This is a genomic window from Aridibaculum aurantiacum (assembly GCF_017355875.1).
GTDB lineage: Bacteria > Bacteroidota > Bacteroidia > Chitinophagales > Chitinophagaceae > Segetibacter > Segetibacter aurantiacus.
This window is the reverse complement of sequence record NZ_JAFEWC010000001.1, coordinates 2,133,227-2,363,912: the sequence shown is the minus strand read 5'-3', so window position 1 is coordinate 2,363,912 and position 230,686 is coordinate 2,133,227. Positions and strand designations below refer to the sequence as shown.

The window sequence follows — 230,686 nt, the reverse complement described above, 5'->3', positions numbered from 1 at the left end:
GTTTACCGGGTACCATTGATAAAGATATTGCCGGAAGTGATTTTACCATAGGCTTTGATACAGCGGTGAATACAGCTGTAGATGCCATTGATAAAATACGTGATACAGCCGATGCGCACGACCGACTTTTTATAGTAGAAGTAATGGGACGCGATGCAGGTTATATTGCCTTGCATAGTGGTATTGCCACCGGTGCTGAAAACATCTTGATTCCTGAGACCAAGACCGATATTGAAGAATTGATCGACTCGCTGGGCGAAAAGGAAAAGCGGAAAAAGTTGGTGAACCTGGTGGTAGTGGCCGAAGGGGATGATTTTGGCGGAGGGAATGAAGTAGCTAAGATTATCAAAGAAAGGATGCCTACTACTGATACCAGGTTGTGTATACTTGGTCATATTCAGCGTGGGGGCTCTCCTACCTGTCTAGACCGCTTGATAGCAAGCCGTATGGGCTATCACGCAGTAGAGTCACTGATAGAAGGACGTCATAATGTGATGGTAGGAATTTTGAATAACAGGATGAATTATATTCCGCTCGATTTTGCTGTAAAAGCGAAGCAACGTATCAGCAAAGAGTGGATGAAGATTGTAAAGATACTGGCCAGTTAGGCTAAAATATAGATGTATAACATCGATAAATACAAATCATGGAAAACAGTAACCATGGGGAAGCATTGGTTGAAGTAGATAACAATACTAATCAAATAATAAAACCCCTTAAGAACGAAAAAACAATGTCAAAAAATCTTTCGAAGTACTTGCACAAGCACATGGATCGCCAGGCAGGACTTGATCACATAATACATAGAACTAAGATAGTAGCTACAGTAGGTCCGGCATGCGATACGTACGATAAACTACTGGAACTGGTAAAAGCAGGCGTAAACGTTTTCAGGCTGAATTTTTCTCACGGCAGCCACGAAGACAAAGCCAAGATCATTGAACACATCCGTAACATCAATTCCACTCAACCATACAACATTGCCATCCTGGGTGACCTTCAAGGGCCAAAGCTTCGTGTGGGTGAAATAGAGAACAATGCGCTTACCGTTGTTCCGGGTGACATCCTGACCTTCACCAACGAAAAATGCGTTGGTACTTTGGAAAGGATCTATGTGTCTTATCCAAACCTTGCCGGTGACGTGAAAGTGGGCAACACCATCTTGATTGATGATGGTAAGCTGGAGGTTGTTGTTGTAGACATTCTTCGTAATGGAGATGTGAAGGTTGAAGTAACTATGGGTGGTGTTTTATCTTCAAAGAAAGGTATCAACCTGCCTGATACAAAGATCTCTCTTCCTGCACTTACCGAAAAAGACCTGGTAGACCTTGAGTTTATCATTGAGCAAAAAATTGACTGGGTAGCGCTATCATTTGTGCGCAATGTAAAAGACATTGTTATCCTGCGCAGTAAGCTAGACGAGAAAAAGAGTAAGACAAAGATCATTGCTAAAATAGAAAAGCCTGAGGCAGTTGCAAATATCCGTGACATCGTAATTGAGAGTGACGGTATCATGATAGCACGTGGCGATCTTGGTGTAGAGATCCCGGTTGAAAAAGTACCGATGATCCAGAAAGATATCATCAGGAAATGTCTTCACAGGGCGAAGCCAGTGATTGTAGCTACACAGATGATGGAGAGTATGATAGAGCGTACCAAACCAAATCGTAGTGAAATAACTGACGTAGCAAACGCGGTTTTAGAAGGTGCCGATGCAGTGATGCTAAGCGGTGAAACGGCTACTGGTAATCACCCTGCACTGGTGGTACAAACCATGTGCAAGATCATTATGGAAGTAGAGAAGGAATACCGCTATGATCGTGAAGAAGATCTCAAACCACAAGCACACTCTCCTTCTTTCTTGAGCGATGCCATTTGCTACAACGCTTGTAAAATAGCACGCGATGTGAATGCTGATGCCGTGATTGGTATGACCCAAAGTGGTTACACTGGCTTTATGCTTAGCAGCTACAGGCCTAAAGCTCCTTTGTATATATTCTCTAAAGAAAGAACTTTGATCAACCAGTTGAGCTTGAGCTGGGGCGTAAGAGCTTTCTATTATGCTGAAGAAGAAAGTCTTGATGAAATCATTGAAGACCAGATTGAGATACTTAGAGAACGTGGTTTCCTGAAGAAAGGTGATGTAGTAATCAATACAGGTAGTACTCCAGTACAACTACACTTACCAACCAACGTTTTGAAGATCACAAAAGTTGATTAGTAGATTTTTTCAAATATGCTGAGCCCAATCGAATGATTGGGCTTTTTTATTGCACGTCAATTAACAACACCTGCAGCTGCATCATTTATATTTACTAAAACATCGACCTTGTACATCATTAGATATTTCTTCTTCCTATTCCTTGTATTGATCTACGGTAGTGCCAGTAGCCAGGCTATCATCCCTGCTCCTGTTGAGCAAACGATACAGCAAGGAAAGTTCTTGATGACTGAAAGAACACAGATTGTTGTAACAAGCGATCAGCTACAAGTCACCGCAGCTTTTTTAAATCAGCATTTGAAAAAATATCATGGACTGCAACTGCCGGTTGTAAAGAAGAAATCTTTTCCTTCGGCGGGTAATATCACGCTCTCTGTTTCAGATTCCATAACACCAAATAAAGAAGCTTACCAGTTATTGGTAAACCAGAACCAGATTACAATAACAGGCAATTCAGCAGCAGGAGTTTTTTATGGAATGCAATCGCTGCTACAGTTGTTGCCTGCAAGCAGATCATCTTCTATTGCAGTTCCTGCAGTGTCGATCAATGATCATCCACGTTTCAGCTACCGCGGTATGCACCTCGATGTTGCCCGTCATTTCTTTCCTGTGGATTACATCAAGCGCTATATTGACTTCCTGGCTTTGCATAAGCTAAACACATTTCATTGGCACCTTACTGATGACCAGGGCTGGCGGATAGAAATAAAGAAATACCCAAAGCTTACAAGCATTGGTGGCTATAGAAATGGAACCATCATTGGCCGTTATCCTGGTAAGGGAAACGATAGCATACGCTATGGAGGCTTCTATACGCAACAGGAAATAAAGGAAGTGGTGAAATATGCTGCAGATCGATTTATAACAGTTATACCTGAAATAGAAATGCCCGGTCATGCATCGGCTGCAATAGCAGCGTATCCTCATCTAAGCTGCTTTCCAAATGAGCCTACTACCCCACCCTTTCAAACTGCATGGAACGGATCATTTAAAGGAAAGCAGGTACCACAGGCGTGGGGCATTTTCCCAGATGTTTTTTGCGCCGGTAAGGAAAGCACATTTAGTTTCTTGCAAGATGTAGTAGACGAGGTGATGGTGCTGTTCCCGTCTGCATATATACATATAGGTGGCGATGAAAATGATAAGAATCAATGGAAACGTTGTCCTGCATGCCAGGCACGTATAAAGCGCTTGAAGCTGAAAGATGAGAAACAACTGCAAGCATATTTTGTACAGCGGATGGAGCGCTACATCAATAGCAAAGGGCGAAAAATAATTGGCTGGAATGAAATACTGGAAGGTGGACTGGCTCCCAATGCTACCGTAATGAGCTGGCAGGGCGAACGTGGAGGTATAGAGGCAGCCAAACAACAGCACGATGTGATCATGGTGCCTGAAAATTACTTGTACTTCAATTGGTCGCAGACAAGGAATGAGGATTTTGTGTCCTTTGGCCGGTATACACCTCTAGAAAAAGTATATGCTTATGACCCAGTACCCAAAGCATTGAACAGTGCTCAAGCTAAATATATCTGGGGTGGCCAAGGTGCTTTATGGACTGAATACATAAAGAACACGTCGATTCTTGAGTACAATCTGTTTCCTCGATTAGCAGCACTAAGTGAAATATTATGGAGTTCTACCAATAACTGGAAAGACTTCCAGGACCGTTTGCCGCATCAATTGAAACGGTATGATCACTGGGGCATTAACTATAGCCGTGCTTATTATGAAATACAAGACTCCGTATTACCAGGTAATGATCATGCTGTTTTGCGATGGAAACTTTCAGCATCGCAGCCAGGAAGTTTTTCCATTGATGTTTTTGATAATAAAAAGCAGCGTGTGAATGCTATGAATACTGCCGGTGCAACAGAAGTGCTAATTGCAAAACCTGGTGAATACACAGCAGTGCTGAAACCTGATGTGGGCGCTTCTCTTACCCGCAGCTTCAGTATCAATAAAGCTACAGGCAAACGTATCCAGTTAAAAGAAGCTGCTTCCTCTACTTATCCTGGTAATGGCGGTGCCTTTGGTTTGATCAATGGAATTAAGGCGAAAATGTTCAACTCGCTGGAGTGGCAAGGCTGGAGCGGAAAAGATATGGAAGCAACCATTGACTTATTGCAGGCCGAAACGCTAAGCAAAGTGGTGGTAAACGTTTGGCGACAGGAACCAAGTTGGTTTTATTTACCTGTAGCTATACAAGTGTCCACTTCGCCAAATGGAAACACCTGGACGACAATAACCATCACTAACAAGGATAAACAGTGGAATGTGCAGGATGACAGAACCATAACAATAGAACTGCCTGCTTCCACTACTGCCCGCTTTGTAAAAGTGATAGCAAGGAACTATGGTAAAATTCCTGCAGGAAGACCTGGAGCTGGCAGAAATGCATGGCTTTTTGTAGACGAGATCGAGATACATTGATCGCGTACAACTACCTTACATCTATCAGGTTTATCTCGTAGTACAAAATGGAATTAGGAGGAATATTTCCATACATGGTGCAGCCATAAGCATAAGCTGAAGGAATGATCAACCGTATGGTGCCGCCTTTTTGAATGAGCTGTAAACCCACCTGCCAACCTTCTATGAACTTATGCAGGTAGTTTCTTATCCTGGTATTTTGATCGAAAACAGTTCCATCCAAAAATTTTCCTACATAACCTACAGTAATCTCGGAGTTAATAGTGGGTGTAGCTCCCGATCCGTAAGACATTATCTGGTAATGAATACCGCTGCTGTGTTTTATTGGCACGATGCCATTGCTTGTAGCAAATGCATTGATCCGTGTTTCTTCGGCAGTAGGTGCAACAGGCGTACAGGCTTTATCTTCTTTTATACAGCCTGAGAGGAACAATAGTAAAAAACTAAAAGCTAGTGTTTTAAACATCTATCTAAAATGTTTTTAAGCTTGACTATCAGACGCTTCATGTTGCTGCATAGCCTTCGTAAATTTATTTTGCTTATGTGTCAGTTCATTGTATCGCTGCTCGTTCAAATCCCATTTATGCCGCTTATAAAACACGCTGCAAAATAAAGCAATGATGATGACAGCAACCAACAGGACAATAGGAGTAGATTGGCTGTTTGCTACCATATTTGCCCTTGTATACCAGCCTGTAGCAAAATTTAAGATGATGCCAACTCCCATTAGCAAACCAATAGGAAGACCGAAACTTAGCTGTTTAAAAAGGCTCTTTTCCTTTACCCGGTTAGCCTCCCAATATGCCATGAACTTTTCCTCTTCTGCACTTAACATTGTGCAAAGGTAACAACAAAAAAGCCCTACATTGCAATGCTTCATATTGATGAAGTAGTATATAAACTGCAGCAGTGGTGCTCAGTTTTTTTGCATTAATTTGCCACCATAACAAACCATACGCTTGTGAAATTTGATGACCTGCTGGCCCAGTATCTGTACGACACGAAAACCCTTAACCTGCAAGGCATTGGCACCTTTACATTAGAAGGAAAAGTAAGTATCCCTTACGAACAGGATAAAGACATCTACTACCCTATTGAAGGTTTACATTTTACACACAATACCAAAGTTCCGTTGGATGATGAGCTGGTAGCATTCCTGGTAAAAAAGCTGGGAAAGATACAGCCACTTGTACGTAGCGATCTTGAATCGTATTTGAGCAATGTCAAGCAGTTCATCAACCTTGGAAAACCATATACTATTGAAGGTGTAGGAACTTTGCACATCAACAATAGCGGCACGTACGAATTTACACCCGGTAATTTTCTTCCTGTAAAAGAAGAATTGAACCCATGGCGTGAGAACCCGGATCATAACTACCCGCAAAAGGATAAGAATTCTTCTGCGGGCAAAGTATTCCTGATGGTATTGATCGTACTGGCTTCACTTGCTGCACTTGCCGGAATGGGATGGGGCGTATATACATTGGTAGTAAATAATAAACCTACTGAACAGCGTATGCCGCCACCGGTTGATTCGCTTGTTACTGAAAGTCCGGTAGTGGATACTAATAGTGCTGCTGCTGTAGCAGAAACACCTACGTCTGACACAACGGCTTATAAAATGATATTCGAGGTTACGAGGCTCCGTTCAAGAGCAGTGAACAGGACAGCACAGCTTCAAACTTTGAACATAAAAGCTCAATACGATAGCCTTGGTTCAGCCGATGCTAAGCAATATCGTATTTATGTTACCAAACGTTTAATGCCTTCCGATACAACGAGAGTGAGGGATTCGATATCGAGGTTTTTCCTGAGGAAGGTTTTTGTAGAGAAACAATAACCTACATATACCCTACACCATGAAGTTCTTTACCAGGTATGGCTCAGCAATATTCTGGATGCTAGCTCTTGCTGATATTGCGCTTATCATAGCCGAATTAGAAACTTACCGCGTATTTACGAAGCCTTTGCTGGTACCCATACTTATGGTTACCATTTTTGCAAGGACTGGTTTTGACAAGCACAAAACGAGTAAGATCATATTAGCTGCTGCACTTGCGCTTGCTACAGCTGGTGATATATTGCTGTTAGGTTCTGCCAATCAAAATCTTTTCCTGGCTGGATTGGTAAGCTTTCTTCTAATGCAGTTGTTGTACTCGGTTTACTTCCTGCGGATAAAGCCATTCAGGTGGAGACATCTTGTATCAATAAGCGCTAGCTTCTTACTGATTGCATTTGTAGCCGCCACTCTTACCTACCTGTTATGGAATGCATTGGGAGATTACAGGGTTCCTTTGATAATCTATTCCTTTTTCCTTGCCCTGATGTTTACAACTGCTGTAAACGTATATCACTACAGGATATCCAAAAGCCTGGCGCTAAAGGCATTTATACCTGGTGCTGCTTTATTCGTTCTATCAGATCTTATACTGGCAGCCAATATGTTTTATTTCAAAGAGGCATTTGTAGGAATAGCAATTATGGCAACCTATTGTGGTGCACAATTCTATTTAGCTCGCGGATTTGTAAAACATTTGAGGTAGAGCTGTAACTGGCTTGCTCAAGTTGTCATCTTCATTTGATCTCATTGTTAAATAGAAAAACCCGTTAGAAGTTCTAACGGGTTTTCTTTTATCATTAGGTGTAAAGGTATTATCTACCTCTACGTGTGTTGGATTAATAATCCATTCCACCCATACCGCCTGGCATTCCACCTGGCATACCTGCACCGGCAGACTTAGGCTCTGGTTTGTCAGCAACTACACATTCAGTAGTCAACAACATACCAGCGATAGAAGCAGCATTTTCAAGAGCAACGCGGCTTACTTTAGTTGGGTCGATAACACCTGCAGCAAGCAAGTTTTCGTAAACTTCAGTACGAGCATTGAAACCAAAATCAGCTTTACCTTCTTTGATCTTCTGTACCACGATAGAACCTTCGATACCGCTGTTTACAACGATCTGGCGAATTGGCTCTTCAATAGCACGCTTAACGATCTGGATACCTGTGGTCTCATCTTCGTTTGCACCTTTCAGGTTCTCTAAAGATTCAATAGCACGTACATAAGCAACACCACCACCAGGTACGATACCTTCTTCAACAGCAGCACGTGTAGCGTGTAATGCGTCGTCTACGCGATCTTTCTTTTCCTTCATTTCTACTTCGGTAGCAGCACCTACATAAAGAACTGCAACACCACCGCTCAACTTAGCAAGACGCTCTTGTAGTTTTTCGCGATCGTAGTCAGAAGTTGTATTTTCGATCTGAGATTTGATCTGGTTAACACGAGCAGTAATGGCTTCTTTCTCACCTTTACCACCTACGATGGTTGTGTTATCCTTATTGATAGTGATGCTGTCAGCTTGACCAAGATAAGTCAGGTCAGCATTATCTAATTTGTAACCTTGCTCTTCGCTGATAACGATACCTTTTGTAAGAATAGCGATATCCTGTAGCATTTCTTTACGACGGTCACCAAAGCCTGGCGCTTTTACAGCAGCAACTTTTAGTGTACCACGCAGTTTGTTTACCACCAGTGTAGCCAGTGCTTCACCTTCCAGGTCTTCAGAAATGATAACCAATGGACGACCACTTTGAGCTACTTTCTCCAAAATGTGAAGGATGTCCTTCATTGCAGAGATCTTCTTATCGTAGATAAGGATGAATGGGTTCTGCAATTCAGCTTCCATTTTTTCGCTGTTAGTAACGAAATATGGGCTAATGTAACCACGATCGAATTGCATACCTTCTACTACATCTACAGTAGTATCAGTTCCTTTTGCTTCTTCTACAGTGATAACACCTTCTTTACCTACTTTCTGCATTGCTTCAGCTATCAGCTTACCGATAGTCTCGTCGCTGTTAGCAGAGATAGTAGCAACTTGCTCAATCTTGTTGCTATCGCTACCAACTTGCTGGCTTTGAGAACGCAGGTTTTCAACTACAGCTGCAACAGCTTTGTCAATACCACGCTTCAGGTCCATTGGGTTAGCACCAGCAGCTACGTTTTTCAAACCTTCGCCAATGATAGCTTGTGCCAATACAGTAGCAGTAGTAGTACCATCACCTGCAATGTCAGCAGTCTTAGATGCTACTTCTTTCACCATTTGTGCACCCATGTTCTCGATAGCATCTTCCAGTTCAATTTCTTTAGCAACGGTAACACCGTCTTTAGTAACTGAAGGAGCACCGAATTTCTTCTCGATAACCACGTTACGACCTTTAGGTCCAAGGGTCACCTTCACAGCGTTGGCAAGAGTGTCAACACCTTTTTTCATTTTATTTCTTGCTTCAATGTCGAAGAAGATTTGCTTAGCCATAGTATTTTTCAATTAAAAATTAAAAATGTAAAATTAAAAAGTAAGAAATGTTGAGGCTTTTACATTTTGCCTTTTACATTTTGCATTAAACGATCGCGAGGATATCGCTCTCTCTCATGATCAGGTAATCACCACCTTCTACCTGGATCTCTGTACCGGCGTATTTACCGTACAATACTGTGTCACCTGCTTTTACTGTCACTGGCTCGTCCTTTTTACCTGGACCGGCAGCAACTACCACACCTCTTTGAGGTTTTTCCTTAGCAGTGTCTGGGATGATGATACCACCAGCAGTTTTTTCTTCAGCCGCAGCGGGCTTCACTATCACCCTGTCGTGCAGAGGGGTAACTTTTAAATTCTCAGCCATACTTCTTTATTTTTTGTTTTAGTAAAAGAATTGGTTTTGTCACCCTATAGAACGATTTCTGTGCCACTTGTTAAAAAAAGTCAATTTTTCAGAAACTGGCAGGTAATTGCCGCATCCTGTTGAATGTTTGTCAGCAGTGTCATCTTTTCAAGTTTTTTAAAACAAGAGCAGGTGACAAAGTTTCAGCGGCTTCAAATGATGCATCCATCTCTTTATTAGCTCAGAAAAAGAACGTACAAGTATAGTTAAAGCCCTCTCCCACCCTTTGCAATCCGTTAAAACACTAAAGTGGTCGCCCCATTATTCCCTATCTTCGCCGCCAAATAAAAAAAAGCTCTTTAGGAACATGATCAGTAGAAGAAATATCAGGGTAAAGGTGATGCAAACACTATATACCCTGAATACAGTGGATGGGGAAATAAAAAATATGGATCCGGTGAAACTATTACAAAAACAACTGGATTCATCAAGACAACTTTTCATTTACTTACTATATACGCTTACTGAAGTGGCTCGCTATGCCGAGACTGATTCATTGAAACGCGCTTCTAAAAACCTGCCTTCTGCCCAGGATCTGAATGTGAACACCAAGTTGTCAGGCAACGAATACCTGTGGAAGATATTGGAAAGTGCTTCATTTCAAAAGGCTGTAGAGAGCGAGAAGCCACACCTGGTGGAGGATAGCAAAACGCAGGTTAAGAACATCTACAATCAACTGGTTGAGACACCGGAATATAAAGAATACATCAGCACACAGTCAAGGGAGAAGAAATCTGAGAAGGACATCTTCGTTTTTATATTTACCAATATGATGCTGCCAAACGAGGATTATATCAGCCACGTTGAAGAGCATTTTACAAATTGGGACGACGATGCAGAAATGATGGAGCAGCTTATGCTGAATTACCTGCAAAAGCCCGGCAGCTATAACCTGCAGGAAATGGTTGGCGAGGAAAAGTGGTTGTTTGCCAAGAACCTGCTTGCCACCAGCCGCGAAAAAAGAGAATATGCTTTAGAACTCATCAAGCCTAAGCTCAAAAATTGGGACGCAGAGCGTATCGCCGTACTGGATATGATCTTGATGGAGATGGGCGTATGCGAGTTGTTGTATTTTGAAACCATTCCAACCAAGGTGACAATCAATGAATACATAGACCTGGCAAAAGCTTATAGCACACCGCAGAGCGGCCAATTTATAAATGGTATTCTTGATAACATCCACAAAGACCTGATGTCTCAGAATAAGATCCACAAGGTGAATTTCAAGAACAAATAGTAGTAGCTATTTTTGCCACCAAAATATTTTACATGAAATATATCATAGGATTGTACCTGCTATTTTGTGTTGCTTCGTGCCAGCAAAATGAACAAGCAACAAATACGAGTAACGATGAGAATTTAGTGGAGAACCCACAGAAAAAGATGAATGATACCACGAACTACACGTTCATTCAATGGATCGATTCAGTGCATAACCTGGGGGTGCTGACAAAAGGAGAAAAGGCTGACATCAATTACCGCTTCAGGAATGCAGGTGATAAACCTTTATTCATCATTTCAGCAACGCCTGGTTGTGGATGTACTGTGGCTGATTATCCTAAAGAGGCCATAGCGCCTGGTGAAGAGGCTGTTATAAAAGCAGGTTATGATACAGAAAACCAACATGTAGGTGCGTTTCATAAAAGCATTTCTGTGGTTACCAATACAAAAGGTAATATGAACCATACGCTGGTGTTTTCTGGTGAAATAATCACCAAAGAGAACGAACAGCAGAAACATTAGTAAGATCACTATCCTGATAAAAGTTTTTATTTTTTAAATCAAGTTTCAATGAACCAACTATCTATTTTTTTAGCTGCCGGTGGAGGAAAAGGTGGCGAGATGCAATTGTTGATGATGGGTGCCATCATTCTTGTTTTCTGGTTATTCATGATCCGTCCTCAAGCTAAGAAAGCTAAGCAACAAAAGCAGTTTATCAACGATATGAAGAAAGGCGACCGTGTAGTTACCATTGCTGGTATACATGGCACCATCAACAAAATAAATGATGATGGTACACTTGAGCTTCAAACAAGCCCAGGTAGCTACCTGAAGATTGAAAGATCTGCCATTAGCCTTGAATGGAGCCAGCAGATCAATAAAGCAGCAGCTACTACTGTTACTCCTACTAAATAGTCAACCATCTCTTTACTTATTTCCGAAACTTGAATAAGAAGTATCTTGTTCGGGTTTCGGATTTTTTTATTTCTAATAATCATTATGCTAAAGATTGGCCTTACCGGTGGAATTGGAAGTGGTAAAACTGCCGTAGCTAAAATTTTTGAAGTCCTGGGCATACCAGTATTTTATGCTGATGCACAGGCAAAAGAAATAATGACAAAGGATAAAGCACTGGTAGCTGCTATAACAGGAGAATTTGGTGCAGAGGTGTATACCGATGGAGTGCTAAACCGCCCATACCTAGCGAATGTAGTTTTCAATGATCCATTTAAACTGGAGAAGTTAAATGCCATAGTTCATCCTGCTACTATACGTGCTGCAGATGCATGGATGGCTGAGCAAAAGGCTCCCTATGTTATAAAAGAAGCCGCTTTACTTTTTGAAGCAGGTTCGGCGGGACATTTAGATTTGATAATCGGGGTGTATGCTCCCCAACACCTGCGGATGAAACGGGTTATGGATCGTGATGGTGTGACACGCGATGAAGTGATAGCCCGTATGAACAGGCAAATACAGGAAACGGTAAAAATGAGGCTATGCGATCATGTAGTAGTAAACGATGAACAGCAACTGGTGATACCACAGGTACTGGCACTACACAAGCAGTTCTTACAACTAGCAATAGAAAGAAAAGGTGATGGTTAGCTAAACCAATTTCTATAAAAGAAAACGAGAATGGGCATTTACCCATTCTCGTTTTTTGTAATTAGCTATTGCGGTTGATGCAGTTCAAGTCTTCAAAAGCAACTTCCAAACGTTTGATGAAGTTCTCTTCGCCTTTGCGCAACCAAACACGCGGATCGTAATATTTCTTGTTTGGCTTGTCGTCTCCTTCAGGGTTACCTAATTGAGCTTGCAGGTAAGCTTCGCTCTTTTTGTAATTGTTCAGCACACCTTCCCAGAACGACCACTGCAGATCCGTATCAATATTCATCTTAATAGCACCATATCCTATTGCTTCGCGTATCTGGTGCTGTGGCGAGCCACTTCCACCATGGAATACAAAGAACACAGGCTTATCGCCGGTTGCATATTTTTCTTTTATGAAGTCCTGGCTATTCTTTAAGATCTCAGGGCGCAGCTCCACATTACCCGGGCTGTATACACCATGCACATTACCAAAAGCAGCTGCTACGGTAAACAGGTCACCCACCTGGCGCAGGTGCTCAAATGCATAAGCCACATCTTCAGGCTGTGTATACAATTTCGAATTTTCAACATCACTGTTGTCTACACCGTCTTCTTCACCACCTGTTACGCCAAGTTCTATTTCTATACCCATGCCCAATGGCTGCATGCGCTTGTAAAACTGAACGGATGTTTCAATGTTCTCTTCTACTGTTTCTTCGGACAGGTCGAGCATGTGCGAGCTAAACAAAGGCTGACCTTTTTCTTTATAGAATTGTTCGCCAGCATCTATTAATCCGCTAACCCATGGAAGCCACTTTTTAGCAGCATGGTCAGTATGCAATACAACAGGCACGCCGTAGTATTTTGCTACATTATGTACATGCAAAGCACCTGATATGGCACCAGAGATATTTCCTTGTAACTGGTCGTTCGGCATTCCTTTACCGGCTATAAACTGGGCTCCACTATTGGAAAACTGAATGATGACAGGTGAATTGACTTTTGCAGCCGCTTCTAATGTTGCATTGATCGTGTTGGTACCAATGGTATTAACTGCAGGCAAGGCAAATTCATTTTGTTTTGCCGATTGCAGCAGGTCTGCTAATTCTTCTCCGAATAGAACTCCTGGTTTGTACTTAGCCATAAAAGGTTTGTTTTTTATTGAACTGTTCGAACACATTTGCCCGCATTAATAAACTGCGGCGCCATGTGTAAATAATCGTTTGATAGAAAAACCACGGTTATATCATTATCCTCTAATATAGAACCAACATTGGTTACTACTTCAGTCTGTATTTCTTTGTGTTTAATAGGTGCAGAATCTCCGCAATTAAAAACTTTCTTCCAATGGTAATTCTCAACAATATTAGTTGAAAGTAAATGAAAAAAATCTTCAGACATATTGCAACCTATTACTCCGGCATATGTAGTTCTCATCTTGATATATTTTTTAAAATAAAGGGTTATAAAATTTAGAATAGCCAACATCTATCAGCTTCATCCTGTGAGGGAAATAATCTTCATCATGTTGCTGCCTGGCTGTATTATTTTTTTATTAGCAGCCTTTTACATGCACAGTTTCTGCTGATTGAGTAAGCCTTTTTACAATGTGTATGTTTTACACATCGGCGTGCAAAGTATATATTTCTATGGAAACAAAAACTTTTTTTGGAAGGGTTACCTGTAACCAATAGTGAACGAATCAAAGCCTGTACAAATATTTTCTACAGGCTTAAATTCTGCTGAAACGCTGCATCCATAAAGGTTTCAGCTAATTGTATATTCTAAATGGTTTTTAAAGCAATGTTGATATTATTAAATAGTGTTATCTAATTATGAAGGAGAAATGCAGGTAGTTATAGGTAATTGTATTAAAACGTTTTTAAAAGAAGCTTTTGAGCAGGTATCTCACAATTTTTTGCTGGTATGGCAAGAAAATTTTGTCTTAAACGATTTAGTCCATTCCTTTATCAAAATTTTCAAACAAGGAGAACAAAATCAATTATTTATGAACACGACAGTGACACTCATTGCCGGAGATGGTATAGGCCCAGAGATTGTAGATGCCGTAAAGGAAATTTTTTCAGCTGCTGGTGCTCCAGTGGAGTGGGAAGAAGAGAACGCAGGACAAACCACCCTTGATTCGCAGGGAGAGCTAATTCCGAAAACGCTATTGCAATCTCTTGAACGCACCAAGATTGGCCTGAAAGGTCCTATAACTACACCAGTTGGCAGAGGTTTTAAAAGTGTGAACATCCAGCTGAGGCAATACTTCGACTTGTATGCTAATGTTCGCCCGGCTAAGAATATACCAGGCGTAGCAACCAGGTTTGAGAATGTAGACATTGTTCTCTTCAGGGAAAATACTGAAGGGCTGTATGCAGGACTGGAGTTTTATGATGACAGGCTAAAGATCACCGATACCATTGCACGCATAACAGACGAAGGATGCGAAAGAATAGTACGCGCTGCATTTGAGTATGCTGTGAAAAATGATCGTAAAAAAGTTACTGTGGTTCACAAAGCGAATGTGTTGAAAATGGCTGGTGCTGCTTTGCTTCGTGCGGCTAAGTCTGTTGCTGCTGATTACCCACAGATACAAATGGATGACATCATCATCGACAATATGTGTATGCAATTGGTGGTTAGGCCAGAGCGTTTTGACATACTAGTTACAACCAATCTTTTTGGCGATATCATATCTGATCTTTGTGCAGGTCTTGTAGGCGGTTTGGGTGTGGTGCCAGGTGCAAACATTGGAAAAGATGTAGCCATATTTGAAGCCGTTCATGGAACAGCGCCAGATATTGCAGGTAAAGGAATAGCCAACCCAACTGCATTGTTGAAGTCGGCTATCATGATGCTGGAGTACATGGGTGAAAAAGCTATTGCAGCTAAAATTGAAAATGCACTTCATACTACTTTAACGCAGCCTGAGCTAAGAACAGGTGACCTTGGTGGCAAAGCTTCTACAGCACAGTTTACCGAAAGCGTGATCAGCAATTTGTAAGCATTAAGAGACTAACACATGTAGGTATCTACATTGCAGAGAAAATAAATGAATGGAAAGGTGCAGTGAAAGCTGCACCTTTTTATTGCAGTTTTCAAGTTGAAAACTTTCCCTGGCTGATTATCGTACTAGATAAATTAGTTAATGCACCAGCATTCTCATTTTACCTTCTCCTCCAAATCGGGTAGAGACTTCCATTTCCATATCAGCCATTTCAACTTTTCCGGTGGATTTATTGAGCTGGTAGTAGCCATATACTTCTGAGTCTTTACCATAACCAGGAACTCCTTTAACAATGCCGTTATAGCTAATGCGTACAACTTCGTTCTTGATATTAGTAATTGAATAGGTAGAATGAACCTTCCCTCCTGTCACTTCATTTGTTCTTTCGCTCTGCCATTCTTCCCCAACAGCTACAGGTTTTCCTGCAAGTGGAAGAAAACATACCTGTATATCCACCGGGTCGGTGCCTTTGGGTAAACGGATATTGCTTTTATAAGCATAGGGTTTTACAAGACGACCATATTTATCAATGGATATTTGTAAGGAAGAATCCAGTACAGGCTTGAACGCCTGGTGCATGAGTTGTTGTTGTTCGTTCATGCTTGAGCTAGATCGGTTAGAATGGTATTTTACCTTGTCTCCAAACATCCCTTTGCTCTCCAATTGTATGTAGTCCACCTTCAAGGTTAGAAGGTATTTACTTTTGTCTGCACTAACAGAATCCACAGTGAATAACAACCGGGATTCATAATCTACGGACTCATCTTCTGTCTTTACTGTATTAGAAACAGTAAGATCGAATTGTTCGCCTTTCTTCAGCAGCAATTGTAGATCGTAAGCCTCGCCTGCAGGTTGACTACACGAGAACACAAAAAGAATACATAACAGGTAAACGAAACGTCTCATTGAAGGTTAGCTATGGGTTGAAAATATACAAGTCTTTATCAGGGTTTCCTACAGTATCTATTCTTCGTATTTTATGAGTTTCTTTTCTCTATTCTTCATTTCTACAATTATCGTCCCTGCATCTATAGATACTTTTTTTACAGGCACCAGTTCATCTTTCCTCCACTTTTCACCTGCTTTTTTCCAAAGCAGTAAAGTGATGTAAACCTTTTCCTGTTCGCCAGGTAATTTGGTATCACTACTATTGATAACCGTACTCCATTCACTCTGCGGATGCACTCCTTTTGTTGCTATAGATCTTGTTTCCTTCCATCCCATTAGTGGAACCATGGCTAGTTGATATTGTCCATTATCAATAGTGTTCAGCTGATAACCATCAACTTTTCTCTGCGTGTTTTTAATAGGCTTATTCAACTGGGGCAAGGCGTAATGTCCCAATCTTATTTCGGTAGTATCACTGGATCTTACCTTGTCTACTCGCAATATTCCATTGGGTAAAGGAATATCTGCAAGATGTAATTTGATAGCAGGATTGGTTTCTAAAACAGCATTGCGATAGTAGGTTTCGTTCTCAAATTTTTTGAACGTGTATAAGCGCAAAGGCTCCCACTCCTGCTTCTTGTTTTTGATGATATAGTTCATGGCTACTACGCCAGGCACACTATCAGCCTGCCATGGAAATGCGCTATTATATGAGAGGCGATTATAATTTTCACTTGCGCGAAAAGGTTCCCTGGCATCTATAGCCTTTACGTGACACCACGCTCTTACCTCTGCTGCACCTATGTTTGGATAATCCGTAATAAGAATGGAAGAGCTGTCCTGGAACTTGTTGTAAACTTTACCTTTTGCCAATTCTGTTTTCCATGCACCTTCATTTTCTTTTGCTGTCCAGAACGGATTATTCTCATCCAGCATCAAAGCGAAGAAGGCTTTGCCCATCCAAAAAACACTTCCCCTGCAACTATAGGGTTGCACTGCGGGTTCAAATGAGCCGTAGAAGCCAAGCGTGGGAATATTGTCTTCCAGGAAATTCGGATCAGTTAAAAACTGTAATAAGCTTCCAGAGGCGATCCTGCGCATCCAACCATAATTTGCAGAGGCGTCATTGATAAGTCCTACCAGTGCATGTGGAATAACCGAAGCAAAACGGTACGGCATACTTCGTCCCCACATGATCATTTCGCCAATGCGCCCAAACATATAAGGATAATTATCCTTTACCGGCTGGTAATTAGCCATGAACTTAGCAGCATGCTCAGGGTAATACTTCTCTCCTATCAATTTAGCCCACAATGGCCCGTACATCTGGAAGGCCCACATACTGTAATAGTCATATGCAGGCGCATCATTGTACCAGCCACTGCCTCGGTAGTGCTCCAGCGATTTATCAAGGTATTCAACCAGTAGCTTTTCATTTATAGGATAGCCTTGTGTTTTGAAAAAGCTAAGGACAAAAATGTTGAAGAACTTCCAGTTAGAAGGAACAGTAGGTCCATCTCCGTAACTGATCATAGTAGCCGCAAGCGCATCTTTTTGTGTTTGCGGAAGCGGCTGCCAAAGAACATCCGGAGCTGCGAAGAACGATAACGCAAGAGCACCGAATTCTACCAGCACCTGGTTAGCACCACCATTTTTTGCACGAGGTTTTATAAAAGAAGGACTTGAAGGATCAATCAATTTTGAAAGTTGGTAACGATAATAATCCGCTACTTTGATATTGTTGATGGTCAACTCGGGATCTTCTTTCAGAAGTGGCGCTGCAATAAATAACGTGCGGCACAAACCTTCCAATTTTTCAGTTGGCACCTGCTCCTTCCTGTGCGGGTAACTTTTTCCAACCTGCTTTGGAAATTGCATCGGGTCATCTAAGGTATTGATGTAGCTGAAAGCGCCATTCAGTAGATATAGAGCAGCCTGCTTCCAGTGCTTTCTTGTCATACCTGTTTGAGGGCTCAACTTGTAATCAGGATCAGCTATACGAAACAGGGGTTGGTTGGGTACGCGCTTTTGCTGCAACCATGCAGGTTGGTTTGTTTGACTGATACCAACAGCCGAGTTAAATAAAGCGACAACGATAAGGACTGTAACCAGGTAATTCTTCATATAGAACGGAAGATAAAAAGGAAATTGTACCGCCGCTCATTTTCTGAAGAATTGCCTGTCGATCCTCTATCTATGATCATGGATCCTTTTGATATAGATCACAAACCTGGTTCCTTTATCCACCTCGCTATCTATTTCCATTTTACCACCTAAAGAAGTTACCTGTGATTTCATGATAAATAATCCTAAACCTTTGCCTTCTATACCATCATGGAAACGCTGGTACATTCCGCATACCCTATCCTTGTACTTGTCAAGGTTGAAGCCGGTACCATTATCCTCCCATGTAATCGTGGTGAAATCTGCGGAGTTATGTGTGGATACATTGATGGTTAATGGTCTCTTTGTAGAACGGTATTTAATTGAATTGGAGAATAAATTGAGAAATATACTTTCCAAATAAGCTGAATTAAACATTATTTCTTCAACTAAAAAATCATCATTAATGGATGCTCCAATTTCTTTTAACGAGATGAAGAAAACCTTTTTGACATCCGAAAAAACTTTCGGTACCGACAGTTTAGCTATTTCAACATTTGAATTATTCCTGATCAACAAAATCCTTCCCAGGTCATCCAAAGTTTGATTAAGCTGAGCCGCAGCTTGTTCAAGCAAGTTGATGAGGTTGAAATTCTCATCATCCAGTTTGGTTTTATCTAAAATGGAAAGTATACCAATGATATTAGAAAGTGGTGCACGTAGGTTATGCGAAGTTATGAATGAGAATTGCTTCAGGTCGCTGTTGCTTTTGGTCAATTCCTTAATGATCAATTCCCTTTCTTGCTGCTTAGTTATTTGTTCTGTTATATCCCGTATGGCACCCACAAATCGAATAGGCTCTTTATTTTCATCTACCTGCAAATAGCCATGTTCAAATACATGCGCAATGGATCCATCTTGCCGTATCATCCGGTATTCTTCCTGCCACCTGTTCTTGTGCTTGCTCGATAATATCTTGTATAAGCTGTCAAATACCCGTGGCTGATCCTCAGGATGAACACAGGACTTTCTAAATTCAAAGTCGGTGATATGGCTTTGTGTATAGCCAAATACCTGCGGAAAATTGCTATTCCAGTAAATTTCGCCTGAAGCAAGGTTCCAGTCATAGATCACTTCGTTGGTAGCTTCAAGAACCAGTTCAAAGCGCTCATTGGCTGACCGCAACTCCCTGTCTTTATTTATTCTATCTGTAATATCCCTGCTATTTAAAACAATACCTTTTATAGCCGGATCATCTAATAGGTTTCTACCAATTATTTCTATCCATCTGTATTTATTATTTGCATCAAGAAAACGAACAACGGTTGACCGGGTGTTACTGAAATTCAGGAGCTGGTAAAGTTCCTCTTTTACAATTTCAACGTCATCCTTATGAAGCCTTTCAAACGAATTATTTCCAAGAAGTTCTTCCGGTTTCATCCCAAATATTCTCTCCAAGTTGGAGGACACAAAAATGAAATTGGCATTTCTATCTATAATACTAACTACATCAGATCCTTTTTGAAGCAGGGTGCTGTATTTCTTTTCTGTTTCGTATTTAATATTTTCAGATTCTAAAATTGCAGTAGCGTCTTTTGCAATACAATACATCAAATTCTCCTCAGGATCCCATGTTGCAGACCAGATAACCGGAACCCGGGAACCATCCTTATGAATGTAAACATTCTGAAAATTTGTAACATCTGAGCCTGAAATGATTTCCTTTGCTGCTGCAATAGTTATTTCTTTAAAATCATCAGCTACATAATCCATATAGGCGGTACCTATCAACTCTTCTGGTGGATAGCCCCACATTTCTAAGGCTGCTTCACTAACCTGAACAAACTTTTGGTCTTTATCAATTGTACAAATAGTATCCACCGAAAAGTCCATTATCCTCTTTAGCTTTTTAGCCAGCTGGTTAAGTTGATATGCCTGGTCTTTTAGATATCGGTTCTGCTTTTCTATTACAATTTCATACTCCCGCCGTTGTGTTGTATCTCGTTTATTTACTACATAACCTTTGATGGAAGGATTATCAAGGTGCCTGGCTATATATGCTTCAAACCATTTCCAGTCACCTGTTACAGTTTTTAGCCTATAGGTAAGAAATACGGTTTCGCCATCTGCTTTCAATGACCTGATTTGGTTGATCGCCTCATTTACATCATCAGGATGTACATGCGCAACAGCACTGGTTGATATCAATTCTTCAGGTTTATAACCTGTGATCTGGTATATAGAAGGACTTTCATACTTGTATATGAAGTTCTCATCCATGATGGTAATGACATCAATGCTATTTTCTACAAGCGCACTGAACCTGTTTTCGCTCTCTGCTTTCACTCTTTTTGCTTCTACCATCGAAGTAGCATCTTTCGCTACCGAGAACATGGTCATCTGTTTTTCATCCCATCTTGCAGACCATACCAGGTTCACAATAGATCCATCCTTTCTTATAAACCTGTTCTCAAAGTCAAATACGCTTTCTCCTCCCAATATTCTTTCAGCCATCATATTGGTCTTTTCTATATCATCAGGATGTACAAGATCCAGATATGGAAGTCCTAATAATTCTGCCGGTTCATACCCCCACAATTTTTTGCATGCTGCACTTTTTTGTAAAAATCTTCCTTTACTATCTGTAGAACATATTACATCTAAAGAAGAATCCATGATATTCTTGAGTTCCCTGAATACCCGCTCAACATACCTCCCACTTTCTTCCAGTTTCCTGGTTTGTATCTGAATCAATTTTTCATTGTTCTTTCTCGCAGTAATATCTCTTGATGTACATGCAATTCCCGTTATTTCTTTGCCATCCGGTGCAATAATTGGATGCAGGCTTAGTTCTACGTATTCTTCTTTATTTGTTACAGGATTTAAAAATTCTTCTTCAAATTGAAGTGTATTACCTGCCAATACAGTTAAATATCTTGTTCTCCATTTATTTACCTGCTCCTCACCAAATTCCACTAGCAGCACATTATCACCAACATTGGGAGCTACTCCCGTTATGGAATGTATGTATTCCTTATAAGCATTATTAGCAAGTATGAGTTTAAGATCTTTACTTACTGACCAAACTCTTTCGTACGAGGAATTAATTAAAGTAGCATAATTTGTTTTTGTTTCTAATAATTCTAATTGACTCGTTTTGCAATTTGTGATGTCTTTAAAATATATTGATAATCCTTCTGGTGATGGATAAACTGAAATTGCTCCCCATAATTCTAAAGTTGGATAGTAGTCCTCAAAATGCAGCGTTACCTGTTCATGCATAGCCTTATAGTATTGCTTATACAAGTACAGGTTAGTAGCATCTTGATATACATCCCATATCACTTTCCCCAGCACCTCTTCACGCTTCTTTCCTAATAACTGTTCAGTTGCTTTGTTCCAATAAGTGACTACCCAATTTTTATCAACCGAAAAAAAACAATCTGTAATTCTTTCTAAAATCGCTTCTACCTTTTTGCCTTTTTCTTCAGCCTCACGTTTTACTTGTTCCCTGGCTGTTATGTCAGTTAGAATGGAAACATGCGCACCAGGAAGAATATTAGCAGATGCGTTATAATGGCAAATAGCAATACCACCATTTTTCTTTTTTAGCTCCACTACTCCGCTCTGTTGTCCTTTATGTAAAAAGCTACTCCAGCTTTCTACCACTACCACGTCAGGATGAACGTCTAGTATCAGATCAGATGTAGATTTACTAAGAAATTCTTCTTTGGTGTAGCCGAGAATTTTTGTAGCTGCAGGATTTACATGCACATAACGCCCTTTGTCATCTGCTACTAAGATGGCATCATTTGTCTGATTATAGATTGCTTCAAACAGGCCCACCGGGTTGAAGGCGGGGCTTGTGTAACTGATTTCATGAGATATCATATAATCATTATGAATTTATAAATATTAAAACCAGCATATTTATTGAATGAACCCACATCTATTGGTGAAAAAGACTATGGAGAACCGGGGCAAAGTCTGCTTAATATTTTCCTTAAAAACTGACAACCATCATGTATTTGAATAGTGTCTTTGTTGTACACAACTATGTCTGATACAGGTACAGCAGATTCTTTGTAAATGGCTGAAAGTGTGACGGGTTCTATGCTGTGAAATAATTCTTGAATGTATTTTTCAGTCAGCAACGAGAGATAAAATACTTAATAAAGCTTAATGTATCGATATGTCACTATGAGTTGGTGTGAGTGCTTTTCCTTTATTTGAAAGTGATGACACTATAGGATGTATAAATGGAGTTCATTTATCATATAATCATTCCTGCAGCATCAGCGATTTGTGCATAAATAATAATTTTAAACAGAAGAAAAAACTAGATTTTCTTTCGCAGTAAATTTTACCCACCCTGCCCGGTCCTCTTGAGCTCATCTTGTGATGCATTGGTTCGTTGCCGCTGCGGCACATTATTTTGGTTTTTGCCAAAGCGGTAGGTAAATGCAATGGCTATTGTACGGCTATCAGCTCTAAAGCTTGATCTCATATCAAGATTATCAAACTTGGTGGTACTCCTATAGATTTGGGTGTATAGAACATCTCTGACGTTCAGCCTGATCGTCCCTTTGTTTTTTAGAATTTGTTTGGCTCCTCCAAATGCGAGCATCCCATTTGGTTCTGCTAAAGACGATCCTTCTATATTCCGATGATTATACAAAGCACTTATTTCTGCACTCCATCCTTTTTTAAATTTAAACTGGCTACTGGTGTTTATCTGAAAGCTGTTATAGGTTACATCCAGTAGCGCATTATTGATCATTCCGCTGAAGTGATTGTTGAATACATTGGCGAAAAAACTGAGTGTCCAGGTTTTGCTGATCGCTTTGTTGTAATTGACAGCTAAGCCAATATTTCTGCGGGTGGCTATATTTTGTTTGCTATAAGCAAGAGAACTGTCTGAGTTATTTTGAATAAAGATATCGCTGATCACATCCGTGGTTCGTGTATAGTTGATAGATGAATTAAGCTGCCCCTTGTAATTGTGGCTCAGCTCTATATTGTGTGTAAACTGGGGGTCGAGATTTGGATTCCCTTCGCGGTAGCTGAATTTATCCAGGAAGTATACAAAAGGGTTCATATCCTGGTAGTTCGGCCGGTCAATTCTTCTACCAAACGACAGAGCAAAGGTATTGAGGCGGTTTGCTGCATAAGTAATATAGCTGGTTGGGAACACCTGCGTGTAGTTCTTTAGAAAGCTCTTGTTATTCGTGATCTGTGTTCCTTTCGCTATCGTGTTCTCTACCCTCAGCCCCGCTTGTATTCCCCATTTCTTTAGTTGCTTGCTTGCATTCAGGTATGCGGCGTTTATGTTTTCATCGTACAAAAAATGATTGGTCCTGCTGTCAGTTTTCCATCTTGCTGCTCCATGATCAAAATATTTGTAATCTGCAAGGTTATCTGTTTGTACATAACTGCTTTTTACCCCGGCCTCAAGTTTTAAAACCTTCTTTATAGGATGAACATAATCTACTTTAGCTGTATAAATATTGATTGTACTTGGAGTGGACATCTGTAGCAGGAAAGGCAGATCCGATAGTTGCTGGTTAGCATCGTACGTAAAATTATCTGTTGTGCCAGGATTGGTTTTACGGTAACTAATAACATCAACATCAGCTGTTAATTCTTTTCCACTGGTGTCTAGCAAATGCCTGAAATTGACATTCCCCGTATAGTTATTCCAGCCAAAATCAAAATCAGTAACCGCCTTGTTGACTGCTTTTAATTGATTTGATCCATTGAAGATATCTGTGCTGCTGGTACCACTGCCGCCGGCATTGATAAAGGTGAAACTTGCAGCAGCCCCCAATGTTGTTTTGCGGTTAGCAAAAAAATCAATACCGACTTTCAATGAATTAGCCTGGTTGTGGCGTTCGTTGTAGCTATGTTGATCAAATACTGATGTAATAGGAGTATTGGGTCCACTGCTAATATTCCGTAACAGATCAACATTGAAGAAGTTGCGATTATATGAAACGGCGCCTGTAGCAAATAAATTCACACGCCCTTCCCTCCTGTTAAATGCAAAACTGTTGTTTGTTTTTGGTAACCTGCCTTGCGTATAACTCAAAGAAAGATTCCCGTTGTAGCCAAGCACCTGGTTTTTCTTTGTCTTAATATTGATGATACCGCTGTTGCCTGCAGCATCATATTTAGCCGAAGGCTGCGACATGATCTCTACCTGGTCCAGTTGGTTTGCCGGCATGTTCTTCAGTAAATTACCAAGATCAGCGGCAGATAAATAAGTTTGTTTGCCATCAATCAAAATGATCACTCCCTGCTTCCCTTTCAATGAAATATTTCCATCCCTGTCTACTGTTACTCCGGGTGATCTTTCTAAAACATCTAAGGCCGTGCTGCCTGCATTAGAAATAGCAGCCTCTACATTTACAACCAGCTTATCGATCTTATTTTCTACCAATGGCCGGGTAGCTGTAACTCTTACACCTTCTAATCCAGAAGCAACTTTTGCTAGTTCTATAGGGGCAATAACCAGCTTTTGGTTTGGCTGCAACACAATAGCCTCAGATAGATAATTTGCATAACTGATGGCTGAAGCCCGCAACAGGTATTCTCCTGGTGCCAGTTTCTCTAATTCAAAGGCTCCGGTTTTGTCGCCGACAGCCATTTTTACAACACTACTATCCTTAAGTTTTAAAACAGCTATAGTAGCACCATTCACACCTTCATTTCCAGAGACTATTTTGCCGGAAATGCTAGCTGTACCTACTTGTGCAAAAGATGCCTGGAATGAAAAGCTGGAAAACAAGAGTATTATTAAGATTAACCGGTGCATTATGCGATTTTGACAAATGAGGGAAAAGTAGCAGAGAAAAGTACATCATGATGAATTTGATTGAAAGTCCTTTTTGATGATCGGCAACCTGTATTTGTGAGGCTATGGGTACTGTTGATGAGGCTTTATCATTTCAACTATTATGGTCACCGGTTTTCATTCTTTTCCATCTTTCGTGTGTCATCTCAAACCTTATTTCGTCTTTTCCATGTGTTCCTTTTTCCTGCCACCCGGCCTTCCGGTAAAAAGCTTCAGCCCTGGTTTTTGGAGTAGTGCCCAGCCATACAATATGTTGCTCCTGGCTGAAATACCAGTCTAGCATGGTGTCGTGGAGGCGCCGTCCAATGCCGTGCTTTTCAAAGGCCGGGTCAATAAAAAGCGCCCAAATATTTTGTTCCCGTAGATCCGCAATGGCAAATCCTACAATCTTTTCATCAATCTCGCACACCCACCCCTTGCCCCTGTTGTTCATGAATTCTTCATAGTCTTTTTCTGTAACCAGGCTTGGATCGGAAAGAATATTTTCCTTTACCGAATTCCTGATTACCTGCATTTGCGGAATGTCTGCCGAAACGGCTTCTCTTATATTCATTGAATGGTAGAAATTGAATTTAATATTGATTTACTAAGACTGGCAACAAAAACATTAACGTCAACAATGGATCAGGGACGAATTTATACACAAGCTTGTTTATTTGCACCACTCGCTTAACTTGCTTTCGCCTGGTATAGATTTTCCAGTACATACTTACAGTAATAACAACATTAGCAATGGCTTCAGGTTTTTTTGCTCTATTAGATGATATATCAGCATTGGTGAAAGCAAGCGCCGCTAGTATAGATGATGTGCCTGCACAGGTGGCAAAAACTACAGGGAAAGTGTCGGGGATAGTGATAGATGACACCGCTGTTACACCTAAGTATGTTGTAGGCCTCGATCCATCAAGGGAGCTTTCTATCATTTTTCGCATAGCCAAAAAGTCGTTGTTCAATAAACTGCTTATCCTAAGTCCTGCTGCATTGTTACTTGGTTATTTTGCGCCGTGGGTTATCACTCCTGTGCTGATGTTGGGTGGTGCCTACTTATGTTTTGAAGGCTACGAAAAGGTGCATTCAATGTTTAGCAAGCACCATGCTGCGGATGTGGAAGTAGAAAACGTGAAAGTGATAACGCCGGAAGAATTGGAGAAAGAACGTGTGACGGGTGCTGTACGCACTGATATCATTTTATCAGCAGAAATAATGGCAATTGCTTATAGCCAGGTTACTGACCAGCCGTTTGTAAACCAAGTAGTGGTGATGCTGGCGGTAGCAATTTTTATAACTGTCGCGGTGTATGGGTTTGTAGGACTAATTGTAAAAGCGGATGATATAGGTGTACACCTGGCGCAGGAAAGATTCAACCCTACTACGCGTAAGTTCGGGCGTGGTATCGTTACGTTCATGCCGCATTTTCTAAGGTTCTTGAGTTATGTGGGTACAGCAGCAATGTTATGGGTAGGCGCCGAAATCATTGCGCATGGCATACCTTTTACCAGTCACCTGCTACACGTTATAGAAGAATCCTTAGCGCACCTGCCTGTAGTTGCATGGGCTGTAAAAGCCTTGTCCTGTGCTATTGCAGGTTTGCTGGTTGGTTTTCTGGTAGAGAAGTTAGTGATCCTGCTAAAGCCCTTATTCAAAAAGAAAAAACCTGGTGCAGTTGCCGAGTGAGTGCATAGCCCATGCTATTCCTCCTCCAGGATCTCCTGCACCCTTCCTATTTGTCCATCTTCTAAACGCACTTTTATGCCGCGGTGGTGCTTGGGAGCACTGGTGAGCAGATCCTTTACAATACCTTCTGTAAGTGTGCCTGTACGCTGATCTTTCTTTAGTACAATATTTACCAACATTCCTGGTTTTATATTCGCTCTTATTGTTCCGTCCATTTTGTATGTTGTTATTGATGTAACCAATATGGTTTCACAAGTATCATTCCCTTATTCGCCAAGCTGCAATTTCGAGATATCAATTTGTTCTAAGTAAGGATGCAGGAAAACCGGGTGATCAAACGGCCCAATCCGCCATAGCTCCTTATCTTCTTTGTTGTAGGTTAGTTCCACATAAAAACTATGCAATTGGTACAAGTGCATATAATGAATGGAATCGTCCCTGGTGCCAACCATTGCACCCTCCTCTTTTATAACCTGCAGTTGCTCTTCCCAACCTAGTTCATCGAATGATTGTAAAGTCATAAGTGCCGCAAAATAAGGTAGTGCTGCTAACATCCATCATCATCTTTACAACCATTTTCAGCTAATGTTTCCAATCCACATTCCACTAGCCTTCGTAAAACTGCTTCTTGCTATCAACTTCTATATGAATGCAATCCTTTGTACATTCCAATAAAATTACCTGCATGAAAACTATCACTGCCATAGCCGTATTATTACTAATCCACTTGAGCACCTTTAGCCAGGATCTTACTGGAACATGGAAAGGTGGAGGTGGCAGCACTGAAGTAAAAATTGTATTGGTAAAACACGGCGATCAATATATAGGATACACCTACGACCGCGACGGCATGGGTTTCTGCAAGACCAACTTCACAGCAAATTTTGATACAGCCAGCAAACGGTTCAGGGGAAAGAGTGTAGGTTTTATTGATCATTCTTTCATGCATGCACAAACCAATTACAACCTGAGGTATTCAGTTGATGGTGACGAGGAAATACTGAAGGGCCATGCAGTACCAAAATCGGCTGCCGTAAAGATCATGAGCTTCGGCATCGCCATGCCTGTCATGCTCACCAAACTCTCCAGCGATACAGATACTACTTCTTTTATGCTCTCAGCACTTACCAAACAAGCCAACAGTGGCAGCAGGTTTGCACATGCTCATAATGATTATTCTACCACAGCAGGTACAATGGAAATAACAGGGGCCAGTGAAACTGATACGCTGGCACTGATTGCTGCCAGGCATGAGAGAACCAATAATATTGTTGAAACCATAACGACTTCGGCAAGTATGCTGGTGGTGAAAATGTATGATAATGGTGTAGAAGATGGAGACAGCATCAGTATCCTGCACAACGATAAAATTGTTCAACATCACGTGGCAGTCCGGGTAAAACCAATCGTATTTCAATTGTTGCTGAACAATGAGCCAGGAGAGCATGTAATAACACTGGTGGCACACAACCTGGGTTCTATTCCACCAAACACAGCCATGATAGAAATCAATGCTGACGGTAAAACACATGTGATCAGTGCATCAGCTGACATGCATAAAAATGCTGTTATTAAAATTCAAAAAACTGAATAACACAGCCTGGTTTGAATGCTCCATGCAAGGCAATGAATGTTTGAACATATTATCTATGGTTATGTTCCAAGCGACACAACTACTATGATGCTGTTGTTGCGTCGCACACTTGTACGTTTGCACATTATGCAGCTATTGCTCATTCTTTGAAAGATTCCCTTTAAGAAGCCTGTTACGATTTCAAATAACAACCGCCTTCTTATCCTCCTCCCACTTTTTGTTGTTCGGGCGTTTCATTATAACCTGTCACAGGAGGCTTGCCAACTTCATGTTGTTCCCCATCACCGCTTCCACCTTCACTTTGTTGTTGTACAAACGCTGCCAGTTGATCAAGGCCTTCCTCCCAACCTTTTGTATGAGGCTTTACATGTTCTTCCGTTTCAAATCCTTCCTGTTCTATTTTTATTATACTTCCTGTTCCTTCCTGGCTGAAATGAATATGCAATTTATAGTTAGAATCATCAACGGCAGCCTCTTGTAAGCTCCACTTCCAGGTGTATACAAGTATTTCGGTGGGCTTCACTGTTTCATATTTCCCTTTTATTACCAGCCCGTCCTGAAATTCATATCGAACTGTTCCTGACTCGTTCAGGTCATTCACCACGTCTTTTAGTTGATTACCCAATGGTTTCCACCATTGTTTTAATAATGCCGGTTCGGTCCAGGCAGCAAACAGTTTCTCAACAGGCACCTCAAATGATCTACTTATGTTTATGGATGACATATTAATAGTTTTTTATACTAGTTCAAATATCATGCGTGATAGTTGTTAAACCGGCTCTTCCGCAAGCTGCTTTGGCTAATAAACAATTGGGGAAACTAAGCGTACTTCGTGTGGATTAAACTGTGGTAAAGGATGATATTTTTCTACCTTCTCTACAATATGAAAAGAGCTATAGTATACTTCACCATAGCCTTTTTGATATAAATGTTGGATTTTTTTTTATTGTTCTATTCTTCCCTCCTCTTCATTGGCACTGCCTGCAGTTCGTTTAACGGGTGCAACTTTTTTTCCTTTGCTAAAGCGATAAGTAAAGCCGAGCATCACCATCCTTGTATCGTTCACTTCCTGCATGAACACGTCAACATTGCTATACCTGGCTGTTCCTTTAAATACTTGTGAATGGAAGATATCACGAACAGTCAGGCGAACGGTTCCCTGGTTTTTCATCACCTGCTTGCTTACTCCTGCCCATACTATACCTAGCGGTTGTGCTTCAAATATTCCTTCCAGCCAGCCAGTGCGATACCTGCCACTTAGTTCTGCCGAAACCGTTTTGCTAAGCTTGAACTGTTGCATGGCCATCAAAATGCAACTAGTTGCCGATAGGTCAACAGCATTATTATTCACCACACCCTTATAACGGTTATAAAAAGCATTGACCATGATATTGCTGCTCCACCATTTTGTGATATTGTTGTTCGCATTTACTGCAATGCCTACCTGCCTTAGCGATGCGATATTAGTAGGCCGGTGGTAAACTTCCCTGCCCTGTTGTTCTAATACCGAGTTAATGATATCATTGGTTGCGGTATAGTTAAGGGTGGTGGTAAACATATTCTTAAACATATGGGTGAACTCCACATTATTACTTACGGATGGTCTTAGATTGGGATTGCCTTCACTATATGTGTAACGATCTATGAAGCGGATAAACGGGTTCAGGCTTTGATAGTTCGGACGCTGCACTCTCCTGCCAAGGTTTGCTGCCAGTGTGTGTTTGTCGTTTAGCTTGTACTGCAGGTAAGCGGTTGGAAACAGTTGCGTATAATGCCTGTCAAAATCTTTACCGGTAGTTAATTGCCTGCCGGTGGCATTGGTGTTCTCCAGGCGCAAACCTAGCTGCGCATTTAGTTTTTTGCTGATTGGCTGTACCACATTTACATAAGCAGCATTGATGTTCTCCTGGTAAATGAAATGATTACTGCGGTTGATATCACGCAACAATGCTCCATTCTGCAGGCTATCATACTGCGCATTATTATCTGTACGAACTATACTGCTCTTTGCGCCAGCCTCCAATTTTGAATTTTTACCAAAAGGCAATGAGTAGTCAATCCTTCCACTATACACTTGTACATTTTGTGGTAGGTTACCCAACAGTGTGTCGGCCGTTGTCTGTCCACTGCCATTGTTATACGGGTAGTTGTTCACCATGTCCATACTAAACTTTGAGCGGTGATCAATAAAATCAACATCGCCGCTTATTTCGCTGCCTTTCTTATTCAGCACTCTTCTGAAAAAAAGGTTGGTGCTGATCCTGTTCCAGTTGTTGGTATTAGCTCCACTTGCAGTGGTAATACTTTCCAGTTCCTTCGAGGCTGTATATATGTTTGTGTTGTTGAAGTTGCTTAACGTGTTATGATTGGTCGCACCGTTAACAGCCAATCCTACGGTTGTTTTTTTATCCACGAAAAAGTCAATACCAACCTTGCTGCTAAAGCCATTGGCTTCCGTTATTTTGTTAGCCTCCAGGTCGAAGAAATTTATAATGTTGTTACTGCTGTTGCGAATATTGCGGCGTATGGTATTATCCTCGTAGCTCTTGCGATAGTTATGGCCAAAGTTGGCAAACACATTTACCTTTTGCTCCCTGTAATTAAAATTGAAACCTGTATTTGCTTTAGGATACCTGCCCTGCATATAGTTTACTGAACCGGTTCCATTATAACCAGCAGTAACAATCTTCTTTGTCTTGATATTGATGATACCTGCATTACCGGCAGCATCATAGCGTGCCGGCGGATTGGTCATAATTTCTATTTGATCTAACTGCGATGCATTCATATTGCGAAGCATATTGGCAAGGTCTGCAGCAGCCATTTCAGTTGGCCTGCCATCTACCATCACCAGTACACCTTCTTTACCTTTCAGGCTAATGTTCCCTTCCCGGTCTATACTTACACCTGGCGCCTTTTCCAATACTTCAAAAGCTGATGAGCCGGCATTGGTAATAGCAGCTTCTACATTTATAATCGTCCTGTCAATGCGTTGCTCTATCATTGGCCGATTGGTTGTAACCTTCACATCATTCAGCTTTGAAGCAGCAGGTGTTAAGGTGATAGCAGGAACGGCAATCGTTTTCTGCTGGGAAGTTATCTCAATCATTGGTGACATCACTTTTTGAAAACCTACTGCAGTAGCACCTACCCTGTATTTTCCTTCGGCTACCTGTTCAAAAACAAACTCGCCAAGATTGTTTGTAGCCGTTCGCTTTACTAATGAAGAATCTTTTACATTGAGCAAAGCCACTGTAGCACCAATGGCTTTCTCACCATTGGCCAATATGGTTCCAGAAATTTTTCCTGCGCTTTGTGCGAAACTTGAATGCCCCATACTTATACAAGCGAGTAAAAGAATAGTAGCGTGTTTAATTAATTGCATAGCTGGTAATTTTTGATTGTTGATGAGCAAGATTAGCCAACCTTGTAGCGCATTGAATCTGCATGTGACGGGCAGTTGGATATATGTGACGGAACAGGAAAAACCGGCTGCTCACTAGGATTCAGTTTAGTGATTTGCCTAAGAGACAAAGCAGGTTTGATGAAAGCAGGAAGTCGTCACATAAAATGGCCAATTCATCACTTCCTCGTATGCTTTACTTGCTTATCAAGTAGCATTGCAGTTCAAACACAGGCTATGACCGATATAAATAAAAGAAGAGAGAATATTATCCGTTTTGAATTTTGGGCAATCACCACGCTATATGTTTTTTTCCTGTTTTTCTGGATAATGGAAAACGCTACGGGCAATGAAGAATATTATACCAAGTACAAAGACTTGTTCAGCAAAGCAGGTCTTCCGTTCAATTATCATCTTCAACTGTTCTTACCTACACTTGTAGATTACCTTTCGTGGTATGCGGCTTTCTGGGTCATCAACTTTTTCCTGGTTCCTAAAATAGTAGCGAAGGACAAAACTCTTAAGCACCTGTTCTTTGTCGGGCTTCTTTTTCTCGGTGTTGCAGCTATTGATTTTGGCTCAGATTGCTTACGGTTGGCTTACTTATATCCACAGAGCAAAGACAGTGCAGCAACTACTTTGACTATCCTGGAAAATGTGGCCATGGAGACTTTCCAGTTTGTCGTACTGGTAGTGATCTATACGATGCTGAAATACACAGCGCTTTATTTTATTACTCAACGAAAAGCTACTGAAGGTAAATACAGGTCAATACAGCGCAACGGAACAGATGCACTTGTGCTCTGGCTGATGAGCATGTTTATTTTAGCTATTGCCGAAGCTGGCCATGGATTTCTTGTGGGTTGGGGGCTGGTGGCTCCACTTGGTATTTTGCTTTACATGTATTCCTCTTATACACTGATACCTGCTGCATTAAAAAAACGCAGGCCTTCGGTTTATTACATGGTGAGGGTTGTGTTGCTGATGATTATCTTATTCTTTCCATTGTTCCTTTTTGCTGTTCTTACCACAAGAAGCGAAGACCTGGCAACCTCCATTGCATCTCTGAATGTTACTATACAAATATTGATCACTGCGCCACTTTCGTGGGTGCTGTACAAACGACAACAAAAAGGTCGCGAAGAGATTCATGTATTGGAAAAAGAACTGACACAGTCAACCGCTAGCCTTGATTTTCTTCGTTCGCAGATCAACCCGCATTTCTTATTCAATGCACTAAATAATATTTATGGAATGGCCATCATGGAAAATGCAGAACGAACCAGTGAAGCTGTTCAAAAGCTATCGGACATGATGCGTTTTATGCTGCAGGAAAATATGCAGGAACGCATACCGCTTTCAAGCGAAATCAATTACCTGAACAATTACATCGGCCTTCAAAACCTGCGGACGGATGCTAATCCTAGGGTGCAGGTAGAAACACAGATACAAGAAACCGAAGCCGTTTACCATGTAGCACCTATGCTGCTCATACCTTTTGTAGAAAATGCATTCAAGCACGGCATCAGTTTTCGCGAAGCATCGCGCATTAGCATAAGCCTGGAAGTGAAAAATGATACACTTTACTTTGATGTGTATAATACCATTCATCCAAAGTCGGCAAACGACCCGGAAAAATTCAAGAGCGGCATTGGTTTAGAAAACGTGCGCCAGCGGTTACAACTATTGTATCCAAACAAGCACGAATTGACTATAAGAGAGACCAGCAAAGAATACTTTGTTCATCTTATCTTACAGCTTGCATAATTAACAGCCATTGATGAAAGCTATAGCCATAGATGACGAACCAATAGCACTTACTATCATACAATCGCATGCTTCCAAGGTGCCTTTTATCAACCTGGTGGCCACCTTCACCGATGCGTTTGAAGCGATGGAATACCTGCAAAAGGAGAATGTTGACCTGCTTTTTCTTGATATAAAAATGCCTGATATATCCGGTATTGAATTCTTAAACAGCCTGCGTAAAAAGCCACTCGTTATATTCACTACAGCGTATACCGAGCATGCAGTTACAAGCTTTGAATTGGATGCTGTTGATTACCTGCTAAAGCCATTTTCATTAGCGCGTTTTCTGAAAGGATGTAACAAAGCATTTGAATTGTACAACTATAGAAACGGCCCGGAAACAGAAGATTTCATTTACCTGAAAACGGGATACGAACAGGTGAAAGTGATGTATGATGACATCTTGTATTTAGAGGCAACAGGCAACTATGTCACCTTTGTTACCAAAGAAAAAAACGTTCTGTCACGCATAACATTTGCTGAAGCAGCCAACCTGCTACCACACGATAAGTTCACCAGGATCCATAGATCTTTTATAGTGAGCACCAATAAAATAGATAAGCTGGAACGAAACCAGGTGACAATTGGCAAAGCGCTGTTACCAGTAAGCGAGGCTTACTATGATCAGCTGTCGGCTGCGCTGAAGAAATAGAAATGGATGATACCGATAAGCAGTGAATAATTTGATGCTGTTACAGGAAAAGCAACCTGGTAATAGAAAAGCTGCAATGTTCAACAATATGAACAGTACTTTGTTACTTTAGCAACTGTTCAACCATGAAACTAACAACGCAGCTTTTTTACTTCTTCCTGTTCTTACTACCTACACTGGTTTCCGCTCAAAATGCCGGGAGCATTACAGGCTCCGTTACCAATGGCACGACGCTTAAATCTATAGGTGCAGCAACAGTTTTGGTTAAAGAAGTTGGTAATGCTACCACTACAGACTCTCTTGGTAGGTACCGGGTGCAGGGCATAGCACCAGGAGCATATACCATTACAGTTTCTGCTATAGGATACGATAGCCTCAGCAAATTCAATATTGTAGTAACAAGTGGTAATGAGAACGAAGTATCATTTGAACTGCTGCCTGTATCAGCACAACTACAAGGTGTGGTGGTGAGTACACGGAGACAGGTAGCCAAAGTGGCTACGCTGGAAACTCCTTTGAGTGTACAGCGCCTGACCACTGAAGAGATCAAAGCTTTCCCTGGAGGGAACTTTGACATTAGCAAAGTAGTGCAATCACTGCCAGGTGTAGGCGGAGGTGCCAGTACCGGCGGCGGACCCAGGAATGATATCATAATCAGGGGCGGTGCACCCAATGAGAATGTTTATTACCTGGATGGAATAGAGATACCGGTGATCAATCACTTTAGCACGCAGGGAAGCGCAGGTGGACCGCAAGGCATTTTAAATGTTTCTTTTATAGAAGATGTAAAGCTTAGCAGCAGTGCATTTGATGCCCGGTTCGATAATGCGCTGAGTGGTGTATTTGAATTCAAACAAAAACAAGGCAATCCAAACCGTGTTCAGGGTAACGTAAGATTGAGTGCATCTGAACTGGCTGCCACACTGGAAGGTCCGCTGAACAATAAGAAGAACCTGACCTTTCTTGCTTCTGCCCGCAGGAGTTATTTGCAGGTACTGTTCAAGCTGATCGACCTGCCTATCCGACCCAACTATTGGGACTTTCAGTACAAAATAACGTACAAGCCTGATGCGAAAAGTACCCTTACATTTTTAGGTATAGGTGCTATAGATGAATTTTCGTTCGTAGCGCCTAAAGAACCGACACCCGAGAAACTATACACATTAGAAAGCGTTCCTAATGTGAACCAGTGGAATTACACCGGTGGTGTTTCTTACAAAAGATCTCTGAACAATGGCATATTGAATATAGCTATAAGCAGGAATGCCTTCGACAATGCTTTGGTGAAATATGATAACAACGATGAGTCATCATCTTCTAACCTTAGGCTAAACACTGCCTTTCGTGAAACGGAGAATAAAGTACGCGCCGACATCAGCACAACAGTGAGTGGATGGAAAACAACTTACGGAATAATGACGCAGCTGGTGCAATATCAAACTTCCTCCTTCATCAGGCGGAGAGCTGCTCTTGTTGACAACAATGGAAGCATTGTACAACCTGCCGATATTATCAATTTCGCATCTGGTCTTGACTTTTGGAAGTATGGTGCATTTGTCCAGGTGGGTAAACGTTTTTTTGAAGAACGACTGGGTATTAGTGCAGGACTGCGTACTGACATGAATTCATTTACTACCAACGGAACTAATGCATTGGCTACTCTATCGCCACGTATAGCATTTAGCTATTTACTATCAGATAAGGTTACATTGAATGCAAGTGCAGGCAGCTATACCAAGATACCACCGTACACAATTTTAGGTTTTCAAAGTAACAACGGCGCTTTCGCTAACAGAAATAGTGACTACCTCGTTAGCACCCATTATGTAACAGGTGTAGAATATTTACCTGTACCAACTACGCGCTTTACTGTGGAAGCTTTTTATAAGCATTACAATAATGCACCCATTTCTGTAAAAGATGGCATTAGCCTCAGCAACCAGGGAGCAGGATTTGGCTTTATAGGAAATGAAGCGGTGGTAACCAATGGAAAGGGCAACAGCTATGGCGTGGAGCTGTTTGCACAGCAAAAACTTACGCAGCGTTTCTTTGGCACCGCTAGTTATACCTTTTTTTATAGCCGCTATACCAATGCTGATGGTAAATATGCACCGAGTGCCTGGGACAGCCGGCATTTGCTGAGCCTGGTTGGAGGCTATAAGTTCAACCGCAACTGGGAATTGGGATTGAAGTACCGCTTCCAGGGAGGAAATCCGTATACACCATATGATGAAGTGGCCAGCCGCGCCAACTACCTTTCCCTTGGGCGAGGTATAGAAGATAACGCACGCTTCAATACACTGCGGTTAGGCAACTTTAGCGCAAGCGATATTCGCATTGACAAAAAGTGGAATTTCAGGAAGTTGACACTTGATGTATACCTTGACATTACCAACTGGTGGGCAGCAAAGGCACCTGCGGTTGATTCATACACCTTTAAACGCAACGCGAACAATACTGCTTTTGAAACCACCGATGGTCAGCCAGTACAGTTGAATGGCAGCAATGCAATACCTGTAAGGATTGATAATGCAAGTGCCTTCACCTTGCCTACCATTGGATTTATTGTAGAGTTTTAGTGGAGTGTTGGAGACTCGCTAGTTGTTTCAACCAGGTTGAAGCTGATTAAATGAATCTACGTATTGGGTGCTGTTGAACCACAGGAATATCTTGAATGGCTAATGCTGGTAAATAAGCAATAGTTGATGCGATTAAAGGTTAGGCAGCATATATTTTTCTATTATCGTTAGGACAATCCAATCTTTCTTCCCATTGTTGGGTTCTTCACCATCCACTAAACTGGTGAAGATACATGTAGACTGTTTATTATTTTGGATCATGACCACCAGCGACTTCTAGTGGTGCACATTAATTGAATATATGGAAAGATCAAGGGAATGTTACTCCCCTTATGTTTGTAGCAAATATGTAGCAATGCAATCAGCAATGAAACTCCCTACCCTTCTTATGATTGTGCTGGCAATCCTCACTGGCAGCAACACTAACTTGAAAGCCCAGCCGCACAACATAAAGAATGATCAATTTTGGAACACCAAAGATGGTCGCCCGATCTACAGCCAGGGTGGTGGCATATTCAGGTTTCCTGACCCTGCCACAGGAGAAATTAAGTATTACTGGTATGGCGTGCAATACAAAGAAGCTGACACTTATCGTAATGATCCGTCGGTAACACTTCCCACAGCTACCTTTGAAACAGTAACCTGTTATAGTTCTACTGATGCTGTTAACTGGAAGTTTGAAGGTGATGTACTAACCCGTGAAGAACTGAAGAAACATGATGGTGAACGCAGGACATGGGTTGGTCGGTTAGGTGTTGCTTTTATCAAAGAGACCAATCAATATGCCATGATTGTGCAGCATGGAAGCCAGGTGCTGATACTTACTTCGCCTACTCCTAACGGGTCATTTTCATGGCACCAAAGAATAAGCATGAAGGAGATGATAGGCACTACCAACACCGGCGACCAGACAGTATTTACTGATGAAGATAATGGTAAGTCTTACCTGGTGTACTCGTATGGCCAGGGAAGAAACAAGATCTATATCTCTGAAATTGGAATGAAAGATGGCAAGGTGAACCTGCTGGATTGCACTAAGATATTTGAAGGTGCAGGCCGTGAGGGTAATTGCATGTTTAAATACAAGGGCAAGTATTATATGTTTGCTTCCAACTTATATGGCTGGGATGCCTCGCTGGCATATTATCTTGTAGCTGATGATATTAGAGGTCCATACTTGCCTAAAAACAATATGGAGGTGATAAAAGGAAGTGAAGAAGACTATGCCCATATTACGCAAACCGGGTTCTTCTTTAACGTAAAGGGCAGCAAAAAAGAAACAGTGGTTTACTGCGGCGATCGCTGGGCCAACTTTGCTGGAAATGGATTGGGTTATAACCAATGGACGCCCCTTTCTTTTGATGGTCAAACGCCTTATTTCAACTCACTTCATTCATGGAATTTGAATGCAAGAACGGGTGAATGGAATGTGGCAAAAGATAACAACTGGGTAAATAATGGAAGCTTTGAAGCTGACCGCAAAAAGATACCAAGTACCGTAAAACCAGTGCAGCTACAACTCACCGGCTGGACCAGCCAGGTGCTGGAAGGAAATGAGATAAGCCTTGACAGTGCGCTTTCTCCAACCCTGAACTACATGAATACACAGGAGGATAGAAAAGTTGTTGTAGGTGAAAAAACCCTTGCAATCAGTGACCGCATTAACTTTAAAAGGAAGGTATTCCAGGTGATTGAATCTTCACCTTATGCGAAACTGGAAAGTGGTAAATATACCTTAACCGCCAGGGTAAAGAACAGCATCAACTTTACTGACCTCCACATGTATGCGCTTTCCAATGGTAAGATGCATCGCTATAATATTAATACTGAAAATGCAGGCTGGAATACCATCACCATCAAGAATGTAAACATCAGGAATGGTAAAGTGGAAATAGGTTTTATGGCCAATGGTGCAGCCAATGCCTTTTGTTATGTAGACGATGTATCGCTGGTAAGGCAGAAGTAAATAATTTATGGCTAGCTAAGCAATGAAGGTTTTGCGAGAATATAAAAATGTTCCCGTGTGTTGACCTCACATATATCTTATTCAAGCCACTGCAATATTTGGAAGGAAGACTTTAACTAAAACTGCAGCTGCTATGGAAAACTACCTTTTCAACCGAGCGTGGCAACGATGCTGCTAGTAGATTCTCTGCTGGTAACATAATGCATTACTTGAACAAAAAGGTGTTATAAAAAAGCCTTCACTATTAAAAGTGAAGGCTTGATAATATTGGGAATAGAAACCTATTTACCTATTCTTGGCGTCTCCAATTTTGATTTTCCAATAACGGAAGTGATGCTTGAAATAACGCCTGCTATGTCAGATAGATCAGCAGGAACGATCATGCTGTTATTCACTTTTGCAAGCTTGCCAAACTCTGTAAGATACTGCTCGGCAATGCGCAGGTTTACAGCATTCATTCCACCTTCTGCATTTATAGATTGTGCAATTTCGCGGATACCTTTAGCGGTAGCCACGGCCACCAATTCTATCTCGGAAGCAGTACCGGCAGCTTCATTCATACGGCGCTGCTTTTCACCTTCGGAGCGTGCAATGGCTTCTTGTTTATCACCTTCCGCGCGGTTGATCTTTGCTTGTTTATCACCTTCGGACTCTGCAATCAATGCACGCTTCTCACGTTCTGCACGCATCTGCTTTTCCATGGCGTCTTTTATACTCTGGGGCGGCGAAATGTTCTTCACTTCATAACGTGAAACTTTAATACCCCACGGTCCGCTTGCTTTATCCACTGCCTCTACTATACTGGCATTTACTGTTTCGCGTTCTTCAAAAGTTTTGTCCAGTTCCATTTTGCCAATGATGCTACGCATGGTTGTCTGCGATATCTGCACTACGGCAAACTTGTAGTTGTCGATACCGTACGATGCTTTTTGCGGATCTACCACCTGCAGGTAAAGAATACCATCAACCTCTACGGCTATATTGTCTTTGGTGATACATGTTTGCGAAGCCACATCTATAGCTTGCTCTTTTTGATTTTGGCGATAAGCGATCTTGTCGATAAAAGGAATAAGAATATGGAAGCCAGCTTCTAATGTGCGGCTGTATTTTCCAAGTCGCTCTACTATATACACCGACCGCTGCGGCACCACTTTGAAAGTGGATAGAAATGCAACCAAAAGAAAGAGAATAAAAACAATAAGAATTATAGTGCCTGCTGTCATAGTGCTTGTTTAGTTGATTTTACAATTAATAATATGCTTTCGTTGCCAGTTATAACTACTGTTTCGCCTTTGGCAATGGTATCGTGTGATCTTGCATCCCATACAGTTCCTCTAAATGCTACTTTACCATCGCTGCCAGGACCAATATTGGTTTCTGCTTTGCCCGTCTTACCTATGAATTCGTCTTCTAACTCGCTGGTATGTTTGCGTGTAAAAACCATTTGCTTTACCCACTTGCGAAAAAGTAGCGTGGTAATAACTGAGCTGATTAAAAAGATGAGCAATTGCGTATTGATAGAAACATCTACAAAAAGTAAGATGATGGCAACAACCCAGGCTCCAACGCCAAAAAAGAAAAGGATGAAACCGGGGATAGCAAATTCTAACAGGAAAAAGAGGAAGCCCAACACAAACCAAATGACTTGTGGGTTTTTAAAACTTTCCATGATGTTTCTTAAGCGTTTTGGTGGTAGGCATCAAATGTAGTCTTATTTGGCCGTGGTTGGTGTAGTTAGGCTACATGCCAGAGGTTTTAACACATGCAGGAATTTGATATAAAATAATTGAGCTCCTCCCTGTGCTACACTGCGTTTTATTTTATTGACGATACCTTGTTTTTGAACGTGCACTTTGTTGGGTGCATTAAGAATGTATTACAGGGAAGTAGTTACTTCAATTCTTTGCTCTTCTTTAATTACGGTAAAATGAACAATCTGATGTTTTAGGAGGAAGAAAAAAGGCAGCAGAGAATGAGTACATCTCATTCTCTGCTGCCTTATCAAAATCTCGTTGCGCGAAGTGTTAGTTCGAGAGAACTCCGGATTTATAGAAATACTTACATCTTAAACAAAACATAACCTTATGCTCCCTTTGCTTATTCTTCTTTGGTTTTTGATGTTAACAGACAGATCAACACTGCAAATGAGTAACAAGGTTTTTTAAATTTTGCTGTGGCTCAGAAGGCTTAAAAAAGAACTGTAAGTAAATCGGTTAACTGATAGTGTCAATGTTGTTTCCAAGATTGCGGTAATTGATCTTTTCCTGTGGATTGGTGCCATTCAAGAATTCTTCCACATTGGTATAACCATCGCCGTCAGTGTCCATAGCACCGTCGTTCGGGTTCTTAGGGTCGAGCTTGTGTTTGATCTCCCATGCATCAGGCATACCATCGCCGTCGCTGTCCACAGGTACTTGTGCAGGATTGAACGTAAGGTTAGGATACCCCCCCACTTCAGCAATATCTTTAATGATACCGGTTTGTGTCATTGTCTTTCCTGTGCGGACCATTTCTGTAACACGAGCATCAACAGCATCACGTTTAGGCAAGGTAGCGCCTGCTTTGGCCAATACTGACTCGAAAGCAACTTCAGCTTTATGGTGAGGAGCTACCGGCCAGCCTACAAATGGTGTGTTCACCCGTGCAAGGTTTTCAGGACCGCGCATACCCGCCCAGTTATTGTTGTTAAGTGTTTGGTTGTCGTGCATGATATTTCCGGCAACATACCATTTACCCGGACGATTGGCGGCTTTAAGATACCAATCTCCTTCTCTCCATGCACTACCTGGAGAGTACATACTACGTTCTTCAATACGTGCAAATACGGCGCGCATGTTCTCATTGGTAGCAGGTCCTGGTTTGTAATAGTTGTTGATCACATTGATCATTGAAGTTTCGTCGCCGCCATCCATGGTACGATGACGCCAGTTGAAAATAACATTGTACCGGAAGTCAAATGGACCAGACATACCAATCGAAGGATTACGGGCAGTGTTGCTGGCAAATAGGTTGTGATGAAAGGTAGATGGATTCCCTCCCCATGTACCGCCAAAAGCATGACCCCTTGCATCGAGCGCCTCGCTCGAAATTGTCCATTGTACGGTGATATGTTCTGCAGCATCTTTTATCTGCGTCGTCTTATCTAAAGATGGCCGCATGTGGCGGTAAAGCGAAATGTTCTCATCCATTCCCCAGCTGGTAGAACAATGGTCGATGATGATGTGGTGGTCAGGATTACCACCTATGTTATCATCACCTTGACCGCCCGTAGGAACACCACGACGAACACGCAGGTGGCGGATGATCACATTGTGTGTATTGATGTTGAGTGTACCGGCAATACAGATACCATCGCCGGGAGCAGATTGACCTGCAATGGTGATGTCAGGATGATTGATATTAAGATCCTTATTCACCTTTATTGTTCCTGCCACACGAAACACGATGATACGTGGGCCTTCTGTTTCAAGTGCGGCACGCAGGCTACCGGCACCATCATCATTCAGGTTGGTAACGGCAATCACTTTACCTCCCCGTCCGCCTGTGGTAAACATACCAGCTCCCCATGCGCCTGGAAAAGCAGGAATAGCTCCTTCTGGTAATCGTACTGGATGTGGAGGTATTTGTCCGACTTCAGGTTGCCCGGCAGCACCATTTGTGTTTTGTGCATCTGCAACCTGGTTGGTTCCTAAGAATGCGAATAAAAGCAAGCTAGTGGCAACATTTTGAAAAGATCTTTTCATATTTCGTTAGTATTTCTGCCCAGTATCATTATATAGGGCTGGTAATGGAGATAGTCGGCTACAAAAAAGCCTGAGCAGTTGTTTTCGCATTGGCAAGTGTGACAACCGTCATCAGTAACAGACAATTACATGCCGAAAGTAGCGAGAGAAGTGCCCCAGAACAATGTCATCTTTTACTATGTCAATGGACCATTCTACTACTAATAGCCGGTGTTGGTGTTCTTTCTCATTATAAAGCATGCTAATTGGATAACGATAATAGAAATGGTATGATTGTAAAATACTCACAATTTGGTGCTGTCACCTAAGCTTGTTATTCTGCCCTGTAAGACCTGCTATGGGCAGCAAATACTCGCATATCCAAGGTTGTTGTTATGAACTCCTGCATATGCAAAATTTTAAGCTTTTACCTCCGTTTCACATCGCTACAATCACCTACTTTAGCGCCCATCCTTTCTTATTCAACTAAAAATTTTTATGAAAAACATTTTTCTTTTTTGCTTCCTCTTAGTGGGAAGTGTAGCCATGGCACAGGATAGTAAGTGCAACCTTTGGCTTGGTGAAGTATCAGAATCTACCAGCAGCATAAAACAGCTTGCTGAAAAACACCTGCAGTTACAGACAAAGCTTGTCCCTTCAGAAACTGCTAACATCCAGGAAATGCGTGATGATAATGAGCTGGGGCAGATAAAAGTTTGGCTAAAGCCTAAGAAAATGCTGGTGAACGGTGCAATGGCTACGGTGTATACCATTAGTTCATTCAAAGTTGTTTCCCTGTCAGATAATATTGATGCGCTTTACGCCGAACTGGTTGACAAAGTAAAATCATGTACTTCCGAAACATCAGCTACGAATACAGTGTTTGGCAATAACAAGATGTACATAGAAAGAAATGGTGGTGGCTTTGGCAAAAAGAACCTGCCTATGGCTACGCTTACTGTTACTGTGAAATAAAAACTTCGTTACACTTTGCTGTAAAGGCAATAAGAGCTGCAGTTGATGCTTCATCAACTGCAGCTTTTTTAATGGACGCGGGTAAAAGGAGATTAGTCATAACCCAACATCTGCCAGCATATGTCTTTCCTAATCCAGCACTACGCCTGGCATTTTAAGCACCATCTTCTTTGCACGGTTGTGATGATTAGCACCAATTAAAACCACTATCCTTTTGCCGGGATTTTCTTTAATGAGTTTTTCAATATTGGCCGTGATCTTTATGTCCCTGTCCTTATTGAACTGGTGGTAAAACGCATACGGTGAGCTTGCTAACACCCGTTGCAGCTTTTGATCAAGACTATCCGTTAGTTCGTCGTACCTCCCGTCCACCAGCTCTTCTGCACTTGATGTTTTTAGCAGTTCTACATGTTGAGAAATGATAGCAGGGATACCTTCTTTAGTTCTTAACTGCTGGATGAATGAGTCTGCATTCATTTTCCGTTCTTCCAGTTTGTACCTTCCTAGTTCAAGGCTTGTGTCTTTGAACACATCTGCATGCAGCAGCTTCCCTCGCATCTCGGGGCCATAGTCATCAATCCCTGCTTTCCTGGTACCAGGAAACAAGTCTCTCACCATTATTATTTCAGGTGGGTAAAACTTCTTCAGGTAGTTGGTGTCTTTATCCATATCCTCCGGGCGTATTTCCAGCGCTATGATACCAGGATTATAATTGGCAATAAGCGTTTGCAAGTGTTCGTAGGAATATCTTGGGTTGGATTGGTGAAACCTATGTATTGTAGGCAGTAGGTAAACATGTGTTTCCTGGGCTGCCGCAACATTGGGTGTTAAAGGTCCGATCAACAATAACCATAGTGAAAGAAAAACTGCTCTCATTATACACATTGATTTTACATGGGGTTGCAATGTAAAACATTGCTTTGCACAATATGCTAACTATAAGCAGTTGTTTTGGGTGTAATTGCTTCTCTAAACAGGGAACATTTTCCTATAACCGCCTGTGGCACATCTTTTTTGATTCGTACTTGTTACCTGTCTGTTACTGCTATACATCGCTTAAGTCAATAAAGTACATTACAATCAACCAAACGAGCTATATGAGAACATTAGTCACTTCGCTACGTGTGCAAGTTGTCTGCCTTTCACTGTTTTTCTTTTCCATTCTTTCTGGCTGTGCAGTCAAAAAAACAAGTTTCCCGACTGGAATTTATCCTAAAGAAATGACCAAAGTGCCTGAGCCAAATGCAGCGGCAGCATGGGTGCCGGCAGGTTACAAAGTAGAGGTTTTCATGAAAGACCTGATCTGGCCATCCAGTATCGAATTTGATGAAAATGAAAATGTATACGTAGCTGAAGCGGGCTATGTATATGGAGATCCTTTTGCGCCAGCGCAAGTACTACGCATCAATCCTAATGGCCAGATCACGCGCTTTGCTGAAGGTTTTAATGGACCCATCACTGATCTGCTGTGGCATAAGGGGCGGCTATATGTTTCGCATAAGGGAAAGATATCAGCAGTAGGTAATGATGGTGCTGTTGTAGACCTGGTAACAGGACTGCCAAGCCATGGTGATCATTTTAATAATGAAATGAGTGTGGGACCTGACGGCAAGATATACTTCGGACAAGGCACGGCAACTAACTCAGGTGTTGTTGGTCTTGACAATGCATATCCTTATGTATGGTTGCTTCTACACCCGGATGTGCATGATGTACCGGCGCGTGATATGAGGTTGAGCAGGGAAAGCTTTCTAACGCCTCAGCCAAATAATGTTTTGGCGCGGCAAGGGCGGCTAATAAGTTTCGGCAGAGATGTTTCGTACGCTGTCAGCAGTGTCTTCAACCGAAGTAAAAATACTTCGATGCTGGTACGTACACGGGCATATCAACCTTTTGGAGAAAAGAGCCGTGATGTGAAGGGACAGGTAAAAGCCAGCGGCACCATCCTGAGAATGAACCCGGATGGATCTGGGCTGGAGGTGTATGCATGGGGGCTGCGTAATCCTTATGGTGTGCAGTGGGGACCTGATGGGCAACTATACGTAACAGATAATGCATACGATGAAAGAGGAAGCCGCCCGATAGCAAATGCTAAGGATAATATTTTCCAGGTAAAGCAAGGTGGTTTCTATGGCTTTCCTGACTTCTCCAGCGGAATACCCGTTACAGCACCACAATTCAGATCTGCACGTGGACCTAAAATAAAATTCCTGATGGCTGATCATCCACCTGTAGAACAGCCGTGGCTTATTCGTCCTGAGAATGCAGCGGCCACGCAATTTGATTTCAGCACTAACTCTTCATTCGGATTTAAAGGACATATGTTCCTAGCAGAATTCGGATCAGGAACACCCCTAACGGGTGAAGATAAAAACCTGAATGGCTATACCGTTTCGCGCATTGATCCTGCAACCAAAGAAACCTTTCCCTTCCTAAGCAATAAGATAAAAGGTCCGACAGGAAAAGAATACGTATCCACAGAAGGACCAAGACATCCTGTTGAGGCAAAGTTCTCAACTGATGGAACAGCATTATATGTAGTGGATATAGGTGTTATTGGATTTGCCCTGGCTGGTGCTGGCCCGTTTCCTGTGCCTTCGCCGGGTACAGGTGTTATATGGCGCATTACAAAAGAAGGAAGTACAAGTTCTCGGCCGCCTGCCAATCTTTCTCCGCTGCCTCCACAATACAAGAAATAGCTATGCGACTATTCAATATTGTCTTTTTAATACTGTTTGTATTGTCGGCTGCCTTACAGTACAACGATCCTGATCCTTTTTTGTGGATGCCGCTTTACTTGTATGGAGCGTTTCTTTGCTTTAGGGCACTGCAGAACAGGTACAACAGAACACTCTTTATTATTGGCCTGGCAGTTTACATTCCGTTTGCCATCTATTTATTTTTTGAAAAAGACGGCGTACTCAGCTGGATGAATGATCATGCTGCTGAAAACATAGTTCAATCTATGAAAGCAACAAAACCATGGATTGAAGAAACGAGAGAATTCTTTGGTCTCCTGCTGCTGATTATTGCGTTAACAGCAAATATGATTTGGCTTTCACGGAAAAGTCAAAAGCTCCATTTAGCTATTGGTACAGAATAGGCAAGGTATCGGTTATAACTCCTGCTCTACTCATTTAAATTTTGTTTTTACTCCTGGCTTTAAGTGTACAGCTTCTTTCTTAAAACAAAACAAAGATGGAAACTGCCGTGCACTTTAGGTTCATGTATTGTTTTTTCTTTTTTCCAAATGCAACTGATGTTTTTACGCATTTCATGTAATAAAGAACGTGGTTTTACGTTGAGGTTCTGTAGAAAGTACACCGTGCTTTTTCAAGAGAAGAATTGAACATTTTGAACAGGTAAACGTATTTCTTCGAATTCAGGAATTGTAGCAGTTTGCCTCCTTCAAAAGGTATACTTCTTGGTCTAGCATCGTGAACAAAGTCTTCAAAAAAACAAACAACCATTTTATGAAAAAAACATCTATTCTCTTTTTCTTACTATTGATCAGCATTATCCATTTCGGGCAGGAAAAACGGATGACTTCACTACTTCCTGATGCTTCAAAGCAAGCCACTAAAAACGGGGTTGCTTCCTCTAAGTCTGCTTTGCAGCGGGTAACGTGCGGTACAGACACTTTGCTTTACCCATATTATAAAGAGCTTTCATTTTCAGCAACAAATGACAGCTTTTTTTTAGATGCAATGGTAGGCAATGTACGCACAGCTTCGCAAGCTTATATTACTTCCGAAAATGTCAATATCGTAGGTGTACAATTTTGGGCAGCCACGTACACTAATGGTGTGGCCAACAAAAGTATTCCTGTAGTTGTATCAGTTTGGTCAGTGGATGCGCAATATCGTCCTACTACAGAAATTGCATCTACCACTGTGAACATTAGCTCCAATTATGAGTTTTATAAAGCAATTTTTCCTTCACCGGTTCAAGTGTCGAATAATTATGCTGTATCTGTACGGGCATCTAACAATTCTGACACGTTAGCTGTGGTAACGAACAATGCAGGTGCTGGCTGGCAAATGACCGATTATGGTGAAGGCCTTGCCTGGAGAAGGTTTGGCAGCGGTACCTGGAACTCCTCTGAGGCATTTTTTGGACAAGATCTTGAGTACATGATCTTTCCAATAGTGAACTATAGCGTGTCTACCACCTTTACTGCGCCAACAACAGGCAATGTGGATAATACGATACAGTTCAATAACACATCATCCAATTTGTTTAGCAACAGGATGTATAATCTACACGTGTTCAACGACTATTTTGACATTACACCTGCAGACTCAACCTTTAGGTGGAACTATGGAGATAACTCGGCATTGTCGTATACTCGCAACGGCTCTCACAGCTACACCTCACCTGGAACATATACGGTGAACCTGGCGGGTCAGATAGCTGGTTATTATACTACATGCAATAGCGACTCTTCCAGTACGATAGCTATTCAAAACTCCCTGCCTGTAAAACTTACAAGTTTTGATGTTATAAAAGCAAATGGTGCCGCACGGGTAGTATGGACTACTGCAAGTGAAGTGGGTTTCTCACATTTTGAAATTGAAAGGTCACTGGACGGAAGAAACTTTGCAGTAATTGGTAATGTGCAGGCGAGAGGTTCAAGCAGTAACGGCAGTGGTTATGAGTTTGGAGACAACAACATCAAGGCCAGCACGCTGTTTTATAGGCTAAAGATGATAGACAAAGACGTAACATTTAGCTATAGCGACATTGTTGTAGTAAGATTTTCCGGCAAGGGTGGTTTGAACATCGAAACTTCGTTTGTAAGAGGTGATAACCTAAATGTAGTATATCACAATCCTGTTGCAGGTAAAGTGACCTTGGAAGTATTTGATATGAGTGGTAAGAGGCTTTCTACTAATACGCAACAAGCAGCTGTTGGAACCAACAACTTTATGGTGCCTACCACCAAACTAAACACAGGTGTACTTGTCGTAATGATCAGTAATGGTACTGAGCGAGTACAAACACGGGTAGTGAAATAGAATTATTATTTAGACTTTGTTCAATAAAAATAAAAGAGGCTGCTATAGCCTCTTTTATTTTTTTATAGCTGACACACTTCTAGTGTATCCATTTTTCCCTGTTAGTTCTTATTTATTGACACCCTGGTTGAACTATCAGAGGTTGAATAAGTGATCGTATTTCCATCCTCTACAAACTTTTTCAACTTATTGTGCAATGCCGCGCTTTGTTTAACGCCGTTCACTTCAAGCGAAGAATTGCTGAGTGTAAAGCGAAGATTGTTTTTGTCCGTGATCACCTTTTCTTTTACAAGTTCATCTACAATATCTTCAATCATTTTCCTGCTTTCTTCACCTCTTATTCTTGCTTCCTCTCCCCTTTTCCTGGCTTCTTCACCTCTAGCTCTTGCTTCTTCTCTTTTCCTAGCCTCTTCACCTCGCTTCATCGCTTCCTCGCCTCTTTTACGTGCTTCCTCTCCGCGTATTCTTGCTTCTTCGCCCAACTTTCGTGCTTCTTCACCTCTTACCCTGGCCTCTTCACCACGCTTCCTTGCTTCCTCACCTCGTGCTCTTGCTTCTTCACCTCTTAGCCAGGCCTCTTCGCCTCTTTTGCGGGCTTCTTCACCTTTTTGTATAGCGTCTTCTATTTCCTGTATTACATCTTTATAAGCACCCATCTCAGCGTCAGCAATACGCACTCCATTTACATGCAAGTCAGTTATCTTATTTCCAACTTTCTTTGCTTTATACGTCTTCTCACCATTTTCATCTTTTATCAATATCTCTATGGCTTCACCATTGCTGGAATTTCCATCAGTAGACACTTTAGTAGATACATGCTCATAAGTAGTCTTCCTGGTTTTACGGGTTGTATCCTGGTACACAACTTCAGCACCTGCTATAACCGGCACCTCTCCCTGCTGAGCTACCACAGCCGCTGGCAAAACAATTTGCTGTTCATCCTCCTCATCAACTTGCATTGGCTGCGCTGGTGAATGTAAAATAGCAGGTGCTGTTAGCTCCCTGGTTTCTTTGGCGTTAACCATACCAAATGCGGTAAATACTACGAGGCCGGAAACGAGAATTAATTTTTCCATGATATTCAGTTTTTTGTTTTCATAATTCAGCATTCGCTTTACACGATTAAGCAAAGAATTTTGCTTGCCGGCCAATGCCATTGCATAACCATTTTTATTGATTGCAGGGTCATTGAAATTTACAAGAGCCTGCAGGTAGGTGGTTTTATTAGTGGTACTGGCTACAACAATATCATCACAACATGCTTCTCTTTCTTCCCTGATAAGTGCTGACATCCACCTGGTAGCTGGATTGAAAAAGAAAATCGTTTCAGCACAAGTTTGCAGGAGGTTTACCAGGTAATCTTTCCTGCGTATATGTGCCAGCTCGTGCAACAGGATGGTTTCTACCTGCTCCACCGGCAGGTTGTTCAGCATACCAACCGGCACCAATATAATAGGCTTAAGATACCCCACTACTAAGGGCATGCTTACCAAATGTGACTGCATGAACTGTACGCTTTGCCTGATGCCTAGTTTGCTGCAGAGTAATTGCAGTCTCTCTTTCCACGCATCGCCTGGTGCAGCCAATCCTTTCCTCCGCATCCGTTGTATATAGTAGAAGCCGCTAAAAATTTTAAGGCATTGAAAAACAAAAACCATGAACCAGGTCAAAACAACAAGCGGCGCATTCTGATCGAACCAGGAACTGATACTATCTGTAAAGCTTCCATAGTATAGATGAACATTGTATTTTGATGCTGAAATATTTTCTTTTGATCCTTCTAATTGCACAATTGCTTGTGGCGTACCAGCAGCAATTTCATTGTATGAATTGTATTTTATAAAAAATGTAATAAAAGCAGTTGCCATGAATAATATGAACACTGCCGAAAGCAAGTTGTATCGCAAAGCAGCTGTAGAACGTTTGGTGCAGAGAATGATTATCCCTGTAATGATAGCAGCTGCAAGACCCTGCCATAATGAATGAATGAGCGTCCAGGCTAATGCACGAGTAAATTCATTTGCTAACCATTCGTTGATCCATGTTACCTGCATAGGATTTTATTTATTTTTCTTTTCTGCCTCTTTAAGTAGCTCTCTTATCGCATCCAGTTCTTCCTTCGATGTTTTTTTATTACCCAGTAATTGCTGCATAAGCTTAGTCGCCGATCCATTGTACATTGATGAAATAAACCGATCCAATAAAAATCCTTTGGTCTTATTCTCTTCTATAGCCGCGCTGTACACATGTTTCATCTGGGAATCGTCCCTTTGGAGCAAACCTTTATCAAACATTATTTGCATCAGCTTAAGTGTAGATGTGTATTGAACTTCTCTTAACTGTTCGTTCAATGCATCGTTCACAAAACGCACGGTTGAGGGCCCATGCAGCCAAAGCACCTGTAGTATCTCAAGTTCAGATTTTGTTGGTTCGACGTGTGTGTGTTTATCACCCTTTTTCTTCATGTATTAAAGGTAGGAAAGTTTTCGTACGAACAAGTTCTTACTGCTGATTATTCCTTAAAATTTGATGAGTGGTAGTTGTGCTGGATAAAAGTGTTTTGGTCCAGCCTGTAAAGCTGCAGCATGCATTCATGGTGCATTTTCCCATCGATCACTCACGCTCCAAATACCATTACTGTATCTTAGGCGCCTTAGCATTGTTTTTTTACCAATTGCAGTTGCCGGTATTACAACAAATTTTACTTATAGAAGGAAAGCATGAGCATTAACATTGACAATCTTTTATTAACGGGTTCTATCCTATTGTTACTAAGTATTCTGACCGGTACTACCAGCAGCAGGTTCGGCATTCCTACGCTAATATTTTTCTTGTTTGTTGGCATATTAGCAGGATCCGAAGGCTTGGGAGGTATTCATTTTGAAGATCCCAAAATTGCACAGTTCGTAGGTATCTCTGCCTTAAACTTCATTCTCTTTTCTGGTGGGCTTGATACTAATTTCAAAAGCATCAGGCCCATACTTCGAAGTGGCATCCTTCTATCTACTTTAGGTGTATGCATTACTGCAGTCTCACTAGGCCTTTTTGTACATCTTGTACTTGACTTCACCATTGCCGAAGGTTTGCTGCTTGGAGCCATTGTTTCTTCCACTGATGCCGCGGCTGTGTTTTCAATATTAAGAAGTAAAGGCGTTGCACTTAAGGGATTCAACAGACCATTGCTTGAATTGGAAAGCGGCAGTAACGACCCTATGGCTTATTTCCTCACTATTTCTCTTACCACTTTTGTTGCCCATCCTGAAATGGGCTTTTGGAATTTGGTACCGCTGTTTTTCAAGGGAATTATCATTGGTACTTTACTGGGGTATGTAATGGGAAAATTGATGAAGCTGATGATCAACACCATCGTTTTAAATAGTGAAGGCCTTTACCCGGTCCTTGTGCTTGCGCTAGCAATATTCACGTATTCCGGTACCGAATTTTTAGGTGGAAACGGTTTCCTTGCTGTATATCTTGCTGCTGTTATACTAGGTAATAGCAACATCATACATAAGCGCACGCTGATAAAGTTTTTCGATGGACAGGCTTGGCTCATGCAGATCATACTTTTTCTTACGCTGGGGTTGCTGGTATTTCCTTCGCAGATATTGCCAGTAGCAGGCATTGGGTTGATTGTCGCACTTTTCCTTATCCTGGTAGCAAGGCCTTTAGGTGTTTTCATAAGCCTGGCATTCTCCGGTTTTAACAGGCGTTCTAAACTATTTATATCATGGGTGGGACTGCGTGGTGCTGTGCCTATTGTTTTTGCCACTTATCCAATGATAGCCGGAATTGAAAAATCTCAAATGATCTTCAACATTGTCTTCTTTATTGCAGTAACGTCTATTCTCATCCAGGGAACCACCATTACCTATATGGCAAAGCTGCTGCACCTTATAGCTCCTGCCAAAGCAAAGCGTAGAATAGGAACAGACTTTGAATTTTCAGAAAAAGTAAAATCCCGGATGGAGCAGGTGACGCTACCAGCTGACTCAGGTGTGGCTTTGCAAAAAATTGTACAAATAGATTTTCCTAAAACAGCCAACATCATGGCAATAAAAAGAAACAATGTTTTCATCACACCTGTTGGCTCTACGGTGCTTCAGCCGGGTGATACTTTGTACATACTAGCCGAAGATGATGATGCTTTGAAAGCTGCTTATAGCACACTAAAAATGCCAATGCCTCAATGAGGTAATGACAGCTTGATTGAATTTACTGCATCTAAATCTTGAATCCTGCTAATAATTTTCAAAGCCAGCAACAGTAAACCACTGGATGTTGTTCAAATAAAAAAAAGCTGCCTTTAGGCAGCTTTTAGTTACTTGAGGAATGAACTAGTTATTTGGCCTTGGTGGCATATTCTTTCCAAGGTCTTCGTAAAAAGTTTTTACAGCTTTAATTTGATCTGCAGTTAAAGGAATTTCACTGTATCTCTTATCCCTGGCTGCTTTGAATTCTTCCATCTTTTTAGCACGATCAGCTTCACTGAGTTCACGGAAGCCACGCATTGACTGGCGCATTTCAAAATTGATTTCAATCACCTTATCAGCCTGCGCTTCGGTTAATCCGGTTTTTTCCACCATCATTGGCTTAATTCGCTCTTTAGCCTGCTGTAGCATAGCCTGGTCGTTACCACCTTGCGCATACATGGTAGTTGAAATTATTGCACTGAAAATTAGAGTCAGAAACAAAAACTTTTTCATAATTGTTGATTTTTATGATGAAGCTTAAAGTTATTCTAATTGCAATCTTCAATGATGATAACTGGACAGACGGGCGTTTGAGCAATACAGTCTTGTCACATTTTTACATAAAGAAACACTGCTACCATCAAAGCTTTTTAACTTCATTGATGTTGTCCCGTGGAAAATAAGCACCCTGAATAATAAGGATGCTTAAGACCAAACTCTTGCAAAAAGTTTTTTCATATCATACCTGCTGACTTGCGGTATACACATTACCAAACCTGTCGGTTGCTCTCACTGTTATTTCCTTCGCATTGGCCGATGGTTTAGCATAAAACATGTGATCGTTTAGTGTAGGCTCTACGAACTTGTGCTTTTTAGGAAGTGTTGGGCCGGCATATAGTTCCACTGCCTGCGGATCGTAAGAAGTGCGTTGTTCCATGGCGCCCTTGGCAACACCATCTTCCAACCATTCTACTTTCCATTGGCTATCCCAGTTCCATACATTCGCTACTACTTCATCAGGGTAATCTTTTGATGCACCCCTTGCATGAACGGTTAACTGGTGCTCCTTTGGCTTGCCCGTTGATTTGTAATACCATTTCAGATCACTGCCATCTACTTCGTATACACCATAACCATTTGGTGTACCATCACCACATATAGGTCCTGTCCACCATGCACCGCAAACAGTACCATGGTTGTGTTCCATCATATTGCCGTCCTCCCACTTCTCGTTAAAGTGAGTATGACCTGACATAAAATGCACCTTGTAAGGCGACAATATCTTATATAGTTGTTTACGATTAGAAACCGAACCACCCAGTTCTTCATCTTTTTTCAAGCGACGTGCGTGACCGGTGGTAGTTGGGATATGCAGGCTTACCACTACGGTGCTCCCTGGCTTTACCAATGCAAGGTCTTGCTGCAACCATTGCAACTGGTTCTCGGTTATATACCCGATGTATTTCTTTGCTGTACCAATGAAGAATACATCGTCCAATACTACATAATGGATATCGCCCCTGTTGTACGAGTAGTAGGTAGGACCAAATTGCTGCTTAAATGTCTGGGCAGAAAAATCATCGGTACGAGAATCAAGATCCATATCATGGTTACCGATCACGTTGAAGAAAGTAACACCTGTCATGTCAATTGCCTCTTTGTAATCTTCAAACAGTTCAAACTTATCCCATACCAGGTCGCCACAACCGATGCCATGAAACAAGGAACCTGCAGGATATGATTGCACCAAAGCTTTCAGGTCAGGTGCGCTTTGGGTTTTTAGCAGCTCTGCATCTTTCTTAGAGATCATCTGCGTATCGGCCCAAACAACGAAGTTGTGCTTCTTATCATCCGTGGTCAATTTCTCTAAATTGAAATCCGCTTTAAATGTTCCCTTAGCAGTGATAGGCTGGTAATATTTAGCAATATTCTTTTCGTTGGTGAATGCATAACCAGAAGGTATGCTGATGTATACAAACTCAGCGGTGTTGTTGCTCTGCAATTCGTAGTTGCCCTTTTTATCAGTAGTGGTTACGTTGATGCCATCAGTAACAGCAACGCCAGCTATTGCAATTCCATTGCTGTGCACCCTGCCGCGTAATGTTAGCGCTCCTACATCTTTCTTTGCAACGGTTGTATCTGCAGCATGTGTTACTGCTGCCGGCACTGCCAGCACTGCGCCTGCTAAACTAAAATTCTTTAAAAAGTTTCTCCTGTTGATCATTGTGTTTGTGTTCGTTCGATTAGCTTAAAGTCAATGGATAAGTGGATTAAGATGTTTATCTAACAGTATTACTACTGAAGAAGAACAGTTGATCCTTCGCCTTCTATCTCAGCCAGTGTAGATGTTTTTTCCAGCAGTACGTTTGTCTGCGTTCTTGCCTGCATCCACCTGCCGAGTGTTACATTGTATGCACCACCCATCTTGTAGAAGTAGCCCATGTCGGCTGTTGTATACACCATGTTCAGTGTGTTTGAACCTTGCCTGTAGAAAGGCTGGTCTTGCAGCGTGATAGGGTTTTTAATATCATAGAAATCCGTATTGGCAATGCGGTAGCCACGCTCAGGAGGACCTGGTGTATAGAGACTTCCGCCTGTTGCTACAAACAATACATCTATTGGTGTAGTAGAAGCATTAACGGTTGTTCCTTCAAACACTGCTAGGCCAGATGCATTGCCACTGTTGGCAAACAAACCAGAAGTAGCATTACCAAAACCATCGCCACCTGTATTTACATAATTGAATGAACGTATCCAGTTGGCATTGGCAATGCTGGTAGAGTTTGCACCATTGATCATTTTAGCGGCGCCACCTACATAAAAGAATGTTCCTTTAGCGGCAGTACCTGATGTAAGGTTGAATTTGAAAGTACGTGCACCACCGGTACCCCAACCATTGACAGGAAAGCCTGTTGGTACAGAAGCGTTGGCATTGTTGGTAACAACAACAGAGAAAGGTGTAGCCGAAAAATCAATTTCGCGTGTAGCCATAAATTGCGCATACTCGTAATTGCCATCACCACCTTTTACATCACTTATAAAACCTGTGATGATAATTGGCGACACATTTACTGTAGAGCTGAGCAGTACGATGTCGTCAGCTGTACGTACCCTGAACTGTGGCTTTAGTTGTTTATCTGCACCCATTACACTGAAAACAATTCCATAGTAATTGGCCAGAAAGAACGGTTTGTTGTTGGCGAAGGTGGCTGTAGCTTCTGTATGAAAGGGAAGATCGCCAAAGCCATCGTTCAATAATTTATTGCCTGCCAGTACTTCGTTAGGACCAGGCACAGGATTAAATCCTCCTTTTACAATCACAGATAATACGCTTTCGTATTTGTCCGGATTGGCCAGTATATGATGCGCAGGTACACGGTTTACCGGTATCTCATTACCAGATGAAACCTTATTTACAGCAGCTGCATTTAGTCCTGTGATCTGCAGGATATCGTTTACTCTTTTTAGGGTACCGCCTTCTATGTTCACAATAACAGAATCACCGGGCACATAATCCGCTGCCCTGGCACCCAGTGCTATGGATATACCTCTTAACTCATTTAGACGACGCCTGTCTTGTATCACTAATAAACCTTCAGGCAAATTCTTACCTGAATGATCCGACACCACCACACCCGTGATACTGGAAGAGCCATATAATCTTTCTTTTGTAAGAGCAATGTCTTCTCCATGGTACAGGTCGCGTACATCATAGATGGCGATGAAAGGACCGATCCTTCCACCCGGGTAATTGCCATATTTGTCCTTCTTGCATCCGGCGATGAAAGACAAACACAGCAGTATTATGAAGTAGGTTTCTAATTTTTTCATTGTAATGTTTTTATTGACGAACCGCTTTACAGCGTGGATAGGATTAAGGTTTTTGCCACCAAACTTGTGTAGAGATAAGATCAGGTCCCTGCGCTTCTATTGCCTTTTTATAATTGGTAGGATTGGTAGATTGAACATATACAGGATAGGTCATACGGGCAGGCATCACACCATTGTTGCGCAAGCCTGGTCCTTTAGGTAAATTCGGATGGCCTGTTCTCCTGTACTCAAACCATTGCTGCATATCATTAATAAAGAGCGCGTAATATTTCTGCAAGTGAATGCGCTCCATCTTTTCTTCCAATGTTGCTGAAGGAATCCACTGTATATCAGCATTGGCAAGATGTGTAGCTATAGGCACATTCCATGTAGGAAGCCAAAGTGTAATGCTACTTAAAGCACCTTCGTTATAATAGGTTTCTGCTGATCCGCTGATCCAGCCTTTCAATGCTGCCTCTGCAAGAATGAATTTCACTTCAGCATTGTTCATCATCATACCAGTCAGTGGTTCTGTTTGCAGCGATGAAGCAGAAGTATTAGAATAGAAGTATGATCTTTTAGCAACACTGCTTCCCGGGGCATATCCACTAGGCACACCTACATAAGCTCCGCTTGATGGAGCAATAGCCCAGCGGTTGATACCATTAGCGCCATAGGTTGGAATGTCTATACGCGGATCGTTCCAGTTCACCAGGTTATCGATGAAAAAACTGGCTATACCCGGCGCCCTGAAATCCTGCTCTCTTACACCAGCTACATATGGTGAGATATAAGGTGCTACACCAGTCCATTTTAGAATAGCCGATTCATCATTGTTAGCAATGATTGGGTAGTTGCCAGGATTGATCTCTACGATGTCTTTGATTTTTGCTATAGCGCTGTCTGCCACGTCTGCTTTACCTGATACACGAAGCAGTAACCGCAGGTAAAGGGAATTGCCAAACTTTCTCCACCTCAGTACGTTGTTGTTGAAGACAGGATCAGGACCGGCAAAAGCAGTATTGGTGCTAAGCAGTGTATTCGCTTCTTCCAGCTTCTTAAATATGTCGAGGTAGATATCTTTTTGCCTGTCGAACTTAGGTTCAAAAATGAGCTTGTCTTTTCCAAGATTACTTTCAAAATATGGTATGTCGCCATAAGTATCAGTAAGTATAGAATAGATCCACGATTGGCAGATGAGCGATATGCCCATGTACGACCTGTTGTAGTTTACGCCACTATCGCTGGTAAGCTTGTAGATGTCTTTGAAATCGGTAAGCTGCGAATACAATCCATTGTACAGGTAGTCGCTCCAGTTAGACCTGAAGTCAAATCTTGATACCTGCCCTTCCGCATCGCTGATGTTTACAGTCACCTGCATCAACTCGTTGTTGAAGTTGCGGTTCCTGATCATGTTGTAAGTAAGGGTGCGGATAAGCGCAGGAGCAAACAACTGTGATGGCGCTGCTACTGGAATATTATTTGGATCAGTATTGATCTGCTCGAAGTTCTTGGTGCATGAGCTAAGCAATGTGCTGCAAAGCATAACCACCGAACTGATGATGAGTATTGTCTTCTTCATGATGTTTAGTATTATAGTCCGATAACCAGGTTACACCCGATTGTACGTGTAGAAGGGAATTGTGCTGTTTCAAATCCGCGAACGATATCGCTACCGCTGAGGGTTCCAAATTCAGGATCGAACATTGGCCATGGAGACCAGATGAACAGGTCGCGACCATAGATACCAAAGGTGGCACGTTGCAATCCCAGCTTCTTTGTTAGTCGCGGGTTCAATGTATAATCCAGCCTTGCTTCCCTGAATTTTATAAAGTCGGTGCTGAACGTGCTTCCTTCTGCATTATCAATACCAAAGTGCGAACGGTAGTATTCATCTATATCGGTAGCTATTACAGTGTTAGGAACGTATTTACCATCCGTACCCATTACTACTCCATTACCAATAATGCCGTTATACCTGCCGGGTAATGTATTGGTTGTTTTTCCTTGCTCAGAAAGTTTGTAGTGCATGAGCGAGTGTGCCACAGCACCATATTGTGCATCGAATAACAGGTTGAGACGAAACTGCTTGTAGGTAAACTGGTTGGTGAATCCGATCTTTCCTTTAGGAATGGTATTACCCAGGTAAACTACATCTTGTGTAAGTTGTGCAAAGCCGGTAGTGCCATCATAGACTACTTGGCCGTCAGGAGCACGCAGGTAACCTCTTCCGTACAAGTCGCCCATGCTGCCACCAACCTGCGCTACCAGCTGACCTCCACCTACAGGACCTGTTTGCAATACCACTGAACTATCAGCCAATTCTTTTATCCTGTTCCTGTTTGCTGAGAATACAACGCTACTTGTCCACTTGAAGTTCTTGGTAGAAACAGGTGTGCCATTCAGTGCTACTTCTATACCCTTGTTGCCAACTTTACCAGCGTTGATCAATACTCGTGTATAACCAGATGCACGATCAAGTACGCGTTGTAAATGTTGATCAATGGTATTACCAACATACACCGCTACATCTACTCCTAAACGGCTCTTAAACATCTTCACATTTGCACCCGCTTCATAGGTGATCGTTCTTAGTGGAAGCAGGTTAGGATTGGTTAACAGTGAAGGATTTTGTAACCCACCAGGAAATGTTTCAACCCTGGAATAGTTATAAGAAGTGAGATAAGGAATAGTAGAACCACTACCTACACCAGAAGCAGATAAACGAAGCTTCGCAAAGTTGATGTCTTGTGGAAGCCTTACCGCATCAGATAAGATGAAACTCATACTTGCTGATGGAAAAAAGAAACCTGTATTCTCCGTACGCTCAGGCGTTGCCAGTACACTGTTCCAGTCTTTACGTGCAGTAAGATCCAGGTAAAGTAAATTCTTGTACGTGGTCGTCATTACGCCATACAAACTATTAATGGCCATCCTGCTGCTATAAGGCAATGTGATCACACTTCCCAACGAGTTAGCCATTGAATACAATCCAGGTATGGTAAGCGAGTCAGCGCGAAGTTCATCCCTGTTGTAACGGTTTCTTACCTGGCTACCACCTGCTGTAATGGTAACACCAAGATCCTTATTAATCTTCTTTGAATACCTTAATAAGAAGTCTGTGCTTACTTCCTGTGCGAAGATGTTCTGCGTACGGTAGCTTCCTTTCTGGTAGCGGGAACCTGCATCGTAAGGACGCTTCTGCGCTCTCTGCTCGTATGTCATATCCATAGAGCTACGTACCTGCAGGCTCAGGTCTTTATTGAAGTTGTAAGTTGCCTGTACATTACCAGTGATACCATTCCTGTTACTGCTATTGATGAACTCGTAAGCAATAGCATATGGGTTTTCAGGAAAGCTACTGAATGGATATCTTATTCTTCTTCCCTCCTGTCCCAGCTGCCAGTAGTTCTTTAGCCAATTTACATCTGCATTGGGCATCCAGAAGATATACCAGTACATGATAGATTGGTTACCATAACCTGCACCTGGTAAGTTATCACTCCACTTGTTGGTGTAGTTAACCTTAGCTGAAACCTGCAAAAGATCATTGATCTTCGAATTAACTGACAGGGCAACAGTGTTACGCTTATAGCCGGTGTTTGGTGTGATCCATGTATTGTTTACATTAGTCACCGATAAACGTGCAGTAGTTCTGTCTGTACCACCATCTACACTTACTGTATTGGTAAATGTTTTACCTGTTTCAAAATAATCACGTGTTGTATTCTTGTAAGGTACCCATGGTGTACCCTCTTTGCCTTGCGCCTGTGTTACAGGATCGTATTGATAGAACATTTGCCCGTTGAACCTTGGTCCATAAGCAGAGCTTGTACCGCTGGTGCTTGGGCCATCAGCACTGGCACCATAAGAGTAATGTGCCGCACCACCCAGTCCTTGTCCATACTCGTACTGCAGGTCGGGCCAGCGGTTTATTTGTTCTACAGAAAAATTAGAGTTCACTGTTACACCCCAGCCTTTTCTCTTAGCACTACCAGATTTAGTGGTTATGATGATGGCACCATTCGCTGCATCTTGTCCGTACAATGCCGCAGCGCCTGGACCTTTCAAAACAGTAACCGATTCTATATCATCAGCATTAATATCATTCAGGCTGCTACCATAATCAGCAGGCATGTTATCGCTACCAGTACCATACACAGACTCGCCTTGTATAGCGGTACGACGGGCACTACTACGTTTCATCACCACGCCATCCAATACTATCAATGCTTCATTATCACCGGTAAGATTATTCTCTCCACGCAGTATGATCTTATTAGAACCTGTAGGTCCACTGTTAGAACGAATAAGGTTCAATCCTGCTACCTTACCTGATAAGGCATCTGTCCAGTTGGCAGCAGGTGCAGATGTAAGTTGTTCATTGGTAATAACGGTAGTTGCATTACCTAAACCTCTTTCTTCACGCGTTATTCCCAAGGCAGTTACTACTACCTCTTGCAGTGCAGCACCTGATCTTTTAAGAGTTACACGCAGGTTGCTGTTTGCTGTAGGATTTACCTGGTGAAACTGGTAGCCAACATAGGAGAATGAGATCTTGCCAGATGGAGATGCTTGAACCGTAAACTTTCCATTATCATCTGTAAGGCCTAAAATTCTTTTTCCTTGCGTGATGGAAACATCCCTTAATGGTGTTTTTAAAGAGTCGGTAACTCTACCAGAAATGGTAATGGTTGCTGCGCCTTGCTTTGCTTGCGCATTCAATTGGTGAAACAAGAGCAATAGCATTACTGCCATGATTGCCTGTCGGGCAAATGGTAAAATTTTTTGCATAGTAAGTACTGTTTTTAAGCTATTCCAGTGATGATTGGAGAAGGATAAGTAGTGAGCAAATGGTTTTGGTTCGTGCAGCAAAATTGCCCAAGGTGTATTAAGGAAAAGTTAATGGGCAATGAAGGAATTGTAAACGTTTGTTAAGCGGGTATAGAGAGAAGTTAGACGAAAGAAGGAATTAGTAGTTGGTGATGTGTGAGCGTATAGACTATATAAAAAAGGTAATGGTATGGATGTCGCCTTATCTGTAAGTAGAAGAACGAAGATGAGTGAAGTGTATAACAACGCTGGTATAAATAAATGCATAGCAGCATTACTACTTACTGCTTTACAGCAAGTGCAGATATGTAGCACTCGATTATTTAGAAAAGAGAATTTTTACTTCTTTAACTCTGGTGTAGAATTATCGACGGGGATATCAACCATGTTGTTGAAACGAAATTTAGTGATCTCGGTGATAGTACCACAACACTTCGTTGTCCTTGTATTGTACGATATATGTAAAGTATCAATGTCGCCATTACTTAGTCGCATATAAGCAACATCTGTTGGTGGAAAGAAGTGAACATACAAAACACTGTCATACCCTGTACCTGCATACCTTATAGGCTGGTAGTCCAAAAAAGTGGTATCAGTACCTTTTAGCGAATAGAACCTGATTTGATCTTTATCGTAAACCCGGTTGGAGCCGAACACCAGGTCATTTCCAGTACTTGCACTGGTTATCCTGAACTGCCCGAAAAAATTATCAGAAATGCAGTCAAGATTTTTACAAGGGTCGCAGGAGGAAAAGAAGGTGGCAAGGATAACGCTAATAGTGAGCAGCAGTCGCATCAAAAGGTTTTTTTCAAGACACCTTAAGTTGTTTGAGTGCTGCTTCGATTAGCTGATGAACGGTGCAATAAATGATCACTTACAAGGAATTGAATTGCTGCTATTTCAATTTTTATATCGGCTGATTTAAAAAAAATAAATAAGACCGGCTATAATTTAATGTTACAGCCGGGCTTCTATTTTCTAATACGTTGTTTGAATTTGTTAGTTACAATAAGAACACTATGATGATTTACTAGAAAATTTCCTCCAACCTTTCCTGGCCGGAAACATCTATTGTATACCAGCGGCAGTTGCGCATCACACGTGCAACTCCATCTTTAAAATTATCAGCATAATTGTAGATGAAGTCTATAACTATTTTACCTTCCTCGTCTATAAATCCCCATTTGGCTTCTTCATTGGTTACGGGTGCAAGACCATTTACAAACTTGCCTATGTAATTGAAATAGGTGTCTACTACTACATCCCCGTTTGTGTTCACTACTCCATATTTATCTCCTATCATTACTTTAGCCAGACCTCCTTCAAAAGCAAATACTTTGTCATATTTTGGTTTTACTACCACCCTTCCATTCTTGTTCACAAAACCCCATTTGTCCCGTAGTCTTACAGCAGCCAGGTTTTCGCTAAAAGGCTGAGCATCCTGGAAACGCATTCTTATCACTACGTCGCCTTCCTGGTTTATGAAGCCAGCTTTGTTGTTTTTTTCTACCCTCGCCAGTCCCTCGTTATATCCTTGTACATGGTCATAAAGGTTTGGGGTTTGGCCATAGGAAGTGGTTACGGCTAGTACCGCTGCCACCAATAAATACTTTTTCATATTGCGAATTTTTTATCGTTAGAATTCTGGTGCAAGCTATGTACACATATGCTGCTGTAAAATGACAATCGACACTGCCGCCACTGATTATTGGCAGTTTTAATATTTGAATAATATTCAACAAAAGCTACAGTGGCTGGCTATTTATTGCGAATTCATCATTAAAGCATCCACTTGTTTTGATAGAACACCGCAATAATGACATTTTATAAATGAAGCATACAATGCCTGACACACGAAAGGATCCGCTTGTTTCAATGCTGACAGAACAACAATCTGAAACAGAATACTAACTGCAAGGCCGATCATTTTTGTTATGAAGCAAGTGATAGGTTGACTGCAATCATAAGAAGTCGTAAGTGATGACTTGGTGTGTGATATGGTCGTATAAACATCATCTAAACTCAAACTGATTCAAGTGTTCCTGTATGGCTATTCCTGATACTTCTCCAGGGCGTGCATGGCGCGTTAGGATTAAGAAATAAAATATCTGAAAGATTTTTTGGTAGATATATCTCAGAATGTACTTTTGCGCCGGAGAGATGGCAGAGCGGTCGATTGCGGCGGTCTTGAAAACCGTTGACTGTTAAAGGTCCGGGGGTTCGAATCCCTCTCTCTCCGCCAGATAGTATATCAAATGGTACTAAATCCCGTCAAACTCAATGTTTACGGGGTTTTTTGTTTTTAGCCCCTCACCAAATCATTCAATTTTTCGCATAAAAAATGGTCTAAATCGAGACCTCGTGTTATTCACTTTTTCAGGTCTCGGTAACTAACTTAATCCACTGTTTTTCAATTAATTGTGGATAATTGCACCTTGCTTTTTTGCCCTTTTTTTCTTAAATTTAAAGAACAAAATCACCAGCAAATGAGCACTCCAATGCACCTCTCATTTCAGCTTAAAAAGTCTAAAGCTGATGAAACTGGCAAAGCTCCCATCTACGCCAGAATTACAATCAATGAAATTCGCACAGAGTTTTCCATCAAACGCAGCGTTGACCCTGAAAAGTGGGTATCAAATGCAGGTGTTGTAAAAGGCACTACCGAAGAAAGCAAAAGCATCAATGCTTACTTGGCTGCTGTTCGTTTGAAACTCAATGAGCACTACCGGCTGCTGATGGAAGCCAACAAACCAATCACCGCCGAAACGGTGAAAAATGCTTACCTCGGCATTACCGAAAAAGGCAAAACCATCATTGAAGTTTTCCAGTACCACAACAACCAGGTAAAAGAACTGCTGAACAAAGATTTCTCTTTCGGCACTTACGAACGGTATTGCACCGCACTAAGCCACACACAGGAGTTCATTCAGTGGAAGTACAATGTTTCGGACCTGGAGATTAAGCAAATCAATTACGAGTTCATTACAGAATTTGAATACTACCTAAAGACTGTCCGGAAGTGCAGCCATAATACCGCCATTAAGTACATTACCAACTTCAAGAAGATTATCCGCATCTGCATTGGTAATGGTTGGTTAGAAAGAGACCCGTTCACCAATTACAAAATCACGTTGCGTGAAGTAGAAAGAGAGTGCCTGTCAGAAGCTGAACTGGATGCAGTTGCAGCAAAGCAGTTTCCGACCCAGCGGCTGGAACAGGTGAGAGATATTTTCCTTTTTTGCTGTTTCACTGGCTTGGCTTATTCCGATGTAAAGAAGCTATCAAAAGACCACATCATCATGGGTATTGATGGCGAGAAGTGGATTAAGATAAACCGAACCAAAACAGACACCCGTTCCAGCATTCCTTTGTTACCTATTCCGGCTGGCATTATTGAGAAGTATGCAAACAATCCAAAGTGCCAGGCAGATAACAGGCTGTTACCTGTACTGACAAATCAGAAGATGAACGGTTACCTGAAGGAGATTGCCGACCTATGCGGCATCACTAAAAACATCACATCACATTTAGCCCGCCACACATTTGCCACCACCGTTACACTAACCAATGGGGTGCCATTAGAAAGTGTCAGCAAGATGCTTGGTCACAAGTCTGTTCGTACCACGCAGCACTATGCAAAAATTGTAGATAGAAAGGTTAGTGATGATATGCAATTATTGAAGGCAAAGTTTGCGAGCAAATCGGAAGGTAAAACACTCAAAAAAGTGTCTTGATATTATAATAGTTTACAATGCTAAAAAACGTTAGCAAAAAGCGGTTTCTGGCAAGTTTTACGTTGAAAACTATGCACATATTGTGCATAAAATCCGTAATTATTTAGCAGCATAAATCGGTAAATTTGGGTAGTATAAATTAATTAAATTAAAGCACGAAAATTTGAATTAAATGAACTTAGAAATTCTGACCCGGGAAGACATGAAAAACTTTAAAACGGAACTGCTGGAAGAGATAAGAAGAATAATCCAACCGGCATCCGACCAGAAAGAGTGGCTAAAGAGTTCTGATGTGATGAAGCTCCTCAATTGCTCTCCAGGCACATTGCAAAACCTGCGCATCAATGGTACACTGCCATTTACAAAAATGGGCGGCACTATCTATTATTCCTACAATGATGTTATGCAGGTGCTGAACGGCAATAAACGCAACGCTGCCTAATTCGCCTGTGCTTAATTATCGAAACCATAACCATTTTCCAAAACCAGCTATATGAAAAGACGAGCAATTATGAATAATCATCATCACCAGATTTATGAAGCAGTACATTCCAGAGAACTTGGATATAGACGAGTTGCTGATAGAAAACCCGCCATCCAATATTCCTAAATTTGACAGAGACAAGTTAGTCCACATCCTTCACCTGGTATCCTATATACCAGCCATCAACAAAGACCTTGAAATTGTTGACGGTTTTGTCCCCATCTATTCCCGCATTCTTAAAAAGCGGGTGCCTGATTATCCCGGCTACTTTAAATACCTTCTACAAAACGGCATTCTGCAAACTGACGGCAGTTATATTCCAGCCGGAGTTAATGAAAAACATATTGGTGGTAAATCGAAAGGGTATCGGTTTACAACAAAATACAGAACCGGTTTACAGGCGGTGACTATAACAAACAGGACGCTGATAAAACATCAGAGAGCCGACAGCAAATACACGAAGGAAATGAAGAAAAGTGTTGCACACCTGCTGCGGTGGCTGGATGACGGGCTGCAAATTGATTATGAGCAGGCAATGAAGTTCATCACCGCCGACCGTGACCGTAAGTTGGCAAATCCGGAGCTCCAGGATATTGATTTAAAAACCGGCAAAGCCAAAGACCCGGTTACACAGTATATGGCTGCCCAGTTGAGCATAAACAATATTGCCGACGGCGAGCTGCCAGCTAAACTGGATAATAATGTTTACCGTTTACATACACCGCTAACCAATATGCGTTCGGAGCTTAGGCACTTTCTTAATTATAATGGTTTGCCGCTTTGCTCTATTGATGTCAAAAATTGCCAGCCATATCTAAGTACTGTTTTACTATTAACAGGCTTTTGGTTATGTAACAACAGTGAAACAATCAATATCAAATCCATTAAGAACACATCAATCATCAAGAACCTACAACCACAGGATTATATTTCTTACATTATGTGTCTAAAATCAGATGTAATCCAAGCTGGTATTGACTTTGAGCGATATACAGATATTGCAACACAAGGCATGTTTTATGAAGAACTTGAGAAGATGATGAGCAGTGAGTTGGGTATTGACTATGCAACCCGTAAAGCTGTAAAGACTGCAATGTTTATGGTGCTCTATAGTGACAACAGATTTATAGCAAAACCAGAAGCTGCACCCAAGAAATTCTTTAAAGATATATTCCCGGCTGTCTATCACCTTTTCTCTTTAATTAAGAAGGGAGATAAGACTAAGCTGCCCAGGCTATTGCAGCAGATAGAAAGCCACCTGATGCTGAAGGTTATTACCCGCCGTATTGCAGCAGAGCGTCCCGACGTGCCTCTGTTTACTATTCACGATAGTATAGCTACTACAGTAGGCAATGAGAAGTATGTACAGAAGGTAATGGCAGAAGAACTATATAAAGCCATAGGTCATAAGCCAAAGTTTTCAGTAGAGTATTGGAAGCCGGAGAATGTACGCTTCAATGATAAGAAGCTGTTTGTAGGAGAAGAACTGCTGGCTGCGTAATTAAGCCCCTTCCAAGCCCCACACAAGCCCTTACGTGGATTGCATAACCAGCTACCATGAAATATGCCCATTTTTCCCAATACGCCTTCTAAATCGTATTTTGCCGCAATACAACCCACAGGACAGCCAGATAATGAAACTCAAACAACTGACCGTAAAACAATCCCTGAATAAAGCCTACAGGCTCATTAAGCCTGAACGGGCAGATATTGAGAAGTTCAAAGCGAACTTCAAGACCCTTTTAGGGCATATCAACCCTGCCGAGAGTGAAGAGAATATGAAGGGGCATGTGATGGATTTCCTGAAAAACACCTGGTACAGCCCCAGCTACCATATAGCCACTAAAGGTCGTACTGACTTTGTTATTCATACGGGCAAAGATGCTACGCATCCTGCCGGTGTATTGTTCGAGACCAAAAAGCCTTCCAATCATGAAATGGTGACCACCACTGACCTGAACCGCAAGGCAATGCATGAAATCATTCTGTACTACCTGCGTGAACGTATTGAGCACCACAACAACGATATAAAGTACCTGGTCATTACCAACATTTACGAGTGGTTTGTTTTTGATGCCCCGGAGTTTGAGCGGTTGTTTTTCAAGAACAGCAGTTTGGTGAAGGAATATAAGGCATGGATGGCAAAGCAAAAGGTGAGCACCAATAACGACCTATTCTACAATGAGATTGCAAAGCCATTCCTTGCCGGTTTAGCCGACGAGATAGAATATACTTACTTCGACATAAGGGAGTACGAGAAGCCGCTAAAAGACAGCGATAAGAACAACGACAACAAGCTCATTCCTTTATTCAAAGTGTTGTCACCCACACACCTGCTAAAGCTGTCATTTGCCAACGACAGCAACACCTTAGACAAAGGTTTTTACAACGAGCTTTTGTACATCATTGGTCTGGAAGAAGTAAAGGAAGGAAACAAGAAGCTCATTCGCCGCAGGCAGGAAGGCAAACGCCTTGATGGCTCATTGCTGGAAAACACCATTGTACAACTGGAAACAGAAAACTGCCTGCACAAGGTATCAGACCGGCAGTCGTATGGAGAGACCACAGAAGACCAGCTTTTCAGTGTAGCCCTCGAGTTGTGTATTACATGGGTGAACCGTGTGCTGTTCCTGAAGTTATTGGAAGCGCAGTTACTCAAATACCACAAAGGCAACGAAAATTACCGTTTCCTGAACTACAAGACCTTACCACAGTACGATGAATTGTACAAACTCTTCTTCCAGGTACTGGCACGTAAGCAACAGGAACGTATAGAACGTGTAAGAGCCAAATACAAGCACATTCCTTACCTGAATAGTTCTTTGTTTGATATAACGCCACTGGAAGACCAGACCATCCGCATTAACATGCTGGATGATGCAGCAGAAATGCCATTACTGGCTAACACAGTGCTGAAGGATGATAAAAACAAGCCGGTAACACAAAAGCTCAACACACTACAATACCTGTTTGATTTCCTGAATGCCTACGACTTTGCCAGCGAAGGCAGCGAAGAGATACAGGAAGAGCGGAAGACACTTATCAATGCATCGGTGCTGGGGCTCATCTTTGAAAAGATAAACGGCTACAAAGACGGCTCCATCTTTACACCTGGCTTCATCACCATGTATATGTGCCGGCAGGCTATCAGGCAGGCAGTGGTAAATAAGTTTAAGGAAAAGTACAACTGGAAGGCAGACAGCTTTGAAGACCTGCACAACTATATTTCAGACGACCGTTCCGCCAAAGCCATCAAAGAATACAATGCACTGATTAATTCGCTCACCATTTGCGACCCGGCAGTTGGTTCCGGTCACTTTTTGGTTTCTGCATTGAATGAACTCATAGCCATTAAAAGTGAGTTAGGCATTTTGGCTGATGCGGCTGGCAAACGATTAACCGACCACATTGCAACGGTAGAAAATGATGAACTGCTTGTAACAGATAAGGAGCGCAACTTCTTTACGTACTATGTGCAGGATGCAGGTGATAATATAACCATACCCAATGCTGAAATACAAAGGGTGCAGGAAACGCTTTTTCACGAAAAGCAAAGCCTGATAGAAAACAGCTTATTTGGTGTGGACATCAACCCAAAATCCGTACAGATATGCCGTTTACGCTTATGGATAGAACTGCTGAAGAATGCCTACTACATTGCCGATGGCAGCAACAGCAATGGTGAGTTGCAAACCCTGCCAAACATTGATATAAACATTAAGACAGGTAATTCTTTAGTTAGCAGGTTTGGGCTGGATGAAGACCTGAAAGCCGCCACACCTTACTTTGAAAAGAAGATACTGGAATACAAAAAGTGGGTATCTGATTATAAGCATGAAGCTGACAAGGATAAGAAGCGTGGCATACAGCAGTTGATGACCGATTTGAAGAAAGGATTTCTTTCTAAAATCACCGACCAGAACCCGGTAAAGAAAAAGCTGAATAAAATAACCAATGAGTTTCTGAACAAGTATGTTAACAACAAGTTGTTTGAGCAAAACCTAACCGCAGCACAAAAGAAAGACAAGCAAAGACTGGAAGCTGATATAGAAAAGCTGAATAAGGATTTGGAAGCCTATGTGAAAAGCCCCATTTACAACAATGCATTTGAATGGCGGTTTGAATTTCCTGAAGTGCTGAATGATGAAGGTGATTTCATTGGATTTGATGTGATTATTGGCAATCCACCTTATGGAACAAGTTTAAACACCTTTGAAAAAAAGTACATTACTGAACACTATAAGTCATACCAATACAAGTTTGACGCTTACTTATACTTTGTTGAACTTTCAATCAACATTTGTAAGGAGAATGGCGTTATTGAATTGATAACACCAATACTATGGCTAACACTTGAAAATTGTGTCAAAATCAGAAAAATAGTAGCAAATGATTATGACTTAGCAAGAGTTATGATACACGGCGAAAATGTATTTGACGAAGCTGTTGTAAATACATGTTCATTCCAGGTAAGAAAAAGGAAGAAACATCATCTTATTCAAATTATTAACGGTCAAATGGATTTCGTCGTTAGTAAAGATGAGTGGATACCAGCTAAGACGTATGTCATTGAATATCGCTCAAGTACAGCTACCAATAACCTAATAAAAAAGATTAAGAAAGTTTCTGAACCCTTGTCAAAGTTTGGCGATGTTATTCAAGGAATTACTCCATACGACAGCTATCGTGGGCAAAGTCAAGAAATAATAAAATCAAGAGCATATCATTTTGACTTTAAAAAAGATGAAAGCTGCGGAAAGTGGTTAGAAGGAAAAAACTTAAATCGGTACTCTGTTACATGGAATGACAAATGGTTAAGTTATGGTGATTGGTTAGCTGCTCCTAGGTTGCCTAAGTTCTTTGAAGGAAACAGAATTTTATTTCGGGAAGTCCCAGGGAAGAACAGGGCTATCCAAGCAAGCATTGTTGATGAAGTTTATTACTATGGTCATAGTATATCGCCATTCAAACCCCATTTTGATGATATGCAGCAATTAAGAATACTGCTTGGTATTGTAAATTCCAAACTTATTTCGTGGTATGCTGTCAACTCTTTCTCAAATTTTGGTAAAGAAATATTTCCGAAACTCAATCCAAATGATATTAAGGAAATGCCTATTGCAAAGAAATTTACAACCTGTTCAGAAATTGCGCAGCTGGTGGAAGAAATCTTGTTGTTAAAAAGTAGTAATCCAAAAGCAGATACTACGGATTTGGAAATACAAATTGACCAACTCGTTTATCAACTCTACAACCTTACCCCTGAAGAAATAGCCATCGTAGAAGGCGCAACAAAAAAGGAAGCACCAAAAGCAGTAACCGAAGCAATTGATTGAGCCACTTCCATATCGTAGAGTAATTTCAATACAAAGGAAATTAGACACTATAGGTAGTGAGCCTTTGCACCTGATTTGTGATGATTACGAGAGTTATTATGTGAAGAACGACCGGCAGAACAGCCCTGCCATTTCTATAATCAATGAAGTGCTTTGTCATTACTTTTTGCGATTATGGAACATCAATACCCCTGATATATGCCTGATAAACCTGGAAGAAGAAACGATAAGGCAGGACTACGGAGCACGGCACAAACCAGCTTTTTACAGCCGCCCTGCTTTTGGCTCAAAGGAACAAGAAGGAGCTTTTGACTTTACAGAGTTTCTACAGGTAAAAGGCAAGGTGGATTTTCGGAATTACTACAGACCTGAAATGTTTGCACACATTGGTCTATTTGATTTATGGGTAGAAAACGAAGACAGACCGCCAGACCTGAAGAACCTGATGCTGTATGAAGAAGATGAACGATACCATTTCCTTGCCATTGACCATGCAATGGCTTTTCGCACAGGCGCATACAATACTTTGGCTGATAGAACGTTTTGGGCTACAGAAGACCAGTATATGCTTCAGTCATTGTTTTTCAAGCAGTTACGACGCTTTTTGAAATTAGACAAGGAGTGGTGCAGAAAGGAACAGGAAAACTTCTACCTTTGCATTGAAAAATGTCAGCGCCACTTTAGCGACATTGTACAGCTAATACCCCCGGAATGGGGTTTTTTTGACGAAACAATAACGGTATTATACAACTACTTATTTGACGAAAAAAGGAACGAAACCGTCTATAATGAGTATGTAAGAATGTGGAAATAATGGAAACCTTTTATACCATAATCAAAATAGCACCAAACTCCATTGCAGGCGATAGCTTGTCAATAGGGTTGTTATTGCGTGATGGTAACCGTTTTTGGCTGCATTTTTCAAACGAGAAGAAATCAGTTGCTAAGCAGCTTTTAGGGAGTAAAAATGACATTGTTGACTTTACAGTAAAGCAAATTCAGCAAAAAGTTAACGAAGCAAATGAAGCCCTTAGAAGCGAACAAAACAGCTTGTTTGGCATTACACAATTGCTCACTTCAGATAGGTTCAACCATTTAAGCACCTATTCAAATGGCATTGTAAGATTTACAGAACCAGCCTTTTTAAATGATACAATAACAGAAGAGAAGTTTGTAAAGCTGTTTCAGTTGTTGATTGATAAAACATTCCAGAAAGAAAAGCCTGAAGTTGACACAAAGGAAACAAAGTTCAAGGCTACTGTTGAAAAGAAATTGATTAAGAGAGTTCAGAATAAAGTGCATACAAATCTGGAATTAACACCTGAAAAACTACCTGGTCTCTATTTCAATTTCAATATAGAATGTTTAGGAAAGAACGGTGCTTTTGTAGGTGCGAAAGTCATACCATTCAACAAAAAGAACGAGACGATTGATAAAGAACTAAGCCATTATTTAGGTCTTATTACTACACTTGGACTAATGTATCAAAACAGAAAAGGAAGTGATAAATTCTATATCATTGGTGACGAACCTTCAGACATTAATTCAAGAGAACATCGTACTTGGGAGAATATCAAAAACAATCCTGCCGTCACACTCCTTTATGCCGAGCAATCTGATGTAGTTGCTGAAGACATAGAAAGGACTAATGCAAGTCAATTTTTAGAAGTATAATTCTTCTATCTTCCCGCATGTATATTTCAAATATTTTGCTTCCAAAAAAGGAAGCAACACCGGCAGCGGTGAGTGCATAATGTAGTCAATATTCTAAAGCAAAAGGAACAACTCATGGACATCAACCACATAAAGAAACTCTTTCCCGGTCTGGAAGATGAACTGTACAACGAAATACAGCAACATACTTCTATCAAAGAAGTGAAGGCAGGTGATACCATGCTGCGTGTAGGGCAAACCATTCGTTCTACCATGCTCATATTGGACGGTATTGTTAAGCTATACCGTGAAGATGAAGAAGGCAAGGAGTTTTTCATTTACCACCTGAATGCAGGGCAGGCTTGCTCGCTGTCAATGGTATGTGCAGCCAAATACGAAAGCAGTGAAGTACTGGCAAAAGCATTAACTGATGCCACTGTATTAAGTATTCCGTTTGAATACATGGACAGGTGGATGAGCAAATACAAAAGCTGGTATCAGTTTGTTATTACCCAATACCGCAGTCGCTTTGAAGAACTGCTCAGAACCATTGATGCCATTGCCTTTACCAACATGGATGAAAGGCTGGAAAACTATCTTCAGAAGCAGTCAGAAACGTTAGGCTCCACACTCAAGATGACCCACCAGGACATTGCCAATGACCTGAACTCTTCCAGGGAAGTCGTCAGCCGCTTACTGAAAAAGATGGAAGCAAAAGGCTGGCTAATCATTCACCGCAACGCTATTGAGTGGATTAAAAAGTAATTGCTCCTGTGTGACTATTATCACTGTACTCCAGAACCTTTGAGTTCAATTTTGCTGCATGTTAATAGAAGTCATTGGTTACATAGCAGCGTTGCTGATAGGAATTTCATTAGGCTTGATAGGTGGTGGCGGTTCTGTACTCACCGTGCCGGTGTTGGTTTATTTGTTCGGCATTCAGCCTGTTTTAGCTACAGCCTATTCTCTGTTCATTGTAGGAAGTGCAAGTTTAGTAGGTGTATTGCCAAAGCACAGGCAAGGGCTGGTCAATATCAAAACAGCAATTGTTTTTGGTATACCATCCATTGTTGCCGTATTTCTTACCCGCAAATTCCTTGTTCCGGCTATACCCGATGTGCTGATAACCATCGATGGTTTTGAGCTTACAAAAAGCATTGCATTGATGGTACTGTTTGCAGTGCTGATGGTGTTTGCATCTATTTCCATGATTAGAAATAAGACCGTCAAACAAGCAGAAGAACCTGCCATCCAACAATTCAACTACCCGTTAATCTTGATTGAAGGCGCAGTTGTCGGCGTGCTTACAGGATTGGTAGGTGCAGGTGGTGGCTTCCTTATCATTCCTGCTTTGGTGTTGTTTAGTAAGCTACCCATGAAGCAGGCAGTGGGCACTTCATTGCTGATTATTGCCGCTAAGTCATTAATTGGATTTACAGGAGATGTAGCCAATTATACTATCAACTGGCAAATGCTTCTCATCATAACTGCCATTTCTATTGTCGGCATCTTCATTGGTGGATGGCTCAATAACAAGATTGCTTCAGATAAGTTGAAGAAAGGCTTTGGCTGGTTCATATTGCTCATGGGCATTTACATCATTATTCGTGAACTAAGTAATGGTTAATCAAACAATGAAGCCACTACTTTTCTTTATACTCCTATTGGTATCTCATGCTGTATTAGCACAAGCTGACAATGAACTTTGGACAAGATTGCAGGTAAATAAAACCATCAGTAAACATCTGCTCTTTGCCTTTGACTACCAGCACCGCCGCAGTAATGGTACAGGAGAAGGTAAGGCATTGTGTAGTGAACAATTGCTTAACAGTTATAGGTTGTGGCTACATTACAAACCTGATAGCAGCACCACTATCATTGTGTCACCTGTTGCATATTTTCAAAATCATAGTTTCTCAATAAATGCAGAAACAGCTACAAAGGTTGATGATGTAAGAAGTATGGCAGGCATTGCTAAGAATTGGAGAATAGGAAATGCTGCTACTACACATCGGGTGCTTTATGAAATTACAGTCACAGGGGCTAACGTATCAGCTCCATCTGTAAGGCATAGATACAGGTTGCAAAACAGTTTTGTACTGCCACTGGTAAAAAAGGGTACAGGTACTGTAACAAGCTACCAGGTCTCAAACGAAGTGCTCTTCCGAACATTAAACGGTTCATCCGGCTTTGACCAAAACCGGCTGTACAATGGCATTCGGCTAAAGAACAAACACCATGAACTGAATGCAGGCTACCAGCTAAGCATTCAAAAAGGTTTACAGGTACGAAATCAATTCTTAATCTATTTAACCATCAATATATAATGCTAACATTCATTAACAAACACCGGTATGTAACTTTTGTCACCATACTGCTCCTTGTTTCTTTTCAATTTTGCTCCATCAATAAAAAAGTAGTTATGAAAGACACATATAAAAACGCAACGATAGTTGACGTAAGAACACCTGAAGAATATGCTGCCGGACATTATCCAAATGCAGTGAATATTCCTTTAGATGAAGTGGCAGCAAGGGTAGAAGAATTTAAGAAAATGCCGAAACCAGTTGTTGCATACTGCCGTAGTGGTAACAGAAGCGGGATGGCTGTTGCCATATTGAAACAACATGGCATTACAGAAGCTGTGAATGCCGGCGGTTTAGATGAAGTAGCCCAAACATTAAAAAAGTAGCAGATGTTAGATTTTATAAAGTCTCTGTTTAAGAGCAAGACAGACATGGCACAACTGGTAAAGAATGGTGCTGTAATAGTAGATGTAAGAACCCCGTCAGAATATAAGGCTGGTCATATATCCGGTTCTAAAAACATTCCGCTTGACAGCATCCGGCAGGAAATCAAACGGCTGCAAAGCCTGAATGCACCTATCATTACAGTTTGCCGCAGCGGCAACAGGAGCGGCATGGCAAAATCAATATTAGCTGCCGCTAACATTGAAGTGTATAATGGTGGTGCATGGAGTAACCTAAAAAAACAAATTAAATAGTTATGAAAGCAATATGGCAACAGTGGAACTTTATGCGGATACTAAGAATGGTCTTAGCTATTGGCATTATAGTGCAAGGCATTTACACAAAAGATACCCTCACGATAGTATTAGGGTTGGCTTTAGGTGGTCTTGCACTGGCAAATGTTGGTTGTTGTGGTACTGCCGGTTGCGCAGTTGACATACGTTCATCCAATACAAAAACAACAATTGAATATGAAGAACTGGATATTAAAAAATAAGCTGTACTGGATAGGTGCCATCGTTGGTGCCGTAGCAGGGTATCTGTATTGGAAATATGTGGGTTGTCTTACCGGTACTTGTTCCATTACATCCAGCCCGGTTAACAGCACCATCTATTTTGCATTGATGGGCGCTTTGCTTTTTGGATTATTTAAAAAAGAACAAAAACAAGACAAAGCAATACAGCCTGATGAAACAATCTAAATACACCATATCACCCGTTTGGGCACATCGATTAGTACGATGGGTATTTGGTGCAATTTTCATAACAGTAGCCATATTGTATGAAGATGCATAGATTGCCTATGCCTTTGGCGGGCTTTTCATAATTACTTCATTCTTCAAACCTGTTGGTTGTGTAGGTGGTAAATGTTCGTTAGATGATAAACGTTAGAACAAATTCAATTTAAATGGATTTGCATCGTGTGACTAATGTCACTGAAGGTGTAGGTACAATACACGAGTTTTGCATCAAAATCAGCAATAAAATATGTTAGAGTTTTTACAGCAGCCCTGGTCGTGGTATGTAGCAGGCGCTATCATTGGCTTAATAGTACCAGCATTATTAATTTTAGGAAACAAGCACTTTGGTATTTCAGCCAATCTGCGTCATGCCTGTGCAGCGTGTTTTCCTGCTAACATCAAGTTCTTCCAGTACGACTGGAAGAAAGAAGTATGGAACCTGTTTTTTGTAGCCGGTATTCTTATTGGTGGCTTTCTGGCTGCACAATACCTATCTAACCCCGCAGGTTTAGAAGTAGCCCCAGCTTTGGTAGAAGAAGTGAAAGGTTATGGTATCAATGATACTACTTCGCTATTGCCATCAGAGTTGTTCAGTTGGGAAAGCCTGTTCACGCTAAGGGGTTTTATCATGCTAATTGGCGGTGGCTTTTTAGTAGGCTTTGGAGCACGGTATGCAGGTGGTTGCACCAGCGGTCATGCCATAATGGGTTTAAGTGACTTACAGGTTCCTTCACTCATAGCAACAATAAGTTTTATGGTAGGTGGCTTCATTATGGCGAACCTGCTGCTTCCTTTCATTCTAAATCTGTAATAAAGAAGTTTTATGTCATTCAATAATAAAGTACAACAACCCCCAAGTACCATCACCGGTAGCGATACTGTAAAAGATTTTTCAGTTACTGATTATGAAGTGCGTTCATTGGATACAATGTGCATCAACGATACCGTACTGAAACATCCGTGGTGGTACAATTTTAAATACCTGGCAGTCGGTCTTGTATTTGGGGTCGTGTTTGTAAAAGCAGAAGTGATTTCGTGGTTCAGGATACAGGAGATGTTCAGGTTGCAGAGCTTTCACATGTATGGTGTTATCGGCACTGCTGTAGTGGTAGGTATGATTTCAGTTTGGCTGATTAAGAAGTTTAAGATAAAAACAATACATGGTGAACCTATAAAGTTTCATCCTAAGAAATTCAACAAAGGGCAGATAATTGGTGGATTGATATTTGGTTTAGGCTGGGCAATGACAGGTGCTTGTCCAGGTCCTTTGTTTGCACAGATAGGTACAGGGTTTTTAGTAGTAAGCGTGGTGTTGTTAAGTGCAGTAGCAGGTACGTGGGTGTATGGTTATTTCAGAGAGAAGCTACCGCATTGATATGGTTGGTTATGTTGTAAGAGCTGCCTTCGGGCAGCTTTTTTTATAACCTTAATATTACTTCTATTCATCAATACGGGTTTATGTGTATAGCTAATTTTCATTTGCTACTTAACCTTAATGTGATAAAAGTCACTGACTACAAAAAGCGTTGTATTTACGTTTGTTGTCATAAATAAAAACTAAATGCAAACCACAGAAAAAAGAGAACTATCAATTAACAAACTACAAATCAAAAAAGGAGCCCTTGTAATAAGAGCAATCAATCACTCTTTAAGGCAAGAGATGCTTACTTTGATGCACCGGAATGGAAACATTAATGTGACGGAATTATATAGACTGCTCAAATTAGAACAATCAGTTGCATCGCAACATTTAGCCATACTTAGAAGAGCCGGATTGGTAACAACTGCAAGAGACGGTAAGACGATATTTTACAGTGTAAACTATAATAAATTGGATGAATTAAATCACATTTTAGATAGGCTTGTGAGTTAGCTTTTATCCGATGACGTGTCTAATGTAATCAAAATAAGTTCCAGTAGTGAGACGATTGTTTGTTATAAGAGCTGCCTTCGAGCAGCTTATTTGTTATGTGATAACAGTCACTGATAACATGAATGAGACAATCGAAATTTGCATTATTAAATCAAAGAACAATGAAAATAAAACAATGGGAAGATAAGAACCTTGCACAGTTCAGTTATGCAGTATTGAGCGATTGCGAAAAGAAGATAATACTGATTGACCCTTCACGCAACCCACAGCCTTACCTGGATTATGCAAAGGAGCACGATGCAACCATAGTTGGCATCATCGAAACACATCCACATGCTGATTTTGTGAGTAGTCATGCAGAGCTAAGGCAGCTTACAGGTGCCACTATTTATACGCATAGCCTTGTTGGCGCTTCCTATGAGCACCAGGATTTTGACGAAGGTGCTACCATTGAATTGGGTAAGATAAAACTCACATCTATACATGCACCCGGTCACTCACCTGATGGTATCAGCATCTTATTAGAGCATGATGGTAAGCAAAAGGCAGTATTCACCGGCGATACACTTTTCATTGGCGATTGCGGCAGACCTGATTTAAGAGAAGGTGCAGGTAACCTACAATCCAAAAGAGAAGACCTTGCAAAGCAGATGTATCATTCATTGAGAGAGAAACTGGCGACCTTGAAAGATGATGTTCTGGTATACCCGGCACATGGAGCAGGCACATTATGTGGTAAGAATTTAAGCAAAGAAAGCAGCAGCACCATTGGTCAGGAAAAGCAAACCAACTGGAGCTTACAGGAAGCTACAGAAGAAGAGTTTGTACAGAACCTGTTAGCCGACCAGCCTTTCATTCCTGCTTATTTCCCATTCAACGTAGAAGTAAACAGGAAAGGTGCAGCTCCTTTGCAGGAAAGCATTTCAAAAATAACAGTCAATGAAAACCCATCAGAAGAGTTACTCAACAATCTTGAAAGTTCATTGTGGATAGTAGATATAAGGAAAGAAGCAGATTTTAAAGAAGGGCATTTGCCACACTCAATAAACCTGATGATTGATGGTAAATTTGAAACGTGGCTCGGTAGCATCATCAACCCTGAAGAAAAGTTTTACCTGGCAGGCGAAAGCAAAGAGCAGTTGCAAAAGGCAATAGAAAGGGCAGCAGCTATAGGGTATGAAGCAGCTGTTGAAGGTGCATTTGTTATCAATGGTGGTCCTGTAAAAGAAGCAGAGATAGATGTGAACATGTTCAGGAATAACCTTGATGCCTACACAGTAGTTGACGTAAGGAACACATCTGAAGTGAAAGAGAAAAAGATATTCAGCAACAGCATATCCATACCGTTGGCAGAGATAAGAGAAAGAGTGAATGAAATACCAACAGATAAGCCGGTGGTGATACACTGTGCAGGTGGTTACAGAAGTGCAGCCGCAAGCTCATTGGTACATTCAAAGCTGGATGGTAAGATTAGTGTGTTTGACTTGAGTGAAGAAGTAAAGAAGTTTTAAAAATCAAGAAAAGAAACTATGATGGATATAAAGAACCATTGGGATAAGGTATATGAAACAAAAGCAGAACATGAAGTAAGCTGGTTTCAGCCATATCCAAAAACATCAATGGATTTTATACAATTATATGACTTGCCGCTATCTGCCAATATCATTGATATTGGCGGTGGCGACAGTCACTTTGTTGATGCATTATTAGACAAGGGTTATCGCAACATTTATGTATTGGATATTTCTGCTGCCGCAATTGAAAAGTCTAAGAAGCGATTAGGTGCAAGAGCTTCACAGGTACACTGGATTGTTTCTGACATCACAGCCTTTGTACCACCGGTACAATTTGATTTGTGGCATGACCGTGCTGCTTTCCATTTTCTGTCCAGCGAAGAAAAGATTTACAAGTATGTATCCATTGCGGAAGATGCAATTAAAAAAGATGGTTACTTAGTTCTTGGCACATTCTCTGAACAGGGTCCGACCAAATGCAGTGGGTTAGACATAAAGCAATACTCCGAAGCATCCATGTCAGCAAGATTTGAAGTGGCATTTGACAGGATTAAATGCATTACTGAAGACCATACTACCCCTTTTAATACTGTTCAGAATTTCTTGTTTTGTAGTTTCAAAAAGAAATAGATAATACCATCGTTATGGTTCTTTTACTTCCGGACCAAATCAATCACAACCGAAGCAGTAACAAAATGGTTAGTGGAAGCAAAACCACCACTTTGCTCAAAGTAGGGTGAGCTGTTATGCATCATTCTCCATTCCATTCTCCATAAAGCATTGCCGCCAATCTTTCTGTCAACATTTATAGAGTAGCCCTGCATTTGAAAAGGCTTTGTATTGACCAACGGCACAATCACACCTGCTTTATCACTGTAGTATTCGGCTCTTGCCGCTACAGCCCAATGGTTGCTTTCATACCGCAGGATAGCAACTGGCGAATACCACTTGTTGAAACTGGAAGAGACACGCTGTTTTTGTTCCAGTCCATAGTCAAAGCCCAATGTCAAGCCCCAGTTTTTATTTAGTTGCCATACGGCATACAGGTTATTGAAATACCGCCATTGCCTTGCAGTATCCGGCTTATCATTGCCGATGAAGGTGCTCCAGTTAAGGCTTAGTTTATCTGTTGGTGAGTAAGTCAACTGTGTACCAAATGTAGGTGTGTTGTTACCCGGTACACGAGTTATTCTTTGCCATCCGTTTAGCAGTAAAGCAGCAGCATACCACTTCTCATTTTTAGTAGTATAAGAAAGCCTTGCACCGGTTTCATAGTATGGAGAGTTTTCAGCCAAAACGCTTCTGGTCAGTGTCCAACAATCTTTGCTGATAGCACTTTCAAAACCGATATGGGAAGGCATGATGCCAATGTCCATCCAAAGGTTTTTATCTGACGATAACTTGACGCCTGCATTCGCTTCAAATACATATTGCAATACCTGTGGTTCAGCTGCCAGGTTATATTGTGCATACGTTCCGGTCATTAGCCCCAGCGCAGCCCTTGTTGTTTTTCCTTTGTAAGTGAGACTTGCTAAAGCAAGATTTACATTCACTTCATTGTGCCGGTTGTGGTTGTACAGGAAAGGAGCTTTCAGGTGTGAAGCAGGTTTAGCGAAGTCATACGAATAATAGGCATCGAGATACACCCTGCTTTCAAGTGTTGACGTTTGCGTAGCAGTATCTTGTGAAGTACCTATCAATGAAAGTAATAAACAACCCAAAGCAGCCAATATCTTAAATGAAGTCTTTTTCATCAATCATCAATTCTTTTAAGCCGCAGATTAGTAACCGGTGCTACTATTAGCGGAAACTTCTCAACCACCACGTTAGCAGGGTCTAAGCCAAACCCCCTTTCTTCCGATAAGGAAATTTCCTTCAGCCAGAAGTGAAACTTCATAATCAGTTTTTCATAAAATGGCAATTCGTTATCCTGGCTTAGGTACTTCTCCATCACCACAAACTGAAAATCACCCACAACATTCGCTTTTTCAAGACTGGTGTACCGGCTGGTAATGTTTACTTCTTTGTTGCGTACCAAATCTTCTACTACCTTACGAAACATATAATCAATTCTCGGCTGCACCCTGAAACCCAGTCGGAACTCCACCCGGATAATGTCATTAGGAATGATATGCGAAACCGTGTACTCCATTGTATAAGGTTCATCCACTGTATCTACATGGATAAACCAGAAAATATCAGCTCGTTTCGGTTTGCGGTTCAGAATGGAGTAAATGATTTTATGTTCTATCTCCTTTGGATTATCAGCACTCGTCAGGTACACAAGATGCGTAGCATATTTCGGAATAGTTTTGTCATTGCTCAACTCTTGTATTTTGGGAATGTAATGTTCCAGCCGTACAAACTCCACATAGCGGTTCTTGATTTTCCGTGCCCGGAACCAATCATACATTACGAAGAACAACAAGCCACCTACAATTAAAGTAACATAACCACCATGCGGAAACTTCTCCAGATTGGCATAGAAGAAGCTCAACTCGATAGTCAGGTAAACAGCCAGATACAGGTAAATCAGGGCAGGCTTCGTCCGTCGCAATACAAGATAGTTGGCAAACAATATGGACGTTGCTATCATCGTAATGGTGATAGCTAACCCATACGCTGCTTCCATGTTCGATGCTTTTTTGAAATAAAGGACAATACCGATGCAACCGAGATAAAGCAGCAGGTTCACTGCCGGTACAAATAGTTGTCCTTTGGCTTCAGTAGGATAATTGATTTTGAGCTTGGGGGCTAAATTCAATCGCATGGCTTCACTCACCAATGTAAACGAACCGGAAATAAGTGCCTGGCTGGCGATGATGGTAGCAGCGGTGGCAATGGTAATTCCAAAATAGATGAACCACTTTGGCATTACACCATAGAAAGGATTGAACCCGCCTTCTATCATTTCCGGGCTTATGAGTTCACCATTATGATGCATCAACAACCATGCACCTTGCCCAAGATAATTAATGATAAGGCAGGTCTTTACCATAACCCACGAGTACCGGATATTCCACTTGCCACAGTGTCCTAAATCAGAATACAAGGCTTCTGCACCAGTAGTACAGAGAAACACACCTGCCAGTATGTAAAAACCATTTGGGTAAGTAATCAACAGCTTAATGCCATAGTACGGATTGAAAGCCCGTAATATGGATAAGTCCTGCACCAGGTGTACAAAGCCAAGTGTGGCAAGCATGGTAAACCACACCGTCATGACAGGTCCGAACGACCGACCAATGAAGGCAGTTCCGAATTGCTGAAAAAAGAAGATGACAGTCAGGATGCCAATCACAATCCAAATCACCGTCCATTGGCTAATATCATGAAGTGCCGGTACTTGCTTCAATCCTTCAATGGCTGATGTAACAGAGATAGGCGGTGTAATCATTCCATCTGCCAACAGCGCAGCACCGCCAATCATTGCCGGTATCACCAGCCACTTTCTCCTTCTTCTTACGAGTGCATACAGGGAGAAAACACCACCTTCACCTTTGTTATCTGCCTGTAGCGTAAGTATTACATACTTAATAGTTGTTTGCAACGTCAGCGTCCAGATAACCAGCGACAGTGCCCCTATTATCAATTCTTCAGTGATAACCTTACCGCTGGTAATAGCATTGAGTACGTACAACGGCGACGTCCCAATGTCACCGAAGATGATACCGAGTGCAATCAAAAGACCTGCACCACTTACCCGGTTATGTGCTGACATTATAATCTGAAATTTGGGTGTCAAAAGTAGAAGCGGGGAAAGGCAATGTGCTCTGTGCAGGCAAAATCCTTATAAAATCTTTATGCGTATTGCAGCCGGACCTTAGCCAGCGGTGAGCACTGTAGACTAATTTTGTCCCATCGTCAAAAGCATGAATAAGTTTTTGTTCAATACACTCGATAAGTCGAAGCAGTACCTGATAAGTATCGCCGTCATTATGGCTGTTGCAGCAGTTTGCTTCGTCTTTTCAGGTTACATGGGCTACAGGGTAGCCGCATTGGTTTTATTAGTAACGGTATCGTTACTGGCTATCACGTTTGACATACTGCCGGTACTCCTTTCAGCAGCGCTTAGTGCTTTTATCTGGAACTTCTTTTTTATACCGCCACGCTTCACCATTCATGTTGATGCCACAGAAGACCTGATACTATTTATCATGTACTTCATCATTGCCATGATTAGTGGTGTGCTTACCTACAAAATCAGGCAAATAGAAAAGGAAGCAAGGCTGAAGGAAGAAAGGGCAAACAGTGTAAAATTGTACAACACCATCCTGAACTCACTATCACACGAACTACGAACACCGATTGCAGCAATCATAGGAGCAACTGATAATTTGCAAACAAATCCATACCTGACCAAAGAAAACCAGGAACAGTTGATTGCTGAAATTTCAAAAGCGTCACTACGGCTAAACCAACAGGTAGAAAACCTGCTGAACATTTCCCGTTTGCAGTCGGGGCACATACAACCAAAATATGATTGGGTGGACATTGGTGAATTAATTTACCATACAGTGAAAGCAGTTGAAGAAAACAATGCAGGCAGAAAGATACACATCAGCATTAAACCAGGCTTACCACTCTGCAGCTTGGATAAAGGCATGTTAGAACAGATTATCTACAACTTGCTGAATAATGCAGCCATACATACACCATCAGATTGCAGGATAGATATAGCTGCCACCTGTCATGCAGATGTATTGGAAATAACCATTGAAGACAGCGGAAAAGGTTTTACCGACATCAATCCTGTTGACGTATTCAATAAATTTTTAAGAACAAACAAGAGTAAAACAGCCGGTTCAGGTTTAGGACTTTCCATAGTCAAAGGATTTACAGAAGCGTTGAACGGAAGTGTGGAACTAAGCAGGTCACAATATGGCGGAGCAAAGTTCATTGTTTCACTACCGGTTAAAACAACACAATTTCAGTCAGTAGAAGCATGAGCAAAGCAGAGATATTGATAATAGATGATGAGCCACAAATACGGAAGCTGCTGGACATAACCTTGCAAAGCAATGGTTATCTACCAAAGGCTGCAACATCTGCAAAAGAAGGCTTGATAATGGCTGAAAACCATCCACCCGAGCTGATATTATTAGACCTGGGCTTACCGGATGATAGTGGTCATAATGTATTGAAGAAACTTAGACAATGGTTCACCAACCCAATCATTATCCTTTCCGTTCAAAAGAGCGAAGAAGACATCATCAAAGCATTGGACAACGGAGCAAACGATTATCTCTCGAAACCTTTTCGTACAGGTGAACTGTTGGCACGTATTCGTTCTGCATTACGTACCATCAACACCGATGAAGGAGACACTGTTTTCAATGCAAAAGGTTTAAAAGTTGATTTAAGTACAAGGTCAGTTTGGAAGAAAGAGCAATTAGTAAAGCTCACAGCAACAGAATACAACCTTTTAGCACTACTTATCCGAAACGAAGGCAAAGTGTTGACACATCAATATTTACTAAGAGCAATTTGGGGTCCTGGCTACATCAGTCAGTCACAATACCTAAGAGTGTTCATAGCACAGATACGAAAGAAAATTGAAGACGACCCAAACCGACCAGAATACCTGTTAACCGAAGCCGGAGTGGGTTACCGTTTTGTAAGTAATGCAATTTGAAAGTACAAGGTAAATATCAAAACACGTACAGCGTAGCCAGGGTAGTGCTTGCCATATTTTCTGTAAATGCCATTATACTTTCTTTCAATGTAGAACGACACCGTTTACGGGTTCAGGCTTTACTTATCGGTATAATATTGTGTATGCTTTTCATGGTATATCTGAAATACCGAATGTGGTACTCAAAAGACCAGTGATGTAGCCAGCTTCTGTACCTTGATTAATCTTTCGTTGTGTCACTCACTTGTACATTCTGTAATTCTATTGAGCAATTTGGCTTCAGCCTACGGTAGCTAAGCCAGCACACGCAAGGCAAAACATTAGCCACCTTCGGCTTCCCACAGCAAGAGCCATTCGTTCCTCATGGCACTTGCTTTTCGCCAACACTTCTATCCATTTAAATCTCCCTCATATCGGTTTGCCAGTTTGGAAAACAGTTTACTTCTACAAACCAGCCCTACTTTTCATGTCAGCAGCAACCCTAACATAATCATCATAGCTGGTAGGTTTGATTAAGTAATCAAGTGCTCCCATTTCTCTGTACTTTTCTATTTCCTTTTCGGACTTGGTAGTAGATAGTACGACCACATGAATATGTTTATACTTTTCCATCCCTTTCAAATCTTTCAGGAACTCTGCCCCGGTCATTCCAGGCAAAAAGTGGTCTGTAATAATAAGTTTAGGCAAACAATCAGGCTCTACCCCTTGCAGGTACATAAAAGCCTTCATGCCCGAAAAAACATAATGAACCCCATCAACACCACATTGTGTAAAGGCTTCTGACAAAATTGCAACATCATCTTCATCATCGTCGATAATCAAAATTGTACAAGGAACCACAGTGGTGATTGGTTGCTCACTGTTGAGCAGATTAACTTCAGCCTTTATGTTGGGAAGTATAGATGAACCTTCATGTTCACTGATTTTCTGACCAATCTTCAAACCAATTGCCTTCATGGGGCAATCAGATGTCCATCCCTCATTTGACCTAATCAGGATAATCTTTTTCGGAAAGTGAAGGGATATTAGAAAGGCATTACTTAGAAGTGTTGCCTTGTAGACGCCGTCTATTTCATGCTTTACTTCATAGGTCGCAGAAGAACCGTCTAACTGCACAGAAACTGTCATTGCCATAAATAGCCTGCTTAAAAAGTGAACCCCAATTTGTACAGGCTGCAATAGGTGTCAGATACGACAGAGTGTAGAAACGTGAATATCGGTGAAGGTACATTTAAAGTACCACCTGGAAAGTTAAACCAGATGCAAACGTTGAGCTTACAAGCAAATTGATTAAAGAAAAGAAGAAGAATAGCCCTTGAACAAAGCATATAGCTGCGCTTGCTCACAACGCCAATGCTTCGCAGCCAAATGCTTTTACCCACCAGTTAGACCCACTGCACAAGCTCACAACTCTTCACTCACTCATTCCGTTTCACTACATTCATTCGTTCATCGTCGTCAGCTTTCTGCCAACGCTTCTTTTCAGCTTCAGAATATATCCCAACAATAGTAATTCTCACATCAACTATGCCCACGCTGCAAGGTAAAGCGGTGTTCCTCATGCCTATTCGGCAAGCAGATGCGCCAAACCAGTGCAGCAGCAGCAACACATCTGTTTAAAGCACTTTTATGGTATTGCTGCACCTGCACTGCCCTTCGGGTGCTTCGCTACGCTTCGCAGTTTGTCACACTGCTTGCAGCTCATACGGCATTCGTCACGGCAGCTCCTGTGTCCTTCATGCCACCTCATTCATTTCGTCCTTCGTTCCGCTACATTACACTCGTTCGTAGCCCGCCCATTTGCTGCAAGGCATGGCACACTATCCAAAGCACAAAGCAAAGCACAAGTGATGCACATACCATTCCGCAAACCCACGCTACAATACTCACTGGGTTCCATTCCGCTCCACTACGTCCTACATTCACTTCGGTCGCATTCAGTCCACCCGCTGCCAATAATTTTGCTCGCCTTGCGTACCACCGTCTGCGTTACGGGGCTGCACTGACACAGAGACCCTTGCTCATGCACTGACCTTGACACAAAGCCTTGTAGTGCATGGCACGTTCCGCCCCTTCACTGTGCGTCCATCGTTCCCTACGGTCACTTTACTGTCCGCCCCAGCCGGTGGTGCTCGCAGCCGCCTTCGTTCTGCCCTGACCCTGACACAAAGCCTGACGCTTCACAGGGCTTCTCTTTGGCGTCTTTGACGGCTCGCTACGCTGCCACGCTACAGCCGCTGTTACTCCCAGCGGCGGCTAACGCTTCTTTTTGCCGCAGGCGCTTTTACCTTTTTTGCCAACGCACAGGTGGTATACAATTCAACATTTATTTTCGTTCTTTATAACTCTACACATTGAGCAAGTATGGAACACATTGAAGTAAGGAAAATAGCATTAAGCGATATTGACCAGTTGCAAGAAATTGGCAGGCAAACTTTCTATGAGACTTTTTCTTCTGGAAATACGGAAGAGAATATGACCAAATATTTAGAAGAAGGGTTTTCAAGAGAAAAGTTGACTGCTGAACTTACTGACCCTAACTCGGAATTTTATTTTGCTACACTTGACAATAAGATTATTGGTTACCTAAAGTTGAACTTTGGTCAGTCGCAAACGGAGTTGCAAGATGATAAATCTCTTGAAATAGAAAGGATATATGTACTGAAGAAATTTCATGGCAAGAAAGTGGGGCAAGTACTTTACGAGAAAGCAATGGAGATTGCAAGTCAGAAGAATGCAGACTATGTTTGGTTAGGAGTATGGGAAAAAAACCCAAGAGCAATCAACTTTTACAAGAAGAATGGCTTTGTTGAATTTGACAAGCATGTATTCAAATTAGGCGATGACGAGCAGACGGACATAATGATGAAACTACAGTTGAACGCCAAATAATAAAAAAGTGCAGCAAGTTAGGCGGCTTCCACAGCCCCTAACTTACGGCTGCAAAGAAATTCCGCCATAAACACAATACCACCGCACAAAGCCTGCATTTATTGCGTTGCTTCTTTGCAGCCGGCTACGCCGCCTGATGTAGTGACTTTCTTTTTTTTCCTTTTTTCTTTTAAAAGTATTTATATAGAAAAGCTGGATAGAATGACCTGTTGCAATAATACAAAAGGACTACAGGCTGACAAGTACACCTGACCAACTACAGCAATGACACATAGCTTTTGCCTGAATGTTTTTTATAAGCCAAGTTAGCTACGGCAGGCAACCGCACAGACCCTACAAAAAGAACCAAAAGACTACGGCATAAACACAAGACCTTTCGCACAAAGCCATCTTTTATTCCGTTTCCTTTTGGTTTTTTATCTGCCTTCGCTGGTGTGAAGCTCATAAAAATCATCAGTTATGCAAAAGCAGCTTCGTATCATCAGCAGTCGTCGTTTGGCAGTTTGCCCTCTTAGCAGCTCCATCTTTTCAGTGCCTTTCATTCCTTCTTCCGTTTTCAGCAGCCGGCATCTTCGCAGGCTTCGGGTTCATTACCATCCGGTAGCAGGCGTTAGTGTTTATCTGCTTCCTGGTGGCTGGTTCATCTGGTGCTATCCTTCCGGTCGTCGTCAGCTCTGCGCATTGCCCTTTTAGGGGCTTTGCTGCTTTCGTTTGACCATACGCATTAATACATGACTGCTATTTATTTGCACCTTGATTGCACCATATTCCGACTTTATAGAGAAACATAACATAAACGAAAAAGCCCTGGAGAAACAGGGCTCGTAAAAATCACCAGATATTAATTCTTAGAATATTTCAACCATCTTCAAACTGTTACCAGATGAAAACGGATAGTAGTTAGGACCAACTTTTTGAGAAAACTCAATTCCGATAACCTGCATTACACTTACATCAGTTCCTAATGTGGGTGAACCAGCAAGAGTGGCAACCAGACTTTGTGCTGAAGCAGCACTATCAATAGGTAAATAAGAAGAGTAAGCAACAATGCCCTTTTCATTATTTGTTGCATCAATGGGTTCATAAGAATTTGTGTTTGCATTGTAAGCGAAATCAGAAATAACGCCAATGGCGTTAATCAAACGAAAGTGAGTAGCACCAGCTGGCGCCACAAGTGATGCTGCCGGATTAAAAGACGGTACATCTAATGTTGCTTCATTTCGTGCTGCAACATGAGAAACAATATAAGGTGCAGTTACAACACTATCAAAGTTGACAGATTGGTCAAACACCACTTGTTGCAAATACTGTGGTTGAGCAGTAATCAGGATAGCACGGTAACCCCTGGCTTCTGTTTGGTCTTCCAGGTTAATCTTCTTCATAATAGAAGTAAGTCTTCCGGTTAACCGACTGTCAGCCATTGTAGTGAGTAAAGAAGAAAAGGCAGTCCTTACAGATTTACCAGCCTTTGCACAACCTGCAAACTCATTCATGTTCTCACGGGTTCTCTCAAATACAGGGTCATTCTTCACCTGTTCTTCAGTAGGACCACCTTTTAAGCCTGCGAAATAATCAGGCAAGCCTTTTATTTTAAAGTGGCGGATTTCTCCTAAAGTTCCAACATACTTAACGTGACCTTTTTGAATTGCCATTTTTGTAAAATTTAATGGGTAGAATAAAAGATTTTACACGAGATAAAGATACACTAAAAAACGTAATTTTATGCACCTAAACAGCTGAAAATCAAACATTTATATTGATATAGAATGATACACTTTGATGGACTTTATAAGGTTTTGCGTGTCGTTGATGGAGATGGCTTCATTGGTGCTCATTTTATTTCAAATGAAGTAGTTGAATTTAGGTTGTTGGGTATAGATGCACCCGAGATAAAAGTTTGTAAAAAGTTGAAGCAGGATGAAAAAGAACTGCATTTGCCTGGCAGTTTACTGATTGAATTAGGCAGCATTGCAGCCGCTTATTTTCGTTCCGCTGTTCCAGTTGATACTTTGGTTCATATAAAACAAGAAAGCCGAAATATGGCAGATAAATACGGTAGAAAACTATGTTATGCCTACCGACAGGATGGAAGCTGCATAAACGAATTATTAGTTGCTGAAGGATACGCAAAACCGTACTGCAATGTCTATTGCAACCAGTTGCCCACGTACCAATTATTGAATACATTTGCAAAGCAACAGAGCAAAGGTCTTTACAGCATTGTCGAAAAGTTCTAATGATGGTCGAGACTAAAACGAGACCTAAGATTTAGTATTTGCTGAAATGCTTATCTGATAAGGGTTTCAGAGAAAGGTTCAAGAGCCTCTCTCTCCGCCAGATAATAAATCAAAATCGCTGAAGCCTGTAAACCTAAAATTTACAGGCTTCTTTGCTTCCTTTCCTATCCTCTCACGGGAAATGCACATAACACAGTTCGCCATATTCTTGTCACCTAACTGGCGCAGTTAAACAAGCTTGAACAATGACTTGCATGGTTATGTTTTAGAACCACGAATTACATAATGAAGAGATTTTTAAAAATATTCACCCGGATCATGATCGTATTTTTTTCTATAGCATTGGTACTGGTAGTAGTTGCCGTTATCTATATGCAGCAGCCAATGTTTGGTGCAAAGCCTGCAGGTAAAAGGCTTGAAAAGATGATGGCCTCTCCTAACTACAAAAATGGGTCTTTCGTAAATCGTTCCCATACACCATCACTTACCGAAGGCCATTCCATGATCAAGGTGATGTTCAACTTTCTTTTTGGTAAAGGACCAGGCACCACGCCTAAAGTTCCTATACCTTCTATCCATACTGATCTGAAAAATCTTCCTCCAGGCGATTGGCTGGTATGGTTTGGTCATTCATCTTATTTTATACAGGCTGATGGAATGAAGGTTTTAGTTGACCCTGTTTTTAGTGGCAATGCTTCGCCTGTTTCATTTACAACAAAAGCTTTTGAGGGAACAGATGTTTATGGAGCGGACGATCTACCGGCTATAGACTACCTGTTCATTACCCATGATCATTATGACCATCTCGATTATGAGACCATAAAAAAGTTGAAGGGTAAAGTACAGAAAGTGATCTGTGGTCTTGGTGTAGGCGCTCACTTGGAAAAATGGGGTTTTAAGCCGGCGGATATAATTGAAATGGATTGGGACACTGCAATTGAATTGCAGCATGGCGTACAAGTTCACGGATTGACAGCACGGCATTTTTCAGGAAGAACATTTAAACGGGATCAAACGCTATGGATGTCATTTTTGCTACAAACGCCTAACAGGAAAATCTATATTGGTGGAGACAGTGGCTTTGATAAACACTTTAAGGAGATTGGAGCCCTGCATGGTCCAATTGATTTTGCCATATTGGAGAATGGACAATACAACGAAGCATGGAAAGCAATACATTTTCTGCCAGGCGAGAACCTGCAGGCAGCAATAGACCTGCAAGCGAAACGACTGATGCCGGTGCATTCAGCCAAATTTGCTTTGGCATTGCATGATTGGGATGAACCACTAAAAGAAATAATTGAGCGAAACAAAAAGGTTGGCTTGCCTTTGGTTACACCTAAAATAGGCGAACTGGTTAACTTAAATGATAGTGCACAGGTTTTCACCGAATGGTGGAAAAGCGTAGGTGCAAAATAATAGAACTTTATGCAGTCATATGTGATCATCATCTGTATAGAGCATGTTGCCAGCAGCTCATTTAATAAACCTATAAACAAGTAGTAATATGGAAGCAGTGAGACCAACAGCAGAAGGCGCAAGAGTGATCAATGCCAAATAAGTAAAAGCATTTGGAACAGAAGCGGCGGATGCTACCTTGAATGAACTGAACATTAGCAGGCGTAATCCTACTCCACATGATGTGGAGATAGAGATATTGTTCTGTGGTGTATGTCACTCAGACCTGCACACAGCAAGAAATGAATGGCATAGCACCATCTATCCTTGTGTGCCCGGTCATGAGATTGTAGGTAGAGTTGTAAGTGTAGGCAATCATGTAAAGAAGTTTAAGGTTGGCGATCATGCAGCGGTTGGATGTATGGTAGATAGCTGCAGGCAATGTGATTATTGCGAAGAAGGATTAGAACAATATTGTGAAGTAGGAAATACCGGGACTTATAATTCGCTTGATAAATTCCTCGGCACGCAAACCTATGGTGGTTATTCAGAGAGCATTGTAGTGGATGAAGCGTTTGTATTGCGTGTACCGGAGAATCTTGACCTGGCAGCCACTGCGCCTTTATTATGTGCAGGCATTACAACATATTCACCATTGAAGCATTGGAATGTGGGTCCTGGAAAAAAAGTAGGTGTAGTTGGACTGGGAGGATTAGGACATATGGGAGTAAAGATTGCTAAGGCAATGGGTGCAGAAGTGATTGTTTACACCACTTCTCCTTCAAAGGTAGAAGATGCAAAACGCCTAGGAGCTGATGATGTCATTCTTTCAAAAGATGAGGAACAAATGAAACGTTATGCTGGTAAACTTCATTTTGTTTTAGATGCGGTATCTGCACAGCATGATATAAATGCTTACCTGAACTTATTGCGCGTAGATGGCTCATTAGCTTTAGTAGGTGCGCCAGAACAACCGCTACCTGTAGCAGCATTTAGCCTCATCCCATATCGCAGAAGCTTTGCAGGATCTATGATCGGTGGCATTGCTGAAACAAAGGAGATGCTTGACTTCTGCGGCAAACACAATATCATTTCCGACATAGAAATGATCAACATCCAGCAGGTAAATGAAGCCTATGAACGTTTGCTGAAGGGTGATGTGAAATATCGCTTTGTGATTGATATGGCATCTTTGAAAAGGTAGTACTGTTTTGTTCTTAGTGCAGCGATCAAGGTATTTATGTTTCGTTCATCAAGACGGTTTTACCAAAATTAAAGCTCCCAGCCTGGGAGCTGTTTTTTTTACAAGTAAACCACCTGTTTAGTAACCTAACTTTGCACTATGCACCTTTATATCAAGAACATGGTATGCAATCGCTGTATAAATGTAGTAGAACAGGAACTACAAAAGCTACAGATAGGTAGCTGCAAAGTGACATTGGGTGAGGTAGAAACAAGTGAAGTACTGCCAAAAGAAAAGATAGAGCAGCTTGAAAAGAACCTCCAGGTTTATGGGTTCGAGTTGTTGGACAACAGCAAACAGCAGCTGATAGAAAAGATAAAAAACATCATAATCCAGCAAGTACACTATAAACAGGATGGAAACAACCTGAACTTTTCAGATATACTTTCTAAATCGCTACATAAAGACTACTCCTACCTGAGCAGCCTGTTTTCAGAAGTTGAAGGCATAACCATTGAGAAATACCTGATCAATCAAAAGATCGAGAAAGTGAAAGAGCTCATCATCTATGATGAATTGAGCCTTTCAGAAATAGCTTACCAATTAGGCTATAGCAGCATTGCGCATCTTTCATCGCAGTTCAAAAAAGTTACAGGTTTAACCCCAACCCATTTCAAAAAAGTAGGGCAAAATAAACGGAAGCCTTTAGATGGGATTTAGCTGAACCAATAATCTTGTAAACCTTATCCATAATTCTGTAACAGTCACCGGTAGCACCGGCGGTAGTTTTGTGTTATAAATTTTTTATTATGACACACACCTATAACATAGCCGGAATGACCTGTGGCAAATGTGTAGCAAAAGCAAAAAGCCAGTTGCTAATGTTAGGAGACGTAACATCAGCAGACGTTCAGCTAACAGCACCACAGGCTACTATTACTATGCAGAAACATATCCCTGTTGCGAAACTACAGGATGCATTGACCAAGGCAGGGAATTATACCATTACAGAAGCGGACGGAGGCATGCACCACGCAGCACCTGCCGAAGAAACAGGATCATGGTTGGAAACATATAAGCCCATCCTTTTAATTGGTGCATATATCACTGGAGCTACATTATTGATAGAAGCAATCAATGACAGGTTCAACTGGCACTCGTGGATGGAGAATTTCATGGCTGTTTTCTTTTTGGTTTTCTCATTCTTCAAGCTATCGAACCTGCGAGGTTTTGCTGAGAGCTATTCATCTTATGACATCATTGCTAAAAGATGGTTTGGGTGGGGTTATGTTTATCCTTTTATCGAGCTTAGCCTCGGCATTGCCTACCTGATCAACTTCAATCCAGTACTTACCAATGCAGTCACTTTTGTAGTAATGGGTATCAGCATCATTGGAGTGCTGCAAAGTGTTTTGAACAAAAGAAAAATTCAATGTGCCTGTTTAGGTGCAGTTTTCAATCTTCCTATGAGCACCATTACCATTATTGAAGATGCTTTGATGATAGCCATGAGCGGTGTGATGCTATTGATGATGTTATAAATTAAATAACGGGTAACAAAACATCTACTTTTGCATCTACACAAATGCCTGTTGACACCGGGCATTTAAATGGAAAATAAAAAGACACTTACCGATGATAGTGAAAAAGATCCTGAAGCTGCTAAAGTGGCTGTTTATACCTAAGAAGGAATGTTGTAAATAGACATTCAAGAGCGTAAGAGGCCAAGGTTAAAAAATCGCTTACATCTCTACTAGAACAACCAGTTCAAGTCTTGTTTATGCATAATACGTTTCGAAAATTTCATTGCTGGTTTGAAAGAAGGAAGGACCTTTGTGTGATCTTGATAACTAAACAAAAAAAATAAAAAATGAAAATAGCCATCACAGGAGCATCAGGACAACTGGGTCGCATAGTAGTAAGTAAGCTAAAGGAAAAATTAGCTGCCGATAATATTGTGGCCATGGCACGCACTACATCTAAAGCGGAAGATCTTGGTGTAGAACTAAGACATGCTGACTACTCTATTCCCGGCACGCTGGATACAGCGCTTGCGGGTGTAGATACGCTTTTGCTTATTTCTTCCAGCGAAATTGGACAAAGAGCAGCACAGCACCGCAACACAATAGAAGCTGCCAAAAACGCCGGCGTGAAATGGATCGTCTACACCAGTTTGTTACATGCTGACACTTCCACGCTTAGTCTTGCAGGAGAGCACCTTGAAACTGAAGCTACATTGAAACAAGCAGGCATACCTTATACCATCCTGCGCAATGGCTGGTATACCGAAAACTATACAGGATCTATTGGAGGTGCTTTGGCAGGCGGTGCATTTATAGGCAGCGCTGGCGAAGGAAAAATATCAGGCGCTGCCAGGGCTGATTATGCAGAAGCTGCAGTTGCTGTGTTAACAGGAGAAGGTCACCAGGGCAAAGTCTATGAGCTTGCTGGTGACGAGTCATTTACCTTAACTGATCTTGCCGCCGAAATTTCAAAGCAAACTGGTAAGGATATTCCGTATAAGAATCTTCCAGAGGAAGAGTATGCAAGTATACTTTCAAGCTTTGGAATTCCTGAAGGATTTGCAAAAGCCATAGCCGGGTGGGATACTAGTGCTGCTAACGGTGACTTGTATGATAACAGCCGTCAACTATCTTCTTTGATAGGAAGACCTACTACTTCATTGTCGGCAACCGTAGCCGAAGCATTGAAAACTAGTTAAGACTTCTTCATTTGTTTCAGAAAGTATGAAAGCTACTTCGGTAGCTTTTTTTTATCTCTTACCTACCAGGTGTAGATACTGGCGTATCCAATAAAACCTATCAGTTACTTTTGCGCCGGTGTCTCACATCCTCAATCTTTTCTAATGAAGAAAAATTTTCTGCTATTCATACTAATGCTTTGTGCATTTACTACATATGCGCAACACACCATCAGGTTATCAGTAAAAACAAGTGAAGAAAAGACACCTCTTGCAGGTGCTACCGTTTCTATTTCATCTATCAAACAAACTGCAATAGCAGATAGTATGGGTATAGCAACTTTCTCTGGTGTCGCTGCAGGAACCTATAAAGTGAAAGTGTCTTTTGTAGGGATGGAAGAGAATGAGATAACCATCCAGGTACCTCAGCCGGATGATACAATAGTGGAAGTGCTGTTAGAAGAAGGCGAAGAACACGAAGAAGAAGAGGTCATTGTAACAGCTACTCGTATCAGCCGTACCATTGCCAATATACCAACACGTGTCGAAGTCATATCGGGTGAAGAGTTAACTGAAAAAGGAAATATGAAACCTGGCGACATAAGGATGTTGCTTAACGAAAGCACCGGCATTCAAACACAACAAACTTCTGCAACATCTTTCAATGCAGGTATTCGTATACAAGGTTTGGAAGGAAGATATACCCAGCTGTTGAGAGATGGCTATCCCATGTATTCTGGTTTCTCTGGAGGTCTATCCATATTACAGATCGCACCACTCGACCTGCGACAGGTGGAGGTGATCAAAGGAGCTGCTTCTACATTGTACGGAGGCGGAGCTATAGCAGGTTTAGTAAATCTTGTAAGCAAGACGCCCGGCAATGAAAGAGAGTTGAACTTCCTGGCTAATGGTACATCTGCCGGAGGATTAGACCTAAGTGGGTTTTATAGTGAACGTTATGGAAAAGCAGGGCTGACAGTTTTTGCATCACGCAACAGCAATGCCCCTTTTGATCCTGCGGCAATTGGATTTACAGCTATACCAAAATTTGAACGATACACCATCAACCCACGGCTGTTCCTGTACGGCAACAAGACAACAGCAGATGTAGGTGTCACCTACATAACTGAAGACCGCACCGGTGGTAGTATCACTTATATCAAGAACGGCGGCAATGGCTTCTTTGAGAAGAACAATACAGACCGCATCACCACGCAGTTCGGCATTGCACACAAATTGAATGAGCAATTCACGCTGCAGTTCAAGAACAGCTATAGCAGGTTCAACAGGGTGATCAATATTCCTGCATATACTTTCGATGCTTTACAGCAATCTTCTTTTTCAGAACTTACCTGGAACAGGCAGGGAGAAAATGCCGACTGGATCATTGGTACAAACGTGATAACGGATAATTTGAAGGAGCAGGCGCAAACAACAGATCCTAAAAGAGACTATAGCTTCAACACCTATGGCATCTTTGTACAAAACGCCTGGAATATTTCTGAGAAGGTAGTTTTAGAAACAGGTTTAAGAGGCGATTATGTTAACGAATTTGGCTTTGAACTGTTGCCGCGTGTATCTGCCATGTTTAGAGTAAATCCAAAACTCACCACCCGCATTGGCGGTGGCTATGGTTATAAAACACCTACTATTTTTACAGAAGAAGCAGAACGTCGCCAGTTCCAGAACCTCCTGCCTATCGATCTGAACAACTCAAAAAATGAACGTTCTATCGGAGGTAACTGGGACATCAATTATCGCACTACAATTGGTGAACTCGGTGTAAGCTTCAATCATTTGTTTTTTTACACCAGGCTAAACAACCCGCTGGTGATGGTTGGCGCTCCTGGTGGCAAGGTGCAGTTTCAAAATTCTACAGGCTACCTTGACACTAAAGGAACAGAAACCAACCTGCGCCTGACCTACGACCACTTCAAACTGTTCATAGGTTATACGTTTACCGATGCCAATACCTACTTCAACAACCAGCAGGAATGGCTGCCGCTAACTGCACGCCACCGCCTCAACAATGTGCTGATGTACGAAATAGAAGATAAACTAAAGCTTGGCCTGGAAGCATACCACTTTAGCAGGCAAAGATTGAATGATGGCACATTCGGCAAGTCGTACTGGATCATGGGTTTCATGGCCGAAAAACTGTGGGATAACTTTTCCATCTTCCTCAACTTCGAAAACTTCACCAACACCCGCCAAACCAGGTTCGATACCATCTACACCGGCTCTGTCAGCAATCCTAACTTCAGGGACATCTATGCACCGGTAGAAGGTTTTGTTGTAAATGGTGGCGTGAAGATCAGGTTGTAGCCTATTTATTGAAAGAGAACTTTGTTTTGCCAGCAGTTGTACAGCCAGCATCTTTGGTTGTGTCACTCACTTGTGCTTTCAGTAATTCTACGCAGCAGCTATGGCAGCTTCTCTCCTATTTGCTATACCTTTAAAACCTGCCAAAACTCATTGGCATAACTACAAAAAATATGGAAGTGTATATTCTAATAGCAGCTATGGCTATTGCAGTTACTGCGGTTGTTGCCTACCTGTTGCACAATGCATCTGTATCAAAAACTGTAGCTGCGGCTAACGAGCATATTCGTCAGCAAGAGTTAGCATTGCAACAGGCGAAACAGGAAAAGCAACAAGCTTTAGCTAATGTAAATGAGCTGCTGCAAAGGGCTAATAAAGCCGAAAGCCAGAATGAATTGTTGAAGCAACAATATGTGGCGTATACGCAATTGCAGGAGCAGCATCAACAAGCTTTGTCGCAGGTAGCAGACCTGACTGCAAACCTTAAGTATATGCGCGAAAAGCTTGACCTGCAGCAAAATGAAATGTTGCGACTGAGAGAACAATTCAAACTTGAATTTGGTGAGATCTCAAACAGGATACTGAACGAGCAATCGCTGCGATTTACTCAAGCCAACGAAGAGAAATTGAAACTCTTGCTTGACCCGCTGAAAGAGAACCTGGTAGCGTTTAAGCAAAAGGTAGAAGAGACGTATGATAAGGAATCCAAAGAAAGATTTTCGTTGGAAAAGGAGGTGCACAGGCTGGTAGAGATGAGCAAGCAGGTAAGCCAGGAAGCAAACAATCTTACCACTGCACTAAAAGGCAATAACAAGCTACAAGGCAACTGGGGCGAAATGATCCTGGAAGGATTGCTGGAGAACAGCGGCCTTACCAAAGGCAGGGAGTTCGCTGTGCAGGAATATATACGTGATGCAGCAGGCAATGTTATAAAAGATGAACAGGGAAAGGGTCTGCAACCTGACATCATCATTTACTACCCTGACCAGCGCAGGGTAATCATTGATTCTAAAGTGTCGCTGGTGGCGTGGGAGCAATGCATAGGTTGCGATGATAAGGAACAGCAGGTGGCGTTTCTTAAAGAACATATACGTTCTGTTAAGCAGCATATAGATGGCCTTAGCAGGAAGAACTATCCAAAGTATGCTGGCGCGTTAGATTACGTCTTGCTATTTATACCTATAGAGCCAGCATTTTTAGAAGCCATAAAAGCTGATGTACAACTTTGGAAATATGCTTACGATAAAAAGATTTTACTAGTTAGTCCTACCAACCTCTTCAGTGTGCTAAAGATAATTGCCGACCTGTGGAAGGTAGAGCAACAACAAAAGCATGCTGTAGACATTGCAGAAAAAGCGGGTGCATTGTACGAGAAGTTCTGCGGTTTTATAGACAATATGGAATTAGTGGGTAAGAGACTGGCTGAAGCTAACAATAGCTATAATGAAGCTTTCAAACAATTAGCAACGGGAAGAGGAAACCTGGTAAATCGTGTAGAAGAATTGAAGAAAATGGGTGCTAAAACTGCAAAGCAATTACCTGAAAAATACCTGGCGCTTGAATAAATAAAAGAGGATTTAGGTCCTCTTTTATTTTATATCATCTAAAAATTCTTTGCTCAGTGGCTTCGAGATAAAATTATCTACAGCTGTAAATGATTTGGCTCTTTTGTAATCTTCCGGGTCTACAGTAGAAGAAAGAATGAAGATGCGAGGCATAGGGCTTATCATATCTTTCAATGCCTCAAACTCTTCCAGGAAATCCCAGCCGTTCATAACCGGCATGTTTATATCAAGGAAAATGATTTCTGGAAATTGTTTGCCTTCGTCTATTATACGTTTGATATGGTCTATGGCATATTTACCGTTTTCGCACGAAACAACATTTTGAGCAAAATCGCTCATTTTAATGATCCTGTCGCAAACCATTATTGTTATCGGATCATCTTCTACTAGTAATACGTTAGAATATCTGGACATTCGATTATAGTGATTTGAAAAAAACTTTGAAAGTACTACCTACGCCGGGCTCACTTTCTACTTCTATTTTTCCACCCATCGCCATTACCTGCGAACGGGTCATATATAAACCTAAACCCTTGCCTTCCCTGTTATCGTGAAACCTCTGGTACAATCCAAACAGTCTGTCACCATAACGTTTTAAATCCATCCCCATCCCGTTATCATTAAAGTCAACAACAATATACCCTGGAACTACATACGAACGTATATTGATAACTGGCTTACGATCTGCTGAACGATAACGGATCGCGTTGGAGATCATGTTCAAAAATATGCTTTCAACATGTATCCTGTTATAGCGTATTTCATCAACGGCAGAAAAATCAGTATTTATAACTCCATGTTGCTGCTCCAGTAAGCTTTCTACATTCTTCAGTACATCAGCAAATACAGCAGAAAGAAACACGGTATCGCTGCTGATATTGTTATTTGACTTTATCACCAGTACGTTCACCAAATCATTTAATGTTTGGTTCAACTGCTGAGTGGCCTCAGCAAATTTATCAACCAATACCAGGTTAAAATCATCACCAGGATTGCTCTTATTGTACAAGCTGAGTAAGCTCATAAGGTTAGCCACCGGAGCCCGCAGGTTATGCGATGTGATGAAAGAAAACTGCTGCAGGTCCTGGTTGTTTTTCAGCAATTCTTCTGTAAGTGCTTTTTGTTCCTTTTCTATTTTTTTCTTCTCAGTTATATCTCTTATGATGGATGAAATATAATTATGACCTTCTCCATCCTTCATCATCATGGAAGTAACTTCCGCAGGTATATAATAACCGTCCTTATGACGGATCATCAACTCACCCATGTAAGAACCAGTTTTCTCACGCTGGTCCATCATTTCCTGCACAAGCGGAGACTCCAGTTGCAACAGGTCGTGACGGGTAAGGCTTAACAATTCATCAGAAGTATAACCAAGCATTTTGCAGATAGAAGGATTACCCGAAGTGATGGCTCCCTCCCATTTAGATAAAATGACACCATCAATGCTGTTTTCAAACAAAGAGCGGAACCGGGATTCCAACGTTTGAATAGCCAGTATGGCCATCTTACTATCTGTAATATCCTGTATGGTTACACGGAATTTGGTTGGCAATCCATCCGCATCTTTCTCTACAACGCCAATAGCCAGTATCACTTTTTCCTTCTCGCCTGTCACCCTGAATTCTATATTAAAACTTTCGCCGGTACTAAATGAATTTTCAAGTGCATTCCTCAGGAGTTCCTTATCCTCTGGATGAACAACTTGGTGAAGGAAATTGAAATCTTTAAAAGTGGCTTCTGCTTCTTGTATCCCAAGAATCTCGTAAAACTGCGGCGAGCAGAATATCTCTTTATTGGTAAAGTTGTTTTCGAAATACCCCAGCCTTGCTATTTGTTGAGCTGTCTCCAGCCGGTTGCTGTTAGCTGCTAACTCTTCAGTTAATTTTTTACGCTCGGTAATATTGGTGGAAGTAATGAAAACGCCGAAGATCTCCCCGTTCTGGTCGAACAGTGGGCGGTACGTGTGGTTGTAAATATGAACATGATGGTTCTCATCAGTGAAGACGGTTTCCTTCACCACTTCTTCACCAGTAAAAACAATTTCGAAAACTTCTATCAGTTCATTGATCTCTTCCTTTTTTATCAGCTCAAGCACAGAAAGACCTGACTGCAGTTCACGCTGAAAAAAGAAAGGTGAGTGAACCTGTGCAGCCTTATTGTAAGTAATGATACGCAGCCTGCTGTTGACTATGATGAACGATTCTTCAGTATTGTTCAGCAGCATTGATAACCTTTGTTCTGCCTGCACCAGCGCATGGTCTGCTATCTTCTTGGATTGAATATTCCTGAAGTTCATAACAATGCTGCCCACATGTGGGTGATCCAGCATGTTTCTTCCATTGTTCTCAATCCAAACCCAGTCGCCTTCTTTATTCTTTACACGGTATTCAAGTGTTACCAGCCTTTCTTTTATTGCTCGTAAGCTTATCAGCCACTCTTTCACATTATCCCTGTCATCAGGGTGAATGGCCTCCAATACAGATTTACCAATAAAATGATGAGGAGCATAACCCAGTACATTCTCTACGGCATTGCTGGTGTAGTTGATGATAAAACCTGCATCGGCAAGTTGGTACACATCAGTTGATTGTTGTACAAGCACCTCAAACAGTTCGATTGAGGCAGGTTGGTTAGCAGAAATTGTTAGTCTCATTGGTTGAACAAATATCCCTACAGAAGACTTACCAGGAATAGCACCTGAAAGGTTTTGCAACTGTACCTGGTAAGAAATATGTTTTTGATTTGGATCTTGAACCTGAAATATAAAGCTTTCTGCTTCTCCGGAAATTAAAGAGGATAAATTGGTGTAGAAATTTGCAGGAAAATTTTCAAATGTGGATTTTTCCAAAATAGAGAAGCGCTCCGGTAAATGGGTATTAAAGCAGGAATGAAATAAATGGTAATGAGTATTTACGTCTTCTACTCTCTTTTTTCTGTCGACCAAAAGATAACCAACATGCCTTTCCATGAATGTATGAAGCGTCCCGTGATCGGGGCGATCAATATTGGATTGTGAAAGGTGTAGCGGTTGGTACATTGGGGACTGCAATATTAACCTGTAATAGTCATGGTAAGTCTATAACGAATAAATATTGTATTTATTTAATCACTTTATAATTAGGCTAAAAACTTACCTGCTATTCCGCGGCTTTTTCTTCCACCAGCACTAGATCATTCATCTCTACACTCATAGGTAACATGCCCACCTGCACAACAGCCCGCTTGCCGCGTATTTCCTTCACCTCTCCTACCTGGTAGTTTTTCTTCAACTTTACTTTAGCACCTACCACTATTTCGCCTTTCACTTCCTTATACTTCCCTTCAACTTTTTTAGCAAGTTTATTCACCACTACCTGCTCTTTCTTTTTAAACAACAAGTTGTGCATCTGCTTGATGATTTCTGCCTTGTCTTCGGCTTTACGCCAGTCAATCAGTATTTGCCTGATCTTTCTTTCCAGGTCTTTCAGGTTTGCCAGCTTTTCATCTGTCAGCTGGTTTTGTTGTTTTAAAATTTCTACCTGCTGGCGATGACGCTCTTTATCCATTACCTGCGTCATCTCTTTTTTCAGCTTTTCATTTTCGCGAATAAGTTTATGAAGCTCCTTCTCTTTCTGCTCCAGTTCACGAAGGTCCTGCTCAGTGCGGTTCAGTAATTTATCTAAAGTAAAATGCTCTTCATCTACCAGTTTACGTGCTTTGTTTATCAGGTGCTTTGGTAAGCCTATTCTTTCCGCTATCGAAAATGTATAGGAACTACCTGGTTTACCTACGATGAGCCGGTACATCGGCAGCAGGTTGATCTCGTCAAAGGCCATAGCTCCATTGATGATACCGGGAACTTTATTGGCCATCACCTTCAGGTTGAGGTAGTGTGTAGTAACAATTCCAAAAGAATGTTTGTGCGCCAGTTCTTCCATGATAACTTCAGCAAAAGCACCACCTAAATTAGGGTCACTACCGCTACCCAATTCGTCTATAAAAAATAGTGTTTTACCATTTGCCACTTCCATAAAGTGACGCATGTTTTTCAGGTGACTGCTATAGGTACTCAGTTCAAACTCCAGGCTTTGGGTATCGCCAATATGTATCATCAGCTGTTTGAAAATCCCCATCTGCGACAGACCACCAACAGGAACCAGCAAGCCGCTTTGCATCATGATCTGCAACAGCCCAACAGTTTTTAAAGTAACAGTTTTACCCCCGGCATTCGGCCCGCTTATTACCAGTATCCTGTTCTTGTCATTCAATGTAATGGTAACTGGAATGGTAGGTTTATTAGCAGCTTTGTTGTACAGGTACAACAGCGGGTGGTAGGCATTGATGAGTTCAATATGAGCCTTATCCATAAGCGTTGGCATTGCGGCGTTCATATCCAGCGCCAGCAGAGCTTTTGCTCTTATAAAATCATATTCTCCAATGATGGTGTGATAACCCTGTAGCAAGTGTGCATAAACAGAAAGGTCGGCGGTAAGTTTTCTAAAGATCCTTTGCACCTCTTTCCGCTCTTCGTTCTCCAGGCTAAAGATGTCGTTGTTTAATTCAGTGGTTTCTTCCGGTTCTATATATGCCGTTTTGCGCGTATCACTTTCTCCGTGAAGGATACCTTTTACCTGGCGCTTGTATTCAGAAAAAACGGCAACCACTCGCCTGCCGTTGCTAAAGCTTTCATCTATATCAGCAGTATAACCTTGCTTAGCCAGTCGTGCGATCACTTTTTCAAACACCCGTCTCAGTTCATTTCTTTTGCGGAAAAGAGCCATCCGGATGCGCTGCAATTCTTCACTTGCATTATCCTTTACATTGCCCAGTTCATCCAGTACCAGGTCTATCCACTCAAGAATATTCTTTTCGTAATAGGTGTCTTCTATCACATGAGTAAGTGCAGGATAAGCTAAACGCCGTTCGTTATCAAACCATCGGAAAATAGATTGCAGGCTAAGTGCCAGTTTCCTGATGCTCATGAACTGATCGCCTACCAGTACGGCGCCTGGTATACCAAGAAGCTTCAGGTCTTTCTGGATGTTTAGTACATAATCATTGGGAAAATGCTGGCCGGCTCCAGCTATTAACATGTATTCGTTTGACTGGTTAAGTTCTCTTTCTAAAAAATCTTTGCGTGTATGGATGCGTAATGATGCTGCCTTACTCTTACCATATTCACTTTTACAATGCTCTACCAGCAGGTCTTTTACCTTGTCAAACTCTAACTGTACTGCTGCCGATTCCGGGAATAATTTCATATGCTCCTCTACACGCTACTAGCGCAAACTTTTGGCTGCAAAAATAGCACGTTGCACCCACAGTTCAGGAAGCGGTAATGAAACATTTATCTAAAGAAATCAATAAGTTGAACCAAGCTTCAATGCCAGCTACAGCGGCTATTATCTACCAGAAGCTTTAGAACTTACAGCATAGGTTCTATTGCTTTTACTTCTCCGGCTGAAAATTGCAATTGCACCATGAGCAAAACACGCAGCTGTTTATACCCTGCTTTGCCGGGATGGTAGGCATGCAGTACCAGCAGTGGCTTACCCGCAGGCGAGGTAGTAACCGAAGGATGCCCCGGTGCCCACCAATCCTTTGTTGATTGTAAGAAAGGTGCTTGCATCTTTTGGTATGGCCCTAGCGGGTGATCGGCTACAGCAACGCCAATTCCATATTTATCAGTTGAAAAGTCGTTACCAGCATAAAAGAAATAGTATTTATTATCCTGTTCTGTCACCCACATTCCTTCTATCAGGTGAGCCTCCCAATCCAGGTCATTTTCCAACACCTTTACCTTTTCGCCCACCAGTTGTTGCCCATCAGGTGATAGTTGTTGTGCATACATCGGAGTCTTCATGAAGTGAACTACAGGTGCTATCAGTTCATTTAAACCTGGCTGCTGCTTTTGCATTTGCAACAGTTGCTGGTAGTAAGAGGTATAATCTGCTATGATGATCTCTATGAAGATTTGAATGGCCTGGAACCGCTCCATTGGTGGTAGCTTCTTTGCCCAAAGCCATAAGGTAATGATCAATGAAGCAGTTCGTTTGTCTTCTTCAACAGCTATTAATTCGCTTACCAGTTGTGGATGTTGGTAAAGAAGATCCAGCATTTTTGCAGGCCATACATCGTTGTTGTCCTCCTTCCAGTACAGGTAAGCATCATTACCAGCAGTTACAAAAACATGCGGATCTATTACATTATTGGTAAGCATAGGTTTGTCTGCCGGCACAAAAGGCCCTGCTGGCGAAGGAGCGCTTGCCATTCCAATGCACAACTCGCTTGTGTGTTTTTCGCGTGCTACAAAATATATCCTGTACTCATCTCCTATCTTGTGTATCTCAGGCGCCCAATAGTCGCTATTGTTTTCACCGGTGCTGGCCCATTCAGGCGTTCTGCCTTTTGGAAAAACATAATCTACAAATGACCAGTTTACCAGGTCGGCAGAACGAAGAATTGGGAAGGCATTGGGTGCATCATTGGAAGTAACTGCCAGGTAGTAATAAGTTTCTCCATGTTCATCTACTTTCAAAATTGCCGGATCACCATAGCCATACAACATGCCTGGATGCAGGTTATCTGTTAGCACCACCCGGTAAGGCGCTGTAGAAGTGGGTTGTATTACCGGCCGCCGGTTTTGCGGCATTCGCAGCCCAAAAAGCTTCGATAGTTTTTCGAAAAGATCGAGATAAGACTGGTGATCTGTAGATGTAAGATTGTATGAAAAAGTTGAGATCGCTGCATCGCTGTCTTTAGCTGTTATTGTGAAATGATAGCCTTGTGGCGACAACGTCTTTATTAAAACATCAAAGCCTGCAGGTAGTCCTGCAGGCGATGAAAGATTATGTTCTCCTTCCTTAATATCCATCGATGCTGGTTTAGGATGAGGATGTAAAAATACCTCGCCAGTACCAGTAGCAATTTCTAAACATCAAGCTATTCCTATTCAAGTTCTATCACCACATCATCCTGCTCTACCAGCACACCTTCCTGCAGCACTACATTTTTCACCTTACCTGTTTTAGAGGCTACTATGGTAGACTCCATCTTCATTGCTTCAATGGTGAATAGCGCGAGGTTTTTCTCCACCTGGTCGCCCGGCTTTATCATAATTCCTGAAAGTCGACCTTGTAAAGGCGCACCGATCTCTTTCTCTGAACTAACTTTTTTATTTGTCTGCTTCGTTACAGTGAAGCTATTATCACGCACTTCAATTGAACGCGTTTGCCCATTTAGTTTAAAGAAAACCTGCTTCACACCGTTTTCGTCTGTTGCACTTGTATATAGCATTCGCACCAGTATGCTTTTACCCGGAGAAAGCTCAATAAGCGTTTCCTGGTTTGGCTTCAGTCCAAAGAAGAAAACATCTGTAGGCAGGTAATCAAGATCTCCAAACTTGTTTAAATGGTCATGATATTCTCTGAAGACCTTTGGATAGAACAGGTATGACAACAGGTCTAAGAAGGTGTACTGCTGCCCAAACTGCTGTTGAAATTGTTGCATTGCTGCCTCAAAATCTATAGGCTTTAAATGCGCGTTTGGCCTGTCAGTATAAGGCTTTTCATTTTTTAAAATGATCTGCGAAAGCTTGGTCGGGAAGCCCCCTTCTGTTTGTCCAAGGTCACCTTTGATTAAACCTATGACAGAGTCGGGGAAAGACATCCCTTCTCCTTTTTCATATACATCTTCTTCTGTATAACCATTGGCTGTCATGAATAAAGCCATGTCACCCACTACTTTAGATGATGGTGTTACCTTAACAATATCACCGAACATCCTATTCACTACTTCATAGTTCTTCTTCACCAGTTCAAACTTGTCTTCCAGCCCAAGACTACGCGCCTGCGGCCGAAGGTTACTGTATTGTCCTCCCGGGATCTCATGATCAAATACCTCGGCAGTACCGGCTTTGAGTTCTGATTCAAATGGGTAATATATCTCTCTCACATCTTCCCAATATGTCGACAGCTTATTCAGCTTTTGAAGATCCATCGGTTGCTCCCTTTCATGCCCTTTCATCATCGCGACGATGGAATTGAAATTAGGTTGTGACGTAAGTCCTGACATAGAAGCCAATGCAACATCTATCACATCTACACCAGCTTCAATGGCTTTTAAATAGGTAGCAGGCTGTATTGAAGATGTATCGTGCGTATGAAGATGGATAGGGATGTCTACTACTTTTTTCAGCTCTTGTACCAGTACCTGCGCCTGCATAGGCTTCAGCAAGCCAGCCATATCTTTGATTCCTAAAATATGTGTACCTGCATCTTCCAGTTGCCGTGCAAGATCAAGATAGTATTGCAGGTTGAACTTGTGGTTTCGTTCTTTATCAAGGAAGTCGCCGGTATAGCAGATGCAAGCTACTGCAAGTCCACCTGTTCTTTCTTTCACTGCATTGATGCTCACCTTCATTCCTTCCAGCCAGTTGAGCGAATCGAATATCCTGAAGATGTCAATACCCTCCTCCCATGATTTCTCGATAAAGGTTTCAACAAGATTATCAGGATAGGCTGTATAACCAACCGCGTTGGAACCGCGAATCAACATCTGGAAAAGGATGTTGGGTATGCGTTCCCTTAACATGCGCAGGCGCTGCCATGGGTTTTCGTGTAAAAAGCGCAATGCTACATCAAACGTTGCCCCACCCCACATCTCCAGCGAGAACAGTTCAGGATGATTTTTAGAAACGGCTTCTGCTACTTTGAGCATGTCGATGCTTCTCACCCTCGTAGCCAGCAACGATTGGTGTGCATCTCTGAAAGTGGTATCAGTATATTGAATTGCCTTCTCGTTTTTTAGCCATTCAACAAAACCTTCTCTGCCAAGTCTTATTAGCCGTTCCTTACTTCCTTCTATATTTTTAGAATGATCAATATCAGGCACAACAGGTGTTCTGAAAGTAACTGAGGGGTCTACTTTGTTTACATCAGGATTGCCATTTACAATCACTTCTGCTATGTATTTTAAAGCCTTGGTACCCCGGTCCTGGCGAGGCACCAGGTGAAATAGTTCAGGATGTGCATCAATGAAACCTACTGTAGCGGCTCCATTTTGAAATATCTGGTTCTGCAATACATTCTCAAGAAATGCAATATTGGTATTGACGCCGCGAATCCTGAACTCGCGTAAAGTCCTCACCAGTCTTTCGCAACTCTCTGCAAGGTTGCGTCCCGATGCTGTTACTTTCACCAATAAAGAATCAAAGAAAGGTGAAATGCTTACACCGGGGTAAGAACTTCCTTCATCCAATCGTATCCCGGGTCCGCCGGCATTGCGGTACGCGATGATGGTACCGTAGTCAGGTTTGAAACCATTGGAAGGATCTTCTGTTGTAACTCTACATTGTATGGCCACACCAGAGTAAGTGATCTGCGCCTGCGACTGTATATTGATTTCCGGATCAGTAAGCTTGTGTCCTTGCGCTATTAGCAGTTGGTTCTTTACAATATCAATTCCAGTTATTTCTTCCGTTACCGTATGCTCCACTTGTATGCGCGGATTCACTTCTATAAAGAAGATATTCTCTTCCCTGTCAACCAGGAATTCAACCGTACCAACATTATTATAATTTACCTGCTTGCAAATGCGGATAGCATAATCATACAGCTTCTGTTTCGTTATCTCTTTCAATGAAGTAGCTGGTGCCACTTCCACAACTTTTTGGAAGCGCCGCTGTACAGAACAATCCCGTTCAAATATGTGAACAAGATTGCCATGGTTGTCGCCCATTACCTGCACTTCTATATGCTTGGGCTCTTCGATAAACTTTTCAAGAAATACTGTAGCATTGCCAAAAGCAACACGTGCTTCATTGCCTGCTTCTGTTATGTTCTTCACCAGCTCTTCTGCAGAACGAACTACACGCATACCCCTTCCACCGCCACCCGCAGCTGCTTTGATAATCACAGGAAAACCAATTTTTTCTGCTTCGGTTATTGCCTCGCCAGGCGTTGATGAATCTACTTCGCAATCTTCTATAAGGGGCACATTTGCAGCCTTAGCTACTTTTTTAGCGGCAATTTTATCACCGAGCTGTTCCATTACCTCAGGTGTAGGGCCAACAAAAATTATCCCTTCTTCCCTGCACCGGCGGGCGAAAACTGCATTTTCACTAAGAAATCCATACCCAGGATGAATGGCATCTACCTGCTCTCGCTTGGCCACACGAATGATCTCTTCAATGTCAAGATAAGGCTTCAGTGGATCATCGTTTTTACCTACCTGGTACGATTCATCAGCTTTGTACCTATGCAATGAGTAGCGGTCTTCGTAGGTGTAAATAGCAACTGTTTTGATAAGTAGTTCCGTGGCGGCGCGAAGTACACGTATAGCAATTTCACCACGGTTTGCGACAAGCAATTTCCGAATTGGCATATAAAGGAGTATAGTTTACAATCGTTAGAGCGGCATGCCGGTTGATCAACCTACTGCTGCTACAGCAATATAAAGATTAATCGATAGCACAACCATAATTAGTTGAAGATGCTTAATCATTTCATTCAGTTGCGCTGTGGAGTGAATGAACCTGACTTGAAGGCCACTAATTTCTCCTTTCTTTGATATCCTGTTCATTTCCAATGATGGCGCCAAAGGGTTTTAGCGACTCTACATTATCGAATAAAACCTTTAGCACACCCAGGTACGGAATGAACAATATCATCCCGGCAACACCCCAAACCAAAGCACCAAGCATAAGCGCCATAATGGTAGCCATGGGATTTAGTTTTACTTTATTACCTGTTATATTGGGTGTAAGAAAATAACTTTCCACCAACTGGATTCCGAGGAAATATATAGCCGCAGTAAGCGCTGCTGAATAAGAATCTCGGGTTAACAACAGTACCAAAACAGGAATAGCGCTGCCTACCAACGAACCAATGAATGGGATAATATTCAGCAACCCTGCAAGCACGCCAAAGAATAAAGCCTGCCTGATGCCAATAAGTGATAGTGCGATAGTATTACAAGCAGCAAGTATGAGCACCACCAGCGATACACCAACAATATAAGAGTTAGCAACGTTCGCTACTTTTTCAAAAATCTCATCAGCCTTTCCTTCCTGCTTCTTTGATATAAGTTTCAGAATAAAGTTCTTGAAGCGTCTCCTATAGCTTATAAAGAAGAAGGCATACAAGGCAATGATGAAGAAATCCATTAACAGCGTGCCTGTGCTGTACAACATGGTGGTAAGCATATTTCCCATTCGTTGAAAAAGGTTAGATACTTGTACATCCATCTTTCTAGCCTGCTCTTCCCGTGGCATGTCCAGCTTATCATCTATATAATCCTGTATACTATCAAGCTTATTTTCGAGGTTGCCTTTTATAGCAGGCAGATCATTAATGAAACCTATTACCTGATTGGTGAGAAAGAATGATAAAGCAAAAATAATAATCACCAAACCTATGATACATGTACCTGCTGCGGCAGTCCTGCTAAAAGCTTTTTCTTCTAGTTTAGAAGCAACAGGCAATAGTAGAATGGAGAATAGTAGACCAATAGAAACAGGAATCAAAAAAGGCCTTCCAAGATAAAGCAAGCTAAAGAAAAGCAAGATGCCTAACAGTAAACGGTTGATTTGTTGCAGCAGACTTGTTTGCATGCATCAAATGCTAAAATTCTATGCCTGCAGAAGATGCAATAGAATTGAAAATTATATAGAGCAATATTGCATGAAGAAATGTGAAGCTTTGAGAAGATGTAGCAGTGGATTAAAGAAGTAACCATAACCGCTATAAAACAGAAAAGCCACAGTATTAAAACTGCGGCTTTATTTATAGATCCATTTTGGTTTTACCATTTGTCTACTTCCTCGCTGCTCAGGTTTACTGGCTCCGATACCGGAACTTCAGCAACTGCAGCAGAATGAGATGAAACAGCAATTGTTTCTACAACCTCTTCTACCTCTGCAGCCACTTCAGCTACACTTTCATGATAACCGTTTGTTCCTTCTGCATAACCATTTCCGTTCTCATCGTAGTCGTGGTTAAATGCATCAAAATCAAAATCCGGCATCAGGTCTGTCTTCACATAATCAACGGCTTCGTTCAAAGCTTTTATAAACTTGTTGAAGTCTTCTTTATACAAAAAAATCTTATGCCTGTCGTAACCATTATCGTTGAAACGCTTCCTGCTTTCTGTTATGGTTAAAAAGTAGTCATTGCTTCGGGTTGCTCTAACATCAAAAAAATAAGTTCTTCTTTTTCCCGCCCTGATTCTCTTACTGTAAACACTCTCAATTTTTTGTTCGTTGTTGTCGTACGCCACAGTGGTTAGTTTTGTTGTTAAGGATTGTATAAAAACAATGAGGCACAAATATAGGGCTCATTTTGAAATGCCAAAATTTAAATGGAATGCTGTCAATTAAAATCTGATGAAAGATTTTAATGTTGCTCATGCTGCCTTCCCTGCATGGCATACAGTTGTGCATAATAGCCGTTTTTGCCTATCAAATCATCATGATTTCCCTGCTCTGTTATCACTCCATCTTCCATTACTACTATTTTATCAAAACGTATTTGCCTGAAGATCCGATGCGTAATGATGAGTGCAGTTTTATCCTTCAGTCTTGTATTTAGGTTGTTTAAAATAGTGTTTTCTGTAGCTGTGTCTACAGCACTTAAACTATCATCCAACACTACCAACGCAGGTTGTTTTACCAAAGCACGGGCAATAGATATACGTTGCTTTTGACCGCCGCTAAGTGTTACACCTCTTTCGCCTACCATTGTATCAAACTTCTTTGCAAACAAGCTTATCTCTTTTAAAATGTTTGCATTGTTGGCTGCATCAATCACTTCTTCGTGCGTGGCTGGTTTATGCAAGCCAAAGCCAATATTGTCGTGAATGGTATCGCTAAAAAGGAATACATCCTGAGGTACATAACTTACCTGTTCGCGCAGGTAATGAAGAGGGTAATCTTTCAACGGTTTTCCATCTAAAGTAATGGTGCCTGACGCAGGATCATAAAAGCGTAGCAGCAGTTGAGCAATGGTTGATTTGCCACTTCCTGTTTTACCTAATATTAATACCTTTTCGCCTGGCGAAACAAAAAGGCTAATATTCTTCAAGGCTTTGATGCCTGTATGAGGATAAGTAAAACTAACATCTTTAAACTCAAGATGGCCTTGAATAGCCGGAGGCTGTGTGGTAGCCTCGTTTTTTATAGCAGGTGTTGTTTCTAAAAATTCATTGATGCGCTTTTGAGATGCCGATGCGCGTTGTATCATACTTGCTACCCATCCGATAGAACTTACGGGAAAGGTCAACATGTTGATGTAGATCACAAACTCCACTATCACACCCACTTTCATTGGATTGTTCAGCGCCTGGATGCCACCCACCATGATGGTGATGAGCGTACTTAAACCAATCATCAAAGCCATGCTTGGGAAGTAAAGTGCTTCTACTTTAGCCAGTTGCACTGCATTCTGCTTATAGTTCTCACTATTGTTGTTGAAGAACCTGAACATTGCCTTTTCCTGCACAAAAGATTTTATTACTCTTATCCCTGAAAAGCTTTCCTGCGCATTGGTGGTAAGATCAGACAACAGCGATTGTATCTTTTCGCTGCGCTTATGAATGATCTGATTTACTACATAAATAGTAATGGCAAGAACTGGTAGTGGCGCAAGTACATATAGTGTCAGCAATGGATCCTTGCGCAACATGTTTACAACGCTAAACCAGATCAATGCCACAAGGTTTATGAGGTACATGATGGCGGGGCCTGTGTACATACGCACACGGCTTACATCTTCCGTTATCCTGTTCATCATGTCGCCGGTGCTATGCGTTTTAAAGAAGTTGATGTCAAGCTCCTGGTAATGCTTGTATACCTGGTTCTTCTGGTCATATTCTATGTGGCGGCTCATCACAATGATGGTTTGCCGCATAAAGAACATAAAGACACCACGAATAATGGCTAATACAAGGATGGTGATACTTGATAAAGCAACAATGGTGAAAAAATCATTTTGATAAGGAGCAAGCGCATCAATGAACCACTCAACCAGTATATCGTGTCTTTCGCGCTCCACTACAGGGCGGGCATTTGGTAGGCGCATCTGTACCTGGTTGACAACAAAACCAGTTACCTGCGGAGCCAGAACAGCAAAATAGTTGGAGGCGATCACAAACAACATCCCAATACTAAACCTGAACCTATACTTCCAGAAATATTTATTAAGCGCCTTTAGATGTTTCAAACCTGTTATTTGGATGCAAAGGTAATGAGATGACAGCTGGCAGTTTTAAGCCTTCATTTAAAAATACTGAGGTGTTTGTGTTTCTGCTACAATTTATAGCCACATGTTTTACAAAACCTGGCATCTACATCGTGGCCTTCTTTACCACAGTTCCTGCAAACATCCGGGCTGTTTCCTTTTCCTTTTGCCATCATAGCCATTTCTGAAGAAACAATGCCCGTGGGTACAGCTATTATCCCATAACCTAAGAGCATGATAATACACGAGATAAATTTCCCCAGTGGCGTCACGGGAGAAATATCGCCATAACCTACAGTAGTAATGGTAACGATGGCCCAATAGATACATTGCGGAATACTGGTGAAACCATCTTCGGCATCCTCTACCAGGTAAATCACAGAGCCCATGATGATAACAGCTGTCAACACAAAGAATAAGAATATGCTGATCTTCCTAAAGCTGTTGGATAACGCTGTGGTGAGATAGCGCATTTCAGATACATAATGATTAAGCTTGAATATCCGGAAGACGCGTAAGAGCCTTAAGCCTCTTACTACCAGTAAGGATTGTGTACCAACAAAAAATAGGCTGAGGTAAGTGGGCACAATTGCCAGCAGGTCTATTATGCCAAGCACGCTGACCATATATGCCACCGGCCGTTGTATAGATAAAATCCGAAGGATGTACTCAAGCGTAAAGAAGATCGTAAGCCCCCACTCTATCTTGTAAAAGAGATCACCATACAATTCATGGTATAGAGGAACACTATCCAGCATTACAATGGAGATGCTAAAAAAGATGAGTACCAGCAAAATCACATCAAAGAGTTTACCTTCCTTCGTGTGGGACTCGTATATGATCTCATGCAGTTTAGCCCGCCAACCATTATGAGGAGCAGTTGATGATGGTTCTGTTGACATACCTGGATTTAGCTAGTAAAGAATTATAGTCAAAAGATACGCCAGCAAAGGGCATGGTTTATTCGTAACTAAAGTTTGTTCATGTAAATTAGCTAAGAAAAAATTTTATTATGAAAGAAGATCAAAGCTGGTGGTGGTTATTGGGAGTAGCATTAATATTGGCAATAGGTATGGCTGCTTATGTGATACTTAAGAAAAACCCACGGAAAGACACCAACGACTAAAGGCGTGCACCAAACAGCAGGCTGCCAATGCGTACCATATTGCTACCTTCTTCAATTGCTAACTGGTAATCGCCACTCATACCCATAGATAAAGTAGTGAACTCCAGGCATGGTGCACTTACTTGTGCATACAGATCATACAACTGCTTCAGGTATCGCATTTCATTTCTCACTTTTTGCTCATCATCAGAAAAGCTGGCCATTCCCATCAGTCCTTCTATACGTACATTCCTGATGGTATCATCTACTGATAATGCATGCACTACCTCTTTTAGTTCATCTTCGTCCATCCCAAACTTGGTTTCTTCCTGCGCAATGAATACCTGTAACAAACATGATATAGTACGATTTTCCTTTTTCGCCTGCTTGTTTATTTCTTTAAGCAACTTAAGGCTATCTACACCATGAATAAGATGAACAAAGCCTGCTATATATTTTACTTTATTGGTTTGCAGGTGCCCGATGAAGTGCCATCTTATATCTTTCGGAAGAACGTCTTGCTTTTCTATAAGTTCCTGCACATAGTTCTCGCCAAAGTCGCGTTGACCCAGGTCGTATAGCTTTTTTATATCCTGTACAGACTGCACTTTACTTACAGCCACCATTCGTACATTTTTAGCAGATATTAAACTTCTTATCTCTTGATATTTGGCTTCGTTTACAGGCATAACTAATAATTGCCTGCAATTTATAACCAAACTATATAATGCACTTAAAGATGATGAATTTGAGATTGATGCCTGTTCTTGCCAGCTTATCACTTCTTACCTATGGCTGTGGATCTGTAGTGGTTTTTGATTCACCTAATTCTATGCGGAATATTGCAGGCACCATTTACCTGACAAATGGCAGATCGTATGATGGCAGGCTGAACATAAACACCGAAGGCGGTTTGAATAGCACCGTAAAGCTGATACCTAACGGAGAAAGCGAAGCCATGCGTTTTCCTGTCTCTGAAGTGGAAGGATATAAAGTAAGAGGCGACTATTATGCCATGCGTGATATTCGCAGTGGTGTTATCCTTGGCCGCAATACCCGTTTCATGAAAAGGATCACACCGGCAGATAGCCGTATTCACGTGTACGAATATGTAGAACGGAAAACAGAAAAAGATCGCAGGAATAATGATGTTGTTACTTACGAAACCAACTACCTCCTGGAATTACCTAATGAAAAGAACCGAGAGGTATGGGCACTAAACAGCAATAAGTTTACGCCCAACTTTGATGAGAAGATGAGCAAGATTGTAGCCGACTGTCCTTCACTCGCACAAAAAATAGCTAACCAGGAAGAAGGATACTTCTACAGGCAGGTAACTGTTTTTAAAGACAAGCGGGTAGACGTAGTAATGAATATTATTGATGAATACAATAAATGCGGTAAATAATTCTTGGGCGCATTTAATTCTTGGATGAAGGAAAAGAAAGAGCCACTGTGGTTGCAGTGGCTCTTTCTATAAGAGCATATTATGTTATTGTAAAATAGCTCGTCCAATCACTATACGTTGCACTTCGCTGGTGCCTTCATATATCTGCGTGATCTTCGCATCGCGCATCAATCGTTCTACGTGGTATTCTTTTACAAAACCATAACCACCGTGCACCTGTACCGCTTCTATAGCTGTCCACATAGCAGTTTCACTACTGAATACTTTAGCCATTGATGAGCTAAGCGTATAATCTTTCCCCTGGTCTTTTTCCCATGCAGCTTTCAAACAAAGTAAACGAGCCGCTTCAACCTTGGTAGCCATATCAGCCAGTTTGAACTGGATAGCCTGGTGATGCATGATTTCTTTACCAAAAGCCTTACGCTCCTTAGAATATTTTACTGCCAATTCAAAAGCGCCACTGGCTATACCCAATGCCTGCGAAGCAATTCCGATACGACCGCCGGCAAGCGTTTTCATAGCGAATTTGAAACCGAAGCCATCCTCACCTATCCTGTTCTCTTTTGGAACCACCACATCGGTAAACATGATTGTATGTGTATCGCTGCCACGTATACCTAATTTATTTTCTTTAGCAGATACAGTTACACCAGGCCAGTTTTTTTCAACAATAAAAGCATTGATGCCTTTACTTCCTTTTCCTTCATCTGTTTGTGCCATTACCAGGTATACTGAAGCAGAAGAACCATTTGTGATCCAGTTCTTTGTTCCGTTAAGCAGGTAATGATCACCTTTATCTTCAGCTGTTGTTCTTTGAGAAGTAGCATCACTTCCTGCTTCTGGCTCGCTTAGCAGAAAAGCACCTATGTATAAATCTCCATCTTTAGTTCCTTGCGCTAAAGGCGTCAGGTATTTTTGTTTTTGCTCTTCATTTCCGTATGCTTCCAATCCCCAGCAAACAAGACTATTGTTTACGCTCATACATACACTTACACTTGCATCTATCTTGCTTATCTCTTCCATTGCCAATACATAGCTAACAGTGTCCATGCCACTGCCACCATATTGTGGGTCTACCATCATACCCATGAAACCCAGTTCAGCGAGCTTCATTATTTGTTCTTTAGGAAATCGTTGTAATTCGTCGCGTTCTATAACACCTGGCAAACATTCGTTTCGTGCAAAGTCCCTGGCGGCACTCTGTATCATCAGGTGTTCTTCGCTTAGTTGAAAATTCATATAGCTTAAAAATTTTGACAAATTAAAGGAAAATACTTCCAACTAAGGTGGCTACAGCCAGTGACGCATGTTTTAGGGAAAGAAAGGACGATCCTTAATCTGGGAACAAAGAGAAAATGTACATGCAGAAGGTTATTTAGCCGGCAATAGTATAACAAAGGTGGCACCCTTTCCAGGTTCTCCAAATGCTTCTATGTAACCGCGGTGGTGTGCTACTACTTTTTGTACAATGGCTAATCCAACGCCGGTTCCGGGATATTCTGCACGTCCGTGTAAACGTTGAAATATCTGGAATATCCGTTCAGCATGTTGTTGATCAAAACCAACTCCATTGTCTGATATAGAGATCACATGAAAAATTCGTTGCATATCATCAGAGCGTACTTTAAGTCGAGTTTCAGCCGCTATGGTCTTTTTGTAATTGATATTGATGACAGGTGCAACTCCCGGCCTCTGGTATTTAAGTGAATTACTCAGCAGGTTCTGGAATAACTGGCTCATCATTACAGCATCGGCTTTAGTTTCCGGCAAAGGATCTACGTGTATGGTAGCTTGTTTTTGCTGAACGGTAGCTTCAAAATCAGACAATACATCGTCGAATATTTCCTGTAGCGAAACCTGCTCAAGAGCAGATAATGATGAACTAACCTTCGAAAATTCAAGCAGGTCATTTATTAATGTACCCATTCTTGCACTGGCAGATTCTATTCTTTCTACCATTGCCTCTCCTTCCGGGCCTATTTCAGATCTATAACGTTGCTTCACCTTATCAGCAAAGAAGGTGATCTTACGCAGTGGCTCCTGCAGGTCGTGCGAAGCGATATAAGCAAAGTCTTGTAAGTTGGCATTGCTTCGTTTCAGTTCATGTACCGTTTCTTCCAGCTGCAGTTGCAGCCTTTTCATCGGTGTATGATCAGTAAAGGTCACCAGCACTTCACCACCTACACGCGTTGCTAAAATGTCCAGCCACACATCTATCCCATCGTCATTATAATGAAACTCAAATCGCTCAGTATTACCTGTTTCCAATGTTCGTTTATAACTTTCAAATAATCCATTGGTTTTATAAGCAGGAAACCACGTGCTGCCCAAGTCTCCCAGTAACCTTCCTGGATCTTCACCTACATAGGAAGCAAGTGAAGGATTTACATTAGTGAAAACAAAATCTACTATTTCACCTTTTTCATCTCTTTTAGGAGCAAACATGAAAATCCCGGATTGGGCTGTATTGATAATTGTATTAAGATGACTTGTTTGCTTTTCCAGGTCTTTTTGAAAAGTTACCAGCTCGGTTATATTAGCAAAAGTCACTACCAGTCCTTCCTCATGTGGAGCCACACCAACATCAAACCATCCTTCCAGTTTCGCATCTTTATAATACAGCTGTTTCCTTTCCATTTTACTGGTAGAAATAACCTGCAGGTACAGGTCGTAAAACTCATATTCTTTATAATGAGGAAAAATGGAACTTAAAGTTGAACCTACTACATCAGCAGGTTGTAGCCCTGCATGTGCCGTTAATGCACGATTGGCTGCTTTTATACAAAAATCTCTGATTGTTTCCTGTTCGTACAAAGGCTCAAGTAAAAGAATAGCATGGATAGATGCATCTAGCATGGTTTTTACAAACCCCTGTTCATTTTTCGCCCATTCATTCCTATTCTGGTGCATGTTTCTCTTTTGGATATCTTACTTCTAAAAATGCCCTACCTGATGATCTTAAATTCTTCGCCTGCTTCATCTTCTGTCTCTTTGGTTTCTACAGCTGCAACGCTAGCCCTAGATGGTCCTTCCCAGCACCAGCTTACAAATTGATCTACCTTTTCTTCATTCCCGGATACCAATGCTTCTACATTTCCATCAGCCGTGTTCTTAACCCATCCTTTCAGCCCTAGTTCTACAGCTTTATCCCTGGCGCTTACTCTATAAAATACGCCCTGTACTTTGCCTTTTATCAACAAGTGCAGTGTCTTCAAACCGGAACTTTACAGGGATTTATACTATGTTCGTGCCACACCGACACTAGTATGAAAGCACTCATTCTTGTAGATATACAGAACGACTTTTTACCCGGCGGCAAACTGGCCGTTCCACACGGAAATGAAATAGTAGCCACCTGTAACCAGTTACAGCAATATTTTGATGTAGTAGTAGCTACACAAGATTGGCACCCGGCAGATCATAAGAGTTTTGCCTCACAACATGAAGGACGTGCACCATTTGATGTGATAGACCTGGATGGACTTCAGCAAACGCTGTGGCCGGATCATTGTGTGCAGGCCTCAGAAGGTGCGGAATTCAGTAAAGAACTGGAAATGGAAAAGGTGGAGGCCATCTTTCGCAAAGGCATGGAAAGCACTATAGATAGCTACAGTGGCTTTTACGACAATGGCCACAGAAAAACAACTGCTCTTGCTGATTACCTGCGGGGAAAGAAGGTAACAGATGTGTATGTGGTTGGTTTGGCTGCTGATTTCTGTGTTTACTTCACAGCTAAAGATGCACTTGCAGAAGGCTTCGCAACCTTTATAGTAGAAGATGGAACACGCCCTATAGACATGGCAGGATTTGAAGCTGCCAAAGATGATATACGATCTAAAGGCGGTTCAATCATTTCTTCAGCAGATGTTTTAAAAAAGTAGCATATGAGTTTGGTTATTCAACAAGCAACCGTTGATGACGTGCCGGCACTGGTAAAGCTGGTAAATAGCGCCTACCGCGGAAATGATGCGCGCCAGGGATGGACACATGAAGCTGACCTGATAGATGGAACTGCAAGGATAACCGAAGAGCAATTGGTACAGATGCTGGCATCGCCAGACAACACAATGCTACTGCTTAAAAAAGAAGAAGAGCTGGCTGGCTGTGTAATGCTGGAAAGGACTGCAGATGAGATGATGTTGGGTATGCTGTCTGTTTCGCCACCCTTGCAGGATGAAGGAATAGGTAAACAGCTCATAACACTGGCTGAGACTTTTGCCATGCAACAAGGTGTTACTAAAATGATAATGACAGTTATTTCAGTAAGACATGAACTGCTGGCGTGGTATAAAAGACGGGGCTACCATGAAACAGGAGAAACCAAACCTTTTCCTGAAGATGCAGGTGTAGGTAAGCCAAAGCAGCCGCTTCATTTTGTAGTTCTTGAAAAACAACTGCGGGAATCGGTGTAGGAGGATGTAAAACTCTGGAGCTGTTTCTTGTTCCTGGTTCCTTGTTGGGACCCTTGTTTATATTATGAATTTTTCAGCAGCTTTTGAGGTAACTTCAGCCTTAAAACTATTTCATGAAAAAGGTATTTGTATTGGCACTTGCTGCCGCTTTACCTGCTGTTTTTCTTTCTGCCAACGCACAAGATGATAAATCAAAACGTGCCTCGCCTCCTGCAGTTGCCTCTGCTACTTTGCCTGGTGGTGCAGTGGTAACTATTAACTACAGCCAGCCTTCAGTGAAAGGCAGAACCATTGGTAAAGACATAGCTGCATACGGAAAAGTATGGCGTACCGGTGCCAACGAAGCCACCACATTTGAAACTACTAAGGATCTGAAAGTAAGTGGACAAACATTGCCTGCAGGTAAATACAGCATTTATACCATTCCTGGTGAAGACGAATGGACGGTGATCTTTAACAAGATCTGGAACCAGTGGGGCACACGCTACAACGAGCAGGAAGATGCGCTTCGACTAAAAGTAAAACCTGCAAGCGCTGATCATGTAGAACAACTCACTTTTGATGTAGATAAAGAAGGTGTTGTAAAACTAAGGTGGGCAAACACATTGGTGAACTTCAACCTCGAGTAAGGTTATACTATTAAAAAGAAAAAGGCGCTCAAACAACTGGGCGCCTTTTTTTATTGTACCAATATCTTTTCTACCACCCTTCCTTTATTGCCGCTTACTTGTACAAGGTAAAGGCCCGGCGACGCATTCAAATTTACTTTATACAATAAGCTTCCACTTGGAATAGTATGCACACCCACTACTCTACCTGAAAGATCAGTGATACGGATAGCTTTAAAACCTGTTGGAGGAAGAGAGATATTCAATTCACCTTTGGTTGGATTAGGAGATATTTTTACACCAGCCTGTGCTGCTGTTATATTGTCTATTGATGTAACTACGCTTCCTACTTTATTAATGATCCAGTTGTTTGGATCAACATCAATACCTGAAGGGTTTTTACTGTAAGGGATGTTGAACACCTGGTTGTTGCTGGTGTTATTGACCGTGATGATCGTATCGCCCTGCAACGACTTAATTCTTAGTTGCAGCAAACCCTTAAAGAATGGAGTAATAGCAGGAGCCGATGTGGTCTGGCTGACAGTTACCCGCAGTACATCAGTAGATTCCTTTCCATAGTTTACGCTATACGTAGGATAACCTTGCCCATAATACCATTGATTGAAAAAGTCGGCGAAACTTCTACCTGTTACTTCTTCTGCAAGAGCTCTAAAATCTTCACCTGTAGCAACGGAGTCTTTAAACCGCTGCTGGAACAAACGCAGCGTTCTGAAAAAGAGCGAATCGCTCTGCATTTCGAAACGCAGGTTATGTACAATGGCTGATCCCTTATCATACGTAAGCCTTCCACTGAAGATCCTGTTTTCATTATATGAATCAGCAATCGGAACATACACACTACCTGCTGTTGCACTCATTACATTATTATGAACATTTAGCATGTTAGCTGCCGCAGTAGTTGTAGGATATAATGCCGGCAGGTATTCCATCATCAGGTATTCACTATATGATGCAAACCCTTCATTGATCCAGATGTCATTCCATGTAGCACAGGTTACATTGTTTCCAAACCATTGATGACCTAGTTCATGAGCTATAAGACTGGTACCAAAGTTATCCATGGTGCTCATGGTCTGGTGTTCCATTCCCCCACCAATGCTTGCTTGTTTGTGCCCATATTTTTCAAGATGAAAAGGATATAAGCCAAACAACTCGCTCATCTTTTCTAAGAAAGGTGGTGTCTTATCAAGGTTCGTCTTTACGTTGCCGAAGTAGCTCGGGCTATTCACGATATAATGTAAAACAGGAATAGAATCAGGAGTGATATGAGCAGGCTTTGCATAGTTGGTGTACTGCATATAATTTCCTACAGCAAAACTTGGCAGGTAATAAGCTATTGGATAACGCGTAGCCCAACGATACTGTTTCCTGTTGGCGGGAAGATCTACTACTTCTTTCAGCAAACCATTCGAACCAACCAGGTACTGTGCATCGGTACTGAACCACAAATCAGCGGAGTCAATTTTATCAGCTAATAATTGCTTTGCAGGATACCATTCACGAGCCTGGAATGATTCGGATAAGGATGCAGCAAAACGCAACCCTGTGCTGGTAGAAGAGCCTGCGTAGATAGCCGCCCCTGATGCTGTACCTCTATAATAAAACTGCAGTTGTAGTTGCGTACCTGCAGCTACTGGTGAAGAAAAAGGAATATAGATATGATCGTTGGCGCGGGTAAACGTTCTTTTTATGTTGTTTACATAAACAGAATCTACCACCATGTTTTGCCTGAACTCAATAGCAAAAGTATCGAGGGCTGCAATGGTAGTGGCATGATAAGTACAGCTTCCACTAATGTTACGTGATTGTGGCATTACGTCTAACTCCAGTTTCATGTACTTCAGGTCATACCGGTTCATTATCGTATTCTGAAAATAATTGGTAGCAGTAGCGCCAAATACTGAACGATGACTACACCTGCGATCGCAGTTATCATTATCGTGAGCCAAAACCAGGGTTGCCATAAAAGCTAGGAATACAACAGGAAATATGCGCATCATAAGTTTGCAATTTAATTGATAATGAACCAATGTGGTGGTGGACACATCCTATTAACTTTGGCTTATGAAAATTCAGTTGTGGTCAGTTGGCAAAGCACATGAAGATTATATACGCGAAGGCATAACAGAATTTACAAAACGCATTGGTAGGTACTATCCTGTCGACTGGAGACTATTTTCACCTGCGCGTCAAACGGCTTCTTCACTGGAGGCTGATATAAAAAGAAATGAAGCATCCACCATACTTCAGGCATTGCACAAAGATGATTTTCTTGTGCTGCTTGATGAGAGAGGAAAGCTGATCAGTTCACCGAAACTGGCTTCCTTGATTGAGCAAAAAGCAAATACAAGTGTAAGACAAATGGTATTTCTTATTGGTGGCGCTTTTGGCGTAGATGAGACTGTGAAAGAAAGAGCTAATTATACATGGGCCTTGTCACCGTTGGTTTTCCCGCACCAGCTGGTACGCCTTATTCTTGCAGAACAGGTTTATCGTGCATGTACCATTATCCGCAACGAAAAGTATCACCATGAATAATTAACTTGCCCGCATGCTCAGTGTCACTCTAATCATTCTCATACTTACAGCCATTATATCTTTTACTGCATTTAGTAATCGTAAAGTAATTGATGACTTGATCTTCTATCCTCCGGCAATAACGCGCCGCAACCAGTGGTATCGCTTTTTGTCTTGTGCACTTATTCATGCTGATCCCATGCACCTCATATTTAATATGTGGGCGTTCTATATGTTTGGCAGTATGTTGGAGAATAACTTCAACTATATTTTCGAAGAAAAAGGACCCATACTTTATGTAGCACTTTATTTGATATCGCAGATCATTTGCCTTATTCCTTCTTATGTTCAGAATAAGGATAATTACTACTATAAAAGTCTGGGAGCATCAGGTGCTGTATCAGCAGTAGTGTTTGCCACCATCTTCTTATTTCCTTTAACAGGGGTAGGTATCATACTAATTCCAATAAGGATCCCTGGTTTCATCTTTGGTTTTATTTACCTCGGCATCACGATGTATATGGCAAGACGTGGTGGAGATAATATCAACCACTCTGCTCACTTCTTTGGTGCTGCTTCAGGAATAGTTCTGTTGCTTATTTTCTGCTATGCATTCTCCAGCTTCGATCCTGTGCAGAATTTTATTTCCCAGATAAGGATGTATACGGGGTTGTAGGAAGAGGTGTGAGGTTTGAAGTTCCTGATTCCTGGTGTGGCTTTTCCAAGTAATCTTAATCAATGACTTCCTTCCTGGCACTAATCTCTAGTCTCTAATCACTATTTACTAATCAACTTAACTCTTACAACAGACCCTGTGGAAGGTTGTAGTTTGAAGCGGTTGTCTAGCCGTTGCCCTATCACCCAAACAATTCTTTTGTTGCTTTCCAATACCCAGGTATTTTCCTTTTGAATAAGCGATAGCTTATTATCAATAAAGAACTTGCTTAGCTTTTTCTTTTTCTGCATACCCAGCGGGTAAAAGTAATCACCCTTCTTCCACTTGCGAAGCAGCAATGGAAAATGAAGTTCATGGGCATCAATAAATGCAACAGATGCATCGGCAGATATGGTAACATGACTGGCAGGGATATCATATTCAAATTGTAAACTTCCTCCTGGAAAATCCACTTTCTTCTGTTGTGCCTCAACTACTATGAAGTTGGAAATTTCTTCAGCTTTCTTTGCCGCAATGATCAGCCAGTTCCTATTCTTGATAATGCGATGTGACGGAGATTCTACATAGCTGCCATTATCCGCCTGCATAAGTTTAAGTATCTCATCCACCTGTGCTGCCGTGAAGTTGTATTCACTCAAAATCTCCCACAAGATCGTACGCACAGGTTCTGCTTTCAGCAGCTTAAGAATAGGAATATGCGCCTCTTTTCCTTTGATCTCAACCAGTTGCTTTTTGTAATTAGCTATAGCCTGTTTGTACACCAGTTCCACCTCCGTAAGACGCGCTATATTTTTAAGCAGGTTTTCTACTACCTGGGGAAACACCTGCGCAATAGCAGGGAGCATTTCATTACGAAAATAATTACGGGTATAGTTGCTGGAGGCATTGGATGAATCTTCTACATGTTGCAACTCATGTTGAGCAGCGTAGTCTAATATTTCTTTTCTTCTAATGCCTAACAAGGGTCTCCACACTTGCTGAAAGTGTTCATCCATACCTATCAATCCTTTCAGCCCCGTGCCGCGGAAGAAGTTCATTACAACCGTTTCTATGTTATCATCCGCATGATGTGCAGTAACTATATAAGAGGCTTTGCCTTCAGCTATCAATTGTCTGAACCAATCATAACGAAGATCACGAGCAGCAACCTGCGTTGATAGTTTATTGTTTTCAGCATATGCTTTGGTATCAAAATGCTGTACAAATATATCTACCTCGTACTTCTTTGCAAGCTCCTTTACAAACAGTTCATCTCTTTCACTTTCAGCACCGCGCAATTGGAAGTTGCAATGCGCAATTGAAAACTGAAGTTTTGCCTTATGAAACAGGTCGCATAGAACAACGCTATCTATACCTCCACTTACAGCCAATAAAAATTGGTGCTGGTTGGTGAACCCATTCTTTAGCTTGATGTGATCGGTGAACTTTGTAAGTAGGTTCATATAATAAGTAATGGTAGCGTGCTTTTAAAAGCATTGAACTAGGAACTGCGGAAAAATAAGATGAAGGTGATTAGCCAGATCACCTTCATCTAAATATTTAAATCAAATTATCACGCCTGTGAAAGCCTTAATTCTTCTTCGCTTCTTTTGCCCAAGTATCTTTTAAAGAAACCGTGCGATTGAATACGAGCCTGTCTTCACTGCTGTCTTCATCCAGGCAGAAGTAGCCCTTGCGCAAGAACTGGTAACGTTCACCAAAACTAACATGACGCAAAGCTGGTTCTATGTATACTTTAGGCAGTACCTGCAAACTATCAGGATTTATATAATCTTTAAAATCACCTTCTTCATTGCCCGGCTCTTCTACTTTGAAAAGGCGGTCGTACAACCTTACTTCGGCAGTCAGCGCATGAATAACGCTCACCCAATGAATGGTTCCTTTTACATTGATACCGCTGGTATCGCTGCCACTGCGGCTTTCAGGAATATATTCAGCATGCACTTCTACCACATTGCCTGCATCATCTTTTTTGAAGCCTGTGCATTTAACGATGTAAGCATGTTTTAAACGCACCATTAAGCCTGGTCCAAGCCTGAAGAATTTCTTCGGAGGCTCTTCCATAAAATCTTCCCGCTCTATCCAAACCTCTCGTGCAAAAGGTAATTCACGTGTACCACCACCATCTTCTGCTTCAGGATTATTTTCAGCAACCAACTGCTCCACCTGTCCTTCAGGATAATTGGTAATAACCAGTTTTACCGGGTCGAGTACAGCCATGCGGCGCAGCGCTATTTTATTCAGGTGTTCGCGTACAAAGAATTCCAACAATCCTACATCAATGATGTTCTCACGTTTGGCCACTCCTATCCTGTCGCAAAAGTTGCGAACGCTCTCCGGCGTATAACCACGGCGGCGAAGCGCAGCAATGGTAGGCATGCGTGGATCGTCCCATCCTTCCACATGCTTGTCATTTACCAACTGCAGTAAGCGGCGCTTACTCATCACGGTGTAGTTCAGGTTTAAGCGCGCAAATTCAAATTGATGACTTGGAAATATCTCCAGTTTCTCAATGAACCAATCATACAGTTCGCGGTGCGGAATAAACTCCAGCGTACATAGCGAGTGCGTGATATTCTCAATGCTATCACTTTGGCCATGCGCAAAATCATACATAGGATAAATGCACCACTCATTGCCGGTGCGGTGATGATGTGCATGCTTGATGCGGTACATCAGCGGGTCGCGCATGTGCATGTTAGGACTAGCAAGGTCTATCTTAGCACGTAATACTCTTTCGCCGTCTTTGAATTCACCATTCTTCATTCGCTCAAAAAGGTCAAGGTTTTCATCTACTGAACGGTTGCGGAATTCATTACCGGTTCCTGGTTCTGTTGGTGTACCTTTTTGTTTGGCTATTTCTTCCGGTGTACTATCATCCACGTATGCCAGCCCTATCTTTATAAGCTTTACAGCATAGTCGTATAGTGTTTGAAAATAGTCAGATGCATATAGTTCCTGCGCCCATTCAAAGCCCAGCCATTTTACATCTTCCTTTATACTATCTACATATTCCTGGTCTTCTTTCACAGGATTGGTATCATCGAAACGAAGGTTGGTTTTTCCGCCATACTTGATAGCAAGGCCAAAATTCAGGCAGATGCTTTTAGCATGACCAATATGTAAATAACCATTAGGTTCTGGAGGAAAACGGGTGACAATGTTTTTGTATTTGCCAGCAGCAAGATCCTGCTCAATGATCTCCTCTATAAAATTTAAACTTTTTTCTTCCGACATATTATCTTCTTGGGTGGCAAAAATAACGTTTACAGCCGATTAGTTTTTGTGAATAATATAGCTGCGAAAATCGCCTTCATCGATACTTAATACAACAGATCATCTTGTGATTGTCCTGGGGAATACTCATATGAATAATCTACTGGAGAAGTCATTTTACAAGCTATCGATCTACTAATAAGCTTCTAAATCAGATCTTCACATTCCACGTGACTGATGGGATGATGGGAAACAGTGACACCTGGGTAGCATCTATTTTTAAATTACCTGTAGCCGGGCTGCCAGATTGGTTGAAGTAAATGAAATATGGATTTTGCCTGCTATATACATTGTAAATGCTAAACACCCAATTAGACTGGAACTTTCTATTCTTCTTAGGTGTAGGCGCATAAGTAGCTGAAAAATCTAACCTGTGATAAGGCGCAAGCCTGTAAGAATTAATGCGCCCATTCTCTTGGGTTAAAATGCCATTGATAAAGTAAAATCTTTCCGGCACTGTAACAGCATTGCCTGTACCGTAAATGAAAACCGAAGACAACTTCCACTTTTTATTGATCTCGTAAGTGCCCACCACACTCATGTCGTGCCTGCGGTCAAACTTGCTGGGAAACTTCTCGTTGTTGTTTAAGAAAGGGAAACGCCGCCAAGTCCAGCTAAGGGTATACCCTACCCAACCGGTGAACCTTCCCTTCACTTTATTTACAAAAAACTCTGCACCATAACTCCACCCGCGGCCAAAAGTAAAATCCTGTTCAGGATCGGATAATGATGGCGTATAACCTTCACGATATTCAATCTGGTTCTGCATGTTCTTGTAATACAACTCCACTGAAGTTTCAAACATGCTGTTTGCAAAATTGCGGAAGTAGCCGGCTGCATACTGCCAGCTGATCTGCGGCTTCACATTCTCCGTGCTTGGAACCCAAAGATCCGTAGGAAGCGTAGTGCCGGAATTACTTACCAGGTGTATATACTGCAGGTTTCTGCTAACAGCAAATTTCAAAGAAGAATAATCATTCAGAGAATACCGCAGCGTAGCACGTGGTTCCAAACCACCATAAAGTTTCACCGTCTCTCCACTTCCGAAAAATGTGCTGTCAGTCTTATTGCCATTCACATCTTTCTTATAACTCATATAGCGTCCTACCTGCTGAAAGGCTCCATACCGCAAACCATAGTTCAATTTCACTTTATCCGAAACATCCCAATCATCTTGTATATATAAGGCATATTCATTAGCGTATTTTTTGTTGGCATTGTTGGGCGTAAATGTAGTAGCGCCTTGCTCTGCTGTCAATATATTTGGGAAGAAAGTATGATGCGTATACAGGCCGCCAAACTTTACCTTATGTTTTGGAGAAGCGAAGTAGTCAAAGTCAAACTTTGCATTCAGGTCGCGGATGCCTGATGACAACTTGATGCGGAAATCATTTTGTGTAGCCGCAAAAGCAAAATTATAATCGTTGTATACGAGCGATACATTACTAAACAACTTGCGGTTGAAAACATGGTTCCATCGAAAAGTAGCTGTAGAATTTCCCCATGGAATATTGGTATTGAAGCCGCGGCGGTTGTTATTATAGTTAAAAACATCGCGGCCGAAATAGCCACTCAGGTACACCCTGTCCTTTTCTGAAACAATGTAGTTCATCTTTAGGTTCAGGTCGTAGAAGTAATAACCGGAGCCCCTGAAATCGCTGTCTTTACTAAGGAAAGGTTTTGTAAGCACATCGATATATGTACGGCGTGCAGAAACTATGTACGATGCTTTGTCTTTCACTATTGGCCCCTGAATTGAAAAGCGCGAAGCGATAGCGCCAATGCCGGCATCTATCTGCGTCTTGTTCATGTTGCCTTCTTTCAGTGTTACATCCACAACCGATGATAGCCTGCCACCATATTGCGATGGCATCCCTCCTTTTATCAGCGAAACATTTTTGATAGCATCGGAATTGAAAACAGAAAAGAACCCAAACAGGTGGCCGGAATTATACACCACCGCATCATCGAGTAAAATAAGATTTTGATCTGGCCCACCACCGCGTACATAAAAACCAGCATTGCCTTCGCCGGCATTGCGTACACCCGGCAGTAACTGTAGCACCTTCAATACATCTACTTCACCCAGTAGTGCCGGCACCGATTTTACCGTTTCCATACTCAGGTCAATCTTACCCATCTGCGCTGTCTTCACATTGTTGTCGCGGCGGCGGCCGGTTACCGTCACTGTTTCAAAAATTACATTGTTGGGAAACAGGTTGAAAGTAAGATTGGTATTACCTGAAAGTTCTATGGTAGTATCCACAGGCAGGTAACCAACGAAAGTGCAGGTAAAGGTGTATTTGCCTTTTGGTAAAGTGAGCGAGTAAAATCCGTATTGGTTACTGGTTACACCACGTGTAACACCATTTACATTCAGGCTGGCACCTATCAGCGTTTCACCAGATAGCGTGTCTTTGATGTAACCATTGATGGTCACCTTTTCTTGTCCATATACCAGTTGTGAAATCACAACCAGCATCATTGCTACCCAATAACGCATGCTTAATGTATTTATAGCTTTCGTCAACAACTTCTTTCAACAAGCAATTGCGTTAGAAGGTTTATTTGCCCCTGAAGTCAAGAGAGTCTCTTACCTCTCCGCAAGTCAGCATTTTCTTACCGTAATATGGATTTTTTATATCAGAGGTTTTACTTAACCAGGCAGCTCCTGCATCATCAAATGCCATAGGACAATATTGCTGGTACACTATTTCATTATCGTAGCGAACCGTACGCAGCAAGGTGTACATATTATCGCTTATAGATTGGAAGGTTTTTCTTTTAGCTTCCAGGTCAGCTTCTGTTGCTAATTTTTGTGCATCGCCAGTTATGGTATTAGTAAAATCTTTTGCGGTAAGTACAATGTTGCTATCAGCCTTCATTTCATCGTAAGCGATGTTATTAGCAGAACTCACCATATTATTCGCTGCTGTGGTAGCCTGTTCAGGGTTGCTGGCTACCAACGCATCTTTCAGTGAATAGTAGTTATTTAGAAAGTCACCAAAGGTCTGGTTGAAACGGGAGCTGTTCTTGCTTTGTGCCAGCGGCTCATCTTTTTTCACTTCCTCTGCAGGCTGATCACTTCCGCCACAAGCGGCTAAAACTGCAAGCAAAACAATAAATAGGTAGTTTTTCATATGAAAAAATTTGTTGGCAAAAGTAAATGAAAATGCTGTGTTAGCCTTAGCCACACAGCATTCACTATTACCAGGTATAACAAATACTATTAAGAGGCAGCAGGCAAATGTTCATCAGCGGGTAAAGTAATTTCAAATAAAGCTCCTTCACCCTCTACACCTGAGGCAATGATTTCGCCATTGTGTAGCGAAATGATCTTCTTTACAATGGCCAATCCTACACCGGTTCCTTCGTATTGATCCTTGGTATGAAGCCGCTGAAATACTCCAAAGATCTTCTCGTTGTACTCAGGCTTAAAGCCGATACCATTGTCGCGGTAGAAGATTTTGTACACCTGCTTATTGCCTTCTGATAAAGCCTTAGCTGTTATATTGATGACAGGCCTGCGATCAGGATGAGCAAATTTCAACGAGTTCGACAATAGGTTTTGGAATAGTTGTGCAAGCTGGAATTCTATCCCCATCACTACCGGCAATTCATGAAAATTGATGGTAGCGCCTTTTTCTGTTATCTGTATCTCAAGGTCTTCCAATACCTGCGTTACCAGTTTATTTAAATTCACTTCTGAAAACGCTAACTCAGATTGAGATAAGCGGGAAAAGTTCAGCAGGTCATCAATCAGCCTTGCCATACGAGTAGATGACTGGGCTATATTATCTAAATACCGGAGCGACCGATCGTCAAGGCTTGCCTCGTTCAGTTCCTTCAGCAGGTTGCTGAATATTGAGATCTTGCGTACAGGCTCTTTCAGATCATGGCTGGCCACACTGGTAAATTGCAATAATTCATAATTGCTCTTTTCCAGTTCGCGTGTACGTTCCTTTACTTTTTGCTCCAGCATCGCCATCGCCTTCTTCTCTTTATCGCGCAGCTCCGATTTTATTCTTTTCTCTTCTGTAGTATCCCTTACTTCTATTACTGTCCCTACCGGTTTGCCATTTTGAATAATGGGACTTGCAATGAAGGAAACAGGGAAAAAAGAACCGTCTTTTTTAATGAAAACCTCATCTCCCTGCGTTTGCGCCAGTTTCGGCAATGCCCTGTCAATCTCACATTCCTCTATTGGAAAATGCCGGCCATCAGGGTGTGTATGATGAATATAATAATGCAGTGGCTTTTCCTGGATTTCCTCAAGCTTATAGCCGATCATCTTTTCAGCTGCAGGGTTCATATAGGTGCAGTGTTGCCTGTCGTCCATGAAGAACAAGGCCTGCAGTGTGTTGTTAGTGATCGTATTTATCAGGATGTTCTGGCTGGTCAGTTGCTCTTCAATAATCTTCCTTTCTGTGATATCCATTACCGAACCGGCAAAACCGGCAAAACGTCCATCTTTACCATGATAGGGACTTCCATGTGTAGAGCACCATCTTATTTCTCCATCCACACGCTGCACACGAAAGTCAATGGTAAGTGCTTCACGTCTCGCAAAGGCATCATTGAATTTTTCTTCCACTTGTTTATGATCACCAGGATATACTACCGACAACCAACCACTTTGTAGCAGGTCCTGCATCCGCCGTCCGACCCATTCAGGTAGGGTTTTGTTGATGTAAATAGTTTGACCTTCGGTATCAGTCATCCACAAAGCAACAGGAGATACATCGGTTATAGCTTCTGCAAATTCCTGTGACTTCTGTAAAGCTTCCTCTGTTTTCTTGCTAGCTGTTACATCTTTTACGGCAGAAAGCACATGTGGTTTTCCTTTGTATAGAAATTGAGAACCCACAAACTTCACTTCTATTAGTGAGCCGTCTTTTGTAATTCTTGTATTGGAACCTGAATATTTTCTGCCGGTGAAGGCAATTGTCTTTAGTGTTTCAAAATCCTTTGGTTCATAAAATAATCTACTTGCATGCAAGCCTATTAATTCTTTGTACTCATAGCCAAAGATGTCGCATGCCGATGGGTTGGCTTCTACTATATAACCGTTCTCATCGTATATAATCAGTGAATCGGATGTGGCATTAAAGATGCTCTCGTATTGTTCCTTTTGTTCAAGTAGAATCCTTTCAGCATGTTTCTTTTCTTCAAACAACTTGGCATTGCCCATAGCAATAGCCGCCTGTATAGCTAAGCCTTCTACCAGTTGTTCTGCTTCTTTTGTAAAAACGCCAGCATCAGGATGACCAAAGAACAAACCTCCTATAGGTTCATTATTGATTGGCGAAACCACCGGAACAGCAAGATAACTTTTTACCGGAAGGTGACCTTTAGGCATACCGTGGTAAGGTGGGTTTTGAGCATAATGCGGCTGTGCCGTAACATCATCGTATCGCACAGTTCCCGAAGCCATAAAAGTTGGCTCGAAGATCTTGGTGTTCCTCGGCATCGGGAACTTTGAAAAAGCTTCTTTATCTACTCCTGAAATAGTATATAGAATAAGTGACTCATTATTAGCATTTACCTTACTATAAAAGAATGCTCCGAACGCCGCACCTATAGATTGTGTTCCTATATCTGTTACCCGTTGTACAAGTTTCTCAAGTTCCAGTTCCGATGCAATAGCTTTCCCAGATTCATTCAGTATTTCAAAGATGGTTTTGTCTAGCACAGCTATTAAAAAATTTCCTCGAAATTAGACATACCCTCGTTAGCAAACTTCACTTACTTAAAAAATAATTAAACAAGTAATTTGCACCACAGCCAAAAGCGTAAGCGTGAAAAATTTTGAAGTATTACTGGTAGACGATGATGCAATAGACAGGGAGCTCTTTATAGAAGCTATAGAAACTTTAGGTGGTTATACAATAGCAGAGGCCACCAATGGTAATGAGGCATTGCTTTACTTACAACAGGCTGCTAGCTTGCCGCAACTTATTATTCTTGATCTTAATATGCCGGTAAAAGACGGCAGGGAAACACTGATAGAACTTAAGAAAGATCCCATTTTCAAAACAATACCGGTTTGTATCATGTCTACTTCCAGTGCACACTTTGATGTGCAGCATGCATATAATGAAGGCGCATCACTCTTCCTGGTAAAGCCTCTGGAGTATAAGCAGCTAATAGAAATGCTGACCTCGCTATTGACACTGTTTGGCAAACATGTAGTATATGCACATTTGATCCAGGCCAAACAATAAAGATCATTGTTACCCTTCTCGCATTGCTTCTTTGGGAAATTTATCTGCGACCAGGTTCAGGTTAATGCCATGTTCCAGGTAAGCTTTCAAGCCGTCCAATACTGTTGTAAAACCACCTGTAAGATCTTTCACCAATTCCAATATTTCACCGGCTGGCTTAGCAAAGCCATAGTTGCGTACCTGCACATAGGTTTTATCTTCAGCCAGTTTTTGAAAAACAAAATCAACGGTAGTAGGTGGCTCATCCCATTCTATGGATATAAGCTCATTTGGAACAAGCTGTTTTACATACACGTTGGTTGTTACCTGGTACATCTCCCACTCCCACTCTACTGTTTGCCCAGTCTCCAGTTTACCACTACTCTTCGTAAACCAAAAATGCTTTGTAATAGCAGGATCAATGAATGCATTATAAACCTCCTCAACAGGTTTCCTGATCATCATCTGTGCTTCTACAGTTATGGTACCAGCCATAGATCTAATGTTTTGGTAGAGCAAGTTTAAAAAAAATGCTTCTATGTTCTACTTCTTCATGTAAACATAAATAGTACTGATTGTCAATCAATGCTGTTGTTATATTTGTTATCATATGAATCATATCCTTCTATTTGGTGCAGGCAAGTCAGCAACTGTTTTAATAAACTACCTGAAAGACCTGGCGACAGAAAAGAAATATTCAGTAACGATAGCTGATGGCAACCTGGAAGCAGTGCAATCTAAAGTGGGTACACATCCCCTCGTTAAAGGCGTAAAGGCTGACGTGGAAAATGAATTTGAAAGACATGCACTCATCAAACAAGCCGATGTAGTTATCTCTTTGCTGCCACCATCACTCCACTACCTCGTAGCACTCGATTGCCTTGAATACGAAAAGCATTTACTTACAGCATCCTACGTTGATGATAAAATAAAAGCACTGGAAGAAGAAGTAAAACAGAAAGGATTGCTGTTTCTATGCGAGATGGGATTAGACCCAGGGATCGATCATATGTCTGCAATGGAACTGGTGCACCGCATTAAAGCAATGGGCGGAACAATCACTTCCTTCAAATCGCACTGTGGTGGTTTGGTAGCACCTGAAAGCGATAACAACCCATGGCATTACAAGATCAGTTGGAACCCGCGCAACATTATACTGGCAGGCAAGAGTGGTGCTGTATACAAAGTACGCGGTCAACAGGTATCGCTGTCATATGAAGAGCTTTTTAATATTGAGAACCTGGTAGATGTGCCTGGGCATTCGCTGCTGGCATTTTACCCTAACCGCGATTCGCTTAACTACCTTCCGCTTTACCAACTGCACGAAGCAGAAACATTCATCAGGACTACGCTCCGTCATCCTGATTTCACGTTTGGATGGAAGAACATTATAGACCTGAAGCTTACAGATGAAGAATACATTTACGACACAACCAATATGACCGTAGCTGATTTTTTCAAGATTCATTTTGAGAAATATGGCTTTTCTGAATGGCTGAACGAGATGCTTAGCACAAGGCTTACCTACGCCAAAGACCTGATGGAAAATCTTATTCAACTCATAGAAACGGAGGAAGAGCAAAGAGCTGAAGGTGGAGAAGTAGACGATACCATCATGATGGTAAATGAAAAAGGCGAACTTGACACCGTGGAAGTAGAAGAAGTGAAAGACAAAGCCGCTGCAGCCCTTGCCATCAAAATGCACGAGGCTAACCTAAGCCTGAAGCAGCTATTTTACCTGGGCCTGGATAGCGAAGAAGTTTTGAATATTGGGCATTGCACTGCTGCGCAAATTCTTCAGCATATACTGGAAGAAAAACTGAAACTGGAGCCGGAGGACAAGGACATGGTGGTAATGATGCACGAGATACAATACGAACTGGAAGGTTATATGCAGGAGATAAAAAGCACCATGATCGTGAAAGGCGAGAACAGCACGCATACGGCAATGGCTAAGACGGTCGGTCTTCCGCTGGGCATTGCAGCACGTCTCATTCTTGAAGGCAAGCTAACGCAGCGCGGCTTGCAAATTCCTATTTCTTCCTCTATTTATATTCCTGTGTTGGCCGAGCTGGAAAAGCATGATATCTATTTCGTGGAGAGCATCATTTCCTGAAGCTGAAACTGCTTTAATCAAGATGGCGCAGGTGAGTGTACTAAAGAGATTTAGGATACCAGCTAAGGTACCTGTGGCATCATCGTTGCGTCGCAATCACTTCATCCGCATAGCTATGAGTAGCAAAGCCAGCGGCCGGTAATACATCACCTTCATAAAGTACAGCAACAGATGAACCTTGATAAACTAAAGACACATGCTTATGTGAATGGCCAATGGACAAGCGCAGCCAGTGGCAAAACTTTCCAGGTGTTCAATCCCGCCACATCCGAAGTCATTGCATCTGTTCCAGATATGGATCGCGAAGACGTACGCAAAGCCATTGATGCTGCCGATGCTGCCTGGCACCATTACCGCGACCTTACAGCCAAAGAACGTGCAGCCATCATGCGCCGCTGGTTCAACCTGATGATAGAGCATAAAGAACAACTGGCTTACATCATGACCATTGAAAGTGGCAAAGTAATGAGTGAGAGCCAAGGTGAAGTTGTTTATGGTGCTTCATTCATTGAATGGTTTGCCGAAGAAGCAAAACGCACCTATGGTGATGTCATTCCTCCACATGCCAACGACAAACGGCTGGTGGTTATTAAACAATCAATTGGTGTGGTGGCAGCCATTACGCCATGGAACTTTCCACTGGCCATGATCACACGTAAAGTGGGTCCTGCCTTGGCTGCAGGTTGTCCTGTTGTTATTAAACCACCTTCCGAAACACCACTTACTGCACTATACATTTCTCAACTAGCCGAAGAAGCTGGTTTTCCTGCAGGCGTGTACAATACTATTACCTCATCGCAAAGCAGCGAAACAGGAAAGGAACTTTGTGAAAATCCTAAGGTGAGAAAATTATCCTTCACCGGCTCTACATCTGTAGGTAAAATACTCATGAGCCAATGTTCCTCAACACTCAAGAAACTGTCGCTTGAGCTGGGAGGCAATGCACCCTTTATTGTGTTTGACGATGCAGATTTAGATGAGGCTGTTAAGGGTGCACTCGTGTCGAAGTACAGGCACAACGGCCAAACCTGCGTATGCGTAAACCGCCTGCTGGTGCAGGATAAGGTTTATGATGAATTTGTAGAAAAATTCACCAGCGCAGTGCAGGCACTTAAGACAGGCAATGTGCTGGCTACCGATGTACAGGTAGGTCCGCTGATCAACGAAAAGGGATTGAAGAAAGTACAAGAACACATTGATGATGCAGTAGCTAAAGGTGCCCACATAACTACCGGTGGAAAAAAATTGGAAGGTTTGTTCTTTCAACCCACTGTCTTATCAAATGCTACAACAGAAATGATCATAGCACATGAAGAAGTGTTTGGTCCTGTTGCACCCATTTTCCGCTTCCATACTGAACAGGATGCGATACAGATGGCTAACAATACAGAATATGGACTGGCTGCATATTTCTACAGCAAAGACGTGAGCCGTTGCTGGCGTGTAGCCGAAGCTTTGGAATATGGCATGGTCGGCATCAACGAAGGATTGATATCAACAGAGGTTGCTCCATTCGGTGGCATCAAAGAAAGCGGCTTTGGCCGTGAAGGCTCGAAATATGGAATGGATTATTTTATGGAGATGAAATACATGTGCTTTGGCGGCATCAGGTAACAATCATAAGAGAATAAATGCGTACAATCAAACATACTGTTGCAACACTTGCTGCAATTCCTTTACACCTTCTGTAGCGGGTTTTTCTATAGCAGTAAGATTGTATAGCGACTGCGTGTACGGAATGCTCTTATCGACGATGAACTTTGGAATTTCATAAGGAGCATAATTCACCAACCCCGCTGCGGGATATACCACCAGTGAAGTGCCAATGACAGCAAACAGATCAGCTTTACGAACTACTTCTACTGCTACTTCTATCATGGGTACAGGTTCTTCAAACCAAACAATATTGGGACGAAGCTGGCCACCATCTTCCGCAAGATCTCCCAGGTTAATGTCCTCCTTTATCTCGTAGATCTTTGTTTCATCATTCACGCTCCGCATTTCAAATATGGATCCATGCAGGTGCAGCACATTCGTACTTCCACCGCGTTCGTGCAGGTCATCTATATTTTGTGTGATAATGGTAACATCAAAATCCTTTTCCAATTCAGCCAGACCAATATGCGCACCATTGGGATTGGCCGCAGCTACATCTTTTCGGCGCATGTTATAGAAGTCGAGCACCAACTGCGGGTTCTTGGCAAAACCGCGTGGGGTAGCTACCTCGTACACATCATATCCTTCCCAAAGCCCGTCCGTATCTCTAAATGTCTTTAATCCACTTTCGGCGCTTATGCCTGCACCTGTAAGTATTACCAGTTTCTTTTTCGCCATCTGGTAAATTTAGCACAGCAGGTGCATATATTTATTCATCATCAATCGTTAAAAGAAAAGCCTCGCATAGATGTTGCTGGCTGAGGTATGACTTTTTTATTTTCCTTTATTATCATAAACCAGTTTCCCTTCATGATATTAAGAATTTTCCTGCTATTGGTTTCAATGGCAGCTCTGCAATCTGCCCATTCTCAACAGCCCAAAGCACCGCAATTTGTTACCGATAGTCTCCAAAAATATATTGAGCAGGGAATGGCAGATTGGGACATTCCTGGCCTGGCCATAGTGATTGTAAAAGACGGCAAAATAGCCTGGATGAAAGGCTACGGAGTAAAAGACATTGAAACAAAAGAACCTGTTGATGAGAATACAGTCTTCATGATCGCCAGCAATTCGAAGTTGTTTACAGGAACTGCTTTGGCACATCTTGAATACAACGAGCAAGTACAGTTGAACGATAAGATCACCAACTTTATCAAAGACTTTAGCCTGTACGATACCAACGTTACTAAACTGGTGACCATCAGGGATATGCTTTCGCATCGCGTTGGTACAAAAACATTCCAGGGAGATTTTACTTTCTGGAATGCAGATCTAAGCCGCCAGTCCATCATGTACCGCATGCGCACAATGCAGCCCAAAGGCAACTTCAGGCAAGACTATGGCTACTGCAATAGCTGCTACCTTACAGCCAGTGAGATTGTTCCTATTGTGTCAGGTAAGCCGTGGGAGGTATATGTTTACGATAGCATCCTTTTGCCATTGAATATGAAGAACAGCTTCACGCTCAGCAACGGCATAGAGCGGCATACCAATGTTGCAAAACCATATACTTCCCGGTACACATTCAGCAACACTTTACTTCCCTACGACCGTATCGACAACCTGGGTCCTGCAACCAGTATGGCAAGCAATGTAAATGACCTGAGCCGCTGGCTGATGATGCAGCTGGACAGCGGCAGGCTTGATGGCAAGCAAATACTTCCATGGCCTGTGCTGCAAAGGACGCGTGATGTACAGATAATAACGAACAGCAGGAAATCTGTAAACTTCCCTACCTATTTCAGAGGCTATGGACTGGGCGTTTACGTGCAGGATTACAACTGCCGGCAGGTGTATTACCACACCGGCGGAGCATTTGGTTTCTTCACCAATCTATCATTTGTTCCGGAAGAAAAGCTTGGCATTGCCATCCTTACCAACAAAGACAACCAGGATTTTTTTGAAGCACTCAGGTTACAGTTGCTGGATGCTTATTTAGGTGTTCCTTATGTAAATCATAGTAAGCAGTTTCTACAGCAGCACCTCGCATACCAAAAGCGGGAACAAGGCGAAATTTTGGCGTGGCAGGCAAGAGCCAAAGCAGCAAGCGCTCCTGCAAGTACAAGCATGTATACAGGCACATATAGCCATCCTACATATGGAAAGCTTGTTATAACCAAACAAAATGAGCGATCCTTGCAACTGGATTTTAAGAGCCACAACAATTTGAAGGCGACACTCGAGTTCATGGGAAACAATGAATGGCTACTAACCTATTCGCACAAAGGCTATGGCATCTTTGCCACCGGTTTTAAAACAGAAAAAGGAAAAGTGCAGTCGCTGGTAGTAAAGGTGACAGACTTTATTGAGCTGGATGATTATGTATTTGTAAAGGAGAAATGAGAGAATTGATTGAAGATTGATGATTGCAGATTTAAGATTACCAGAAGGATATTTTCAAATTTTTGAATTTTGAATTTTGATTTAGCACAATGATTTACAGGTCGAAAATAAGTTGGGGCATTTGGCTGCCGGCAATGCTACTACTGGGTGTGCTGTTATGGCTGATGATAACAGATGGTGTATGGCTTGGATTGATAATTATACTTCTTACTATAGGCTTCATTTTACAGATGATCTTTACCACCACTTATATTATAGAAAATGAAACATTGGTGGTCAAGTGCGGGTTCCTCTACAACAAGTCAATACCTATTGCATCCATACGTAAGATCAGGAGAACCAACAACCCGATCAGCTCACCTGCAGCATCATTTGACAGGATTGATATAACCTACAATAAGTATGATCACATTATAATTTCGCCAAAAAACAAAGCTGGATTTATTGCTGCTTTACAGCAAATAAATCCAGCTATTGATGTAGATATATGATGAAATGAATGCTACTGTTTACTTCTCATTTACCCATTTCACGTCAAAAGCCTCACCTTTTGCAGGAATAATGCGAACATTATTAAACTTCAGATCGCGTGCAAATTTTGTATCCAGGCCTTTTTCTGCAGCAATGGTCATATTGGTAAAATGCAGATCGTGCACCGGCATATAAGACAGGCCATTGATGTAAATAGCCGTTTTAGCTCCGTTCACAAAAACATTGCTGATATGGAAATCTTTGAATTCAGGCACTTTGTCCTGGGCAGTTGTTTTCACGCTATCAGATGATTTACCAGCAGGAACATCTTCATAATAGGTATCAAACGAAATAGCTTCATGCTTGATGTTTGCCATGTAGATACCATCAATGAAAATATCTTTTACTATACCTCCCCTACCTGCATTGCTCTTAACACGGATACCTATATCGGTACCAATGAAGTTGCAATTACGAACAGAAATGTTACGCATATTTCCATCGGTGTTGCTACCAATCACAAATCCACCATGACCGGTGTACACTGTACAATCTTCAATCACTACGTTCTCCAGTTGAAAATCATTCTCGCTATCGCTTTTACCACGGCTCGACTTCATACAAATTGCATCATCGCCGCAGCTTACAGTGGTATTGTAGATAAGCACATTCTTACTTGCACTGATGTCTATTCCATCACCATTCTGTGCGTTCCAGTCGTTATAGATGGTTGCATTGCTGATGATCAGGTTTTCGCAACGGCTTGGGTAAAACACGAACTTTGGCGCATTGCGCAGCGTGACCTGGTCCACGAGGACATTTTTACAATTAACCAAATAAACCATGTGAGGACGCAGGAAAGTTCGTGCAGGAATATAATCCTCAGCTGTTGCTTTAGGCTTTTCAGCTTTCAATTTTTTTAGGTAAGCCTCGCCATTCATAGCTTCCTGGCTTGGCCACCAAATATCTCCTTTAGGACTTAAAACACCACCCGTTGCAACCAGTGCTTTCCATTCAGAAGCGGTCAACTTGCTTTTCTTCACAGGTCTCCAAGCCTCGCCAGATCCATCAATGATACCCTGTCCGGTAATGGCAACGTTGGTAAGATCGTATCCATAAATAGGTGACGCAGGTGTAAAAGTGCTGCTAGAGGAAGATGCTTTGATGATCGGGTATTGTGTAAGGTCTTTTGTGAACAGGATGATACCTCCCCGCTCTACGTTCAGATCGATATTGCTTTTCAACTCAATAGGGCCAGTGAGCCAAAGACCTGCAGGAACGACCACACGACCACCGCCGGCTTTGCTTGCTGCCGCAATGGCATTGGCAAAAGCTTGGGTGTTCAGAAACTGGCCGTCACCTTTAGCTCCATGAGCTGTGATCGAAACAGAACGATTAGGAAAAACAGGCGGTGTAACCGCAGGCATTTTAAAAGGTGCCGCTTTGATGTAATCGGCTGGAGTTTTAATCTTTTTCTCCTGTGCAATGGCTCCTAAAGCCATGAACATCAAGACAAACAAGAACGTTTTTTTCATAAGAAATATTTACTGCTGCTAATGGTATTTTCTAGAGCAGCAGTAAAGGTATCTTAAGCCTAAAATCTAAATAGTTAAGACTGCGGAAACGTTTGCGTCACTCCCACACACGTGTTGTTTTGCGGGCAAAAACGAAAGTCATTTCGCTTGTTTGGCTACTTGTATAGAAATGAATTTCGGCAGGTAAGAAGGCGTACATCCTTTTGGAACAATCTCATCTTTATATAATCCTGTTTTCTCGCCAAGAGCGATACACCTGTCTCTAAATTCAGGTTGAAATATACCAATCTGTGCCGCAATGAAATTCATCGCCCACTGCACTTCCGGCTGTTCGGTTTCTATTCGTTCTTCAATGGCTGATAGCAGGTATTCAGTATTTGGTGGAGGGGTTTGACCAACCCATCTTAAGCGTGCCTGGTAGTACCAGTATGTTCTTCTTTGTAATGGAGAAGGACTGTGTTCCCACGACAGCATTAGTTCGATGGTCTTTTTGTCTTTAGAAAGCTGGTTCGCGAACAACCAATCCATCAGCTGGTTTCTTTCTTCGTCTACATGATACTGCATGTCCTTATCCAGTTTATCGATCACATCCTGTGTAAGCAGTTTTTTGTCCATGACCAAGATAGCCAATTGGCGAGGAAAAAACTCGCCGGTAGACCAGAGTTCCATAGCCAGTTGATGATCCTTCTTGATGTCTAGCGCTATCTTGCGTAATTCACCAAGCTTGGTGGATTCTGTAGATATAGAAGTATATATACTTTCTGCCCTGGGAGATAAATTCATTTACTGGATGGACTTTTTATATGCGTTCTGAAGGAATGGGACAGCAAAAATAGCTGATACAGTTGCCAACGGAAAGCAAGCTTAGGATAAACTATTGAACTTAGTTAGATTAATAACAAGCCTTCTGCATGTTGGAGATTCGGCATCACTTGCTCGATTATTCTGAATCTTCGGCGTCAAGCCGGTTCTTCGTTCTTTTGCCTTTGATCGTACCACGCAAACAATATTCGCAGTTGCATGGCTTTTTGCCCTTGCTGTTGGGCATGTAGCGCCAGCCAATCGTTTGAGGCAGGTGTTTTATTCTCGTTATCTCGTTCGGTTCTATCTTTCTTTCAACTATCAATTCATAACCTAATGGATCTTCCAGTTGCATGATTTCTCTGATAGCATCTCCTAAAGTGATGCGCTTGTGCTTATTGCTATACTTTCCAGCATAAACCAATTCACTGGAAGGAACGCGAAAATAAATACCAACAAAAGTTTTGGCTCCATTTCGCTTTAGCTCTCGTAACCACTGATGTGTTATGTAAAAGTTTGGAAGAACAGGCATGCAGTATACGCCGTAATCATATCTACCTGGCTTGATGCCACCATTTAAAATTTTAGCGGCATCTCTTTCATCGGCTAAATGTACTAGTATAGGCATGTCATTGTGGTAGTGTGATTAGCGGCTTCAATTGAGGTGCATGCGTAATTCTAAGGTTTACCTCAAGTTGAGAAGAGCAACAAGTGCAACTTAAGTAAACCACAAGTTTATTGATATCAATTCCAGATTCCGTTCATTTCAGTAAGAATTATTGGCTTGCCATCTGTAACTACAATTCTGTGTTCATGTTGCGCCATAAAGCCGCCTTTGTTGCCCACCATGGTCCAACCATCACTAAGTGTTTCAGCAATAGTTGATGCAGTGGTGATAAAAGTTTCTATGGCTACAACAGAATTCTTTTTAAATCTTGTAAGGTTAAACCGGTCTCTATAATTGGCTATCTCGCCAGGTTCTTCATGTAAGGATCTGCCCACTCCATGCCCTGTCAGGTTCTTGATCACTTTGTATCCGCGTCTCCTGGCTTCTGTTTCTATCAAGTGTCCTATATCCGATATGCGAACACCTCCTTTGATGTTATAGATAGCCTTATGAAGAATATGCTTTGAGGCATCAATAAGCATTTGGTGATGGTTAACATCTTCACCAAGTACAAATGATCCTCCATTGTCAGAATAAAATCCGTTGAGTTCTGCAGAAACATCAATGTTGATAAGGTCGCCCTCTTGTAGTATAATTTTGTTTGATGGAATGCCGTGACAAAATTCATTGTTCACACTAATGCAGGTCCAGCCGGGAAAGCCATAAGCTACAAGTGGTGCAGATCTTGCTCCAAAGCCTCGCAGGATTTCAGCCCCGTAATCATCCAATTGTTTGGTAGTCATCCCAGGTTGAGCATAGTTCCTCATCTCTCTTAAAGTGCATGCAACAGCATCACTCGCCTTCTGCATTCCCACAAGATCCGTTTCCGTCGATATTGACATAACTGATATATTTTTCTTCGTTACAAGTATTCCTGTCCTTGTTGTAGGAGCAGAATGGAACAAATGTAGAGGTAATCTGTTGCTCAATAGCATTGGTTCCCTTGCCAACACCACTACAAGTTAAAAGCTACAGAAGAATGCATTTATCAATGAATCATAATGAACACCCTGAACTACATACGCAACACAACTTTGTGTAAGATGAAAATATTTGTGGAGTTGAACTATAGAACTAAAAAGAAAATCGACTACTTTCAACCCTTCAAATGCAGGCCTGGCAAGGCTTTCATCTTCTAAACGCTTCTCTTCCAATCTTCTACGCAATATACTGGTACAATTTTTTTAATTGAATCTTATCCAATTATTCCATCGAATTGCCGTGCTTAAATTTTTTAGCATATCAATTCCCTATGACGCAACATCTCGTATCCCAAACGATTTTCTTTTTATTGCTTTCCTTTTCTGCTGTCGCACAAACCAAAGCTGACTTCAGATCACTCGCCAAGGCAGAAACCTTTGCTTCCCCTCTTCTATCAAATAATATCAATACTATTTCACTGGTGGATGTACCAAAACATATGGGTGAAACAGTAACCGTATGTGGTAAAGTTTACCAGGCGAAACTCTTAAACCATGTAAAGGGTAAACCAACCTTAATGAACCTTGGTGGCGCATATGCCAATGAGCGGGTAGAGATACGTATCAATTTCAACCAGCTTGCTCATTTCAATTATGATGTTGAAAACCTCTTTTTACAAAAGAATGTATGTATCACTGGCACACTTAGTAACAAACATGGATTTAACGAGATCTCAGTAGACACCTTCAGCTTGCATAAGATGATAAATGAAGCACTGGCTGAGCAGGTAACTATTGCTAAAACACCTGCTATTATGCGACTGCGTCTTCTTGATAAAGCATACCTGCTAGCGGGTCCAGGATGGGACGAACCAATTGTGACACATTTAAAGGCCGGCAGTGTAGTGATACCTGAATATACCATCAACGGATGGAGTTATGTAAAAGTTGCCGAGAAAGCCGATACAGGCGAAAAGCCGTTATGGATGTATGGCTTTATCAAAAGCTCAGTTGCAGGCCTTTCTAAAAAAGGAAAGCTGGCTGCTGATCAAAAACGTTTTTTAGGTCTACGGCTATAAATCGTTAAGTAATTATCACCTCTATTTATGAAAACCTTCCCCAACTCTAGTATCACCTTCTCTCTTTATTCGCGAAAAGGGCAAAAGCGATTATACGACTTACTGAGTCCTGCTTTATATAGTTACTGTTTAAAGTGTAGTCATAATGAATTAGCAGCTCAACAGCTACTGGTTAAAGGATTTATTGAATTATTGAACCAGCTACAACGTCCAGCCAATGTCGTTACCTCTTCCCACTGCATGCAGCGGTTTAAACTAATTGTAAATGCTATGAACACTCAACACTACAATATTGAATATTAGCAGGATAATATTTGGCATGGTATTTTTTACTCTTTATAAAAAATATCTTATGAAACAAACTTCTTTATTGTTGTTAGCAGCATTAGTTAATGTTGCTGCAATTGCTCAAAATGGTGGTGGTAGTGTAGATGTAAATTTAGGTACAGATGGTGGCGGCGGAGGCGGTGCAACCTGGATGTGGATCGTTGGTGCCGTAGTACTTGTTTTACTAATCGTTTTGCTGATGGGCCGTGGTGGCACTACACACAGAACTACTGTTATCAAGAAGTAATGAAAGTCAGTTTAAGAATAAAAAAAGGAGGATTTGTTTCCTCCTTTTTTGTTTATCCATTGCAGTTGGTCTCTTATGATGGAGCAATGAAAAGGAAACTGAACAGAAAACCCTTACTTCTGTACTATATCAACAGTTGGTTATGGTGCTAAACTCCAAACCAACTATCCTTTAAAGTAAACACTGTCAAAAGGAAGTAGTTTACAGCTCGACTAGATTAAAAGTAAGGTGCTGGATACATTGGTAGTACACGTTCTTACCATTTTGAAATGCTGGTACCCAATCAGGCATCTCACTCAACACACGTATGGCTTCTGCATCTGCACTTAACTGCAACGATTGTAACACCAACAGGTTCTGAACCTTCCCGCTTTTATTGATGATCATCTGCATTTTTACGGTACCACTCCTTGCCAGGTTTTGAGGCGATTTCAGGTTCTTCTCCAGGTATTTCCTGTAGTGTTGGGAGCCACCTTTAAAAACAGCTTCCTTTTCATCTGGGTAGCCTTTAATGCTCTGAATTGTATCGGTTTCAACTTTCGCCTGCTCAAATGTTTTTATTCCAGTCGCGTTGGTGATTGTTTTGTTTCTATAATCCTTGCGTTGTAGTTCCTTTCCCTTCTCATATTTTATGCTCAGGTAAATGCCCAAGGTGTCATCATAATAGTTCCAATCGCCATGCTTTAGCCGGTTGTGTACCATACCAGAAGAGTCAATCCTGCCCTTATCATCATACCAGGCAAACTCGCCTTCTGCTATTGTTTGATCCGCATCTTTATACGACTCTTGTCTCCACAAATATCCAGCACCTTTAAATATCCGGCTTACATACAACGAATCACCTATTGACGAAACTTGCATAATATAATCTGCAGTAGCAATATTCTTAACTGCTTCCCATTCTTTATCGTACAGGTAATATTCAAACTTTTGCTTTTGTGCAATTACACTTGCGGGAATGAGCAGGCACAATAAAATCAGGTATCTCATTAACTCAGCTAGTTTCGTTTATGTAAATGTTGGCTCCTGCAAGCTTAGGTAAAAAATCTTTATTAAATATGATAATACGATAATGGATCAATAAAGGCGGCAATTAATCATCATCATATTTGATATTCAAAAGTTGATCAATCTAAATGCATTGAACGAGAGATTTATTTTGATGTAACATGATCCTAGTACCATGAAAGGTGAAGTGCGAATTCGGCAAAATCCAACCAACGGGTGAAGTAGGCATTAGTACTTATCTTCACAAACAACACATACAGAATACATCCTTCCACCATCCATGAGAAAATTCCTTTTAGCGATCTCTTTTCTTTGGCTACTTCTTACACTACTGCCGCTTATACCCTTACAATACGGCTGGATAAGGATCTGGAGTTATCCAAGGTTGCAGCTTGCTGTGTTGATGATTATTACGTTGATCGGTTGGGCATTCATTCGATCATATGCAAAGAAACAACTTGTACTCATCGGGCTGTTATTGGTTGCCGCGTGCTACCAGTTATCAAAGTTTATTCCTTATACTCCTATCTGGAAGCCACAAGTTGTAGCTACAGAAAAGCATGATGAACAACAGCGACTCTCCATCCTTTTTTACAATGTACTTCAGTTCAACAAAAACACGCAAGCACTAATTGACCTGGCTAGATCAAATAATCCCGATATTTTACTTCTTGCTGAAACGGATGAATATTGGAGAAGTAATATGCATCCGTTCTATGCATTGTATCCATATAAAGTAGAAGTGCCACAAAGCAATACGTATGGCATGTGCCTGTACAGCAAACTTCCTTTAAGTGGTGCTGAAATAAAATATTTGGTAGAACCTGATATTCCTTCCATTCATACTTATGTGCAACTAAGATCGGGTCAGCGGGTGAAGATGTATTGCATTCATCCTGAACCACCCGATCTTAAAAAATCTACCAGCGATCGCGATGCAGAACTGGTACTGGTAGCAAAAGAGATTGGTAAGAAGAAAGAACCCGTAATTGTAGCAGGAGATCTGAATGATGTAGCATGGTCATCAACCACTACCTTATTCACCAAGTTAAGCAAGTGCAATGACCCAAGAGTAGGCAGGGGACTGTATAATACATTCAATGCAAAGTACCCGCTCTTTCGCTGGCCGCTTGATCACTTCTTTCTTTCCACGCATTTTAAACTAAACCAAATTGACCGGCTACCCAAGATCGGCTCAGATCATTTCCCAATGTTTATCAGCGTCACTTTCAACCCTGCATCAATGGATGAAAACAAACAACAGCAAGCCGATGAAGAGGATATGGAGGCTGCTTCTAAAAAGTTGAAAAACGAAAAAGCAGAGGATAAAGAATAATGATTTTCTTATCCACCCAGCCCCACTACAAACTAGTTGTAGCAGCAGCCAGTTTATCTTTAGAATTTGTGATCTCCTGGAAATACTCCATTACCTTTTGTTCAGTCTCCAGCTGTTTGGTGACTGAAGAAGGAAAAAGCTCTTCCCTCAACTGACAGTACAAGTTTACTGAATGCTGCAAACTTTCCAGCAGAGATTCCCTGGAATAAGCAGGCAATGTTCCACTTAATTTATCAAAGTCTTCTGAAGGTAATTGTGTCTCCACTTTACGCACACCTCTTGGCAAGTTCCCGTTTTTAATATGCAGCAAGGGGCCACATACAACCATGCGGAGAAAGCCAAAGAAATCAAACGCCTCCATGTATTCGCCACGCCCGATCTTCAGCAGCGTGTAATGAATCCAAATCCAAAAGCGATCTTCAATCCATTGGTAGTCGGGGTAAGGAAACTTTGCCTGAGTTTGTTCCAAAACACGCTGTAGTTGCTCTCCTTTATCCAGCAGGATAACAGGCGTTTCTATTCTTTCCCTAAACTCCTGGAGCGTTACAAACTTTATGTCAACATGCAAAAGGGGGTTGTCGTAAAGGCAAATGAACACCCGCGGTTCACCTACATGCTCACCTGTGAAACCAGAAAGGAAATGTCCAAACCGCTTTGCATACTCAAGCATTTTCAATTTGTCTGCGCCTACCTTTTCTTTCGTTACCAGAATAAGGTCAAGGTCAGAGAATTCATCGATTTCGTTTGTAAGCCAAGAGCCAGCAACAGCTAAACCTATAATGGTTTCATCATCTTTTACAACCTCTACAACATTCTCTGCAAACTTCATTTGTATGGTCATTATATAATCCTGTTGACTTTTTTGTATGAGTTCGCAAATTAGAAGTATTTGATATGTAGTGTTAGCCTTTCATCATGAAAATGAAGTAAAGAATGCATTGACAAGTATCTACATAATACAAGAGAGGCTAACTGTAACGTTAGCCTCTCTTGTATTATGTACTCTTATTCTATTTCAAACCAGCAGTAGTAATATAGCTCCGTCTCTAACCTCACTACTCAAACCTCATTCCTCATACCTGATACCTTGCAGCCTACAGCTCCACTTTCTTACCATTGATAATTACATTGGTAGCTGTAACATTGGTAGCGTTAGAAAATTTATACGGCTGCTTTACATTGTCTATTTTGATATCAATCAAGCGTATATTGGTAACCGGTGATTCTTTGTAACCTTCCAATAAAATACCTGTCTTTCCACCATTCTGAACCGTTACATTTTTCATTTCAATATTTCGTACAACAGGCATAAAGTTTCCGGTGTCTTCGTAAAACATAGTAGCTATAAACACCTGTTCTGCTACTTGCCCTACTGTTACGTTTCGCATGTATATATTTTCAATTACTCCACCCCTGGCAGTATTCGTTTTAATGCGCAATGCACGATCCAATTCAGGACTACTCATGTTGCAATCCTCTGCAAACACATTACGTACACCTCCACTTATTTCACTACCTATAACTACACCGCCATGACCATTAGCCATCTTACAGCCCTGGACAATGATGTTTTCGCTAGGCACATTGATGCGCCTTCCGTCTGCATTACGACCGCTTTTAATAGCTATACAATCATCACCCGTATTAAAGTAGCAGTCTTTGATCAACACATTTTTACAAGACTCAGGATCACAACCATCGTTGTTAGGTCCATTGCTGGTAACAGTTACTCCCTGTATGGTTACATTGTTGCAAAGCACCGGGTTCAGTATCCACATAGGTGAGTTGATAATGGTGACACCTTCAATCAGTACATTATTGCAGCGGTAAGGCTGTACAAACTGTGGACGCAGGTACGACCCGGTTCCAAATTTTCGCTCACTTACAGGTACACCATCTTCAGCCATTTTGAAAAGCGCAGCACGTTTATCCTTATCTACCTGGCTTGGTTGCCCTTTAACAAAACCATATTGCGTTTGACCTTTCCACGGCCACCAGTTGGTAGCATTGGCCATTCCATCCAAAGTTCCTTGGCCGGTAATGGCAATGTTGTTTTGTTCAAATGCATAGATCAGCGGAGAATAGCCCATAAGTTCTACACCTTCCCAACGGGTGAACACCAGCGGCAGGTAATCCTCTGGCTTAGTAGAAAAGGAAATGGTAGCTCCTTTACTTACATGAAGGTTCACATTACTTTTCAGGTGAATAGGCCCTGTAAGGAAATTTCCAACCGGCACCACTACCCTTCCGCCACCTTCTTTGTTACACACTTCAATAGCCTTTCTGAATGCTTCAGTATTTATTGTTTTGCCATCACCTACTGCACCATATTGGGTAATCACGTAGTCTTTATTCTTAAACGTCGGCGCCTTTATCTGTTTCAAGATAGATGGAAGTTGCTTCCATGGATCATTTTCAAAATTGTTACGAGAGGCAGATGGGCCAGAACAACTGGTTACACACACCAACGCACAAAGAGAAAGACAGAGGTTAATAATGTTTTTCATTGCGTGAAATTAATTCATTAGCGGTTAAACAACATGATGAAAGAAGGAGGACTGTATGAATTGTATCATTCACTATGAACTAATCAACGATTTCAGCATTCATATGCAGAATTAAAATCAGTTGAACATTGGTAACAGAAACTCTTCTAATCTTATATATACCTTCTAAGAAACTGTTTCTAAAACAGCCAAATAGTGAAAGATGCTGGCAACCAGTACAAAGAAGTGCCAGACGGCGTGGTGGTAGCGGTATTTTTTCCAAACATAAAAGATGACACCGATACTATACAAACCCACACCAGTCAAGATAAAAGTGATAACGGAGGAAGGCATACTATCGAACCACTTATTGAGCACAAACACAAACATCCAACCCATAGCCAGGTAAATAAACAGGGATATAATGAAGTACTTCTTGGCAAGAAATATCTCGAAGAAGATCCCAAACAATACAAGCGCCCACATAATCCCCAGCATTATAAAACCGGTACGATCGTACATGTAGTAGAGGATGAAAGGCGTATAGGTTCCGGCAATAAAGAAGTAGATACTGATCCTGTCGCACATTTCTAGCTTACATTTCACCTTCTCTTCTTTGAACCAGTGGAATAAGGTGGAGAAGACAAAAGTGGCCATGAAACAAGCGCCATAGATACCAACGCGCATCAGGTTGCTGATGTCGCTGTTCTTTGCTGCCAGCATAATAAGAAAAGGAATAGCTACGAGACCAAACAGTACACCAATAGCATGTATAATGGTATTCGCCAATTCTTCTTCCGGGGTAAAACAATCACTTGCAATGGGTAAATGCTTTGCCATCTTGATGTATTTATATTACATCGTGAAAAAATCATTCCAATACCAACCCAAAAAGCAGTTACGAGTGCTGGAGGAAACCACCTTTTTTGCGCGACGATTCTGGACATAATTAGTTGCACAGCAGGCGACACATTATATTCTTTAGCCAGCAATTGAGCTACCTCAATAGCCTTCTTTAATGACTCATTTAAGTTGTACATAAGGCAGTAGTTAGTAGCAGGTACTATAGAATGCTAAAACCTAAGTATAAATTTAGGTGTTGAGGCTATACCTTTTAGAAATGTATTATTCGTTGTTTTTGTAACAGCAATACAAATGTTCTCCAGGAACAAAATCATGAGTAGAAGCAAGAAGATAGGAAAAAAGATGGTATCAAATTACCATTCAGCTCTTGCGGAAGGAGTAGTTTGTAAGTCTTCAAAATCGTTTTGAAGAAACTTGTAATAGGCAGAAATGGCAATCATTCCAGCATTATCTGTGCAATATTGAAAAGCAGGTATGTAACTTTTCCAACCATACTTAGCAGCATATTCCTGTAGGGTATTACGCAAGCCACTATTGGCACTTACACCACCAGCTATACATACTTCACGAATGCCTGTTTCATCAACTGCTTTTTTAAGTTTACGCAGTAAAATAGAAACTATCCTATGCTGGATAGAAGCGCATACATCAGGAAGATTTTCTGCAACAAAATTTTCATTAGCCTGCTTTTGCTGCTGCAGAAAATATAATATTGAAGTTTTCAATCCACTAAAACTAAAGTTAAGGCCTGGGATGTTTGGCTCGGGGAATTTGAACTTATGAGGATCTCCAGCCTGTGCGTACTTATCAACCAGTGGCCCACCAGGATAAGGTATGCCAAGAAGCTTTGCAGACTTATCAAATGCTTCTCCTGCGGCGTCGTCTATTGTCTCACCCAGCACCTCCATTTCGTAGGGGCTATTGCAGCGGACAATTTGCGTATGACCACCACTTACAGTTAAACATAGAAATGGGAATGAAGGTGCAGGATCATCAATCAAATTAGCCAGCACGTGGGCCTGCATATGATGTACAGCAATCAGAGGTTTGTCTAATGAAGTAGCCAACGATTTAGCAAACTGCGCGCCCACAAGCAGACTCCCTATCAAGCCAGGTGCCTGTGTAAATGCGATAGCATCTACTTCTGTCAATTGAATACCTGCTTGTTTGATAGCCGTATCAACAACAGGAACTATTTTTTGAATATGTGCACGACTTGCAAGCTCAGGAACTACACCGCCAAATTCTTCATGCACTTTTTGAGTTGCAATAAGGTTTGAAAGAATCTTACCATCCTTGCATATAGCTGCACTTGTATCGTCGCATGAAGATTCTATAGCTAGGATGATTGGCATAAGATAGATATATAGGGCTTTATTTTGTTCTGATAGCTACTACCGGGTTCATTTTAGCTGCAATGCTTGCTGGAATTATACCTGCCAATACACCAACTACAAGACAAATAGAAATAGCCAATGTGAGCGTACCCAATGAAATGGTTATTGGAAATGGCAGTACAAACGTAAGCAACTTGGTCAGCAGGAATACGAGTATCAACCCGATGAAGCCGCCAAGAAGGCAAAGAAAAGCACTTTCTAAAAGAAACTCTGTAAGGATAGTAGAACTTTTGGCACCGATGGCTTTTTTCAAACCAATCTGGCTAGTTCTTTCACGAACTGTTACAAACATAATATTAGCCACTCCAAATGCACCTACAATCAATGATAAACCAGCAATAGCCCATCCGCCCAGGTTTATGGATCCAAAAATGGCACTGGTTTGTTCGCTAAAGGTGTTGATGTCGTTTAAGGAAAAATCATCTTCCTGTGTGGGGCTAAGGCGATGGATTGAACGCATGATACCACGCAGTTCATCTACCAATGCAGCTGATGAAGTTGCTTCACCTCCTTTTACCATAATGACTGGACTACTATTTTCAATATTGAAATGTGCAGCCATTGTTCTGAAAGGAAGAACGATTGCTTCGTCAAACTGCCAGCCGCCGCCCAGGAAGTTTGTTCCTTCTTTTTTTACCACTCCGACAACCCTGCATTTAATGCCATTGAAGCTTACATCTTTGCCTATGGCACGTTCTGCACTCACAAAAAGATTGGTAGCATTCTGATATCCCATAACAATTACTGGCGATGCTTGCTTGAATTCTGATTCTGAAATATATCGTCCGTGTTCTATGTTGATGGTGATAACATTGTTGAACTCATCGCTTACACCATAAGCATTTACTCCTGATAATGTTATATCATCATGCTCTACACTAACCATATTCCTGATAGAATAACTAACAGCAGATGCCAGTTGAGATCGTTCTTTTATTTCTTGCATTTCGCGGTACTTAGGATAAGGCCGCTTTATGAAACGCCACCATGGATAATCAGGGCCTCCACCATAGTCCCACTTGTCTACATAGATCGTATTGCTTCCTAACGTGTTTATATCATTCTGCACCTTGGCCTCCAGGCTTTCTACAGTTGCCAGTACACCTATAATACAAAAGATACCAATGGTGATACCAAACAAAGACAGGAATGTACGAAGCTTATTACTCCGCAATTCCTGTAATGCCATCTTGAAACTGTTCCAAGCAATAGTGATGACTGTGACCATGTTTCAAAAATACAATGTGAATCAACAGCTCACTATAAATATTACTTTGTGTAGAACAACTTATTGATCAGCGGGTTGACCTTCAGGTTCAGTGGGATCGGCGTCTACCTTTTTACCTGCCAGGTCTGCTTTATCAACCTGTTCTTGATTATCCTGGTTATTATTTGGATCACCATCAACCTGTGAACCTACTTCACCTACTGTCTCTTTATCGTTAGGATTATTGCTTGTACTCATAACATGATTTTCATGAACGAGTAATAAGACTATGCCACAACATTTGCAGGATAGATGTATAAAAGAAGATTCTAGAGGGTGTTGAATCTACTTGCTACTGGTACTTAAATAAAGAATGAAAGCAGAAATGGCTAGTGAGTATTCAGTTGATCTTCGTCAACATAGATTACGAACTCCTCGCGAGGTAGTGGTTGAAACTGTGTCCAATCAATGGTACAGATCTTCTTTACTACTTCTACCAGGCCATCAAAATCATTAGGTTTAACAACAAACAGGTTAGCTCCGCGTATATAGCACTTGTCAATGTAGTTGTTGTTGCGTGTGGTGGAGTAAATAACCAGCGGAAGATGCTCATAACCGGCGGTACTGCGAATCTCTGACAGCGCTTCAATGCCATCTTTATAAGGCATGTTTAGGTCTATCAATACCAGGTCAGGCAACGGGTTTGTTTTCAGAAAATGGATGAGACCATTCCCGTCTTTTGCCTTTGAGAGTTTTATGTGTAAGCCTGCATGCTCCAATGCTTCATTGAACAGGTATGATTCATCAGAGTCATCATCAACGAACAATACATGCAAAGGCTTTGCAAAATCATTTTTCATAGGTCTCCTGGTAATGGGGGTTTAATTACGTAGGATTAGTACAGCTGACAAATATAGGGTATTAACCTGCAACTACTGCAGATTACAAGGTTAGTTGAAGAGATGAGGTTTCTAGCTTGCTATAAAGTGTAACACAAGGAAATTGGTTATTAATATATTACTTATCATGTTCTGCTGTGCATACAGAAAATTATCATGTGTTAAAGTTATCTAAAGAGGGTGCACTGTCCTTTCACTTCAAGAGCAATAGGCGGCAGATGCATTGGTGGTGAATGCATGTGGAATAAGTAAATCATAGTTAGTTCGATAGCTTATGCATTGCAACTCGGGTTCGTGTCAATTTTATCACCACCACCAATTGTTTGTGGTCAATACGCTATTTTCGCGGTCGAAAAACTATATACATGGATGTGAAGACCCTGTTTGAGCAAGCTGTAGAAGATAGCGAAAATCTAAAAGATAGACCTAGCAACGACACACTGCTTCAACTGTATTCTTTTTATAAGCAAGCCACTACAGGCGATGTAAATGTAGATCCTCCTGCTAATCCTTTTGATTTTGTAGCCAAAGCTAAATATGAAGCCTGGGCTGCGCTTAGAGGAAAATCAAAAGAGGAAGCGCAACAAGATTATATCAACCTTGTAAACAAGTTGAAAAACTAGTCTGCAATTCTTTTATAAATCTCGTTCATCTGCAGGCCAACTGCTTCATAGCTGAAACTTCTACAAGCAGTTTCAGCTATTTTTTTTCTGTCATAAGTTTTATTGAACGAGAACATATAGTTGAAAGCCTCGGTAAGTGAATCTTCATTTTCGCTATCCAGCAAAATTCCATTTGTTTCATCTATCACTTCAGCTATACCTCCTACTCTTGTACTTATAACAGGCTTACCACAACAAAGCGCTTCCAGGATTACGCAAGGAAGATTTTCGTAACGGCTAAACAGTACCAATGCATCCGCGTTCTTCAATTGCGCTGAAACTTCTTCATAGGTGATGTTTCCTGTAAACTTTACAGAGCTCTCCGCCAATCCTAACGAACGTGCATACTTCATCACGTCATCAGAAGCTGGCCCCACCATAGTCAGGACGGTACCTTTATGTATTGCATCAAAAGCTTCAAAAGCACGCAGCAAGCCTTCAGGATTTTTCTGATAATTCATCGTGGAAATATGTATCCACTGGAATGGTGCTTGCACCTCTTGCCGCTCTTCGTAAAAGAATACACCTGTATCGACCACATTTGGAATTACAGAAGATCTCACCTCTCCTACCAGCTTTTTTACCTGCTGTTCAAGGTTGTGGGTAACAGGTAAAAAATGGTGAAGGTTCTTGAATATTTTTCGAACAAGCGTGCGGAAAACAATGTTTCGTTTGAGCAAAAAACCTGGATCTGCAGCATAATAGATGGTCCAGTTTTCTGTGAGGATATACGGCCTTTTCCAAGGCCTGCTTAACAACCAGCCACCAAGGCCACCTCTTATTACTATATAACAATGCAATAGCTTCGGCAGTCCCCATTGTTGCTTTATTTTATCAGCAAAATGATAAAGTAGTTTTACATAGGTAGAATGAGACTGTATGATATCCCATGCCTTCCACTTTTCACATGGATATACAACCGTTATTTCTACAACCTTATCCGTTAGCTGGGTATATCTTACTTCAGTTTTGGTAAGTGTGTTAGTAAGATCCTTTCCAACATATAGTACCACCTGTGGTGTATAAAGACCAGCCGCTTTCACATGCCGCTGGTTAAAATCTCCAGGCATAGGATCAAGCCATGTAGGATACCACCCGGGCAACACCAACACATAGTCCTCACCAGGTAGTTTCAGTTCACTTATGGAAGAAACGTTTTTACCCATTTGATATCGGCTTTAGTAATGCGCCAGTACTCGCTGATGTGTACCGGGTGTTCTTTTTTTAGAAAATAAAATGAATACAGGAAGTTGACGATATAACCAGCGCTGCTAACAACTGCAGCAGCTTCCATACCATACCTTGGGATGAAAATAAAATCGCCTACCAGTATAACAACAAGCGCCACTGCAGCTCCTTGCACATTCACTTTTACTTTGTTGATGCCTCCAAAGTAGGCGCTTAAAATAAACAGATTGCTTAATGCCCAAATCCCAGGTGTAAGCAGTAGAAACGGCCAATACATTTTTTGAAAAGTATAACCAAACACCTGCGTGAATACCCACTGGCCAGTGAAAGCAACAATGATGAACATAAGTATAAAGAGAAGCGTGATCAGGCGGCCTATACGCATGATGTTCTCTTTCATGACAGTGCGCTCCATGCCGCCAGCTATATTTGGGAATACCACACTTGAAATAATGGTTGGTATGATCAACAGCATTTGCCCCAGCTTTGACACCTGTATATAGTTTCCAAGGTCATCAAGCGAACAATACTTTTTCACAAACCAGTAATCAACCCTGTACACCAGGAAGAATATAACATTAGCAGCCAGTGCTACAAGAGCATAATTCACCAGCAACTTTGATTCGCTCAGCTTCGGAAGATGGATATAGTTCCAGCTTTTCTTCTTAATGATGAATGCTACGGCTAGTACCAAACCAGTAAGAAGAATATACCCAAAGTACAGTTGAACAATGAGTGCAGAATTAGTATCACCTACGCCTATCTGTTTTGGAATGATGATAATGATGATCGTGTTCAACAACACCATGAGAAAGTTAGGCAGGAAGAAGTTCTTATTGGCGTAGAACAGGATAGTAAAGAAGTTGGTGAGCTGTATACCTACTATATAAGTAACACCATAAAACAGGTACTGTGCACGGGTTATGGCAGTAGAGTCTTTATACCGGCCAAAGTAGAACCACAAACCTGCAAACACGATGACACCAACAACAGCTGTCCATGCAAGGGAGAACCACGCAAGGGCACTATGGTTTACGGCATTGTTCGACCCATAGTAGTTCACCCCATTTTCCATGGTAAGACCAACCAGTATAACAAGAAAGGAAAAGTTATTAGTGAGATAGAAAACCCAACCTGCATTGCCAGCTTCAAGATACCGCGAAAGGAATATCTGCATGACCAGGATCGTAAAAAAATATAAGCCCCTCCAGATAAGACTCTGCGTAACCTGTTTCTGAAAACTCATCAGCTGATAACCAAGATTAGCGGCTAAAGTACAATAGTTTCAACAAGTGCAACGGGTGATGATAGTCCCACTCACAACAACAACCTGTTGCGGAATAATTTTTTAAGAGTCTGAACTACAATCGAAATATACTAACTCTTAAACATTGAGTACCTTACTAATCAATTGAACATTTTGATCATAAATCAATCTTTAGCTATGACAAATATGCCTAATGAAACCATTGACCAACAAGCTTCTCTTGAAGCGCTTGTAGCAGGTCCTGTAGAAACTCCAGGGATTGATCCTAAAGAGAAACCCGAAGTAGAACCCGACCAGCTGCCTGAAGAGGATCCGGGTATCCAGCCAGGTAAAACACCGGGCAAAGAAGATGATGAGGACGACGACGAGGATGATCCATTTTCTGAAAATGAAATAGGTGACGATCCTGATGAAATAAAAAAGAAGACTACCATCATGTAGCTGTGTTAAAATTGAAGGCAGGTGTATAACTAATTTACCCTGCCTTCAATATTCCACAGCGGCAGTGCCTACAGATATGTTGGCTACTTTAGAGCATCAATAAATCCAATAATATGATGAGGCAACTGCTGGTTTCATTTTGCTTGTTACTGTTTGTTCAACAAGGTCAGTCGCAGTTTTACAAATCCATTCTTCCTTCTCCGGAATTTAATAATGCACTTGAAAAGATAGTGCTCGACTTCAGGTTGGATTATAAAAATATTCAAGGCGAACTTGTAGATAAACGTGGTGAAGTAGACGTGTATGCCTCCTCTATTACCATACCTGGCGCACAGGATTGTAAGATCTTACGCTTCCATTCTGCAAAAGATACTACTGCAAGCTGGCAGGCAATTGTGTACAATGGCGAGGAATATAAAGATGCAGTTAGAGCTTACGAGAACACATGCAGGTTGATAAAGAAAAGCCGCATCAAGTGGATAGACAGAAGCATAGTAACTTTTACAGGAAGTATACAAGCACCGCGTGAAGAAATTAGATTTACCAGCACTACTCTACAGATTGATTTGGAAGATGATCGCTACAGAGGTTTCGAAGCACAGGTAGACCTGATCTCAACTTATACCGGCTTCGAAGTACAACTGAACCTGCATAAGAAAGTGAAGGAATATTAGCAGGCGTTATCATGATCCTTGTACAGCTTACTAGAATTAAATCTTGCTAAAAAAGGTTGACAGATTTTGCTACCTGTTGCACCTGCATCATATCTGCTATTATCTTTATAGAAATACGATTCGATGCCTCCAGCCGTCTTACTATATGCCATACCCGCATTTGTCATTCTTGTGGTGGCCGAATGGGTCTATAGTCACAAAGAACAAAAGCAACTTTACGAGATAAAAGATGCTTTTAGCAGCATGGCTTTAGGTATTGGAAATGTATTATCTGGCTTCGTTTCTAAAGCTTTGGTTTTTGGATGTGCTACGCTCATTTACCAATACAGGTTGTTTACTTTAGAAAGTTCTCTGTGGTGGGTTTGGGTACTGGCTTTCTTTGCAGATGATATTAGCTACTACTGGTTTCACCGCTCCAGTCATCATGTTCGTTTTTTCTGGGCATCACATGTAGTACATCATTCTTCGCAGCATTATAATTTGGCTGCAGCGTTACGTCAAACATGGACTGGAAATTTTACCGGCAGTTTTATCTTTTGGATGTGGATGCCTCTTGTAGGATTTCATCCTCTTATGGTCATGCTTATGCAACAGTTTAGCTTGATCTACCAGTTCTGGATACACACGGAGACAATCAATAAAATGCCTCACTGGTTCGAATTCATTCTCAATACACCTTCTCATCACCGGGTTCATCATGCAACGGATCTCAAATACCTGGATAAAAATCATGGCGGCATTCTCATCATTTGGGACAGGTTGTTTGGCAGTTTTCAGCCTGAGGAAGAAAAGCCAACTTATGGCCTGACGAAAAATGTGAACAGCTTCCACCCGGTAAAGGTTGCATTTCATGAATGGGAAAACCTGGCTAAAGACATTGCTCGTGGCAGATCGCTGAGCAATGCCTTTAAGTACCTGGTAAATCCACCTGGCTGGAGCCATGATGGTTCATCTAAAACAACCAACCAGATACGAAATGAACTTCCTGCTGTTTCAATTTTCAATAAAAAAGAAACTAGGAAAATGCATCACGAAAAGAATGAAGTTGTTTAGTTCAACCGCTTCAATAGAATTCTTTTAAATGATCTTCTCCAAAAGAATATAACTGCCAGTAGCAGAACGATTGGCCAAATAGTGATCATAAGTAAAACAAAACCTGAAACTATTGCTGCACCATTTTCAAACGCCTGTACTAGCTTACTGAAAAAACTGTTAGGCTCATCTTGGGGCAGTTGCTCAGATAACGTTTGAAAATAGGTAAGATGAATAGTGCTATAAGCAGCTTGTTTACCAAGGAAAGCTACCCTGCCTGTTGCTGACTCTATTGATTCCTGCAGCTCATTTATTTCGTTTTGAACCTCCAGTATTTCCTTCATATTCTTTGCTTGCTTTAGCAGGTCATAATATTTATCTCTTACTTGCTGCTTAGCTACAATACGAGCCTTGGTATCAACTATTTCACCAGTTACATCTTCAGTATTTATTCTTCTCTCCCACACTTTTATACCATCTCCACCCAGCGTATTCATTATCGTTTCAAAATGTTCAACCGGAACCTTTATCGTTAATATATTTTCAATCTTATAGCTATTGTCATTTTGTTGTTCCTGCGATATGTAAGCACCATACCGCCGTATATTGTTGTGTATAGCCGTATTGAATTGATTATAATCTTTTAGCTCTAATCTTACATGTGCCGTCTTGATGATCTTCTTATCCCAATCCTGGTTTCCTGCAGGTTGCCCTGCATGATATACAGTTGTATCACTTGCGTTAGAATGATTAAAAGGCGCATCAGCAACTGGTGTAGGACTCTTTTGTTCCATTAATGTAACGTCACTCGTAGTTATTTCGGACGTACCTTCTGGTCTGTTACATGAGGAGGCTAGCACAGCCATTACTATGGCTATGAATAAGTAAGTTAGTTTCATAAAAATGTTTTGTTTTAGATGCTGGAAAAAGAGCTTTACATAAATGAAGTATTATTTATTCCGGCTAAGATGCAGAATGGTAGAGTCAGAATAAATGATCTGCATAATGCTGCTGCTAATGGGCCTATAGTAAAATATTTCAGCTGGTTCATCCCTAACAGCTATTGATTTATTGGTAGTATCATTTTTTATCAAAATAGTGTCAGAATGTTCGCCAGGCATGATGGCTACAATAGTATCGTCCTTAAAGTGAAGCTGCATATTTAGCTTGTTCATACTATCGGTGGCTGCAAAGAGCATCAGCGCCGGAAACAGGCTACTGGTATCTTTCCCGGGAGTGATGGAATCTAAATTCCAGTGACCATTCAAAGTAAAATTTGCTTTCTCTGTTTTTGAGGCTACCATAAATTCACAAGAGGGCATAGCAATAGCAGTTGCCAATAAGGCAATGAAAATTTTGGTACACATGATGGTGTGTTTTGTGGTGGGAAAATATTTTGAAGTGTAGGCGCTTACAACCCTTTATATCATGAGTGCATAGAATGTAACCCACCGAAATCTGTTAAAAAAGTTATTACATTACATCCTTCTTTAAGCACCTAAACCATGAATAAAACGCTCCATCAAAATACTACTTCTCTTAAGGAAGCATCAAAGAAAAAGCGTTTGATCAACTTCATTATTGATACAACAATATGGTTCCTTCTTTTGAATTTTCTAGGCTATTTAGCAAGGGAATATTCATCTTTGGAATACGTATTTATGGCGTTGATGTGGGCCTTGATGTTTGGTGCTTATTCCATCACTACAGAATATTTTTTGGGCAAAACGCCTGGTAAATATTTCACCCGCACAAGAGTTGTATTTAAACAAAATGTAGAACCTGAATTCAGGCTAATCCTCATCCGAACATGGTCACGTGCATTACCATTCGAGTTTCTTTCGCTGGCTTTAGGTGCAGATGCAAAAGCATGGCACGACACGCTTTCTAAAACAATGGTGGTCGATGATCATTAACACAAGTTGGTGTTAGATATTTCTTGGATTCTTCCAGCGCTTCAGCAATCTTTCTACCGTGCCTTCTATGCGTTGTTTTCTTGTCTCTTCCCGCTTTGCTGATACCACCCACTCTACGTATTCTTTTTTATTGCTAAAAGATAAACTGGCAAAGAAATTAGTTGCCTCTGTATTGGCAGCAATAGCTTCATCAAGATCTGGCGGCAGTGTTACCTGCTTGGTAGTAGCATCTATAAATTTGGTTATCTCCCGTTCTTTAGGTTTAGCTGATTTACTTCCTGTACTGCTTTTCAATCGCATACCAAATGCTGACCAGGTCTCATTGAAAGATATGAGGGTGAGAAATTGGAACTGGCTATACTGCTGGAAAATCTGCCAGCAACTATCCCTGTTCAAGTCAGTTTGAATTTTAGATGAACCCTTTGGAAAGTATATCCAGCAGACTATGTTTCCTACCACCAGTTCCAGCACCTTTGGCAGGTCTTCATGTAGTGCTGCTTTGTCTTTTACAAACCAATGTAGTTGATCAAAGTGCGCCGCATCTTCAGTTACCACTACTTCGGCAGGGAGTGGCGCTAAGAGTTCAGCAAAATCTTCCGGCGCATGCAGAACTCTTATTACAGATGCAGGTTGTATTTTCAATTTTTGTACAAGCGATTGGGGCATGCGAGTTTTTTTAAAAGGCAAAGTAAGTTTGAAGCTGCCAAACTTAGCATGTTTATACATAGGTTTCACCTGCAGAAGAAGATGATTTACAACGAGGTATGGCACAGTTTTACTGGCTACAAAACAAAAAATTACTGATGGCAGAACTGGAAGGAGAAGGCATTAAAGAGATGATCATAAACCGGTTGAAGCTTCTTAAAGAATGGGTAAAGCCAAATCCAAATGATACGCTGCTGGTTCAATCTCTTAAAATGATCTACAAAGCAATTGCTGTGTTGATCCTAATTGCTTTCTCGCCTGTCATTCTGGTAATACTGGTGTTTGTATTTTTTGCAGCATTATAAATTGTTGATATGGCCATCTTGCGTTCACCTGTTTTCATCATCTGCCTGGTGCTGTTCATCATTCACCAGGTAATGCAGAAAGGAATGAATATGCACCATCCTTTTATGGATAGCTACCTCGATAACCTGGTGGCGATGCCAGTTATCCTAACGCTATTACTTGCAGAACGACAATGGCTGTTTAAGAAAGGAAATACCTATAGGTTGCCTGCGTTAGATATTGCGTTGGCCACTTTATACATCATACTGATAACGGAGATACTCTTTCCACTGTTCTCAGAAAAATTCACTGGCGACTGGGTGGATGCGATCTGCTATGCATTGGGTAGCCTGCTGTTTTATTTCACCATCAATAAAATTTCCTCAACTACAAGAACTACCAGCAGTGAACACACATAAAAAAGCCGGTACAAAGAATTGAACCGGCTATCTTCTTAAATGGCAAAACAAATTAACTGACTAAACCATAGAAAAAGTACGACATCCTGACGGAACTTACAACCCTAATTATGTTATAGCCTCATATTTTCATCCTCACATTGATGCTACTTTACTTGCTGTTCGTGCGGTAAAATCCTATTACTTTGCTATTAATTCTTATACAAATATTAGCTGATTACCATATCTAGGCTTCTTTAGTAAAATAATTATTGGCAGGAAGTTTATGTTGTTTAAAAGGATGGCTTCAATACCATTAGAAACCGGCAAATGAGGAAAGATTATTATAAGATATTGGAGGTGTCGCCAAATGCGTCTGCTGCCGATATCAAGAAATCATACAGGCGATTGGCTTTGAAACACCACCCTGACAAGAACAACGGTAACAAACTTTCCGAAGCGCAATTCAAAGAAATACAGGAAGCGTACAGGATACTGGGAGATGAAAAGAAAAGAACAGAGTACAACAACAGGAATAACCATTTCGCTTATTCATCTACCAGTAAGCAGAAGAAAAATCAACCTCCGGTAACGCCTCATTCTATCATGTTGCAGGCAACCGACCTTAAACGGAAAGTTACCATGCTGGATCCCTACCGGATGAACAAACTTGCCGTTTACCAACAGATAGAGCACCTGCTGTCTGATCACAACATCAACATTTTGCAAAGCTTCAGCGATGCGCGTATCAACAAAAGGATCATTGATGACATTTTGGTAAGCGCACGTTTTCTACCTTATGTGCATGTAGAAAGAATATGCTTTCAACTGGCAGCTATTGCCGGTACAGACAATGCATTGTACCGACATATTTACAACTTCTCCAAACAGGCACGGCTACATACTTATTGGAACAAGTATAAGATACTGGCAGCCATCATTGCTGCCATCATACTCACCTTCGCCATCTTCAGGCTTAGCCTACTCGATGTTTAATTGCCGAACCTTTTGCTGACAGCCTTGTTTTCACATCTGTATTTCTTCATCAGTACTTCCACTTATCTTGGCACTATGTATACTGTTCTCACAGTTGTTCGTTATCCTAAACTATTGAGCTGGGCGGGCTTCTTCTCAATGGCTTTTTTTAGGCTTCCGCTTATGTTCAATAAGCGGCTAACTTTTTACAAGCTAATGGGCTGTGGCAAGAACGGCAGCTTTAGTGTAGTGCCAGATGTAAGGCAATGGGCAATATTGGTTTCAACAGATAAGAAGGATTTGCGCGACTTAATCAATAACCCCAACACCGTGTATGGCAAGTTTATCAATGGTTGGTGGAGGTTATTCAAAACTGAACAATGGACATTGGTACTTGACCCAATAGAAGGACATGGTAAATGGGATGGCAAAGAAGCATTTGGAAGCTTACCACGAAACACCAGTTATGAAGGAACGATAGCTGTACTTACCAGGGCAACCATCAGGCTTTCAAGATTAAAAAACTTCTGGCAAAACGTAGATAAAGCTGCAGCTCCTTTACAAGGTTCGGAGGGTTTCATACAATCTATTGGTATAGGCGAAGTGCCATGGAAAAAGCAGGCAACTTTCAGCATGTGGCAAAGCAAACAAGCCATGAAAAATTATGCTTATCGGGCGCACCAGCATAATGATGTTATTCATAAAACCAGGAAAGAAAACTGGTACAGTGAAGAGATGTTTGTTAGGTTCAGGGTATTGTCCTCTCATGGCACCTTACCTGCTCATGCTACAATCCTACCTCATCTAAAACAGGTTGGCACAACCGAACAATAAATCTTATTCGTTTTTCTATCGGAATACAGCATTTGAAGCAGAGATATTTGCTTTTTTGTAATGAAATAGCTGAATCGCAAAATGCTTTACATTTGCCCTCAACGAAACGCTATGCTTGCTAAAGGCAAAACATATTTCTTTCCTGGTTACAGCCGCTTCTTGCCGGCTAACTATTACATTCCCGAGTAGATATATTGCACATTTTTTTTCGTTATTAGTGTAAAGCAGCGTTTGCAATAACTAAAGATTTGTATGAAGAATATTAAATTAATTGAAGTTCCATCGGAGATAGGTGCGGGTACACGCGGAGCAAGTATGGGTATTGATGCAATAAAAATTGCAGCACTGGATTTTATGAGCAACTTCTTTGTTCACTTCCCTTCTGAGAAGATTCCTACGGAAAACAATATACTTTTTGAACCCATAGCATCACCTTATGCAAAACGCATAAAAGGCATTGCGGCTATGTATGAGAAAGTGAGTAAGGCTGTAATGGAATCCATAAAAAGTAATTTCTTTCCGGTGGTGCTGAGTGGCGATCACAGCATAGCAGGCGCTACCATAGCAGGTATAAAAATGGCCAAGCCAAATTCTAAACTTGGTGTTATCTGGATAGACGCTCATGCTGACCTTCATACGCCGTATACCACACCTTCTGGCAATATGCACGGCATGCCGCTGGCTTCGGCTCTGGCAGAAGATAATACAGAAAATGCTGTTCACGAACTGGATGATGAAACCCGCAAACAGTGGAATGCTTTAAAGAACTTAGGCAAGATCAGTCCTAAGATCTTAGGTGAAGACATCGTTTTTATTTCGCTGCGCGATTTTGAAAAAGAAGAAAAAGCGCTGATAGAAAAGTATGGCATGAAGGTGATCACCAGCAACGAGGTGCGCCGCAAAGGCCCAGAAAATATTGTTCGTTCTGCCATTCGTTACTTAAGCGATTGTACTGATATATATGTCAGCTTTGATGTGGACTGTCTAGACTCTTCTATCTCGAAAGGTACAGGAACACCTGTAAGCAATGGACTAAGAGAACGTGAAGCAGAAGACCTTGTAAGCAAGTTTATGCAGAACCGCAAGATCTGTTGTTTTGAAATAACAGAAGTTAATCCTACGCTGGATAAAGAGAACCTGATGGCTGAGATAGCTTTTAATATTCTGCAGCGTAGCGTGAATGTGTTGATGATGAACTGAAGCAGCTAAGGACTCGCTGCTTTAAAATTTCAACACCAATCCTATTGCATTTCCTTTTGCTACCAGGTTTAAAGCAGGCCTTAGCCGCGATGGATGGAAAGTAACTTTTGAGTTATACAATTCGAGTGCTTCGGATGCTTGTCTTCTTGATTTATTACTGATGGGAATGGAAATACCAGCAAGAGCAGCACCTACTGCTGCAAAGGCCCACTGTGGTTTTTCGCCTACTACAAACCTCCCTAGGGGATAACCAATCAGTAAACCTCCTACACCACCCAGGATGGTAGATATGTTGTTATTAGCAGATGACAATTTCATGCGCCTATAGGCCGCTGTGTCTATAGGTTTCATCATTTCCAGTACCTGCTTTGTACTTACCTTCTTCTCATCCACAGTGAATTTATGGCCGCCCCAATAGAGCTTCATATCTATTTTTTCGGTTGAGTATTGTGCCTGCAATGCAGTAACAAAAGCAAGAACCAACAAGAGCAAAAGCATTTTCTTTTTCATACTACTTATGGTGTGTTATTCCTGTTTTTCTTTTCCTGTATTCCATCACATTCTTACACATATAGTAGGTTGTTAGAAGCGTTAGTAATACCTGCAACAATAGCTGGCTTTGCTGATCGCCTGGCTCAGGTATCCAAATTACCAATAGCAGTAAAATGCCACTTGCTATTTTGCAATAGAACTCGTACGGAGAAGGCAGGTACTTGAAAAATAGTTTTGGAAGTAAGAGGAAAGAGATAGCCGTTACAACCAGTAAAATCTCATGCAGCGTTATGAGCACCATACAAAGGATATATGCTAACGAATATAGCACCCATTGAAATACAGAAATAATCTTTTTCTGCACCAGTGAGGAAAGCCAAAAACTATATATCTGCGTGAGATAGATGTACATTAAATTCTCAATCCTATGCCTCTCCCATCATCAATCCTTCAATGGTGTGTGCCTGAACAATTGGCTCCAGTTTATCCACTACCCTGCAGGTAAGATGCTGCTTTAGGGTCTCCGGCAATTGTTCATAATATTCCCTTGTAAATTGAAGATCATGACGTTCAGCATTGTTGGCACCAGGAGCATCAACACCAAGTACCAAAGCAGGCCGTGAAATGTTGGATTGATTAGCAGTACCACGATGAATGGTTAGTGCCGAACGTGCAGAAATATCTCCCATTTGAGGCATTTTCTTCTGAGCACGTTGCTGGTACCGCGGGTAATTTTCTTTAGGAGGAAACATCTCGTGCTGGAAACCTGTAGGCAGATCCCACTGCGTACCGGGTGCTATTTCAAAAGGCCCCATATCTGGTGTTACATCAACCGTTGTTAAATTGAAGGCGAGTGAGTTTAAGCGCCTGCCGAATATGGTATCATCGGGAGCAGGAAAATCACGGTGCCACGGCTGATCCATTGAACCGGGATTGGGAACATCAAAACCTATTTCAACAATCTTATATTCCGGCCCAAGTACTGCTTCGCAAACAGCGACTACCCATGAGTGCATAGCAAGATCAACGAAGCCACGCAGGCTTTCAGGATGTATTTCTACATAATGCCTTTTAGGACCTCTGCCAACAGCTCCTCCCGGGCGTTGTAAAGCATCTTCGTATAGGGCTAAAACATCTTCATGAAGCTGCGATACCCACTCCCGGCTGAATGCACCTTTTAATGCTATAAATCCATCACCATAGATCCCACCCATTATCTGCGCTATATCGTATTGAGAAGTAGCACTAGCCGTTCCATTTGCTGATAAACCCTCTACTGCTTGCATGATCATCTTTTAGTATAACAATGCTACAACGATAGTGCCACCAGCACTTTTGCTTGTACTAAAATCATTGCTTTAAGAAAAGGAGAAAACTTCTATTGCGGCAGGTAAAATAGCAGCTGCCTTCTGTAGTGTAACGGGTCGTATTATAATTAAAAAGCCGAAGCTAATCCTGCTCCGGCTTATAATTTAGCCAATTCGCTCTTTCAGATCGAGCCCATGCTCTTTAGCAACCTCCGCGGCGGTTTCGTACCCTGCATCGGCATGTCTTATCACACCCATACCCGGGTCGTTCCTTAACACACGCTTTAGTCGTTCTTCTGCATCGGCGGTGCCATCAGCAACTATTACCATTCCTGCATGAATGCTATAGCCCATACCTACGCCACCACCATGATGCAGGCTTACCCAGCTAGCTCCACCAGCAGTATTTATCAACGCGTTCAGAATTGGCCAGTCAGCCACAGCATCACTCCCATCCTTCATGGCTTCTGTTTCGCGATTGGGTGAGGCTACAGAACCTGTATCCAAATGATCTCTTCCAATGACAATAGGTGCTTTCACTTTACCTGTTCTTACCAATTCGTTGAAAGCAAGACCTGCCCTTTCTCTTTCACCCTGGCCAAGCCAGCAAATGCGTGCCGGCAGCCCCTGGAATGCAATACGTTCTTTCGCCATATTCATCCACCGGATCATGCTTTTGTTCTCCGGGAGAAGGTTCATGATCAACTCATCTGTAACAGCAATATCAGCAGGATCGCCACTAAGTGCAGCCCACCTGAAAGGTCCTTTGCCTTCGCAGAACAACGGACGGATGTACGCAGGTACAAATCCAGGGAAATCAAAAGCTTCTTCCAGCCCACGCTCCTTTGCCCTTGCGCGTATATTATTACCATAATCAAAAGTAACAGCACCGGCAGCCTGTAGTTGCAGCATCAGCTCTACGTGAAGCCGCATACTGTCGTACGCCAGCTCCATGTATTGTTCAGGATTTTCGGTCCGCAGCACATTGGCTTGTTCATTGGAAAGTGTATGAGGAATGTACCCAATCAATGGATCATGCGCACTGGTTTGGTCTGTTAGAACATCCACATTTATGTTTCTTTCCAGCAGACGCTGCAGCAGTTGCACGGCATTGCACAATACACCAATGCTTACCGCTTGTTCCTCTTTTTTGGCTTGTAATGCACGATCAATTGCATCATCAATATCAAGGTATTTTTCGTCCAGGTAGCGCGTCTCTAATCTTTTGTCAATACGCCACTCCTCTACTTCGGCTACAAGACATACACCACTATTCATGGTAACAGCTAATGGCTGTGCTCCACCCATACCACCAAGACCGGCCGTTACACTTAATGTACCTGCAAGCGTGCCTCCAAAATGTTTATCCGCTACTGCAGCAAAAGTTTCATATGTACCCTGCACTATACCCTGCGAACCAATATAGATCCAGCTGCCAGCTGTCATCTGGCCATACATCATTAGTCCCTTTTGCTCCAGTTCGGTAAAATGTTTCCAGTTGGCCCAGTTAGGCACCAGTTGAGAATTAGATAATAGTACACGTGGCGCATCTTTATGCGTTTTCAAAATACCAACGGGTTTGCCACTTTGTATCAGCAGTGTTTCATCATTTTCTACATCTTTTAAAGAACGAATAATGCGATCAAGACTTTCAAAATCACGGGCAGCTTTTCCGCGGCCGCCATATACTATCAGGTCATCCGGCCGTTCCGCTACAGCAGGATCAAGATTGTTTAAGAGCATGCGTAAAGCTGCTTCCTGTATCCAACCCTTACAATTCAGTTGTGAACCTGTCGGCGTTTTATATTTTACAGGATCGTAATTTCTTGTTGTAGTAGTCATAAGCAAGCAAGTATGTTAAGAGGTTTATGTTACAAATACTAAGGTAAAGGGTTTTATAAAAGTTCAACATCCTTGTTCCTATAATAGATAAAAACATCGGTTGAATTTGACAATTTGATAATGCATGCCTCACTGAATGTTGATGAAACTTTACAACTTTTGATTAAATCTCTAGCATTGATCAAGCTCGATCCAGTTTCATTCGTCTCTCGTTTATTCCTCGGTGGCAGGCTTTGCAGCATATCTATATTTCTAATCATCACCTGCATTATTTGCATAGCATGTGTACCTTCCAATAATATGGAAGCCAAAAATGCTTTATCTACACCTGCAAGACATCCGAGTTTCGACTTGCAGGGACATCGTGGTTGCCGCGGCATCATGCCTGAAAATACATGGGCAGCTATGAAAACGGCTTTGGACATGGGTGTGACTACTTTGGAAATGGACGTAGTTATCACCAAAGACAAACAAGTTGTACTATCACACGAACCATGGTTCAGTCACCAGGTAACTACTAAGCCTGGTGGTGGCTATATACTGCCTGCGGAAGAAAAAGATTTTAATATTTACAACTTTACCTACGAGCAGGTAAAACAATTTGATGTAGGGCTTAAGCCACATCCCCGGTTTCCACAACAACAAAAAATAGCAGCAGTTAAACCTCTGCTTTCCGAGATTTTTCAGGAGGTGCAGCAGTATATGCTGGTGGCAAAACGGCCTTATCCTTTCTTCAACATAGAGATCAAATCATTGCCTGAACATGATGGCGTTTTCCATCCCGAACCAGCTGCTTTCGTAGAACTGGTGATGCAGGTGATAAAAGATAACCAACAGGAAAAAATGGTCAACCTGCAATCATTCGATATGCGACCACTGCAGTTCATCAACAAGCATTACCCAGCTATTTCTACTGCCTTGCTGGTGGAAGACGATGACACCAAACCTGTAGAACAACAACTAAAAGAACTAGGCTTTACGCCTAAAATTTATAGCCCGCATTTTTCATTGGTTACTATCGAACTGGTAAAGAAGTGTCATGATCTAAACATGAAGATCATTCCCTGGACAGTGAACGACAAAAGCACTTTTATCCAACTGAAGGAGATGAAGGTGGATGGTATCATCACAGACTATCCCGCACTTGGTTTGGAATAGCAGGGATATGCGATGGTGCGCTTCCTCATGCTTTCTTCATATATTGCTGCTGAACCAAATGACTAACACATGCGCCATGAACCAGCTGTAGTTTTGGATGAAGATCTCGCAGCAAAAAGAAAAGCCAGCCTCGGCATTCGCTTCTTTTTTATCTACCTATTTTTTTACGCCGGCTTTGTTATCATCGGCGTATTTAATTATGAATTGCTGGCAACCGAAGTGGCAGGTGGAATTAACCTGGCCCTGGTGTATGGCATTGGGCTTATCCTATTTGCAGTAATACTCGGCATCATCTATAACTTTCTTTGTTCACGCTACGAAGACGAAATGAATAAGGAGGGTGAAGCATGATCTATGAAGTTTCTTATATAGCACTGGCTTTCTTCTTAACCTTTGTTGGCCTCGTTCTGGGCCTATCCTTTTATTTTGCCCGTAAGACACGCTCTGCCTCTTCATACTTTGCTGCTGGAGGCCAGATACATTGGGCAGTAAATGGAATTGCCTTTGCTGGCGATTATCTTTCTGCTGCGTCTTTCTTAGGAATCTGTGGTATGATAGCCACCTTCGGCTTCGATGGTTTCCTGTATTCCATAGGTTTCCTTGCCGGCTGGATAGTAGCACTGTTCCTGATAGCAGAGCCACTAAAGCGATTAGGCAAGTACACGTTTACAGATGCATTGAATTCAAAATTCAAATCACGTGCTATCACACTAACTGCTGCTATCAGCACCCTTATCGTTTCTATATTTTACCTGATACCGCAAATGGTGGGCGCCGGTGATCTTATAACACCTTTGCTAGGTTTCCCGCATTGGGTAGGCGTGGTAATGGTTGGGCTGGTAGTGATCATCATCGTGGCCAGCGCAGGTATGACATCCACTACTTATGTGCAGTTTCTTAAGGGGGGCTTGCTGCTATTATTATCTACCATTCTTACTATTTACATACTTCGGAATGGCTTGTCGCTTAACCCTGCACAGCACAATCAAGCTTATCATTCATTTGTAAAAATAGATCCTGTAGTAAGTGAGGATAAAGTGGTAAGCGCAGGTGATTGGAATATTATTTCGCAGCATGATGTAAGGGGAAAGCAGTTTGTAAAACTGGAAAAAGATGGAACTACAAAGTGGTTCAGCCTGGCAGGTAAAGAAGGCAGTTTTCAACTACAGGAAGCGCTGTCTATTTCGCAAGATGCCAGCGGTGTTACATTGTATAATGGTCTTCCACGTGCACAGGCTAAGTTTTTCCAGGTGGGTCATATAAGTAAAATAATAGTAGATGGAAAGGAAGTGGAGCAAACTGGTCCGGTTGGTCCATTTGAATTCTTATCAACTATTCAGAACAGCGAAGTAATCCGCTTCAACGAGGTGAAGCTAACAGATGAAGGGCAGCGCGTATCCCTTTTTGTTCAAACACCTACTCCAGGAAACCTCTTCTTGCTTCCCGGCCTGAAGTATAAGATTGGCAAAGGTGCAAGTATGTGGAGCAGGATGGATTTCATATCGTTGATGCTTGCTCTCTTCCTTGGAACGGCTGCACTTCCACACATACTTATCAGGTACTATACTGTTAAATCGCAACGTGATGCACGTAAGTCTACCATACTTGCCATTGCAGCTATTGGTATCTTCTACGTGTTCACGCTTTATATGGGCCTGGGTGCAGCAGTAAATGGTGTACTGGATGTGGAGTCAAGCAATATGGCAGCGCCGCTACTGGCTCGCTCGTTTGGTGTTGTGCTGTTTGCTATTATATCTGCTGTGGCTTTTGCAACCATTTTAGGTACAGTAGCAGGATTGATTATAGCCTCCAGTGGAGCTATAGCACACGATCTTTATTCCAATTATTTCAATAAGAAAATGGATGATAAGAGCCAGGTAAAAGTTGGTAAAATAGCTGCATTTGGTGTTGGTGTTTTTGCCATCGCACTTGGAATAGCGTTCAAGGGAATGAATGTTTCCTTCCTGGTGGGATGGGCTTTTTCTATTGCAGCTTCGGCTAACCTGCCAGCTATCCTATTCCTCCTTTTCTGGAAGAGAACAACAGCCAAAGGAATAGCCGCTTCCATAGTAGTAGGAATAGTCGCATCGCTTGGTATCATTCTCACCTCGCCTACTATGTGGGACAGGTACGGATTGGATCCTGCAACAGCCATGCATAAACTAGATAACCCGGCTATTATTTCTTTCCCGCTGGCTGTTCTTACTGTTTACCTAGTGTCTATGTTTGCTGGTAAACGTGAAGTAGTAGCCACACAAGCAGCTTGATGTTTCTTTGAAAGCAATAAGTAGAAGCATCATTCCAAAAAGAAATGATGCTTCTAATTTTTTACATAAAGCTCTTATGGAAATTGGTAGGTAAAGAAAAAATAATCTACTAATACATCCAGCTTCAATGTCCAGCTTCAATGTTATTGAAACCCTTTACACAACTTGTCTTTGTAGCATTTTAGAATTATATCCTGCTTTTATATAAAAGGCTACCCATTCCGCCTGTTTTTCTAACCCCGTAAAATGCCTTAGGTTTGGCAGGTATGAAGTGGATTATAGCATTCTTATGTACTGTTTTATCGTCAGGTGTTAGTTATGGCCAGGTTGGAGCAGATAGCCTGCAGACAGCAATTGCAGATACTGTTCTTTCCATCTATCAAGAGAAGGATGATGCTAGTTCTGATAAAAGTAATACTTCAGATTCTTCCATACATGTTTTGCAGGGCTGCTTTGGATGCTCCAAAGCACCCAATGAATTTACACGGCAGTACCCTTATAATAAACAACGTATCAAGCTAATAACTGCAGCAAAAATTGTTGGATATGGAGGCACCATGACAGCCTTATATTTTGCCTGGTATAAAAACTACCCTCAGTCAGGCTTTCACTTTTTTAACGACAACCACGAATGGAAACAAATTGACAAAGTGGGCCATGCATATAGTGCATATATAGCAGGTTATGGTAGTATGGAAATGTGGCGGTGGGCCGGGCTGAACAGGAAACAAAGAATTTGGATAGGTGGAATGAGTGGAGCCGTTTACTTGACTGCCATTGAAATACTGGATGGATTCAGTACCGAATGGGGCTGGAGCTGGGGTGACTTTGCGGCCAATGTAGCAGGGAGTGGTTTGCTAGTAGGCCAGGAATTGGCATGGAACGAACAACGCATCAGGTACAAATTCTCTTTTCACAAAAGAGATTATAAAGACCCTGAATTGAATAACCGTGCGGATAAATTATTCGGCAGCAGCATCCCTTCACGTATGTTGAAGGATTATAACTCGCAGACCTACTGGTTGAGTGGCAACCTAAAATCTTTCTTTCCAAATTCTAATTTACCACCATGGTTAAACGTAGCTGTAGGTTATGGTGCAAATGGAATGTTTGGCGCTGAAAGCAATCTTGCCATAAAGGATGGTGTGGTCACTTTTGATCGAAGGGATATTAAGCGTTATCGCCAGTGGTATATAGCACCAGATATTGATCTATCCAGGATCAGAACGAATAACAAGATCCTCCGGCTTGCATTTGGTGTGCTGAATGCATTTAAATTCCCGGCGCCTTCACTGGAACTATCTAATGGAAAACTGCAGGTAAACTGGCTTCACTTCTAGCAGCCACTCATCCCCTTTTTCTTCCATTGGTATGCAATCACATGCTCATGTGATGAATGAGTTGATGCGACTGTCTTTCCTTTGTTGTATCAAAAAAAGATGCAATGAAAATCTTTTACCTGCTATTTCTTACAATAGCTATTGCAACTTCAGCCAGTGCTCAATGGCGAAAAGTAGAACAACTACCTGCACGTGATTTTTACAATATTGCTTATGCGAATGGTACATTATACGCAGGTGGTTCAAACCGCGTCTATACAAGTATCAATGATGGGCTTACGTGGGATTCTTCTGCTATTATTTCAGCCGATATACCTTCAGTAGATGACTTTATCATTTTTGAAAACAACTGGTTTGTAGGCACCTATGGTAGTGGCGTGTACAAGAGCGCTAACCTTGGGCGCAGCTGGCAAAACATAACAACTGGCATAGATAGTTACATCAACGAGTTCTGCATCTTTAAAGGACATTTGTATGCCAGCACAGATAATGGCGGCGTATATCAGCTTGCTGAAAACAAAACAAGTTGGCGTCCTTTCATGAATGGTTTTACTTGGACCACATCTTCAAGTATAGCAAGCAATGGCGCATTGATGGTTGCATCGGGTGGTGCCAACGGAAGCATTTTTAAATACCACGAATCAGCTGGGCAATGGCAGGAGCACCTGGTAAAAGGACAGCTTGCTCCCGGCATGAATGTATCTGATATAGTTTCAGTAAATGACACTTTATATGCTGCAACTTCTGCCGGTGTGTATAGCAGCACCAATGGTGAAAACTGGACAAATACCGGGCAATTAAAAAATGGGCACCATGTAGTAATGGCCAACCTCAGGCAAGCAATTTTTGCCATAGTAAATTATGGGCTAGGTGATGTGACCATTTATAAAAAGCCTAAGGAAGCACAACCGATGCAGCCTTGGGAAATTATAGAACAGCATCAGAATTCATTTGTTTACGAAACAGCAGTATCGCAAAAGAACCTGTGGCAGGCAAGGTTAGATGGTTTATATTTTCGCCCGTTGATAGAATATGGAGTTACGCCGCCGTGGGATGAACCGACACCTGATATCCAGTTTAAGATCGGCAAGTTTTTCCCAAACCCAACGAAGCAAAAGTTCCAGGTGGAGATACAGGTAAAAGAAGACATCACAACATCCTTATTTATAACAAACGCTGCAGGGCAAATTGTCCATTACCCATTCCTGCAGAAGCCTTTGAAAAAAGGAGCTAACCTGCTTACTATTGACAATCCACTTCCTGCAGGAATATATTATGTAACCATAGAACTGGAAGGAAAGAAGTATACAAGAAAGCTGGTAGTGATTTAATGAAAATGAAAAACGAAAAGGAAACTAATATTCAAATAAAAAAAGCAGGAGAAAGTTTCCCCTCTCCTGCTTTATATCTTAAATAATATTTAGTGCATATTATACCTGAACCGGATCTAGAGCCTTGGTTACTTGTTGTAAAAAAGGCAACACCTCTGCCTGAGTTGGGATATTAAAATTAGCAGCAGTAGCACCTGTACCTATTTTAACAGTTACGCCTTTTCCATCCAGCGTCTTGAACATATCCTCATCCGTAGTATCATCGCCTAAGCAAAGCGTGAATTCTGGATTGAAGTGATTGAGCATTTTAAGTGCAGTTATGCCTTTATCTACACCCGTCTGTCTTACCTCCAGCACCTTATTTCCATCGATAACCTGGATAGGTGTATTGGCTGTTAATTGAAGCAGGTTGTTTAGCAACTCGCGGCTGCGAACAAATCCTAATCCCGGGTGTGTATTCCTGTAATGCCAGGTAAGTGTATTTTCCTTTTCTTCTATCAGCGACCCTGCACAGCGTGTAACATACGATTGCAACATCGGCCTTATCTCCTCTTTCCATTCAGTTGAAAGCGTAGTTTGCGCCTTCCAGTTTCCTTCTTTATGTTTTATGAAAACACCATGCTCTGCTACGAAAGATAACGGAAGATGCCCCAGCCAACGCTCTAATGTATTTGCATCACGTCCGCTAATAATTACCACATTATTTCTTTCATCTGCGGATAGTTCTTTCAAAAATGCTAACACAGGATTGCTGGGTGCAGCCTGCGATGGAAGTTTTGCAAACGGTGAAAGCGTTCCATCATAATCAAGCAGGATGAGCCTGTTGCCAGCATTGGCATAATCCTGCCTTATCTTTTTAATAGTCTGTTGATCCATAAGTTTCACCTTGAGTTTCTCTTGCTCTTTTTTCACACTAGTGAGCTGTTCTAAAAAGTCATTTACCCAGTGTACTACATCATAATCTGCCAGACGGCGTTGCATTACACTCATTCTTTCCTGTTGCTCATCCAGCGGCATCTGGAGCGATGAAGCTATGGCATCAGCCATCTCTTCACTATCTGTTGGATTAACCAGGCAAGCTTCATTTAATTCACTTGCTGCACCAGTTAATTCACTCAAAATCAATACTCCTTTGTCACTGCAACTGGCGACGTACTCCTTAGCTACCAAATTCATACCATCTCTTAATGGAGTTATCAATGCTACGTCAGCTGCCTGGTAAAGCCCGCACAGCTCATGAAAGTCAAGATGATTATACCTATATATAAGTGGCTGCCAGTGAATGGTTGAGTACTTACCATTGATGGTACTTACCTTTTCTTCCACCATCCGCTTTCTTTCAAAATAAGTTGGAATATTATCTCTAGATGGAACCACGTTGAAAATGAAGATGACTTTTTCACGCCATTCAGGATAACGTTCTAAAAAGTTCTCATAACCCTGCAAGCGATAAGTAAGGCCTTTTGTATAGTCAAGCCTGTCTACTGAAAATATGATCTTCTTGCCTTCAAAGTTCTTTTGAAGTTCTTCCCTGTAATTCATTACAGCTTCTTCAGATGCTGCCTGCTTGAAACGATTATAATCTATACCAATAGGGAACAAATCAGCTTTGATCGTCCTGTTGTTGTATTGCAGCGTGTTGTAATGATTATCTATACCCAACACCATTTTAGCTGTCTGTATAAAATACTGCGCATAATCATATGTATGAAATCCAAGAAGATCAGCACCCAGTAAGCCTTTTAGTATTGCACGCTTCCAATCAGAAGGCAGCAGCCTGCACACCTCGTACGATGGAAAAGGAATGTGCAAGAAAAACCCGATGGTAGCTTCAGGATGACGCTTACGAATAAGATGCGGCATCAGCATCAATTGGTAATCATGCACCCAAACCACATCGCCCGGCTGCATGATACCACACACCTTCTCAGCAAATATTTTATTTACCTCTTGGTATGCATCAAACTGGTCTTTCTCGTATTGAGTGAGCGAAGGAAAATAATGAAACAGCGGCCAGATAGTAGAATTAGAAAACCCATTGTAGTATTTACTGTAAACTTCACTATCCATAAAAACAGGCTCAACAGTAAAATCAGATCCCTGCAACCTGTCTTTGTTTTCATTCCAATCTTCTTCCGAAAAGTCACAGCTTCCCAGCCAGATCTTCTCATTGAATTGATTATCGCTTACTTGCTCAAAATATCCTTTCAATGCCGAAACCAGCCCACCCGAACTTTGCCTGATCACTGCTTCTTTACCACTTGTATCAAGCGAAAAAGGTAATCGGTTAGAGATGATAATTAATCTACTCATGCTATACTTCTATTATTCTTCTGATTAAAAAAACGCACCTATAACCAGGTGCAAATACATAAAACTGCTGCCATAAATCTGGCTGAAGTAGGGTTGAACAACTGGCAGCAATCAATAAAAGTTCCGGTGCAAAAATAAGGATATAATGCTGGCGAAAAGGTTAATGGAAAGAGCGAACCTTCGGTTAAATAGATAGGTATGTAACCAGCATCAGTACTTTATTAAACTCCGGTTGCGTCGCACACTTGTACTATATCAACCGCTTCAGCAGTTACACATTTAGGTAGATAAAGTTATATGTCACATCCAGCTATAAACTAGTTGCCTTTCATTTAGATGCGTATAACTTACTGATGCTCCTTCCCCCGTACATGCTTCAGGCTATCGATCACCATGTATACGGTATCCTGCTGCCTTACACCTTCAAGGAGTATTTTGTTGGAAGCCAATTGCTTTTTGTAGTTCTTCGGTTTCGCTGTTTCGCCAGCTCTTTCAAGGTTCAATTGCAACAGTTGATTGCCTTCTTTTGCATATAGCGTCACTTGTTCATCATTGTCATATTTCATTCCAACAATAAAAGGAGTAGCCATTACAGTGGTTAGTACATTATACATTTCTCCATTAACCCACGCTCGTTTCCAAACAGATGCTTTACCAGCCTTTGTTTCAAGAAAAACCGCATACACCGTATCAATGTTCCTTATCTCTATTCCTCTGTCATCTACCGCTATCATACCTGGTATTGATTCTCTATAAAATCCATGTTGTTTTACTACACCATATTTTGTTTGTGCACATGCTGAAAGACTGCACAACAGGAAGCACCTTACTAACAATGTTTTCATAGTTGTTTTTATTATTGATGCATTATGCAATAACAATGCACAGTTGTAGATCCGGCACAAATAAGAAGAGGTTGCTTTAGGCAACCTCTTCCAGTAATTATTGTTTCATGAAACTTTGCGTTATTGTTTCCTTACCTAGGATAATTTGTAACCTATAGATACCACGGCCATGTTGCGTCATATTCAGTGGAACTGTTACTGCACTTCCTGCAGCTACACTACCTTTTCCTGATTGCACTACTCTGCCTTGTGCATCAATGATATTCCAATTAAAGTTTCCTCCTTCAGCACTGTTTAACATAAAGTTCCCTGAAGTTGTTATCGGGTTTGGCAGCACTCTCACTTGTAATCCTGCACCTCTGCCACCTCGTATACTTACCACGTTAGAATAAACAGGCGCTGCATTCGGTTCAGTGCCTTTTATTCGGTAATAACCAACTGGCACATTCAGCCTATGTTTATATTCATTCACTGTACTTGCCACTACACCTACATCAGTAAAAGAATTACCGTCTTTACTAAATTGAATTGTATAACGTGTTTGGTTGGTAGCACCATATGCTTTCCACGCCAACAGGCTGCTACCATCTGACTGCAAGCTGCCATTCAGCGTAATATCTTTTAATGGTAAAACAGTGGAAAGATTGGTTGTCCATAAACCTCTGCCATGTGTTGCAGCCAATATGAGATTGTCTGACGGACGCAACTTCAGCATATCCGTCCGTACAAGCGGGAAGTTGCCACTCGGTGTCCATTCTGTGCTTGCCCCGTTTATCATTTCAGTTGTCCACACACCTGTTTCAGTGGCTATAAGCAATTTGTTTTGTTCAGTTGGATGAAACAATGCCCACCGCACCGGCATATCAGGAAGATTACCGTCTATACCCGTCCAGGTTGTACCACCATTGGATGAATACCACAAGTTTGTTACACCATAATTAGAAAATACAGCCAGCAGCTCATCATCGCTACTACCAATAGCTATACAATTAATAAAGCCTGTAGAAAACGAAGGACCTGTAAGCACGGTTGTACGTGTATTCATATCAGCATTGGTAGCCGTACTTGCTCCGTCTATACGTACCAGGCTTCCATTGCTGCCGCCTACAAACAGCCGGTCATGTGTATAAGGCGAGGTGATAAAAGCACTGGCATTGCTTGCAGAGGCTCCCCGCGAGAGACTACTTATTACCAAAGTATCGCGTGAAGAATTTGTACTATTTGTAGCTGTTGTTGGATTATTCCACCTGAGTATACTCCTGTTTGGTGCATTTGAAATGGCAAAGCTTGCATACATGATCTTAAGCGAGTCATCATAATCAAAGGGGTTAATGAAATAACCTCTATTATTTGACAGATTGAAACTACTCCAGGTATTGCCATCATTATTACTACGCCTGTACTGGTTATATACGTAAGATGTATACTGGAAATTCGGGTTCCTTTGATCTATATCTACAAAAGCACCATCACCACCAGTCACTTCAATGGAGTATGTTTTGCCTGGGTTCTTTATCTGGTGCGATCCATTATCTTGTGTACCACCTAATAAGTAATGCGTACGTAGCGGGTGAATGGCTCCACTGTAAAATTGCTTTAATCCAAGACCGATATTCCTGTCCTGGTAGGTAGCACCATTATCTAAAGAAAGAAACAAACCACCATCAGTAGCCATTATCACTCGCAGCTGTCCACCAATCAGCATCCAGTTGTAAGTATGATGATCGGCATGTACATAGGGAGGATTGCCTACCCAATAAGTATTGCGTACTACTGTAAGTCCACCATCTACTGAACGGTATGCATCCAGTCCGCCAACAAGAAACTCCAGTGGATTAACCGGGCTTATCTTGATCTCGAGGTCGTACCATGCCTGCGAACTGGCTATATTGATTGGGCTAGGATAATTAACTGGATTATTACGTGTCCAGTTTGCACCACCATCAAACGATCTATAAGTTGCTACTACAGTATTTGTTGTTGTACTAGGCGCTGCATAACAGGTATCACCTCTTGCGGTCATTTCTATCCTGTTAGAATTTTCAGGCAAGCCAGTAGCTATTTCCCAAGAGGTGTTGGTAGCTGTAGCAGGATTGTCTGTATATCTTATCCCAGCCAGGTTTGACGCATTGGCAGTTGCATATCCAAAGCTTGCCAATAATCGAGAGCCGGCAAATTCAATGTCTGTACAAAAGCTGGAGTTTGTAATGCCGCTAAGATTTGAAGGTGTAATATCAACCCAGGTAGAGCCACCATCGTTAGATCTACGAAGTCCGAAAGCACGGGTGGCGAGGTAAACATTACCCGCACCATCACACATAATCTTGAAGTTGCGGTTGAACGTTGTTGAAGATGGCAACTGCTGCCAAGAGATACCGTGGTTGGTAGTTTTCCAAACACCTCTTCCCCACACTGCATCTGCGTTGCTGGTAGCTTCACCTGTGCTGAAGTACATTACATCCAGGTTGGAAGGATCTTGCGCAATGGAAGTGATAGCCATGTTATCAAAAAAGTCAGAAATGATCTGCCAGTTTGGATTGGGATCTAGGAAATTTGTAGTCTTCCATAATCCACCTGCCACACCTGCCGTCCATACGGTATTGCCTGTGGGGTCTGCAGCATCTACCAATAGCGCCCTTATCCTTCCACTGGTAAATGAACCAGGCTGCTGCGGTTGACTAGTAACAGATCCCCTGGTATTACCATTGCTGGGGCCTACACTGTCGAAAATTGGTCCACGTTCCTCCCAAAATAAACTTGAAAACCGCCTGGCGGCTGCTTGCTCTTTTATTTCTTCAGTTTGAAGCATTGCTGTCCATAGCCGCTCTGTTGGCACCCTCCCCAAAGCAGGGTCTTGTGTTTTAAGCATTTCTAACAAACCCCTTTCCATGGGGCCATCATACTTTTCTTTTTTGTTCTCATCAGCCAGCACGGTAGGTGTGTGTTTTAAGGCTGGAAATAGGAAGTACGCAGCGGCTACCAATACAATAGCAACTACTGCTAAAGCATAGATTTTTCTCATCTGGGAAGATTGTAGGTGTTAAAGAAATCTTAACAGGCAAAAACAAAGCCAAAAACGTATGGCATAAGATTTACAATTCAATAGTTTATGAAGCTGCCACCACTGCTCAAAGCCGTACTTATAGTCGTACTCTTATTCGGAATATTTGCAGGGCTCTATTTTGCCAAACAATTTCTTATTCCTTTTACGCTTGCTGCTGTTTTATCAATGCTGTTTTTACCAGTTAGCCGCTGGCTTGAAAGAATAGGTGCTAACAGGGCAATAGCAGCTATTGCCTGCATCCTTATCCTGCTTTCTGTTTTTGCAGGTCTTGTGGCGCTGGTTTCGTGGCAGGTAAATCAACTAATGGAAGACAAGGCCAAACTTGAACAACAGGCTAAAAAAGCTTATTCAGATCTCCAGAATACCATTGATAAAACATTTGGTGTCACTCCTCAGAAGCAGGAAGAGATGATACAAAAACAGCAACAGCAGTCTGGTGGTGCAGGAGGAAAAATCCTTTCATCAATCTCCGGCTTCTTTATAGATGCCATTATCATGATCGTCTACATTTTCTTTTTTATGTACTCCAGGTCGCATGTAAAAAAAGCAATTTTACAAATGGTGCCGCAGGAGCGAAAGAAAAAAGCTGATAAGGTTATAACGGATACAGCTCATGTAACGCAACAATATCTCACCGGCCTAGGGATGATGATATTCTGCCTGTGGATCATGTATGGTATCGGGTTTTCTTTACTCGGTGTAAAAAATGCTCTTTTCTTCGCCATACTGTGCGGCATACTCGAGATCATTCCGTTCATAGGAAATGTTATAGGCACCACTATCACCATATTGGTTACCGTAGCACAAGGCAGCGACATGACCATCATCCTCGGGATAGTAATCGTTTATGCGCTGGTGCAGTTTATCCAGGGAAATGTATTGGAGCCATTAATAGTAGGCGCAGAGGTAAACATCAACGCACTAGCCACTATTATTGTGCTGGTAATTGGCGATCAGTTGTGGGGTATACCGGGTGTGGTATTGGCCATCCCGCTGCTGGGTATCACCAAAGTTATCTGCGATAATGTAGAGCCTTTAAAGCCAATCGGTTTCTTAATCGGCCAGGAAAAGAAGGAAAAGAGTGGCGACATGATGAACAAGGTAAAAGGCTGGTTCAAAAATTTGAAGCCTTCTACCTAACTCATTTCACATTGGCTAAAAAAAAGCCTTTGTAATCATCACCATCTCTTCAAACATAATTCTTGTGTAACCTGCCTACCTCAAGCAGGCGCATTAGTTCAGTTGTGCTAGTGGCGGTGCTGGTCTTCATTTTCCAGCTTCATCACGATCAGTTACTAGGTCGTCTTCTTAGGAGGAAGTGCAAAGGCTACAGCCTCGTGTTCAAAATGTCCTTTGTGCGCACCATCGCAGAAAGGCTTATTCTTCGATAAACCACAACGGCAAATGGATACCAGTTCCCGTCCACCAAGGTCATAAGTATTACCGTCTTTATCTACTATTTCAAAATCACCTTCTATTCTTAATGAACCGTTGTTGTTCACAGTTATTTTAGTTGCTGCCATGTTTTTGTTTTATTGATTAGATCATGTCTTTTAATTTCTCAACAACCGTATCCACCTCGTCCCTCGTGTTATTCTTACTGAACGAAAAACGAACGGTCACCTGGTTGGGATTGTTGTTGATGGCACGTATCACGTGACTGCCTGCGTCGGCTCCACTGGTACATGCACTACCACCACTCGCACATATATTGTTTATATCCAGGTTAAATAAAATCATTTCACTTTTCTCCGTTTTGGGAAAGCTAACACTTAATACGGTATATAAACTTTTACCTAAAGGATCGCCATTAAATGTTACACCTTTTATAGCATCGCGCAGCTGCTCCATCATATATAGCCGCAGATCATTAATAAACTTCTTATGCTCTTCGTATTTTTCTGTAGCTATTTCCAATGCCTTTGCAAAACCTACAATGCCATATAGGTTTTCTGTTCCTGCCCGCATATTTCTTTCCTGGCTACCACCATGTACAAAAGGCTTGATCTTTACATTCTCATTAATGTATAGCATCCCCACACCTTTCGGTCCATGAAATTTATGTCCTCCACCTGTTATAAAATGTACAGGCGTATTTCTTAGGTCAAAAGGAAAATGACCAACAGTCTGCACTGTATCGCTATGAAATATAGCGCTATGCTTTTTACAGATATTACCTACTTCGTGCAGGTCTATCATATTACCTATTTCATTATTAGCATGCATCAGCGTTACCAATGTCTTCTTATTAGAAGAAGCTAATAATTCTTCCAGGTGCTGCAGGTCTATATGTCCATCCTTTAAAATTTTGACATAAGCAACTGTTGCTTCACCACGATGCTGCAGGTACTCTACTGTATGTAGCGTAGCATGATGTTCTATGGTGGATGTGATTATATGCTTACATCCAAGGTCACGCACCGAAGCAGTAATGGCTGTATTGCTACTCTCGGTACCACCGCTGGTGAAAAAGATCTCAGCAGGATGAGCATTTAAAATTTTAGCTACAGTCTTCCGTGAATTTTCAATAGCCAGCCTGCTTTCTCTTCCATAGCTATAGATAGAAGATGGGTTTCCATAACACGAGGTTAGGTAAGGCATCATAGTTTCCAACACCTGCGAGTCCAGGCAGGTAGTGGCGGCGTTGTCTAAATATATACGTTCTGACATGTGGGGTTATTCTATGGTCAATCGTTAGAGATGAGGTATGGCAACAGCTGCCATACCTTGTTTAGCAATTGGCGCAAAAATAAGTATATAAGAATAAGAACAGTTTCTATTGTTCATAAGCAGAAACAAAAAAAGGAGTTAGCCACGAGGCAACTCCTTTTAAAATTTATGATGAGTGATTATTGCAGTAGCAATTGTTTATTCAAGCGAGTAATTCCATTAGTGACTTGTAAGAAATGTGTGCCTTTTCCAACATTACCAGGCAGGTTGATTATTTCAGTAGAAGACCCGCCAGGATGATCTAAAGAATATGTATAAACACGCTGCCCTTGTGCATTTACTATGGTTATAGCATAACGTCCTTTATCAATGTTGTTCAGTTGAAGATTTACCACGCCATTTCTAACAGGGTTGGGCATAACAGCGATATCTGTTCTTATAGCTCCCATGTTCAATCTTGCTATCCCACTTAGTGTTACCTCTCCTGTTCTGCTCAACGACCTGATACGATAATAATTAGGCCCTTGTACAGGAGCGGCATCTACAAATTCATACTTGGTTGGTGTAGTGGCATTTTGCGGCACCACGTTACCTATTGTTTGAAAATCGCCACCATTTGAACTACGTTCTACATAGTGCATTTGCATATTTGCTTCTGTAAGAGCTGTCCAATTCAATTCTACTGCTGTATTCTTTTGATTAGCTCTAAAACTGGCTAAAGTTGTCTGCTGCGCCATCACACTGACGACCGCAAGTTGTAAGAATATATATAAGTAAATAGCTTTCATGATTATTGGTTTTACCTAATATATTACAAGCTGCATGCCTTACCTGTAGCGAGTTTCAGCCAATTTTCAGTTGTAGATAACATTGGATTATTTGAGGAAGCATGACCACATGAAATGCAAAAAGCCGATCATGTGACCGGCTTTTCTATAGAGTGAGAAGAACTTACATATTCTCCTTAATATCGTGTATCATTTTGCGGGCAATATTTTCTGCAGTTGTCTCAAAATTGCTCTCTGCATAAATACGAATGATCGGTTCTGTATTGCTGGTACGCAGGTGAACCCAATCGTTCTCAAATTCGATCTTTAAACCATCCTCTGTATTCACAGGATTGTTCTTGTATTTGTCTCTTATTTTTTCAAATATCGCATCCACATTGAAGCCTTGCTCCAGTTCAATCTTATTTTTACTGATAAAATAATCAGGGTATGTGCCGCGTAATTGTTTAGTACTTTTTTTACTATGAGCAAGGTAGGTAAGAAATAAAGCTATGCCGATCAAAGCATCTCTTCCATAATGAAGATCTGGTACAATGATGCCTCCATTTCCTTCGCCACCGATCACTGCATTTACTGCCTTCATCTTGGTTACTACATTCACCTCTCCTACTGCACTTGGAAAATATTCACCACCATTTTTAACTGTAACATCTTTCAAAGCACGTGTGCTCGACATATTGCTTACAGTATTACCTGGCTTTTTCTGCAATACATAATCAGCTATAGCTACTAAAGTATATTCTTCGCCAAAGAGGGTTCCATCCTCACACACAAAACAAAGCCTGTCTACATCAGGATCTACAGCAATACCAAGATCTGCCTGCTTGCGGTTCACTTCATTACATAGTTCATTCAGGTGCTGTGGCAGCGGCTCAGGATTATGCGCAAACTTTCCATTTACTTCTTCATTAAGAATAGTAATATCTTTTACACCCAAAGCTTTCAGCAAAAGAGGAACAGCAATGGCTCCAGTGCTATTAATAGCATCTAATACAATGCTGAATTTTCTTTTCTTGATGGCAGCTACATCCACCAAAGGATAATGAACAATAGCATCAATATGCTGCTGAAGTGCAGTTGTATTTATTGTATAGCTTCCAAGTTTATCTACACCCACAAAAGCAAAGTCTTCTTTTTCAGCTATAGATAAAACAACGGCTCCATCTTCAGCACTTATGAATTCACCTTTGTGGTTCAGTAGTTTCAGCGCATTCCATTCTTTAGGATTATGGCTTGCTGTGATGATGATACCACCTGCTGCATTTTCAAACCCTACAGCCATTTCTACTGTTGGTGTAGTACTCAGGCCAAGATCAACTACATCAATGCCAAGAGCATTTAAAGTACTTATCACAAGCCGCTGAACCAGCTCACCACTAATGCGGCCATCGCGACCAAGTACTACTTTTTTACCTGTATTTTGTTGTAGAAGCCATGTGCCGTATGCAGCAGAAAATTTAACTACATCCAGCGGGCTAAGCGTGTCGCCAGGCTTTCCGCCTATAGTACCGCGGATGCCGGATATACTTTTGATAAGTGCCATTGATGAAATATGAGTGTTGGAGTGCAAACATAACTGAAATAGCGAACGTTTTCAAAAGGTATTATTCCTTTGAAAATGATGAAACTATAACCAAAAACACTTACCTAATTAGGCACGAGGAAATCATTTCTTTTGTAAATGCTGATGCAGAACCTGCAGTGCCTGCATAGTGTAATCCACTTGTACCTCAAGCGGGTCCTCTTTCTTTGATGTCAGTCGCCTCTCAACAACCACCTCTCCATTTTCTACAATGGCTACAAAAGCAAATATTCCTTCTTCTTCAATTTCAGGAACAACAGTAGCATAACCAGTTATTCCTATACCGTAGTTGCTGATAAAGAGTTTGCAAATCTCTTTAGCCATTTGTGCGGCTATCTTCTGGTGAATGCAGTTGCTCTTTTCTGCCAGCGTTGGCTCTACATTCAGGTGCTTTGTTTTTTGTCCAAGATTGTAACACGTGATGCCGCCCTGGAAGTATTCGGCAGCTTTGGTAGCAAGTGATAAGGCTGCCTGTATATGGCCTGCTGTCACACTTTCTGCAACAGCTATGGTTGACTGGCTGCTGCTAAGAATTTCTTTGATAGAATCTACAAGCTGTTTATCGTACGTCATGCTTTACTTGTATAAATAGAAGATGGGCTTAGTAATAAGCCCATCTTCTTCTTTTAACCTACTTAATAACTAACTGTTGCCAGCAACTGCGCCGTCTTTACCTGATGCATCTCCTTTACCTTCTGAGCCACCCTCGTTACCTCCACCTGCCAGTTTCTCTGCGTTCTGCTCATTTCCCAGATTACTATTATTGCCAATGTTGCTATCATCATCTGCTGATTTATTACCTGATCCCATACCGCCTTCAGAGGCGCTGGCGCCACCTGTATTGCTAAAGTTTCCACTGTTACCTGCAACACCTTTTACACTATCGCCACCAGCTCCGGGAGCACCAGCAGCTATTGATCCTAATCCACCTGTACCTGTACTACCTGCAGCACTTGGACTACCACCATCACCTTGTCCATTGTTCATACTGCCTGTACCGGCGCCAGCACCCTCACGTGCATCGGCACCACCTAGCGCACCATTGTCCAGATTACCTAGATCTTTATCCATTCCTTCACCACTTTCATTCAATCCCCTGTTGTTTCCGGTTGTTTCTTCTTGTCCAGGTGTCAGTACTTCCTGGTCTTTATCTTGATTGTTATTCATAATAACCTCCATATTTTGTTTGTGTAAATGGGATAAAAGTCGTGCCATGCGAGTTACCTGCTTTACGCATTGCTCATACTCGATGACCTATTATTATTTCTTACCTAGCCATGCATTTACAAGTGTTGACCACTGTGCATTAGAAAATCCAAGCAATGCTGTGGTTCCTACAATAGCATTGCGAGCCTTATCCAGTAAACTACCTGTCTCTCCTGTATTGGGTACTTCATTACGTCCATGAACACCAGCAGTGATGTGATTTTTTTCCCGCATCAACATGAAATTAGATGTAGCATCATCAGAGAAAAAATGCGCTATATCTTCTTTAGCTGTAGTGGGATTATGTGCAGGACGCACAGTCATGATAATTGATTCAGAATCCAATTCTTCATCTACCTTTTCTTCTATACGCTCTACCTGTACCCAATCATAACCATCACCGGTGCTGTTACCAGGACCCGGAATATCAATTTTAAAATGATCTCGCACCTGTATAGGACGGTTTACATCATTACCATTTTCATCTGTTATCTGAAATGATGCAGTCATTAAACCTGTCAGGTCGTGCCACCTGTTTACATCTAAAAAACGTTGGCGTGCTTCCTGGTAAAATTGTCTTGCTTCTGCTGCGTCTAATAAAGTTTCAGATGCCTCTATATCAGTTTTTGCACCTACTTCCTGTTTGGGAAGTTCAGGTATCGCTTCATTCTCTTTCATCGCTATGTTGATATTTGGTTTAAATAAAAAAGCCAGGTAATGATCTTCCTGGCTTTAACATGTGAAACAACTATGGTTATTCTTCGTCTTCTTCCTCTTCTTCGCCCTCGCTTTCATTTTGCGCAGCTTGCTCATTGATGTTGTTCTCTGCCAGTTCAGTCAACAATTGATCTGTATCCTTTTCTTCTTGCAAAGTTTGTCCCAACAATTCTTTTACCTGGGGATTACCCATAGTAGCTGCAAGTGTAGCAAGGCTACCATAGCTTGCTATTTCGTAGTGTTCTACTTTTTGAGCAGCCATGATCAAACCAACGTCACGTGTCTTGGTACCTTTTTGAGTGTCTGAAATGATCTCTTCAGCTTCTCTTACCAAGCCTTCCATTGCTTCGCATTTTTTACCTTGAGCTTTTTTGCCCAACGCTTCGAACACCTGGTTAAGCCTTTCAACTTGTTGTTGTGTAACTGCAGTATGCTGTTCGAATGCTTGCTGAAGTTCAGGTGATGTAGCTGCTTTACGAAGTCTTGGTAAAACTTTTACCAGTTGCTTCTCTGCATAATACATGTCCCTCAATGATTCAAGGAACAACTCCTGGAACATTCCGGTTTCATTGATTGGTGTTGCAGCACGACCTCTTGAAGACGAAGTAGCAGCTTTTTTAGCAGCAGCCTTTTTAGGAGCAGCAGCTTTTGCTGTAGCAGCTTTTTTAGGTGCTGCTTTAGAACCGCCTGAAGATTTAGAAGCTGAAGTGCTTCCGCTTTTAGATCCGCTGCCAGAAGAACCTTTTCCTGATGAAGAAGAGGATTTTGTTGCACTCTTCTTGTTTGTAGTTTTTGCCATGGTTTTTGATTTTCTGGTTTATTCACCCATGTCTAAAAAATTAATGCCATTTACTCAGAATCAATTGAATATAAACATGCTGATTTTTTTCCACACGAACTGGTTGTAATACATACATCTGCTTATAAACAACATCAATCATTCATCATCAAAGTTTTACAAAGCAGGATTTGAATGCATAAAAAAAGCCGGCTATTTGCCGGCTGCTATAATTAATTCAATGGTTACTTAATCTTCTGATGTGATTGGATCGAGGAATACTACCTGCGTTACTGCCTCCAGGTTCAGTGGTCCGTATATATGAGGGTACTCCTGGTTGTATGATTCGTTGTGCTCGTAACGCAAAGGCTGTGTAACTCTTGCTGGATCGATGACCAGCTTGATAAGGTTTTCATGCTGTTCGAAATGCCGTTTCATTACATGATCCAATTGTTCATCGGTACAGCAATGTATAAATCCATCTTTTTGAAATGAAGGAGGATCGTAAACACCTTTGTCCTGGGCCTCTTCCCATTCGGGTAGGGTTGTAAGATGATAAATTACGGGTGCATCCATAACGTCTTAATTTTGTGGTTAATGAATTCGATTTATTTTTTGTTCGAGTAGCATACAATCTGCTAAAACCAGCGCCGTTACTGCTTCCAGCACTACCGGCACGCGTAAAGCTATACATAAGTCATGCCTCCCACGAACAGCAAATGCCTCTTGTTCTCCTGTGTTCCAATTAAGTGTTTGTTGCTCTTTAGGTGTAGATGAAGTGGGTTTTACAGCTACTCTATAAACCAGCTCGTTGCCGTTTGTTATTCCACCTACTACACCACCTGCATGATTGGTACGTGTAGTACCTTTCATATCTTCTATAGCATCATTGTGTTCGCTTCCAAACATATTTGCTGCTGCAAAGCCTGTCCCGAATTCTACACCACGAATAGCAGGGATGGCAAATACAGCATGCGCTAATAAACTTTCAACCGAATCGAAAAATGGTTCACCTAAGCCAACAGGTAAACCATTCACTTTACATTCCACTACTCCACCTATAGTGTCTTTAGCATTAATGGCTTTTTGAAGTCCTTTATCAATGTCTGCTTCACCACCAATTGCAGTAATATTTGCTTGTACTTGTACCGCAGGCATCAGCTTCTTTGCTATAACACCTGCTGCTACCAAGCCAAGCGTAAGGCGTCCGCTAAAATGACCACCACCCCTGAAGTCTTCATAGGTGCCAAATTTCTGATGTGCTACCCAATCAGCATGACCTGGCCGTGGCACATCGCGGAGTTTCTCGTAATCTGAACTGCGTGTATTGTTGTTTTCAAAAAGAATGGTGATTGGAGCACCAGTCGTTTTGTTATTGAAAATGCCGGATTTGAAAATGGGAAGATCTTCCTCTTTTCGTGGAGTTGTTCCTTTAGCGCCGCCTTGCCTTCTTTTAAGATCAGGTAAAAAATCTTCTATGGTTAATGATAATCCTGCCGGGCAACCATCTATTGTTACGCCTACACTTTCACCATGCGATTCACCGAAAATATGGATGCGATAGATCCTGCCGAAACTATTCAATTGCTTGTTTGTTGATGTGCAGTAAAATTACACAACCTCTACAGTAGCACCTAAACTTTTCAAATGATCGTAAACAGCCTTGTAAGATTTATTCACTGATTCTGCTGCAGAAATTTCGGTTATTCCATCAGCTCGTAATCCAGCAACAGCACACGCCATAGCTATACGATGATCGTGATGAGAATAAACCTGTGCACCTCTTACTACACCACCACCGTTAATGATCATCAGGTCGCCTTGCAGTTCTACCTCCACTCCCATTTTACCAAGCTCCTGCTGGATAGCTACTGCACGGTTGCTCTCTTTATGCGTCAACCTGTGTGTGCCTTCAATTACAGATTTACCATTACAAAAAGCAGCAAGTGCCGCTACAGGAGGAAACAGATCGGGGCATTGAATAGCGTTGAAATGAAACGGCTTTAGAGGAGCAGGTCCTACTTCTATAACATCTTCCCTTACCGAAAGCCTGCAGCCACTATCCATCAAAACCTGAAGGATAGCTTTATCGGCCTGGCTGGAAAAAACATCTAAACCGGTTACTTCTATATCACCAGCAATAGCACCTGCTACCAGCAAAAATGCAGCACCACTCCAGTCGCCCTCTATAGAAAATTGCTGCGGCGTATAATTCACCTCCTGTGGCTGGAAGTGAAACTTTTCATAGTCATCATGAGTGATCTTCCTGCCAAAGCTTTCCATTACCTGCAGTGTAAGATCTATATAAGGTTTGCTGGTAAGCTCTTTTACAGTAATGGTTACAGGCTCTGTTACAGCAGCTCCAAAAGCCATTAATAAACCTGTTAGGAACTGTGAGCTTAGCGAACCATCAATTTCTATATTGGTTGGTTGTAACGGCCCTTTTATATGAAGTGGTAGCTTACCACCAGATGAAGTGCATTCAACATTTAGCTGTGGAAGTACTTGTTCAAAGAAATCCATAGGACGGGTTACAAGGCTGCCCTCACCGGTAATGGTAAGTGCGGAAGGAGACAGTGCAGCTATGGGTGTGAACATTCTTGATGACAGGCCACTTTCGCCACAGTGTATAGCTCCTTCTTTTGGCTGAACACCTTCACTTGTAATAGCAATATTGCCATCCTCTAAAAATTCAACAACTGCTCCCAGCTTTTGAATGATATCCAATGCTGCTTCATCATCATTATTCAGAGAAGGATTTATGATAGTGCTTCTGCCTTTGGCCAATAATGCCGCTGCACATGCACGTTGCATCAGGCTTTTACTTCCCGGCGCCTGTACTTTTCCTGATATAGTAGAAGGGGTTATTCTTGCGATCATCTTAGCCTCTGCTTTAGCGGTCTATAATTGCTGCCAGTTCATCAAATCCTATTGGATGAACAATGGCTTTTCCAATCTTTTGCAACAGGATATAATTGACCTGCTGACCTTGTTTCTTTTTATCTGCCTGTAATATCTTATAAGTGGCCTCTTTGTCAAAATCAAACTGTGGTGGAAGGCCATACTGCTTTAGTAACTGTAGCACTTCTGCTGTTTCTTTGAAACCATTAACGGCTGATGAAACCTTACATGCCACACCCATACCTATGCTGATTGCGTGACCGTGTGGTATCTGGTAAAGGTTTTCTATAGCGTGTCCAATGGTATGACCAAAATTCAGCAGCTTCCGTTCTCCCTGTTCAAACTCATCCTGCTGTACCACCTTTATTTTGATGTCTGCATTGTGCCTTATAAGTTTAGCTAATGCAGCCGGATCTTTTTGAAAGGTTCTGATTTTTTGCTGCTGCAGTTCTACAAACATTTTCCTGTCCTTGATGCAGCTATGCTTAATGATCTCGGCAAAGCCGTTGATCCATTCTTCGGTAGGCAAAGTAGCAAGCAGTGAATAATCGTATAGAAGAAAAGACGGCTGGCGAATGAGGCCCACCATGTTCTTATACATTCCTACATCAACACCATTCTTACCACCAATGGCTGCATCTACCATAGCCAGTATGCTGGTTGGAACGAAACCAAAGGAAATACCGCGCATAAAAATACCGGCTACATAGCCGGTAATATCTGTTATAACGCCACCACCTACACCTACCAAAGTAGTCTTCCTGTCAGCGCCCAATGCTATCATCTGCTCAATCACATTATCTACCGTAGACTGGTTCTTATGCGCTTCGCCTGCAGGCAAAATGATAACCTTCCACTGTGCAAACTTCTTTTTGTGCTTGCCGTGGACGTTCTCATCTGTAAGTATGATTGTTTGTTCTTTTGGTACCAGCTTTTCCAGTTCAGCAAAAGCAGTATCAAAATAAAAATGTACAGTAGCAGAAGAAAATTGGATCGTCTTTTTCATCTAAGGAAGTTCTGGTTTTGAAAGGCAAGAACTAGCTGTTGTAGATCTTAGTCTGGTGGTTGATACTCTCCAGGTGAATAGCATCGAAATAGCGTGTAAGGAACTCTTTGCTTAAGCCAAGTTCTTCTGCTTTATTAAATGCCCTTTCTAATATTTCCGTCCAGCGCTTTGCCTGCAGAATGGTAACGTTGTTCTCTTTTTTGTATTCGCCTATCAGGTCTGCCAATTTCATTCTCCTGCTCACCAGTTGCAGCAGTTCATCATCTACATGATCTATCTGGGTACGCAGCTTTTCAAAGGCGGTGATGGTTTCAGGAGCGATAGCATCTTCAGTTCGCCAGTTAATCCCTTCCAGTAACTCCAAGAGTCGCTCAGGCGTAACCTGCTGTTTTGCATCACTCCACGCATTATCCGGATCAACATGACTTTCCAGCATCACGCCGTCAAAATCAAGATCAATAGCTTTTTGCGCAACGCGCTGCAACATGTGCCTGTTACCACAAATATGGCTCGGATCATTTATCATGAGCATACCCGGGTGACGCAGCTTCATATCAATGGCAAGATGCCACATAGGAGCATTTCGAAATTCTGTATTACCATAAGAAGAGAAACCACGGTGTATAAGCCCAATTTTCTCTACCCCTGCTTTGGCAACTCTTTCTACAGCACCACCCCACAGTTCCAAATCGGGGTTAATTGGATTTTTTATTAGTACAGGAACCTTTACACCTTGTAGTGCATCGGCTACTTCCTGTACACTAAAAGGATTAACAGTCGTTCTTGCACCAACCCAAAGAATATCTACATCATGTTTAAGTGCTTCTTCTACTTGTTTACCTGTAGCCACTTCTATCGCTGTAGGCAAACCGGTTATTTCTTTTGCCTGCTGAAGCCAGGGCAATCCCTGAACTCCTACACCTTCAAAACTTCCGGGTCTTGTACGCGGCTTCCAGATGCCGGCGCGTAGTACATCTACTTTACCTGTAGCTTTCAATCGTATGGCAGTTGCTAAAACTTGTTCTTCTGTTTCGGCACTGCATGGGCCTGAAATAATCAAAGGTTTCTTACTCAAAACCTTTGATATATCTGTTACAACCATTTTCTCTCTTTCCATCTCACTTATTCTTTTCACCACAAACCTGGTGGCAATACTATTTGTTTAAAAGAAAATTATCCCCTGCTGTTTGCATCATTCATCCTGATCCTTCTGCCTTTGAATGGTTTACCATCCAATGCCTTGATCATTTTGTTTGCAGCAGTTTTATCTATTTCAATCCAGCTGTTCATTTCCTTCATATCGATCCTTCCCAGAACATCCTTTTTCAGGTCGCTCATGTCAAGAATAAACTGCAGGAAGCTGGCTTTATAAAAACCATCTTTTGTTCCAAGGTTTACAAACAGGCGCTGGAAATCTCCGTTGCCAAATTCACGTCCACGAGTGTCGCGGCGGCGGGTTTGATCTCGGTCGTCCCTTGCACCAGACCTCATGTCCCTCGACTGCCTGCTGCTTTCGCGAACATTCAGATCTTCAGCATTCTCATAGTATTTCAGGAACCTGTCAAATTCCATTGCAGCTACACGCTTCAGAACCTCTTCTTTTGAAACATCAGCAAACTTCTCTTGCAGCATAGGCAGGTAAGTTTCGTAATCGCCATGGCTGATATCTGCCTGCAGCAGTTTGTCCATAAAGAAGAAGAACTGCTTACGACATACATCCTTACCACTTGGAATATCCAATTTGTGGAAAGGCTGCTGTACGATCTTTTCTATCTGGCGCAGTTTAAACACCTCACGTGAGTGAACGATAGACAAGCTAATTCCATGTTTGCCCGCCCTACCAGTACGACCACTTCTGTGCGTGTATACTTCTACATCGTCTGGCAATTCGTAATTAATTACGTGCGTAATACCCGATACATCAATACCTCTTGCAGCTACGTCTGTAGCTATCAGCAATTGCAAGGTCTTGTCGCGGAATTGACCCATTACCTTGTCGCGCTGTCCTTGGGTAAGGTCACCGTGCAAAGCATCTATATCATATCCTTCACGTGTAAGTTTTTCCGAAATATCCTGTGCATCCAGCTTTGTACGGGTGAATACAATGCCATAGATACCTGGGTTAAAATCAATGATCCTTTTCAGCGTTTCGTACCTGTTGTGCGCAGATGTAACATAATACTGGTGATCAATGTTCACATTACCTGTATTGGCCTTACCCACTGTTACTTCCACCGGCTGAGTCATGTAGCGCTTGCTTACCTGTTTTACTTCAGGTGGCATTGTAGCACTAAACAGCCAGGTGCTTTCACGGTTAGGAGTGTTCTTAAGAATGAATTCTATATCATCCCTGAAACCCATGTTTAGCATTTCATCAGCCTCATCCAGTACCACGTACTTGATTTGCTCCAGGTCTACAGCCTTACGCTCTATCAGGTCAATCAACCTTCCTGGTGTTGCAACTACTATCTGTACACCCCTTCTCAGGTCGCGGATCTGCATGCTGATACTAGTACCGCCATATACGGCTACCACGTGCATGCCTTTGATATAAGTTTTAAATTGTTCCAGGTCCTTTACGATCTGCAAGCAGAGTTCGCGTGTTGGACATACAATAAGCGCCTGTGGAAATTTATTTTGAACCTCTATTAGTTGTAATAATGGTAAACCAAATGCTGCAGTCTTTCCTGTTCCTGTTTGTGCTAATCCTACAAAGTCTTTCGTTCCACTGAGTAATACAGGGATAGCCTTTTCCTGAATAGGAGTTGGGGTCACAAATCCCAACTCTGTGGTTGCCTGTATCAACTTTTCATTGATACCCAACCCTTCAAATGTCATCATGTAATAAAAATTTGCCGCGAAGTTAATATTATTTAAGCCGCTACACGCAGCTATTGTTGTTACTGTTGTGGTAAGAATAGCGGTAAATCTTTATACAACAGTTGCTAAAACCCAATTGGAAGTGAAGCAAAAAAATAAAGCCATCCCTAAGAATAAGGACGGCCTCTAACGATTGCTTGCCATATAAAATTCTTCCTATACTGCCTTTACTGCAAGCCTTAGTAAAACAGCAAATATTTTTAAGATGTAGTTTTTACACTTATTTATACAAGAAGTAGTCCTTTGGTAACCCTAAAACTTATATATTATTTTTTGCTATGCAAAAGATGTAGAAATAAAAGAGGCTATCCACTTTTAGGTGAGATAGCCTCTTATAAACTTTAGCCCTGCCTTTTTCAGACAAGTGCTACAATTATAATCCAGAACCAGTACCTGTAGTATCAGTACCGATAGTAGTTGTAGTATCTACTGGAGTTAAGCTTGTAGTGTCAACTGTAGTAGTAGTTGTAGTTGAATCAGCGTCAGTAGTTGATTCACCACTGTTGCAAGCAACGAAAGATCCTAAAACCAGGATAGCTAATAACTTTTTCATTGTGTGTTAATTTAAAATTGTTGATGATTTAATGTTAATACCTGGAGGAGATAAAAGGTAACCCCACTTTTTTAAAAAATTTTTCTTTGGCCTTTAACCATTTATTTTGGGTTACTTTTTAAGATACCTGTGTATTAAAACATGTAGAGTGAAAGCTGAATTTAACGAGCAACAATTACTGATCGGACTGGCACAAAATGATCCTAAGGCCATAGAAACAATCTACAAGAATAACTTCAACATGGTTCAGACGTTCGTTTTAAACAACAATGGATCATATGATGATGCACGGGATATATTCCAGGAGGCGATGATTGTATTGTATGAAAATGTGAAAATGGAATCATTTGTCCTCACCTGCCAGATTAAAACATATGTTTATTCTATTTGCAGGCGTCTTTGGTTAAAGCGTCTTCAACATATAAATAGGTTTAGTGGCAAAGTAGAAAGCCTGGAGGAAACAGTACCTGTAGAGGAAGATATTGAGATACAGGAAAAGCGCAATGCAGATTTTGCTATTATGGAGCGTGCTTTAGGAAGTTTGGGTGAACCATGTAAAAGCTTATTGGAAGCTTATTACTTACAGAAGAAAGGGATGACGGAGATAGCTGAAACTTTTGGTTACACAAACGCTGACAACGCCAAGAACCAGAAATACAAATGCCTCGTAAGACTGAAGAAACTATTCTTTGCACAATATAATATAGGAGAGTAAGTGATGGAAGACATTTTATTATTCGATGCCATTGAGCGCTACCTGGACGGCAAGATGAGTGCTGAAGAAAAGGCGTGGTTCGAAGATTTGCGTAACAACAACCCTGAAGTGGATCAACTGGTAGTAGAGCACAACATGTTCCTGCACCAGATGGATAACTATTCTTCGACCCGTGCTTTTAAGCATGAACTGCAAAATGTTCACTGCCAACTGGTAGCTTCAGGTGCAATCAAAGAAACACCGGCCGGTTCAGAAAGCAAGGTGATCCTTCTTTGGAGGAAATACAAGCGTGTAACTGCCATTGCTGCTATCATTGCATTTGTCACTACCTTATTCATTAGTAGCCTTGTTAGTTATTATGCACCGGCAAAAGCAGATAAAGAAATCCGCGAATTGTCAAGGGTTGTAAAAGATCTGCACCTGAAAGTAAATGTTCAGAACAGCGAGATCAACCAGATAAAGACAAAAGTGCCTTTAGAAGAAAAAGCTAAAGGTGGTGGCACAAGCTTTCTTATTGATGGAAGTGGTTTATTGGTTACCAATGCGCATGTTGTTCGCGGTGCATCAACCATTTTATTACAGAATACCAAAGGCCAGCAGTTTAAAGCTACCATTGTACACCTGGATGAGGCGAAAGATCTTGCTATTCTTAAAATAGAAGATGCAGACTACAAACCTTTCGCACAGTTACCGTACAGCATTCGCAACACAAGCCTCGACCTTGGTGAACCCATCTTTACATTAGGATATCCAAGAGATGAAATTGTGTACAATGAAGGATATACAAGTGCTAAGACTGGCTTTAACGGTGATACCGTAACCTGCCAGATAGCAGTAGCTGCAAACCCAGGTAATAGTGGCGGGCCGGTGTTAAATAAAAATGGTGAAGTAGTTGGTGTAGTTAGTACCTCACAAACTACAGCTGAAGGTGTTGTTTTCGCTATCAAGTCAAAAAATATTCACCAGGCGCTTGATGAACTAAAAAGAGATACTTCTTTCCAGAAAACAAAATTGCCTGCGGCCTCAAGCCTGAAAGGTCTTGACCGTGTGCAGCAAATAAAGCAGATACAGGATTGCGTATTTATGGTTAAAACATTTACCCGCTAATCCCTTATTGAAATATATTCTTCAAGTCCTGCCCTACCGGCGGGACTTTTTTGTGACATATATTTCCTTTGGCACAACCAGAAAACCGGAGGATAAGAAAGAATAAATTATAATCGTCATATAGAGTAGCAAATAGTAAATTAGCTGAACAGATTTCAACACTTAAAACCAGTCTATATGTCAAGAATGCTATTTCTCATGCTGTTGCTACTACCCGCAGCGTTTGTAAGTGGTCAAAATGTAAATTCCGGCCGGAAGAGTATAGATGTAGACCAGATGAATGGGCCGATATTCATGACCACATCCAGCAATACTGTATTTCCTCAAGATAAATATTTGCGCGTAGTAGAAGGCTCTCCTTTCTTCAACAACTCGTGGCTGAAGAGTAATTACATTAACCCTGTAACGAAAAAGAATGTCATCATGCGCCTCGACCTGCTTTCGAACGAGGTACATTATAAAGATGAGAATGGTAATATTCTTATATCCACAACACCTATTAAACAATTACTGCTGGTAGATACAGTCAGAAATATTCAATACCACTTCCTTCATTCATCAGTTTTAGACTCTGACAAAAAGCTAATTGATGGCTGGTACCAGGAGATCATTTTTGGCAAAGCGTCTCTTTACAAACATCATGGAAAACAGGTAACAGAAACACTACCATATGGCCAGGCTACATATGAGCAGAAGATCTTTACAGTATCTACATATTACGTAATGAAAGATAATGAACTGGTAAAACTGAAAAAGATCAACGACCTGGAGAATGTACTGTATGAGCGTTCAAAAGAAGTGGCAGCTTATTTAAAATCTAAAAAGCTGAAGGGCAAAGATGATGAAGATTATTATGATACCATCAGCATGTATAACCAGTTATTCACCAGATAATATTCTTTATGAGGTTCTACTTCATGTTGTTATTCCTGGGGTGCATCACCTTCCAATCATCCGCTCAGATGTCGTTTGGCAGGGGGCGTGCAATTGACATAACTAATTATGATGCAGCCATCTTTTTTGCACAAACACGAGGTGCCAACTTACCACTAGACAGGTATGTAAAAACGGTAGAAGGAACGCCTTATTTAACGCAAGGCTGGATGAAAAGCAATTTTGTGTACGAGGACGAGCCTGGCAGACATATTATGATGCGCCTGGACCTGGTGAACAATGAATTGCATTTCCAGGATGCAGAAGGAAGAGAACAACTGGCCGTAACCCGCATTAAAGAACTCTACCTGGTAGATACACAGCATCAAGTCCAGTATCACTTTGTTCACTCGTCAGCCATTCCTACTTCTCACAAGAAGATCAATGCGTGGTACCAACAGGTAATAGCGGGTAAAGCTTCTTTATACAAGTTTTACAACAAACAAATTTTTGAATCACTTCCTTATGGGCAAGCTACCTATGAGCAGAGGATTGCAACCGTACCACAATATTTTGTTTTGAAAGATGAGGTTCTGACGCGGGTAAAAAAGTTTAAAGACCTGGAGGATATTTTATACGATAAGCCTAAAGAGATACAAGCTGCCATAAAGAAGTCTGGAGCTAAAGAAAAAACAGATGATGATTATTATGACATCATCACTTACTACAATTCATTATTCAAATAAAGCGATGAATTATTTTGGCTAATGTTTTGCCTGCTAGTTAGCTATGCTCACTTTGTTTCCAGTAGAACCGATTTATCCTGCAGGATTTTCCTATACACCCAACTTTATTAGTCAAAGCGAAGAAGAGCATTTGCTGGAAGTTGCAAAGCAGATACCTCTCCACAACATGCAGTTCAAAGAATATGTAGCTAATAGACGAGTTGCTAGTTTTGGATACGATTACAGCTTCGACAATGGCAGATTAACGCAAGGAAAAGAGATACCGGCTGAGTTTCAGTTCCTGGTCAAAAAAGTGACAGATTATTTACAACTGCCTTCGACTGCTATTGCAGAATTACTAGTAACAGAATATCAACCAGGAACAGTTATCAACTGGCATAGGGATGCTCCTCCTTTTGGCTTGATTGCAGGCATTTCACTTTTATCAAGCTGCAACTTTCGCTTAAGACCTCATGAAAAAGAAAAGCAGTCACGCGCTAATACTATTTCTCTTACAGTAGAACCGAGGTCGCTTTACGTAATGGATGGTGAAGCACGAACTGCATGGCAGCATAGCATATCACCGGTAAAATCTACGCGCTATTCTATTACTTTACGTACACTAAAAGACACCTAAGCATACATTCGCTTTACTTCCTGCACCAGCGCCAGGTTCTTTTGAAGCAAGTGCTTCAGGTTTGCTTTCACAAGCTCCCCCATAGATTTACAATGTAGATGCCTGGCACTTTTCAAATGATCAGCTAGTTCGTTTTTTAGCTGGGACAATTTTTCATCACTGGAAATTTCGTCGGCGGACATAATATTCAGCAGGTCGAGCAGCCTGTAGCGAATGATGGTTAGGCGTGAAGCCATTAGCGTTCGCTCTTCCATCTGGTACTGCTCTACTGATTCTTTTGTAAGAGCGCTAACAACTGTTTGCACAAACGGCAGGTTCTCTTTGAAAAACTGCGGCCTGTAAAGGTTTTTCCTCGCTTCATATGATTGCTGGTCGAAATCAATTGCTCTAAAGCGGTACTGCACATCTTCTACATCTGGTATCACATTCACCACAAAATTGTAGCTGCGCATATCGCCCAACAAGCGTACAAAGCACCGCTCGTTGAACTTCACAAACTCTTTGGCAAGTCTTACCAGGTTTGTTTCCGGTTGGTCAAGATATTTATTGATGAATATATCACCAGGAATACCAGGAATATGTTCTTCAATCAAAGTTCCTTGCGAGGTGAAATATGTAAGACGGTTTGGTGAAAGCAGATGCTCCAACTCCAGCCCATAAATACGCGAAGCATCTGCCTTCTTTACATAAAAGTGATCGTAGTTATTGTTGGTCTTATTGATGATCTTGATCCGAAAAGGATTTGAATTTCCAAACGGACAGTAGTCTATTGACTGCACATCCAGGTTCTTAGTATAGGTAGGATCCCCTTTCGTTTTCAGAATAGAATAAATATTCACCAATCCTTCCCGCAGGTATTCCCAATCACGTATTTCATACAAAACCTGCTCCCAATCTGTAAAGTTCCCGTTCTTATCTTTTATCGGAACCGAATAGTTCATCCGGTTCAGGTCGTTGTATGTTACAGGCAGCCTTACTTCGCGGCCATACGTTTTCAGGTATGTACGTAAGGAGTCTCCTATCGGGTAAAAAGGCTTCTTTAGTAAGGTGAAAACTTCATTATCCTCACGCTCTCCTACTCCATTTGCAATCATAATTAAAATTTACCCGTGCAAGTTATAAGCTATTGCACGGGTATAATATGACTGTTGCAGTAAAAAAGCTGACCACCGTCAGTGAAAGCTACTGGTCGATCTTCTTATCGGGCTGCTGCATAAATGGTTTCAGGAGGTCTATTGGTACCGGGAAAATGGTTGTAGAATTGTTCTCAACAGCAATTTCACGAAGCGTTTGCAGGTAACGAAGTGTAAGAGCACTTGGCTGGTCACTCAAAACTTTGGCTGCATCAGACAAACGCTGCGAAGCCTGAAATTCTCCTTCAGCGGCAATTACTTTACTTCTTCTTTCGCGTTCTGCTTCAGCCTGGCGTGCCATTGCACGTTGCATTTCCTGCGGCAGGTCTATCTGCTTCACTTCCACGTTGCTCACTTTTATTCCCCATGGTTCTGTTTGAGAATCGATTATCTCCTGTAGCCTATGATTAATTTTTTCTCTTTGCGATAAAAGATCATCCAGTTCTGACTGGCCCAGAACACTTCGCAAAGTAGTTTGAGAAATCTGAGATGTAGCCACCATAAAGTTCTCTACTTCAATAATTGCTTTTTCTGGTTGTATAACCCTGAAGTAGATAACGGCATTCACTTTTATGGAAACATTGTCTTCGGTAATAACATCTTGTGGTGGCACGTCCATAACTACTGTCCGCAGGCTAACTTTCACCATTTTTTCAATGATGGGCACAAGAAGTATCAAGCCTGGGCCACGAACGCCAACCATTCGGCCTAACCTGAATACAACGCCTCGTTCATATTCATTGAGAATGCGGATGGCGCTTCCAAGGATGTACAATGAGAACAGAATTACAATAATGAGAACAATTGGTACGTCTTGCATAACTGGTGGTTTTGTTTACTAATGATGTTTCTATCCTGTTGGTTCAAATTTATCATCTAGCCTGGTGCTTCTGTACTTGGAGCTGCACCTTATATATCCACTTGCTCAACCAGCAGCTTCAGGTTATTCACTGCTGTCACTTTCACTTTGGCTCCTTTTGTTATTAACCCCGATGTTGACTCTGCAGACCATAACTCACCATGTACGCGCACCATTCCTGCCGGCTCCAGTGGTGCTATTACCTCACCTATTTTTCCAACCAGCCCCTCAACACCGGTAGTTACTTTTGCCTTTTGTGCCTTTAGTCCAAGCCCAATTATTCCAAGGAAAAAAGCAGAAGTTACCAGCACTGTACTTATGATTACGCTCCATGAAATACGTGCAAACTCCAATGCCGACTCGGTTCGTATAAGCATAATGGAACCTAATACCAATGAAACAACTGCGCCCACTCCCAGCAAACCATTGCTGACGATCTTTAACTCTAGTATGAAAAGTATAATGGCGAAAATGATGAGAGCGAGGCCGGCATAATTTACCGGCAGTGTATGCATTGAATAAAATGCAAGGATAAGGCAGATAACGCCTACTATACCCGGCACCATGGTAGATGGATTGTAGAGCTCGAACATGATACCATAGAAACCTAACATCATTAATATATAAGCCATGTTAGGATCGCTTATCATATTCAATATGCGTTCAAAGAGGCTCATTTCAATATGCTCTACTTCTGCATCAGCAGTTTTTAAAACAGCGGTACCTGTTACCGTCTCAATAGATCTGCCATCTATCTGCTTAAGCAATTCCTTTTCTGATGGCGATACAAGATCAACTACCCTCTTATCCAGCGCTTCAATCTCAGTTATAGATACACTATTTCTTACCGCATCTTCGGCCCAGTCAAGGTTTCGCTTCCGCTTTTCTGCAATGGACCGAATAAAGGCTGCAGCATCATTGGTAGCCTTACTATTCATGGTAGAATCCATATGCCCTTGCGAGCTTACAGGGTGTGCTGCACCTATATTGGTAGAAGGAGCCATAGCAGCAATATGCGCAGCCATGGTAATGAAAACACCTGCAGAGCCGGCATGTGCTCCACCTGGCGAAACATATACAACTACAGGTACTGGAGATTCAAGTATATCACTAACAATAACACGTGTTGATTTTAATAACCCGCCCGGTGTGTTCAACCGGATGATCAGGCATTGAGCATTGGACTCTGCTGCCCTATCGATACCACTTTTAATGAATGCAGCTGACGCAGGATTAATAGAACCATCTACTTTGATGGAGAGAACTTTTTGCGCCCCTGCAAAAACAGGAAGCAACAATAACAGCAGGTATAGAAAGCATCTTACCAATTGACAGTTGGTTTAGTGAACTTAAGCTACCAGTGTAAGATAAATAAAAAACAGGCATACAAAGTTCATGGTAGAATATCTGCCATGATAAGATTATACCCAGGAAAAAAAAGGAAAGTGTCGATGTGATGCCTATAACAAATTATTTAGCTTCTTCTTTACTTCATCCGAACAGTGTTCAATGAATTGCTCTGCTATGATATCCATCTGGCGGTAATCAAGTGGCTTTGTGATAAAACCAGCATTGTTAGCTGCCGCAAAATCTTTATCGAATGGCTGAGATGAAGTGGAGAATAAAATTGCAGGAACGTTATCATACTTATCCATTTCGCGGATACGCAGTAGCGTTTCGCGGCCATTAAGCCGTGGCATATTGATGTCAAGAATTACCAGGCAAGGCACTTTCTGATTGTCGGTAATGTTCTTTAAAAATGATAAGGCTTGCAATCCGTCAGTAACCGTAACAAGATCTACATGATTACGATATTTTGAAAAAGCTTCAGCTACTAGTTCCAAATCATCCGTATCATCATCTGCATAAAGAACAATATTTTTAGCCGCAACTTGGTCTGTCATTAGGTTCATTTAGGAGGTTCAAATATAGGTAAACAGTAGTTCAAAATGCCCCGCGCCTGTTGATTAATTTGCTATGCTACTATTTATGTTACAACTATTTAAGGGTTTTAATTATACGTTTAGAAGCACATCTACATTCACTTGCCACAAGTAAGGCTGTAGCTTGTCTATAGAACAGAAACAATGGATTTTCACAATAGAAAATCTGTACTTCCGGTAGTAAACTTCTACATAAAAACTATCCAACTGGTAAAGAACAATTGAATATAAAGCATTTCGCTGCTTGCCAACATACACGCCATGCTGGTATAGCATGTCTGCCTGTTCTTTCATTTTCAACTGGCTGAACATTGATATCGTGATCATTCTGTTGGTTTTTGAAATACAAAAGAACTTGCAGTATGGTCGTCTACACAATTACCAGGTATAGGGTTGTTTTGCTACTTCGGTAACTTATAACAAGATACAATGCTTGGCTTTATAGATAAAGAGAATTTTACATTGAGAAGAAAATAGCAACAAACGGGTTGATAACTGTTTTAAGCCTTTATATTAAATCACCTTAAAATCCGTTATTTACTTCTTGTTGCTTATGATCATGATATTTACTTTTATTACAATCTTACACAGTAATGATCGCTAATAACGAATTAAGAAAAGGAAACATGGTGAAGCACCCTGCAGGCATTGGAAGAGTAAGCCAGGTACTTTGGAACCGGGTAGAACTGGAGATAGCTGATGGTAATGAAAGAAGCTTTATTGAAGTACAATACGATGAACTGGAGCCTATACCTGTAACAAAAGAAGTTCTAGAAAAATGCGACCTGGTAAAACATAGAAGATTTTATTATGCAAATGTCTTCTATTCGAAGACCGGTAAGTTCGTCATCAACCAGTTGCGTGACAATATAGAAATATCATTTGCTGTGAATAGTACACCCGGAATAATCTCCGACAAGAACCTGAACCTCCACCAGTTGCAGAACATGTATTTCGTTTTAATGAATGAAGAACTTCATATTGATATGTAATGGCTAGATCAATATGAAGTTTTTATAATGCTATTGGATAATCAAAATATCCTGTTTACCTTGTTCATGGTATTTAATAGTCTAAGGTGTTTTATGAAGCCATGGCAGAATTGCTATGGCTTCATTTTTTACAAAATGTCATAACCCGTGCATTTTAAATTAAGGTCATTGTTGAAGAAGCTCCACGCTTATGTAAAACAATCAATGCTCAAAGAACCTTGCTTAACATAGATTTTATTTGTATGCAGTCGTTAGCTGCTTATGATCAGCTACTTATTTGCCTCTAGTAACAGGCATACCTTTTGCAAAATACCCGGTATGAAAAACACACTCTTTGCATTAGCATGCACTTTACTCTTTATAGCATGTAATTCCTCCGGCGATCAGCAATCAGAGAAAAAGACTGAAAAGGAGAAAAAGATATCCTCCAGGGACTACAGTATTACACAGGCTAATGCCTATAATGATATTTTCATTGACAGCCTTACAGTGGCCACTTACATAGATTCTATTAATACATCTGATAAAGTAAAACGACGGATTACCAGTTTTTACAATGCGCGCAACTACCAGTTTGCATGGTTTTCTTCTGAAGGTTTAACAGAACAAGCAAAAGGTTTCTGGAATCTCTTTCATTATGATGCAGAATACAGGTCGGATAGCCTGCAGCGTGATGAAAAGCTGAAACGAAAAATGGATGATCTTTTTACCGCAAGCAATGTTTCTATAAGCGCTACAGACCGCTCTACTATTCAAACAGAACTTATTCTTACACGCCTGTTTATAGAACATGGATTGGAACTGTATGAAGAAGGTTATGTAAAACGTAAAGAAATGGAGCGTTTTATTCCTCTGAAGAAAACAGATCCATTGAAACTTGCTGACTCTTTACTTACAAAAAAGCATAAGGACGATAAATATTACGAAGACATCAACGAATCGTACCGGAAACTGAAAGAATACCTGGGGCGTTATATGGAGGTGGCTAAAAAAGGTGGATGGCCAATAATTGAATCGAAAGAAAAATCTTTGAAACCCGGTGCTTCTTCTCCTACCATACTAGCAATCAAAAAACGCTTACAACTCTCAGGCGAATACAATGGACAAGATACCACCATGGTGTATGATCCATCGCTGGAGCCAGTTATTAAAAACTTCCAGGAAAGACATGGTTACACGCCGGATGGTGTGATAGCTGCCTCTACCATAAAAGAACTGAATATGCCTGTAGAGCAGGCCATACAAAAGCTTCTTATTAATCTTGACAGGATGCGTTGGCTACCTTCAAAACCAGAAGGCAACCTGATACTGGTGAATATTCCAGAGTTTGTGATGCATGTAATGGAGGGCGAAAAAAAGGTTTTTGATATGAATGTTGTAGTTGGAAAAGAAGGAAACAACACAGTGATTTTCACGGATGATCTTGACCAGGTTGTTTTCAGTCCTTATTGGAATGTACCTCCCAGCATAGTTCGTGAAGAGATCTTACCTGCTATGTCGCGTAACCCTAATTACCTGGCAGGACAGAATATGGAGATAGTGAAAGATGGTGGAGACCTGCCGGTGGTAAGGCAACTGCCTGGTGCTGGCAATGCATTGGGAAAAGTAAAATTCCTCTTCCCTAACAGCTTCAATATCTATTTTCACGACACGCCTTCTAAAAGCTTATTCAGCCGCGATAAAAGAGCATTTAGCCATGGCTGTATAAGATTGCAAGAACCTGAAAAGATGGCAAACTATCTTCTTAGAAATGATCCTGAATGGACTCCTGAAAAGATCAATGCAGCAATGAACAGCGGCACTGAAAAATATGTAAAACTGAAACAACCGGTTCCGGTGTTCATCACCTACTATACTGCATGGGTTGATGAGCAGGGAAGATTAAACTTCAGGGACGACATATATGGCCACGATGAAAAACTGGCGAAGAAAATGTTTGGCGTACCTGCTCAACCAGCTATGGCTACAAAATAAAAATGATCAAGCTTTCTTAGAAAGGTGCCACACCATGGCACCTTTTGTTTTTTATATGATGCCATGCAAGCTTCCACCTTTCTCAAACAACCTGTCCACCCGCTTTTCTACCGCAGGATCATGTTCTAAGGCAGGTGCATGATGCGGTTTTACCCTTGCATCTATGACCAATGGTCCTTTGCAGCCCCAATGTTTATGTTTTACAAAAGAAGCAATGCCATGTATATCATGCGAAGGATTGCAACGCGTGAAGGCGATCCAAAGAAAGTTGTTGAGGGTTGCGCTTGCAAATGAGCTATCATCGCACAAGATGATAAAAGGAGCAGTTGCGAGCTCTTCCACTTTATTTGTGAGCTGTTCGTTGAACCGCTCTATTTCCAGTTCTGTTTCTTCGTACGAAACAAACGCAGCACCTTGTAAGGCTACTACTCCGGGTATACAAACCTGGGGATTATGAAAACCTTGCAACTCCTTTAGTGCTGCTGGTGCTTCTGTACATAGCTCACGCAACACTTCACCATAAGCGGCAAAAACAACCTTGCTGCCACTGTTCAATCCTGTACCGGAATAATCTAAAGTGTCTATAGTAGTATTTGTATAAAAATGAACATCACGCTGCAGGTCTATCCGCTGCAGCAGGTATTTAAAAAAAGGTTCTATATGATGCGCATCTACTTTATTATCATCATCAGCTGTAATGAATAAAAATTTTGCAAGGCTCAGTTGTCCTTTACCTAAAATATGATTAGCAATGGTAAGCAGCTCTGCGGGTTGTTTAGCAGGCATGTACGGCGTATACCTTTCGCTACCTACTGCCAGTAATAAAGGATGAACACCAGCAGCATCCACAGCATTCACTTCTTTCAATCCAGGAATTTCTACCTGCAAAGCGCTACCTGCTATTTCATGAATGAGTGCTCCGAAAGTTGTGTCTTCCTGTGGTGGCCGGCCCACAACGGTAAACGGCCATATAGCATCTTTGCGTGCATACACTTTATGCACCCGCATCAGCGGGAATGGATGCGTGAGGCTATAATAACCCAGGTGATCACCAAATGGTCCTTCAGGTTTATTTTCTCCCGGGTAAACTTCACCGGTAATCACAAAATCAGCATCTGTACTTAAGCAATAGCCGTCCTGGTAAGTATAGCGGAATCTTCTTTGTCCTAAAGCACCTGCAAAGGTCATTTCACTGATGCCCTCTGGCAGAGGCATAACTGCAGAAAGTGTATGTGATGGAGGCCCGCCAACGAAGCAGCTTACTTTTAGCGGCTGACCTTTTTTATTAGCCTTAGTTTGATGTACACCTATACCGCGATGCAGCTGGTAGTGCAGGCCGATCTCTTTATTTAGTTCGTATTCATTTCCTGAAAGCTGTATTCGGTACATACCCAGGTTGGCTTTCATGATACCTGGTTGATCTATGTCTTCAGTATACACCTGCGGAAGCGTAACGAATGCGCCCCCATCTTTTGGCCAGTGATGAATAAGCGGCAGGTCTGCTACCTGTACCTGCTGGTGCATTACAGGTTTATTTGAAGGATCTTTTAGAGGCAAAGCTTTGAAGGCTGCAAGGCCGGTAGTAATATTCTTGAATGGCTGCTTGATGGCTTTCATCGGGTCATTCTTCAGCTCCACCAGTTGCTTTACAAGATGCATACTATCCCTGAATAGGAACTTGCCACGTTCTAAGGTGCCGAAGATGTTTGAAGCTGCACGAAATCTCGAACCTTTTACATTTTCAAAAAGTAAGGCTGGTCCACCCGCTTCATGCACACGTAAATGAATGGCAGCCATCTCCAGGTAAGGGTCTACTTCTTCTTTTATCCTTACCAGGTGATTGTGTTTCTCCAGGTCAATCAAACATTCTTCTAACGAGCGGTATGCCATAACCAAGTTTTTCTGCCAGCGAAGGTAGAGGGAGATGAGGGATTTTAGATTTAGGGATTTAGGATTTTAGATTGAGACAACTTTCAACGATCCAAAATCAAGTATCCAATATCATGTATCCAGTATCCAGCATCTATATCCTTACACTTAACCACTAGAACTGTCTTCCTCCTCCTCCTCTTCCTGCTTGCCTTGCAGGTCCGCTACCAAAGTTGCGGAGGTTATACGTAAAGGTGAGCATGAAGTATTGTTGCAGTACCTGGTTCTGCTCATCTTCTATATAGCTATCTGTAACATTACGCGTGATGCTTTGGTTTTGTTTTAGCAAGTCAAATACACTCAACTTCAGTTCTCCCAATTGGTTCTTCAACATTTTTTTACCAACCGACATATTCCATAGAAAAAAATCCTGGTTAAAACCTTCGGTTAAACCACGATACAACTGCTGGTTCAGGTCATTCTGGAAGAACCAACCATTTTTAGAAAGCAGGTTTAACTGTAAGCCTGCCACATGCGAGAAATACTTCTGGTTAAGCTGCTTCTGCAATTCATTGCGCACCGTATTGAAGTTGGCCGAATATGAAACAGTGAAATCAACATATTGGCTCACATTACTTGCCACCACACTACCAAGCGTATACGTCATGTTGTTCGACATATTCTGCTGGTTGTTGATGATACCCGGCAACCTGTTGTAAGTAACGCCACCGTTCAGATTAAAGTTGGATTTGATGAACTTTAAAGGCACTGCAAAGGTCAGGAATGAACGTACGCTTAGGAAACCATCTAAGTTAACAGGCTTGCTTAGCTGTTGTCCGCTTTTCAAAACAATACCATTTGCCAGGGAAGAGTCGCCGCGAACAGGAATGAATGTAGCATTGGAAATATAATCTTTAGCAGATTCAAGAAATACATTCCCTACAAACAACAAACCTTTTTGTGTATTGGTAAATGTATAACGGGTGCTGAGTGTATGTGTAAACTGTTGCTCCAGTTCAGGATTACCAGCCGTTACAAAAGGAAGATTGGTAATATCTATTACATCCTGCAATTGGTTAACAGAAGGATTATTGGTGCGAGCCCTATAGAACATTCTGATGTTACTTCTTTCTGACGTCTTCAAACGCAGCATAGCATTGGGCAAAATGTTATTGAAGGTCTTGTTCACTTTTAGCGGCAGCGGAAACTCCTGGTCGCTGTTCAATTGCGATTGCTGGTAGTTTGCACCCAGTGAGAATTGGTTATCACGCGTTGAATAACGATAAGCAATACCGGCATTCTGCGCTTTCGTTGTATTGTCAAACTTGCTTGATAGCTGCGGGTTGAAATTTGAATAACCGTTAGAAGGCTTATCAAATTCATACGCTTGCTGGTTTGAATTATTACGTGAAAAACTTGGGTTGTAGCTAAACTGCAACTGCGCATTTTCACTTACCGGTTCTGTGTATACAAGGCTCGATGAAACAGACAAGCCATTACTTGTTTGGTCAGTAAATCTTCTTAAAGTAGAATCTCCATTCATACCTGTAGAGGTAACAGCCGTATCAAGTAAAGTATAAACTTCGCCATTGCGGTTGTTATACGATGTGTTCAGGTTGATGGAAAAAGTTCTGCCTCTTTTTCTAAAAGAGTGGCGGTATAAGATATTGTTGTTGATGTTGGCTCCTATCCTATCGCTATTGTTCACATTACTGGTTCTGCTTACAGGCGATGAAGTGGTTTGGTTATAGAAAGTAGTAACCACATCTCGCACAGAACTGTTTTGCTGGATACTGATGTTTGGCGTAATGATCAACTGGTTGAATGAATCTATCCTGTACTCAAGCCTTGCATTTACCCGGTGGTTGTTGTTGCGACTGTTATTGATGTTCGTTTGAAACAAATTGGGTACACTGCGCAAGAAGTACTGGCGATTAAGCACCTGGTCGGTAAAGTTGTTGGTGTTATTGAAAAAATAGCTGGCTGCAATATTTGCCTTTGTACCCCAGTTGTCAGCATAGTTTACACCAAATGCATTGGTGCGGTTAATACCATTCTGCTGACCTACCAGGAAGTTGCCTGCATTTCCGCCACCGCCACCTCCTCCTCCACGAGGTCCACCACCTCCACGACCACCACCGCCGCCACCGCGACCACCGCCACGTGCAGAACTTGTAACGCCTAATAAGTCTTGCTGGCCAAAGTTCTGTTGGTTGATGTTATTGAAGTTTCCAACTAAGGATATTTTCCTGTTGCCATTTAAGAAAGTAGTATTACCACCAGCATGATACCTGCCATCGGTGCCATAGCCGGCAAACACCCGACCAAACTGGCCATTGCGCATGTTTGCTTTTGTAACAATGTTGATGCCCTTAGTAGTATTGCCGTCATCAATACCTGTGAATTGCGCCTGGTCGCTTAGCCTGTCAAAAACCTGGATCTTATCTACTATTTCTGCAGGTAGATTTCTTAACGCAGCAGTGGCATCATCTCCAAAAAACTCACGACCATCTATAGTTACACGTTGTACATTTTCGCCCTGTGCTTTCACTTGTCCGCCCTCTATGGTTATACCGGGCATCTTGCGCGCAAGGTCTTCTACGGTAGCATCCGGGTTTACTTTAAATTGGTTTGCATTGTACTGTACCGTGTCTTGCTTTTGTGTTACAGGAGCAATAGATGCGGTAACAGTAACACCTGCCAATACACCAGCTTCTATAACAAGATCTACTGTGCCTAGATCAACATCCGCAGTATCTACTCTAAGTCCTGTTGTAGCACTGCCATAACCAATGGTTGAAAAGCTAATGCGGAATGTATCAGGCTCTAAAACCACAAAACGAAACCTTCCTGAAGTATCCGTTAATACACTTCTTTTATAAGTGGTATCCGAAACATTTTGCAATGTAACAGTAGCAGACTGCACAGTAAGCCCTGATTGCTTGTCGCGTACCACACCGGTGATATTGATCTGTGCAAATAGAGTAGAAAAGGAAAAAAAAAGAACTGGAATAAGTATAGCTAATTGTTTCATGGTTGCGTGTTATCGAGATCGATGATCAAAAGTAGTTTCAATGAATATGCCATTGGCCTTGTGCCAGCTGCTTAATAGGTGAATGACAAACATTTAAAGGTGAGTAGGAAAGAAAATGTATAGGCACTTCTAAACCATGATGGGCTTACGTAGTCTTTATTGAGATTTACTCCTGGAACATATTGCTGCCAATGTTCTTTTAACAAAGGCCATAGACTCTCTGGCAGGTTTTTTTCTTGGAGCAAAGCAAACAACTCAATTAAAACAATGACTATGAAAAAAATCATTCTACCCCTACTCGTTATTCTAATCATCCCGCTTATGTACTCGTGTAGCAGTACACGCTTAGGAAGGTATTTTTTAACTGAAGCAGATGCTGCTTCTGCTATTAGGCAAATGCTGGAAATAGGAGCTCGTGACAATTTCACTTCAGGAGCTTTCAGTAAAGAAACCATTCTCACCACACTGTTTCCAGGGCAGGTTTCGAAAACGTTGAATACCATCAACCAGCTTGGCCTTACATCGGAGATCGATCGTTTTTCTACTACCTTAAGTACAGCTGCTGAAAAATCAGCTACAGCCTCTGTTCCTATTTTTGTATCCAGCATCAACAATATGAGTTTTAATGATGCTATGCGTATTGTAAAAAATGGCGGATCGTCTGCTACGGATTATTTACGCTCTGCAGCTGGTGACAGTCTTCGCCGCTCACTTCGTCCTGTAATGGAAGCTGCGCTAAACGAATACAAACTGGTTGATCAATGGAATGATCTTATCAAACCTGCTCAATCACTTTTAGGCAACAGGCTGAATGTAGATCTACCTACTTTAATGGCAGGTGCTGTAAGTGAAGCGATGTTTAGAAAGATTGCGGAAAGAGAAATTGCAGTTCGCCAGCAGGCCGCTGCTCGTACTACACCTTTATTACAACGAGTTTTCTCAAGGGATTGGAACCAACAATAAACGCTGGTTGATCATTTAGGTCATCCAAACATTTATCCATAACTATAATTGAAGAAGCCGCAACATACCTGTGTTGCGGCTTCTTTATAAAGTATATGAACCTTAATCCATTCCACCCTTACGCGTTGGCTGTCTTACAGCAGGCCATTGCAGCTGCTGACCCGTGCGACGATTGGTAGGCAGAATAACTCTATCACGCTGCGCTTTGTTTGGATCTTCGCTTGCCATGTAAGCAAGTATAGCAGTAAGAATAGCATTGCTTCTTACATCATCAAAAACGATCTTATCATATGTATCCCTGTTGGTATGCCACGTGTAATTGCCATAACTCCAGCTTAACGAGCTAAGCATAAAGGCAGGCACACCTGCAGCTACAAATGATGCATGATCTGATCCTCCCCCGCCAGGACTGCCGGGGAAATTTGTCTTGATGTGTTGCTTGATGGTATCAGGAACCGGGGCCAGCCACCTGCTTACAAAATCGTATGCGTGCAGGAAACCCTGTCCAGAAATATCTGCTACTCTTCCTGTACCATTATCCTGGTTGAATACTGCCTGCGTATTATTTACTATCTCCGGGTGATCGGCAACAAAGGCACGCGAACCATTCAGCCCTTGCTCTTCGCTACCCCAATGTCCTACCAGTATGGTACGTTTTGGATTAGGATACACCTGCTTTAAGATCCGCATGGCTTCCATCATTACCAATGTACCTGTTCCATTATCAGTTGCTCCTGTTGCACCATCCCATGAATCGAAATGCGCAGATAGGATAACATATTCATCAGGCTTTTCCGTTCCTCTTATTTCAGCTATTGTATTAAAAGTTGGTACTACACCTAATTCTTTCGCATCAGCGCGAAGGCTTATTCTTGGTTTAGCTCCATTTTCAGCAAGCCTGTACAGCGTGCCATAATCTTCTAATGAAATATCTACCGTAGGAACTTTTTTGGTATAGGCACTGAAGATTTTATTTACACCAAAACCACGTGACCAATACGAAGAGATGATACCCACTGCACCTGCATTTTCCAATGCTGTTGGCAATGTACGTGCAGTATAACCCGCTTTTCTCAAACGGTTGCTCCATGCTGCGGTTTGCTCTGTACGTTCCTTCTTCATTTTTTCAAATGATTCTTTGGTAGCAAACTCTTCCCAATTATAATCTGGTCTGCCAGTAGATTGAAGCTGCGATACCAGCACAAACTTTCCCTTTACAGTTGGCAGCCAACGGGCATAAGCAAGTGAATCATCAAGGTCTGGAAACACAACAGCCTCAGCGGTTACTGTTTTACCATTTGTTCCGGGGCTCCAGGCAAGCATCATTCCTTCCAGTGTTCTTACTCTTGGATGCACCATGTCTATATGGGTAATACCCCTGTCCCATCCGCGCCATTCGCCCCATTTTTCATTGCGAGCAGTTATGCCCCAGTTCTTATATTTTTCTACCGCCCAGTCGTTGGCTTGTTTCATCTTAGGTGTACCTACCAGCCTTGGGCCGATGGAGTCTACCAGTTCATAAGCCAATCTTTCTAATTGGGAATTGTCAGTTGCTTCTTTTACAATCCTATTCACTACAGCATCTGTAGTTTGTGCAAATGAATTGGAACACAAAAACTGCAACGAAACACAAACCGTTGTAATAACAACAAAACCTTTGTTTCTCATAATGTACCTGTTGATTATAAAATGAAGTTAAGAAGATGCTTTTTTAAATGTGCTCTTTACCATTTACTTTGATTGATAGCTGCACACATTGAGCAGCGGCTTATATTTACTGCTTCTGAAAATTTACCTATGAATAAAAAACTGGTAGCAACTGCAGTGGTTGCACTATCACTTGTACAAACGCATATGAACGCACAAAAAATGGAATGGCCTAAAGTAAAGCCGCCGGTGGCAGAAAAAAAGCCATACACCCGGACGCTTCACGGTGAAAGCGTGGTGGACAACTACTACTGGATGATTGACTACTTTAAAAAAGGCCCCGACAGCACCAATACGATTGCATACCTGGAAGCAGAGAATAACTACCTAAAGGCTATGATGAAAAGCACCGAGCCGCTGCAGGAAAAGTTATTCAATGAAATGAAGGCGCGTATAAAGGAGAAAGATGAATCTGTTCCTGTTTTGAAGAATGGCTATTACTACTACACTCGCACAGAAGAAGGAAAACAATACTTTAAGTACTGCCGCAAAAAAGGCAGCCTTTCTGCCAAAGAAGAAGTACTGTTAGATGTAGATGCAATGGCAGAAGGTCATCCTTATTATTCAGTTACAGGTTTCCAGGTAAGCCCTGATAATAAACTGCTGGCGTTTGGGATAGATACCGTTTCGCGCAGGCAGTATGTAATACGCATCAAAGACCTGGCGACGGGCAGGCTGTATAAAGATGTTATTCATTCTACCAATGGAAATATTGCCTGGGCAAGTGATAACAAGACCATCTTTTATACATCAAATAATCCTATTACTTTATTATCTGAAAAGATAAAGCGTCACTTACTAGGTACAACTGAAGACCAGGATAAAGTGGTTTACGACGAGAAAGACAACACGAACTACATAGGTGTAGGAAGGTCGAAAAATGGCAAGTTCATTACGATCTATTCAGGTGGTACACTTTCTTCTGAAACAAGATTCATCGATGCATCAAAGCCAACCAGTGATTTCAAGGTATTTCAGCCACGCATGAAAGATGTATTATACGAGGTATCGCCGCTGGATGATAAGTTTCTCATTCTTACCAACTGGAACGCGACCAACTTCAGGTTGATGGAAGCACCACTTAACAAGCCTGGCCGTGAAAACTGGAAAGAAGTGATTCCGCATCGTACTGATGTATTGCTTTCTGGTGTAGAAGAATTTAAAGACTTCATTGTAGTAAGCGAAAGAAAAAATGGGCTTGTACAACTGCGTGTGAGAAAACTTGCAGGAGACCAGGAACATTATCTTGATTTTGGAGAACCAGCTTATACAGCTAATGTAGCCGGTAATCCTGAATACAAAACAACTACCCTTCGCTATAATTATAGCTCGCTTACCACACCTGCATCAGTGTACGATTACAACCTGGTGAACAAGACCAAGCAGCTTATGAAGCAGCAGGAAGTATTGGGTGGTTATGATGCATCGGAATATGTGACTGAAAGATTGTATGCTACTGCAAAGGATGGCACACGTATTCCAATGTCCATTGTATATAAAAAAGGATTCAAGAAAGATGGTAGTCAGCCTGTACTGCTTTATGCTTATGGATCTTATGGCATAAGTACTGATGCTGCATTTAATAGTGCAAGACTTTCATTGTTGAACAGGGGTTTTGCCTTTGCCATTGCACACATTCGTGGAGGCCAGGAAATGGGAAGACAGTGGTATGAAGACGGCAAAATGATGAAGAAGATAAACACGTTCAATGACTTTATTGACTGTGGAAAATTCTTGGTAGAACAGAAGTATACAAGTAAAGAACATTTATACGCACAAGGCGGTAGTGCAGGTGGATTGCTGATGGGTGCTGTTGCCAATATGGCTCCGGATCTATGGAATGGCCTGATAGCGCAGGTGCCATTTGTAGATGTAGTAAACACTATGCTGGATGAAAGCATTCCGCTTACTACCAACGAATTTGATGAGTGGGGTAATCCTAAGAATGCAGAAGCATATGCCTACATGAAGAGTTATTCTCCATATGAAAATGTAGAGAAGAAGAAGTATCCAAACATGCTGGTAACGACAGGCCTGCATGATAGCCAGGTGCAATATTTTGAACCAGCTAAATGGGTGGCTAAACTGAGGGAATATAAAACAGATAATAACGTGCTACTTTTTCAAACGAATATGAAGTTTGGACATGGTGGTGCGTCAGGAAGGTTTGATTACCTGAAAGACGTAGCACTCAATTATGCATTTTTACTGGCACTGGAAGGAATAACTGAATAATGCCGAACGACTACTTCAGGTTCAAGCAGTTTACAATACATCAAAACAAAAGCGCCATGAAGGTATGCACCGATGCATGCCTTTTCGGTGCTTTTGTTGCTAATGAAATAGTAGCATCACCTGCTGCCTCTCACGTACTTCCCACTTCAAACCTCCCACTTATTCTCGACATTGGTACTGGCACTGGTTTACTGAGCCTGATGCTTGCACAAAAAACCAATGCACACATAGATGCAGTGGAGGTAAATGATTTGGCAGCAGAACAAGCTGCTGAAAATATCGCTGCATCACCATTTGCAAAGCAGGTCTATGTTCACAATAATAGTATCCAGCTATTTAGTGAAGAGACCCAGCAACAGTATGACCTGGTCATAAGTAATCCTCCTTTTTTCGACAATGATTTAAAGAGCAATGATGAAGGAAGGAACCTAGCACTTCACAGTGCTGCCTTATCGTTGCAAGAGCTGGTAAGTGTTGTAAAAAAGTTGCTGAAACCTTCAGGACAATTTGCAGTATTGTTACCTTATCATCGATGTAAAGAGTTTAATGATATGGCAAGTGCTGCTGGATTTTTTTGTGAGAAAAACGTCTCGGTTAAGCAAACGAAAAAGCATGCTCCTTTACGCAGCATGCTTCTATATACGCTTTCTCCTACTGATGTGCATCACGAAGAGATCATCATTAAACAAGAGGGAAACTACAGCGAAACATTTACTCAGTTGCTACGTGATTATTATCTCTACCTGTAGATCAACGGCTGATGTTAGCTTGAGGTGCATAAGCGTAATCATGCAGGTAATCATATTGCGGCGTCAACTTTCCTTCCTTGAGTATGGTAGCACGCTCCAACACAGGCGATGTTCCTTGTAAGACATCTTCCAATACATACTTTATCAATTGTTGCCCAAAATACCTGCTTGCATCGCGTGGTAGTTCATTTGGCAAATTGCCTACAGCCATCACATCTACACAATCCTTTTGGTAAGGATCTACCATTTGCCTGCTGATAGGATCAACGCCGTAAACCGGAAACTCTATGGTTGAATCTCCAAGGTTACAAGGCACACTTCCTTCCTTATCATCAGTTATGTCGGCTATGGTTTGAATGCGAAAATCAGGAAGTAACATATCGCTCCATTCAAACAAGCGCGGTACATTCTTATCCCAATAAATTCCATTCATCAGGATGTCAGTATGCGGTAAAAACTGCCTGAACGTACAGCGGTAGTTCCTGGGATTATTATGAAAATCATCGCGATTGTACTTGCGAGTTACTTTGTGCTCGTAAAGGTCGGGCCCTTTCAATTGCACATATGCAGGATATTCAAAATCGCGTGAGAGAAAATCTTCTTTTTCAACCTCTATAACTCCCAACAGGTTCATGATCTCAAGGATACCGCTAGCTACACGGCCACTTCCCGTTACAGCGATCTTCACGTTTGGAAGCTTTAATCCGAAGTATTTATTCAACAAGTGCTTGTAGGTTTTACATTCTCCTACACGGCATAAACTAAAAGCACCTGTACGGTTGCCGTAAGCATATATTCCGTTATGAGCACCAACAATGCCAGCAAAGAAACCAAAGCCAATGATCCTTTGACCGTCGGCATGTTCCAGGCATTCATAATCTATAAGCGTGATCTTTTTATCAACCATGGCATTCATCAGCGCCTGGTTGTGTGGTTGCATTTTTTTAGTATGCGAAAAAAACATGTAGCGTTTGCCCGGAACCAGTTGTTGTACCGGCACCTCTTTTATACCAAGTAAAAGATTACATGATGAAACATCTTCATTCACCTCCACTCCTGCTTTCCTGTATTCATCATCTGAAAAGCACCTGTTTTTACAAGGTTGTACAATAACTTTTAATCCGGCAACTTTTGATTGCAGCATCCTGCATTGCGCAGGTGTAAGTGCCACTCTTTTGTCTTCAGGTATTTTACCTTCTTTGATTAATCCTATAACAAGCATTCGGTTAGTAACTTTGTGCCGAAGGTAAGAAAGGAGCAGCAAGTAGATGTCAGCTGTCAGCTTTGAGCAACCAGCTTTGAGCTATGAGCAATCAGCTGTGAGAAGTGAGGTGTGAGGTGTCAGCTGTGAGATCTGAAATCTGAACATCTATTGCAAGTATTACTTATCAACAAATCTTTTGTTCACTGACCACTAATTTCTGATCACTGATCAACCAACATCAAACAAAATGAACTACTTCCAACTTTTCGAAATACCCGTTTCACTTCAGCCAGATAAGCAGCTTTTGAAGCAGAAGTTTTATGTTTTAAGCCGCAAGTATCACCCTGATTTTTTTACGCAGGAAAACCAAATGGAACAAGCAGAGGCATTAGAGATCTCTTCTATGTTAAACCAGGCTTATAAAACCTTGCAAAACCAGGATGAAACAATAAAGTATGTACTAATGCAAAAAGGACTGCTGGAAGAAGAAGAAAAGTACCAGTTGCCACCTGACTTTTTGATGGAGGTGATGGAACTGAATGAACAACTGCAGGAAGCACAGATGGAAAGTAATGCTGAAGATTTGGAAAAAATGAAGCAGGCAATAGCTAATCTCCAGGAAGAGATTTACGTACCTGTAAAAGATATAATTGCAAGCTATAATGATGAAACCACCACTATTGAAGAGCTACAGCCGGTAAAAGAATATTACTTCAAGAAAAAATACCTTGACAGGATTTTGGCTACTATGCGCTGAAGCCTTAATATTGCACCCTCTTTGAAAGGAGCAGGTAGAAAGTTTCAGGCAGGGTAACAGCTTCTGAAATTCATACTTACTCGAGCAGCCCGGGTGGCGGAATTGGTAGACGCAGCAGACTCAAAATCTGCCGCCTTCACGGGTGTATCGGTTCGATTCCGATCCCGGGCACAGGTTAAAGGAGCAATGAAAATTGCTCCTTTTTTATTTTATTTACTACATGTTTTACGTGTATGCAATAAAGAGCATTCATAGATCATACATCTACGTTGGTTTAACGGATAATTTTGAACGACGATTTCACCAACATCAATCTGGTCAGAACAGAACAACAAAGCCTTACGCTCCCTTCATCATTTTACATTTTGAAGAACTTCCAACGCGCCCCGAAGCAAGAAGCAGAGAAATCTATCTAAAATCAGGCTCCGGAAAAGAGTTCCTAAAGTCTTTACTCAACAAGTGAGGCAGCAGACTCAAAACCTGCCTGCCGGCAGGCAGGTCTGCCGCCTTCACGGGTGTATCGGTTCGATTCCGACCTGCCTGCGGTAGGCAGGTCCCGGGCACAGGTTAAAGGAGCAATGAATATTGCTCCTTTTTTATTTTATTTACTACATGTTTTACGTGTATGCAATAAAGAGCATTCATAGATCTTACATCTACGTCGGATTAACAGAAAATCTTGAACGACGATTTCACCAACATCAATCCGGTCAGAACAAAACAACAAAGCCTTACGCTCCCTTTATCATTTTACATTTCGAAGAACTTCCAACGCGCCCCGAATCAAGAAGCCGAGAGATTTATCTAAAATCAGGCTCAGGAAAAGAGTTTCTAAAGTCTTTACTCGACAAATGACGCAACAGACTCAAAACCTGCCTGCCGGCAGGCAGGTCTGCCGCCTTCACGGGTGTATCGGTTCTATTCCGACCTGCCTGCGGTAGGCAGGTCCCGGGCACAGGTTGAAGGAGCAATGAAAATTGCTCCTTTTTTATTTTATTCTAGTTGCTCCAATATGGAATGACAAGGAGGTGAACTGAGTTCTTCCAGGAAAGAACATTATCCAGCATCCGCTTCTATCATCCAGTATCCACTCGCATCATTCAGAAATTGCCATCCAATCTCATTGCTTTACATTTGCCCGCCGGAGAAGAAGCTTGAAACACTGGTAGATTACAAAACTGTATGACAACCAGCTATGAATGGTTTAAATGAGCATTTAACAGCCATCCCTTCTCCACCAATAAAACTTATAATTTTTTCCTGATATGTTATTAGGTCTTCAAAATGTGACTTTCGAATTTGGTGCAAGAGTAATTGTGAGTGATGCTACCTGGCATATTCATCCTGGCGACCGCGTTGGCCTTATTGGCTACAACGGAACTGGTAAATCTACCCTGCTAAAGGTGTTAGTGGGTGAATACCAACCATCGGCCGGAACGGTAGAGAAAAGTCGTGAAACCACCATCGGTTATCTTCACCAGGACCTGCTTTCGTTTGATACAAACGATACCATAACAGGTGTGGCATTAGGCGCCTTTGAACGTGTGATGCAGTTGGAAAAAGATATTGAGCACCTGGGGAAAGAACTGGAAGTGAATTATGAAGATGAAGAACTATTACACCGCTATACCGATGCATTGCATGAAATGGACGTGCTGGATGGTTACAATGTTCATTATAAAGCCGAAGAAGTTCTGCATGGACTTGGCTTTAGCAACGAAGACCTTAGCAGGCCCTACAAAGAATTTAGTGGAGGTTGGAGAATGCGGGTACTGCTTGCCAAGATGATCCTGCAGGCACCGGACGTACTCCTGCTCGATGAACCTACCAACCACCTTGACCTTCCGTCGATAGAGTGGCTGGAAAAATACCTGCTTAGCTACAAGGGCAGCGTTGTGATTGTGAGCCACGATAAATTTTTCCTGAACAGGATGGTAAATAAGATCGTAGAGGTTTACCAAAAGCAACTGCACATTTATACCGGCAACTACGACTTTTACGAGAAGGAAAAGATGATAAGGATTGATATGCAGCAGCGTGCTTTTGAAAACCAGCAGGATTATATACGCCAGCAGGAACGTTTCATTGAACGCTTCAAGGCCAAAGCCAGTAAGGCTGCACAGGCGCAGAGTGTTCAGAAAAGATTGGATAAACTGGATGTGATAGAAGACGTACAAATAGAAAGGCCTGATATCCGCATCAACTTCCAGGTAGATAAAACACCTGGTAAAGTGCTTGTTTCGCTGAAGCATATTGATAAAAAATTTGGTGAGAATGTGATATTGGAAGATGCGGTAGCCGAAATAGATCGTGGAGATAAGATAGCGCTCATCGGTGCCAATGGTAAGGGTAAGTCTACCCTACTTCGTATTGTTGCCGGCGTTGAAAATTTTGAAGGAGAAAGGATTTGGGGACACAATGTAGAAGAGAGTTTTTATGCACAGCACCAGCTGGAAGCGCTAAACATCAACAATACTTTATTGGATGAATTGAAAGACGCAGGCAGTAAAAAAACTGAACCTGAGCTTAGAGCTCTACTGGGTTGCTTCCTGTTTGGAGGTGATGATGTAGATAAAAAGATCCGGGTACTGAGTGGTGGTGAGAAAGCACGTGTGGCACTGGCAAAAACCATTATCAGCAAAGCCAACTTCCTGATGCTGGATGAACCGACGAACCACCTGGATATGCACTCGGTGGAATTATTGGCCGAGGCATTGCGCAAATACGAAGGCTCCATCATCCTTGTTAGCCACGACCGTTTCTTTATTTCTAAAACAGCCAATAAGATCTGGGAGATCGTTGATCATAAGATCAAAGAGTTTAAGGGTACTTACCAGGAATGGGTAGAATGGAACGAGCGCATGGCAAAAAAGGAACAGGAAAATGCCAAAGCAAAAATTGAAGACAAACCAGCTCCTGCTCCAAAAGCATCTAAGCCTGAACCAGAAGTGAAACCAGAGCCAGCTAAGCCTAATCAACCAATCAATAAGGAGAAGCAAAAAGAGCTGCAAAAGCAACAAAAGAGATTAGCTACACTAGAGGCTGATATTAATAAAGCGAATAACGAAAAAGAACGTCTTGCACTAGCACTGGCAGCACCTGAAAATTATGCTGACAAACAAAAATTTGCTTCGGTTGAAGCAGATTTTAAAAAAGCGCAACAACTCGTGGATAAACTAAACCAGGAGTATGAAGCGCTTTTTGAAAAAGTATTAGAACTGGAAGCTGAAGCTAGTTAAGCTTCAGCTTTCATAGTTTGCGATTGACTGCGGCTGTCTACACTTGCTTCCATCGCTTTTACAAAATCACTTACAAGGTAGCTAATCAGTTTGCCTGTTGTATCACTAGTACGTCCGTCAGGTAAGCGTGCTGCACCTTCGCATATATGCAGGTATGCACAGTTAGCCTCGCTGGCAGCATAGGTAACAAACTGCCGGGCATGTTTTGCAGAAACACCACACGGTGTGGTAGCACTACTTAGCACATTTTCTATACTGTCCATATCTACTTCTATACCTGTAAAAGTATCATCAGTAAAACTGGTGGCCTGCGCTACAGCCTGTAAGAAGTTAGACTTCTCATGGATAAAGATGTCTTCGTAGCTGATGAAGTCAATAAAAGGATTGTTCACGATGTCCATCCAGATATTTTGATTCAGGTAATTTTCGTGAAGCCCAACCACAAAATATTTCTGCAGGAATCCATCTTCCTCTGCATAAGAAAATCCGTTGCCGCTATGCCTGCCTTCCAACGGTCTGAAATCAGCATGTGCATCCAGGTTGATGCAGTTGATAGAAGCCAAAGGCACCTTTCCTATTTTGTACAAACCCTTGGCAGCCCCCATAATGATCGGGTATGAGTTATTATGACCTCCGCCAATTATAATGGGTATCTTATTGTATTGCGTAAGCAGCTTAATCATTGGCTCTACAGCATCATCCACTGTACGCACGGCATGCCTGTAGGCATCTACCTTCTCTTGCTGATCGTAAGCATTCTGTTCTATTACCCTGGCAATTTCTCTAAAGTCGAAATGGCCCAGCAACAAGATGTCACTGCCTTCTATGAAGTCGTTGCTTTGTATGTTTAGAAATGCATTTAAGAAAGGTGTCCATGCAGTATCAGTGCCTCCAATGCCTTGGTTAGCTTTTACACCAATATCTTCTGGTATACCAATTATGGCAAATGTGGCTTTCGATTCCTTCAATGATTGCTCAAGATTAGCAGGATCGGAAATTACTTGAATGCGCTCTCCTAGTTTTGTTTCAAATCGCCTGATCTTGGTGAATGACAGAACATCCTGCTTTGTATAAAAATGAAAATGATCCATATGCAAGTAGATTTAGAATATTTACCTGAAGATAAGAGAAAATGAAGAACAGCAGCGGCTGATAAAAATCAAGATTTATAAAGAAGAAAGCACAGTTTTCTTGGGCTATCAATTCAGCTTATTCTGGAACACCGAAAGGCGATTGTATGTTTTTATACAGTTGAATAAGTGCTGCTATAATGAAAATGCTTCCCATGATGTAATTCAGTCCACGGTTCTTAGCACCCATTTTATTGACAGCCCATTTTCCACCATGAATGTATACACCAATACCGCCCAATGTACCAAGGCCAGCGCCAATAGTAAACCAGTTGTAGCTACTAAAGTTTGGTGCAAGCAAGCCATTATTGAATAAGGTGATTGTCCATGTAAACCAAAATGGAACTTGTATTGGATTGATGGCACTTAGCGAAGCTCCCAGGAAAAAACGGTTGATCTTATTTTGAACAAGAACACCTTTTGCCTCTTTCTGCTGTTTACTGGCAGCTACAATGGTTACCACACCCAACACAAGGAAGAAGAGTACAGTAGCCCATGTAAGAATATTAAATAGCAGCATATGCTGCAGCACCCAATTCATTCCTGATAATGCTATACGCAGGTAAATGATCTCTACTATGGCAATACCCAAACCAAACTTCCACGCACCACGCACTCCCTCCTGCACACTTAGCTGTGTGGCTATCATATTCATATTTCCTAATGGAAGTTGCCCAAGAAAACTAACACCTATACCAATAAAGAATACTTGAAGGAATGCTATCATGCACTTGATTATGGAGAACAATTGGCAAAACTACACGCGCTTGCCATAACTGGTAATGAATATCTTGAAATCCTTACCTGTAGCGCCACAATCAAGACCAAAATGTTTCCTCAATAGTTTAAACGCAAATGCAAAATCATAGCCTCCTGCATTGGCCGTTACAGTCATAGGAAAAGCTATGTTGCGTGTTTTACCTTTTACTTTTAGCTGCCCATGAAACTCGTATTCGTTCTGTCCCTGCAGCTTTTTGATAGAAGTAGAAAATAATTCCAGCGTAGGATATTTCGCCGGGTCAAAACAAGCTTCCTTTATCAGGTTAGGACCTACATAATTAGCATTGGTGGTTACAGTGCCTGTGGCAAAACTCAGTTTCAGATATGAATTAGCCAATGCATTGGGATCAAATTGAGCACTACCCTGTACACCTTTAAAATTTCCCTCCAGCCTGCCACCCAGGTGACGAGCAACATATTTTACTTCTGTTGTTTCATCGGTCATGCGCAAAACCTGCGCTTGTGCCTGCAGAGCAATAGCAGTAAGCATAAGTATAAAACATCTTTTCATATATCTGTATCGTTTAGCTGAGCTATGTGTGTAGAATGACGGTAAGAGCAATGCAAAAAATTTGCCCAGGTGGTTTTAGGCATTAGGTTGTAGGAGTTAGTTTGTAGCAGTAGTGAGTAGTGAATTGTGAATGGTCAATAGTCAATTGGCAAATGGCAAGCATAGATGTGAGTAGTCAATAGTCAATGGTGAATGTTTTTTAGCTTCAGTAAATCCAAGTGTCTAAACATCCATCACTAATTACTACTCTCTAATCACTAATCTCTAATCTCTAATTACCAGTCAATCCCAAACCACTAGCCAAACAAAAACCTATTTCTACTACATTTGGCAAAACATCAGACAATATGAATGTACCTACAATGGCGGAAATGATGGCTAATGGTGAGACACCTGAAATATTATTTTGGGTTGGTTGTGCAGGCAGTTTTGATCAACGTGCACAAAAGATCACCAAAGCATTCGCCACCATTCTACATAATGTCGGTATCAAGTTCGCTATTCTTGGTAAGGAAGAAGGATGTACAGGTGATCCGGCACGCAGGTCAGGAAACGAGTTTCTTTTCCAGATGATGGCCTACAACAATATTCAATTGCTGAACGGTTACGAGGTTAAGAAGATCGTTACTGCATGTCCGCATTGTTTCAATACACTTAAAAATGAATATCCTGAATTGGGTGGTCATTACGAAGTGATCCATCATACGCAGCTATTGCAACAATTAATAGATGAAGGCAGGATCAAATTGAAAGAAGGCGGAAGCTTTAAAGGTAAAAAGATAACCTACCACGATAGCTGCTACCTCGGCAGATCAAACAACATTTACGAAGCGCCACGAAAAGTATTGGAAGCACTGGATGCAGACCTTGTGGAAATGAAGCGCTGCCGCAGCAAAGGGTTATGTTGTGGTGCAGGTGGCTCGCAAATGTTTAAAGAGGAAGAACCAGGTGATCGTTATGTAAACCTGGAGCGTACGGAAGAAGCCGTAAATACAGGTGCCAATATAGTTGCTGCAGCATGTCCTTTCTGCAATACAATGCTTACTGATGGAGTGAAAAATAAAGAAAAGGAAAATGAAGTGGCCGTTTTAGATGTAGCAGAGATTGTTGCAGCATCCATGTAATACTTCAATACCTTAAGCCATGTTTCACAAAAGAGCCCTTCGCCTATTTATTGGCATTTCCCTGTTTGTTGCAGGCTACTTGTATTATGTTCACCACGATAGGCAGCAGTCTATTGCAAAGTTTTTTGATAATCCAAAAGTGGGTGACATATACAAAATTGAAAAAGAAGATGACGAAGGTAAATACACGCATTACTGGAAGGTGATGGAGACGCATGAAAAAGGGCTTGTGTTTGTCCCCAGTAAGTTCAAAGCATGGGGCAGCATCGATTACCTCCAAAGAAGCTTTGATGAAATGCTTCCATTTAGCTACACACACGAACAGTTAAAAGCCTTACGCGACGGCAAACTGAACTCGTGGGAACATGACAACCTGAAGCTGATAGATATCGTTAGAAAACAATAATATAAAAGTGTTGTTCTTACGATGCAGAATAAACCAATCACTGCTTCAATAAAGCAATTTTCACCTGCTCTACTTCATGTTGCCTATCAGAAGGAATGGGCACTTGTCTCTTTTTCTTTCTGCTAAAAAGGATCACCTGTTTCCGGTAAATAATACTCAACATCCAGAAATCATTTTTCACCTCTACTTGTACATCTAATACCTTGTAGTTGTTGGCATTGATGGGATGATATTTTCCATTGATGAGCACGGCATCATTTGTTATAACAATACCATTACTAACCGGGTCTTTCTTCCCGTAATCAGAGAGTTTGAATGTATACCTCACGATCCAATAGATGAAGGCGACAACACCGCCTATTATCAATGCCGTGGTAAGTTTTATTTCTGGAGATAATATAGCTATCAATATCATTGTTCCCCATAAAACTAAAGCCTCCACACTTGCATGGTTGCGGGCTTCAGTGGTCTTAAGTTGAATGAACTCCTGCCACTCAGTCTGCGCGTATTGCCAATTTGCGATGATATTTCCAGATGATTGAGAGACCGCTTCATTACCTGCAACCATAGCTGGATTGTAACGCATAGCACGGTAACTCTTCAGGCCATTCAGCCCGCCCCAGATCATTAACATGCTGCTAAACAGAAGGAACAAGCCTAGCCACCACTTTCTTTCGGGGTACGACGAAAGAAAAACCACAGCAAGTGATAACAGCAAGAATGCGCAAAGCATTAGCATTATTCCTGCAATCTTTCCTCCTTGCGAAGCCGCATTCTCATTCATATTCTAGTAATTTTGACCCTTTACTCATTGTTACTTCTACTTATTACAGATATATGAAATTTCAGTACCAACATTTATTACCTGCAGACTTTCATCCTGGCAGCCGCGTATGGATCTACCAATCCAGCAGGTTGTTTTCTATGGGAGAGGCACTTGAATTAGAGCAAATGATGGAAGAGTTTGTGGAGAAATGGCATTCACATGGTGCCAAGGTGAAAGGTTATGCCAACCTGTTCTTTGGTCAATTCATTGTAATTCTTGCTGATGAAACACAAGCAGGTGTTTCTGGCTGTAGCACCGACAGTTCGGTAAGATTAATTAAGCAAGTTGAAGAACTTTTTAAAGTTGACATGTTCAACAGGCAATCTCTTGCATTTGTTATAAAGGAAAAAGTAGAGATCATTCCCCTATCTCAACTAAATTATGCGCTCGAACATAATTTCATCACGCCGAACACGATTTATTTCAACAACCTTGTACAAACCAAACAGGAACTGGAGGAGAAATGGATGATACAAGTAAAGGACAGCTGGCTGGCAAAGCGAATAGCAGTTAAAGGATAGTAGGATTAGGTGTTGGAAGTTGGAAGTTGGAGGTTGGAAGTTAGGACGCGGCGGATTAGGAGATTAGGATAGAATTGATCTAATCTTTTCAAATCTAATATCTAAAATCTTACATCCGAAATCCAGCATCCGGCATCCAACCTCCGAACATCCTATTTTAGAAAATATCTGCGTTTTTGTTCCAAGCACTTCCCTTTCCCATTGCTGGGTAGCCTAATAGCATATGCTTGCATTTCGACCAATAAGTCCTCAGGACGTTCTTGTCTGTTTTCTCAGGCCTTGTATTCTTCTTTGGCCATGAGATATACATCCCCGGCGGATGCAATGAAGTTCTTCTTTGTGTTTTTGAATAGTTGATCATGATAATTTGAATTTTATTTTTTAATAATCCTGCTTAGCAGGGCTGTACCCAGCGCTAGTACAGCAATTACGGTGAATGCAATTCTTAAATTAGAAGCCTCGGCAATGAAACCAATCAAAGGAGGTCCAATAAGGAAACCCATGAAACCTATAGTAGAGACAGCCGCCAGTGCTACACTAGGTGCCATGGTAGTTGATTTTCCTGCAATTCCATAAACGATAGGAACTACTGATGAAACACCAAAACCTACCAGTAAAAAGCCTAATGTGGCAGAAATGATATGAGGGAAAATCACCGCGATCAGCAAGCCAACAGTAGTGATAATCCCACTGATGGTCAGCAAGGTTTTTATTCCTAACCTGTTGGCCAATCCATCGCCTACAAATCTGCCGGTTGCCATTGTACCTGTGAAAGCTACATAACCTAAGGTGGTATATGCCGCCGGCGACTCCACTACTTTATGGAAATACACGCCGCTCCAATCTGCCATTGCGCCTTCGCACACTAGGCAGCAAAATGCTATCAATCCCAATATCCACAGCGCCTTGTCGGGCTTTGCAAAAATGGGTGCATCACTTCCTGCGCCTGGTTCTTCTTGCAA

205 protein-coding genes and 2 tRNA genes (2 of these 207 cut by a window edge) are annotated in these 230,686 nt (G+C 41.6%); 101 read left to right on the top strand and 106 right to left on the bottom strand.

Annotated elements, in window-relative coordinates; translation table 11 throughout:
- The 3 genes from pfkA to J4N22_RS09890 form a co-directional block, all read left to right on the top strand.
- Nucleotides 1-608 carry the 3' portion of a 6-phosphofructokinase gene (gene pfkA / locus J4N22_RS09900; protein ID WP_207493836.1) on the top strand. 376 nt of this gene lie to the left of the window's left edge, so 608 of the gene's 984 nt are visible here — the last part of the coding sequence; its start codon lies off the left edge, out of view; the stop codon is at nucleotides 606-608.
- Nucleotides 609-646: 38 nt separating this feature from the next.
- Nucleotides 647-2,221, top strand: coding sequence for a pyruvate kinase (gene pyk / locus J4N22_RS09895; RefSeq protein ID WP_242692116.1), 1,575 nt, complete (start codon nucleotides 647-649; stop codon nucleotides 2,219-2,221).
- A gap of 108 nt (nucleotides 2,222-2,329) precedes the next feature.
- Nucleotides 2,330-4,654: a glycoside hydrolase family 20 protein gene (locus tag J4N22_RS09890; protein WP_207493835.1), complete on the top strand. Its 2,325-nt coding sequence runs from the start codon at nucleotides 2,330-2,332 to the stop codon at nucleotides 4,652-4,654.
- Between the two features lie 10 nt (nucleotides 4,655-4,664).
- On the opposite strand, the gene J4N22_RS09885 is transcribed toward J4N22_RS09890, so the two are convergent.
- Both J4N22_RS09885 and J4N22_RS09880 read right to left on the bottom strand, forming a co-directional pair.
- On the bottom strand, nucleotides 4,665-5,120 hold the full coding sequence (locus J4N22_RS09885; RefSeq protein WP_207493834.1) for an FKBP-type peptidyl-prolyl cis-trans isomerase: 456 nt from the start codon (nucleotides 5,118-5,120) through the stop codon (nucleotides 4,665-4,667).
- A 15-nt stretch (nucleotides 5,121-5,135) separates the two neighbouring features.
- Entirely contained in the window at nucleotides 5,136-5,489 is a 354-nt protein-coding gene (locus tag J4N22_RS09880; protein ID WP_207493833.1) for a hypothetical protein, read from the bottom strand.
- 126 nt (nucleotides 5,490-5,615) lie between these two features.
- Between J4N22_RS09880 and J4N22_RS09875 the strand changes: the two genes are divergently transcribed.
- Together J4N22_RS09875 and J4N22_RS09870 are read left to right on the top strand one after the other, a co-directional pair.
- Nucleotides 5,616-6,494: a hypothetical protein gene (locus J4N22_RS09875; RefSeq protein WP_207493832.1), complete on the top strand. Its 879-nt coding sequence runs from the start codon at nucleotides 5,616-5,618 to the stop codon at nucleotides 6,492-6,494.
- 19 nt (nucleotides 6,495-6,513) lie between these two features.
- Entirely contained in the window at nucleotides 6,514-7,197 is a 684-nt protein-coding gene (locus J4N22_RS09870; protein ID WP_207493831.1) for a lysoplasmalogenase, read from the top strand.
- Between the two features lie 133 nt (nucleotides 7,198-7,330).
- Here the strand turns inward: J4N22_RS09870 and groL are convergent, their stop codons facing one another.
- Together groL and J4N22_RS09860 are read right to left on the bottom strand one after the other, a co-directional pair.
- Nucleotides 7,331-8,974 carry a chaperonin GroEL gene (gene groL, locus J4N22_RS09865; protein ID WP_207493830.1) on the bottom strand — a complete coding sequence of 548 codons (1,644 nt, stop codon included), beginning with the start codon at nucleotides 8,972-8,974 and terminating at the stop codon, nucleotides 7,331-7,333.
- Between the two features lie 85 nt (nucleotides 8,975-9,059).
- Nucleotides 9,060-9,341 (bottom strand): co-chaperone GroES, encoded by a 282-nt coding sequence (locus J4N22_RS09860; RefSeq protein WP_207493829.1) that lies wholly within the window; start codon nucleotides 9,339-9,341, stop codon nucleotides 9,060-9,062.
- A 346-nt stretch (nucleotides 9,342-9,687) separates the two neighbouring features.
- Here J4N22_RS09860 and nusB point away from each other — a divergent pair, with 346 nt between their 5' ends.
- The 4 genes from nusB to coaE all read left to right on the top strand — a co-directional run bounded on the left by nusB (nucleotide 9,688) and on the right by coaE (nucleotide 12,206).
- Nucleotides 9,688-10,617: a transcription antitermination factor NusB gene (nusB, locus tag J4N22_RS09855; protein ID WP_207493828.1), complete on the top strand. Its 930-nt coding sequence runs from the start codon at nucleotides 9,688-9,690 to the stop codon at nucleotides 10,615-10,617.
- A gap of 32 nt (nucleotides 10,618-10,649) precedes the next feature.
- Complete coding sequence (locus J4N22_RS09850; protein WP_207493827.1) at nucleotides 10,650-11,123, top strand: DUF1573 domain-containing protein; 474 nt, start codon at nucleotides 10,650-10,652, stop codon at nucleotides 11,121-11,123.
- Between the two features lie 48 nt (nucleotides 11,124-11,171).
- On the top strand, nucleotides 11,172-11,516 hold the full coding sequence (yajC, locus tag J4N22_RS09845; RefSeq protein WP_207493826.1) for a preprotein translocase subunit YajC: 345 nt from the start codon (nucleotides 11,172-11,174) through the stop codon (nucleotides 11,514-11,516).
- Nucleotides 11,517-11,600: 84 nt separating this feature from the next.
- Nucleotides 11,601-12,206, top strand: a complete 606-nt coding sequence (gene coaE, locus J4N22_RS09840) for a dephospho-CoA kinase (protein WP_207493825.1) — start codon at nucleotides 11,601-11,603, stop codon at nucleotides 12,204-12,206.
- 61 nt (nucleotides 12,207-12,267) lie between these two features.
- Here the strand turns inward: coaE and fbaA are convergent, their stop codons facing one another.
- The gene (gene fbaA, locus J4N22_RS09835; protein WP_207493824.1) at nucleotides 12,268-13,335 is read right to left on the bottom strand and encodes a class II fructose-bisphosphate aldolase; all 1,068 of its coding nucleotides are present in this window, start codon (nucleotides 13,333-13,335) and stop codon (nucleotides 12,268-12,270) included.
- A gap of 14 nt (nucleotides 13,336-13,349) precedes the next feature.
- Nucleotides 13,350-13,628: a hypothetical protein gene (locus J4N22_RS09830; protein WP_207493823.1), complete on the bottom strand. Its 279-nt coding sequence runs from the start codon at nucleotides 13,626-13,628 to the stop codon at nucleotides 13,350-13,352.
- A gap of 571 nt (nucleotides 13,629-14,199) precedes the next feature.
- On the opposite strand from J4N22_RS09830, the gene J4N22_RS09825 reads away from it, so the two are divergent.
- Nucleotides 14,200-15,201 (top strand): isocitrate/isopropylmalate dehydrogenase family protein, encoded by a 1,002-nt coding sequence (locus J4N22_RS09825; protein WP_207493822.1) that lies wholly within the window; start codon nucleotides 14,200-14,202, stop codon nucleotides 15,199-15,201.
- Between the two features lie 141 nt (nucleotides 15,202-15,342).
- Here the strand turns inward: J4N22_RS09825 and J4N22_RS09820 are convergent, their stop codons facing one another.
- The 5 genes from J4N22_RS09820 to J4N22_RS09800 all read right to left on the bottom strand — a co-directional run bounded on the left by J4N22_RS09820 (nucleotide 15,343) and on the right by J4N22_RS09800 (nucleotide 25,601).
- Entirely contained in the window at nucleotides 15,343-16,110 is a 768-nt protein-coding gene (locus tag J4N22_RS09820) for a hypothetical protein (RefSeq protein WP_207493821.1), read from the bottom strand.
- A gap of 57 nt (nucleotides 16,111-16,167) precedes the next feature.
- Nucleotides 16,168-18,216 carry a DUF2264 domain-containing protein gene (locus tag J4N22_RS09815; protein WP_207493820.1) on the bottom strand — a complete coding sequence of 683 codons (2,049 nt, stop codon included), beginning with the start codon at nucleotides 18,214-18,216 and terminating at the stop codon, nucleotides 16,168-16,170.
- Between the two features lie 66 nt (nucleotides 18,217-18,282).
- Nucleotides 18,283-22,086 (bottom strand): PAS domain-containing sensor histidine kinase, encoded by a 3,804-nt coding sequence (locus J4N22_RS09810; protein WP_207493819.1) that lies wholly within the window; start codon nucleotides 22,084-22,086, stop codon nucleotides 18,283-18,285.
- Nucleotides 22,087-22,558: 472 nt separating this feature from the next.
- On the bottom strand, nucleotides 22,559-25,009 hold the full coding sequence (locus J4N22_RS09805) for an outer membrane beta-barrel family protein (protein ID WP_207493818.1): 2,451 nt from the start codon (nucleotides 25,007-25,009) through the stop codon (nucleotides 22,559-22,561).
- A 133-nt stretch (nucleotides 25,010-25,142) separates the two neighbouring features.
- Entirely contained in the window at nucleotides 25,143-25,601 is a 459-nt protein-coding gene (locus J4N22_RS09800; RefSeq protein WP_207493817.1) for a GNAT family N-acetyltransferase, read from the bottom strand.
- Between the two features lie 179 nt (nucleotides 25,602-25,780).
- Here J4N22_RS09800 and J4N22_RS09795 point away from each other — a divergent pair, with 179 nt between their 5' ends.
- The gene (locus J4N22_RS09795; RefSeq protein ID WP_207493816.1) at nucleotides 25,781-26,722 is read left to right on the top strand and encodes a DUF808 domain-containing protein; all 942 of its coding nucleotides are present in this window, start codon (nucleotides 25,781-25,783) and stop codon (nucleotides 26,720-26,722) included.
- A 14-nt stretch (nucleotides 26,723-26,736) separates the two neighbouring features.
- Here J4N22_RS09795 and J4N22_RS09790 read toward each other — a convergent pair whose 3' ends face one another.
- Together J4N22_RS09790 and J4N22_RS09785 are read right to left on the bottom strand one after the other, a co-directional pair.
- Nucleotides 26,737-26,937: a YwbE family protein gene (locus J4N22_RS09790; RefSeq protein WP_207493815.1), complete on the bottom strand. Its 201-nt coding sequence runs from the start codon at nucleotides 26,935-26,937 to the stop codon at nucleotides 26,737-26,739.
- 51 nt (nucleotides 26,938-26,988) lie between these two features.
- The gene (locus J4N22_RS09785; protein ID WP_207493814.1) at nucleotides 26,989-27,276 is read right to left on the bottom strand and encodes a hypothetical protein; all 288 of its coding nucleotides are present in this window, start codon (nucleotides 27,274-27,276) and stop codon (nucleotides 26,989-26,991) included.
- A gap of 131 nt (nucleotides 27,277-27,407) precedes the next feature.
- Between J4N22_RS09785 and J4N22_RS09780 the strand changes: the two genes are divergently transcribed.
- Nucleotides 27,408-28,316, top strand: coding sequence for a hypothetical protein (locus J4N22_RS09780; RefSeq protein WP_207493813.1), 909 nt, complete (start codon nucleotides 27,408-27,410; stop codon nucleotides 28,314-28,316).
- A gap of 199 nt (nucleotides 28,317-28,515) precedes the next feature.
- Here J4N22_RS09780 and J4N22_RS09775 read toward each other — a convergent pair whose 3' ends face one another.
- Nucleotides 28,516-29,040, bottom strand: coding sequence for an SRPBCC family protein (locus J4N22_RS09775; RefSeq protein ID WP_207493812.1), 525 nt, complete (start codon nucleotides 29,038-29,040; stop codon nucleotides 28,516-28,518).
- Nucleotides 29,041-29,259: 219 nt separating this feature from the next.
- Nucleotides 29,260-31,701 carry a TonB-dependent receptor domain-containing protein gene (locus tag J4N22_RS09770; protein WP_207493811.1) on the bottom strand — a complete coding sequence of 814 codons (2,442 nt, stop codon included), beginning with the start codon at nucleotides 31,699-31,701 and terminating at the stop codon, nucleotides 29,260-29,262.
- 255 nt (nucleotides 31,702-31,956) lie between these two features.
- Between J4N22_RS09770 and J4N22_RS09765 the strand changes: the two genes are divergently transcribed.
- The 4 genes from J4N22_RS09765 (at nucleotide 31,957) to J4N22_RS09750 (ending at nucleotide 38,725) form a co-directional block, all read left to right on the top strand.
- Nucleotides 31,957-33,486 carry a sensor histidine kinase gene (locus tag J4N22_RS09765; protein WP_207493810.1) on the top strand — a complete coding sequence of 510 codons (1,530 nt, stop codon included), beginning with the start codon at nucleotides 31,957-31,959 and terminating at the stop codon, nucleotides 33,484-33,486.
- A 13-nt stretch (nucleotides 33,487-33,499) separates the two neighbouring features.
- Nucleotides 33,500-34,180 (top strand): LytR/AlgR family response regulator transcription factor, encoded by a 681-nt coding sequence (locus tag J4N22_RS09760; protein ID WP_207493809.1) that lies wholly within the window; start codon nucleotides 33,500-33,502, stop codon nucleotides 34,178-34,180.
- A gap of 125 nt (nucleotides 34,181-34,305) precedes the next feature.
- Nucleotides 34,306-36,759 (top strand): TonB-dependent receptor, encoded by a 2,454-nt coding sequence (locus J4N22_RS09755; RefSeq protein WP_207493808.1) that lies wholly within the window; start codon nucleotides 34,306-34,308, stop codon nucleotides 36,757-36,759.
- A 367-nt stretch (nucleotides 36,760-37,126) separates the two neighbouring features.
- The gene (locus J4N22_RS09750) at nucleotides 37,127-38,725 is read left to right on the top strand and encodes a family 43 glycosylhydrolase (protein ID WP_242692115.1); all 1,599 of its coding nucleotides are present in this window, start codon (nucleotides 37,127-37,129) and stop codon (nucleotides 38,723-38,725) included.
- Between the two features lie 281 nt (nucleotides 38,726-39,006).
- Here J4N22_RS09750 and J4N22_RS09745 read toward each other — a convergent pair whose 3' ends face one another.
- The 3 genes from J4N22_RS09745 to J4N22_RS09735 all read right to left on the bottom strand — a co-directional run bounded on the left by J4N22_RS09745 (nucleotide 39,007) and on the right by J4N22_RS09735 (nucleotide 42,468).
- Nucleotides 39,007-39,948: an SPFH domain-containing protein gene (locus tag J4N22_RS09745; protein ID WP_207493806.1), complete on the bottom strand. Its 942-nt coding sequence runs from the start codon at nucleotides 39,946-39,948 to the stop codon at nucleotides 39,007-39,009.
- Nucleotides 39,945-40,394 carry an NfeD family protein gene (locus tag J4N22_RS09740; protein ID WP_207493805.1) on the bottom strand — a complete coding sequence of 150 codons (450 nt, stop codon included), beginning with the start codon at nucleotides 40,392-40,394 and terminating at the stop codon, nucleotides 39,945-39,947. The genes J4N22_RS09745 and J4N22_RS09740 overlap by 4 nt, the downstream gene beginning before the upstream one ends.
- A gap of 544 nt (nucleotides 40,395-40,938) precedes the next feature.
- The gene (locus tag J4N22_RS09735) at nucleotides 40,939-42,468 is read right to left on the bottom strand and encodes a pectate lyase family protein (protein WP_207493804.1); all 1,530 of its coding nucleotides are present in this window, start codon (nucleotides 42,466-42,468) and stop codon (nucleotides 40,939-40,941) included.
- Nucleotides 42,469-42,945: 477 nt separating this feature from the next.
- Here J4N22_RS09735 and J4N22_RS09730 point away from each other — a divergent pair, with 477 nt between their 5' ends.
- On the top strand, nucleotides 42,946-43,422 hold the full coding sequence (locus J4N22_RS09730; protein ID WP_207493803.1) for a hypothetical protein: 477 nt from the start codon (nucleotides 42,946-42,948) through the stop codon (nucleotides 43,420-43,422).
- Between the two features lie 129 nt (nucleotides 43,423-43,551).
- Here the strand turns inward: J4N22_RS09730 and J4N22_RS09725 are convergent, their stop codons facing one another.
- Nucleotides 43,552-44,298 (bottom strand): hypothetical protein, encoded by a 747-nt coding sequence (locus J4N22_RS09725; protein WP_207493802.1) that lies wholly within the window; start codon nucleotides 44,296-44,298, stop codon nucleotides 43,552-43,554.
- A 221-nt stretch (nucleotides 44,299-44,519) separates the two neighbouring features.
- On the opposite strand from J4N22_RS09725, the gene J4N22_RS09720 reads away from it, so the two are divergent.
- The 3 genes from J4N22_RS09720 (at nucleotide 44,520) to J4N22_RS09710 (ending at nucleotide 48,440) form a co-directional block, all read left to right on the top strand.
- Entirely contained in the window at nucleotides 44,520-46,121 is a 1,602-nt protein-coding gene (locus J4N22_RS09720; protein WP_207493801.1) for a PQQ-dependent sugar dehydrogenase, read from the top strand.
- A 2-nt stretch (nucleotides 46,122-46,123) separates the two neighbouring features.
- Nucleotides 46,124-46,525, top strand: a complete 402-nt coding sequence (locus J4N22_RS09715; RefSeq protein WP_207493800.1) for a transmembrane 220 family protein — start codon at nucleotides 46,124-46,126, stop codon at nucleotides 46,523-46,525.
- A 370-nt stretch (nucleotides 46,526-46,895) separates the two neighbouring features.
- Nucleotides 46,896-48,440, top strand: coding sequence for a PKD domain-containing protein (locus tag J4N22_RS09710; RefSeq protein ID WP_207493799.1), 1,545 nt, complete (start codon nucleotides 46,896-46,898; stop codon nucleotides 48,438-48,440).
- A 101-nt stretch (nucleotides 48,441-48,541) separates the two neighbouring features.
- On the opposite strand, the gene J4N22_RS09705 is transcribed toward J4N22_RS09710, so the two are convergent.
- A complete protein-coding gene (locus J4N22_RS09705; protein WP_207493798.1) occupies nucleotides 48,542-50,494 on the bottom strand; it encodes a M56 family metallopeptidase in 1,953 nt (650 codons plus the stop codon).
- Nucleotides 50,495-50,500: 6 nt separating this feature from the next.
- Nucleotides 50,501-50,905 (bottom strand): BlaI/MecI/CopY family transcriptional regulator, encoded by a 405-nt coding sequence (locus J4N22_RS09700; RefSeq protein WP_207493797.1) that lies wholly within the window; start codon nucleotides 50,903-50,905, stop codon nucleotides 50,501-50,503.
- Nucleotides 50,906-51,160: 255 nt separating this feature from the next.
- Between J4N22_RS09700 and J4N22_RS09695 the strand changes: the two genes are divergently transcribed.
- Complete coding sequence (locus tag J4N22_RS09695; protein ID WP_207493796.1) at nucleotides 51,161-52,633, top strand: potassium/proton antiporter; 1,473 nt, start codon at nucleotides 51,161-51,163, stop codon at nucleotides 52,631-52,633.
- 144 nt (nucleotides 52,634-52,777) lie between these two features.
- On the opposite strand, the gene J4N22_RS09690 is transcribed toward J4N22_RS09695, so the two are convergent.
- The 7 genes from J4N22_RS09690 to J4N22_RS09660 form a co-directional block, all read right to left on the bottom strand.
- Entirely contained in the window at nucleotides 52,778-53,146 is a 369-nt protein-coding gene (locus J4N22_RS09690) for a hypothetical protein (protein WP_207493795.1), read from the bottom strand.
- Between the two features lie 226 nt (nucleotides 53,147-53,372).
- Nucleotides 53,373-54,857 (bottom strand): calcineurin-like phosphoesterase C-terminal domain-containing protein, encoded by a 1,485-nt coding sequence (locus tag J4N22_RS09685; RefSeq protein WP_207493794.1) that lies wholly within the window; start codon nucleotides 54,855-54,857, stop codon nucleotides 53,373-53,375.
- Between the two features lie 71 nt (nucleotides 54,858-54,928).
- Nucleotides 54,929-56,464, bottom strand: coding sequence for a DUF5689 domain-containing protein (locus J4N22_RS09680; RefSeq protein WP_207493793.1), 1,536 nt, complete (start codon nucleotides 56,462-56,464; stop codon nucleotides 54,929-54,931).
- Nucleotides 56,465-56,507: 43 nt separating this feature from the next.
- Nucleotides 56,508-58,025 (bottom strand): SusD/RagB family nutrient-binding outer membrane lipoprotein, encoded by a 1,518-nt coding sequence (locus J4N22_RS09675; RefSeq protein WP_207493792.1) that lies wholly within the window; start codon nucleotides 58,023-58,025, stop codon nucleotides 56,508-56,510.
- Between the two features lie 11 nt (nucleotides 58,026-58,036).
- Nucleotides 58,037-61,237 carry a SusC/RagA family TonB-linked outer membrane protein gene (locus tag J4N22_RS09670; protein ID WP_207493791.1) on the bottom strand — a complete coding sequence of 1,067 codons (3,201 nt, stop codon included), beginning with the start codon at nucleotides 61,235-61,237 and terminating at the stop codon, nucleotides 58,037-58,039.
- Nucleotides 61,238-61,615: 378 nt separating this feature from the next.
- Nucleotides 61,616-62,071 (bottom strand): hypothetical protein, encoded by a 456-nt coding sequence (locus tag J4N22_RS09665; RefSeq protein WP_207493790.1) that lies wholly within the window; start codon nucleotides 62,069-62,071, stop codon nucleotides 61,616-61,618.
- 235 nt (nucleotides 62,072-62,306) lie between these two features.
- Nucleotides 62,307-62,894, bottom strand: coding sequence for a WG repeat-containing protein (locus tag J4N22_RS09660; protein WP_207493789.1), 588 nt, complete (start codon nucleotides 62,892-62,894; stop codon nucleotides 62,307-62,309).
- Nucleotides 62,895-63,430: 536 nt separating this feature from the next.
- Here J4N22_RS09660 and J4N22_RS09655 point away from each other — a divergent pair.
- The 19 genes from J4N22_RS09655 to J4N22_RS09565 all read left to right on the top strand — a co-directional run bounded on the left by J4N22_RS09655 (nucleotide 63,431) and on the right by J4N22_RS09565 (nucleotide 79,990).
- Nucleotides 63,431-63,518: transfer RNA gene (locus tag J4N22_RS09655), tRNA-Ser, on the top strand.
- A 256-nt stretch (nucleotides 63,519-63,774) separates the two neighbouring features.
- Nucleotides 63,775-65,010: a site-specific integrase gene (locus J4N22_RS09650; RefSeq protein ID WP_207493788.1), complete on the top strand. Its 1,236-nt coding sequence runs from the start codon at nucleotides 63,775-63,777 to the stop codon at nucleotides 65,008-65,010.
- A 172-nt stretch (nucleotides 65,011-65,182) separates the two neighbouring features.
- Nucleotides 65,183-65,452, top strand: coding sequence for a helix-turn-helix domain-containing protein (locus J4N22_RS09645; RefSeq protein ID WP_207493787.1), 270 nt, complete (start codon nucleotides 65,183-65,185; stop codon nucleotides 65,450-65,452).
- Nucleotides 65,453-65,546: 94 nt separating this feature from the next.
- On the top strand, nucleotides 65,547-66,995 hold the full coding sequence (locus J4N22_RS09640) for a hypothetical protein (RefSeq protein ID WP_207493786.1): 1,449 nt from the start codon (nucleotides 65,547-65,549) through the stop codon (nucleotides 66,993-66,995).
- A 133-nt stretch (nucleotides 66,996-67,128) separates the two neighbouring features.
- Nucleotides 67,129-70,830 (top strand): DUF7149 domain-containing protein, encoded by a 3,702-nt coding sequence (locus J4N22_RS09635; protein WP_207493785.1) that lies wholly within the window; start codon nucleotides 67,129-67,131, stop codon nucleotides 70,828-70,830.
- Nucleotides 70,823-71,644: a HipA family kinase gene (locus J4N22_RS09630; protein ID WP_342450926.1), complete on the top strand. Its 822-nt coding sequence runs from the start codon at nucleotides 70,823-70,825 to the stop codon at nucleotides 71,642-71,644. The genes J4N22_RS09635 and J4N22_RS09630 overlap by 8 nt, the downstream gene beginning before the upstream one ends.
- Nucleotides 71,644-72,504 carry a DUF3037 domain-containing protein gene (locus J4N22_RS09625; RefSeq protein WP_207493783.1) on the top strand — a complete coding sequence of 287 codons (861 nt, stop codon included), beginning with the start codon at nucleotides 71,644-71,646 and terminating at the stop codon, nucleotides 72,502-72,504. The genes J4N22_RS09630 and J4N22_RS09625 overlap by 1 nt, the downstream gene beginning before the upstream one ends.
- Before the next feature lie 114 nt (nucleotides 72,505-72,618).
- Complete coding sequence (locus tag J4N22_RS09620) at nucleotides 72,619-73,248, top strand: Crp/Fnr family transcriptional regulator (protein ID WP_207493782.1); 630 nt, start codon at nucleotides 72,619-72,621, stop codon at nucleotides 73,246-73,248.
- Nucleotides 73,249-73,306: 58 nt separating this feature from the next.
- Nucleotides 73,307-74,110, top strand: coding sequence for a sulfite exporter TauE/SafE family protein (locus tag J4N22_RS09615; protein ID WP_242692114.1), 804 nt, complete (start codon nucleotides 73,307-73,309; stop codon nucleotides 74,108-74,110).
- 7 nt (nucleotides 74,111-74,117) lie between these two features.
- Complete coding sequence (locus tag J4N22_RS09610; RefSeq protein WP_207493781.1) at nucleotides 74,118-74,810, top strand: DUF2490 domain-containing protein; 693 nt, start codon at nucleotides 74,118-74,120, stop codon at nucleotides 74,808-74,810.
- Between the two features lie 95 nt (nucleotides 74,811-74,905).
- On the top strand, nucleotides 74,906-75,175 hold the full coding sequence (locus tag J4N22_RS09605; protein WP_207493780.1) for a rhodanese-like domain-containing protein: 270 nt from the start codon (nucleotides 74,906-74,908) through the stop codon (nucleotides 75,173-75,175).
- Between the two features lie 3 nt (nucleotides 75,176-75,178).
- Nucleotides 75,179-75,487: a rhodanese-like domain-containing protein gene (locus J4N22_RS09600; protein WP_207493779.1), complete on the top strand. Its 309-nt coding sequence runs from the start codon at nucleotides 75,179-75,181 to the stop codon at nucleotides 75,485-75,487.
- Nucleotides 75,488-75,489: 2 nt separating this feature from the next.
- Nucleotides 75,490-75,729, top strand: coding sequence for a hypothetical protein (locus tag J4N22_RS09595; protein WP_207493778.1), 240 nt, complete (start codon nucleotides 75,490-75,492; stop codon nucleotides 75,727-75,729).
- Entirely contained in the window at nucleotides 75,704-75,934 is a 231-nt protein-coding gene (locus tag J4N22_RS09590; protein WP_207493777.1) for a hypothetical protein, read from the top strand. Before J4N22_RS09595 ends, J4N22_RS09590 begins: the two co-directional genes overlap by 26 nt.
- A 286-nt stretch (nucleotides 75,935-76,220) precedes the next feature.
- A complete protein-coding gene (locus tag J4N22_RS09585; RefSeq protein WP_207493776.1) occupies nucleotides 76,221-76,784 on the top strand; it encodes a YeeE/YedE family protein in 564 nt (187 codons plus the stop codon).
- 12 nt (nucleotides 76,785-76,796) lie between these two features.
- Nucleotides 76,797-77,348 (top strand): DUF6691 family protein, encoded by a 552-nt coding sequence (locus tag J4N22_RS09580; protein WP_207493775.1) that lies wholly within the window; start codon nucleotides 76,797-76,799, stop codon nucleotides 77,346-77,348.
- A 186-nt stretch (nucleotides 77,349-77,534) separates the two neighbouring features.
- A complete protein-coding gene (locus tag J4N22_RS09575) occupies nucleotides 77,535-77,846 on the top strand; it encodes an ArsR/SmtB family transcription factor (protein ID WP_207493774.1) in 312 nt (103 codons plus the stop codon).
- 161 nt (nucleotides 77,847-78,007) lie between these two features.
- Complete coding sequence (locus tag J4N22_RS09570; RefSeq protein WP_207493773.1) at nucleotides 78,008-79,357, top strand: MBL fold metallo-hydrolase; 1,350 nt, start codon at nucleotides 78,008-78,010, stop codon at nucleotides 79,355-79,357.
- 18 nt (nucleotides 79,358-79,375) lie between these two features.
- Entirely contained in the window at nucleotides 79,376-79,990 is a 615-nt protein-coding gene (locus J4N22_RS09565) for a class I SAM-dependent methyltransferase (protein ID WP_207493772.1), read from the top strand.
- A 23-nt stretch (nucleotides 79,991-80,013) separates the two neighbouring features.
- Here the strand turns inward: J4N22_RS09565 and J4N22_RS09560 are convergent, their stop codons facing one another.
- Nucleotides 80,014-81,114, bottom strand: a complete 1,101-nt coding sequence (locus tag J4N22_RS09560; RefSeq protein ID WP_207493771.1) for a porin — start codon at nucleotides 81,112-81,114, stop codon at nucleotides 80,014-80,016.
- Nucleotides 81,114-83,081: a KUP/HAK/KT family potassium transporter gene (locus tag J4N22_RS09555; RefSeq protein WP_207493770.1), complete on the bottom strand. Its 1,968-nt coding sequence runs from the start codon at nucleotides 83,079-83,081 to the stop codon at nucleotides 81,114-81,116. Before J4N22_RS09555 ends, J4N22_RS09560 begins: the two co-directional genes overlap by 1 nt.
- A gap of 151 nt (nucleotides 83,082-83,232) precedes the next feature.
- On the opposite strand from J4N22_RS09555, the gene J4N22_RS09550 reads away from it, so the two are divergent.
- Entirely contained in the window at nucleotides 83,233-84,309 is a 1,077-nt protein-coding gene (locus J4N22_RS09550) for a sensor histidine kinase (RefSeq protein ID WP_207493769.1), read from the top strand.
- Nucleotides 84,306-84,995 (top strand): response regulator, encoded by a 690-nt coding sequence (locus J4N22_RS09545; protein ID WP_207493768.1) that lies wholly within the window; start codon nucleotides 84,306-84,308, stop codon nucleotides 84,993-84,995. Before J4N22_RS09550 ends, J4N22_RS09545 begins: the two co-directional genes overlap by 4 nt.
- Nucleotides 84,996-85,439: 444 nt before the next feature.
- Here the strand turns inward: J4N22_RS09545 and J4N22_RS09540 are convergent, their stop codons facing one another.
- Nucleotides 85,440-86,129: a response regulator gene (locus J4N22_RS09540; protein WP_242692113.1), complete on the bottom strand. Its 690-nt coding sequence runs from the start codon at nucleotides 86,127-86,129 to the stop codon at nucleotides 85,440-85,442.
- A gap of 1,230 nt (nucleotides 86,130-87,359) precedes the next feature.
- On the opposite strand from J4N22_RS09540, the gene J4N22_RS09535 reads away from it, so the two are divergent.
- Together J4N22_RS09535 and J4N22_RS09530 are read left to right on the top strand one after the other, a co-directional pair.
- A complete protein-coding gene (locus J4N22_RS09535; RefSeq protein ID WP_207493767.1) occupies nucleotides 87,360-87,887 on the top strand; it encodes a GNAT family N-acetyltransferase in 528 nt (175 codons plus the stop codon).
- 459 nt (nucleotides 87,888-88,346) lie between these two features.
- Nucleotides 88,347-88,580 (top strand): hypothetical protein, encoded by a 234-nt coding sequence (locus tag J4N22_RS09530; protein WP_207493766.1) that lies wholly within the window; start codon nucleotides 88,347-88,349, stop codon nucleotides 88,578-88,580.
- Between the two features lie 155 nt (nucleotides 88,581-88,735).
- Here the strand turns inward: J4N22_RS09530 and J4N22_RS09525 are convergent, their stop codons facing one another.
- On the bottom strand, nucleotides 88,736-89,539 hold the full coding sequence (locus J4N22_RS09525) for a hypothetical protein (protein WP_207493765.1): 804 nt from the start codon (nucleotides 89,537-89,539) through the stop codon (nucleotides 88,736-88,738).
- Nucleotides 89,540-89,653: 114 nt separating this feature from the next.
- On the opposite strand from J4N22_RS09525, the gene J4N22_RS09520 reads away from it, so the two are divergent.
- From J4N22_RS09520 to J4N22_RS09485, 8 genes are all read left to right on the top strand, one after another.
- Entirely contained in the window at nucleotides 89,654-90,124 is a 471-nt protein-coding gene (locus tag J4N22_RS09520; protein ID WP_207493764.1) for a thermonuclease family protein, read from the top strand.
- 285 nt (nucleotides 90,125-90,409) lie between these two features.
- Entirely contained in the window at nucleotides 90,410-91,543 is a 1,134-nt protein-coding gene (locus J4N22_RS09515) for an MBL fold metallo-hydrolase (RefSeq protein ID WP_242692112.1), read from the top strand.
- A 178-nt stretch (nucleotides 91,544-91,721) separates the two neighbouring features.
- Nucleotides 91,722-92,726, top strand: coding sequence for an NAD(P)-dependent alcohol dehydrogenase (locus J4N22_RS09510; protein WP_207493763.1), 1,005 nt, complete (start codon nucleotides 91,722-91,724; stop codon nucleotides 92,724-92,726).
- A 138-nt stretch (nucleotides 92,727-92,864) separates the two neighbouring features.
- Nucleotides 92,865-93,425: a helix-turn-helix domain-containing protein gene (locus J4N22_RS09505; protein WP_207493762.1), complete on the top strand. Its 561-nt coding sequence runs from the start codon at nucleotides 92,865-92,867 to the stop codon at nucleotides 93,423-93,425.
- A gap of 89 nt (nucleotides 93,426-93,514) precedes the next feature.
- Entirely contained in the window at nucleotides 93,515-94,246 is a 732-nt protein-coding gene (locus J4N22_RS09500; protein ID WP_207493761.1) for a heavy-metal-associated domain-containing protein, read from the top strand.
- A 329-nt stretch (nucleotides 94,247-94,575) separates the two neighbouring features.
- A complete protein-coding gene (locus tag J4N22_RS09495; protein WP_207493760.1) occupies nucleotides 94,576-95,427 on the top strand; it encodes an SDR family oxidoreductase in 852 nt (283 codons plus the stop codon).
- 144 nt (nucleotides 95,428-95,571) lie between these two features.
- Nucleotides 95,572-97,731 (top strand): TonB-dependent receptor, encoded by a 2,160-nt coding sequence (locus tag J4N22_RS09490; protein ID WP_207493759.1) that lies wholly within the window; start codon nucleotides 95,572-95,574, stop codon nucleotides 97,729-97,731.
- A gap of 170 nt (nucleotides 97,732-97,901) precedes the next feature.
- A complete protein-coding gene (locus J4N22_RS09485) occupies nucleotides 97,902-99,293 on the top strand; it encodes a DNA recombination protein RmuC (protein ID WP_207493758.1) in 1,392 nt (463 codons plus the stop codon).
- A 24-nt stretch (nucleotides 99,294-99,317) separates the two neighbouring features.
- On the opposite strand, the gene J4N22_RS09480 is transcribed toward J4N22_RS09485, so the two are convergent.
- The 10 genes from J4N22_RS09480 to J4N22_RS09435 form a co-directional block, all read right to left on the bottom strand.
- Nucleotides 99,318-99,707, bottom strand: coding sequence for a response regulator (locus J4N22_RS09480; RefSeq protein WP_207493757.1), 390 nt, complete (start codon nucleotides 99,705-99,707; stop codon nucleotides 99,318-99,320).
- A gap of 4 nt (nucleotides 99,708-99,711) precedes the next feature.
- Nucleotides 99,712-101,949, bottom strand: a complete 2,238-nt coding sequence (locus J4N22_RS09475) for a PAS domain-containing sensor histidine kinase (protein ID WP_207493756.1) — start codon at nucleotides 101,947-101,949, stop codon at nucleotides 99,712-99,714.
- Nucleotides 101,950-102,433: 484 nt separating this feature from the next.
- The gene (locus J4N22_RS09470) at nucleotides 102,434-104,536 is read right to left on the bottom strand and encodes an endonuclease MutS2 (protein ID WP_207493755.1); all 2,103 of its coding nucleotides are present in this window, start codon (nucleotides 104,534-104,536) and stop codon (nucleotides 102,434-102,436) included.
- Between the two features lie 164 nt (nucleotides 104,537-104,700).
- Nucleotides 104,701-106,149 (bottom strand): family 43 glycosylhydrolase, encoded by a 1,449-nt coding sequence (locus J4N22_RS09465; RefSeq protein ID WP_207493754.1) that lies wholly within the window; start codon nucleotides 106,147-106,149, stop codon nucleotides 104,701-104,703.
- Nucleotides 106,150-106,223: 74 nt separating this feature from the next.
- Nucleotides 106,224-109,658: a pyruvate carboxylase gene (locus J4N22_RS09460; protein ID WP_207493753.1), complete on the bottom strand. Its 3,435-nt coding sequence runs from the start codon at nucleotides 109,656-109,658 to the stop codon at nucleotides 106,224-106,226.
- 166 nt (nucleotides 109,659-109,824) lie between these two features.
- A complete protein-coding gene (locus J4N22_RS09455; protein ID WP_207493752.1) occupies nucleotides 109,825-110,886 on the bottom strand; it encodes an AI-2E family transporter in 1,062 nt (353 codons plus the stop codon).
- A 191-nt stretch (nucleotides 110,887-111,077) separates the two neighbouring features.
- Nucleotides 111,078-111,551, bottom strand: coding sequence for a DUF3276 family protein (locus J4N22_RS09450; RefSeq protein ID WP_207493751.1), 474 nt, complete (start codon nucleotides 111,549-111,551; stop codon nucleotides 111,078-111,080).
- Nucleotides 111,552-111,667: 116 nt separating this feature from the next.
- Nucleotides 111,668-113,491, bottom strand: coding sequence for an ABC transporter ATP-binding protein (locus J4N22_RS09445; RefSeq protein ID WP_207493750.1), 1,824 nt, complete (start codon nucleotides 113,489-113,491; stop codon nucleotides 111,668-111,670).
- 86 nt (nucleotides 113,492-113,577) lie between these two features.
- Nucleotides 113,578-114,411 (bottom strand): ion transporter, encoded by an 834-nt coding sequence (locus J4N22_RS09440; protein ID WP_207493749.1) that lies wholly within the window; start codon nucleotides 114,409-114,411, stop codon nucleotides 113,578-113,580.
- A gap of 220 nt (nucleotides 114,412-114,631) precedes the next feature.
- Nucleotides 114,632-115,303 (bottom strand): YggS family pyridoxal phosphate-dependent enzyme, encoded by a 672-nt coding sequence (locus J4N22_RS09435; RefSeq protein ID WP_207493748.1) that lies wholly within the window; start codon nucleotides 115,301-115,303, stop codon nucleotides 114,632-114,634.
- A 50-nt stretch (nucleotides 115,304-115,353) separates the two neighbouring features.
- On the opposite strand from J4N22_RS09435, the gene J4N22_RS09430 reads away from it, so the two are divergent.
- Entirely contained in the window at nucleotides 115,354-116,022 is a 669-nt protein-coding gene (locus J4N22_RS09430; RefSeq protein WP_207493747.1) for a hypothetical protein, read from the top strand.
- Nucleotides 116,023-116,106: 84 nt separating this feature from the next.
- Here the strand turns inward: J4N22_RS09430 and J4N22_RS09425 are convergent, their stop codons facing one another.
- The 3 genes from J4N22_RS09425 to J4N22_RS09415 all read right to left on the bottom strand — a co-directional run bounded on the left by J4N22_RS09425 (nucleotide 116,107) and on the right by J4N22_RS09415 (nucleotide 119,237).
- A complete protein-coding gene (locus J4N22_RS09425) occupies nucleotides 116,107-117,261 on the bottom strand; it encodes an acyl-CoA dehydrogenase (RefSeq protein WP_207493746.1) in 1,155 nt (384 codons plus the stop codon).
- A gap of 132 nt (nucleotides 117,262-117,393) precedes the next feature.
- Nucleotides 117,394-118,932 (bottom strand): PAS domain-containing sensor histidine kinase, encoded by a 1,539-nt coding sequence (locus tag J4N22_RS09420; protein ID WP_207493745.1) that lies wholly within the window; start codon nucleotides 118,930-118,932, stop codon nucleotides 117,394-117,396.
- 35 nt (nucleotides 118,933-118,967) lie between these two features.
- Entirely contained in the window at nucleotides 118,968-119,237 is a 270-nt protein-coding gene (locus tag J4N22_RS09415) for an acylphosphatase (RefSeq protein ID WP_207493744.1), read from the bottom strand.
- A 51-nt stretch (nucleotides 119,238-119,288) separates the two neighbouring features.
- Here J4N22_RS09415 and pncA point away from each other — a divergent pair, with 51 nt between their 5' ends.
- The 3 genes from pncA to J4N22_RS09400 all read left to right on the top strand — a co-directional run bounded on the left by pncA (nucleotide 119,289) and on the right by J4N22_RS09400 (nucleotide 121,063).
- On the top strand, nucleotides 119,289-119,903 hold the full coding sequence (pncA, locus tag J4N22_RS09410; protein WP_207493743.1) for a bifunctional nicotinamidase/pyrazinamidase: 615 nt from the start codon (nucleotides 119,289-119,291) through the stop codon (nucleotides 119,901-119,903).
- 3 nt (nucleotides 119,904-119,906) lie between these two features.
- On the top strand, nucleotides 119,907-120,434 hold the full coding sequence (locus tag J4N22_RS09405) for a GNAT family N-acetyltransferase (protein WP_207493742.1): 528 nt from the start codon (nucleotides 119,907-119,909) through the stop codon (nucleotides 120,432-120,434).
- 113 nt (nucleotides 120,435-120,547) lie between these two features.
- A complete protein-coding gene (locus tag J4N22_RS09400; RefSeq protein WP_207493741.1) occupies nucleotides 120,548-121,063 on the top strand; it encodes a DUF2911 domain-containing protein in 516 nt (171 codons plus the stop codon).
- Nucleotides 121,064-121,113: 50 nt separating this feature from the next.
- Here the strand turns inward: J4N22_RS09400 and J4N22_RS09395 are convergent, their stop codons facing one another.
- The gene (locus tag J4N22_RS09395; RefSeq protein WP_207493740.1) at nucleotides 121,114-123,063 is read right to left on the bottom strand and encodes a M1 family metallopeptidase; all 1,950 of its coding nucleotides are present in this window, start codon (nucleotides 123,061-123,063) and stop codon (nucleotides 121,114-121,116) included.
- 64 nt (nucleotides 123,064-123,127) lie between these two features.
- On the opposite strand from J4N22_RS09395, the gene J4N22_RS09390 reads away from it, so the two are divergent.
- The gene (locus J4N22_RS09390; RefSeq protein WP_207493739.1) at nucleotides 123,128-123,601 is read left to right on the top strand and encodes a 23S rRNA (pseudouridine(1915)-N(3))-methyltransferase RlmH; all 474 of its coding nucleotides are present in this window, start codon (nucleotides 123,128-123,130) and stop codon (nucleotides 123,599-123,601) included.
- 13 nt (nucleotides 123,602-123,614) lie between these two features.
- Entirely contained in the window at nucleotides 123,615-124,256 is a 642-nt protein-coding gene (locus J4N22_RS09385) for a rhomboid family intramembrane serine protease (protein WP_207493737.1), read from the top strand.
- Between the two features lie 101 nt (nucleotides 124,257-124,357).
- Here the strand turns inward: J4N22_RS09385 and tilS are convergent, their stop codons facing one another.
- The 5 genes from tilS to J4N22_RS09360 form a co-directional block, all read right to left on the bottom strand.
- The gene (tilS, locus tag J4N22_RS09380; RefSeq protein WP_207493736.1) at nucleotides 124,358-125,698 is read right to left on the bottom strand and encodes a tRNA lysidine(34) synthetase TilS; all 1,341 of its coding nucleotides are present in this window, start codon (nucleotides 125,696-125,698) and stop codon (nucleotides 124,358-124,360) included.
- A 127-nt stretch (nucleotides 125,699-125,825) separates the two neighbouring features.
- Nucleotides 125,826-127,493 (bottom strand): glutamine--tRNA ligase/YqeY domain fusion protein, encoded by a 1,668-nt coding sequence (locus J4N22_RS09375; RefSeq protein ID WP_207493734.1) that lies wholly within the window; start codon nucleotides 127,491-127,493, stop codon nucleotides 125,826-125,828.
- Nucleotides 127,494-127,683: 190 nt separating this feature from the next.
- Nucleotides 127,684-130,035: a TonB-dependent receptor gene (locus tag J4N22_RS09370; protein WP_207493732.1), complete on the bottom strand. Its 2,352-nt coding sequence runs from the start codon at nucleotides 130,033-130,035 to the stop codon at nucleotides 127,684-127,686.
- A 61-nt stretch (nucleotides 130,036-130,096) separates the two neighbouring features.
- Nucleotides 130,097-130,672 carry a DUF3347 domain-containing protein gene (locus J4N22_RS09365; RefSeq protein WP_207493731.1) on the bottom strand — a complete coding sequence of 192 codons (576 nt, stop codon included), beginning with the start codon at nucleotides 130,670-130,672 and terminating at the stop codon, nucleotides 130,097-130,099.
- An 89-nt stretch (nucleotides 130,673-130,761) separates the two neighbouring features.
- Complete coding sequence (locus J4N22_RS09360; RefSeq protein ID WP_207493729.1) at nucleotides 130,762-133,224, bottom strand: PAS domain S-box protein; 2,463 nt, start codon at nucleotides 133,222-133,224, stop codon at nucleotides 130,762-130,764.
- Nucleotides 133,225-133,330: 106 nt separating this feature from the next.
- Here J4N22_RS09360 and J4N22_RS09355 point away from each other — a divergent pair, with 106 nt between their 5' ends.
- Nucleotides 133,331-133,756: a response regulator gene (locus J4N22_RS09355; RefSeq protein WP_207493727.1), complete on the top strand. Its 426-nt coding sequence runs from the start codon at nucleotides 133,331-133,333 to the stop codon at nucleotides 133,754-133,756.
- A gap of 9 nt (nucleotides 133,757-133,765) precedes the next feature.
- Here the strand turns inward: J4N22_RS09355 and J4N22_RS09350 are convergent, their stop codons facing one another.
- Entirely contained in the window at nucleotides 133,766-134,230 is a 465-nt protein-coding gene (locus tag J4N22_RS09350) for an SRPBCC family protein (RefSeq protein WP_207493726.1), read from the bottom strand.
- Nucleotides 134,231-134,345: 115 nt separating this feature from the next.
- Here J4N22_RS09350 and J4N22_RS09345 point away from each other — a divergent pair, with 115 nt between their 5' ends.
- A complete protein-coding gene (locus J4N22_RS09345; protein WP_207493724.1) occupies nucleotides 134,346-135,851 on the top strand; it encodes a saccharopine dehydrogenase C-terminal domain-containing protein in 1,506 nt (501 codons plus the stop codon).
- Nucleotides 135,852-136,022: 171 nt separating this feature from the next.
- Entirely contained in the window at nucleotides 136,023-137,465 is a 1,443-nt protein-coding gene (locus J4N22_RS09340; RefSeq protein ID WP_207493722.1) for an NAD-dependent succinate-semialdehyde dehydrogenase, read from the top strand.
- Nucleotides 137,466-137,492: 27 nt separating this feature from the next.
- Here the strand turns inward: J4N22_RS09340 and J4N22_RS09335 are convergent, their stop codons facing one another.
- Nucleotides 137,493-138,185: an SIR2 family NAD-dependent protein deacylase gene (locus tag J4N22_RS09335; RefSeq protein WP_207493720.1), complete on the bottom strand. Its 693-nt coding sequence runs from the start codon at nucleotides 138,183-138,185 to the stop codon at nucleotides 137,493-137,495.
- Nucleotides 138,186-138,317: 132 nt separating this feature from the next.
- On the opposite strand from J4N22_RS09335, the gene J4N22_RS09330 reads away from it, so the two are divergent.
- Complete coding sequence (locus J4N22_RS09330; protein WP_207493718.1) at nucleotides 138,318-139,850, top strand: serine hydrolase; 1,533 nt, start codon at nucleotides 138,318-138,320, stop codon at nucleotides 139,848-139,850.
- A gap of 89 nt (nucleotides 139,851-139,939) precedes the next feature.
- Nucleotides 139,940-140,341 carry a PH domain-containing protein gene (locus tag J4N22_RS09325; protein ID WP_207493716.1) on the top strand — a complete coding sequence of 134 codons (402 nt, stop codon included), beginning with the start codon at nucleotides 139,940-139,942 and terminating at the stop codon, nucleotides 140,339-140,341.
- Between the two features lie 18 nt (nucleotides 140,342-140,359).
- On the opposite strand, the gene J4N22_RS09320 is transcribed toward J4N22_RS09325, so the two are convergent.
- The 4 genes from J4N22_RS09320 to map form a co-directional block, all read right to left on the bottom strand.
- Nucleotides 140,360-141,856 (bottom strand): glycoside hydrolase family 28 protein, encoded by a 1,497-nt coding sequence (locus J4N22_RS09320; RefSeq protein WP_207493715.1) that lies wholly within the window; start codon nucleotides 141,854-141,856, stop codon nucleotides 140,360-140,362.
- A 138-nt stretch (nucleotides 141,857-141,994) separates the two neighbouring features.
- The gene (locus J4N22_RS09315) at nucleotides 141,995-142,639 is read right to left on the bottom strand and encodes a DNA alkylation repair protein (RefSeq protein WP_207493713.1); all 645 of its coding nucleotides are present in this window, start codon (nucleotides 142,637-142,639) and stop codon (nucleotides 141,995-141,997) included.
- 157 nt (nucleotides 142,640-142,796) lie between these two features.
- Nucleotides 142,797-143,285, bottom strand: coding sequence for a hypothetical protein (locus J4N22_RS09310; protein ID WP_207493711.1), 489 nt, complete (start codon nucleotides 143,283-143,285; stop codon nucleotides 142,797-142,799).
- 116 nt (nucleotides 143,286-143,401) lie between these two features.
- On the bottom strand, nucleotides 143,402-144,166 hold the full coding sequence (map, locus tag J4N22_RS09305) for a type I methionyl aminopeptidase (protein ID WP_207493709.1): 765 nt from the start codon (nucleotides 144,164-144,166) through the stop codon (nucleotides 143,402-143,404).
- Nucleotides 144,167-144,576: 410 nt separating this feature from the next.
- On the opposite strand from map, the gene J4N22_RS09300 reads away from it, so the two are divergent.
- Together J4N22_RS09300 and J4N22_RS09295 are read left to right on the top strand one after the other, a co-directional pair.
- Nucleotides 144,577-145,323 (top strand): hypothetical protein, encoded by a 747-nt coding sequence (locus J4N22_RS09300; RefSeq protein ID WP_207493707.1) that lies wholly within the window; start codon nucleotides 144,577-144,579, stop codon nucleotides 145,321-145,323.
- Between the two features lie 352 nt (nucleotides 145,324-145,675).
- Nucleotides 145,676-145,897 (top strand): hypothetical protein, encoded by a 222-nt coding sequence (locus J4N22_RS09295; protein WP_207493705.1) that lies wholly within the window; start codon nucleotides 145,676-145,678, stop codon nucleotides 145,895-145,897.
- Nucleotides 145,898-146,098: 201 nt separating this feature from the next.
- Here the strand turns inward: J4N22_RS09295 and J4N22_RS09290 are convergent, their stop codons facing one another.
- The gene (locus tag J4N22_RS09290) at nucleotides 146,099-146,887 is read right to left on the bottom strand and encodes an energy transducer TonB (protein ID WP_207493704.1); all 789 of its coding nucleotides are present in this window, start codon (nucleotides 146,885-146,887) and stop codon (nucleotides 146,099-146,101) included.
- 298 nt (nucleotides 146,888-147,185) lie between these two features.
- Between J4N22_RS09290 and J4N22_RS09285 the strand changes: the two genes are divergently transcribed.
- On the top strand, nucleotides 147,186-148,241 hold the full coding sequence (locus J4N22_RS09285) for an endonuclease/exonuclease/phosphatase family protein (protein WP_207493703.1): 1,056 nt from the start codon (nucleotides 147,186-147,188) through the stop codon (nucleotides 148,239-148,241).
- Between the two features lie 25 nt (nucleotides 148,242-148,266).
- Here the strand turns inward: J4N22_RS09285 and J4N22_RS09280 are convergent, their stop codons facing one another.
- From J4N22_RS09280 to J4N22_RS09250, 7 genes are all read right to left on the bottom strand, one after another.
- Nucleotides 148,267-149,082 carry an aminoglycoside 6-adenylyltransferase gene (locus tag J4N22_RS09280; protein WP_242692110.1) on the bottom strand — a complete coding sequence of 272 codons (816 nt, stop codon included), beginning with the start codon at nucleotides 149,080-149,082 and terminating at the stop codon, nucleotides 148,267-148,269.
- A gap of 253 nt (nucleotides 149,083-149,335) precedes the next feature.
- Nucleotides 149,336-150,748: a glycoside hydrolase family 28 protein gene (locus tag J4N22_RS09275; protein ID WP_207493702.1), complete on the bottom strand. Its 1,413-nt coding sequence runs from the start codon at nucleotides 150,746-150,748 to the stop codon at nucleotides 149,336-149,338.
- A gap of 165 nt (nucleotides 150,749-150,913) precedes the next feature.
- Complete coding sequence (gene trhA, locus J4N22_RS09270; protein WP_207493699.1) at nucleotides 150,914-151,567, bottom strand: PAQR family membrane homeostasis protein TrhA; 654 nt, start codon at nucleotides 151,565-151,567, stop codon at nucleotides 150,914-150,916.
- A 377-nt stretch (nucleotides 151,568-151,944) separates the two neighbouring features.
- A complete protein-coding gene (gene tsaD, locus J4N22_RS09265; RefSeq protein ID WP_207493692.1) occupies nucleotides 151,945-152,946 on the bottom strand; it encodes a tRNA (adenosine(37)-N6)-threonylcarbamoyltransferase complex transferase subunit TsaD in 1,002 nt (333 codons plus the stop codon).
- Nucleotides 152,947-152,965: 19 nt separating this feature from the next.
- Nucleotides 152,966-154,177 (bottom strand): ABC transporter permease, encoded by a 1,212-nt coding sequence (locus J4N22_RS09260; RefSeq protein ID WP_242692109.1) that lies wholly within the window; start codon nucleotides 154,175-154,177, stop codon nucleotides 152,966-152,968.
- 99 nt (nucleotides 154,178-154,276) lie between these two features.
- Nucleotides 154,277-154,453 carry a hypothetical protein gene (locus tag J4N22_RS09255; RefSeq protein WP_207493688.1) on the bottom strand — a complete coding sequence of 59 codons (177 nt, stop codon included), beginning with the start codon at nucleotides 154,451-154,453 and terminating at the stop codon, nucleotides 154,277-154,279.
- 131 nt (nucleotides 154,454-154,584) lie between these two features.
- On the bottom strand, nucleotides 154,585-155,055 hold the full coding sequence (locus tag J4N22_RS09250; protein ID WP_207493686.1) for a response regulator: 471 nt from the start codon (nucleotides 155,053-155,055) through the stop codon (nucleotides 154,585-154,587).
- 404 nt (nucleotides 155,056-155,459) lie between these two features.
- Here J4N22_RS09250 and J4N22_RS09245 point away from each other — a divergent pair, with 404 nt between their 5' ends.
- Nucleotides 155,460-155,717, top strand: a complete 258-nt coding sequence (locus J4N22_RS09245; RefSeq protein ID WP_207493684.1) for an acyl-CoA-binding protein — start codon at nucleotides 155,460-155,462, stop codon at nucleotides 155,715-155,717.
- Here J4N22_RS09245 and J4N22_RS09240 read toward each other — a convergent pair.
- A complete protein-coding gene (locus J4N22_RS09240) occupies nucleotides 155,714-156,922 on the bottom strand; it encodes a glycosyltransferase (RefSeq protein WP_207493682.1) in 1,209 nt (402 codons plus the stop codon). The genes J4N22_RS09245 and J4N22_RS09240 overlap by 4 nt on opposite strands.
- Nucleotides 156,898-158,121 carry a lipopolysaccharide biosynthesis protein gene (locus J4N22_RS09235; protein ID WP_207493680.1) on the bottom strand — a complete coding sequence of 408 codons (1,224 nt, stop codon included), beginning with the start codon at nucleotides 158,119-158,121 and terminating at the stop codon, nucleotides 156,898-156,900. The genes J4N22_RS09240 and J4N22_RS09235 overlap by 25 nt, the downstream gene beginning before the upstream one ends.
- A 267-nt stretch (nucleotides 158,122-158,388) precedes the next feature.
- Between J4N22_RS09235 and J4N22_RS09230 the strand changes: the two genes are divergently transcribed.
- The 3 genes from J4N22_RS09230 (at nucleotide 158,389) to J4N22_RS09220 (ending at nucleotide 160,379) form a co-directional block, all read left to right on the top strand.
- Nucleotides 158,389-158,652 (top strand): hypothetical protein, encoded by a 264-nt coding sequence (locus tag J4N22_RS09230; protein ID WP_207493678.1) that lies wholly within the window; start codon nucleotides 158,389-158,391, stop codon nucleotides 158,650-158,652.
- A gap of 113 nt (nucleotides 158,653-158,765) precedes the next feature.
- Nucleotides 158,766-159,326 (top strand): hypothetical protein, encoded by a 561-nt coding sequence (locus J4N22_RS09225; protein ID WP_207493677.1) that lies wholly within the window; start codon nucleotides 158,766-158,768, stop codon nucleotides 159,324-159,326.
- A 123-nt stretch (nucleotides 159,327-159,449) separates the two neighbouring features.
- Nucleotides 159,450-160,379 (top strand): sterol desaturase family protein, encoded by a 930-nt coding sequence (locus J4N22_RS09220; RefSeq protein ID WP_207493676.1) that lies wholly within the window; start codon nucleotides 159,450-159,452, stop codon nucleotides 160,377-160,379.
- On the opposite strand, the gene J4N22_RS09215 is transcribed toward J4N22_RS09220, so the two are convergent.
- Both J4N22_RS09215 and J4N22_RS09210 read right to left on the bottom strand, forming a co-directional pair.
- A complete protein-coding gene (locus J4N22_RS09215; RefSeq protein ID WP_207493675.1) occupies nucleotides 160,376-161,257 on the bottom strand; it encodes a DUF4349 domain-containing protein in 882 nt (293 codons plus the stop codon). The two genes, J4N22_RS09220 and J4N22_RS09215, sit on opposite strands and share 4 nt — an antisense overlap.
- A 51-nt stretch (nucleotides 161,258-161,308) precedes the next feature.
- Entirely contained in the window at nucleotides 161,309-161,725 is a 417-nt protein-coding gene (locus tag J4N22_RS09210) for a hypothetical protein (RefSeq protein ID WP_207493674.1), read from the bottom strand.
- Between the two features lie 138 nt (nucleotides 161,726-161,863).
- On the opposite strand from J4N22_RS09210, the gene J4N22_RS09205 reads away from it, so the two are divergent.
- On the top strand, nucleotides 161,864-162,274 hold the full coding sequence (locus J4N22_RS09205) for an RDD family protein (protein ID WP_207493673.1): 411 nt from the start codon (nucleotides 161,864-161,866) through the stop codon (nucleotides 162,272-162,274).
- A 12-nt stretch (nucleotides 162,275-162,286) separates the two neighbouring features.
- On the opposite strand, the gene J4N22_RS09200 is transcribed toward J4N22_RS09205, so the two are convergent.
- Nucleotides 162,287-162,940 (bottom strand): YdeI/OmpD-associated family protein, encoded by a 654-nt coding sequence (locus tag J4N22_RS09200; protein ID WP_207493672.1) that lies wholly within the window; start codon nucleotides 162,938-162,940, stop codon nucleotides 162,287-162,289.
- Between the two features lie 98 nt (nucleotides 162,941-163,038).
- On the opposite strand from J4N22_RS09200, the gene J4N22_RS09195 reads away from it, so the two are divergent.
- The 5 genes from J4N22_RS09195 (at nucleotide 163,039) to J4N22_RS09175 (ending at nucleotide 166,671) form a co-directional block, all read left to right on the top strand.
- Nucleotides 163,039-163,284 carry a hypothetical protein gene (locus J4N22_RS09195; RefSeq protein ID WP_207493670.1) on the top strand — a complete coding sequence of 82 codons (246 nt, stop codon included), beginning with the start codon at nucleotides 163,039-163,041 and terminating at the stop codon, nucleotides 163,282-163,284.
- Between the two features lie 9 nt (nucleotides 163,285-163,293).
- Nucleotides 163,294-163,683: a hypothetical protein gene (locus tag J4N22_RS09190; RefSeq protein ID WP_207493668.1), complete on the top strand. Its 390-nt coding sequence runs from the start codon at nucleotides 163,294-163,296 to the stop codon at nucleotides 163,681-163,683.
- Nucleotides 163,684-163,992: 309 nt separating this feature from the next.
- The gene (locus tag J4N22_RS09185; protein WP_207493666.1) at nucleotides 163,993-164,658 is read left to right on the top strand and encodes a DnaJ domain-containing protein; all 666 of its coding nucleotides are present in this window, start codon (nucleotides 163,993-163,995) and stop codon (nucleotides 164,656-164,658) included.
- Between the two features lie 75 nt (nucleotides 164,659-164,733).
- Nucleotides 164,734-165,471 (top strand): spheroidene monooxygenase, encoded by a 738-nt coding sequence (locus J4N22_RS09180; RefSeq protein ID WP_207493664.1) that lies wholly within the window; start codon nucleotides 164,734-164,736, stop codon nucleotides 165,469-165,471.
- A gap of 252 nt (nucleotides 165,472-165,723) precedes the next feature.
- On the top strand, nucleotides 165,724-166,671 hold the full coding sequence (locus tag J4N22_RS09175) for an arginase (RefSeq protein WP_207493662.1): 948 nt from the start codon (nucleotides 165,724-165,726) through the stop codon (nucleotides 166,669-166,671).
- Between the two features lie 21 nt (nucleotides 166,672-166,692).
- Here the strand turns inward: J4N22_RS09175 and J4N22_RS09170 are convergent, their stop codons facing one another.
- The 4 genes from J4N22_RS09170 to hutU form a co-directional block, all read right to left on the bottom strand.
- A complete protein-coding gene (locus J4N22_RS09170; RefSeq protein WP_207493660.1) occupies nucleotides 166,693-167,181 on the bottom strand; it encodes a hypothetical protein in 489 nt (162 codons plus the stop codon).
- A gap of 1 nt (nucleotide 167,182) precedes the next feature.
- Nucleotides 167,183-167,464: a hypothetical protein gene (locus tag J4N22_RS09165; RefSeq protein ID WP_207493658.1), complete on the bottom strand. Its 282-nt coding sequence runs from the start codon at nucleotides 167,462-167,464 to the stop codon at nucleotides 167,183-167,185.
- Nucleotides 167,465-167,588: 124 nt separating this feature from the next.
- Entirely contained in the window at nucleotides 167,589-168,449 is an 861-nt protein-coding gene (locus tag J4N22_RS09160; protein WP_207493656.1) for a phytanoyl-CoA dioxygenase family protein, read from the bottom strand.
- Nucleotides 168,450-168,635: 186 nt separating this feature from the next.
- On the bottom strand, nucleotides 168,636-170,312 hold the full coding sequence (hutU, locus tag J4N22_RS09155) for a urocanate hydratase (protein WP_207493654.1): 1,677 nt from the start codon (nucleotides 170,310-170,312) through the stop codon (nucleotides 168,636-168,638).
- Nucleotides 170,313-170,612: 300 nt separating this feature from the next.
- Between hutU and J4N22_RS09150 the strand changes: the two genes are divergently transcribed.
- The 5 genes from J4N22_RS09150 to J4N22_RS09130 all read left to right on the top strand — a co-directional run bounded on the left by J4N22_RS09150 (nucleotide 170,613) and on the right by J4N22_RS09130 (nucleotide 176,408).
- Nucleotides 170,613-171,470, top strand: a complete 858-nt coding sequence (locus tag J4N22_RS09150) for a glycerophosphodiester phosphodiesterase family protein (RefSeq protein WP_207493652.1) — start codon at nucleotides 170,613-170,615, stop codon at nucleotides 171,468-171,470.
- A 69-nt stretch (nucleotides 171,471-171,539) separates the two neighbouring features.
- Nucleotides 171,540-171,821, top strand: coding sequence for a DUF485 domain-containing protein (locus tag J4N22_RS09145; RefSeq protein WP_207493650.1), 282 nt, complete (start codon nucleotides 171,540-171,542; stop codon nucleotides 171,819-171,821).
- Nucleotides 171,818-173,737, top strand: a complete 1,920-nt coding sequence (locus tag J4N22_RS09140) for a solute symporter family protein (RefSeq protein ID WP_207493648.1) — start codon at nucleotides 171,818-171,820, stop codon at nucleotides 173,735-173,737. Before J4N22_RS09145 ends, J4N22_RS09140 begins: the two co-directional genes overlap by 4 nt.
- Nucleotides 173,738-174,003: 266 nt before the next feature.
- Nucleotides 174,004-175,077: a DUF2279 domain-containing protein gene (locus J4N22_RS09135; protein WP_207493646.1), complete on the top strand. Its 1,074-nt coding sequence runs from the start codon at nucleotides 174,004-174,006 to the stop codon at nucleotides 175,075-175,077.
- A 104-nt stretch (nucleotides 175,078-175,181) separates the two neighbouring features.
- Nucleotides 175,182-176,408, top strand: a complete 1,227-nt coding sequence (locus J4N22_RS09130; protein WP_207493643.1) for a DUF6242 domain-containing protein — start codon at nucleotides 175,182-175,184, stop codon at nucleotides 176,406-176,408.
- Nucleotides 176,409-176,507: 99 nt separating this feature from the next.
- Here the strand turns inward: J4N22_RS09130 and J4N22_RS09125 are convergent, their stop codons facing one another.
- The 3 genes from J4N22_RS09125 to J4N22_RS09115 all read right to left on the bottom strand — a co-directional run bounded on the left by J4N22_RS09125 (nucleotide 176,508) and on the right by J4N22_RS09115 (nucleotide 182,588).
- Entirely contained in the window at nucleotides 176,508-178,721 is a 2,214-nt protein-coding gene (locus J4N22_RS09125) for a bifunctional alpha,alpha-trehalose-phosphate synthase (UDP-forming)/trehalose-phosphatase (protein WP_207493641.1), read from the bottom strand.
- Between the two features lie 347 nt (nucleotides 178,722-179,068).
- Nucleotides 179,069-179,566 (bottom strand): hypothetical protein, encoded by a 498-nt coding sequence (locus J4N22_RS09120; RefSeq protein WP_207493639.1) that lies wholly within the window; start codon nucleotides 179,564-179,566, stop codon nucleotides 179,069-179,071.
- A 97-nt stretch (nucleotides 179,567-179,663) separates the two neighbouring features.
- On the bottom strand, nucleotides 179,664-182,588 hold the full coding sequence (locus J4N22_RS09115; RefSeq protein WP_207493636.1) for a T9SS type A sorting domain-containing protein: 2,925 nt from the start codon (nucleotides 182,586-182,588) through the stop codon (nucleotides 179,664-179,666).
- Nucleotides 182,589-182,675: 87 nt separating this feature from the next.
- Between J4N22_RS09115 and J4N22_RS09110 the strand changes: the two genes are divergently transcribed.
- Nucleotides 182,676-183,770: an AI-2E family transporter gene (locus J4N22_RS09110; protein ID WP_207493634.1), complete on the top strand. Its 1,095-nt coding sequence runs from the start codon at nucleotides 182,676-182,678 to the stop codon at nucleotides 183,768-183,770.
- Nucleotides 183,771-183,925: 155 nt separating this feature from the next.
- On the opposite strand, the gene J4N22_RS09105 is transcribed toward J4N22_RS09110, so the two are convergent.
- The 8 genes from J4N22_RS09105 to J4N22_RS19930 all read right to left on the bottom strand — a co-directional run bounded on the left by J4N22_RS09105 (nucleotide 183,926) and on the right by J4N22_RS19930 (nucleotide 190,116).
- A complete protein-coding gene (locus J4N22_RS09105) occupies nucleotides 183,926-184,153 on the bottom strand; it encodes a CDGSH iron-sulfur domain-containing protein (protein WP_207493632.1) in 228 nt (75 codons plus the stop codon).
- 16 nt (nucleotides 184,154-184,169) lie between these two features.
- A complete protein-coding gene (locus J4N22_RS09100; protein WP_207493630.1) occupies nucleotides 184,170-185,300 on the bottom strand; it encodes a cysteine desulfurase family protein in 1,131 nt (376 codons plus the stop codon).
- Between the two features lie 179 nt (nucleotides 185,301-185,479).
- Nucleotides 185,480-186,088, bottom strand: a complete 609-nt coding sequence (locus tag J4N22_RS09095) for a T9SS type A sorting domain-containing protein (protein ID WP_207493628.1) — start codon at nucleotides 186,086-186,088, stop codon at nucleotides 185,480-185,482.
- A gap of 163 nt (nucleotides 186,089-186,251) precedes the next feature.
- A complete protein-coding gene (gene glmM, locus J4N22_RS09090) occupies nucleotides 186,252-187,631 on the bottom strand; it encodes a phosphoglucosamine mutase (protein ID WP_207493626.1) in 1,380 nt (459 codons plus the stop codon).
- 123 nt (nucleotides 187,632-187,754) lie between these two features.
- A complete protein-coding gene (locus J4N22_RS09085) occupies nucleotides 187,755-188,243 on the bottom strand; it encodes a CinA family protein (RefSeq protein ID WP_207493624.1) in 489 nt (162 codons plus the stop codon).
- Between the two features lie 69 nt (nucleotides 188,244-188,312).
- On the bottom strand, nucleotides 188,313-188,837 hold the full coding sequence (locus tag J4N22_RS09080) for a hypothetical protein (RefSeq protein WP_207493617.1): 525 nt from the start codon (nucleotides 188,835-188,837) through the stop codon (nucleotides 188,313-188,315).
- Nucleotides 188,838-188,930: 93 nt separating this feature from the next.
- Nucleotides 188,931-189,554: a hypothetical protein gene (locus J4N22_RS09075; protein WP_207493615.1), complete on the bottom strand. Its 624-nt coding sequence runs from the start codon at nucleotides 189,552-189,554 to the stop codon at nucleotides 188,931-188,933.
- Nucleotides 189,555-189,630: 76 nt separating this feature from the next.
- On the bottom strand, nucleotides 189,631-190,116 hold the full coding sequence (locus tag J4N22_RS19930) for a YciE/YciF ferroxidase family protein (protein ID WP_242692108.1): 486 nt from the start codon (nucleotides 190,114-190,116) through the stop codon (nucleotides 189,631-189,633).
- On the opposite strand from J4N22_RS19930, the gene J4N22_RS19925 reads away from it, so the two are divergent.
- Nucleotides 190,115-190,501, top strand: coding sequence for a hypothetical protein (locus J4N22_RS19925; protein ID WP_242692107.1), 387 nt, complete (start codon nucleotides 190,115-190,117; stop codon nucleotides 190,499-190,501). The genes J4N22_RS19930 and J4N22_RS19925 overlap by 2 nt on opposite strands.
- Nucleotides 190,502-190,620: 119 nt before the next feature.
- Here J4N22_RS19925 and J4N22_RS09065 read toward each other — a convergent pair whose 3' ends face one another.
- From J4N22_RS09065 to J4N22_RS09035, 7 genes are all read right to left on the bottom strand, one after another.
- On the bottom strand, nucleotides 190,621-190,947 hold the full coding sequence (locus J4N22_RS09065; protein WP_207493611.1) for a DUF952 domain-containing protein: 327 nt from the start codon (nucleotides 190,945-190,947) through the stop codon (nucleotides 190,621-190,623).
- Nucleotides 190,948-190,965: 18 nt separating this feature from the next.
- Nucleotides 190,966-191,955 (bottom strand): chorismate synthase, encoded by a 990-nt coding sequence (locus J4N22_RS09060; protein ID WP_207493609.1) that lies wholly within the window; start codon nucleotides 191,953-191,955, stop codon nucleotides 190,966-190,968.
- 27 nt (nucleotides 191,956-191,982) lie between these two features.
- Nucleotides 191,983-193,251 (bottom strand): 3-phosphoshikimate 1-carboxyvinyltransferase, encoded by a 1,269-nt coding sequence (gene aroA / locus J4N22_RS09055; RefSeq protein WP_207493607.1) that lies wholly within the window; start codon nucleotides 193,249-193,251, stop codon nucleotides 191,983-191,985.
- 13 nt (nucleotides 193,252-193,264) lie between these two features.
- Nucleotides 193,265-194,278, bottom strand: coding sequence for a 3-dehydroquinate synthase (aroB, locus tag J4N22_RS09050; RefSeq protein WP_207493606.1), 1,014 nt, complete (start codon nucleotides 194,276-194,278; stop codon nucleotides 193,265-193,267).
- Between the two features lie 31 nt (nucleotides 194,279-194,309).
- Nucleotides 194,310-195,395 carry a chorismate mutase gene (locus J4N22_RS09045; RefSeq protein ID WP_242692106.1) on the bottom strand — a complete coding sequence of 362 codons (1,086 nt, stop codon included), beginning with the start codon at nucleotides 195,393-195,395 and terminating at the stop codon, nucleotides 194,310-194,312.
- A 56-nt stretch (nucleotides 195,396-195,451) separates the two neighbouring features.
- A complete protein-coding gene (locus tag J4N22_RS09040) occupies nucleotides 195,452-197,119 on the bottom strand; it encodes a DEAD/DEAH box helicase (RefSeq protein ID WP_207493604.1) in 1,668 nt (555 codons plus the stop codon).
- A gap of 412 nt (nucleotides 197,120-197,531) precedes the next feature.
- Nucleotides 197,532-197,711: a hypothetical protein gene (locus J4N22_RS09035; protein WP_207493603.1), complete on the bottom strand. Its 180-nt coding sequence runs from the start codon at nucleotides 197,709-197,711 to the stop codon at nucleotides 197,532-197,534.
- A gap of 148 nt (nucleotides 197,712-197,859) precedes the next feature.
- On the opposite strand from J4N22_RS09035, the gene J4N22_RS09030 reads away from it, so the two are divergent.
- From J4N22_RS09030 to J4N22_RS09010, 5 genes are all read left to right on the top strand, one after another.
- Nucleotides 197,860-198,426 (top strand): sigma-70 family RNA polymerase sigma factor, encoded by a 567-nt coding sequence (locus J4N22_RS09030; RefSeq protein WP_207493601.1) that lies wholly within the window; start codon nucleotides 197,860-197,862, stop codon nucleotides 198,424-198,426.
- A 3-nt stretch (nucleotides 198,427-198,429) separates the two neighbouring features.
- Nucleotides 198,430-199,533 (top strand): S1C family serine protease, encoded by a 1,104-nt coding sequence (locus tag J4N22_RS09025; RefSeq protein WP_207493599.1) that lies wholly within the window; start codon nucleotides 198,430-198,432, stop codon nucleotides 199,531-199,533.
- 177 nt (nucleotides 199,534-199,710) lie between these two features.
- Nucleotides 199,711-200,427 (top strand): hypothetical protein, encoded by a 717-nt coding sequence (locus tag J4N22_RS09020; RefSeq protein WP_207493597.1) that lies wholly within the window; start codon nucleotides 199,711-199,713, stop codon nucleotides 200,425-200,427.
- An 8-nt stretch (nucleotides 200,428-200,435) separates the two neighbouring features.
- Nucleotides 200,436-201,152, top strand: a complete 717-nt coding sequence (locus J4N22_RS09015; protein ID WP_207493596.1) for a hypothetical protein — start codon at nucleotides 200,436-200,438, stop codon at nucleotides 201,150-201,152.
- Between the two features lie 43 nt (nucleotides 201,153-201,195).
- Nucleotides 201,196-201,768: an alpha-ketoglutarate-dependent dioxygenase AlkB gene (locus tag J4N22_RS09010; protein ID WP_207493595.1), complete on the top strand. Its 573-nt coding sequence runs from the start codon at nucleotides 201,196-201,198 to the stop codon at nucleotides 201,766-201,768.
- On the opposite strand, the gene J4N22_RS09005 is transcribed toward J4N22_RS09010, so the two are convergent.
- The 5 genes from J4N22_RS09005 to J4N22_RS08985 form a co-directional block, all read right to left on the bottom strand.
- On the bottom strand, nucleotides 201,765-202,862 hold the full coding sequence (locus J4N22_RS09005; protein WP_207493594.1) for a hypothetical protein: 1,098 nt from the start codon (nucleotides 202,860-202,862) through the stop codon (nucleotides 201,765-201,767). The genes J4N22_RS09010 and J4N22_RS09005 overlap by 4 nt on opposite strands.
- Nucleotides 202,863-202,950: 88 nt before the next feature.
- Entirely contained in the window at nucleotides 202,951-203,721 is a 771-nt protein-coding gene (locus tag J4N22_RS09000) for a slipin family protein (RefSeq protein ID WP_207493593.1), read from the bottom strand.
- An 89-nt stretch (nucleotides 203,722-203,810) separates the two neighbouring features.
- Nucleotides 203,811-205,088, bottom strand: a complete 1,278-nt coding sequence (locus J4N22_RS08995) for an NfeD family protein (RefSeq protein WP_207493592.1) — start codon at nucleotides 205,086-205,088, stop codon at nucleotides 203,811-203,813.
- Between the two features lie 132 nt (nucleotides 205,089-205,220).
- Nucleotides 205,221-205,664, bottom strand: a complete 444-nt coding sequence (locus J4N22_RS08990) for a response regulator (RefSeq protein WP_207493591.1) — start codon at nucleotides 205,662-205,664, stop codon at nucleotides 205,221-205,223.
- 111 nt (nucleotides 205,665-205,775) lie between these two features.
- On the bottom strand, nucleotides 205,776-206,030 hold the full coding sequence (locus J4N22_RS08985; RefSeq protein WP_207493590.1) for a hypothetical protein: 255 nt from the start codon (nucleotides 206,028-206,030) through the stop codon (nucleotides 205,776-205,778).
- 266 nt (nucleotides 206,031-206,296) lie between these two features.
- Here J4N22_RS08985 and J4N22_RS08980 point away from each other — a divergent pair, with 266 nt between their 5' ends.
- On the top strand, nucleotides 206,297-206,695 hold the full coding sequence (locus J4N22_RS08980) for a hypothetical protein (RefSeq protein ID WP_207493588.1): 399 nt from the start codon (nucleotides 206,297-206,299) through the stop codon (nucleotides 206,693-206,695).
- 318 nt (nucleotides 206,696-207,013) lie between these two features.
- Nucleotides 207,014-208,669 (top strand): L,D-transpeptidase family protein, encoded by a 1,656-nt coding sequence (locus J4N22_RS08975; protein WP_207493586.1) that lies wholly within the window; start codon nucleotides 207,014-207,016, stop codon nucleotides 208,667-208,669.
- A 51-nt stretch (nucleotides 208,670-208,720) separates the two neighbouring features.
- Here J4N22_RS08975 and J4N22_RS08970 read toward each other — a convergent pair whose 3' ends face one another.
- Together J4N22_RS08970 and J4N22_RS08965 are read right to left on the bottom strand one after the other, a co-directional pair.
- Nucleotides 208,721-210,559: a UbiD family decarboxylase gene (locus tag J4N22_RS08970; protein ID WP_207493585.1), complete on the bottom strand. Its 1,839-nt coding sequence runs from the start codon at nucleotides 210,557-210,559 to the stop codon at nucleotides 208,721-208,723.
- A 154-nt stretch (nucleotides 210,560-210,713) separates the two neighbouring features.
- Nucleotides 210,714-213,572 carry a TonB-dependent receptor gene (locus J4N22_RS08965; RefSeq protein ID WP_207493584.1) on the bottom strand — a complete coding sequence of 953 codons (2,859 nt, stop codon included), beginning with the start codon at nucleotides 213,570-213,572 and terminating at the stop codon, nucleotides 210,714-210,716.
- 273 nt (nucleotides 213,573-213,845) lie between these two features.
- Here J4N22_RS08965 and J4N22_RS08960 point away from each other — a divergent pair, with 273 nt between their 5' ends.
- Entirely contained in the window at nucleotides 213,846-214,535 is a 690-nt protein-coding gene (locus tag J4N22_RS08960) for a DUF4197 domain-containing protein (RefSeq protein ID WP_207493583.1), read from the top strand.
- Nucleotides 214,536-214,637: 102 nt separating this feature from the next.
- Here J4N22_RS08960 and J4N22_RS08955 read toward each other — a convergent pair whose 3' ends face one another.
- Nucleotides 214,638-216,203, bottom strand: a complete 1,566-nt coding sequence (locus J4N22_RS08955) for a M20/M25/M40 family metallo-hydrolase (RefSeq protein WP_207493582.1) — start codon at nucleotides 216,201-216,203, stop codon at nucleotides 214,638-214,640.
- A 129-nt stretch (nucleotides 216,204-216,332) separates the two neighbouring features.
- On the opposite strand from J4N22_RS08955, the gene J4N22_RS08950 reads away from it, so the two are divergent.
- Nucleotides 216,333-218,477, top strand: a complete 2,145-nt coding sequence (locus tag J4N22_RS08950) for a S9 family peptidase (protein ID WP_242692105.1) — start codon at nucleotides 216,333-216,335, stop codon at nucleotides 218,475-218,477.
- Nucleotides 218,478-218,533: 56 nt separating this feature from the next.
- Nucleotides 218,534-219,226 carry a tRNA1(Val) (adenine(37)-N6)-methyltransferase gene (locus J4N22_RS08945; RefSeq protein WP_207493581.1) on the top strand — a complete coding sequence of 231 codons (693 nt, stop codon included), beginning with the start codon at nucleotides 218,534-218,536 and terminating at the stop codon, nucleotides 219,224-219,226.
- Nucleotide 219,227: 1 nt separating this feature from the next.
- Here the strand turns inward: J4N22_RS08945 and J4N22_RS08940 are convergent, their stop codons facing one another.
- Nucleotides 219,228-220,448, bottom strand: a complete 1,221-nt coding sequence (locus tag J4N22_RS08940; RefSeq protein WP_207493580.1) for an NAD(P)-dependent oxidoreductase — start codon at nucleotides 220,446-220,448, stop codon at nucleotides 219,228-219,230.
- Nucleotides 220,449-220,677: 229 nt separating this feature from the next.
- On the opposite strand from J4N22_RS08940, the gene hscB reads away from it, so the two are divergent.
- The 5 genes from hscB (at nucleotide 220,678) to J4N22_RS08915 (ending at nucleotide 224,426) form a co-directional block, all read left to right on the top strand.
- Entirely contained in the window at nucleotides 220,678-221,187 is a 510-nt protein-coding gene (hscB, locus tag J4N22_RS08935) for a Fe-S protein assembly co-chaperone HscB (protein ID WP_207493579.1), read from the top strand.
- An 87-nt stretch (nucleotides 221,188-221,274) separates the two neighbouring features.
- Nucleotides 221,275-221,358, top strand: a tRNA-Leu gene (locus J4N22_RS08930).
- 49 nt (nucleotides 221,359-221,407) lie between these two features.
- The gene (locus J4N22_RS20255) at nucleotides 221,408-221,650 is read left to right on the top strand and encodes a GIY-YIG nuclease family protein (protein ID WP_207493578.1); all 243 of its coding nucleotides are present in this window, start codon (nucleotides 221,408-221,410) and stop codon (nucleotides 221,648-221,650) included.
- A gap of 149 nt (nucleotides 221,651-221,799) precedes the next feature.
- Nucleotides 221,800-222,042: a GIY-YIG nuclease family protein gene (locus tag J4N22_RS20250; protein ID WP_425339412.1), complete on the top strand. Its 243-nt coding sequence runs from the start codon at nucleotides 221,800-221,802 to the stop codon at nucleotides 222,040-222,042.
- A 410-nt stretch (nucleotides 222,043-222,452) separates the two neighbouring features.
- On the top strand, nucleotides 222,453-224,426 hold the full coding sequence (locus tag J4N22_RS08915) for an ABC-F family ATP-binding cassette domain-containing protein (RefSeq protein ID WP_207493576.1): 1,974 nt from the start codon (nucleotides 222,453-222,455) through the stop codon (nucleotides 224,424-224,426).
- Here J4N22_RS08915 and J4N22_RS08910 read toward each other — a convergent pair.
- The 3 genes from J4N22_RS08910 to J4N22_RS08900 all read right to left on the bottom strand — a co-directional run bounded on the left by J4N22_RS08910 (nucleotide 224,423) and on the right by J4N22_RS08900 (nucleotide 226,847).
- A complete protein-coding gene (locus tag J4N22_RS08910) occupies nucleotides 224,423-225,517 on the bottom strand; it encodes a formimidoylglutamase (protein WP_207493573.1) in 1,095 nt (364 codons plus the stop codon). The genes J4N22_RS08915 and J4N22_RS08910 overlap by 4 nt on opposite strands.
- 118 nt (nucleotides 225,518-225,635) lie before the next feature.
- The gene (locus tag J4N22_RS08905) at nucleotides 225,636-226,283 is read right to left on the bottom strand and encodes a LysE family translocator (RefSeq protein WP_207493572.1); all 648 of its coding nucleotides are present in this window, start codon (nucleotides 226,281-226,283) and stop codon (nucleotides 225,636-225,638) included.
- Between the two features lie 30 nt (nucleotides 226,284-226,313).
- Entirely contained in the window at nucleotides 226,314-226,847 is a 534-nt protein-coding gene (locus J4N22_RS08900) for a YceI family protein (RefSeq protein ID WP_207493571.1), read from the bottom strand.
- Nucleotides 226,848-227,194: 347 nt separating this feature from the next.
- On the opposite strand from J4N22_RS08900, the gene J4N22_RS08895 reads away from it, so the two are divergent.
- Nucleotides 227,195-227,971, top strand: a complete 777-nt coding sequence (locus J4N22_RS08895) for a (Fe-S)-binding protein (protein ID WP_207493570.1) — start codon at nucleotides 227,195-227,197, stop codon at nucleotides 227,969-227,971.
- 19 nt (nucleotides 227,972-227,990) lie between these two features.
- A complete protein-coding gene (locus J4N22_RS08890) occupies nucleotides 227,991-228,377 on the top strand; it encodes a hypothetical protein (protein WP_207493569.1) in 387 nt (128 codons plus the stop codon).
- Between the two features lie 37 nt (nucleotides 228,378-228,414).
- Here the strand turns inward: J4N22_RS08890 and J4N22_RS08885 are convergent, their stop codons facing one another.
- A complete protein-coding gene (locus J4N22_RS08885; protein WP_207493568.1) occupies nucleotides 228,415-229,161 on the bottom strand; it encodes a hypothetical protein in 747 nt (248 codons plus the stop codon).
- 53 nt (nucleotides 229,162-229,214) lie between these two features.
- Between J4N22_RS08885 and J4N22_RS08880 the strand changes: the two genes are divergently transcribed.
- A complete protein-coding gene (locus J4N22_RS08880) occupies nucleotides 229,215-229,724 on the top strand; it encodes a hypothetical protein (RefSeq protein WP_207493567.1) in 510 nt (169 codons plus the stop codon).
- Nucleotides 229,725-230,098: 374 nt separating this feature from the next.
- Here the strand turns inward: J4N22_RS08880 and J4N22_RS08875 are convergent, their stop codons facing one another.
- Nucleotides 230,099-230,686, bottom strand: partial view of an MFS transporter gene (locus J4N22_RS08875; RefSeq protein ID WP_242692104.1) — the 3' portion only. 561 nt of this gene lie beyond the right edge of the window; the window shows 588 of its 1,149 coding nt (coding positions 562-1,149); its start codon lies off the right edge, out of view; its stop codon occupies nucleotides 230,099-230,101.

Coding starts and splice junctions, on each gene's coding strand:
- J4N22_RS09420 (WP_207493745.1), bottom strand. CDS start 118,932: ATGCACCAGAATAGGAATGAATGGGCGAAAAATGAACAGGGGTTTGTA.
- J4N22_RS09440 (WP_207493749.1), bottom strand. CDS start 114,411: ATGTCAACAGAACCATCATCAACTGCTCCTCATAATGGTTGGCGGGCT.
- J4N22_RS08950 (WP_242692105.1), top strand. CDS start 216,333: ATGAATAAAAAACTGGTAGCAACTGCAGTGGTTGCACTATCACTTGTA.
- J4N22_RS09770 (WP_207493811.1), bottom strand. CDS start 31,701: ATGCAATTAATTAAACACGCTACTATTCTTTTACTCGCTTGTATAAGT.
- J4N22_RS09075 (WP_207493615.1), bottom strand. CDS start 189,554: ATGAAAGAGAATGAAGCGATACCTGAACTTCCCAAACAGGAAGTAGGT.
- J4N22_RS09125 (WP_207493641.1), bottom strand. CDS start 178,721: ATGAGTAGATTAATTATCATCTCTAACCGATTACCTTTTTCGCTTGAT.
- J4N22_RS08945 (WP_207493581.1), top strand. CDS start 218,534: ATGAAGGTATGCACCGATGCATGCCTTTTCGGTGCTTTTGTTGCTAAT.
- J4N22_RS09150 (WP_207493652.1), top strand. CDS start 170,613: ATGGAAGCCAAAAATGCTTTATCTACACCTGCAAGACATCCGAGTTTC.
- J4N22_RS08905 (WP_207493572.1), bottom strand. CDS start 226,283: ATGATAGCATTCCTTCAAGTATTCTTTATTGGTATAGGTGTTAGTTTT.
- J4N22_RS09260 (WP_242692109.1), bottom strand. CDS start 154,177: ATGGCATTACAGGAATTGCGGAGTAATAAGCTTCGTACATTCCTGTCT.
- J4N22_RS09430 (WP_207493747.1), top strand. CDS start 115,354: ATGATGAATTTGAGATTGATGCCTGTTCTTGCCAGCTTATCACTTCTT.
- J4N22_RS09555 (WP_207493770.1), bottom strand. CDS start 83,081: ATGTCAGCACATAACCGGGTAAGTGGTGCAGGTCTTTTGATTGCACTC.
- coaE (WP_207493825.1), top strand. CDS start 11,601: ATGCTAAAGATTGGCCTTACCGGTGGAATTGGAAGTGGTAAAACTGCC.
- J4N22_RS09080 (WP_207493617.1), bottom strand. CDS start 188,837: ATGAATAACAATCAAGATAAAGACCAGGAAGTACTGACACCTGGACAA.
- trhA (WP_207493699.1), bottom strand. CDS start 151,567: ATGGCAAAGCATTTACCCATTGCAAGTGATTGTTTTACCCCGGAAGAA.
- J4N22_RS09115 (WP_207493636.1), bottom strand. CDS start 182,588: ATGAGAAAAATCTATGCTTTAGCAGTAGTTGCTATTGTATTGGTAGCC.
- J4N22_RS09340 (WP_207493722.1), top strand. CDS start 136,023: ATGAACCTTGATAAACTAAAGACACATGCTTATGTGAATGGCCAATGG.
- J4N22_RS09625 (WP_207493783.1), top strand. CDS start 71,644: ATGGAAACCTTTTATACCATAATCAAAATAGCACCAAACTCCATTGCA.
- J4N22_RS09200 (WP_207493672.1), bottom strand. CDS start 162,940: ATGCCCCAATCGCTTGTACAAAAATTGAAAATACAACCTGCATCTGTA.
- J4N22_RS09805 (WP_207493818.1), bottom strand. CDS start 25,009: ATGCACCGGTTAATCTTAATAATACTCTTGTTTTCCAGCTTTTCATTC.
- J4N22_RS08880 (WP_207493567.1), top strand. CDS start 229,215: ATGAAATTTCAGTACCAACATTTATTACCTGCAGACTTTCATCCTGGC.
- tsaD (WP_207493692.1), bottom strand. CDS start 152,946: ATGCCAATCATCCTAGCTATAGAATCTTCATGCGACGATACAAGTGCA.
- J4N22_RS09045 (WP_242692106.1), bottom strand. CDS start 195,395: ATGGAAAGAGAGAAAATGGTTGTAACAGATATATCAAAGGTTTTGAGT.
- J4N22_RS09300 (WP_207493707.1), top strand. CDS start 144,577: ATGACGCAACATCTCGTATCCCAAACGATTTTCTTTTTATTGCTTTCC.
- J4N22_RS09255 (WP_207493688.1), bottom strand. CDS start 154,453: ATGAGTACAAGCAATAATCCTAACGATAAAGAGACAGTAGGTGAAGTA.
- J4N22_RS09365 (WP_207493731.1), bottom strand. CDS start 130,672: ATGAAAAACTACCTATTTATTGTTTTGCTTGCAGTTTTAGCCGCTTGT.
- J4N22_RS09755 (WP_207493808.1), top strand. CDS start 34,306: ATGAAACTAACAACGCAGCTTTTTTACTTCTTCCTGTTCTTACTACCT.
- J4N22_RS09590 (WP_207493777.1), top strand. CDS start 75,704: ATGAAGAACTGGATATTAAAAAATAAGCTGTACTGGATAGGTGCCATC.
- fbaA (WP_207493824.1), bottom strand. CDS start 13,335: ATGGCTAAGTACAAACCAGGAGTTCTATTCGGAGAAGAATTAGCAGAC.
- J4N22_RS09400 (WP_207493741.1), top strand. CDS start 120,548: ATGAAAAAGGTATTTGTATTGGCACTTGCTGCCGCTTTACCTGCTGTT.
- J4N22_RS09160 (WP_207493656.1), bottom strand. CDS start 168,449: ATGCAAGCAGTAGAGGGTTTATCAGCAAATGGAACGGCTAGTGCTACT.
- J4N22_RS09745 (WP_207493806.1), bottom strand. CDS start 39,948: ATGACAGCAGGCACTATAATTCTTATTGTTTTTATTCTCTTTCTTTTG.
- aroB (WP_207493606.1), bottom strand. CDS start 194,278: ATGAAAAAGACGATCCAATTTTCTTCTGCTACTGTACATTTTTATTTT.
- J4N22_RS19925 (WP_242692107.1), top strand. CDS start 190,115: ATGTCCCTCAATGATTCAAGGAACAACTCCTGGAACATTCCGGTTTCA.
- J4N22_RS09220 (WP_207493676.1), top strand. CDS start 159,450: ATGCCTCCAGCCGTCTTACTATATGCCATACCCGCATTTGTCATTCTT.
- J4N22_RS09465 (WP_207493754.1), bottom strand. CDS start 106,149: ATGGATATTAAGGAAGGAGAACATAATCTTTCATCGCCTGCAGGACTA.
- J4N22_RS09085 (WP_207493624.1), bottom strand. CDS start 188,243: ATGACGTACGATAAACAGCTTGTAGATTCTATCAAAGAAATTCTTAGC.
- J4N22_RS09685 (WP_207493794.1), bottom strand. CDS start 54,857: ATGATCAACAGGAGAAACTTTTTAAAGAATTTTAGTTTAGCAGGCGCA.
- J4N22_RS09570 (WP_207493773.1), top strand. CDS start 78,008: ATGAAAATAAAACAATGGGAAGATAAGAACCTTGCACAGTTCAGTTAT.
- groL (WP_207493830.1), bottom strand. CDS start 8,974: ATGGCTAAGCAAATCTTCTTCGACATTGAAGCAAGAAATAAAATGAAA.
- J4N22_RS09780 (WP_207493813.1), top strand. CDS start 27,408: ATGAAAACTATCACTGCCATAGCCGTATTATTACTAATCCACTTGAGC.
- J4N22_RS08885 (WP_207493568.1), bottom strand. CDS start 229,161: ATGAATGAGAATGCGGCTTCGCAAGGAGGAAAGATTGCAGGAATAATG.
- J4N22_RS09350 (WP_207493726.1), bottom strand. CDS start 134,230: ATGGCTGGTACCATAACTGTAGAAGCACAGATGATGATCAGGAAACCT.
- J4N22_RS08940 (WP_207493580.1), bottom strand. CDS start 220,448: ATGCTTGTTATAGGATTAATCAAAGAAGGTAAAATACCTGAAGACAAA.
- J4N22_RS09180 (WP_207493664.1), top strand. CDS start 164,734: ATGTATACTGTTCTCACAGTTGTTCGTTATCCTAAACTATTGAGCTGG.
- J4N22_RS09815 (WP_207493820.1), bottom strand. CDS start 18,216: ATGAAGAATTACCTGGTTACAGTCCTTATCGTTGTCGCTTTATTTAAC.
- J4N22_RS19930 (WP_242692108.1), bottom strand. CDS start 190,116: ATGTATTATGCAGAGAAGCAACTGGTAAAAGTTTTACCAAGACTTCGT.
- J4N22_RS09520 (WP_207493764.1), top strand. CDS start 89,654: ATGATACACTTTGATGGACTTTATAAGGTTTTGCGTGTCGTTGATGGA.
- J4N22_RS09010 (WP_207493595.1), top strand. CDS start 201,196: ATGCTCACTTTGTTTCCAGTAGAACCGATTTATCCTGCAGGATTTTCC.
- J4N22_RS09140 (WP_207493648.1), top strand. CDS start 171,818: ATGATCTATGAAGTTTCTTATATAGCACTGGCTTTCTTCTTAACCTTT.
- J4N22_RS09635 (WP_207493785.1), top strand. CDS start 67,129: ATGAAACTCAAACAACTGACCGTAAAACAATCCCTGAATAAAGCCTAC.
- J4N22_RS09500 (WP_207493761.1), top strand. CDS start 93,515: ATGACACACACCTATAACATAGCCGGAATGACCTGTGGCAAATGTGTA.
- J4N22_RS09850 (WP_207493827.1), top strand. CDS start 10,650: ATGAAATATATCATAGGATTGTACCTGCTATTTTGTGTTGCTTCGTGC.
- J4N22_RS09215 (WP_207493675.1), bottom strand. CDS start 161,257: ATGAAACTAACTTACTTATTCATAGCCATAGTAATGGCTGTGCTAGCC.
- J4N22_RS09145 (WP_207493650.1), top strand. CDS start 171,540: ATGCGCCATGAACCAGCTGTAGTTTTGGATGAAGATCTCGCAGCAAAA.
- J4N22_RS09880 (WP_207493833.1), bottom strand. CDS start 5,489: ATGTTAAGTGCAGAAGAGGAAAAGTTCATGGCATATTGGGAGGCTAAC.
- J4N22_RS09765 (WP_207493810.1), top strand. CDS start 31,957: ATGACCGATATAAATAAAAGAAGAGAGAATATTATCCGTTTTGAATTT.
- J4N22_RS09525 (WP_207493765.1), bottom strand. CDS start 89,539: ATGGCAATTCAAAAAGGTCACGTTAAGTATGTTGGAACTTTAGGAGAA.
- J4N22_RS20250 (WP_425339412.1), top strand. CDS start 221,800: ATGTTTTACGTGTATGCAATAAAGAGCATTCATAGATCTTACATCTAC.
- J4N22_RS09585 (WP_207493776.1), top strand. CDS start 76,221: ATGTTAGAGTTTTTACAGCAGCCCTGGTCGTGGTATGTAGCAGGCGCT.
- J4N22_RS09665 (WP_207493790.1), bottom strand. CDS start 62,071: ATGCGACTGCTGCTCACTATTAGCGTTATCCTTGCCACCTTCTTTTCC.
- J4N22_RS09165 (WP_207493658.1), bottom strand. CDS start 167,464: ATGGTGCTCATAACGCTGCATGAGATTTTACTGGTTGTAACGGCTATC.
- J4N22_RS09110 (WP_207493634.1), top strand. CDS start 182,676: ATGAAGCTGCCACCACTGCTCAAAGCCGTACTTATAGTCGTACTCTTA.
- J4N22_RS09095 (WP_207493628.1), bottom strand. CDS start 186,088: ATGAAAGCTATTTACTTATATATATTCTTACAACTTGCGGTCGTCAGT.
- J4N22_RS09820 (WP_207493821.1), bottom strand. CDS start 16,110: ATGAGACGTTTCGTTTACCTGTTATGTATTCTTTTTGTGTTCTCGTGT.
- hutU (WP_207493654.1), bottom strand. CDS start 170,312: ATGACTACTACAACAAGAAATTACGATCCTGTAAAATATAAAACGCCG.
- J4N22_RS09285 (WP_207493703.1), top strand. CDS start 147,186: ATGAGAAAATTCCTTTTAGCGATCTCTTTTCTTTGGCTACTTCTTACA.
- J4N22_RS08965 (WP_207493584.1), bottom strand. CDS start 213,572: ATGAAACAATTAGCTATACTTATTCCAGTTCTTTTTTTTTCCTTTTCT.
- J4N22_RS09210 (WP_207493674.1), bottom strand. CDS start 161,725: ATGTGTACCAAAATTTTCATTGCCTTATTGGCAACTGCTATTGCTATG.
- J4N22_RS09385 (WP_207493737.1), top strand. CDS start 123,615: ATGCTCAGTGTCACTCTAATCATTCTCATACTTACAGCCATTATATCT.
- J4N22_RS09065 (WP_207493611.1), bottom strand. CDS start 190,947: ATGGATGCACCCGTAATTTATCATCTTACAACCCTACCCGAATGGGAA.
- J4N22_RS08970 (WP_207493585.1), bottom strand. CDS start 210,559: ATGGCATACCGCTCGTTAGAAGAATGTTTGATTGACCTGGAGAAACAC.
- J4N22_RS09705 (WP_207493798.1), bottom strand. CDS start 50,494: ATGCAGGTAACATGGATCAACGAATGGTTAGCAAATGAATTTACTCGT.
- J4N22_RS08890 (WP_207493569.1), top strand. CDS start 227,991: ATGTTTCACAAAAGAGCCCTTCGCCTATTTATTGGCATTTCCCTGTTT.
- J4N22_RS09495 (WP_207493760.1), top strand. CDS start 94,576: ATGAAAATAGCCATCACAGGAGCATCAGGACAACTGGGTCGCATAGTA.
- J4N22_RS09405 (WP_207493742.1), top strand. CDS start 119,907: ATGAGTTTGGTTATTCAACAAGCAACCGTTGATGACGTGCCGGCACTG.
- J4N22_RS09620 (WP_207493782.1), top strand. CDS start 72,619: ATGGACATCAACCACATAAAGAAACTCTTTCCCGGTCTGGAAGATGAA.
- J4N22_RS09395 (WP_207493740.1), bottom strand. CDS start 123,063: ATGATGCGCATATTTCCTGTTGTATTCCTAGCTTTTATGGCAACCCTG.
- J4N22_RS09275 (WP_207493702.1), bottom strand. CDS start 150,748: ATGAAAAACATTATTAACCTCTGTCTTTCTCTTTGTGCGTTGGTGTGT.
- J4N22_RS09505 (WP_207493762.1), top strand. CDS start 92,865: ATGCACCTTTATATCAAGAACATGGTATGCAATCGCTGTATAAATGTA.
- J4N22_RS09695 (WP_207493796.1), top strand. CDS start 51,161: ATGAGCATTAACATTGACAATCTTTTATTAACGGGTTCTATCCTATTG.
- J4N22_RS09035 (WP_207493603.1), bottom strand. CDS start 197,711: ATGAAAAAGTTATTAGCTATCCTGGTTTTAGGATCTTTCGTTGCTTGC.
- J4N22_RS09675 (WP_207493792.1), bottom strand. CDS start 58,025: ATGAAGAAGACAATACTCATCATCAGTTCGGTGGTTATGCTTTGCAGC.
- J4N22_RS09690 (WP_207493795.1), bottom strand. CDS start 53,146: ATGAAAAAGTTTTTGTTTCTGACTCTAATTTTCAGTGCAATAATTTCA.
- J4N22_RS09370 (WP_207493732.1), bottom strand. CDS start 130,035: ATGCGTTATTGGGTAGCAATGATGCTGGTTGTGATTTCACAACTGGTA.
- J4N22_RS09565 (WP_207493772.1), top strand. CDS start 79,376: ATGATGGATATAAAGAACCATTGGGATAAGGTATATGAAACAAAAGCA.
- J4N22_RS08910 (WP_207493573.1), bottom strand. CDS start 225,517: ATGGATCATTTTCATTTTTATACAAAGCAGGATGTTCTGTCATTCACC.
- J4N22_RS09650 (WP_207493788.1), top strand. CDS start 63,775: ATGCACCTCTCATTTCAGCTTAAAAAGTCTAAAGCTGATGAAACTGGC.
- J4N22_RS09175 (WP_207493662.1), top strand. CDS start 165,724: ATGAAGAATATTAAATTAATTGAAGTTCCATCGGAGATAGGTGCGGGT.
- hscB (WP_207493579.1), top strand. CDS start 220,678: ATGAACTACTTCCAACTTTTCGAAATACCCGTTTCACTTCAGCCAGAT.
- J4N22_RS09470 (WP_207493755.1), bottom strand. CDS start 104,536: ATGAAATTATTCCCGGAATCGGCAGCAGTACAGTTAGAGTTTGACAAG.
- J4N22_RS09490 (WP_207493759.1), top strand. CDS start 95,572: ATGAAGAAAAATTTTCTGCTATTCATACTAATGCTTTGTGCATTTACT.
- J4N22_RS09330 (WP_207493718.1), top strand. CDS start 138,318: ATGATATTAAGAATTTTCCTGCTATTGGTTTCAATGGCAGCTCTGCAA.
- J4N22_RS09870 (WP_207493831.1), top strand. CDS start 6,514: ATGAAGTTCTTTACCAGGTATGGCTCAGCAATATTCTGGATGCTAGCT.
- J4N22_RS08895 (WP_207493570.1), top strand. CDS start 227,195: ATGAATGTACCTACAATGGCGGAAATGATGGCTAATGGTGAGACACCT.
- J4N22_RS09615 (WP_242692114.1), top strand. CDS start 73,307: ATGTTAATAGAAGTCATTGGTTACATAGCAGCGTTGCTGATAGGAATT.
- J4N22_RS09545 (WP_207493768.1), top strand. CDS start 84,306: ATGAGCAAAGCAGAGATATTGATAATAGATGATGAGCCACAAATACGG.
- J4N22_RS09000 (WP_207493593.1), bottom strand. CDS start 203,721: ATGCAAGACGTACCAATTGTTCTCATTATTGTAATTCTGTTCTCATTG.
- pncA (WP_207493743.1), top strand. CDS start 119,289: ATGAAAGCACTCATTCTTGTAGATATACAGAACGACTTTTTACCCGGC.
- J4N22_RS08975 (WP_207493586.1), top strand. CDS start 207,014: ATGAAAAACACACTCTTTGCATTAGCATGCACTTTACTCTTTATAGCA.
- J4N22_RS09425 (WP_207493746.1), bottom strand. CDS start 117,261: ATGAATTTTCAACTAAGCGAAGAACACCTGATGATACAGAGTGCCGCC.
- J4N22_RS09005 (WP_207493594.1), bottom strand. CDS start 202,862: ATGATTGCAAATGGAGTAGGAGAGCGTGAGGATAATGAAGTTTTCACC.
- J4N22_RS09120 (WP_207493639.1), bottom strand. CDS start 179,566: ATGAAAACATTGTTAGTAAGGTGCTTCCTGTTGTGCAGTCTTTCAGCA.
- J4N22_RS09015 (WP_207493596.1), top strand. CDS start 200,436: ATGAGGTTCTACTTCATGTTGTTATTCCTGGGGTGCATCACCTTCCAA.
- J4N22_RS09135 (WP_207493646.1), top strand. CDS start 174,004: ATGAAGTGGATTATAGCATTCTTATGTACTGTTTTATCGTCAGGTGTT.
- J4N22_RS09580 (WP_207493775.1), top strand. CDS start 76,797: ATGTCATTCAATAATAAAGTACAACAACCCCCAAGTACCATCACCGGT.
- J4N22_RS09245 (WP_207493684.1), top strand. CDS start 155,460: ATGGATGTGAAGACCCTGTTTGAGCAAGCTGTAGAAGATAGCGAAAAT.
- J4N22_RS08960 (WP_207493583.1), top strand. CDS start 213,846: ATGAAAAAAATCATTCTACCCCTACTCGTTATTCTAATCATCCCGCTT.
- J4N22_RS09185 (WP_207493666.1), top strand. CDS start 163,993: ATGAGGAAAGATTATTATAAGATATTGGAGGTGTCGCCAAATGCGTCT.
- J4N22_RS09190 (WP_207493668.1), top strand. CDS start 163,294: ATGGCCATCTTGCGTTCACCTGTTTTCATCATCTGCCTGGTGCTGTTC.
- J4N22_RS09280 (WP_242692110.1), bottom strand. CDS start 149,082: ATGACCATACAAATGAAGTTTGCAGAGAATGTTGTAGAGGTTGTAAAA.
- J4N22_RS09670 (WP_207493791.1), bottom strand. CDS start 61,237: ATGCAAAAAATTTTACCATTTGCCCGACAGGCAATCATGGCAGTAATG.
- J4N22_RS09735 (WP_207493804.1), bottom strand. CDS start 42,468: ATGAAAAGATCTTTTCAAAATGTTGCCACTAGCTTGCTTTTATTCGCA.
- J4N22_RS09810 (WP_207493819.1), bottom strand. CDS start 22,086: ATGATATCTCATGAAATCAGTTACACAAGCCCCGCCTTCAACCCGGTG.
- J4N22_RS09020 (WP_207493597.1), top strand. CDS start 199,711: ATGTCAAGAATGCTATTTCTCATGCTGTTGCTACTACCCGCAGCGTTT.
- nusB (WP_207493828.1), top strand. CDS start 9,688: ATGATCAGTAGAAGAAATATCAGGGTAAAGGTGATGCAAACACTATAT.
- J4N22_RS09205 (WP_207493673.1), top strand. CDS start 161,864: ATGAATAAAACGCTCCATCAAAATACTACTTCTCTTAAGGAAGCATCA.
- J4N22_RS09310 (WP_207493711.1), bottom strand. CDS start 143,285: ATGCCTATACTAGTACATTTAGCCGATGAAAGAGATGCCGCTAAAATT.
- J4N22_RS08955 (WP_207493582.1), bottom strand. CDS start 216,203: ATGAGAAACAAAGGTTTTGTTGTTATTACAACGGTTTGTGTTTCGTTG.
- J4N22_RS09460 (WP_207493753.1), bottom strand. CDS start 109,658: ATGCCAATTCGGAAATTGCTTGTCGCAAACCGTGGTGAAATTGCTATA.
- tilS (WP_207493736.1), bottom strand. CDS start 125,698: ATGAACCTACTTACAAAGTTCACCGATCACATCAAGCTAAAGAATGGG.
- J4N22_RS09315 (WP_207493713.1), bottom strand. CDS start 142,639: ATGAATTTATCTCCCAGGGCAGAAAGTATATATACTTCTATATCTACA.
- J4N22_RS09375 (WP_207493734.1), bottom strand. CDS start 127,493: ATGTCGGAAGAAAAAAGTTTAAATTTTATAGAGGAGATCATTGAGCAG.
- J4N22_RS09170 (WP_207493660.1), bottom strand. CDS start 167,181: ATGAAAAAGAAAATGCTTTTGCTCTTGTTGGTTCTTGCTTTTGTTACT.
- J4N22_RS08980 (WP_207493588.1), top strand. CDS start 206,297: ATGATCGCTAATAACGAATTAAGAAAAGGAAACATGGTGAAGCACCCT.
- J4N22_RS09480 (WP_207493757.1), bottom strand. CDS start 99,707: ATGTCCAGATATTCTAACGTATTACTAGTAGAAGATGATCCGATAACA.
- J4N22_RS09740 (WP_207493805.1), bottom strand. CDS start 40,394: ATGGAAAGTTTTAAAAACCCACAAGTCATTTGGTTTGTGTTGGGCTTC.
- J4N22_RS09100 (WP_207493630.1), bottom strand. CDS start 185,300: ATGTCAGAACGTATATATTTAGACAACGCCGCCACTACCTGCCTGGAC.
- J4N22_RS09250 (WP_207493686.1), bottom strand. CDS start 155,055: ATGAAAAATGATTTTGCAAAGCCTTTGCATGTATTGTTCGTTGATGAT.
- J4N22_RS09645 (WP_207493787.1), top strand. CDS start 65,183: ATGAACTTAGAAATTCTGACCCGGGAAGACATGAAAAACTTTAAAACG.
- J4N22_RS09195 (WP_207493670.1), top strand. CDS start 163,039: ATGGCACAGTTTTACTGGCTACAAAACAAAAAATTACTGATGGCAGAA.
- J4N22_RS08985 (WP_207493590.1), bottom strand. CDS start 206,030: ATGATCACGATATCAATGTTCAGCCAGTTGAAAATGAAAGAACAGGCA.
- J4N22_RS09640 (WP_207493786.1), top strand. CDS start 65,547: ATGAAGCAGTACATTCCAGAGAACTTGGATATAGACGAGTTGCTGATA.
- J4N22_RS09775 (WP_207493812.1), bottom strand. CDS start 29,040: ATGTCATCCATAAACATAAGTAGATCATTTGAGGTGCCTGTTGAGAAA.
- J4N22_RS09540 (WP_242692113.1), bottom strand. CDS start 86,129: ATGGCAATGACAGTTTCTGTGCAGTTAGACGGTTCTTCTGCGACCTAT.
- yajC (WP_207493826.1), top strand. CDS start 11,172: ATGAACCAACTATCTATTTTTTTAGCTGCCGGTGGAGGAAAAGGTGGC.
- J4N22_RS09040 (WP_207493604.1), bottom strand. CDS start 197,119: ATGATGACATTTGAAGGGTTGGGTATCAATGAAAAGTTGATACAGGCA.
- J4N22_RS09345 (WP_207493724.1), top strand. CDS start 134,346: ATGAATCATATCCTTCTATTTGGTGCAGGCAAGTCAGCAACTGTTTTA.
- J4N22_RS09660 (WP_207493789.1), bottom strand. CDS start 62,894: ATGAAAAAGTATTTATTGGTGGCAGCGGTACTAGCCGTAACCACTTCC.
- J4N22_RS09295 (WP_207493705.1), top strand. CDS start 145,676: ATGAAACAAACTTCTTTATTGTTGTTAGCAGCATTAGTTAATGTTGCT.
- J4N22_RS09720 (WP_207493801.1), top strand. CDS start 44,520: ATGAGAACATTAGTCACTTCGCTACGTGTGCAAGTTGTCTGCCTTTCA.
- J4N22_RS09725 (WP_207493802.1), bottom strand. CDS start 44,298: ATGAGAGCAGTTTTTCTTTCACTATGGTTATTGTTGATCGGACCTTTA.
- J4N22_RS09795 (WP_207493816.1), top strand. CDS start 25,781: ATGGCTTCAGGTTTTTTTGCTCTATTAGATGATATATCAGCATTGGTG.
- J4N22_RS09325 (WP_207493716.1), top strand. CDS start 139,940: ATGATTTACAGGTCGAAAATAAGTTGGGGCATTTGGCTGCCGGCAATG.
- J4N22_RS09290 (WP_207493704.1), bottom strand. CDS start 146,887: ATGAGATACCTGATTTTATTGTGCCTGCTCATTCCCGCAAGTGTAATT.
- J4N22_RS09800 (WP_207493817.1), bottom strand. CDS start 25,601: ATGAATATAAGAGAAGCCGTTTCGGCAGACATTCCGCAAATGCAGGTA.
- J4N22_RS09455 (WP_207493752.1), bottom strand. CDS start 110,886: ATGCAAACAAGTCTGCTGCAACAAATCAACCGTTTACTGTTAGGCATC.
- aroA (WP_207493607.1), bottom strand. CDS start 193,251: ATGATCGCAAGAATAACCCCTTCTACTATATCAGGAAAAGTACAGGCG.
- J4N22_RS09130 (WP_207493643.1), top strand. CDS start 175,182: ATGAAAATCTTTTACCTGCTATTTCTTACAATAGCTATTGCAACTTCA.
- J4N22_RS09710 (WP_207493799.1), top strand. CDS start 46,896: ATGAAAAAAACATCTATTCTCTTTTTCTTACTATTGATCAGCATTATC.
- J4N22_RS09235 (WP_207493680.1), bottom strand. CDS start 158,121: ATGCAGATATTCCTTTCGCGGTATCTTGAAGCTGGCAATGCAGGTTGG.
- J4N22_RS09560 (WP_207493771.1), bottom strand. CDS start 81,114: ATGAAAAAGACTTCATTTAAGATATTGGCTGCTTTGGGTTGTTTATTA.
- J4N22_RS09750 (WP_242692115.1), top strand. CDS start 37,127: ATGAAACTCCCTACCCTTCTTATGATTGTGCTGGCAATCCTCACTGGC.
- J4N22_RS09550 (WP_207493769.1), top strand. CDS start 83,233: ATGAATAAGTTTTTGTTCAATACACTCGATAAGTCGAAGCAGTACCTG.
- J4N22_RS09025 (WP_207493599.1), top strand. CDS start 198,430: ATGGAAGACATTTTATTATTCGATGCCATTGAGCGCTACCTGGACGGC.
- J4N22_RS20255 (WP_207493578.1), top strand. CDS start 221,408: ATGTTTTACGTGTATGCAATAAAGAGCATTCATAGATCATACATCTAC.
- J4N22_RS09230 (WP_207493678.1), top strand. CDS start 158,389: ATGACAAATATGCCTAATGAAACCATTGACCAACAAGCTTCTCTTGAA.
- J4N22_RS09605 (WP_207493780.1), top strand. CDS start 74,906: ATGAAAGACACATATAAAAACGCAACGATAGTTGACGTAAGAACACCT.
- J4N22_RS08900 (WP_207493571.1), bottom strand. CDS start 226,847: ATGAAAAGATGTTTTATACTTATGCTTACTGCTATTGCTCTGCAGGCA.
- J4N22_RS09715 (WP_207493800.1), top strand. CDS start 46,124: ATGCGACTATTCAATATTGTCTTTTTAATACTGTTTGTATTGTCGGCT.
- J4N22_RS09515 (WP_242692112.1), top strand. CDS start 90,410: ATGAAGAGATTTTTAAAAATATTCACCCGGATCATGATCGTATTTTTT.
- J4N22_RS09575 (WP_207493774.1), top strand. CDS start 77,535: ATGCAAACCACAGAAAAAAGAGAACTATCAATTAACAAACTACAAATC.
- J4N22_RS09485 (WP_207493758.1), top strand. CDS start 97,902: ATGGAAGTGTATATTCTAATAGCAGCTATGGCTATTGCAGTTACTGCG.
- J4N22_RS09320 (WP_207493715.1), bottom strand. CDS start 141,856: ATGAAAAAAACGTTCTTGTTTGTCTTGATGTTCATGGCTTTAGGAGCC.
- map (WP_207493709.1), bottom strand. CDS start 144,166: ATGTCAATATCGACGGAAACGGATCTTGTGGGAATGCAGAAGGCGAGT.
- J4N22_RS09860 (WP_207493829.1), bottom strand. CDS start 9,341: ATGGCTGAGAATTTAAAAGTTACCCCTCTGCACGACAGGGTGATAGTG.
- J4N22_RS09105 (WP_207493632.1), bottom strand. CDS start 184,153: ATGGCAGCAACTAAAATAACTGTGAACAACAACGGTTCATTAAGAATA.
- J4N22_RS09885 (WP_207493834.1), bottom strand. CDS start 5,120: ATGTTTAAAACACTAGCTTTTAGTTTTTTACTATTGTTCCTCTCAGGC.
- J4N22_RS08990 (WP_207493591.1), bottom strand. CDS start 205,664: ATGACAGACCAAGTTGCGGCTAAAAATATTGTTCTTTATGCAGATGAT.
- J4N22_RS09790 (WP_207493815.1), bottom strand. CDS start 26,937: ATGGACGGAACAATAAGAGCGAATATAAAACCAGGAATGTTGGTAAAT.
- J4N22_RS09240 (WP_207493682.1), bottom strand. CDS start 156,922: ATGGGTAAAAACGTTTCTTCCATAAGTGAACTGAAACTACCTGGTGAG.
- J4N22_RS09600 (WP_207493779.1), top strand. CDS start 75,179: ATGTTAGATTTTATAAAGTCTCTGTTTAAGAGCAAGACAGACATGGCA.
- J4N22_RS09730 (WP_207493803.1), top strand. CDS start 42,946: ATGAAAAACATTTTTCTTTTTTGCTTCCTCTTAGTGGGAAGTGTAGCC.
- J4N22_RS09785 (WP_207493814.1), bottom strand. CDS start 27,276: ATGTTAGCAGCACTACCTTATTTTGCGGCACTTATGACTTTACAATCA.
- J4N22_RS09335 (WP_207493720.1), bottom strand. CDS start 138,185: ATGGCGAAAAAGAAACTGGTAATACTTACAGGTGCAGGCATAAGCGCC.
- J4N22_RS09595 (WP_207493778.1), top strand. CDS start 75,490: ATGAAAGCAATATGGCAACAGTGGAACTTTATGCGGATACTAAGAATG.
- J4N22_RS09225 (WP_207493677.1), top strand. CDS start 158,766: ATGATGAGGCAACTGCTGGTTTCATTTTGCTTGTTACTGTTTGTTCAA.
- J4N22_RS09530 (WP_207493766.1), top strand. CDS start 88,347: ATGCAAAAGCAGCTTCGTATCATCAGCAGTCGTCGTTTGGCAGTTTGC.
- J4N22_RS09390 (WP_207493739.1), top strand. CDS start 123,128: ATGAAAATTCAGTTGTGGTCAGTTGGCAAAGCACATGAAGATTATATA.
- J4N22_RS09825 (WP_207493822.1), top strand. CDS start 14,200: ATGAACACGACAGTGACACTCATTGCCGGAGATGGTATAGGCCCAGAG.
- J4N22_RS09700 (WP_207493797.1), bottom strand. CDS start 50,905: ATGAAGAAAAAGGGTGATAAACACACACACGTCGAACCAACAAAATCT.
- J4N22_RS09475 (WP_207493756.1), bottom strand. CDS start 101,949: ATGAGACTAACAATTTCTGCTAACCAACCTGCCTCAATCGAACTGTTT.
- pyk (WP_242692116.1), top strand. CDS start 647: ATGGAAAACAGTAACCATGGGGAAGCATTGGTTGAAGTAGATAACAAT.
- J4N22_RS09680 (WP_207493793.1), bottom strand. CDS start 56,464: ATGAAAAAATTAGAAACCTACTTCATAATACTGCTGTGTTTGTCTTTC.
- J4N22_RS09830 (WP_207493823.1), bottom strand. CDS start 13,628: ATGAGAACTACATATGCCGGAGTAATAGGTTGCAATATGTCTGAAGAT.
- J4N22_RS09535 (WP_207493767.1), top strand. CDS start 87,360: ATGGAACACATTGAAGTAAGGAAAATAGCATTAAGCGATATTGACCAG.
- J4N22_RS09760 (WP_207493809.1), top strand. CDS start 33,500: ATGAAAGCTATAGCCATAGATGACGAACCAATAGCACTTACTATCATA.
- J4N22_RS08915 (WP_207493576.1), top strand. CDS start 222,453: ATGTTATTAGGTCTTCAAAATGTGACTTTCGAATTTGGTGCAAGAGTA.
- glmM (WP_207493626.1), bottom strand. CDS start 187,631: ATGGCACTTATCAAAAGTATATCCGGCATCCGCGGTACTATAGGCGGA.
- J4N22_RS09435 (WP_207493748.1), bottom strand. CDS start 115,303: ATGCCTGTAAACGAAGCCAAATATCAAGAGATAAGAAGTTTAATATCT.
- J4N22_RS09610 (WP_207493781.1), top strand. CDS start 74,118: ATGAAGCCACTACTTTTCTTTATACTCCTATTGGTATCTCATGCTGTA.